This window comes from Bradyrhizobium sp. Unk1, assembly GCF_059512345.1.
This window is the reverse complement of sequence record NZ_JCAMOP010000003.1, coordinates 1-222676: the sequence shown is the minus strand read 5'-3', so window position 1 is coordinate 222676 and position 222676 is coordinate 1. Positions and strand designations below refer to the sequence as shown.

Below are 222676 nucleotides of genomic sequence, written 5' to 3'. Positions count from 1 at the left end.
AATCGCCCTCGCGCTATGCCAAGGCCAAGGCGGCCGGCGAAGCGGCCGTGCTGGCCACGGTGCCCTCGGCCACCATCTTCCGTCCCTCCGTGATGTTCGGCCCCGAGGACCAGTTCACCAACCGCTTCGCGGCGCTCGCCCGGATGTCGCCCGTGCTGCCGCTGATCGGCGCCGACACCAGGATGCAGCCGGTCTATGTCGGCGACGTCGCCACCGCGATCGCGGATGTCGTCGACGGCAAGGCCAAGGCGGGCGCGACCTACGAGCTCGGCGGGCCGGAAGTGCTGACCATGCGCGAGATCATCGAGGCCATCATCGCGATCGCCGACCGCAAGCCGATGCTGGTGCCGCTGTCATTCGGGCTCGCCCGTTTCCAGGCCAATTTCCTGCAATTCGCCCCGGGCGCGCTGAAGCTGACCCCGGACCAGGTCACGCTGCTCGCACGCGACAATGTGGTGTCGGATGCGGCGAAGGCGGCAGGGCTGACGCTGGAAGGGCTCGGCATATCAGCCGATTCGCTGGAAGCGATCGCCCCGCAATATCTCTGGCGTTTCCGCGCTGCGGGTCAGTTCCAGCGCAAGAGCGCGTAGGGCATCTCTCTCCGTCGTTATGGCCGGGCATAGCCGTCCGAAGGACGGCGTCGCTTCGCTCGCCTATGACCCGGCCATCCACGTTTTTCTCACCGCGGCCACCAAGAACGTGGATGCCCGGCACAAGGCCGGGCATGACGAGACTGTAGTGCGGGTCGCAACTGCCTCAAAACTTCAGCTTCTTGAACACCGCTTCCGGCAGCGTCTTGATGATGAGCATCACGAGACGCCATTTGCCGCTGACATAGACGACGTCGGTCTTCTTCTCGACGGCGTTGAGGATCGCATCGCCGACGACCGGCGCCTCGACGGTGAGCGGGCCGATCAGCTTCATGCCTTCCGTCATTTTCGTACGGACGAAGCCCGGCTTCACCGTGACGACGTGAACGCCGCCGCGACTGGCCCGGGCGCGCAGGCCCGACAGGAAGGCGGAGAAGCCCGCCTTCGCCGATCCGTAGACATAGTTGGAAGCACGGCCGCGATCGCCGGCGACGGATGAGACGCCGACGAGCGTACCACTGCCGCGTGCCAAAAATTTCTCCGCGAACAGGCCGAGGATCAGCGACGGGCCCTCGTAGTTGGAGCGCATGATCGTCGTGGCATGCGCGAGATCGCTCTCGGCATTCTGCTGCACGCCCAGTAGGCCGACGATCGAGATGACGACATCAGGCAACGCAGGAAGGCCGCTCACAAAGCCATCGAACGAAGCGGTATCGAGCACATCGAATTTGTGGAGGCGAACCTCGACATTGTAGCGCGCGCGCAGATCGGCCGCATCAGGCTCGAGTGCGGCGACGTCACGGCCCGCGAGGGCGACATCGTATCCGGCCTTGGCAAAGGCGCGCGCGGCGGCGCGGCCGATATCGGAGGAGCCACCGAGCACAATTGCGGACTTGCGTGACGTCACGGCTTAAACCTCATCGAACAGGCGTTGCGAAAGTTTTGAGCGGATGGTCCCGGCGGGATCGAGCGATTTGCGGATTGCGTTGAAGCGCCGCAAGGCCGGATAGCCGGCTTCGAACGTGGCGCGCGACTGGCGGGCGTCCTTGGCGAGATAAAGCCGGCCGCCGGCGGCGACGACCAGGCGGTCGATCTCGTCGAGGAAATTCAGGATGTCGCCCTTCACCGGGAAATCCAGCGCCAGCGTGTAGCCGGGCAGCGGGAACGATAGGATGCCGTCGCCCTGGCCGAGTTTCTTGAGCACCGCGAGGAAGGAGGCATCGCCGCGCCGGGCGACGCGATCGAGGATCTCGCCGAGCACGGCGCGGGCGCCCAGCTCCGGAATCACGCATTGATGCTGAAGAAAGCCGCGCCGGCCGTAGATGCGGTTCCAGTCGGCGATGCTGTCGAGCGGAAAGAAATACGGATAGAGCGAGACCACATGGTCGCCGCCGGCGCGCCGCGCGCCCATGCGGTAGTAGAGCTCGTTGAAGGCGCGGATGCTGTAGCGGTTCAGCGTCATCGACGGCAGGTCGACGGGCACCGCGAGGCCGGGATTTTTGCCGGCGGGAAATGCACCGGCGCCGTCGGCAAGCTCGTCTGTCCTTGCGTGCTCGCCGAGATAGATCAGCGAGCGGCCGAGATCACTGCCGCGTGCGGCACAATCGATCCAGGCCACCGAATAGGTGGCGGAATCGCCCGCATCGAGCGCGCGCATCGCGGCGTCGAGATCGGATGCGGAGATCACCCGCTCGCGGATCCACCCCGTTTCGACCGGCCGTAGCCGCATCGTCGCCTCCAGGATCACCCCGGTGAGGCCCATGCCGCCGACGGTCGCAAAGAAGGCGTCGGAATTCTGTTCGCGCGAGGCTTCGATGGTCTCGCCCTGCCCGGTGCGCAGCAAAATGCTGTCGACATAGCGGCCGAAACCGCCCTCGCAATGATGGTTCTTGCCGTGGACATCGGCGGCAATGGCGCCGCCAACCGAGACGAAGCGCGTACCCGGCACGACGAAGGGCAGGAAACCGCGCGGACCAAAGGTGTCGATCAGGTCCGACAGCAGCACGCCGGCTTCGAGGCGGATGCGTCCGGTCACGGGATCGAACGACCGGACCCGGTCGAACCCCGTCATTGCGATGGTCCTTGCGGCGCCGATCGCGGCATCGCCATAGGCGCGGCCGTTGCCCCGAGCCACCGAGCCTGTCACCACGGCTTCGCCCACGGCCTCGAACGACCGCGGCCGCAGCAGCTCGCTATCGACGACCGGGAAACGCCCCCAGCCGCTGACGAGGGTCATGGCTCAGCTCCTGTGCCGGGCGCGCGCCGCCCTGCTCTGGAAACTGCCTACCGATCAAAAGCTTATTTTACGTTGAAGGCGCGGTAGAAGCGTCGCCCGGATGGAGCCACTGGGTCGGCGCAAAGCGCCGCCCGATGACAGGCTCCGCGCAATCCGGGATGGTGCCACAAGCGCTGCCGGCCCCGGATTACGCTGCGCTCCATCCGGGCTACGGGCTCAAAGCGTTTCTAAGGTTAACGGCCGAGCGCCAGCGCGATCAGGCCGAGCGTGCCGACGATCACGCGCCACCAGGCGAACACCGCAAACCCGTGGCGGGTGACGTATCCCAAGAACGTCTTCACCACGATGATCGCGGTGATGAACGACACCACGAAGCCGATCGCGACGATCCCCATGTGGTCCATCGTCATCTCGGAGCGGTTCTTGTAGAAATCGTAGGCGAACGCGCCGATCATGGTGGGGATGGCGAGGAAGAACGAGAACTCCGCCGCCGCGCGCTTGTCGGCACCCAGAAACATCGCGGCGACGATGCTGGCGCCGGAGCGCGACACGCCCGGGATCATCGCGATGCACTGCGCGATGCCGATATAGAGATACATCAGCAGCGGAAAGCGGGTGGCGTCATGCTCGCGCGCCTTGAGATCGAGCCGATCGACCCACAGCAGGATGGCGCCGCCGACGATCAGCGAGAAGCACACCACCCACGGATTGAACAGCAGGGTCTTGATGTATTTGCCGGCAACGAGACCGACGATGACCGCGGGCAGGAACGCCACCAGCACACCGATCACGAAACGGCGCGCATAGGCGTCGCCGGTGAACATGCCGATCGCGACGTCCCACAATTTCTTGAAGTACAGCACGACGATCGCAAGGATCGCGCCGAGCTGGATCAGAACGGTAAACGAATCCCAGAACGCGCCTTCGCCGAGATGGAAGAAGCGCTCCGCGAGCAGAAGGTGGCCGGTCGAGGACACGGGAAGGAACTCGGTCACACCCTCGATGATGCCGAGGATCACCGCCCGTATTGCGTCTGACATATTTACGGTCCATTTCCGCTGGAAAAGCGGGGCTCTTCTCGCCTATTCGTCCTTCTCTCGCAATCGCAAAATGCGGCATCGCGCCCTTGCCTCGCGGTTTTGAAGGACTAGTGTGGCGCCGCACAAACATTGATGGATTCTTAATCACCATCAAATAGTCAAAGGCTTCATGTTTACGCTGTTTCATCACCCGTTCTGCCCGCATTCGCGTTTCATCCGCCTGATCGCGGGAGAATACGGGCTCGAATTGCGGCTGGTCGAAGAGCGCAGCTGGGAGCGGCGCGAGGCATTTCTGCTGCTCAATGCGGCCGGTACCACGCCCGTCCTGGTGGACAAGGAACAATCGCCCATACCCGGCGCGGCGATCATCGCCGAATATGTCGACGAGGCCTATGGCGCCGACATGGGACCGAAGCGCCTGATGCCGGAAACGGTCGCCGAGCGCGTCGAGGTGCGCCGGCTGATGGCCTGGTTCAACGAGAAATTCTTCGAGGAGGTCTCGCATCCCCTGGTCACCGAGCGCATCTACAAGCGCTTCATGAGCGAGGAGAACGGCGGCGGCGCACCCTCGGCCGACGTGATGCGAGCCGCCAAGGCCAACGTGCGCTATCATCTGGCCTATATCGGCTGGCTGGCGCAGACGCGGAACTTCCTCGCCGGCGACCGGCTCACCTACGCGGATCTCGCCGCCGCGGCGCATCTCTCGGCGATCGACTATCTGGGCGACGTGCCATGGAGCGAGGACGACGCAGCAAAGGCGTGGTACGCGCGGGTGAAATCCCGCCCGTCGTTCCGCCCGCTGCTGAGCGAATGGCTGGCGGGCGTGCCGGCGTCGCGGACCTACGTGGACCTGGATTTCTGAACTCGGATCCGACCGAACTGAAGGCGGCGCTTGCAAACGAGGCACGCGCGCTCGGCTTTGACTGCATCGGCATCACCGCATCCGGCACGATCGAAAGCGCCGGAAAGCGTTTTCTTGAATTCATCGCTTCGGGCGGCCATGGCGACATGGATTGGCTTGCAGCACAGCCGGAGCGCCGCGTCGATCCGCGCGGGCTGTGGCAGGACGTGCGCAGCGTCATCATGCTCGGCGTCAATTACGGGCCCGACCAGGATCCGCTCGCGATCCTGCAGCAGCGCACGCGCGCGGCGATCTCGGTCTATGCCCAGGGCGACGACTATCACGACCTCATCAAGAAGCGCCTGAAGGCATTGGCGCGCTGGCTGGTCGCGACGGCGCCATCGGACGTCAAGGTGTTCGTCGACACCGCGGCGGTGATGGAAAAGCCCTTGGCGCAAGCCGCGCATCTCGGCTGGCAGGGCAAGCACACCAATCTCGTCTCACGCGAGTTCGGCTCCTGGCTATTCCTCGGCGCGATCTACACGACGCTCGAGCTGCCGCGCGACGACGCCGAGATCGATCATTGCGGCTCATGCCAGGCGTGCCTCGACATCTGCCCGACGTCGGCGTTTCCGGCGCCCTACAAGCTCGATGCGCGGCGCTGCATCTCGTATCTGACCATCGAGAACAAGGGACCGATCCCGCACGAGTTTCGCAACGCCATCGGCAACCGCATCTATGGCTGCGACGATTGCCTTGCGGCCTGCCCCTGGAACAAGTTCGCGCAGGAGGGGCGCGAGGCAAAGCTCGCCGCGCGCGACGAATTGCGCGCGCCGTCGCTTGCCGAACTCGCACGGCTCGACGATGCATCGTTTCGCGCGCTGTTCACGAAGTCGCCGGTCAAGCGCATCGGCCGTGACCGCTTTTTGCGGAATGTGCTGATCGCGATTGGCAACTCCGGGGATGCGGAGTTGGTGGGGGAGGTGCGACGATTGCTCGGCGATGAGAGCGCGTTGGTGCGTGGCGCTGCGGTGTGGGCGCTGGGGCAGTTGGTGCCCGATGAAGAGTTCGCGGCGATCAAGACGAACGCGATTGCCGGCGAGCAGGACGACAGCGTGCGTGAGGAGTGGCAAACCGTTTCCTAATTCTCGGTGTCATGCCCCGCGAAAGCGGGGCATCCAGTACGCCGCGGCTCATCGATTGAACCACAACCGTCTCGGAGTACTGGATCGCCCGGTCAAGCCGGGCGATGACAGCGGTTGTTGTGGCTGCCGCGCCCGCTGCCACCACACTTGATTTCCCCGCAGCTTTCCTCAAAGTCGCGCGTCATGACAAACATGCCTTTCTTCACCCGCGACGGCGATACATTCCATCCGACGGAAGTGGCCAACGGTCCCTGGGATCCGAAATCGCTGCACGGACGCGTCATCGTCGGCCTGCTCGGCTTCGCCATCGAGGAGCGCCATTCCGGCCCAGAATTCGTGCCGGCGCGGCTCACGGTCGACATGTTTCGGCTGCCGACCATCGACAAGCCGATCGAGGTAACGACGCGGCTGGTGCGCGACGGACTACGCATTCGCGTGGTCGAGGCCGAATTTGTCTCCGGCGGCGTCAGCATGGCGCGTGCCTCGTGCCAGCTGCTGCGCAAAACGCAGAATCCGGACGGCAACGTCTGGTCGCCGCCGAACTGGGACGCGCCGAAGCCGGACGACATTCCCAAACCCACCGATCCCAGGCTCGGCATGAACGGCAAATGGACGACGCGGCCGATCGTCGGCCATATGGGCTCGCTCGGTCCGCGCCGGCTCTGGATGAGCGAGGTGCGCGAGCTGGTGGCCGGTGCGCCGATGACGCCGTTCGTTCATGTCGCTGTTGGTGCCGACTACGCGAGCCCCTTTGCGAACGCCGGCGACAAGGGGCTCGGCTACATCAACAGCGACGTGACGATCTATCTGCACCGCCTGCCGGTGACGAACTGGATCGGCTTCGACGTGGTCAATCACCAGGCGACCGATGGTGTCGCGATCGGCGAATGCTGGCTCTACGACGAGCAGGGCCCGATCGGTACCGCGACGGTCGCAGCACTGGCGCAGCGCAAGCCGATGGCGAAGCAACCGTCACCGTAACTGGGCATCACAGACATCAGCGGCTTGCGCAGCTGCGCTCCCTGCCCCTCCCCCGCAAGGGGGGAGGGAATGAGAGAGTGGTGCATTACGCCAGATGCCGCTTCATCTCCGGCCGCGCTTTCAGCTCGGCGCCCTGCTTGCCGACGATCTTCGCAATCCGTTCCGGCGCAAACTTCAGATCGACGAACGCCGGCGCGGTGTTGGCGACCTCGTGATAGCTCACGATCTTGCCGTCGCGCAGCGTCATGATCGCGACGCCCTCGAACATCGCCCGCGCGCCGTTCGCTTCGGCCAAGGTCGAGCGATAGCTGAAGGTGTAGCGCGCATAGAGCGTGGTGCCGTCGGTTACGGGATCATGCATGTCCCAGCGGAAATCGGTCGCCGTGCGATAGAACCAGTCGTCGACCATCGCTGCGATTTTGGAGCGGCCTTCGAAGGCGCCGTAGAAGACGTCGTGATAGACGCCGTCCTCGGTGAACAGTTCGGCGAACGCTTTGCCGTTGCGCTGCTCGACGGCGTCGCAGAAGGCGCGCAGCATGGTGGTGGTGGTCATTGGCGTTGCTTCCCTTATTCGTCATGCCGCGCGAAGGCGGGGCATCCAGTACGCCGCGGCCCATCGGCTCAATCACGACCGCTGGTGGAATACTGGATCGTCCGCCCCAGTGCGCAATTGCGCACAAGGCGGACGATGACACCGACTGATCAGAGACACTTCACCCGATCTCAGCCACCGCGGCAAGAATGCGGGCGATGTCCTGCGGACGGGAGAGGCGGTGATCGCCGTCCTGGATCATGGTCAGCACCACGTCATCGGCCGGCAGGCGATGCGTCAGCGCGAAGGCGTGCTGCCAGGGCACATCCGGATCCTGCGCGCCCTGGAGGATGCGGACGGGACAGCCGAGATCGATGGCGCTGCCGAGCACCAGATGATTGCGGCCCTCCTCGATCAAATTCCGCGTGATCGGATAGGGCGAGCCGTCACCATAGTCCGACGGCCGCAGCCAGAAGCCCTTGGTCTCGATTTCTTTCTTCACCGCGGCGGAAAAATTCTTCCACATCAGCTCCTCGGTGAAATCGGGCGCGGGCGCGATCAGCACCAGGCCCGCCAGCGAGGCCTTACTGGCCCGCTTCCTGATCTCGCGCGCGAGCAGCAGCGCCATCCAGCCGCCCATGGAGGAACCGATCAGAACCTGCGGGCCGTCGCAGAACCGCTCGAACACCGCCACGCTGTCCTCGAGCCAGCTTCCGATGGTTCCATCGGCGAACGCGCCGCCGGATTCGCCATGGCCGGAATAGTCGAACCGGACTGCGGCGCGGCCATGGTCCGCAGCCCAGGCATCCAGCGCCACGGCCTTGCCGCCCTGCATGTCCGACTTGAACCCGCCGAGCCAGACCAGTCCAGGTCCTCGACCGGCGCGGCTGCGCACCGCGATCCTGCGTGCGGACGGGCCCTCGCCCACATCGATGAAGCCGAGCACGGCTTCGGGAATTGCATTGGTCATGGAACGTTTACTCTGGTTGTTCGGTTTGAGCTGTCTGGATGTGTTCCGCGGCGCAGCCCAGCATTGGTATTGGCCCTTTGGGACGCTTGCGGAACAGAAGCAAGGTGTCTATGTCCTGCAGCGTGCCCACGGGCGTGACCAAAATGCCTCGCATTTGAGGCTTTTTCGCCTCCCGCACGCGCGACTTGCTTGCCCGCAAACGCATCTTCCTTCAGACTAGCCGCCTCTTTCACAACTTTGGAGAACCACCCATTCGCCGTCCCAATAAAGCCCCGCCCGTTGCCAGCAAAGACGGGCCGCGCATCAATGATGATATTCGCAATGCGCAAATCCAGCTGATCGATCAGACCGGTGACAACAAGGGCACGGTCGAAACCGTCATGGCCATCCGCATGGCCCAGGAAGCTGGCATGGATCTGGTCGAGATTTCGCCGAATGTCAGCCCTCCCGTCTGCAAGATCATGGACTACGGGAAGTACAAGTATTCCGCCCAGAAAAAGGCCGCCGAAGCCCGCAAGCGGCAGAAGATCGTCGAGATCAAGGAGATCAAGCTCCGCCCGATGATCGACGACCACGATTACGACGTGAAGATGCGCGCGATGCAGCGGTTCTTCGAAGAGGGCGACAAGGTCAAGATCACGCTGCGCTATCGCGGCCGCGAAATGGCGCACCAGGAGATCGGCACCAAGCTTCTGGACAAGATCAAGAACGACGTCGCCGAGCTCGCCAAGGTCGAGCAGGACGCCAGGTTCGAGGGCCGTCAGGTCGTCATGGTGCTGGCGCCGCGCTGACGTCCGCTTTTCAGGACTGAGAGTTCAACGGCCCGTCCGGATTTCCGGCGGGCCGTTTCTGTATCAGGACCGCGTCGCCTGCCAGGTGCCGCTGCAGCGGTCGCCGGAAATGATGCCGTTCCAGTAGCCTGCACCGGCCATCCCGCCGAGCCGGCCGCCTCCGCTGGCGTGGGACGCGCCGACCGAGACCTGGACCGCGACGGCGCCGCCGCGATGAACCGTGCCGGAGACCCGGCCGCCGCCGGCAGATGACACCCGGCCGCCGGTGACGGTGAACGGGACGCTGTAACCGGAGCTGCAATTGCCCCGCGTGGTGGCGAAAGTGACGTTCCAGATGCCGTCATAGCTGCCCATGCGGGCGTCCGCGGTCGAGGGCAGCGCGGCCGTGGCAAGCACGGCAAGCAGCGCCAGGCGGCGCGGGCGGGCGAGGTCCGTCAAAGACGAAAGCGATCGGGAAAAATGGGCCATTTTGGTCCTGCTCCAGGCGACACGGCTTGGACATATGGGTGGTAACTCCGAATAGTCGCCGGGCAGGTTTCGGCGGTTCAGCGTTGCCATTTGGCTTGTCCTCTGTCATAAGCCCAGCCTTCATCGCCCGGCTGATTAAGGGCTGCCGTGGCGGTGTCCGTGCGGGTTTCGCGCTTGTTCGTAAAACCTGAGCACAATCAACGCTCTAACGAGCATTTTTGACGGCCAGCCGCCTTCGCGGGCGGATTTCTGTGGCCATTAGGAGAGCCAAATGCCCAAGCTGAAGACCAAATCGGGCGCTAAAAAGCGCTTCAAGGTGACTGCCACCGGCAAAGTGATGCACGCCCAGCGCGGCAAGCGTCACGGCATGATCAAGCGGACGAAGAAGCAGATCCGTCAGCTGCGCGGCACTCGCGTGCTGTTCAAGACCGACGGCGACAACGTCAAGAAGTACTTCTTGCCGAACGCCTGATCGCGTCCAAGATCGTCGAAGATCATTGCCACCTCCGCCGCGCTAGCGCGGCGATCCGAAAACCAAGTCATCTCTGAAGGATTTTGTCATGTCTCGCGTCAAACGCGGTGTGACCGCCCACGCCAAGCACAAGAAAGTCTACAAGGCCGCCAAGGGTTTCTATGGCCGCCGCAAGAACACCATCCGCGCCGCCAAGCCGGCCGTGGAAAAGGCCCAGCAGTACGCGTTCCGTGATCGCAAGCGCAAGAAGCGGACATTCCGCGCGCTCTGGATCCAGCGTCTCAACGCCGCTGTGCGTCCGTTCGGCCTGACCTACAGCCGATTTATCGACGGTCTCGCCAAGTCGGGGATCACCGTGGACCGCAAGGTGCTGTCGGATCTCGCGATCCACGAGCCCGCGTCGTTCCAGGCGATCGCCGAGAAGGCCAAGGCCGCGCTGGCGGCCTAAGAGGCTGCTTCAGAGCAAGCCCAGCACTAACGGCCGGCTCCGCCGGCTTTCAGCGCACGTCGCGAGTAACGCTGGGCGACCTCTGCCCGGCAGAAGGCCGTGGCCGAGATATACATGGTGCCGGACTTGTTCCGGTACTTCCGGTCGCAGACCCGCAACTCGCGCTGATAGCTGAGCTTCTGCGGCGTTCTCAGCCGGCCGACAAAATCGGCCTCGCACTTCTTCTCGACCGCTTCGCCGAATTGCACGTCGCCGCTGGCGCCGTATGCGCAAGCATCGAACAGCGTCATGGCACGGTCGCAGCTCGGCGCCGCGTTCAGGACCGCGATGATGTCATCCATCGACGTCGATTTGGCCGGGCATTCCTCCGCGGCGTGAGCCGCGCTTCCCAAAAGAACCAAGCTCAAGCCGACCACCCAGGATCGTAAACGCATCGTCCTCTCCCTCGACTTCAGGTTGGTGCCAGCCATGCCTATAGGGTTCAAATGCCCTGCATTTACGACGGCTATACGGCTTGACGTTCCGGCCCGGCTGCGGCCACAACCGGCAGCGTTTTGAAAGGATCCGACCGTGTCCGACCTCGCCAGTCTCGTCCAATCCATCCTCGCGCAGATCAGTGCTGCCGGGGACGAAGCCGCCCTCGAAGCCGTTCGCGTTGCCTCCCTCGGCAAAAAGGGCTCGATCTCGGCCTTGCTTGCAACGCTCGGCAAGATGTCGCCGGACGAGCGCAAGACGCAAGGCGCGGCGATCAACCAGGCCAAGGACGAGGTCACCCAGGCCCTCGCCGCGCGGCGCGACGTGCTGAAGTCGGCGGCGCTCGATGCGCGGCTCGCATCCGAGACCATCGACGTCACCCTGCCGCTGCGCGATGCGCCGACTGAAGCCGGCCGCATCCATCCGCTGAGCCAGGTCTGGGACGAGTTGACGACGATCTTCGCCGACATGGGATTCTCGGTCGCGGAAGGCCCCGACATCGAGACCGACGACTACAACTTCACCAAGCTGAATTTTCCGGAAGGCCATCCCGCCCGCGAGATGCACGACACCTTCTTCTTCCATCCGAAGGAGGACGGCTCGCGCATGCTGCTTCGAACCCACACCTCGCCGGTGCAGGTGCGCACCATGCTCACCCAGAAGCCGCCGATCCGCGTGATCTGCCCGGGCCGCACCTACCGCATCGATTCGGACGCGACCCACACACCGCAATTCCACCAGGTCGAAGGCCTCGTCATCGACAAGCACTCGCATCTCGGCCACCTCAAATGGATCCTGCACGAGTTCTGCAAGGCGTTCTTCGAGGTCGACCACATCAACATGCGCTTCCGGCCGTCGTTCTTCCCGTTCACCGAGCCGTCGCTGGAAGTCGACATCCAGTGCCGCCGCGGCAAGGACGAGATCCGCTTCGGCGAGGGCGAGGACTGGCTCGAGATTCTCGGCTGCGGCATGGTGCATCCGAACGTGCTGCGCGCCTGCGGCATCGATCCCGACGAGTACCAGGGCTTTGCCTGGGGCATGGGCATCGACCGCATCGCCATGCTGAAATACGGCATCGCCGATTTGCGCCAGCTGTTCGACAGCGACGTCCGCTGGCTGTCCCATTACGGCTTCAAGCCGCTCGAAGTGCCGACGCTTGCGGGAGGACTGAGCTCGTGAAATTCACCCTCTCCTGGCTGAAGGATCATCTCGACACCGACGAGCCGCTGGAAAAGCTCGCCGACAAGCTCACCATGATCGGGCTCGAGGTCGAGAACATCGAGGACAAGGTGAAGGCGCTGAAGCCGTTCACCATCGCGAAGGTGATCTCGGCCGAGCAGCATCCGAACGCGGATCGCCTGCGCGTCTGCATGGTCGACACCGGCGATGGTGGCGCACCGGTGCAGGTCGTGTGCGGCGCGCCGAATGCGCGCACGGGCCTGGTCAGCGTGTTCTCGCCGCCGGGGACCTACATTCCCGGCAAGGACATCACGCTCGGTGTGGGCACCATCCGCGGCGTCGAGAGCCGCGGCATGCTGTGCTCGGCGGCCGAACTCCAGATCTCCAGCGACCATGACGGCATCATGGAGCTGCCGGCGGATGCGCCGATCGGCGCTGCTTACGCCGCATGGGCGGGTCTTGGCGATCCCGTGGTCGAGATCAATCTGACGCCGAACCGGCAGGACTGCACCGGCGTGCACGGCATCGCACGCGATCTCGCCGCCGCCGACATGGGCAAGTTCAAGGACCCCACCATCAAGCCGATCAAGGGCGAATTCCCCTGTCCCGTGAAGGTCGCGGTCGAGGACGCCACGCTGTGTCCCGGCTTCGCGCTGCGCCTCGTGCGCGGGGTGAAGAACGGGCCGTCGCCGGAATGGCTGCAGAAGCGGCTGACCGCGATAGGCTTGCGTCCGATCAATGCGCTGGTCGACATCACCAACTTCATGACCTACGACCGCGCGCGCCCGCTGCACGTGTTCGACGCCAAGAAGGTGAAGGGCAATCTCGTCGTGCGCCGCGCCCGCGATGGCGAGACGCTGCTCGCGCTCGACGGCCGCACCTACAATCTCGATCCCGCCATCTGCGTGATCGCGGACGAGCACGGCGTCGAATCGCTCGCCGGCATCATGGGCGGCGAAGCCTCGGGCTGCGACGAGAACACCACCGACGTGCTGATCGAATCGGCGCTGTGGAACGAGATCAACATCGCCCAGACCGGCCGCAAGCTCGGCATCAATTCGGACGCGCGCTACCGCTTCGAGCGCGGCGTCGATCCGGCCTTCATGGTGCCGGGGCTCGAGCTCGCGACCAAGCTGGTGATGGAGATGTGCGGCGGCGCGCCGTCGGAGAACATCGTGGTCGGCAAGGCCTTCGGCGACGACCGCGTGATCGATTTTCCGGTCACCGAGGTCAAGCGGCTCTCCGGCATCGAGGTGCCGCAGCCGGAGATGAAGCGCATCCTGACCCATCTCGGCTTCATGATGGCCGGCCCGGGTCCGGTGGTGAAGGTCGCGGTGCCCTCGTGGCGCACCGATGTGCATGGCAAGGCCGACATCGTCGAGGAGATCGTGCGCATCTACGGCGTCGACAAGGTGCCGATGACGCCGTTCGAGCGCGGCGAGGACGCCCGCAAGCCGGTGCTGACGCCGCTCCAGCTCCGCACCCGTCGCGCCAGGCGCGCACTCGCGAGCCGCGGCATCATCGAAGCGGTGACCTGGTCCTTCATCACGAAGTCAGCGGCAACCCTGTTCGGCGGCGGCCAGCGCGAGCTCGAAGTGGCCAACCCGATCGCCTCGGATCTCTCCGACATGCGGCCGACGCTGTTGGCGGGTCTGATCGCAGCGGCGCAGGCCAATGCCGATCGCGGCTTTGGCGATGTCGCGCTGTTCGAGGTCGGCCAGGTGTTCAAAGGCGACCGCCCGCAGGATCAGTTCATGGCGGCCAGCGGCGTGCGCCGCGGCTTTGCCTCGTCCGAAGGTCTGGGACGGCACTGGTCGGGTTCGGCGCAGGCCGAATTGTTCGACGCCAAGGCCGACGCGCTCGCGGTGCTCGCCGCGGCCGGTGCGCCAATGCAGGCGCTGCAGATCGTCGCGGGCGGACCAGCCTGGCTGCATCCGGGTCGCTCGGGCACGATCCAGATCGGCCCGCAGAACGTGCTCGGCTATTTCGGCGAGATGCATCCGCGCGCGCTCGAGGCGCTTGGCGCCGACGGCCCGCTAATGGTGTTCGAGGTAATTCTCGACCGCATCCCCGAGGCGAAGAAGAAGCCGACCCGCGCCAAGCCCGTGATCGAGCTGTCGGCCTTCCAGCCTGTTACGCGCGACTTCGCCTTCATTGTCGACCGCACCGTAAAGGCCGGCGACATCGTTCGCGCCGCGCAAGGCGTCGACAAGAAGCTGATCACCGGCGTGAATGTCTTCGACGTCTACGAGGGCAAGGGCATCGATGACGGCAAGAAGTCGATCGCGATCGCCGTGACGATCCAGCCGCGCGAGAAGACGCTGACCGACCAGGAGATCGAGGCCGTCGCCGCGAAGATCGTGGCGGAGGTCACGAAGAAGACCGGCGGCGTCTTGCGCGGATGACCCTTGCGGATTTTCTTCCGAAGGACGTCAGCCTCACCATTGCGATGGCGCTCTGCGCCGTCGCTTTCCTTTCGGGCACCGCGCGCGGCTTCTCCGGCTTCGGCTCGGCGCTGATCTTCATGCCGCTGGCGAGCAGCATCGCGGCGCCGCGTCTCGTTGCCGCGCTACTCCTGGTGATCGATTTCGTCGCGGCCCTGCCGCTGCTGCCCGACGCGTGGCGGAAGGCGGACCGCAAGGCCACCGCGGTGATCGTGCTCGGCGCGCTGGTCGGCGTGCCGGTTGGCACCTATTTCCTCAGCGTGCTCGAGCCCGTCACCACGCGCTGGATCATCTCCTGCTTCGTCGCTGCGCTGTTGCTGCTGCTGCTGTCGGGCTGGCGCTATCGCGGCAAGGACCACGCCTGGCTCTCGGTCGGCATCGGCGGCCTCTCGGGCTTCTGCAGCGGTCTGGCGCAGACCGGCGGCCCGCCGATCGTCGGCTACTGGCTCGGCCGCCCCATCGCGCCGATCGTCGCGCGCGCCAATATCCTGCTGTTCTTCGGCGCGTCGGATTTCTTCTCGATGGTCAGCTACGCGGCGACCGGCCTGATCTCACGCGAGTCGCTGGTGCTGTCGCTGATCGTCGGCCCGGTCTATGCGATAGGCGTCGCGTTCGGTGCGTCGCTGTTCGGCCGCGCCAGCGAAAAATTGTTTCGCGCGATCTGCTACGGTCTGATCGCGCTGGCGGTGATCGCGGGGCTGCCGGTGCTGGACGGGATTTTGCGCTAGTTGGCCTGCTGCCGCGGGGCGCGGCGCTTCTTCGTCGACTGCGTCGGCACGTCGGCCGGCTCGTCCTTGAGCGCGCCGATCTTGCGCAAGGCCGCATCGGCCGCGCGCTCGCCGCTTTCCCAGGCGCCGTCGACGGTGCCCCACAGCGTCTCGTGCGTGGCTTCGCCGGCGAGGAACATGTTGCCGATCGGCTCGGTCAGGATTTTTCGCGAGAGCTGCCCGCCGGGCGAGGCCGCCGACATCGCGCCCATCACGAAGGGCGAGGCGTTCCAGCGCGTTGCGGTGGTCTTCTGCACGGCGGCCGCAGCCTCGCTGCCGAACAGCTTCGTGATCCATTCCCTGGCGAAGGCGACCATCGCCTTCTCGCCCTGCTCGGAGAGATCGCGGCCGAACGAGCCGCCGACATCGATCGAACACAGTGAGGAGCCGCCGATATTGGCGAGCATCAGCGCCGTGCGCGTCGAATTGCTCTGCTCGATGAGGATGTCGTCGCGCGACAGCCCCAGCGGATTACCCGGCAGTTGCAGCACAATGCGATCGTAGCTGCCGAGCGTGAGCTTTGACGCGGCGTCGAGCGGGCGCTTGGGAATGTCAGGCCCGAACTTGATCGCGCCCGATGTCAGCACATTGGTCGAGACCGTGACGATGGCGGCACGTGCGGCGATCTTCCCGGATGACGTCTCCACGCTGACATCGCGATTGCTCCAGACAATCCTGCTCACCGGCGTCGCCAGCGCCACCGGCGCCTGTTCGCCGAGCCTGGTGAGCAGGGTCCCCAGGCCCTGACGGCACGCGATCGCGGTGTTGCGGTCCTGCGCACGCGCCTTGTCGATCGCTGAGAGCTCCTTGAGGTCTTTGCCCGCAAAGCTCGCACCAAGCACGAATTCGGCCGCACCGGCCCAGTCGCCGAGATCCTTCGGCAGCACGGGCGCGCAAGAGGTATCCAGCTTGCCGCGCGCGGCGTCGTCGATGGCGCGGTTGGCGCGAACCAGCGCCGCCAGGAATTGCTCGGTCTCGCCCGCACGGGCATTGCGGCGGCCGATACGCATCTTCTGGCCGGTCGGTGCCGGCAGGACGTCGAGCCCGGCACTGCGCGCCAGCCGGATCATCGGATTGGTCTCGGGATTGTGCATCCAGCGCGCGCCGCGATCGAACGGCACGTCGAAGGTCGTGCTGTCCGTGACGCAGCGGCCGCCGATCTGGGATGCCGCTTCCACGACGACGACCTTGCGGTTGGCCGCCATGATGCGCCGCGCCGCGGCAATTCCGGCCGCCCCAGCACCGATCACGACGATGTCGGCCTCGCGCGGCAGGGGTGCGGCAGTCGCGCGCAGGACCGGCATCGCGGCAAGGGCCGCCGACGCCGATAGGAAGCTGCGGCGCGTGATTGTCATGTCATGGTTTCCGGGAACTTGCGGCGAATGGGAACAGCCCGCGAACCTTGCTGCATCTGGTGTTGCACGGCAACCATCATGGTGAATCAATCGTGCTTGATCTCACAGAGTGATGAACCGAATTGCAACAGGTTTCGACCATGATAGAGAAGGGAAAAAGACGGCCGGAAAAGGCCGTGGGGGGAGTTTGAAATGGGGACGGTTCTGGACTCAGTCGGCAAGCTGATTGCCGCGTACCTCTCGAAGGAGGTGCCGGGCTACGAGCCGTTCACGCCGAGCGACCCGGAGCACCTGCGCGGCGTCATCGAGCCCGGCGACGTGCTGCTGGTCGAGGGCAACAACCGCATCTCGGGCATCATCAAATATCTGACGCAGTCGACCTGGTCCCATGCCGCGCTCTATGTCGGTCCGGTCGAGGGCGCCGTGGAGCCCAACGGCGAGCCGCATGTGCTGATCGAGGCCAATATCGGCGAGGGCGTCACCTCGGCGCCGTTGTCGAAATACTTCCCGTATCACACCCGCGTCTGCCGCCCGGTCGGGCTGTCCTATGAGGACCGCACCACGGTCTGCCGCTATGCGATCAACCGCATCGGCTTCGGCTACGACACCAAGAACATCATCGACCTGATGCGCTTCCTGTTCCCACTGCCGATCCCGCAACGCTGGCGGCGGCGCATGATCGCGATCGGATCGGGCGATCCGACAAAAATCATCTGCTCGGCGCTGATCGCGCAGGCCTTCGATGCCGTGCGCTATCCGATCCTGCCGAAGATCACCAAGGCCGGCAGCCGCGCGGCCCGCCGCGAGATCCTGCACATCCGCGATTCCTCGCTCTACATGCCCCGCGACTTCGACATCTCGCCCTATTTCGAAGTCGTCAAACCCACCATCGTGCACGGCTTCGACTACACAGCGCTCCACTGGGCCGACAAGCAGAAGCCGCTCGAGGAGGTAGCGGGCACATTCAGTGTGTTTCCAGAAACGCTCCGTGCGCCGCCGCTCGTTCCTGAAGCGATTGACCAAGAGGCGCCGGGTGAAATTCCGGCTGAGCAAATAAGCGCGCAACCCGCGGAGATGGGCGCCACCTGCTCCGAGCATTTTGTGCTGCTGAACGAACTGGCGATGTACCGCGCACGGGGACGCGCGCAGGAGATGGCGGCGTAGCCCCGCTGTCGTCCCCGCGAACGCGGGGAGAGACATTGCACCGCTCTTTCCGCCGTCATTGCGAGCGCAGCGAAGCAATCCAGAGTCCCTCGGCGGAGGCAGTCTGGATTGCTTCGTCGCTGCGCTCCTCGCAATGACGATGGTGAGAGAGCCTACCGTTCCGCCCGCCCGATCACCGCCATCAGCTCCGCGATCTTCTCGCGCTGATCGGCCTTGTCGCCGCTCGCGATCGCGTGCTCGACGCAATGGGCGACGTGATCTTTCAGAACCTCTTCCTCGACCCGGCGCAGCGCGGCACGCACGGCCGAGATCTGCGTCACGATGTCGATGCAGTAGCGGTCCTCCTCGACCATTTTCGAGAGGCCGCGAACCTGACCCTCGATCCGGCCGAGACGTTTTCCGACGGATGCCTTGATGTCCTTGCGCATGCGCTCTATATACCCCCCTAGGGTATATGTTGCAAGGCCGGAGCATGGCAATGAACGACGCCGAACACGGGCACCATCACACGTCGGAAACACCGTCCGGATGCGGCTGTTCCGCCAATGCCACCCCCAAGGCTGCTCCCGAGGCCGCCCCCATGGCGGCTCCGCCAGCCGACAAGCCCGCGGCGTCCTCCTGCTGCGGCGGGCACGGCGACCATGCCCAGCATCACGCCCATGACCACGGCGCCGCCGCGACAAAAGTCCTCGATCCCGTCTGCGGCATGACGGTCGATCCCGCGACCTCGAAGCATCACCACACACATCACGGCGAGACCTTCCATTTCTGCTCGGCCGGCTGCCGCACCAAATTCGCCGCCGATCCCGCAAAGTATCTCGCCAGAGAGAAGGCGCCCGAACCCGAGATGCCCGCGGGCACGATCTACACCTGTCCGATGCATCCGGAGATCCGCCAGGTCGGCCCCGGCAGCTGCCCGATCTGCGGCATGGCGCTGGAGCCGGAGGTCGGGAGCCTGGAGACCGGACCCAATCCGGAACTGGCCGACATGACGCGGCGGTTCTGGATCGGCGGCGCGCTGGCGCTGCCGGCGGTGGTGCTGGAGATGGGCGGCCATCTCGCCGGCCCTCACGACTGGATCGATCCGGCGCTGTCGAACTGGCTCCAGCTCGCATTCGCCACGCCCGTCGTGCTGTGGGCCGGCTGGCCGTTCTTCGTCCGCGGCTGGCAGTCTCTGGTCACCCGCAACCTCAACATGTTCACGCTGATCGCGATGGGCACGGGCGTCGCCTATGTCTACAGCGTCGTCGCGACTGTCGTGCCGCAGATTTTCCCGGCGACCTTCCGCGGTCATGACGGTGCCGTTGCCGTCTATTTCGAGCCCGCCGCTGTGATCACCGTGCTGGTGCTGCTCGGCCAGGTGCTGGAGCTGCGCGCCCGCGACGCGACGTCGGGCGCGATCAAGGCGCTGTTGCAGCTTGCGCCAAAAACCGCGCGCCGCGTCGATGCCGATGGCGGCGAGCATGAGGTCGAAATCGAACAGCTCCACGCCGGCGACCATTTGCGCGTCCGTCCCGGCGAGAAGGTGCCGGTCGACGGAATTATCCTCGAGGGACGCTCCGCGCTCGACGAATCCCTCGTCACCGGTGAATCCATGCCGGTCACCAAGGAGCCGGGTGCGAAAGTCATCGCCGGCACGCTCAACCAGTCGGGCGGCTTCATCATGCGCGCCGACAAGGTCGGTCGCGAGACGCTGCTGTCGCAGATCGTGCAGATGGTCGCGGACGCGCAGCGCTCGCGCGCGCCGATCCAGCGGCTGGCCGACCAGGTGGCTGGCTGGTTCGTGCCGACCGTGATCGCCGTCGCCATCGCCGCCTTCGCCGCCTGGGCCTGGTTCGGACCTGAGCCGCGGCTGGCGTTCGGCCTCGTTGCCGCCGTCAGCGTGCTGATCATCGCCTGCCCCTGCGCGCTCGGCCTGGCGACCCCGATGTCGATCATGGTCGGCGTCGGCCGCGGCGCGCAGGCAGGCGTCCTGATCAAGAGCGCCGAGGCGCTGGAGCGGATGGAGAAGATCGACACGCTGGTGGTCGACAAGACCGGCACGCTGACCGAGGGCAAGCCGAAAGTGGTCGCGATCGTTCCGGCTGCCGGCTTTGCGGAGGATGACATCCTCAGCATTGCCGCCAGCGTCGAGCGCGCCAGCGAGCATCCCCTCGCCGACGCCATCGTGCGCGCCGCGAAAGAGAAGCAACTCACCCTCGCTCAGGTCGAACAGTTCGACTCGCCGACGGGCAAGGGCGCGACCGGAATAATCGACGGCAGGAGCATCGTGCTCGGCAACGCAAGATACCTGGGGTCGATCGGCATCGACACCGGAGCGCTCGATGCCGAGGCCGAACGGATGCGCCAGGACGGCGCCACCGTGATCAACATGGCCGTCGACGGCAAGCTGGCCGGGCTGTTCGCGATCGCCGATCCGGTCAAGGCCTCGACCCCGGAAGCGCTGAAAGCGCTGGCCGGTGAGGGCATCAAGGTCATCATGCTGACCGGCGACAATCGCACGACGGCGGAAGCGGTGGCGCGCCGGCTCGGTATCGCCGAGGTCGAGGCCGAGGTTCTGCCCGACCAGAAGAGCGCGGTGGTGACGAAGCTGCAAAAGGCCGGGCGCAGCGTCGCGATGGCGGGCGACGGCGTCAACGACGCGCCCGCACTGGCGGCCGCCGAGGTCGGCATCGCCATGGGCACCGGCACGGATGTGGCGATGGAGAGCGCCGGCGTCACCCTGCTGGGCGGTGATCTCACCGGCATCGTGCGTGCGCGACGACTGTCGCAGGCGACCATGAGCAACATCCGGCAAAACCTGTTCTTCGCCTTCATCTACAACGCCGCCGGCATTCCGATCGCGGCCGGCATTCTCTATCCGGCGTTCGGGATCCTGCTGTCCCCGATCATCGCCGCGGCGGCGATGGCGCTGTCCTCGGTGAGCGTGGTCGGGAATGCGCTACGGCTGCGCTCGACGAAATTATGAAGGAACTGCGTAGCCCGGATGGAGCGAAGCGAAATCCGGGATCCTGCCCACATATTGGCACCGTCCCGGATTGCGCTTCGCTCCATCCGGGCTACGGTTCACGGGACACAGGCGAGACGCGGAGAGGACCTGATGCAGCGGATTACGATCACGATCGAGGACGATCTTCTGGCGGAGATCGACGCGGCGGCGGAAGCGCGCGGCTACCAGAACCGCTCCGAGATCATCCGCGACCTCGCGCGCGCCGGCCTGCAACAGAGCACGGAGGACACCGCACAGACCGGCCCTTGCGTGGCCGGCCTCGTCTACGTCTACGACCATGCCGCGCGTGATCTCTCGAAGCGCCTGGTGCAGGAATTCCACGGCCACCACGACCTCGCGCTGGCCACCCTGCACGTCCATCTCGACGACAACAATTGCATGGAGATGACGGCGCTGCGCGGCGACGCCGGCGAGGTCAGGCATTTCGCCGACCACATCATCGCCGAACGCGGCGTCCGCTACGGCCGCGTGGTGATGATCCCGACCGGTGAAGGGAAGCAGGCGAGGGCGCGCAAGCACGGACACCGGCACGAGTAGTTCTCCCTTGCCCCGCTTGCGGGGAGAGGGTCGGGGTGAGGGGGGAGCCTCCGCAAGGGCGGTAACAGCTGGACTCGCAGAGACTCCCCGTCACCCGGAGCTCACGCCGAGAGCAAATTCTGCAGCGCTTCGCCGTTGGGGACGCCGAGGCCGGAGCAGGCGTCCCAGCCGGGGCCGGCCTTGTACATGCCGTGCAGATCGCCGGTGATGTCATTGTTGCCGATCGTGATGTCGCGGAACACGCCTTGCGTGTGCGACGCGTAGATCAGCGGGTTGATGAAGCCGACGGTCTTGCCGAATTTCTTCGTCGTCGCCTCGTTGATGCGCGCGATCAACCCCGCCATCAGCGGCGCCACCGCACTTGTGCCGCCGATGGTGGTGCCGACGCCGTTGAGGAAGATCTGGTAGCCGGTCGCGGGATCGGCATCGCCGGCAACATCGGGTACCCCGCGGCCATTGTGATGCGTCGGTGATTTCGGAACATGGGCTTGAGCCTGGTATTGCGGCCGCGGGAACACGACGCTGACACCGCCGCCGCCTGCGCCGCCCCGCGGCCCGCCGTTCCAGACCACCTCGTTGATATCGCCGTTCGGCGCCTTCAGATTGGTGCCGCCGCAGGCGAGTGCAAACGGGCTCGAGGCCGGGAAATCCGCGTGTGGCTTGCCGTCCCAGTCCGCGCCCATGTCGGCCGAACCATTGTCGCCGGAGGCAACGCAGACGGTGACGCCCATCGCGGCGGCGTCGCGGACCGCCTCGTTCAGGCCGTCGACGAATTGCTGCGAGCCTTCCTGGTCTTCCGGCCCGCCCCAGCTGATCGAGATCACCGAAGGTTTTCGCGCGGTGTCATGGACGGCGGCCTTGACCGCATCGATGAAGCCGTTGGTGGTGTTGGGCGCGAAATAAACCACGATCCTGGCGCCGGGCGCGATCGCACCGGCCACCTCGATGTCGAGCACGACCTCGCCGTCGGCGTCGGAATGGCCGGGCTTGTTGGCGCCGCCGTCGACGCTCGCGGGTGCGATCTTCGGCATCGGGATGCCCGCCTTCTTGAAGAAGGTGCGCAAATCTGACGTTTTGTAGCCGGCGCCCGTGGGATGGCCCTTCTGGTCGATGTCGTTGAGCTCGATGATGGCGATGCACTGGCCGGCGCCGGTCTCGCCGCCCGGGAAATTGTAGAGCTGGGCGATCTGATCGACCGAGAAGCTGCCGCCCTGCGCGGCGCGTGCGGCTGCGCCCTTCTGCGGCAGCTTGCGGCGGAAGTGGGGTTGCGCCACCGGCCGGTTGTCGAGGCCGTGCACGCCGACCACGATACCTGCGAGCTCGGCCGGGATCTGCACGCTGCCTTTGCGCATGCGATGGATCGCGCCTTCGTATCTGACCTTGTTGAGCTTGACCCCGAAGGCTGCGCTCATTGCCTTCACCGTCCCGGTCAGCTTCACGGTGCGGGACGCCAGATGCACGCTCTTGACGTTGAGATCGTGGTGATGCGCGAAATCGTCGATCTTGGCGACGTCGGCGGTATCAGCGCCCATCGTTGCGCCGAACTCGGCACGCGAGAGATACTGGCGCTCGCGCGGCGGTTGCGCGCCGAGCGCCATCACCTGCTCATCGTCGGCACGCTTCGCGCGCAGGCGGACGCTGATCTCGATTTCCTGCTTGGGATCGGCCGCCCCGACGAGCTTGGCTCCCTTCGGCAATTTCCGTGCGCTGTTCGCCAGCGTCACGCGCGTGGTCGAGCTTGCCATGACTTCCTCCGTTTGTGATTGGAAGGCAGATTGTCGCACCTCAACTATAGGTGTAATCTCAAGCCAAAATTGGTTCAGGCTTTGAGCGATATTTTTTCAGCAAACCTCTTGTTTGGCAGAGGCAACATCCAACTGGCTCAGATCGACACGGAATCGGTCAATATTCACGACCATTCGGCGACAAGGATTTCGATTTAAAATTGCAACCGTTGGCTTGTCTGGCCGACCAACGGAAGACGTTTGCCAGAATCAGACGTCTGAAAATCAATTTGGCGGAGACAATGCGATGCGTGCTGACCGCAAATGGGTTGAGAGAAATCTCGGTTTCGATCCGATCACGACGCCGCCCCCGCCCGACACCTTCGTGGTGAAACGCGTGGCCAAGGGCGCGGTGAAGAGATCCGCGAAGGTCACGACCGAAGACTTTCGGCGCGAGATCATCGATTTCGATTCCGAATCGAGCGAAGGCCGCGAGTTCATGGCCTTCTCGACCTCGACCGGGCTGTCGCGCTTCACCGACATTGCCTGGCCGAAGGGGTTGGCGCCGCAAACCGGGCCGAAGCCGAAGGGCAACGGCAAGGGACCGCTGCCGCGCGCCGACGTGCTGGTCGTGACCTGGACCGTCGACGAAGGCCACGCCCTCAGCCGCGTGCTGACGCCGGGCAAGGACTCCCGCAACGATTACGTACCCTATACGCATAATTACGCGGCCATCTCCAAGAAGATGCGCAACGGCTGTCCGGCCAAGGAGCTGAAACGGCTCGGCACCTACTGGACCACCGCCATCGGCAAGAAGAAGGTCGTGATCTTCAAATCCGATTCGCACATGTCGCAGGACGGCCCGCAACTGCCGAACATCGACGTCTGGCGCCAGATCATCACCGAGGTGCAGCCGACGCTCGTCATCACCACGGGCACGGCCGGCGGCATCGGCAAGGAATTCGAGGTCGGCGACGTCGTCGTCAGCCCGATCGTTCGCTTCGACTGCCTGTCGAAGTTCAAGAAGCAGCCGTTCGCGCAGGAGCATTTTTCCAGCAGATCCGCCGTGACCAAGAAGTTCGCGCAGGCCAAGACGCTGTTCAAGGCCAATGCCGGGCAATTGCCGAAGGACAACACAAGGGCGCCGAAGATCTTCGTCGTGAAGCCGAGCGGCCTGTCCTCCTCCGTGGTCACCACCGACTTCTTCGGCTTCGACACCTCGGACGACCACTTCCATCTCCAGGGACTCGGTGACGTCTCCGAAATGGGCGATGCCATCCTTGGCCTGGTCGCGCAGGAGATGGGCGACAAGGCACCGCGCTGGCTCGCGATCCGCAACGTCTCCGATCCGCAGATCAAGGCCGAAGGCACCCTGCAACAGCAGGAGCAGATCGCCGCCCAGATCTACAAGGGTTTCGGTCGCTGGAGCACGGTCTGTAGCGCCATCACCTGCTGGGCCAGCATCGCGGCGGAACGTTAGAGCATGATCCGGAAAAGTGTGAGGCGGTTTTCCCTCGCGACACACGCAGAACGCGTTTGCGCGGAGATCATGCTCAAGCGATAAAGCCGCAGGCCAGAGCGGGTCGGGAACCCTTGCCGAAGCGACTTCAGGTGTCTACCTCTCGCGGGTGGTTTTGCTGAGAGGTACTCGCATGCTGGATGCCGCCGTAAAGGCGCTGTCGCAATTGATCTCGCCGCCGATGCGCTCGATCCTGTGGCGATCGATCGGGCTTGCACTTGTGCTGATCATCGTGCTGGCGATCGGCTTGCAGCGGCTGCTGAGCTGGTTTGCGACCTATGGCGAGGTCTGGCTGGAAGGCCTGCTCGGGCCGAGCTGGCATTCCTCGCTCGAGGTCCTCGCCTGGATCGTCTCGATCGCGGCGGGCCTCGGCGTCGTGTTCGGCGGCGTGTTCCTGATGCCTGCGATCACCTCGCTGGTGGCGAGCCTGTTCGTCGACGACGTCGCCGACATCGTCGAGCGGGAGCACTATCCCGCCGAGCGGCCGGGCGCCGCGCTGCCGTTCAGCCAGGCGATCTACGAGGGCGTCAAGACCGCGCTGCTGACGCTCGTGGTCTATCTGGTGGCCTTGCCACTGGTCCTGTTCGCCGGTGCCGGATTCCTGATCTTCTTCGTCGCCGCCGCTTGGCTGCTCGGTCGCGAATATTTCGAGCTCGCCGCGATGCGCTTCCGCTCGCCGGAGGACGCCAAGGCGTTGCGGCGCGACAACGCGGCGACCATCTTCACCGCCGGCCTTTTCATTGCAGCCTTCGTCTCGATCCCGATCGTCAATCTGGCGACGCCGATCTTCGGCATGGCGTTCATGGTCCACATGCACAAGCGCCTGTCGGGACCGCGGCCCGAGCTGATAGAGCCGGCGCGGCAGATGCGGTGAGACCTCTCGGCTCACCTGTCAGCCCACCTCTCAGTTCACTTCTCAGTTTACTTCTCAGTTTACTTGCGCCCCGCATTTGCGCAGCAGCATCTTGGCGAAACCGAACGGCGCCGGCGTGAACGGGCCCGGTGGCGCCCGGGTGATCAGCGCGACGACGCCGAGCGCGACCATCGCGAGCCAGAAGCACAGCCAGAAGCCGTCGATATAGGCGAGCACATTGGCCTCGCGCTGCACCAGGCCCGCGAGCGTGCCGACCGCGCGCGCCTGCGCCATGCCGGTGCCATGGGCCGCGAAGTAATCGGCGAGCTGCTTGAGCCTACCCACCACATCGGCATCGCCGACCAAAAGGTTCTGGCCGAGATAGAAGGAATGGACCTGCTCACGCACGCGCAGCCACGTTCCCATCAGCGCGATGCCGATCTCTGCGCCGCCGAGCCGCATGATCTGGATGTAGGCGGCAAAGGAGGTGGCGCGGCTCGGATCGGCGTTCGACAGCAGCGTGACGATGAGCGGCAGCAGGATCAGCGACTGCCCGATCGCCTGGAGCAGCACGATGCCGACAAAATCCTCGCGCGCCCAGACATGGCTGAGCTGCGTGCCCCAGAGATTGGCCGCGGCAAAGCAGGCAAAGCCCAGCACCACGACGAACCGCGTATCGAAATGCCGCAGCAGCCAGATCGAGATCGGCACCAGCACGAACATCGGCAGCGCGCCATAGGTGAGCAGCACCATCCCGCTCTGCTCCGGCCTGAGCAGAACGACATTGCCGAGGAAATTCGGCACCAGCGACGAGTTGGAGAGGCTGGTCAGCGTGTAGAGCAGGATCAAGACCAGCCCCAACCCGACATTGCGCGAGAACAGCACGTTCACATGCGCCCAGGGCTGTCGCACCAGCGACTCGTTGACGAGGAAGCCTGCGAACAGCACCACACCGCTGACGAGCAGCGCCATCACCGTGCCGGAGCCCAGCCAGTCCAGGCGATTGCCCTGGTCGAGGCCGGCATAGATCATCGAGACCGCGGCGCCGAGCAACAGCATGCCGCCCCAATCGGCCTCGCGCAGCAGCGTGCGGTTCACCGGCTCGCTCGGCGTGCCCAGATAAACCATCAGGCCCATCAAGGGCGCGATCACGACGCTCTGCCAGTACAGCCATTGCCAGCCGAGATGGTCGACATAGAAGCCGACCAGCGAGCTCGACGTATCAAGCGCAAAGCCGACCCGGATCGAATAGAGCGAGATCGCCGGCACCCACCATCGGATCGGCAGGTTTCGTAACACGATCATGAGCGTCGCAGGCACGAAGGTGCCGAGCAGCAGGCCGTGCACGACGCTGAGGGCGAGCAGCGTCGGATAATCGTGCACGAAGGGAATGATCAGCGACACCGCGGCGTAGACGAGGCTCGGGATGCCGAGCACGCGGCGCAGGCCGAACACCGTCGCGAGCCACGCCACCGCCGGCGCAATCAGGATTTGCGAGCCGATGCCGGCGGTCGAAAGCCAGGCGCCCTCGTCGAACGAGAGCGAGAACGCACCACGCAGGTCCGGCAGGCCGACCGTGGTCAGCCGGCTGTCGAAATTGGCGAGGAACGAGCCGAGCAGCACCGCCGCCACGGCAAACAAGGGCTGTGGCGCGATGCCGCCGCGCGAGAGAGGTCCGTGGCCGGCATCGTCATTTTCCGCCATTGCCGGCCTTCGTGTCGATGCTGGTGACGACCGACATGCCCGGCACCAGCCGCGACAGCAGCGGCTGGTTGTCGTCGAACTGGATGCGCACAGGAATGCGCTGCACGACCTTGGTGAAATTGCCGGTCGCGTTGTCCGGCGGCAGCAGGGCCACCTGCGCGCCGGTCGCGGGCGCAATGCGCTCCACCTTGCCGCGCAGCTTCTCGCGCGGGAAGCTATCGACGGTGATCTCGACCGGCTGGCCCGGCGCGACATGAGTGAGCTGGGTCTCCTTGTAGTTCGCGATCACATAGACCTTCGGCAGTGGCACCACGTTGATGAGGTTGGTGCCGATGTTGACGTAGTCGCCGGGCTGCACCTGGCGCTCGCCGACGACGCCGTCGAACGGCGCGGTGATCCTGGTATAGCCGAGCTTCAGCTTCGCGCTCGCCAGCGTCGCCTTGGCCGCCGCGACATCGGCGGCGCGCTGCTTCTTGGTGCCCTGCAGAACTTCGAGTTGATGCTGCTGCGCGGCGATGACGGCGCGACTGGCACGCACGTCGGCCTGCGCCTTCGCGTAGCCCGCGACGGCCTGTTCCAGCCGCTGCCGCGTGCCGGCTTCCGTCTGCGTCAGCGATTTCTGGCGATCCTGCTCCTGCCGAGCCTCGACTTCCAACGCTTCCGCGGACAGCTGCGCGGCCTGCGCCTGCGCGATGGTCGCATATTGCAGCTCGACCTGATTGCTCAGATTGTCGAGCACGGCCTGCGCGGCGGCGACAGCGGCCTCGGACTGCGCGACCTGGGCCTGGTAGTCGGCGGGATCGATCTGGATCAGGAGATCGCCGGCCTTGACGCGCTGGAAGTCAGAGACCCCGACGGTCAGCACTTCGCCGGAGACGCGGCTTGCAAGCCGCGTCAGATCGGCGCGCACATAGGCGTCGTTGGTGGTTTGGACCACAGCGTTGCCGACCCATTCGTCGAAGCGCAGCGTCGCCAGTGCCACGAAGGCGAGCGCGACGATCACGGCGAACACCGGGATCGCGAGCCGACTCCAGAGCGAGCTCGCCGGTTGCTGCGTCGGCTTCGGCGGCGGAGCCGGTGCCGCGGCCGGTGGCGGCGACGAGACTTGTTCCTGCTGACTCACGATAGGCCCCCAAAACCGGCTTGCTTCACATTGTCCCCCGGAATGACGGCGAATTCCGCCTCAGACCGTCTTCTCCGGCCATCGGCAGAGATCGTTGATCAGGCAAACCTCGCAGCGCGGCTTGCGCGCGAGGCAAGTATAGCGGCCGTGCAGAATCAGCCAATGATGGGCGTGCAACATGAACTCGGACGGGATCACCTTTTCGAGACCAAGCTCGACTTCGAGCGGCGTCTTGCCGGGAGCGAGCGCGGTGCGGTTGCCGACGCGGAAGACATGCGTGTCGACCGCCATGGTGTGCTCGCCGAAGGCCATGTTGAGCACCACGTTGGCGGTCTTGCGCCCGGCGCCTGGCAGGGATTCGATCCCGGCGCGCGTGCGCGGCACCTCGCCGCCGAATTCGCTGAGCACCTTGGCCGACAGTGCAATCACGTTCTTCGCCTTGGTGCGATAGAGGCCGATGGTCTTGATGTATTCGCGCAAGCGTTCTTCGCCGAGGTCGAGCATCTTCTGCGGCGTGTCGGCGATCTCGAACAATGCGCGCGTCGCCTTGTTGACCCCGGCATCGGTGGCCTGTGCCGACAGCACCACGGCGACCAGCAGCGTGAACGGATTGACGTGCTCGAGCTCGCCTTTCGGCTCCGGATTGGCCTTGCGGAAACGGCTGAAGACCTCGTGGATCTCGGCCGGCGTCCAGGGTCTTATCGGATTGGGTCTTGTGGCCTTGAGCGATTTCCTGGCGGGAGCCTTCGGCTTCGCGACAGTCGCCTTTGCCTTTTTCTTCGGCACGGACGCTTTGCGCGGGGCCGGCTTGCGGGTGATTTTCGCCATGATCGGGATATACTGAGGGACGATGAGCACAGGCAACGAAATTGAGCGCGGGCGATCTGAAAGCGGGACGGAGCCGCAGATCTTCTCCGCGCTGCTGACGCCGCACCGCTCGCTGAACCGCACCGGCTTCCTCGCCGTGATGCTGTTCCTGAGCGTGGTTAGCTTTGCCACCGGCCTCGCCTTCCTGATGATGGGAGCGTGGCCGGTGTTCGGCTTCTTCGGCCTCGACGTGCTGGTGATCTGGTGGGCCTTCAAAGCCAATTTCCGCACCGCGCGGGCGCGCGAGGAAATTTCGGTCACGGCGTCCGAGCTGCGGGTGCGGCGCGTCAGTCATCGCGGCCAGGTCGCCGAATGGACGTTCAATCCGCTCTGGGTCCGCCTCGACATGGAAGTCGACGAGGATTTTGGCATCGAGCATCTCTATCTGATCTCGCGCGGCCACCAGATCCAGATCGCCCGCTTCCTGGGTCCGGACGAAAAGGCAAGTTTTTACAAAGGCTTGGTTGAAGCTCTGAACGCTGCCAAGCGCGGCCCGACCTACAACCCGGTCTCCTGAGTCCGGATCGGAAATCGGGTGGTTTCGGCCCGGCGCCACGCCTACATTTCCACTCATGATGACACTCGCCATAAATGACCAGCGCCTGGCCAAGCCAGGCTCCCAGAACGCCGCGTTGCGCGATTACGACTCCGTGCGCCGGGCGATCGCATTCATCTCGGAGAACTGGCGCACCCAGCCGGCCATCGAAGCGATGGCGGATGCGGCGGGCGTCACGCCGGATGAGCTGCACCATCTGTTCCGTCGCTGGGCCTCGATCACGCCGAAGGCGTTCATGCAGGCGCTGACGCTCGATCACGCCAAGGGTTTGTTGCGGGACTCCGCGAGCATTCTCGATGCAGCGCTCGACTCGGGTCTTTCTGGACCGGGCCGGCTGCACGATCTCTTCGTCACCCATGAAGCGATGTCGCCCGGCGAATGGAAGAACGGCGGCGCGGGCCTGACGCTACGCTATGGCTTCCATCCCTCGCCGTTCGGCACGGCGATCGTGATCGCCACCGACCGCGGCCTGTCAGGACTTGCGTTCGCCGATCCCGGTGAGGAGAAGGTCGCGCTCGCCGACATGACGCGCCGATGGCGCAACGCAACTTACGTCGAGGATCACGAAGGCACCGCACCGCTCGCACAGCGCATCTTCGACCCCAAGCTGTGGCGGCCGGACCAGCCGTTGCGCGTGGTGATGATCGGCACCGATTTCGAGGTGCGGGTGTGGGAGACGCTGCTGAAGATCCCGATGGGTCGCGCGGTGTCCTATTCCGACATCGCCTGCAACATCAACAGCCCTAAGGCCTCACGCGCCGTCGGCGCTGCGGTCGGCAAGAACCCGGTCTCGTTCGTCGTGCCCTGCCACCGCGCGCTCGGCAAGAGCGGCACGCTCACCGGCTATCACTGGGGCATCACCCGCAAGCAGGCGATGCTGGGCTGGGAGGCCGGGCAGCTGGGGATGCAGTAGGCGAGCTGCCGTAGGTGGGCAAAGGCGCAAAGCGCCGTGCCCACCGTCTTTCTCAATCGCTGACACAGCGTGGGCACGCTTCGCTTTGCCCACCCTACGGCACCGTGCGTGGCGACGAAGTCTAACCCGCCAGATCCAGCTTCGAGGCCACCGTCGAATCCGCGTTGAGCCGGTAGATGATCGGCACGCCGGTCGCGAGCTCGCGCTTCAAAATGCCTTCGGGCGAGAGCTTTTCCAGCACCATGATCAGCGCGCGCAGCGAGTTGCCGTGGGCGGCGACCAGCGTGCGCTTGCCGTTGAGCACGCCGGGCAGGATCTCCTGCACGTAATAGGGCAGCGCGCGCGCCAGCGTATCCTTCAGGCTTTCGCCGCCGGGCGGCGGCACGTCGTAGGAGCGGCGCCAGATCAGCACCTGGTCCTCGCCCCATTTCTTGCGGGCGTCGTCCTTGTTGAGGCCGGAGAGATCGCCATAGTCGCGCTCGTTCAGCGCGAGGTCTTTGGAGGTCGGCAGGCCCTTCTGGTCGAGCTCGCCGAGAATGAGATCGAGCGTGTGCTGCGCGCGCGTCAGGACCGAGGTGTAGGCGACGTCGAACACGAGGCCCTGCGCCTTCAGCTTGCGGCCGGCTTCCGTGGCCTCCTTCACGCCGAGCTCGGTGAGATCAGGATCCTTCCAGCCCGTGAACAGGTTCTTCAGATTCCACTCGCTCTGACCGTGGCGCACGAGCACGAGGAGACGTTCGCTCATTGACTGCTTTCCATTCAGGTTATTGTTGAGGAATGATCTTGGCGGAAAGCCGCTTCACATCTTGCGCTAACGCGGCCCTTCGGGTCCGGTTCATGCTTCAGCTCGCTCAGATGTCTGCGAGACCGAGCACGTCGGCCATGGAGTAGTGCCCCGGCTTCTTGCCATGCGCCCACAGCGCCGCCTTGAGCGCGCCGTGTGCGAACAGCATGCGGTCTTCGGCGAGATGCGACAGCGTCAGGCGTTCGAACGGTCCGAGGAAGGTCACGCTGTGCTCGCCGGCGACGGTGCCGCCGCGCAGGGAGGCAAAGCCGATGTCGCCCGGCTTGCGCGCGCCGGTGATGCCGTCGCGGCCGCGATCCGAATGCTCATCGAGCGAGATGCCGCGGCCGGCGGCAGCGGCCTGGCCCAGCATCAGCGCAGTGCCCGAGGGCGCATCGATCTTCATGCGGTGGTGGGTTTCCACGACTTCGATGTCGAAGCTCTCGTCGAGTGCCTTCGCGACGCGCTTGACCACCGCGGCGAGCAGATTGACGCCCAGGCTCATATTGCCCGACTGCACCACGACCGCGCGGTTGGTGACGCTCTTGATCACGGCGTTGTCGGAGGCCGACAGTCCTGTGGTGCCGATGACGTGCACGAGGCCGCGCTCGGCCGCGATCGCGACATTGGCGATGGTCGCCGCCGGCACGGTGAAATCCAGAATGCCGTCGGCGTCCTTCGACATCGCCCAGAGGTCCGCCGAGAGTTTGATGCCGTTGGCCGGCAGGCCCGCGAGCACGCCGGCATCCTTGCCGAGCAGCTCCGAGCCTGGTACCTCCAGGGCTCCCGCCAGCACCGCGCCTTCGGTGTCGGCAATCGCTCGTGCCAGCGCCCGGCCCATCCGGCCGCCTGCCCCAGCAACAATCAAACGCATATCGGACATGGTTCACCCTCTCCACGCCCTATAGCGGGAGCGGGCCGTTCCGGCAACCGATCAGGCCTTCAAAAGGCCCGCGGCGCGGGTCTCCCCGAGCACGGGCGCAACGCTAGAGCATGAGCTCCAGGTCTTTCCTGAGCACGATCTGGCCATCGCGCTCGACAACATAAGTGGCCTTGTAGGAGCCGCGTTCCCAACCCCCGGGCGGCCGCTTCTTGCCCGCAAAGAGCATGAATTGCGCCTTGTTGGCCTGAAGTGGTGCAGACCGATTTTCCGCGATGACGTTCTCGAGGGGATCCTTGATGACCAGCCATTGCGCATCGCCTGCCTTCAGCCCGATTGCCCGCACGAACGCAACGATCGCCATCGAACTGGCGGACGGCATCTGGCTCTCGGCACTGCCGTCCTCGATGAGTTCCATCGTGACCGGCCCCGTCGTAAAGCCTGCATTGAGGATGGCTCGTTCCCGGTACTCAAGTTTCGAGCGGAGGGCAGCAAGCCAGAGCGATTGACCGCCCTCGCAAGACCCGGGACGAACGCCATACGCAAAGGGATCGACGACCGCGCCATCGTGCCTCACGGTGAAATGCAGGTGAGGATATTCCGTGAGGCCAGAGAGTCCGACACGGCCGATCGGCTGTCCGAGGTCGATCTTATCTCCAGGCTTGACCAACACACTGCCGGCGGCGAGGTGGCAGTACTGGGTTTCCCACTGCTCCGGATGTTCGATGACAACGCCATTGCCACATTCGGCCTCGCGCACGGCTTCGCGTCCCGATTTTGTGAAAGCGCCGTCCGGAGCGTCATTGCGTGTACGAAGAATGCGGCCGCCTGCCGCCGCGCGCACGTCCACGCCAGCCCTTTGCACTGCCAATGAGGGCAAACGAAAGTCGGTGCCGTTGTGGCCGTCATAAGTCAGCGTGCCGCACTTGTAATCTCGCGCCGACCGCGACGGATCGAGATCCGTGTAATTCTGGATGTAGCAGGTACGGCCAGGCTCGCAGGCAATCGGCAGCGCCAATTGAATGCTCTGGGCATGGGCAGCGAAGCCGGCTCCGGCCAACGCCAGGGCAACGAACGTCCGGTAGAGGAAACCTGCGCAGCCCATGCGCCTCGACATCGCGGAGAACCCCCGTACTCAGTCAGGCGAATGCTTGCCAGCCGTCCGCAATCTCATCGGACCCTCTTCGTCCAATCGACCGTCGGAGGCCGGCCGGCTCACCCAGTTCTCGCGCCTGCCAGCGCCAAAAGGCGATTGGGTGAGATGATACAGGAGAAAGAATTCCGACTGTCGGTTGATCCCCAATTTGAGCATGATCCTCTTGGTGTAGGTTCGCACCGTTGCCTCGGTCAGCCCAAGCTCGGCTCCAATATCGCGAGGGCACTGGAATTGAAGAATCCGGGCGACGATTCTTTCCTCAGCCCAGTTCAACCCGAAGGCTGACGCAATGCAGTGCGCGCCCTGCGCGTCATCGAATTGCGGCACGACGATGAGGGCCTGTCCCAGCTTGTCATGGGTTGGAACAGCGCCGATCTTGGCGAAGGCGAATTGCTGACGATCCGTCGAGAGCGGAACCGTAGTGTTGAACCATCCGTGAGTCCCGGTCTCGATCAGCACTTTCCCGATTGCCCCCCGCAAGCTTTCGGTCACGGAAGCGCATGAGCCAGCGAGCCTGCCTACATCCATCCTGAGCAGCTCGCGCTTGGCGAGCAGCACACGTCCACCACGATTGACTGCGTAAATGTGCAGGCCCTGGTCCACGACGATGGCGGGAAAGGTCAGCTCTTCGAGCCAGAGTTGCGCATCGACCTGCCCCGGCGCTTGCCGGGCAAGTGAATGAGCAGCTTTCCATAACGGGCGCACGGTATGCGCCAAACCGGGAATCTCCGCTGCCGCAAGCGCGGCCGGTCGCCATCCGGCCACGAATACGACCGTGGTTCGCTCATCGGAAGCAAACCTGCCAATGACCGAATGACTCTTTACCGGGGGTTCCGCGCCGATCAACTTGCGGACGAAGGAGGTCCGGGAATTGATCGGCTCGAGCGAGGCGACGTCCTCGGCAGTGCCCTTGCGCGCAAATCGCTCAACCATCGTCGCGCATGACGGGTCGGTAGGAGCGTCTCCGATTCTGGCTTCTTCCAGCCCGGAGGCGGATAGCACGGCTACGTAGCAGCTCCGGCAGCCGAGCAATTCCGCCATGGCCTTCGCAAAATATTCCATTGCGGCCTGTTGCGGCCGCGGCTCCGGACAAGACCCTGACGGACCGCATCCGTCATTGCCTTGCTTCGAGGCGCGCTCGACGCAATCGGAACGAAAATCATCCTGTGCGGAAGGTAGTGCTTTACTGCACTCATGCACGGTCGCCTCCCTCATAGGCCGGCCCACCCCTTACCAGCGCTTAATTCTCCCTGAACGCACGGTTGATCCGTAACGTCATCGGCTGCAAAAGATATTCCGCGAAGGTTCGTTCCCCCGTCTCGACAAATATCTCGACAGGCATTCCAGGCATCAATGTGGAGATGTAGGGGGCCGTCGGCGCGTTGGGGTCGAGCTCAACCTCGGCCAAATAGGAGCTGTCGCCGGAATGGGTGTCGGTCAGTGCGTCTGCCGCAACGCCGACCACCCTTCCCTCGAGCATCGGCCGGCGGCGAATGTTCAGCGCGTGAACCCGCACACGCGCCATCTGTCCGACATAGACCTCTTCCCGATCGGCAGGCTTCAATGTCGCCTCGATGACAAGCCGATCTTGCATCGGAACGATTTCCAAAAGGGTTTCCCGAGGTCCAAGCACGGCATTGAGGTCCCTGCTGTTGAGGCCGACGATCCTTCCACTTTCCGGGGCACGCAATTCAGACCGGACAAGCTGGGCACGCAACGCGGCAATTCGATGTCTGAGGTCGCCGATCTCCTCGCTCGTCGCATGCCGCTGCTTGGCGATATCCTGATTTTGGTTGAACCCCAATTGCCGGCGTCTGTCCTGCAACTCCGCGATCTTGCCCTGCATCTCCGAGATTGACGCGGCATTGCGATCGACCTGTCCGGTGGCCTCGGCTTCCGCCCGTTGCAAGGCCAGCACACGTGGTTTCCGGGCGAGGCCCTTTGCGAGGAGATAACTCGTGTCGGCGATCTCTTCCCGCAACAGCTTGAGTTGCTGTTCAAGTCCTTGGGTGTTGCTCTGCAGGCCGCGGATGGTGTCCGCGTTTTGCAGCATCTGCTGATCGATCACCTTGCGCTCGTTCTCAATCGCGGCCAGTCGCGCGGCAAATTCGGCCTCCTGGGTTTGAATGGCGATACGTGCGGAGAGACGCGTCGCACTTTCCCGCAATTCGTCCGGAAACCGGATTGACTTCGTGCCGTCTTGCTCCGCCGCCAGCCGGGCCTCCATCGCCAGGTCAGCAAAGAACTTCGTTTCGAGGGACCCAAGGGTCCCTTCGATCTGCGCGGTGTCGAGCCGTGCAATGAGTTGACCGGCTTCGACGTGATCGTTCTCCCGGACATAGATCGATTTGATGATCCCGCCTTCCAGATGTTGCACCGCCTTGCGCTTCGAATGGACCTTGATGAATCCTGGTGCCACGACGGCGCCGCGGAGCGGAACCGTGGTTGCCCACACGCCGAAGCCGCAAAATTGCAGGACGAGCAGTACACAACCCCAAGCGATGATCCGTCGCATGTCGGATCGCGGCTGCTCGGTCGGCCACGTCTTCGAGCCGAGCACGGCAACAGGCGCAGACATCGCGGAGGCATGACCGATCTGCGTCATGGAATGACCCTCCTGCCTGGCAGCCTCTGAGGTTCGACATTGCGCGGGAGCCCTGCCGAACCCGGTACCGGTGCCGGCCGCTGGGCGCGAAGAACATCATATGGCGGTCCGAAGGCGACCTGGTTGCCGTCCCTCAACAGCAGCACGGCATCGGCGATGGTCAACAGCCGCGGCCGGTGGGTGACGATCACCGACGCTGCACCGCGCGCTTTGGCCGACTGAATGGCGGAGCACAACGCTTCTTCGCCGTCCGGGTCGAGATTGGCATTGGGCTCATCCAGCAGGATCAATTTGCGATCGCCGAAGAAGGCGCGTGCAAGACCAATGCGCTGACGCTGGCCACCGGAAAGCCTGCAGCCGTCGCGGCCGATCTCGGTCTGGTAGCCGGCCGGAAGGGACAGGATCATCTCATGCGCCTGCGCGAGCATGGCCGCGGCGACGATGGCCTCGTCCCGTGCGCATTCGTCAAACCCGGCAATGGCTTCGGCCACCGTTCCATCCAGGAGCTGCACGTCCTGGGGGAGATAGCCGACGAATTGCCCAAGCTGGTCGGGATCCCAAGTATGGAGTGCTGCGTGGTCCAACCGGATCGTACCGCTGGCCGGCCGCTCGAGGCCTGCCATCAAGCGCAGCAATGTGGATTTTCCGGCGCCGGTCGGTCCGATCACGACGACAAGTTCGGACGGCCGGCATTGAAATGATATGCCCGCGAGGATGGGCCGCTGCGTCCCGCCAATCCGGAATGTCACCCGTTCGACCTTGAGCATGCCGGCTGGCGGCGGAAGCAACGTCTTCCGCGGACGCGCAAGCACCGGCATCGCGGCGTTGCAGACCTGCGTCCAAGCGTCCTGCGCAGATGCCAACGCGCGCCAGGCCGAGACCAATCCTTCCATGGGCTGCAATGTGCGCGCTATCAGGATCGAGCTCGCGATCAGACTGCCGGACAGCACCTCGTTCTGGAGCACGAGCCAGGCACCGCATCCGATCGCGGCAATCTGCAGAATGGTCCTGACCATTCGCGCGGCGGCGCTGATCGTGTAGATGCGTTCGCTGGCCCGCACCACCGGAGCCAGGGCTTCGTCATTGAGGCTCATGAACGCGCGGATGGCGCCCCGGGTCCAGCCCATCGCCCGCACCACGCTGGAGTGCCGGACGATTCCATCGAGCAACGCCTGCGTCTTCAACGCGGCCTGCGAAGCCTGCGCAATTTCCCCGCGCGCGATCCGGTGGCTTGCAACACCCATCGCCAGCAGGGCCCCCACCCCGATCAGGGCTATGACGCCATACCAGGGGTGCAGGAAGAACAGGATGAGAATGAACGCCGGGAGGAATGGAGCATCTATCAGCGATGTGACCGTTCCGCTCGACAGGAAAGTTCTCAACTCGCGAAGCTTGACCAGATCGTGCTGCCGGCCGTCGCCCGGCGCCGCGCCGGTGATGCTGCCTTCAAGGATGATCGGAGCGAGGCAGTGCTCGAACCCGACCGCGAACCGGCTCAACAGGCGGTTACGAAACGTGTCGAAGGCGGCGCTGAAGGCGAGAGCGCCGACGGCGATGACGGTGAGGCCGACGAGCGTCTCGACGCTTCCGCTGCTGAGCACGCGGTCGAACACTTCGATGGAAAAGAAAGGTACGACCAGCAGCAGCAGGTTTACGGACACGCTGAAACAGACGATCCACACCAATGCGAATCGTCCGGGAATCAAGGCCACCAGCAATCTCTGACCAGATGCTGGGATCGCACCACGGTTACGCGAGTACATAACTTGCCGGCACTATCACTGACTGAAATGAGGGCGGGGCGGCCTGACAGCCGCCCCGCTACTAGTCGGCACTAGACAACGTCAACGGCCGTATAACCGGCGGCAGTGTTGATTTCGGCGATCGACTCGAACGGTGTCGCGCCGCCCGTGATGCCATCGAGCTGGATGGCGCCGAAGCCGAAATCCAGCACGGTGTTGGTGCCGTCGTCGTCCACTACCACTGTAGCCGGGTCAAAGCCTGGCGGAGCGTCGACAACAACGGCATCGCCATCGGCAAAGCTGAGATCGGTGATTTCATCGTTGCCGAAGTTCGTGGCTGTGTTGTCGCCGAAATTGTGCGTATCGGTACCAGCACCGCCCGTCAGCACATCATCGCCGAGTCCACCGTTGAGGACGTCGGCGCCATTGCCGCCGTTCAACTCGTCATCGCCGTTACCGCCGTTCAGGGTGTCATTGCCGGCGCCGCCCGACAGGATGTCAGCACCAGCCCCGCCGTTCAGGACATCGGTGCCGTCGCCGCCATCGAGCGTGTCATCTCCGGCGTCGCCGTCGAGCGTGTCGTTGCCGGTTCCGCCGCTCATTTCGTCATCACCGGCGCCGCCGCTCATGACATCGTTGCCCGCGCCGCCGGCCATCTCGTCGTCTCCGGCATCGCCGAACATCGTATCGTTACCGGCGCCGCCGTCCATGATGTCGTCGCCCGCGTCGCCGTGCATGGTGTCGTTGCCATCGCCACCGTTGAGCGTATCGGCGCCCAAACCGCCGTTCAGGATGTCGTCACCGGTACCACCGTTCAGCAGGTCATTGCCAAGTCCGCCGTTCAGCGTGTCGTTGCCGGCATCGCCATTCAGAGTGTCATCTCCGAATCCACCGTTGAGTACGTCGTTACCGTCGCCGCCATTCAAGACGTCATTACCGGCGTCGCCGCTCAACGTATCGTCGCCGGCGTCGCCCCACAGGGTGTCGGCACCCGCGCCGCCATGAATGTCATCATTGCCGTCGCCGCCGTGGATGCTGTCGTCGCCGGCGTCACCAAAGAGCTGGTCAGCGCCGGTTCCGCCATCGATGGTGTCGTTGCCTTGGTCGCCATGGATGATGTCGGCGCCGGCATTTCCGTTCAGCGTGTCGTCGCCCGCGCCGCCGTTGATCGTGTCGTCGCCGGCGCCACCGGTGATCGTATCGATACCGGCATTGCCATCCAGGGTATCGTTGCCGGCACCGCCATCGATGGAATCATTGCCCGCGCCGCCGCTTACCTCATCATTGCCGTCCAGGCCAGTAATCGTGTCGTTGCCTTGAAGGCCAAAGATCTGATCGTCTCCATTCGTGCCAGGCAACACATCGTCGCCTGCTGTTCCGATGATCAGTGCCATGATCTCCACTCCCTTTGCATGGAAATGCGCGATGCGGGTCGCCTTGCGGCCCGTCACGGACGTCGCAGATTTCGGGTTGGCTTGCTGCCCATCACCGATCGATGTGGGCTCCGATCAAGCAACCTTGGATGAAAGGAGAGCGATCCAGCAATCCCCATTTGGGGACAAAAGAATACGGCAAGCTGGTGGACCCAATGACGGCCACAGTCTTCGTCTCAGGCGCGAACGGCACTCACGCGTTCAAGCGAATGAGTCCGTCAAGGTGATGCAAGGTGATGTCGGCGTGAGTGCGAGCGGAGATGTCTGCGATGCTCTCCCGATCGCGTGCGATGATCGTACGCGCGCGCTGTCCGCGGGAGCCGATAATGCTCGCGTCAATCCAGGATCGGCTCTCGCGACAATCCGTCTTCAGGGCTGCGGGCCGTCATAGCCCTCGATGATGATGAGGTCGGCGATCGAGTGCGGCGCGCGCACCTTGATGTTGGCCTGATACTCCGGCGAGTTGTAGCAGGCGATCGCGGCCTCGTAGTCCGGAAATTCAATTACGACGTTGCGGCTGCGGCTGGCACCTTCGACGGTGGTGAAGCGGCCACCGCGGACGACGTAACGTCCGCCGTGTTTCTTGAAGATCGCGAGATTGGCGACGGCATAGGGCTTGTAACCCTCGTCATTGCTCACATCGACGCGTCCGATCCAGTAGCCCTTTGCTGCCATTTTTCTTCTCCTTTGTTATTAGCCGAGCGCCTGCGCGATCTCAGCCTGGATGGCTTCCGCGATCGCCCTGGGGTCGGTGGCTTCAACCACCGGCCGTCCGACGACGAGATAATCGGCGCCCGCGGCAATTGCGCGGCCCGGCGTCATGATGCGTTTCTGGTCGCCAGTCGCAGAACCCGCCGGGCGGATGCCAGGCGTGACGAGATGCATCTGGTGGCCGACGATCTTGCGCAAGGCGCCGACCTCCTCGGGCGAGGACACCAGCCCGTCGACGCCGAGCACCTGCGCCTGCTGCGCGCGCGCTTCGACCAGCTCGGCGACGCTGAGCCGATAGCCGGCCGCGTGCAGATCGTCGTCGTTGTAGGACGTCAGCACCGTAACTGCGAGAAGCTTCAGGCTTGCGCTGCCGCGGCCTTCGACCGCGCCCTTCATGGTCTGTGGATAGGCGTGCACGGTGAGGAAGGTTGCACCCAGCCTCGCCACGCTCTCCACACCACGCGTGACGGTGTTGCCGATGTCGTGCATCTTGAGGTCGGCAAACACCTTCTTGCCCTTGTCGGCGAGCTTGCCGATCAGCGGCAGGCCGCCGGCATAAGCGAGCTGATAGCCGATCTTGTAGAAGGTGACGCTGTCGCCGAGTCTTGCGATCATCGCCTCCGCGGCGTCGACGCTGGGCAAGTCGAGCGCTACGATCAGGCGGTCTTTCGGGGCGATCTCGGCTGGCGTCATGTCACCTCACATCATGCGTTGGGAAATGTCGATCAACTGCGCTACCAGCTCCTTCAACGCGGCGACGTCGCCCTCGTTCTTGAGCCTGTCCATATCGTCATAGGCCTGGTCGGCAAAGGCGAGCGTGAGCTGGCTGGCAATCACATTGGCGTGGCAGGAGGTCAGGATCAGCCGCAATGCCTGGAGCGCACGGGCCGCACCGAGCCGGCTCTGCGAGGCGCCGGCGAGCGCGAAGGCGCGGTTACGAAACACGTCGCCGCGCGTCTCGTGCAGCTCATGTACGCGGCTGACCCAGTCGATCGCGTTCTTGAGCAGCGGCGGCACCGAGGCGTTGTATTCGGGCGAAACGATCAGCACGCCATGATGCACGCCGATCATGCGCTTGAGATTGATCGCGTGCTTGGGCACGCCGGACTTGGCCTGGAGATCGCCGTCATAGATCGGCAGCGGAAAATCGGCGAGCGAGATGCGGGTGACGTCGACACCGGCCTGGGCGAATTCATAGGCGGCGACCGCCGCCAGCTTCGCATTGTGCGAGCCGGTGCGCAGCGAGCCGGGAATGACCAGGATTTTAGGTGCGGACATCCGCTTCCATGCGTTCGGCGAAACGAGCCCGCCGTGCAAAGGGGAATGCCGGCGGAATTAGTCCTTGCGATACACCCAGACGCGGGCCGGCGGAAGGTTCATCCAGATCCGTTCTGAGGCCTCTGTGGACACGCCGGGCAGCGATTTCGGGATCGGCGGCACCACCGCATAGGTGAACTGCACGAAGGGCGCGCCCGGGGTCAGCGCCGCGAAGGCGTCGCGGACCAGCCGGAGCCGCGTCAGCATCGGTTTTGTCACGAGCGGCAGGCCGGAGACGACCGCGGAAGCCGGCGCGCTGAGCACGTTCCAGAGCGTATCGCGCAGGCGATATGCATCGCCCTGCACCACCTTGGCTTGCGGATAGCGGTCGCGCAGCAAGGCGCAGAAGCCGGGATTGTATTCGACGAGGACGAGGCGCTTCTGGTCGACGCCGCGCTCGACCAGGGCCGAGGTGATGGCGCCGGTGCCGGGCCCGAGCTCGACCACCGGTGCGTCCGAGTTGACGTCGACGTAATGCGCCATGGTCCGGGCGAGCAGCTTGCCCGAAGGCATCACTGCACCCATGTGCAGCGGCTTTTCGATCCACGATCTGAGAAAGCGCACCTCGTCATCGAGACGAGGCTTCTTCAACGCACGCGCGGACGATGGCAATGGCATGTCTGGACCGGACGGGACCGCAGGACCGCGGCGTGTCAGAAAATGGTCATAAACAGGTATAGGCCGAAGGCGATACGGTCAAGACGAGTCAGTTCGCCCGATTGCTGAAGAGATCCTTGACCTTGGCGAAGAAGCCGACCGATTCCGGCTGGGTATTGCCGGAGGAGAGCTTTTCGAATTCCGCCAGCAATTCCTGCTGCTTCTTGGTGAGATTCTGCGGGGTCTCGACGGCGACCTGGACATACATGTCGCCCATCTGGCGCGAGCGCAGCACCGGCATGCCTTTTGATGCAATGCGGAATCGGCGGCCCGACTGGGTTCCGGCCGGCACCTTCACCTTGGTTTTGCCGCTGTCGATGGTCGGCACCTCGAATTCGCCGCCGAGGGCGGCCGTCACCATCGAGATCGGCACCCGGCAGTGCAAATCGGCGCCGTCGCGCTGGAAGAGCTGGTGCTGAGCCAGCGACAGGAAGATGTAGAGGTCGCCGGGCGGGCCGCCGCGAACCCCGGCCTCGCCTTCGCCGGCGAGTCTGATCCGGGTGCCGTCCTCGACCCCCGGGGGAATGTTGACCGACAGCATCCGCTCGCGGGTGACCCGGCCCTGGCCGGAGCAGGACGGGCAGGCATCCTCGATCATCTGGCCGCGGCCCTGGCAGCCCGGGCAGGTGCGCTCCAGCGTGAAGAAGCCCTGCGACTGCCGCACACGGCCGGCGCCGCCGCAGCTCGAACAGGTCTTCGGCTTGGTGCCGGCCTTGGCGCCGATGCCCGAGCAGGCCTCGCAGGTGACCGAGACCGGAATCTCGATCTGCGCGGTCTTGCCACCAAAGGCTTCCTCGAGCGTGATTTCCATGTTGTAGCGCAGGTCGGCGCCACGCTCGCGGCCACCGCGGCCGCGCTGCCCGGCCATGCCGAACAGGTCTTCGAAGATGTCGGAGAAGGAGGAGGCGAAGCCCGCGCCGAAGCCGGCGCCGCCGCCGCCCTGCTCGAAAGCCGCATGGCCGAAGCGGTCATAGGCCGCGCGCTTGTCCTTGTCCTTGAGGACCTCGTAGGCCTCGTTGATTTCCTTGAACTTGACTTCGCTGGTGTCGTCCCCGGGATTGCGGTCCGGGTGGAATTTCATCGCAAGCTTGCGGAAGGACGATTTCAGGACGGAATCGTCGGCAGTGCGCTCGACTTCCAGGGTTTCGTAATAGCAGCGCTTGGTGGACGTGGACATGTTGAACTCGGTCTATCCAATCGCGATTCAAGTCGGAGCGGAGCAACGTCGCCATGAGACGATATAGGCAGCCCTTTGCTTCGCGGCAGAGGGCGGCACGGCGACGCTCATCATAACGGCTGGGAATTGATCGATCGTAACGGGGACACGCCCCGCCGAGCCCGACACGACGGCCTCCCCCGTGAGGGAGGAGGCCGGTAGCGCGTGTGGGGTCCAAGCCGTCCGCATCATCACCCTCTTGGGGATCAGGCGGACTTCTTGTTGTTCTTGTCGTCGTCGACTTCGGTGAATTCCGCGTCGACGACGTCGTCCTTGGCCGCATCCTTCTTGGCGTCGGCCTCGGCCTGCTGCTTGTACATGGCCTCGCCGAGCTTCATCGAAGCCTGGGCCAGCGTCTGGGTCTTGGCCTTGATCGCCTCGGCATCGTCGCCCTTCAGCGCTTCCTTGAGATCGCTGACGGCATCCTCGATGGCGCGGCGCTCGGTCTCGGCAACCTTCGAACCGTGCTCGGCGAGAGCCTTCTCGGTGGAGTGCACCAGGCCATCCGCTTCGTTCTTGGCGGTGACGGCCTCGCGGCGCTTCTTGTCCGCCTCGGCATTGGCCTCGGCGTCCTTGACCATCTTCTCGATGTCGGCTTCCGACAGGCCGCCGGAGGCCTGGATGCGGATCTGCTGCTCCTTGGCCGTGGCCTTGTCCTTGGCCGAGACGTTGACGATGCCGTTGGCGTCGATGTCGAAGGTCACCTCGATCTGCGGCATGCCGCGCGGAGCCGGCGGAATGCCCATCAGGTCGAACTGGCCGAGCATCTTGTTGTCGGCCGCCATTTCACGCTCACCCTGGAAGACGCGGATCGTGACCGCATTCTGGTTGTCCTCGGCGGTCGAGAACACCTGGCTCTTCTTGGTCGGGATCGTGGTGTTGCGGTCGATGATGCGGGTGAACACGCCGCCCAGCGTCTCGATGCCCAGCGACAGCGGGGTCACGTCGAGCAGCAGCACGTCCTTGACGTCGCCCTGGAGCACGCCGGCCTGGATCGCGGCACCGATCGCCACGACTTCGTCCGGGTTGACGCCCTTGTGCGGCTCCTTGCCGAACAGCTGCTTCACGACTTCCTGGACCTTCGGCATGCGCGACATGCCGCCGACCAGAACGACTTCGCCGATCTCACCGGCGGTGACGCCGGCGTCCTTCAGCGCCTTGCGGCAGGGCTCGACCGTCTTCTGGACGAGGTCGTCGACCAGCGCCTCGAACTTGGCGCGGGTGAGCTTCATCGTCAGATGCTTCGGGCCGGTCTGGTCCGCGGTGATGAAGGGCAGGTTGATCTCGGTCTGCGTCGTCGACGACAGCTCGATCTTGGCCTTTTCAGCGGCTTCCTTCAGGCGCTGCAACGCGAGCTTGTCGTTGCGCAGGTTGATGCCCTGCTCCTTCTGGAACTCGTCGGCGAGATAGCCGACCAGCCGCATGTCGAAATCTTCGCCGCCGAGGAAGGTGTCGCCGTTGGTCGACTTCACCTCGAACACACCGTCGCCGATTTCGAGAATGGAAATATCGAACGTGCCGCCGCCGAGATCGTACACGGCGATCGTGCCGGTCTTGGTCTTGTCCAGACCATAGGCGAGCGCGGCCGCGGTCGGCTCGTTGATGATGCGCAGCACTTCAAGGCCCGCGATCTTGCCGGCGTCCTTGGTCGCCTGGCGCTGCGCATCGTTGAAGTAAGCGGGAACGGTGATGACCGCCTGGTCGACCTTCTGGCCGAGATGGGCTTCCGCGGTCTCCTTCATCTTCTGCAGGATGAACGCAGACACCTGCGAGGGCGAGTAGGTCTGGCCGTCGGCCTCGACCCAGGCGTCGCCGTTGGAAGCCTTCACGATCTTGTACGGAACAAGCTTCTTGTCCTTCTCGACCATCGGGTCGTCGTAGCGGCGGCCGATAAGGCGCTTCACTGCGAAGAACGTACGCTCGGGATTGGTAACGGCCTGGCGCTTGGCAGGCTGGCCGACGAGGCGCTCACCGTCGTCCGTTACGGCGACGATCGAAGGCGTCGTGCGCATGCCTTCGGAATTCTCGATGACTTTGGCGTTCTTGCCATCCATCACGGCGACGCACGAATTCGTGGTGCCGAGGTCGATCCCAATGACCTTTCCCATGGTCCTGATATCCTTGTTTTTGCGGCAGGTTGGCTGGGCCCAAGAGGCACCCGATCCAAACCCCCTAAGATCAAACATCCGCGATATTGCGATGGTTGACGCTCATATAGGAGGGGGGGAGGGGCCCGCAAGGACCGAACGCAAGTTTCGGCCATGAAAACATTGGGTTTTGGAAGATCATATCCGGGCTTCACCGCCCTTGCAGGTGATGAATTATTAACAGGTTCAGGCGTCAGCCGGCCCGGCCACCGTGATCTGCCCCGCCCTGTTACCGGTGGGCCAAACCCGTTAAAAGGCGGGCGGCCGGACAGCCGCCATCAAGGCGGCTTCGCGCGACAAAGCGGCCCAATGGCCGACCATCGAACGGCCTCAATGTGAACCAATCAGAGTGCCCATGAAGCTCATCCGCCCCCTCGCCGCGCTCGCCGTCCTCGTCGCCACAGCGCTTCCGGCCCTCGCGGCCGATGCCGTTTTCCCGCCCGGCTTGCGCCTCGGCATGGTGCCGCTGGTCGGCCTGAGCACGGCCAAGACATTTCCGGGCTTCGAGAGCGAGGACGGCAACGTCAAGGTGCTGATCACCGAGCTGCCGCCGGCGGCCTATGGCGAGGTCGTGAGCGCCTTCAATTCCAATCCCGGCGGCACCGCCGGCGTCAAGCAGGACAAGATCGAGACCCCCGCAGGTCTTGCCTATTTCACCACGGAAAGCGGCAAGGCCGGCGAGACGCCGGTGAAGCGCTACTCGATGATCGTGCCGGGCGCCGGTTTCTCCGGCTATGTCGCGGTGCAGATCCCGGAGAACGCGACCAAGATCTACACCGACGAGGCGGTGCGGCAGATGTTTGCGAGCGCCGTCACCCGCAAGCAGGTCTCGGCCGAAGAGCAGATCGGGCTGATGCCGTTCAAGATCACCGATCTCGCCGACTTCAAGGACATCCGCACGCTGGCGCCGGGCTCCAGCATCATCCTGGCCGACGGCAACGAGGCCACAGGCTATGAGTCGAAGCCGTTCATGATCCTCGGCCTGATCGGCGCCACCCCGCAGCAGGCCGACGACCGCGCCCGCTTCGCCCAGGAGGCGGCGCTCCAGATCCCCGGCGTGCGCGAGTCGCGGGTCACCATGTCCGAGCCGATCCGCATCAACGGCCAGCAGGGTTTCGAGACCCGGATCGACGGCGTCAGCGGCAAGGACAAGACGCCCGTGACCGTGGTGCAGTGGATCCGCTTCTCGAGCGGCGGCGCCTCGCTGCGCATCATCGCAAGCGCCCCGCGCGACCAGTGGTCGGCCGCCTTCACCCGCTTCCGCGCCGTGCGCGACGGCATCCAGCCCAAGGGTTAGTCTCAAGGGTTAGCCCAAGCGCTGGACAGAACCGGCTGCATTTTCGGGCTTCTGTTCGTATACGAACGGAACTAGGCTCCTTCCGTTGGATCATCCCGGAGGGAGGCGAACGATGCTTGATCGACGACAAATCCTCGCGGCGCTTGGGACAAGCGCTCTCGTAGCCCTTGCTCCAACCGCGCTCCTTGCGGCCGCATCGATCAAGCCGGACGATGCCTCCGCGCTGCTCGTGATCGACGTGCAAAACTGCTTCCTGCCCGGCGGCAGCCTCGCCGTGAAGGAAGGCGAACAGGTCGTTCCCGTCATTAACAAGATGGCGAAAGCATTTGCGAACGTGGTGATGACCCAGGACTGGCACACGCCAGGCCACATCTCGTTTGCATCGGTGCACTCCGGCAAGAAGCCGTTCGAGACCGTCGATCTTCCCTACGGCAAGCAGGTGCTGTGGCCCGATCATTGCGTGCAGGGCACCGACGGTGCGGCGCTGTCGAAAGATCTCGCGATCCCGCATGCCGAGCTCATCATCCGCAAGGGGTTTCACAAGGACGTCGACAGCTATTCGGCCTTCCTCGAAGCCGACGGCAAGACCTCGACCGGCCTCGCCGGCTACCTGAAGGGCCGCAAGATCAAGCGCGTCTTTGTCGCCGGCCTCGCGACGGACTTCTGCGTCGCCTGGACCGCGCTCGATGCGCGCAAGGCGGGCTTCGAGGTCTATGTGGTGGAGGACGCCTGCCGCGGCATCGACACGCAGGGTTCGCTCGCAAAAGCCTGGGCCGACATGGCCAAAGCCGGGGTGAAGCGGATTCAGTCCGCGGATATCGCGGTGAGCGCGTAAGATAGCAATCGGTCGTTCCGGGGCGATGCAAAGCATCGAACCCGGAATGACGCCAAGGCTTGGTTCGCCGCTCAGTTCACTTCGTTGCTGTTCGCCGCCGGCGCAGCCTTGGTGCCGCCCTTGGCGACACCGACCAGCGCCGGGCGCAGCACGCGCTCGCCGATGGTGTAGCCAGCCTGCATGACCTGCACGACGGTACCCGCAGGCACCGACGCATCCGGCACCTCGTACATCGCCTGCTGGAAGTTCGGGTCGAACTTCTGGCCCTGCGGATCGAACTTCTTCACGCCGTGCTTTTCCAGCGCGTTGAGCAGCGAGCGCTCGGTGAGCTCGACGCCCTCGATCAGCGAGGTCAGGCCCGGATCGGCCGCGGCACGGGCCTCGGCCGGAACGGCATCGAGCGCACGCTGGAGATTGTCGGCGATGTCGAGCACGTCGCGGGCAAAGCCGGTGATGCCGTAGAGCCGGGCGTCGGCGACCTCCTTGGTGGTGCGTTTGCGCAGATTTTCCATCTCGGCCAGCGTCCGCAGCATGCGGTCGCGCGCCTCGGCGGCTTCCTTCTGCAACAGCTCGACCGAGCCGGGCTCCGGATCGTCGGGCATGATGTAGGGTTTTGACACCACGGGCTCGTCGGTCGGCGGGGTCGTGTCGTCGGGCTGCCGGTCTCGATCGGTCATCGGCTCTCTTCTCGAACTCGTCTCAAGGGATTGTTGGCCCGGATATCGTGCCTAAGCTCACGAAAATCAAGCGCCCGTGATCGGAGGAAACGCCGGTCAGCCCCCCAGGAGGCGGCTGACGATGCGCGCGGCGTAGTCCACGGTCGGGATCACACGGGCATAATTCAGCCGCGTCGGCCCGATCACGCCCAAAACGCCGACGATGTGGCCGGCGGCATCCCGATAGGGCGAGATGATGGTGGAGGAGCCCGACAAGGAAAACAGTTTGTTCTCCGAACCGATGAAGATCCGTACGCCCTCGGCGGTCTCGGCGCGTCCCAGAAGGTCGATCACGCCGCGCTTGGTCTCGAGATCGTCGAACAAGAGCCGAACGCGCTCCAGATCCTCCAGTGCGTGCAGATCCTCGAGCAGATTGGCGTGGCCGCGAACGATCAGCTGGCGGTCCTCGTTCTCGCCGCCGGACCAGCTCGCAATGCCGGCCGAAATCACCTTTTGCGTCAGCTGATCGAGCTCGGCGCGGGCTTCCCCGAGCGCGGTTTCGAGCTCGAGCCGCGCCTCGGCCAGCGTGCGGCCGCGGATTCGCGCATTGAGGAAATTACCGGCTTCCGTGAGCGCCGAGGAGGGAACTCCCGGCGGCAGCGACAGCACGCGGTTTTCGACCTGACCGTCCTCGCCGACCAGGATCACCAGCGCCTTCTCGGGTTCCAGACGGACGAATTCGATGTGTTTCAGCCGCGCATTGGATTTCGGGGTCAGCACGACCGCTGCGGCGCGGGTGAGACCGGACAGCCGCGTCAGCGCCTGGTCCAGCGCCGCCTCGACCGACTGCGCCTGACCGACGGAGGTGAGCTGGCTCTGGATCGACTGCCGCTCGGCGTCATTGAGGTCGCCGACCTGCATCAGGGCGTCGACGAAGAAGCGTAAGCCCAGTTCCGTCGGCAAACGGCCGGCGGAGGTGTGGGGCGCATAGATCAGGCCGAGCTGTTCCAGGTCGGCCATGACGTTGCGGACCGAGGCCGGCGACAGCGGCATCGCGATCAGCCGCGAAATATTGCGCGAGCCGACCGGCTCGCCGGTCGCGAGATAGCTTTCGACAATTTGACGAAAGATGTCGCGGGAACGCTCGTTGAGCTGGGCGAGGCCTGCGCGCGGCGCGATCAGATGGATCGGATCGTGATGGGCCACGGACGGTAACTCCTCTCAGACGCTTATAATTTGTCCATCCCCGAGGGTTCTGACAAGCGTGGCGTTTGCGGGGTGGAAAACCCGGGGTGAAAAAGCGCCGATCTTCCCCCTTGCCGCCCACCCTCACCCCACCTACAAGCACCGCGAATAGCCCTTTTCCGAGAGTTTTGGAGGATTTCCCATGCGGCCAAGCCGCCGTGCGCCCGACGAATTGCGCCCCGTGACGCTGGAGCGCGGCGTGGTCAAATATGCGGAAGGCTCCTGCCTGGTGAAATTCGGCGACACCCATGTGCTGGTCACCGCCACGCTGGAAGACCGCCTGCCGCCGTGGCTGAAGGGCCAGGGCCGCGGCTGGGTCACCGCCGAATACGGCATGCTGCCGCGCGCGACCTCCGAACGCACCCGCCGCGAGGCTTCCGCGGGCAAGCAAAGCGGCCGCACCGTCGAGATTCAGCGCCTGATCGGCCGCTCGCTTCGCACCATCGTCGATCTCGAAGCGCTCGGTGAGCGCCAGATCACGGTCGATTGCGACGTGCTCCAGGCCGACGGCGGCACGCGCACGGCCTCGATCACCGGCGCCTGGGTCGCGCTCGCCGATTGCATCAACTGGATGAAGGCGCGCAACATGATCAAGGCCAAGGTGCTGCGCGACAACGTCGCCGCGATCTCCTGCGGCATCTACAACGGCACGCCCGTGCTCGACCTCGACTATGCCGAGGATTCCGAAGCCCAAACCGACGCCAATTTCGTCATGACCGGCGATGGCCGCATCATCGAGGTGCAGGGCACCGCGGAACGCGAACCGTTCACACAGGACGAGTTCCTCGCGCTGATGGCGCTGGCCCAGAAGGGTATCGCACGGCTCGTGGACTTGCAGAAACTGGCTGTCGCGTAGTCAATAGGCCCATGCACCGCCGAATCACCGGAAAGCTCGTCATCGCGACCCACAATCCCGGCAAGCTCGCCGAGATGAAGGAGTTGCTCGCGCCTTACGGCATCGAGGCGGTGTCGGCCGGTGAGCTCGGCCTGCCCGAGCCCGACGAGACCGGCAATGATTTCCGCAGCAATGCCGCGATCAAGGCGATCGCGGCGGCGCAGGCGACGAAGCTTCCCTCCTTTGCCGACGATTCCGGCATCGTGGTCGACGCGCTCGATGGCGCGCCCGGCATCTACAGCGCGCGCTGGGCCGGTCCAGCCAAGGATTTTGCCGTTGCAATGGCGCAGATCGAGCGCCTGTTGCAGGAGCGCGGCGCCACCACGCCCGACAAGCGCACCGCGCATTTCGTATCCGCGCTCTGCGTCGCCTGGCCCGACGATCATCTCGAAGAGGTCGAGGCGCGCGTCGACGGCACCCTGGTCTGGCCGCCGCGCGGCACCGCCGGCTTCGGCTATGATCCGATGTTCCTGCCCAATGGCCACGATCGCACGTTCGGCGAGATGACCAGCATCGAGAAGCACGGCCTGCCGCCGCTTGGCCTCGGCCTGTCGCATCGCGCCCGCGCCTTCGTGAAACTGGCGGAGATCTGCCTTGAGCCGCGCTAAGCAAGCTTTCGGCGTCTATGTGCACTGGCCGTTCTGCCTGTCGAAGTGCCCCTATTGCGACTTCAACAGCCACGTCCGCCACGCTGCGATCGACGAGGCGCGCTTTGCCTCCGCCTTTGCGCGCGAGATCGCAACCACCGCGGAACGCGCACCCGGCCGTGAAGTCACCTCGATTTTCCTCGGCGGCGGCACGCCGTCGCTGATGCAGCCCGCAACCGTCGGCGCGGTGCTCGATGCCATCGGCAAGCACTGGACTGTCGCAAGCGATGTCGAGGTGACGCTGGAAGCAAACCCGACCAGCGTCGAGGCCACGCGCTTTGCCGGCTATCGCGCCGCCGGCGTCAACCGCGTCTCGCTCGGCGTGCAGGCACTCGACGATGCCTCGCTGAAAGCGCTGGGCCGCATGCACAGCGCCCGCGAGGCACTCGATGCCGTCGCCATCGCGCGCCGCTCGTTCGACCGTTATTCGTTCGACCTGATCTACGCCCGTCCCGACCAGACACCGGCGATGTGGGCCGACGAGCTGCGCCTCGCGATCGACGAAGCGGCCGAGCATCTGTCGCTCTATCAATTGACGATCGAGGAAGGCACGCCGTTCTTCGGCCTGCACCAGGCCGGCAAGCTGAAGACGCCTGACGAAGCGGTTGCGCGCGCGCTCTACGACGTCACGCAAGAGACCTGCGACAAGCTCGGCCTGCCCGCCTACGAGATTTCAAATCACGCGCGGCGCGGCGCCGAGTGCCGGCACAATCTGGTGTACTGGCGCGGCGAGGAATATGCCGGCATCGGCCCCGGTGCCCATGGCCGCCTCGACATCAACGGTATCAGGCACGCCACCGCCACTGAGAAGCGCCCCGAAGCCTGGCTTATGCGGGTCGAGACCAACGGCCACGGCAACGTCACCGACGATCTCCTCAACAGCGAAGAGCGCGCCGACGAATTTCTGCTGATGGGGCTCCGCCTCGCCGAGGGCATCGACCCCGAGCGCTACAGCGCGCTGTCCGGCCGCCCGCTCGATCCCAAGCGCATCGCGCTGTTGCGCGAGGAGGGCGCGATTATCGTGGATGCTACGGGGCGCTTGCGCGTGACCAGCAGCGGATTCCCCGTGTTGGATGCGGTGGTCGCGGATTTGGCGGCTTAAGCGAGCTGCCGTAGCCCGGATGGAGCGCAGCGTAATCCGGGACGCTTTCGCCACTCGGATAGAACCCGGATTGCGCTGCGCTCCATCCGGGCTACGAAGCCATCAAGCCCCAAAGCTCTTCGGCGAGCCCGCGACTGCCACGCCGCCACCCGTCGTCACCTTCATCACGGCGAGCCCGCGCTCGTTGGTCCCATCCGCGCGGAAGCGGAACAGGCCGTCGATGCCGGCGAAGCCGGAAGGGTTGGTGAGCACATCCGCAGAGAAGCGCGTCGGGCCCTGCGTGCGCGCGAGCGCGGCGACGAGGGCGACCGCGTCATAGGCGAGCGTCGCGGTGCGGATCGGCTCGGCGCCGTATTTGGTGCGGTAGCGGCCGGAGAAGGCGCGGAAGCCGGCCGGGTCCGGCGCGGCGTAGAGACCGCCTTGCAAGTTCGCATTGGCATAGACGCGCGGATTGTCCCACAGGCCGGTGCCCAGCAGCTGGATGTTGCGCAAATTCGCGCCTGCGGCCGTCATCGCATCGGCCACCGCGACGACGGCATCGCCGTCATCAGCGATGAACAGCGCATCCGCGCTGCCGAGCTGCTGCGCCACGGTGCGTGCCGGCGTGGCGCGATCGGCGCCGTATTTCTCGAAGGCGACAATGCGGCCGCCGCGCCGCGGCACCGCCGCCTTCACCGCGGCCTCGACGACATTGCCATAGGCATTGTCGGGCACGAGCACCGCGACCGAGCGTTTTCCGATGCCGGCGGAATATTCGACGATTCGGTTGACGTCGGACTCCGGCAGGAAGCTCAGCAGAAAGACGCCGCGGCCGGCAATGCTGGAATCGGTCGAGAACGCGATCACGGAGATGCCGCGCGCACGCGCGACCTGCGCCACCGCCGGCACCGACTGCGCGAACAGCGGGCCCAAAATGATCTCGGCGCCCTCGTCGACCGCCTGCTGCGCGCCCGCCTGCGCGCCTTGCGGGCTGCCATTGTCGTCCTTGATCAGGAGCTGGATGTTGGGATTCTGGAACTCGGCCAGCGCCATCTCGGCGGCGTTGCGCATCGACTGCGCGGCAAGGCCGGCATTGCCGGCGGCCGAGAGCGGCAGGATCACGGCAACCTTCACCCCGCCGCTGCCGGCGGTGGTAGCCTGTTGCGGCGGTCCGGCCGGCTGCGCCGGGGCCGGGGAGGAGCTGCTGAACGGGTTGGAGAACTGGCTAAGACTCTGCTGCACGCCGGCGCAGGCCGACAGCAAAGGGGCGCCGAGCAACAGGCCGAGCGCGCTTCGCCGGGTCGCTCCTGATAATCGGGAGCCCTGAACGGGAGATTTTGGATCGCGCGGGCCCAGCATCATAACTTCTCTTCTGACCGGCCGTCGGCCGGCCGGTCACAACATTCTTTCCACGACACAAGCCGCGGATTCAGGCATAATGTCGGCAAATAGTTAACTAAAACAAAAGGATAATGACCACTTAACGCGGCCGCACCTCAAGCCCTGGCTAGCCGTCCACCCTCCGTCACCCGCATCAAGGCGGCGTTTCCGCCGCGAATATGGCGCCGACGCTTCATTCCCTCTGCAATGTGATGCCGGATGGATCACATTCCAGTCCTTCCTCACCCCTGACCTGGCGCGATCTTTTTCCGAGGACCGGTTCCCAGCCCCGGGGATCATGCCTAAGTTCGATTCATTATGCGCGCAAAGCCGAGCCCGATAAACACACCTGAAACGACGGATCCCGCCTCGCGCGGCTTCTCCATCGACGCCCATCGGCTGACGGCGCCGAAGGCGGCGCCGGGCCTCCATCTGGTCGCGACCCCCATCGGCAATCTCGGCGACATCACGTTGCGCGCGCTTCAGACGCTCGCCGGCGTCGACGTCATCGCCTGCGAGGACACCCGCATCACGCGGCGCCTGACCGAGCGCTACGCGATCACCGCGCAGCTCAAGCAATATCACGAGCACAACGCGGAAGCGGCGCGTCCGAGGATCCTGGAGGCGCTGGGGCAGGGCGGCTCGATCGCGCTGGTATCGGATGCCGGCACGCCGCTGATCTCCGACCCCGGTTTCAAGCTGGTGCGCGAGGTCTGCGCGGCCGGCCATGCGGTCTATGCGCTGCCCGGCCCGTCCTCGGTGCTGGCCGCGCTGTCGGTCGCCGCATTGCCGACCGACCGCTTCTTCTTCGAGGGCTTCCTGCCGGCGAAATCCGCCGCGCGAAAGTCGCGCCTTGCGGAACTCGCCCGCATCGATGCGACGCTGGTGATGTTCGACTCCGGCAACCGCGTGCAGGACACGCTCGCCGAGCTTGCCGAGATCATGGGGACGCGCGAAGCCGCGATCTGCCGCGAATTGACGAAACTGCACGAGGAGATTTCGCGCGCGCCGCTGCAGGAGCTGGCACGCGGGGCGGACACGCTGGAGACGCGCGGCGAATTCGTGCTGGTGATCGCGCCGCCTGCGGCGGACGCGGAGCTGCTGACGCCGGATGCGCTCGACGGTCTCCTGCGCGAGCAGCTCGCCGCGCACAGCGTCAAGGATGCCGTCGCGCATGCGGTCGCGCTGTCGGGCCGGCCGCGCCGCGAGGTCTATGCCCGCGCGCTCGAGCTCGCAAAGGACCTGAGGGACGGCGATGGCGAAGACTGAGGGCGCGGAACCGAAAGTCGCCTCGCCCGAGCGCGTCGCCGCGTTCCGCACCGGCATCTCCGCGGAGAGCCGCGCCGCCGCCTATCTCATGGCCAAGGGCTACCGCATCCTCGCCAAGCGCTACCGCACACCCCATGGCGAGATCGACATCGTGGCGCGCCGCCGCAACCTGATCGCCTTCGTCGAGGTCAAGGCCCGCGCGACGCTGGATGACGCCGCCTTCGCCGTGACGGCGCGCCAGCAGCAGCGCATCATCGACGCCGCGCAAGGCTGGCTCGTGGCGCATCCCGAGCATGCCGAATTCGAACTGCGATTCGACGCCATGCTGATTGCGCCGCGCTCACTTCCGCGCCATGTGTTGGCGGCATTCGACGCCTCGACCTGAAAGGCAGACCATGAAACTGAACGTCGCCGTCCAGATGGACCCCATCGCCCGTATCAACATCAAGGGCGATTCCACCTTTGCACTGCTCCTGGAGGCGCAGAAGCGCGGCCATGGCCTGTCCTATTACACGCCTGACAAGCTCTCGATGGTCGGCGAGGAGATCGTCGCGCCCATCCAGCTCCTGACCGTGCGCGACGAGCCCGGCAATCACTTCACGCTGGGCGAGCCCAGGCGCGAAGCGCTCAACGGCTTCGACGTGGTGCTGCTGCGCCAGGATCCGCCGTTCGATCTCGCCTACATCACCTCGACGCATTTCCTGGAGCGCATCCATCCGAAGACGCTGGTGGTCAACGATCCCGCCTCGGTGCGCAACGCGCCGGAAAAACTGTTCGTGATGAACTTTCCGCAGCTGATGCCGCCGACGCTGATCTCGCGCGACCTCGACGAGATCAACGCGTTCCGGGATAAGCATGGCGCCGTCGTGATGAAGCCGCTGCACGGCCATGGCGGCGCGGCAGTGTTCCGCGTGATGCCGCAGGACATGAATTTCGGCTCGCTGTTCGACATGTTCTCGGTCACCTTCAAGGAGCCCTGGGTGATCCAGCAGTTCATCCCCGAGGTGAAGCACGGCGACAAGCGCATCATCCTCGTCAACGGCGAGTTCGCCGGCGCGGTGAACCGCGTGCCGGCCGCCGACGACCTCCGCTCCAACATGGTCCGTGGCGGCGCCGCGCAGGAGACCGAGCTCACGCCACGCGAGCGCGAGATCTGCGCCACCGTCGGCCCGGCGCTGCGCGAGCGCGGCCTGCTGTTCGTCGGCATCGACGTCATCAACGGCAACCTCACCGAGATCAACGTGACATCGCCGACGGGCATCCGCGCCATCGCGCGGCTCGGCGGCCCTGATGTCGCGGCGAAACTCTGGGACGTGATCGAGCAGAAGCGGGCGAAGTAGGGCGCTCACGCGTAGCCCGGATGGAGCGCAGCGAAATCCGGGATCTCACAACGCGCTGCACGACCCCGGATTGCGCTTCGCTCCATCCGGGCTACGGACATCAATTGAAACACGAGGCACCACGCTCCTCACCCTGAGGAGCCGCGCTTGCGCGGCGTCTCGAAGGGGCGAGGCCACCGGCCGGGCCTTCATCCTTCGAGACGCTTGCTGCGCAAACCCCTCAGGATGAGGAGCGACTACCGCGCACGCTGCGCGAAGCGCCCATGACTAACCACCCATTCACCATGACGCCGCGCGCATCGTTCGAACGAACGTCCCGCCCTGCGTGAATCTACGGGGCCATTGACCGACCGGATAACGCGACGTTCACCATCTGCCCAGAACGCGCATCGTCACGGGCCATCACACTCGGCCTCGCAACACCCCTTATACTTTTACTCCCTACTCATCGACGCAGGGGAACCCGCCACGTGCGGTTCGAGTACCCCGCGTAAGAGTAGAAGCGTATGAACACCGCACGCATTGTCGTTCTCGTCATCGCGCTGGGCGCCGGCGGTGTCGCTGCGTATCTGGCGAGCGGCTTTGACAACAAGCCCGCGCCCGCCCTTCCCGTCGCCGAAAAGCTGCCGACGGTCGAGGTGCTGATCGCGAAGAACGACATCCAGCTCGGCCAGGCCGTGAAACCCGAGGATCTGCAATGGCAGTCCTGGCCGGCGGCGACCGCGAGCAGCGCCTTCATCCGCCGCGACAGCAGGCCCGACGCCCAGACCCAGATCGCAGGCTCGATCGCGCGCGTGCCATTGATGCAGGGCGAGCCGATCCGCGAGCAGAAGCTGGTGAGGGCCGAGGGCTCGGGCTTCATGGCCGCGATCCTGCCCTCCGGCATGCGGGCCGTCTCCACCGAGATTTCAGCCGAGACCGGCGCCGGCGGCTTCATCCTGCCGAACGACCGCGTCGACATCGTCCTGACACGGCGCCTGAAGAACCCTGATGGCGCCAACGGCGCGACCGGCGGCAACGACCTGATCCTGTCTGAGGTCATCCTGAGCAACATCCGTGTGCTCGCGATCGACCAGGCGCCGAAAGAAAAAGACGGCCAGAACGCCGTGCTCGGCAAGACCGTCACGCTCGAGCTCAAGCCGGACCAGGTCGCGACGCTGTCGGCCTCGCGCCAGGGCGGCACGCTGACGCTCGCGTTGCGAAGCATCGCCGATGCCAACGCGTCGGAGATTTCGATCGAAGACCTGGCGGCCAAGCGGCCCGGCGGCGTGAACGTGATCCGCTACGGGGTGCAGGCACGGCAACTGACGTCACAGAAGTGATGATGGGGACACCATGAACTACGGGGATGATCGAACGGGCCTGCGCATTCGGGGGAAGCGCGCACGCTCGTTCTGGACGGGGGCGGTGCTGATGCTGGGGCTGATCGCAGCTCCCGACTTCGTCACCGCGGCGGATGCGCCGGTCGGCGACCAGGCGCCGATGCAGGCGCCGGATCTCGGCGTGTCGCCGGTTTCGACCATCGCGCCGGCGCGCACGCGCTCGCTGTCGCTCGGCGTCGGCAAGTCCGTCGTCATCGACCTGCCGCGCGAGGTCAAGGACGTGCTGGTGGCCGATCCCAAGATCGCCAATGCAGTGATCCGCTCGTCGCAGCGCGCCTATATCATTGGCGGCCAGGTCGGCCAGACCAACGTCGTGTTCTTCACCGCCGACGGCCAGCAGGTTGCCTCCTACGACATCGCGGTGAAGCGTGATCTCAACGGCATGCGCACCGCGCTGCGCCAATCGCTGCCGGGCGTGCAGATCGAAGGCGTCGGCGACAGCGTGATGCTGACCGGCTCGGTGTCGAGCCCGATCGAGGCCCAGCAGGCCGGCGACGTCGCCGCAAAACTCGTTGGCGGCGCGGACAAGGTGGTCAACAACATCGTCGTGCGCGGCCGTGACCAGGTGATGCTCAAGGTCGTGGTCGGCGAAGTCCGCCGCGACATCGTCAAGCAGCTCGGCGTCGACCTCAGCGCCAGCCTGAATGCCGGGACTGCGGTCGTGAACTTCAACAATTCCAACCCGTTCTCGGTCTCTGGCGGACCGATCGTCGGCAGCAACGGGCTCGGCGTGGCCGGCCTCGCCAAGGGTGTCGCCACCGTCAGCGCCACGATGCGCGCGATGGAAAGCGCCGGCGTCATGCGCACGCTTGCCGAACCGAGCCTGACCGCGATCTCGGGTGAATCCGCCACCTTCATCGCCGGCGGCGAATTCCCGATCCCTGCAGGCTATTCCTGCGATCCGGTCACCCACGTCTGTACCACCCAGGTCACCTACAAGAAGTTCGGCATCTCGCTGAACTTCACCCCGCTCGTGCTCAGCGAAGGCCGTATCAGCCTGCGCGTGATGACCGAGGTCTCGGAGCTGTCGAACACGAATGCGATCACGCTGACGCAGGCGGTGTCCTCGACCTCGAGCAACTCGATCACCATCCCCTCGGTCCAGACCCGCCGCGCCGAGACCACGCTGGAGATTCCCTCCGGGGGCTCGATGGCGATGGCCGGGCTGATCCAGCAGAAGACCAAGCAGGCCATCAACGGCCTGCCCGGCGTCGACCAGGTGCCCATCATCGGCGCGCTGTTCCGCAGCCAGGACTTCGTCAACAACGAGACCGAGCTGATGGTGATCGTGACGCCCTATGTGGTGCGCGCGGTCGCCCAGAAGGAATTGTCGCGACCAGACGACGGCTTTGCGCCGGCCTCGGACGCGCAGACGGCGCTGCTCGGCCGCATGAACCGGCTCTATGGCATCGCGCGCAGCGTCGATCCGATGGAAGGCAGCCGCGGCGATTTCGGCTTCATCATCGACTGAGACGGACGGTTTGGGGACCGGGGCAAGAAACGGGGCAAGAGGGGACAAAGCGATGACGAAGACGATCGCCGATCGACGTCGCAACCTGCGGATCGCGCTGGCGCTGACGGGGCTTTCCGTCATGCTCGGCGCCTGCAACACCACCGGGGACATCGTCACCCAGACGGTGCCGACCGACTATCGCCAGCGCCACCCGATCGCGGTGCAGGAAGCCAAGAAGTCGATCGTGATCTTCGTCGGCAAGGCGCGCGGGGGCCTCTCCACCGCGCAGCACGCGGACGTCGCGGGCATTGCCAGGGACTGGGTGCGCGAAGGCACCGGTTCAGTGGTCGTCGACGTGCCGAGCGACGCTGCGAATTCACGCGCCGCGGCGGCGACCTATCACGAAATCCGGTCGGTGCTCGCATCCGGCGGCGTGCCGTCGCGCGCCATCGTCCAGCATCCCTATCGCCCCGAGGATCCCGGCCTGCTGCCGACCATCCGCCTGAGCTATTCGAAGATCGCCGCGGTCGCCGGCCCCTGCGGGCTGTGGCCGGAAGACGTCGGTCCGAACATCCTCGACCCCGGCTACAACGAGAACCGGCCGTACTTCAATCTGGGCTGCGCCAGCCAGCGCAACCTCGCGGCCATGATCGACAACCCCGCCGACCTCGAGCAGCCGCGGGCGGAGACGCCCGCCTACACTGCACGGCGCGAGATCGCCTTCGAGCGCTACCGCAAGGGCATGGCGACCACGACCATGTATCCCGAGGCCGAAAAGGCCAAACTCAGCGACACCGGCAAATGACAAGTTTTCACGACGACGAAGAAGCGGACGACCCGCGGCACCCCGAGGACCACATTGCGCCGGTTCCTCGCATCTCGGTGCAGGCCTTTTGCGAGACCGAGCAGACGCTCGCCGCGATCACCGCCGCCGGGCAGGATCGCCGTCTCGCCAAGGCGCATCTCACCGCCAAGGGCGGCGGCCTTGCCGCGGCCATCGAAGTCTATGACACGATGCCGACGCCGAACGTCATCGTGATCGAATCCGACGGCACACGCGATATCCTCGAGGGCCTCGACGATCTCGCCGGCGTCTGCGATCCCGGCACCCGGGTGGTCGTGATCGGCAACCCCAACGACACCGCGCCCTATCGCGAGCTGGTCCGCCGCGGCGTCAACGACTACGTGGTGGGACCGGTCGAAACCCTCGACGTCGTCCGCTCGATCTGCAGCCTGTTCTCGGCCTCGGAAGCCATCATCACCGGCCGCGTCATCGCGGTGGTCGGCGCCAAGGGCGGCGTCGGTGCGTCCACGGTCGCGCACAACGTGGCCTGGACTATCGCGCGCGACCTCGCGCTCGATTCTGTCGTGATCGATCTCGACCTCGCCTTCGGCACCGCCGGCCTCGACTACAACCAGGACCCGGCGCAGGGCATCGCCAACGCGGTGCTCTCGCAGGACCGGCCGGACACGGCGCTGATGGAGCGCCTGCTCGCCAAATGCACCGAGCGCCTCAGTCTCCTCGCTGCGCCCGCGACGCTCGACCGCGTCTACGATTTCGGCGCCGAAGCTTTTGATGCGATCTTCGATACGCTGCGCATGACCACGCCCTGCATCGTGCTCGACGTTCCCCACCAATGGTCGGGCTGGACGCGCCGCGCGCTCGTCAATGCCGACGACATCGTGATCGTGGCCGAGCCCGATCTGGCCAATCTGCGCAACACCAGGAACATGCTGAGCGTGCTCAAGGCGGCACGGCCCAACGACCGTCCGCCGCTGTACTGCATCAACCAAGTCGGCATGCACAAGCGCGCGGAGATCGACGTCAAGGCGTTCGCCAAGACCATGGAGAGCCAGCCGATCGCGGCGATCCCGTTCGACTCGAAACTGTTCTCGACCGCGGCCAACAACGGCCAGATGATCGCGGAGGTCTCCAAGAACCACCGCACCACCCTTCTGTTCCAGAACATGGCGAACCGCCTCGCCGGGCGTGGCGAGGTGAAGAAGCCGAAGCGCTCGCTGCTCGGACCGCTCCTGAAGAAGCTCAAGGGCAGGGCGGGTCGCGGGTCAGCCCCGCATCGCAAGGTGTCGTAAGCGAAACAGCGGTGTTGTCTCCGTTCCCTCCCCCCTTGCGGGGGAGGGAACGCACATCCGACGAGGCGCTAGGCGAGTTTCATCCCATAAGGTCCTAAGAGAGAGCGGGCTATTTGTCCGCCCGCTGCTGCTTCTTCGCCAGCAACTGCCGCAGCGCCGTGACCTTTGCTGCGGCCTGATCCGGCGGCAGGTCGGCCTTCACGATGGTCTCGGCCTCGGCCTGCTTTCCCTGCAGTCCCACGACGAGCGCCAGATTGGCGCGCACGCGGGAATCGGCGCGATTGCGCTCATAGGCGCGGCGCAGCGTTTCCTCGGCCCGCGGCAGATTGTTCTGGAGCATGTAGGACAGGCCGAGATTGGACAGAACCTGCGGCTCTTCGGGCACAATCTTCAGCGCTGCCGCATAATATTGCTGCGCCTCTTCGTTGCGACCGAGCTGATCGAGCGCCGCGCCTTGCGCCGACAGGATGCGCCAATCCGGATCCTCGGGCGTATGTGCGCGGCTGAGCACATCGAAAGCCTGCTGGAAATTGCCGCTGTCGGCGAGCGCGCGGCCGTAGCCGGCGAGCAGCGCCTTGTTGCTGGGATGGGCGAGCACGGCCTGCTCCATCACCGCAACGGCCTGGGCGCGCTGGCCGGTCTCGCGCAGCGCCGTGCCATAGTCGAGCGCGACGTTGGGATCGGAAGGCTTGGCGCGATAGCGCTCGCGAAGCGCGTCCATGTCCGGCTTCGGATCGGCCCTGCCAGCGGTTTCCGACTTGCCGCCGAGCGCGCCGGTGATGTCCTCCAGACTCGTGGTCTGGCAGCCGCCGAGGGCAAGCATCACGAGCGCGGAAAGCAGGAATCTCGCCGGCGGAGAGGCAAGGGACGAACGCTTGGGCATACTCTGATCACTCGGCGACTGATCAGCGATGCTTACCGATTAACGCTAAAGTCCAGTTAAGGAACCCGGCCGGTCCGGCTCAATCGGTGAACTCGGCGCCGAATTCGCAGCCGATGCGCCAGCGCAGGCGGCATTGGCGGGAATAATCGGGCGCGAAGATGATGGTGAATTGCGGCGGCACTTCCAGAAACTCCGCCACCACTTTCACCCCGCCATCCGAGATATCCGTGATCGTGCAGTCTCGCGGCAGCGATCCCGCGCCAAAGTGAATCTTGGCGAGCCGAGTGCATACCCGTCGTTCGCTTCTGCGGCGATTTGCAAGCATTTGAATTGTTCACCCGTTAGATCACGGCCCATCCCGCAGCTCTAGGAGTAGCGAACATTCGTTGGGATGTGCTGATGAGAGCCGCTCGCATTCGAGGCGTAGTGTCGGCGTGATGTTTACGACCGGTTAGGGTTTTCCTGGCCCTCAGGGATGTTCTTGTATTGTTCTTGCAAGAAAGATCGGGCTCTGCTACCCCTAATTGTGCGAGAGGGCAGGCTGGTTCGGGCATGGTTCAGCGGGTTTCTACCGTCGCCTTTGAGGGGATCGAGGCCCGCGCGGTCGACGTGCAGGTGCAGGTCGCGCCCGGCCTGCCGGCCTTTGCCATCGTCGGCCTGCCCGACAAGGCGGTGTCGGAGGCACGTGAGCGCGTCCGCTCGGCGCTGATTGCCTCGGGGCTGGCGCTGCCGGCGCGGCGGATCATCGTCAATCTCGCGCCCGCCGACCTGCCCAAGGAGGGCAGCCATTACGACCTGCCGATCGCGCTCGGGCTGATGGCCGCAATCGGCGCGATCCCGCCGGATGCGCTGACCGGTTTTACCGTTCTCGGCGAGCTCGGTCTCGACGGCTCGATCGCGCCGGTGGCCGGCGTGCTTCCCGCCGCGATCGGCGCCAATGTGCGCGAGGAAGGCTTGATCTGCCCGGCAGCCTGCGGCTCGGAGGCGGCGTGGGCGAGCCCGGACATCCAGATCATCGCGGCCCAATCGCTGATCCAGATCGCTAACCATTTCAAGGGCACGCAGGTGCTGTCGCGGCCCACGCCGCGCGTGCACGAGGTCGCCGCCTCCCCGCTCGACCTGCGCGACATCAAGGGCCAGGAGAGCGCCAAGCGCGCGCTGGAGATCGCGGCCGCCGGCGGACATCACCTGCTCATGATCGGCGCACCCGGTGCCGGCAAGTCGATGCTGGCGGCACGCCTGCCCTCGATCCTGCCGCCGCTGTCGCCGGGCGAATTGCTCGAAGTCTCCATGATCGCCTCCGTTGCCGGCGAGATCCAGGGCGGTGCGCTGACCGCGCGGCGGCCGTTCCGTTCACCGCATCACTCCGCCAGCATGGCCGCGCTCACCGGCGGCGGCATGCGCGCAAAACCCGGCGAGATCTCGCTCGCGCATCAGGGCGTGCTGTTCCTCGACGAGCTGCCCGAATTCGATCCGCGCGTGCTGGATTCGCTGCGCCAGCCGCTGGAGAACGGCGAGGTCTCCGTCTCCCGCGCCAATCATCGCGTGACTTATCCCGCGCGCTTCATGCTGGTCGCGGCGATGAATCCGTGCCGCTGCGGCCATGCGTTCGAGCCCGGCTATGCCTGCAAGCGCGGCCGCATCGATCGCTGCACCGGCGACTACCAGGCGCGCATCTCCGGTCCGCTGATGGACCGCATCGATTTGCGCATCGAGGTTCCCGCGGTGACCGCAGCGGATCTGATCCTGCCTCCGCCGGCCGAGGGCTCGGCGGAAGTCGCCGCGCGCGTGGCAGCCGCGCGCGACATCCAGCTCGCGCGCTACGCGGATGCGGGCCTGCCGCATGTTCGCACCAATGCCGAGGCGCCAGCCTCGGTGTTGGAAGACGTCGCCAAGCCGGATGCGCAAGGCGCCAAATTGCTGCGCGACGCCGCCGAGACCATGCGGCTGTCGGCGCGCGGCTATCACCGCGTGCTGCGGGTGGCCCGCACGCTCGCCGATCTCGACGGCGCCGACAAGATCGGCCGGCTGCATCTCGCCGAGGCGCTGTCCTACCGCGCACTCGCGGAGGATGTGCGGCAGATGGCCTGATCATTCCGCGCATCAACCCGGCGGTAACGAGTTTCCTTTACGCTCTGCAAACCATAAGGCCCAAGCGTTCCCCACACAGGGCCGGGCGAGTAGCGTGTCATGTTGCGTTTCAAGATCCTGGCCTCGGTTGTTCCCCTGCTGGCGGCCGCGGTGTTCGCCCGCGGCGAGATCGGATCGGTCTCGCATCCCTGCATCGCGCTGGGCGATACTTCAGTCGAGCTGACATCCCTGTTCTGGACGGCCGGCGTCCATGTCGCCTTCACCGACGATCTGTCGCGGGCCACGGTGCGGGTTCAGATCACCGACGATCCGGACGCGGCGGACTTCGCGGTCGTGGACGACGGTCTGAGCTTTGAACCGGACTCCTGCCAGACCAATCCGGCGAACCGCCTTGTCACGATTGCCGCGGAGCCGGTCGACGGCGGCCCGGTGATTTATCTCTCCACCGACGGACCGGCCGATTACCGCATCTATGTCCGCTCGAAAACGTTTTCGCAGCGCGAGGCCGCGGCGCTGATCGTCGGTGCCAATGGCGGCCACCGCCCGCTCCCGCTCCACGCTGCCTCGCTCTGAGGCGTTAACACCTCATCAACCCTGTTTGGAGGCCGAACCGAGGCCTCAAGCTGTTCGCAAGGTCGGCGAGACATCGTCGCAATTGGCGGCGCGGGGTTTCGGAGCAAGAGTCGGGGTCGATGGCGATGGATCGGACGTTCCGGATCAAGGTGCGCATGCGCCGCTTCAGGCGACAGCATCCCCGCATCGCTTTCGCGATCCGCTCCTTCATGATCTTCTCGGCAACGTTCGGCGGCGCCTATGGCTTCGTTTCCGGCAGCCGCTCCGAGAACTCCGGCTACGACCCCAATACGTTTGCGGTTGGAGCAAGCTTCCTGTTCGCGCTCGCCTGCCTCGGCCTCGCCACGCTCAGCATGCGGCTGCGCTTCGTCAACAAGCGGATGCGTAAGCTGGCCGCCCACAACGAGACGCTGATCGACCGCAATTGGGAACTGAAGGAGGCGGAAGAGCGCGCGCGCAGCCTGTTCGAACAGCAGGGTGACCTGATCGTGCTGCGCGACCACCAGAGCCGCATCACCTTCGCCAACGACGCCTATTGCGCGCTCGCGGGACAGGCGCGCGGCGCGCTGGTCGGCACGCGTTTCGATTTCGACGTCCTCGAGCAGGGCGACAGCGCCCGCGAAAGCAACGGCACGCGCATTCACGACCAGAGGATCACCACCCCGCACGGCGCGCGCTGGATCGCCTGGCGCGAGGGCTATGTCCGTCTCGATGCCGGTCAGCCCGCCGAACTGCAGAGCGTCGGACGCGACGTCACCGACCGCACCGAGACCGAGCGTGCGCTGTCGGACGCGCGCGACCAGGCCGATGCCGCCAACCGCGCCAAGTCGCGCTTCCTGGCGATGGCCTCGCATGAGATCCGCACGCCGCTCAACGGCATCATCGGCATGGGCGGCCTGTTGCTCGACACCACGCTGACGCCGGAGCAGACGACCTATGCCAGGGCGGTGAAAACCTCGGGCGAAGCCTTGATGGCGCTGATCGAGGAACTGCTCGACTATTCCAAGATCGAGGCCGGCAAGCTCGATCTCGACCAGCGCCCGTTCGCGCTCTCGACCATGATCGAGGAAATCACCGAGCTGCTCGCGCCGCGCGCGCAGGCAAAGATGCTCGAGATCGCCGCCTATGTCGACGAGCGCCTGCCGCTCGAGGTCGTCGGCGATGTCGCCCGGTTGCGCCAGGTGCTGCTCAACCTCGCGGGCAACGCCATCAAGTTCACCGCGAGCGGTGGCGTCGCGCTGATCGTCGAACCCGGCATCTGGCCGAACGAGATCAGTTTTCTGGTGCGCGACACCGGCATCGGCATCGCACCCGAGGCGCGGACGCGCATCTTCCGCGAGTTCGAGCAGGCCGACGAGCGCGTCGCACGCACCTATGGCGGCACCGGGCTCGGCCTTGCCATCAGCGAACGCATCGTCAAGCGCATGGGCGGCCGCATCACCCTGGAGAGCGAGCCGGGCAAAGGCTCGACCTTCGAGGTCGCGATCCCGCTTGCACCATCGCAATCCGGCGCGGGACAGACGGCGTTCCCAAGCCCTGATCTCACCGGCAAGTCGATCCTCCTGATCGCCGACGGCATCGAGGCCTCGCTGATCGCGCGGCGGCTCGAGCGCTGGGGCGGCCAGACCTGCCTGGTCTCGGATGGCGCCGTCGCAGAGGCGCTGCTGCCGGAACGCTCATGGCATGCGGTGCTGGTCGATCGTGCGATCGGCGCCGCCATCGCCGACCGTCTCGGCGAGGCCGCGCGCAAGCATACGGCACAGCGGCTGGTGCTGCTGACGTCGAGCTCGCGCCACGAGAAATTTCCAGCTTCCTTCACCGGCTTTCTGATCAAGCCGGTGCGTGCGGCTTCGCTCGCGGCACGTCTCGCGCTGACGCCGGAGGTCGCCTCGCCCGAACTGGCGCCCGAGCCGCCGGCTGCCTCCCCCGCCGGCGTCGTCACGCCAACGGGCCTGTCGATCCTCGTCGCCGAGGACAACGAGATCAACGCGCTGCTGATGCGCTCGCTGCTGACCAAGCTCGGCCACCGCGTCGTCATCGCCGTTCATGGCGAGGCGGCGCTGGAATCCTGGCTCGCGGCGTCATCCGCCGGCACGCCCTACGATCTCGTGCTGATGGACATCCAGATGCCGCAGCTCGACGGCATCGAGGCGACGAAACGCATCCGCACGCATGAGGCCGCCAAAGGCGGCCACCACACGCCGATCCTCGCGCTCACCGCCAATACGCTGGTGGAGGATCGCTATGCCTGTTTCGAGGCGGGCATGAACGGGTTTCTGATCAAGCCGCTCGACCGCGACAAGCTGGACGAGGCGTTGGCCGGGCTGGCGGCGGCGCGGCATCTGGCGGTGTAGCGACGATCGACGCTGCCGTAGGGTGGGCAAAGCGCAGCGTGCCCACCATCATGTCCGATAGTGCCGATGGATGGTGGGCACGGCGCTTCGCGCCTTTGCCCACCCTACGGCACCGCGGCTTACAGCCGTCGCAGCGCGACGCTCGCCACCGTGTGGTCGGCGCCCTTCTTCAGGATCAGCGTCGCACGGGGGCGGGTCGGCAGGATGTTGTCCTCGAGATTGGCGAGGTTGGTACGTTCCCAGATCGCGATCGCGGTGGCGGTGGCTTCCTCGTCCGACAACAGCGCGTAGCGGTTGAAGTAGGATTTTGGATTGGTGAACGCGGTGTCACGCAGCGCCAGGAAGCGCTTGATGTACCATTGCCGCAGCGCCGCCTCGTCGGCGTCGATATAAACCGAGAAGTCGAAGAAGTCGGAGACGACGGGCACCGCCTTGCCGTCGCGCGGCAGCTTGCCGGTCTGCAGCACGTTGACGCCCTCGACGATCAGGATGTCGGGCTGGTCGATCTCGGCCCATTGGTTCGGCACGATGTCGTAGGTCAGATGCGAATAGACCGGCGCGCGCACGTGGCGGCGGCCGGCCTTGATGTCGGAGAGAAAGCTGAGCAGCAGCGGCAGGTCGTAGCTCTCCGGAAAACCCTTCTTCTGCATGATGCCCTGCCGCTCCAGCACGGCGTTGGGATACAGAAATCCGTCGGTGGTGATCAGTTCGACCTTCGGACGCGGCGACCAGCGCGCCAGCAGTGCCTGAAGCACGCGGGCCGTGGTCGATTTTCCGACCGCGACCGAACCGGCGACGCCGATGATGTAGGGCATCTTGCGGTCGCGGATGTTGAGGAACTGGCGCTCCGCGTAATACAGGCGCTGCATCGCATCGACATAGATCGACAGGAGGCGCGACAGCGGCAGGTAGATGTCCTCGACCTCTTGCAAGTCCAGGCGATCGTGCAGTGAGCGCAGCCGGTCGAACTCGCCGGGCTCCAGCGTCATCGGCGTGTCGTCGCGCAGTCGCGACCACTGCTCGCGCGTATAGACGCGGTACGGATTATATTGCTGCTCGGGTGCGCGGATATCCATGACGCGACCTTTCCGTTGGGATCTACTAACCCTTGCGGGACGCCTTTTCTTCCAATCCGGACATATTCGTCCGCTTGTCCAGCGCGGCCTCGACCTCCTCCAGCTTTACGCCGCGGGCCTTGAGCAGCACAAGGAAGTGATAGAGCAGGTCGGCGCTTTCAGCGATCAGATGCGCGCGATCGTTTTCGACTGCTGCGATTACGGTTTCGACTGCCTCCTCGCCGAACTTCTTGGCGCAATGCTCGGCGCCCTTGTCCAGGAGCTTGCGGGTATAGGACGCCTCGCCGCCGGCCGCCGCGCGGGCGTCGATGGTGTCGGCCAGATCGTGGATCGTGAAACGCGACATCGGAATTACTCGAAAACACACAAGGCCACGGAGGCCATTCCCCGCAGGCCTATGTAGCATTTTTATGAACGGGAGTCGTCAGGCATCGAGGCGCATGGCCAGTCCGCGCCGGGCCATGTGCTCCTTGGCTTCGCGGATGGTGAATTCCCCGAAATGGAAGATCGAGGCGGCCAGCACAGCCGTGGCGTGGCCGTCGCGGATACCGTCGACGAGATGATCGAGATTGCCGACGCCGCCGGAGGCGATCACGGGAACGGGAACGCTGTCGGCGATCGCCCGGGTCAGCGGGATGTCGAAGCCCTGCCGGGTGCCGTCGCGATCCATGGAGGTGAGCAGGATTTCACCAGCGCCGAGCGAGACCACTTCCTGCGCATATTCGATGGCATCGATGCCGGTCGAGTTGCGCCCGCCATGGGTGAAGATCTCCCAGCGGTCGCCGCCCGCACGCTTGACCCGCTTGGCGTCGATCGCGACCACCACGCACTGCTCGCCGAATTTTTCGGCGGCTTCCTTGACGAACTCGCGCCGCGACACCGCGGCGCTGTTGATCGAGACCTTGTCGGCGCCGGCGCGCAGGAGCGTCTTGATGTCGTCAACCTTGCGCACGCCGCCACCGACGGTCACGGGCATGAAGCAGGCCTCCGCCGTACGCCGGACCACGTCCAGCATGATGCCGCGGTTCTCGTGGGTCGCGGTGATGTCGAGGAAGGTGAGCTCGTCGGCACCGGCGGCGTCATAGGCGATCGCGGCTTCAACGGGATCGCCGGCATCGCGCAGGTCGACGAAGTTGACACCCTTGACGACCCGGCCGTCCTTGACGTCGAGGCAGGGGATCACGCGCACCTTGAACATGTGTCAGCTCCTAGGCGGCGCGCGCGTTGCGGATCAAGGTGAGGGCGGCGGTGGGATCGAGCCGGCCGTCGTAAAGCGCGCGGCCGGCGATCGCGCCGGCGAGCTTCTTGGCACGCGGCGTCAGCATCGCCTTGACGTCCTCGATCGAGGCGAGGCCGCCGGAGGCGATCACGGGAATCGAGATCGCATCTGCCAGCGCGATGGTCGCATCGAGGTTGAGACCCTTGAGCAGGCCGTCGCGCGCGATGTCGGTGAAGATGATGGCGGCGACGCCGGCATCCTCGAAACGCTTCGCGATCTCCAGCACCGTTACCTGCGAGGTCTCGGCCCAGCCTTCGACAGCGACCTTGCCGTCACGGGCATCGAGCCCGACCGCGACGCGGCCGGGGAATTTCCTTGCAGCCGCCTTCACCAATTCAGGGTCGCGCACCGCGGCGGTGCCGATGATGACGCGGGTGATGCCCTTGTCGAGCCAGGCTTCGACGGTCGCGAGATCGCGAATGCCGCCGCCGAGCTGCACCGGGATCTTGATCGTCTTGAGCATCGCCTCGACCGCTTGCGCATTCACCGGCTTGCCGGCAAAGGCGCCGTCAAGATCGACGACGTGGAGATACTCAAAACCCTGTTCGACAAAGCTCTGCGCCTGCGCCGCGGGATTGAGGTTGAACACGGTCGCGCGCGCCATGTCGCCTTGCTCGAGGCGCACGCACTGGCCGTTCTTGAGGTCGATCGCGGGAAAGAGAATCACGGTTTCCATCGCAAAAAGTTCGAGATCAGGGCCAAGCCGAAACGCTGGCTTTTCTCGGGGTGGAATTGGGTGCCGATGGCGGTGTCCTTCGCGACGATCGCGGTGACCGGTCCGCCGTAATCGGCGCGCGCGAGCACGTCCGCCTCGTTGGCAGCGTTGAGGTGGTAGGAGTGCACGAAATAGGCGTGCTGCCCCCTGGGGCCGAGCGGCAGCCTGTCCAGCACCGGATGCTCGCGCAGCATGTCGAGCGTGTTCCAGCCCATGTGCGGGATCTTCAGGCTCTCGTCGCGCGGCGTGATCTTCTCGACGTCGCCGCCGATCCAGTTCAGGCCGTCCGTCGTGACATGTTCCTTGCCGCGGCTCGCCATCAGCTGCATGCCGACGCAAATACCAAAGAAGGGCCGCGCCTTGACGCGCACCGCTTCGGTGATCGCCTCGACCATGCCGTTGACGGCATCGAGCCCGCGCCGGCAATCGGCAAAGGCGCCGACACCGGGCAGCACCAGACGGTCGGCGCCGTAGGCCTGATCCGGATCGCTGGTGACGAAGACCTTTTGTGGGATCTCCAGGCTGCGCGCGGCGCGCTCGAACGCCTTGGCGGCGGAATGCAGATTGCCTGAACCGTAATCGATGATGGCGACGCTCATCTTGACCCTCCCGGTTCTGGAAACAATCCAATGATGCCGCCCGACGGCAGCGGTGGCGGATTTGAGAATTGCTGACCCGGCACGTTGCGGGTTGGCGGCGGGCCGCCGCGATCGACGGCCCATTGATCGTTGACGATGCCGCGCTGCTTCAGGCTCCAGCGCTCGAAGAAACGCCGCTCGGCGGTGTCCTCGTCATCCGAGATGACGACGTCGAGCTGGCGCCACTTGCCGCGCGACAGTGTCCAGCGGCGCAGGCTCGAGGCCTCGAAACCCATCAGCACCGCGACGATCATATTGGCCAGGAAGATCGAGCTGCGGCCAACGCCGAGGCTATGCAGCCCTGCATCGAAGGCAGCCAGGAAAATCACCCAGCCGATCAGCGCCAGCCAGAGCCTGTTCCAGAGCAGCCAGAACGGGCCGAAGATCATCGCCCAGAAATGAAAACCATCGCGCACGAACACGAACTTGTCGGTCGCGCGCAGATCGGCTCCGGCAGGGGAGGGAGCATGAACTGTGTAGACAGGCATGGTGATGCCCCGTTCCTAGGAATTCAGTGATACCGCAAGCGGCGCGTGCCGCCGGCCGAAAGACGTCAGCCGCCGAGCGAACCCTTGGTGGACGGGATTTCGCCCACGGCCTTCGGATCGATCGCGACGGCAGTGCGCAGCGCCCGCGCCAGGCCCTTGAAGCAGGACTCGGCGATATGGTGGCTGTTATCGCCATATAGGGTCTCGACGTGGAGAGTCACGCCGGCGTTCATGGCGAAGGCCTGGAACCACTCGCGCACCAGCTCGGTGTCGAATTCACCGATCTTGTCGCGGGGGAAGTCGGCCTTGAACACCAGGAACGGGCGGCCCGAGATGTCGATGACCACGCGCGACAGCGTCTCGTCCATGGGCATGTGCACGCCGGCATAGCGGGTGATACCCGCCATGTTGCCGAGCGCCTGCTTGACCGCCTGGCCGAGCGCGATGCCGGTGTCTTCGGTGGTATGGTGATGATCAATGTGCAAATCACCAACCGCCTTGACCGTGAGGTCGATGCGGGAATGGCGGGCGAGGAGATCGAGCATATGGTCGAAAAAGCCGATGCCGGTCGCGATATTGGCCACGCCGGTGCCATCGAGGTTCACGGTGACCTCGATGTCGGTTTCCTTGGTCTTGCGCTTGATCGTCGCGGTGCGCATTGAAAAGCGGTTTCCACTTGGTTTTGAGCATGATCTTGTCGGAAAATCGGTACCCACTTTTCCGGATCATGCTCTTGGAGCCGAAAACGGCGGTCTTTTAACAGCCAAATGACGCCTTCGCTACTGCGGGAACGGCTGGCCGGGCCTCTACTTCTGCCTATGGTGAGCGAAATGGGCCCGGACCGGCCCGTTGTACGGTCGGTCCCGACCGCCTAAATCAGGTCCGACAACGAGGTATTTGATGCAGGATTCCCAAAACAGCGCGCCGGGCTGGCACGGCACCACGATTTTGACGGTCCGCAAGGGTGGCAAGGTGGTGGTCGGCGGCGACGGCCAGGTCTCGATCGGCCAGACCGTGATCAAGTCCAACGCCAAGAAGGTGCGAAAACTCGGCAAGGGCGACGTCATCGGCGGCTTTGCCGGCGCCACGGCCGACGCCTTCACGCTCTTTGAACGGCTGGAATCCAAGCTCGAGCAGTATCCGGGGCAGCTAACCCGGGCCGCGGTGGAGCTCGCCAAGGACTGGCGGACCGACCGCTATCTGCGCCGCCTGGAGGCCATGATGATCGTGGCCGACAAGGACGTCTCCCTGGTGCTGACAGGCACCGGCGACGTGCTGGAGCCCGAAGCCGGCGTCATGGCGATCGGCTCCGGGGGCAATTACGCCCTGGCCGCCGCGCGGGCCTTGATCGACACCGATAAGGATGCCGAGACCATCGTCCGCCGCTCGCTCGATATCGCCGCCGACATCTGCGTCTATACCAACCGCAATCTGACCATCGAAAGCCTGGCGACCGGCTAGACCAGACCGAACAGGACATGGCGCCCGCCTACACCTTCCGCCCGATGAGCACGGCCGATTTGCCGCTGATCCGGCGGTGGCTGGGCGAGGCGCATGTGCGGGAATGGTGGGGCGACCCGGACGCGCAGTTTGCGCTGGTGAGCGGCGATCTCGATGAGCCCGCGATGGACCAGTTCATCGTGTTGGCTGGCACCCACCCGTTCGGTTATCTTCAATGCTATCGCCTGACAGCCTGGAATACCGGCTTTGGGCCGCAACCGGAGGGCACCCGTGGGATCGACCAGTTCATCGGCGAAAACGACATGATCGCGCGCGGCCACGGCTCCGCGTTCATCCGCCAGTTCGTCGACGGCCAGTTGCGGCAGGGCCTGCCACGCATCGTCACCGATCCCGATCCGCTCAACGCACGCGCCGTGCGCGCCTATGAGAAGGCCGGCTTCGTCCGTGACCGCATGGTCGAGACGCCGGACGGGACGGCGCTGCTGATGGTGCGCGAGCCGTGACACTGACGAGCACGCACGAGAGCAAGGTCGCCGTACCGCCGTTGGCCTGGGTCGGCATCGCACTGCTGGTGCTGGCGCTGCAAGCCTCGATCCTGTTCGCGATGGGGCGGGTGCCGATCTGCACCTGCGGTTACGTGAAGCTCTGGCATGGCGTGGTGAACAGCTCCGAAAATTCGCAGCACATCACGGACTGGTACACCTTCTCTCACATCCTGCATGGCTTCCTGTTCTACGGCTTGACCTGGCTGCTGTTCGCGCGCCTGCCATTGCTGCGGCTGTCTCTTCCAAGTTTATCCTGGCCGGCGCGGCTGATCATCGCGATGCTGATCGAAGGCGCCTGGGAGATCGTCGAGAACTCGCCCTTCATCATCGAGCGCTACCGCGCCGGTACGATCTCGCTGGATTATTACGGCGACAGCATCGTCAATTCGATTTCTGACAATCTGGCCATGATGCTGGGGTTCCTCGCCGCGCGCGTGCTGCCCGTACCCGTGACCGTCCTGCTCGGGCTCGCCTTCGAAATCATGCTGGCGCTCCACATTCGCGACAATCTGACGCTCAATATCCTGATGCTGATCCATCCGATCGACGCTGTGAAGCAATGGCAATCGGGTCCACCCATCATCTGACGTAAAAATGCGGCTTGTCCCGACCCGCATCTGATCCTAGCTAAGGTCCCATGACAGACTTCTCTCCCCGCGAAATCGTCTCCGAACTCGACCGTTTCATCGTCGGCCAGGCCGATGCCAAGCGCGCCGTCTCGATCGCGCTGCGCAACCGCTGGCGGCGGCAGCAGCTCTCCGGCTCCTTGCGCGAAGAGGTACTCCCGAAGAATATCTTGATGATCGGCCCCACCGGCGTCGGCAAGACGGAGATCGCGCGACGGCTCGCCAAGCTCGCGAACGCGCCGTTCCTGAAGGTGGAAGCGACGAAATTCACCGAGGTCGGCTATGTCGGCCGCGACGTCGAGCAGATCGTGCGCGATCTCGTCGAGGTCGCGATCGCCCAGGTGCGCGAGCGCAAGCGCAAGGACGTGCAGGCACGCGCGCAGCTCGCCGCCGAGGAGCGCGTGCTCGACGCGCTGGTCGGCGCCAATTCCAGCCAGGCAACGCGCGAATCGTTCCGCAAGAAGCTGCGCGCCGGCGAGCTCAACGACAAGGAAATCGAGATCGAGACGCAGTCCTCGGGCGGCGGCATGCCGATGTTCGAGATCCCGGGCATGCCTGGCGCGCAGATGGGCGCGGTGTCGCTCGGCGACATCTTCGGCAAGTTGGGTGGCCGCAGCAAGACGCGGCGACTGACGGTGGAGAACTCGCACGAGATCCTCGTCAACGAGGAATCCGACAAGCTGCTGGATACCGACCAATTGACGCTGGAGGCGATCAGCGCGGTCGAGAATAACGGCATCGTGTTCCTGGACGAGATCGACAAGATCTGCGCGCGCGACGGCCGGGTCGGCGGCGACGTCTCGCGCGAGGGCGTGCAGCGTGACCTGTTGCCATTGATCGAAGGCACCACGGTCTCGACCAAGCACGGTGCGGTGAAGACCGATCACATCCTGTTCATTGCGTCCGGCGCCTTCCACGTCGCGAAGCCGTCCGACCTGTTGCCGGAATTGCAGGGCCGCCTGCCGATCCGCGTCGAACTTCAGGCCCTGACCCGCGACGACATGCGCCGTATCCTGACCGAGCCCGAGGCGTCGCTGATCAAGCAATATGTCGCGCTGCTGCAGACCGAGGGCGTGACGCTCGACATCACCGACAGCGCCATCGACGCGCTCGCCGACGTCGCGGTCGCCGTCAATTCCACCGTCGAAAACATCGGCGCGCGGCGGCTCCAGACGGTGATGGAACGGGTGCTGGACGAAATCTCCTTCACCGCCCCCGACCGCAGCGGCGAGACCGTCAAGGTCGATGCGGATTTCGTGCAGAAGCACGTCGGCGACCTCGCCAAGAACGCCGATCTGAGCCGGTTCATTTTGTAATTCGGCGCTGCCGCGCTATTGATGCGGCGTGACCGCGCACATCCTGCAAAACCCCTGGCGTCTCCTGCTCGCGATCAACGCCGCGGTCATCGTCGGCGTGTTCGTCCACAAGATCCAGCTGCCGCCTTACGTCCCCTACATCCACCTCCTCGTCGACTACCATTTCGGCTTCATCAAGCGCGCGCTGATCGGCGCCATCGTCGCGCTGTTCACGGACAAGGTGCCGGTTTGGCTGGTGTTCGCGCTCGGCGGAGCGACGTGGCTGGTGACGCTGGGACTGTACGCCAGATTATTTCAGAAGACGTTCGGCTTCACCGCGAAGACGCTGCCGCTGTTCGTCTTCATCGCGGGCTCGCCGTTCTTTCTCAAGAACTTCATGCACACGCTCGGCCATTTCGACATCTATGGCTGCGCACTCGCGCTGATCCTGCTGCTGATGCCGGCCGGCTCGCTGCTGTTCGTCGCGACGGCCGCGCTGTTCTCGATCGTCCTCGTGCTGATCCACCACATTCATCTCCTGATGTATGTGCCGACGATCATCACCATCGTCGTGATCAGGCACTACCTCGCGCATGGCGTCACCAGAGCGAATGCCGCATTCGGCTTGGTCGCATTGCTTGGCGTGAGCGCGCTGTTCTTCGCGGCGCAGTTTTTGGGAACGATGCCGATCCCCGAAGCGGATTTCGTTGCGTATCTGAAGACCCGGATGGCAGATCCGGCGCGGACCGACCTGCTGCAATTCGCCTACATCTGGTACCAGCCGCTGGCGAAGGAGGTTTCGGATACCTGGGGCCGCCTGCCCCACAACATCCTCGGCGTGCCGGTGTTTGCCCTGCTGATCTGGCTGCACACGCCACTCTGGCGCTATCTTGCGAACCTGATCGGCGCGCTCGCGAACGACATGCACCGGCGCCTCGTCATCGCGGCGCTGATCGGCATCAGCCTCGCCTATCTCGTGATGTTCGCGATGGTGTTCGACTATTCGCGCTGGATCTCGAACTGGGCGGTCTGCCTGTTCCTGATCCTGCATGCGGTGAAGATGCTGCCGGCCAAATACAATGCACCGCTGATCGCGTCGGAGGATCGGAAGACAAATATCTTCGGCCTGATCCTCACACTGATCCCGCGCGTCGGAATCGTCCGGCCGTTCTAATACCTCGCCCGGCGTATCCGCACATAGAGCGCGCCCTCGCCGCCATGGCCGATATGCGCCTCCTCGAAGCCGACGACGAAGGCGCGGAATTCCGGCAGGCTCAGCCATTCCGGCACCTGGCGGCGGAGCACGCCGCTTTCGCCGCCGCTCCGTCCCTTGCCGGTGATGACGAGCACGAAGGTCAGGCCGTCCTGATGGGCGCGGTGCAGGAAGCCGGTCAGGGCCCGATGGGCGCGTATCTGGGTCATGCCGTGCAGATCGAGCCGCGCTTCGATCTCGCTGCGGCCGCGCGACAATTTTGTGCGCTCGCGCTTGCCCAGCGGTGCCAGCGGCGGCATGGCGGGCTTTGCGACGCGCACCGCCGGCGCGGCAGCGATCGGCCGTGGCGATGGCGCAGATCGCGAGGCCGGCGCTGCCGGTGAAGGCTCGATGCGCGGCGGGGCATGCGTCTTTGCCGCGCGATGCTTCCGCAGCGGCTTGATCTGTTTTGCGACCGCATCCCACAGCGCGCGCTCCTCCTCGCTCAGCGCGCGGCGGCGCGGCGAGGGACGAGGCTCCAGCACGGGCGGACGGGACGATCGCTTCATTGCTGCCGATGGGGACGATTCTTGACCGGCCGCCGCGGCTCCTGATCGGGCTCTATCACCGGACGCGGCACCGGCAACGGGACCGGATTGGCAACGGCGACTGTCTCACCTTTGCCTTGTTCCACGGCCGCCGCTGGAGCCGCCGGCTTGGTCTGATCCTTGACCGAATCCTTGGTAGGATCGGTCTGCGGAAACAGCCTTGCGATCTTGTCCGAGGGACGCGGGTCCGGCACCGGCAGCCGGGCGGCGCGCGACGTGGGATCGAGGCCCTTCGGTACCAACATGACAAAGTGCATGGGATGGCGCAGCCGTCCGGAGACGCGGCCGGCATCCGCGCCGGCGCCGAAATAGAGATCGGCGCGCGCGGGGCCGATGATGGCCGAGCCGGTATCCTGCGCGATCATCAGCCGGTGGAACGGCGTCTTGGAGCGTTCGGAATCGATCGGCAGCTCGCCCTCGATGAAGAACGGCGTGCCGTAGACGTGCAGCGCCTTGTCAACCGCGATCGAGCGGCCGGCGGTCAGCGGAATGCCCTGCGCACCCACCGCTTCTTCCTTGTCGGAGAGGTTGACCTCGCGGAAGAAGATGTAGGAACGGTTCTGACGGCGCAGATCCTTGGCGCCATCGGGGTTCTGCGCCATCCACTCCCTGATCTTCTGCATCGACATCTCTTCCTTCGGAATGATGCCGCGCTCGATCAGGACACGACCGACAGCCGTATAGGGAAAGCCGTTATAGGCGTCGTAATTCAGCCGGACCGTGCCGCCGTCGTCGAACTTGATCCGCGCCGAGCCCTGGATCTGGGCGAACAGCAGATCGGTTGGGTCCTTCAGCCAGGCGATCTCCAGCCCGCGGCCGGCGATCTTGCCGTCCTCGATCTCGCCGCGATCGTAATAGGGCACCAGCTTGCGGCGGCCGATCTTGCGATAGACCGGGCCCTTGTTGGGCAGGCTGACCGAGTCCTGCTTGTAGCCGCGCACAAACAGGTTCGAGGGCCGGCGATAGACCGGCACGTTGAAAACATCGGTCTGCGTGCGCGATCCCTCCAGCACCGGCTCGTAATAGCCGGTGACGAAACCGTCGGGCTCGCCGAGGCGCGAGATCCGCAGCGGTGCAAAATTCTCTTCGAAGAACGTCCTGGCTTTGGCGTCGTCGGTGAGCTCGAGCGACTTGGCGGCACGGCAGGGCTCGCTCAGCGAGCCGCCAAGCGCCTTCGGTTCGGCCGCACCGGTCTGCGCGTTGATCGTCCGGCAGCTCGCGCGGAACGTTTTGTAGGCGGCCAGATGGTCGTCGTCGCTCCAGCCTTTCACGTCCGCCCAAGTCAGCGGCAGATATTGCGCGCCGGGGATTTCGAACGGCAAAGGGAGCTGCGGATAGGGCAAGGCCCGCGGCGGGGCGGCGGCAAGTGCAGGGAGATGATGGTGATGGCTGCGATAGTGACGCCGCGCCGCCTCGGCGCCGAGCGAAAACGACGACAGCACGACGGCACCTGCGCAAAGCGCCGCCGCGCTGTTCTTCAGGAAATTCTTAATTCGCGCTTCCGGTGCCAACCAGCTTCCAGTTTGGATCGCGAGAGGTGATATCGCGGGCGAAGGTCCAGATGTCGGTGATGTCGGCGACCGTGTCCGCACTACCGTCGACGATATTGCCGCTCTTGTCGCGGGTGGCCGAGATCATCTGCGAGACGAATCGGATGGTGAGCTGAGCCGTGCGGTCCCGCAGTTCGGCGCCGACGAGCTCGGCCTTGTCGATCGAGACGAAACGCGTCTCGGTCTTCTGCTCGTTCTTCTCGCGTTCCTTGATGGCGGCGTCGAAGCTGTCATAGACCTCCGACGACAGCAGGTCGCGCAGCGCGCGGCGGTCGCCATTGGCAAAGGCCAGCACGATCATCTCATAGGCACCGCGGGCGCCCGAGATGAAATGGCGCGGGTCGAAGGTGGAGTCCTTGTCGACGATGGCGTCGAGGCCCTGGGCGAGCGCGGTGCCCGGTTCGGTCAGGCCCTTCCAGCGGTCGGAGGGCGGAGCCGGCTCGGCGGTCGGCGCCAGCGGGGCCTGGTCGATCACCTTGCCCGGCATGGTCACGACGTTCTTGTCCTGGGCACCCCCCAGCGCATTGCGGGCGGCGGTGCGGTCGAACGGCGGCCGCTCGTTACCCGTCCGCTGTCCCAGCACGCTGCGCAGCCTCAGAAAGATGAAGACCGCCAGCGCCAGGAAGATGATGGTGTAGATGTCCACGTCGTATTCGCTTTCTGGTCTTCGCTAAAAGGGGGCCGTCTCGGTCGTCGCCGGGAAAATCAATCCGGCCAGTAGACCGTTCCATACGGGAACGGCAAGTCTACATCGCCATTTTAGGTCCGCGCGTCTGGTCCTCGGGATGTAGGCACGAAATCTTGCCCGGCCAATGGCGCCTTTTGGCACAGCGCTGAGTGTAGCGCGTTTTATGCTTAAGGGGAAACCCGATCCTGCCCGGAAATCGCGCATCTTCAATCGTTTAACGCGCGATTTCGTCAGGAGGGCCGGGGGAACGTCACAATTGCGGGCGCGGCGCGGATACCCGATCCGGGACCGTTCGTCCTTGTGGAGTGAGGGGGCCCTATGTTAGCCAACCGCCGCGAAATTCAGCCCCAATCGGGTAAGGAGAGACTCTCATGACCAACGGCAACGGCACCCCTCCCGAGGCGGCCCAGGCTGCCCAGCTCAACGTTCTGGCGCAGTATATCAAGGACCTTTCGTTCGAGAATCCGAACGCGCCGACCTCGCTCCAGCAGCAGGGCCAGCCGCCCCAGATCAACATCCAGATCAACGTCAACGCCATCAATCTCAGCGAAACCGAGTTCGAGGTGACGCTGTCGGTCGAGGGCAAGGCCGAGACCGCCGGTAAGATCATGTTCTCGTTCGAGCTCGCCTATGCCGGCGTGTTCCGCATCACCAACGTGCCGAAGGAGAACCTGCATCCGCTGGTCATGATCGAATGCCCGCGTCTGCTGTTCCCGTTCGCCCGCGAGATCATCGCAACCGCCGTGCGCGACGGCGGGTTCCCGCCCCTGATGCTGGATCCGGTCGACTTCGTCGGTCTCTATCGTCAGAACATGGAGCGGCAAATGGCCGCCCAGCAGCCAAGCGGTCAGGCCTAACCGGCCGGAGGGGTGGCTGGAGCGGGCAGGAACTCGTTCCAGATCGCCTTGTCGCCGAGCGTTGCGATGAAGGCCCGATGGGCTTCGCGCTCGGCATCGGAAATCCGTGGCGCGAGCGGCACGGCCCGCTGCCGCCGCGGCGCATCGCCAGCCGCATTGATGCGAATGTCCTCGCCTTTCGAAGCGAGGAGCAACTGCGATTGCCGCGCCCCGACCAGATCGACATAAACTTCGGCCAAGAGTTCGGCATCGAGCAGCGCGCCGTGCTTGGTGCGGTGTGAATTGTCGATCGAATAGCGCGAGCAGAGATCATCGAGCCGGTTCGACACGCCCGGATGCTTGCGGCGCGCCAAGAGCAGCGTATCGACCAGCCGTTCGCGCGGGATCGCGACGCGTTTGACCTTGTCGAGCTCGGCGTTGATGAAGCCGATGTCGAACGAAGCGTTGTGGATCACCAGCGGCGCATCGCCGATGAACTCCAGAAACGGATCGACTACCTCGTGGAACAGCGGCTTGGTCGACAGGAACTCGGCCGACAGCCCGTGCACCGCAAAGGCTTCCGCCGGCATGTCCCGTTCGGGATTGATATAGACGTGATACGTCTGGCCCGTCGGCATGCGGTTGAAAATCTCGACGCAGCCGATTTCGACCAGGCGATCGCCGCGGAGCGGATCGAGGCCGGTGGTTTCGGTGTCGAGAACGATTTCACGCATGATCTAGGAAGCCGTGTGAGGCAGCGAATCAGGCTCGCCGCTGCGGCATCTTAACGACCTCGGCCAGAATGTGCGTGATTTGGGCGCGGACGGGTTCAAGTCCGTGTGACGTATCCACTACGAAATCGGCCCGCTTGCGCTTCTCGGCATCCGGCGTCTGTTTGGCGATGATCGCGTCGAGCTTGGCCTCGTCCATCGTGCCGCGCTCCAGCACACGCTTGCGCTGGAGTTCCGGCGAGGTCGACACCACGACGACGGCGTCGACCCGCTTCTCGCCGCCGGTTTCGAACAGCAGCGGGATATCCAGCACCACGACGGGCGCCTTGCCTGCTTCCGCATCGGCGAAGAATTTTTGCCGGGAGGCGCCGAGCATCGGATGAACGATCTGCTCGAGCTGCTTGATCGCGGCCGGATCATGCACGACGCGCGCGGACAGTTTTGGGCGATCCACCTTGCCGTTCGCGGTGGTGCCGGGGAAGGCGGCCTCGATCGCGGGCGCGGCCTCGCCCTCGTAGAGCTGATGGACGGCAGCATCTGCGTCGTAGACGGGAACGCCGGCCTCCGCGAACAATTTCGCGGTGGTGGATTTTCCCATCCCGATCGAGCCGGTCAGTCCAAGGATCCGCATCTGCACGCAGCCATCTCTGTCATTCACACAGCAACTAGCCGTTCGCGCCGCAGGAACGCAAGCAACGGCAGCAGCGGCAGGCCGAGAATGGTGAAATGGTCACCCTCGATGCGCTCGAACAGATGGCTGCCGAGGCCTTCGAGCTGATAGGCGCCGACGCTGGTCGTCACCGCATCGCCGGCGGCGTCGAGATAGATCGACAGCTCCGTCTCGGTCATCGGCCGCATGGTCATGCGGGCCACCGAAACATCCTCGAAAACGATCTTGGTATCTCGCGCCACGGCCACCGCGGAATTCAGCGCGTGGCTTTTGCCGGCGAGGTCGAGCAGTTGCGCCATCGCCTGCGCGCGGCCTGCGGGCTTGTTGAAGAGACGCTCGCCCAGAGCCAGGGTCTGGTCGGCACCGATCACATAGCTCCCCGGATGACCGGCCGAGACCGCCTTGGCCTTCTCGCGCGCCAGCAGCAGGGCGATGTCATGCGGGCCTGAAAGTTTCGAGGCGGCCTGAATGCCGCGCTCGTCGATATCGGCCGTAATCGCCTTGAACTCCAGTCCGGCACTGGCCAGCAGCATCTTTCGCGCGCTGCTCTGCGAGGCCAGTATCAACGGAGTTTCGCCGCGCCAGAGAGACATCGCCTGAACTATTCCGTGGGCCGATTGCGCTGGCGATCACTGTAAAGCTTCATGATCGCCGCGGCGGTTTCCTCGATCGATCGCCGCGTGACGTCGAGCAGCGGCCAGTCGTGTTTGGCGCTCAGCTTGCGCGCGAACGCGACCTCGTCGGCGACCGCCTGCCTGTCGGTATAGGTGTCGCCGCTGGAATCGGCACCCATCGAGAGCAGGCGGTTCTGGCGCACCTGGATCAGGCGTTCCGGCGTCGCATGCAGGCTCACCACCAGCGGCCGCGTCAGCTTCCCCAACTGCTCCGGCACCGGAATGCCCGGCACCAGCGGCACGTTGGCGGTACGGATACCGCGATTGGCCAGATAGATCGACGTCGGTGTCTTGGAGGTGCGGGACACACCGACGAGCACCACGTCGGCATCGTCGAGGCCTTCGACATGCTGGCCGTCATCGTGGATCATCGTGTAGTTCAGCGCGTCGATGCGCTTGAAATATTCCGCGTTGAGAACGTGCTGAGCGCCGACGCGGCCCGTGGTCGCGGCGCCGAGATAGGCTTCGAACAATTGCATCACCGGCCCGATGATCGACAGGCTCGGAACGTTGATCTGCTTGCACTTGTCCTCGAGCCGGGAGACCAGATCCTTCTCCAGCAGCGTGAACAGCACGATCCCCGGCGCCTCCTCGATCTCGTCGAGCACACGATCGAGCTGCTTCTGGCTGCGCACCAAGGGATAGACATGCTCGACCGGGGTGACGTTGGCGTACTGCGCCGCGACGGCGCGCGCGACGGTGATCAGCGTCTCACCGGTGGAGTCGGAGACCAGGTGGAGATGGAAATAATTGTTCGAGGTCGGCACAAAAGCCCTTTGTATGGAGGCGGTGTGGTTTGTGGATTTCTGTGGACCTTAACCCCTCGGAAAGGGTTGTGCGACACCAGGGACGGGACAAGTGCCAATTTTCTTCACACCACTGCCCATCGGAACAAGTTCGGCGCCCTGCCGAGAGGGGAACGGGATTGCGCGGACAACTCCCTTGATAAGCTGCCGACAGAAGCGCGCAAGCCTTTGAAGCTGGCCGACTTATCGGAAGCCGCCGGAAGCGTCAGGGATATGTTGATGGATGTGAACAAGCGCGCGTGAACGTGCGGACGGAATTGTGTGAGTCCAATTCACGGTCACATAGACTCAAACCTTAAGAATCTAAGATTCTAGTTTTAAGGAAGGCCCTATGGACGGATAAGTGTGCAGGGTGAGACCTTAACGAGTTCTTACTATCCCCAGCGTTCCCTGCGCTGGACAGAAAGCCGGGCGCAGAAAATGTTCGAAGACGTCTATCTCTGGATCAAGGCGCTGCATGTGATCGCCGTCATCTCCTGGATGGCGGGCATGCTCTATCTGCCACGGCTGTTCGTTTATCACTCCGAGGCCGAGATCGGCTCGAAGCAGTCGGAAACGTTCAAGGTGATGGAACGCCGGCTGCTCAAGGCGATCATCAACCCTGCCATGATCGTCACATGGCTTGCCGGGCTCTATCTCGCCTGGTCCGGCCACTGGTTCTCGTTCGGCTGGCTGCACGTAAAACTGGCACTGGTCCTGGCGATGTCTGGGGTCCACGGCTTTTTTTCACGCTGGTGCAAGGATTTCGCCGCCGACCGGCGTCCGCGTAGCCAGAAATTCTATCGAATTATCAACGAGGTGCCGACTGCGCTGATGATTTTGATCGTCATCATGGTGATCGTGAAGCCGTTCTAGGCAAGGCTAGCGATGAATCGCTCAGCGCTTCGGCTTGCGGAGTGGGAAGCGATTTTCTATATTAGCGATATCCCACCCAACGCAGGCGGATGTGGTTTTGTCTGAGCTTTCCAGAGGCCGGACACCGCATCAGGTTTGAAGCCTCATCGGCACTCTCCTTGCCAGACCTGCGGACCTTACCTTCTCACGTCCGCATTTCCGAGCCTCCTCGCACCCCCTCCCAAGGTTACCCCACAGGACCACCCCAATGCGGGAAATTAAACTCCAGGACCTCAAGTCGAAGACGCCGGCCGAGCTCGTCTCGTTCGCGGAAGAGAATGGGGTCGAGAATGCCAGCACCATGCGCAAGCAGGAGCTGTTATTTGCCATCCTCAAGCAACTTGCGCTCGCCGAAACCGACATCGTCGGCGAAGGCGTCGTCGAGGTGCTCTCCGACGGCTTCGGCTTCCTCCGCTCGCCCGATGCGAATTATCTGCCGGGCCCGGACGACATCTACGTTTCGCCCTCGCAGATCCGCCGTTTCGGCCTGCGCACCGGCGACACCATCGAAGGCCACATTCGCAGCCCGAAAGAGGGCGAGCGCTATTTCGCGCTGCTGAAGGTCAACACACTCAATTTCGAGGACCCGGAAAAGGCCAAGCACAAGGTCAATTTCGACAACCTCACGCCGCTGTTTCCGAATCAGCGTTTCCGCATGGAAATCGACGATCCGACCCGGAAAGACCTTTCTGCAAGGGTGATCGACATCGTCGCGCCGATCGGCAAGGGCCAGCGCGCGCTGATCGTAGCGCCGCCGCGCACGGGTAAAACGGTGCTGATGCAGAACATCGCGCACTCGATCACGCACAATCATCCGGAATGCTATCTGATCGTGCTTTTGATCGACGAGCGTCCGGAAGAAGTCACGGACATGCAGCGGTCGGTGAAGGGCGAGGTCGTGTCGTCGACCTTCGACGAGCCGGCGGTGCGCCACGTCCAGGTCGCCGAGATGGTGATCGAGAAAGCAAAACGTCTGGTCGAGCATGGTCGCGACGTCGTGATCCTGCTCGATTCGATCACCCGCCTCGGCCGCGCCTACAACACCGTGGTGCCGTCATCCGGCAAGGTGCTGACCGGCGGTGTCGACGCCAACGCGCTCCAGCGCCCCAAGCGCTTCTTCGGTGCTGCCCGCAACATCGAGGAGGGCGGCTCGCTGACCATCATCGCGACCGCGCTGGTCGATACCGGCAGCCGCATGGACGAAGTCATCTTCGAAGAGTTCAAGGGCACCGGTAACTCGGAACTGATCCTGGACCGCAAGGTCTCGGACAAGCGCACCTTCCCGGCGATAGACATCTCGCGCTCCGGCACCCGCAAGGAGGAGCTCATCACCGATACGCAGGTGCTTAAGAAGATGTACGTGCTGCGCCGGATCCTCAACCCGATGGGCACGATGGACGCGATCGACTTCCTGCTCGACAAGTTGCGCTCGACCAAGAGCAATTCGGAGTTCTTCGACTCGATGAACACCTGAGTGCGATGCAGCATGAGATCAGAGGGCGCCTTCGGGCGCCCTTTTTCTTTTGTGCGGCATTGCTGCGGAAGAAGTGCAGCATAACGATGGAAGCAGGGAAAAGCCGGGATTTCTGGAAGTTGTTGATATATTTACGTAATGCTCGACTTTGGCTAACTATTTGATGCCGGAGCGCGGCTACTTCTGCAGCAAAGGGCTGCGCCGCATATTGCGGCGCAATATGGCGGTTGCTGCGGGCCGGAGCGCGGCAAAAGGGGGCGTCGGCATCGCGAGAACGGGCCGTTTGCCTTTTCCCCGCCAGCTGGACAAATAGGCCATGCATCCGCGAGACCAGACCATCTTTGCGCTGTCGTCCGGCCGTGCGCCGAGCGCGATCGCCGTGGTGCGGGTCTCCGGATCGCAGGCCGGCCTGGTCCTGACGAGGCTCGCGGGCAAGCCGCCGGCGCCGAGACAGGCCAGCCGCCGGTTGCTCCGCGATGGCGCGGGCCAGCCGCTCGACGACGCGGTCGTGCTCTGGTTTCCGGGGCCGGCCAGCGCGACCGGCGAGGACGTCGCCGAATTTCACGTCCATGGCGGCCGCGCGGTACTCGCGACACTCCTCGCTGCGATTTCTTATATTCCGAATACACGCGCAGCCGAGCCCGGCGAGTTCACGCGGCGCGCCTTCGAGAACGGCAAGCTCGATCTCACCGAAGCCGAGGGCCTCGACGATCTCATCCATGCCGATACCGATCGCCAGCGCCGCCAGGCCCTGCGCCAGTTGCAAGGCCTGCTCGGCGATCGCGCGCGCGATTGGCGTGAGCGCATCATTGAGGCGTCGGCGCTGATCGAGGCCGGCATCGATTTTTCCGACGAGGGCGATGTGCCGGCCGAGCTGAGGGCGCCGGCGGTGAAAGCGATCAAAGCGCTGCATGACGAAATCGCAGAAGTCCTTGCGGCACAGGGACATTCTGAGCGCCTGCGTGACGGCCTGGTCGTCGCGATCGCCGGCGAGCCGAATGTCGGCAAGTCGACGCTGATGAATCAACTGGCGCGCCGCGAGGTCGCGATCGTCTCGCCGCACGCCGGCACCACGCGCGACGTGATCGAGGTGCAGCTCGATCTCGATGGCTACCCGGTCACGGGGATCGATACGGCTGGCATCCGCGAGACCGACGATCCCGTGGAACAGGAAGGCGTGCGGCGGGCGCGAGCGCGAGCCGAAGATGCCGACCTCGTGCTGTGGTTGGTGGACGGTGGGCGCGCCGTCGATCCGGGCACGATGCAATCGCTGATGAAGTCCGGCCCCGGGCATGATCAATCGAGCGGCTCGGTCTGGATCGTCCGCAACAAGATCGATCTGGGCGAGGCGGGGGAAGTCGGGCGGCGCGGCGAGTTCGGGATCTCCGCGAGCCGGGGGGACGGCGTTCCCGACCTGATCGATGCTCTGGTGAAATTCGCCGCCGAGTTTTTCGCGACGACCGAGGGCGCATTGGTGACCCGGGCCCGCCAGCGAGATCTGTTGCGCCGGGCGTCAGACAGCTTGCGCCGGAGCCTGGAGCTTGTAGAAGACGGCGAAGAGCTTGCCGCCGAAGAGCTGCGTGCTGCGGCCTATGCCTTGGGTCGCCTGTTGGGTCGGGTCGACGTCGAGGACGTCCTCGGGGCCATCTTCCAAAAATTCTGCATCGGAAAGTAGGAATAGTTCTTCATTGTAGAACTAGCGCTTGCTCCAATTCTTGCGTTTCACGCGAAACAGCAGCGGGATGGGGTTCCGGTCCGTTTCACGTGGAACGCGTGCAGTTTCGTAGCCCAGATGAAGCGAAGCGCAATCCGGGGACGGGCTCCCAGCCGGAACACCTTTCCCGGATTTCGCGGTCCTCCATCCGGGCTACGAGCTACCTGCTGTTTCACTGAAACAGGTGGTGGGCGCTTCCGGCCTGTTTCACGTGAAACGCGAGCGGCCCTCATTACGGCTTCTGGGCCCGCAGATTTGGGCGGGAGTTTCGATTTCGCTGCTCAAGCGGTCTTGGCTGTGAACGACACTCGGCCCCCAATCCCGACATTGCGAGGAGCCCTTGCGACGAAGCAATCCAGACTGCCTCCACAGAGGGATTCTGGATTGCTTCGCTCCGCTCGCAATGACGGAGCATGCCGATCGCTTGTGCCTTCTCTACCCCGTCCAGAGCCGTGCGAGATCTCGCCAGGAGTTCTCTCCTGGTTAGACCCATCTTGTTTCACGTGAAACAGCAGTCCGCTCAATGCTCTTTCTACTGTGCATGGGGTTGTTTTCGCGAAAATGCGCATTGCCGCTGGCCGCCCCGTTTCACGTGAAACAACGGCTTCACCCAGTTTCCACTTCCGGCTTCTCCGCCGCTGCGATAGAAGTCCGCCCATGCGAACAGAGCGAGAGAGTTTCGACGTCATCGTGATTGGCGGCGGCCACGCCGGCTGTGAAGCCGCGGCCGCTTCCGCCCGGATGGGTGCGACGACCGCTCTGGTGACGCACCGTTTCTCCACCGTCGGCGCGATGTCCTGCAATCCCGCCATTGGCGGTCTCGGCAAGGGCCATCTGGTCCGCGAGGTCGATGCGCTCGATGGCCTGATGGGCCGGGTCGGCGATGCCGGCGGCATTCAGTTTCGCGTTCTCAACCGCCGCAAGGGTCCGGCGGTCCGCGGTCCCCGGGCTCAGGCCGACCGGAAGCTCTATGCCGCAGCCATGCAGGCCGCGATCCGGGACACCGAAGGTCTTTCCGTCATCGAGGGCGAGGCGGACGAGCTGATCGTAGCGGATGGGCAGGTTATCGGACTGCGTCTGGCCGACGCTCGGGAGCTTCGGGCAGGGGCTGTCGTCGTCACCACCGGCACCTTCCTCCGGGGTCTGATCCATCTTGGTGAGAAGAATTGGCCCGCCGGCCGGGTCGGCGAAGCCCCGGCGATGGGTCTTTCGAGCTCATTCGAGCGCGCCGGCTTCACCCTTGGACGGCTCAAGACCGGGACTCCGCCGCGTCTGGACGGCACCACGATCGACTGGTCCGCGGTCGAGATGCAGCCCGGAGACGAGCCTCCGGAGCCGTTCTCGGTCATGACGGAGCGGATCACGACCCCGCAGATCCAGTGCGGGATCACCCGGACGACCTCCGCGACCCATGAGGTGATCCGCGCGAACGTCCATCGCTCCCCGATGTACTCCGGCCAGATCAAGAGCTCCGGACCGCGCTACTGTCCCTCGATCGAGGACAAGATCGTCCGCTTTGGCGACCGCGACGGCCATCAGATCTTCCTGGAGCCGGAGGGGCTCGACGATAGCACCGTCTATCCCAACGGCATCTCGACCTCGCTGCCGGAGGAGGTCCAGCTCGCGATCCTCGCCAGCATTCCTGGCCTGGAGCAGGTGAAGATGGTCCGTCCGGGCTATGCCATCGAGTACGACCACGTCGATCCCCGCGAGCTCGATCCGACCCTCCAGACCAAGCGTCTGCGCGGCCTGTTCCTGGCCGGTCAGATCAACGGCACCACCGGCTACGAGGAAGCTGCCGGGCAGGGCATTGTGGCTGGCCTGAACGCGGCTTTGGCCGCGAGCGGCGCCGCGCTGACCGTGTTCGACCGTGCCGATGGCTATCTCGGTGTGATGATCGACGACCTCGTCACCCGCGGGATCAGCGAACCCTATCGGATGTTCACCTCGCGCGCCGAGTACCGGCTGACGCTGAGGGCGGACAACGCCGATCAACGCCTCACCGAGAAGGGGATTGCGCTCGGATGCGTCGGGCGTGCCCGGACGCAGCATCACCGCGCCAAGATGGACGCTCTGAATGCGGCCAGGGCGCTGTCGAAGTCCCTGACCATCACGCCGAACGAGGCGATCAAGCACGGCCTGTCCCTGAACCGGGACGGCCAGCGCCGTTCGGCGTTCGAGTTGATGGCCTATCCGGACATCGGCTGGAGCCAGGTCCGGACCATCTGGCCGGAGCTGTCGGCGATCGACCCGATCATTGCCACCCATCTGGAGATCGACGCGAAGTACGACGTCTATCTCGAGCGCCAGAGCGCCGACGTCGAAGCTTTCAGGCGAGACGAGGGGATGGTGCTGTCGGACGTCGATTACCAGCAGGTCCCCGGTCTTTCCAATGAGGTGCGGGCCAAGCTGGAGAAGGCACGGCCGTTCACCGTCGGCCAGGCTGGCCGGATCGACGGTATGACGCCGGCGGCGCTCGGCATCCTCGCGGCCTATCTCCGGCGCGAGGCACGGAAGACCTCAAAGGCGATCGCATAGGCGTTTCACGTGAAACAGCGCGGGCCGGGCGGCAGATCGTCATCAGGGAAACCATCGGCGGGCGAGGGCGCGAGTCGCCGATCCGAGCCGACGCCGATCAAGCCGAAGATCGATAAGGCCAGCGCCAACGATCGGTCGCTGGACGCGATCATCGCTGCGGACAAGCTCGCGGCGCTCAGGCTCGCCCCCGTTTCACGTGAAACCGAGGAACGGCTCGATCGCTATATCGCGCTGCTCCGCGAATGGCAGGCCAAGACCAATCTGGTCGCGCCCTCGACCCTGCCGCAGCTCTGGACCCGGCACATCGCCGACTCGCTCCAGCTCGTCGATCTCGCCCCTTCGGCCAAACGCTGGGCCGACCTCGGCAGCGGCGGCGGCTTTCCCGGAATCGTCCTTGCCTGTGCCATGGCCGGGACGCCGGGCGCGAGCGTCCACCTCGTCGAGCGAATCGCCAAGAAGGCCGCCTTTTTGCGCGAAGCGGTCCGCGTCACCACATCTCCGGGGGTCGTACATCTCGCTGAGATCGGGGATAATGTGGATAGAATCACCGGCCCCGTCGATTGCGTCACCGCGCGTGCGCTGGCTCCGCTACATCAACTCATCGGCTTTGCGGAGCCGCTGATGCGCGAGGGTGCAAAGGCGTTATTTCCGAAGGGTCAAGATGTAGAGGCTGAATTGACCGAAGCCGCTAAGTATTGGAATATCCGACCGCAGCTTCACCAAAGCCGTACCGGCGACGGTTGGATCGTCGAGCTGACGTCGGTCGAGCGGCGCTAAGGCGTTCAGGGGTCGAGTGGGGAATTTGCGATGAGCGTGATTGACGAACCGCAGCAAGAACAGACCGTCGAAGAACAGGCCACCCAAGAACAGGCTGCTGAGGTCCCGCAGGGCCACCCGCGCATTCTCGCGCTGGCGAATCAGAAGGGCGGCGTGGGAAAAACAACCACAGCGATCAATCTTGGCACGGCACTCGCTGCGATCGGCGAGCGCGTCCTGATCGTCGATCTCGATCCGCAGGGCAACGCCTCGACCGGCCTCGGCATCGACCGCCGCAATCGCTCCTGCTCGACCTATGACGTGCTGATCGGTGAAGCCCCTCTGCGTGAAGCCTTAGTGTCGACCGCGGTGCCGCGGCTGCACATCGCACCCTCGACCATGGACCTCTCCGGCCTCGAGCTCGAGCTCGGCACCACGCCCGGCCGCGCCTTCAAGCTGCGCGACGCCATCGGCGCGCTCAACAACAATGTCTCGCCGGACGCCGATTACACCTATGTGCTGATCGACTGCCCGCCGTCGCTCAACCTGCTCACGGTGAACGCGATGGCGGCCTCCGATGCGATCCTGGTGCCGCTCCAGTGCGAGTTCTTCGCGCTCGAAGGTCTGTCGCAATTGCTCCAGACGGTGGAGCAGGTGCGCTCGACGCTCAATCCGAACCTGTCGATCCACGGCATCGTGCTGACCATGTTCGACTCGCGCAACAACCTCTCGAACCAGGTCGTCGCCGACGTCCGTCAGTTCATGGGCGAGAAGGTCTACAAGACCATGATCCCGCGCAACGTGCGCATCTCGGAAGCGCCGTCTTACGGCAAGCCGGTCCTGGTCTACGATCTCAAATGCGTCGGCAGCGAAGCGTATCTGCGGCTCGCCACCGAAGTGATCCAGCGCGAGCGCGAGCTGCGCACCACGCATTGACACTGCCGTAGGGTGGGCAAAGGCGTCTTCGCCGTGCCACCATCTTCCGCGCAAACTGGTGGGCACGCTTCGCTTTGCCCACCCTACGATTCGAAATTCAGTTCTGGAGTGTTGCACCGTGAATCCAAGGGAGCTGGCGATGGCCGACGAAGCGCGTTCGCGACTGGGTCGGGGTCTTGCGAGTCTGATCGGTGATGTCGGCGGCGAGGCTCAGCATGTCGATCGTCCGCGCGCGCAGCGCAAGGTGCCGATCGAATTCATCAAGCCCAATCCGCGCAACCCGCGCCGCGCCTTTTCGGAAACGGAGCTCAAGGAGCTCTCGGATTCGATCAGGCAGCACGGCGTGATCCAGCCGATCGTCGTGCGTCCGGTGAAGGGCGCGCAGGATCGCTTCGAGATCATCGCCGGCGAACGGCGCTGGCGCGCATCGCAAATGGCCGGCCTGCATGAAGTGCCGATCGTCCCGGTCGACATCAGCGACAGCGATGCGCTGGAGTTCGCGATCGTCGAGAACGTGCAGCGCGAAGACCTCAACCCGATGGAAGAGGCACTGGGCTATCACGCGCTCGCCAACGAGTTCAAACGCAGCCAGGACGACATCGCAAAGGTCGTGGGCAAGAGCCGCAGCCATATCGCCAACATGATGCGGCTGACGAAACTGCCGGCCGAAGTGCAGGCCTTGATCACGAGCGGCGAGCTGACCGCCGGCCACGCCCGCGCGCTGATCGGCGTGCCCGATCCGCTCGCATCAGCCAGGCGCATTGTCGCGGAAGGCCTCAACGTCCGCCAGGCCGAGGCGCTCGCGCATGAAGAGGGTGTGCCGGAGCGCAAGCCGCAGAAGGCGCGCAGCACCGGGGGCAAGGAAAAAGACCCCGACACGATCGATCTCGAAAAGCGCGTCAGCGATGCGCTCGGCCTCAAGGTCACGGTCAATCACCGCGACCCCGGCGGCTCCGTCCAGATCAACTACCGCAACCTCGATCAGCTCGACGAGGTGATGAAGCGGCTTGCGAAGGGCGCGCTGTAGACGTCATTCACAGTCTGTCTCCCTCACCCTGAGGAGCCGCGAAGCGGCGTCTCGAAGGGCGAGGGCCCGGGCCTTCATCCTTCGAGACGCGCGCAAGGCGCGCTCCTCAGGATGAGGAATTATCACCGTCATTGCGGCGCGCAACTCTCTCCACACGTCATTGCAAGCGAAGCAATCCAGGATCTTTCCGCGGAGGGACTCTGGATTGCTTCGTCGCTTGCGCTCCTCGCAATGACGAGGGGAGAGGGACTCGCTCGCAATGACGGGGAGAGAGCGGTGCCTCAGCCGCGCCGCTTCGCATTCGCGGCGATGGCCATCAGCGTGCGCTGGGCGATGGCGGCGGCTAGCGTCGATTGCTTGCGGGTGTCGAGCGCTGCGGTCGCGAGCTGCTCGATGATTGCGGCGAGCCGCGCCACGCTGAAATTGCGCAGCGCCGTTTCCACCGCGGGCTTTCGCGAAAAATGCAGGCGCGGATAGCCGCCCTCGAGCACGGCGGAGGCAGGCTGGCCGTCGGCGATCGCGAGCGCAGATTTGTGCAGCCACGCGGCCTGGCGCTGCGCGGCGGAGATGATCACGCCGGGATAGGTGCCGGCGATCATAGCCTTTGCAAATTCGGTCTCGACGATGTCGGGCCGGCCGGCGAAGGCGCCGTCGACGATGGGATCGAGTTTCAGCTCGGACGCATCGGCAACGACGGACATCACGTCATCCAGCGTGATCTCGCCTTTGCCATGGGCATAGAGCGTCAGCTTGCGCAGCTCATTGCGCGAGGCCTGGCGGTCGCCGCCGAGGAATGACATCAGCGCCGCGCGGGCATCCTGCGCGATGCGCAAATTGGCGATGCGGAGCTCGTCGTCCATCAGCTTGGCAAGGTCGCGCTCGGTGTCGGGATAGCAGCCGATCGCCACGGCCGTCTTGGCGCGCTCGCAGGCTTTGCGCAGCGGCGATTCCGGGCGCAGCTCGCCGGCCTCGATCACGATGCGGCAATCCTTCACGCCCATCTCCGCCAGCGTATCGATACCGCTGGCAAAGCTGCGCGAGCCGGCACGGACACGGATGGCGCGGCGGCCGCCGAACAACGGCACCGTCATGGCTTCATCGACGAGCCGCGACGGCTCGGCGGAGAGTTCGTCGCCGTCGAGCTTGACCAGCGAGAAGGGATCGTTGGGGTCGTCGACGGCTGAGGCAATCAGTGCATCGGCGCGCTCGCGCACGAGGCCGGCATCGGGACCGTAGAGCAGGATGATCGGTCGGCCCCCGTCGGGACGGGCGAGGAAGGCGTCGATCTCTTTTCCGCGCAGCGCGACCATCGGGCCCAATTGTCATTCCGGCGGGCGCGAAGCGCGAACCCGGAAATCTCGATCAATAATCTCTGGATTCCGGATCCGCCCTGCGGGCGCTCCGGAATGACGGGGATGACTTAAGTGCCGGCGATGAAGAACGAGGCGAGGCGAGTGTTGATGTTCTCGGCGATCTCGTTGGCGGCACGATCCTCGGCATCGCGCAGGGCCCGGTTGCGGGCAAAGCGCTGGTAGGAGCCGGGCATGTCATAGGACACGCGCGCGAACGTCGTGCCGGTCATGACCGACTTGCCGCTGACGACCTCGATCAAATTGTACTGGGCGTCGATGCCGTAGTTTTCACTGTTCGGCAGGCCGGTATTGGGATCGACGATCAGCGACGATTTGCTGCTCGCGAAGCGAATTTCCAGGCGATGGGTCGGCGGCATGCCCGTGGCCGTGCCGTAGAGCTTGAAGGCCAGGGCGTTGCGGACCTCGACGCCGACACGGGCCTCGCGGGAGGCATTGGCCTTGTTGATCGGCGGAAGGTCGACCCCCATCAGCTTCTCGCGCAGGCCCGGGGTGCCGTCGGTACGCTCGGCGTACATCGGCTGGAAGCAGCCAGCCGTCAGCGCCGCCAATGCGGCGACCGCCAGCAAGCGGGCTGCGATGCGGATCCTAGCCGACAACATTCACGATCCTCTTGGGGACGATGATCACCTTGCGGACGGGCTTGCCGTCCAGGGCCAGCTTTACCGCATCGAGGGCCAAAACGGCAGCCTCGATTTCCGGATTCTGGGCCGCTGTTGCAACTGTGACCTCACCCCGCTTCTTGCCATTGACCTGGACCACCAGGGTCACGCTGTCTTCAACCAGTAAATCGCGTTCGATTTGGGGCCAATCGGCTTCGGAAACCAGCCCGCTATGGCCCAGAACCTGCCAACACTCCTCGGCCAGATGCGGCATCATCGGGGAGAACAGCTGAACCAGGATCTGGCTGGCCTCCCGGACCGCCCAGGCGAGGTCAGGTGTGGGCTGGCCGGGGCGCTGGAGCACCTCCGAAAACGCATTGGCGAATTCGCGGATATGGGCGAGGCAGACATTGAAGTGCAGCCGCTCGATGCCGGTGGTGACCTTGTCCAGCGCGCCGTGGGCGGCCTTGCGCAAGGCGGTCGCATCCGGGCCGAACGAGCCCGGACGATCTGCCGGCGCGGCCTGGCCGAGCTCCACTGCATCGTTCACCAGCCGCCACAGCCGCTGCACGAAGCGCGAGGCACCCTGGACGCGCTCGTCGCTCCAGATCACGTCGCGGTCGGGCGGGGAGTCCGACAGCATGAACCAGCGGGCGACGTCGGCGCCGTAGGTCTCGATGATGTCGTCGGGGTCGACCGTGTTCTTCTTCGACTTCGACATCTTCTCGATCGGACCGATCTGGATGTCTTCGCCTGACGTCAGCAGCGTCGCGCGCCGGCCATTGCCGCCGACCTCGATCTTCACCTCGGCCGGCTGCACATAGGTGCCGTCGGCCTTCTGATAGGTCTCGTGCACCACCATGCCCTGCGTGAACATGCCGGCGAACGGCTCGTCCAGCGCGATGTGACCGGTCGCCTTCATCGCGCGGGTGAAGAAGCGGCTGTAGAGCAGATGCAGGATCGCGTGCTCGACGCCTCCGATATACTGGTCGACCGGCAGCATCCGGTTGGCGACAGCTGGCGTCGTCGGCGCGTTCTCGTTCCAGGGATCGGTGAACCGCGCAAAATACCAGGACGAATCCACGAAGGTGTCCATGGTGTCGGTTTCGCGGCTAGCCTTGCCACCGCATTTGGGGCAGGTGACGTGCTTCCAGGTCGGGTGATGGTCGAGCGCGTTGCCCGGTCTGTCGAAGGTCGCGTCATCAGGCAGCGTTACCGGCAGGTCGGCGTCCGGCACCGGCACCACATCGCACTTAGGACAATGGATGACCGGAATCGGGCAGCCCCAATAGCGCTGCCGTGAAATACCCCAGTCGCGCAGGCGGAAATTGACCTGACGCTCGCCAACCGGCGCATTGCCGCGCAGCTCGCCTTCCAGCCGCTTTGCGACCTCGTCCTTGGCTTGCTCGATGGTCATGCCGTCGAGGAAGCGCGAATTGATCATGCGGCCGTCACCGTCATAGGCGGTATCGGTGATGACGAATGTCTTCGGGTCCTGGCCCTCGGGGCACACCACCGGCGTGTTGCCGAGATTGTACTTGTTGACGAAGTCGAGGTCGCGCTGGTCGTGCGCGGGGCAGCCGAAGATCGCGCCCGTGCCGTATTCCATCAGCACGAAGTTCGCGACATAGACCGGCAGCTTCCAGCTCGGATCGAACGGGTGCACCGCGCGGATGCCGGTGTCAAAACCCTGCTTTTCCGCGGTGTCGATGATCTCCTGCGCGGTGCCGATCTTCTTGATGTCGGCGATGAACTGGGCAAGCCTCGGGTTCTTCGCGGCGGCTGCCTGAGCCAGCGGATGATCTGACGAGATCGCCATGAATTTGGCGCCAAACAGGGTGTCCGGGCGCGTCGTAAAGATCTTCAGCTCGCTCTCGCCGGCGCGCGTCGTCGCCTGATCCAGCGCGAAGCGGACCAGCAGGCCCTCGGAGCGGCCGATCCAGTTGCGCTGCATCAGCCGTACCTTGTCGGGCCAACGGTCGAGCCCATCCAGCGCCGACAGCAGCTCCTGCGAGTACTTCGTGATCTTGAAGACCCACTGGCTCATTTCCCGTTGTTCGACAACGGCACCCGAGCGCCAGCCGCGGCCGTCGATCACCTGCTCGTTGGCGAGCACGGTCATGTCGACCGGATCCCAGTTGAGCTTGCGCTTCTCACGCTCGGCGAGGCCGGCGGCGAGCATGTCCAAAAACATCTTCTGCTGATGCTTGTAGTAGCTGGGGTCGCAGGTCGCGAATTCGCGTGACCAGTCCAGCGACAGCCCGATCGAGCGGAGCTGCTTCTTCATCGCGGCGATGTTGTCGTAGGTCCATGCCTTCGGCGCGACCTTGCGCTCGATGGCGGCGTTCTCGGCCGGCAGGCCGAACGCGTCCCAGCCCATCGGGTGCAGGACGTTGAACCCCTTGGCGCGCATGAAGCGGGCCAGCACGTCGCCGAGCGTGTAGTTGCGGACATGGCCGATATGGATGCGCCCGGACGGGTAGGGGAACATCTCCAGCACGTAGTATTTCGGCCGCGAGTCGTCGTTCTTGGAGACGAAGATCGCCTGCTGGTCCCAGGCGGCTTGCCAGCGCGGTTCGGCATCGCGGGCGTTGTAGCGTTCGGAGGTCATGGAATCGTTGGGTTTTCGTGGATTCGGCCGTTTAAAGACGGCGGACTAGGCCATAGAAGTCCTTAGGGGGTCAATGGGTTGCCGCTGGCGGCGGCCCCGCAAGCCTGCTCCGCTAAAGTACGGACCACCCCATTGGGATCGGATTAAGGGGTCGGTGCGAGGTTGGCCGCCGACAGCACCCCGCCAGGCGATGGAATCAGGCTTCGACGATCTCGATTACGACTATGCCGCGTCCGTCGCCGGACGGGCGGTGCGGAGCATGGCCGAACAGGGGATTCCGCCGACGCCGACCAATTTTGCCGTCTGGTTCCACTATTTCGCAGGCAGCCACGACGACCTGCGCAATGCGATCGATCTCCTGATCGACCACAACCGTCCCTTCGACGCCAGGACCAACCAGGATCTGTTCGAGACCTATGTCGCGCCCCGGGCGGGCGCCGTCGCCTCCGAGACGTCCGATCGGCTGCATGCCCTCATGGGGGCGGCGAAAGAGTTTCTGGCGACGGCCATGGCCGACAATCGTTACCAGATGCAGGCGATCAGCGAGGTCGCTGATCGGGGCAGGGCCGGCGTCGATCCGAAGGCGCTGGTCGCCCAGCTCATGAATGAGCTGGCGCGGGCCGCTACGAGGGCGACGCGGCTCGAGGCCGGCTTTGCCGAAAAGACCCGCGAGCTCGACGTGATCCGCGACTCGCTCTCCAAGTCCGAAGAGCGCGCCCGGACCGATACGCTGACGGGGCTGGCAAACCGGCGGGCGCTCGATGAATTCCTGCGCAAGGCGCAGACGACCGCGGATTGGGGCGAGCCGCTCGGCGTGCTGATGCTCGACATCGACCACTTCAAGACCTTCAACGACAATTTCGGCCATGGCGTCGGCGACCAGGTGCTGCGCCTGATGGCAAAGGTGCTGCGCGAAAAGGTTCGCGAGCAGGATCTGTCGGCCCGCTATGGCGGCGAGGAGCTGATCGCGGTGCTGCCGGATGCCGATCTCGCCACTTGCGCCGACATCGCCGAGCGCATCAGGCGCGCGATCGCCGAATGCACGATCACGCGCCGCTCGACCGGCGAGACCCTGCCCAACATCAGCGTGTCGATCGGCGTGGCGCAGTACCGCACCGGCGAGGCGATCACCGATCTCATCGAGCGCTGCGACCGCGCGCTCTATCTCGCCAAGGGCGGCGGCCGTAATCGTGTGGTGACGGAGGTCGAACTCGATCGCGCTACGGCTGCGGGCTAGGCGCTCGCCGCCAGCATCATGTCGGCCGCGCCGTTCTCGATCACCTGGATGCCGTGTTCCATGACATTGTTGCGGCCGCGGTGCTTTGCGGCGTAGAGCGCGGCGTCGGCGGCTTCGATGAGATCGCCGGGGCGCAGCGTCTCGTTCGGCTTCGTTGCGGCAACGCCGATCGAGACGGTGACGATCATGTGGGCGGAGGTGATGTGCGGCAGGCACAGCTTCAGCACGGCCGCGCGCACCTGCTCGCCGATCTCGACGGCGCGATTCACATCGGTGTTCGGCAGCAGCAGGCAGAACTCCTCGCCACCATAGCGGGCCGCAAAGCCCATCGTGTCGGCGGCGATGCCGGACAAGGATTCGCCGAGCCGGGTCAGGCAGGAATCGCCTTCGAGATGGCCATAGGTGTCGTTGAACAGCTTGAAGTGATCGACGTCGATCATCAGCAGAGCAAGCTCGCTGCCATATTGCTGCGCGCGCATCCATTCGAAGTCGAGCCGGCTCTGGAAGCCGCGGCGATTGGCCAGCCCCGACAGCATGTCGATCGAGGCCATCACGGTCAGGCGGTCGTTGCTCGCGATCAGCTCGCGCTCGCGCTGGCTGAGCTGCGCGGCCATCGCGTTGAAGGCGCGGGCCAGCGGCACGAACTCGGCCGGCAGCCGGTTGCGCGCGGCGCGGGCCGAGAGGTCGCCCTCGCCGAGGCGCTTGGCCATGTCGGCCAGCATCTCGATCGGCTTGATCACGAGCTTCTCGGCGGCGATCAGCGCGCCTAGCAGGACGAACAGGACGACGAACGCGAGCTGGAGATAGGCGGTGCGGATGTCGCGGCTGACCGCCGCGGACACCTTGTCCTCGTCGATGCTGGCAATCAGGCGGGCATTGGTGCCGGCGATGCGGATATAGCTCACCGCGCGGCGGGAGCCGTCGGCGGCGAGGAAAGACAGTGAGCCCTCGTCCTGGTCCGACCGCAACGCCTTGTCGGCGATCGCCGACATCAGCGGCATGTTGTCGAGCGGACGGCCGATCGCGCTGTGCTGGTCGGCCGGCGCGGCGAGCACGGTGCCGGCGCTGTCGACCAGCACGGCGGTGATGCCGGCACGGCCGCCGAGATTGCTCATGACCTTCGACATCCAGTCGAGGTTCACGGTGGCGAGCACGACGGCATCCGCCACACCGCTGAAGGCCGACACCGGATAAACCGCCATCACAGTCGGCGACAGCACGGGCCGCGACAGGATGAAGTCGCTCAGCACGAAGCGGCCGGTTTCCTGCGCCTGCTGGAAGTAAGGCCGGTCGCTGAGGTCGAGGCCGACATACATGTTGTTGGTGGCGCACTGGATGCGTCCGTCCTGGCCGGCGATCAACAGCGTGCGGATCCAGGGAAGGTTCGACGGCAGGCTCGCGCGCAGCACGTCGCAGCTCTTGCTGATGCCGCCGGCGGAGGCGCGGATGAAGGCTTCAGATTTCAGGATGGTTTCGACCGACGAGATCACTTCACGCTGCGCATCGGCACTGTGTCTTGCAATGGTGGTGAATTCGGTCGCGGCCTGCGCGATCTGCCGCGCGCGCGTGTCCTCGAGCGAACGGATGCGCTCGAACATCAAAGGCGTCACCAGAATCACCGCGAGCAACGCAAGCCGTGCCCGGATTCCGAGAACCTGCTTGAGTTTCACTCGTTTGCGGTTGAAACTGACGTTTGCCATCTTCGCTGCCCACCCCATCGGCCAAGGTAAAGCGAAGGGTTCAAAAACTCTTTCTTGAACTCGGTAAAATTAGAACTAGCTCCGCAACAATCCAGTCCGAACCGACGTCATGACCGAAACCAACGCCGCGCCGGTAACCGGCCATTCACCAAACGCGCTCGCCGCGGTCGAAGCCGAAATTGTCCGCGCCTGCAAGGAAGCGCGGCGCGATCGCGCCTCGGTGACGCTGATCGCGGTGTCCAAGACGTTCGCCGCGGATGCAATTATCCCGGTCATCGACGCCGGACAGCGCGTATTCGGCGAAAATCGGGTGCAGGAGGCCAAAGGCAAGTGGCCCGCGTTAACGTCCGCTTATTCCGGCATCGCGCTGCATCTGATCGGGCCGCTTCAGTCCAACAAGGCGAAGGAGGCGGTAGCGCTGTTCGATGCCATCCATTCGGTCGACCGCCCGAGCATTTGCCAGGCGTTAGCCAAGGAAATCGAATCCCAGAACAGGCACCCGGAACTGTTCGTCCAGATCAACATCGGCGAGGAGCCGCAGAAGGCCGGCATCGCTCCCGGCGAGGCCGATGCCTTCATCGCGAGCTGCCGCGACAGCTACGGGCTGACGATCTCCGGGTTGATGTGCATCCCGCCGGTCGACGAGCCGCCGGCGGCGCATTTCGCGCTGACCGCCAAGATCGCGGAGCGCAATGGATTGAAGAAGCTCTCGATGGGCATGAGCGCGGATTTCGCCACCGCGATCATGCTCGGCGCCACCCATGTGCGCGTCGGGAGCGCGATCTTCGGGCATCGGTAAGAGTCGTCATCGACGGCCGCGCCCAGCAACGGCGTTCGAATTCGTCATTGCGAGCGCAGCGAAGCAATCCAGAGTCTTTCCGCGGTGACAGTCTGGATTGCTTCGCTGCGCTCGCAATGACGGCGGTGTGTGAGGCCGCCTCTACGCAAACCCCACCGACACCTTCCCCAGCACACCAAAGTCCACCGCGAAATGATCGCCGGCCTGGATCGGCAGCGGCGGATGGCACGTGCCTGTCGTCACCACCTCCCCTGCCCGCAAGGTGATGCCGAGCCCACGCAGCTCGTTGGCAAGCTAGGCCAGGGCAACACGGGGATCGCCGAGCACGTTCTTGCCGTGGCCGAGATAGCGCTGGCCGCGCAGGGTGATCTGCGGCCGCTCCTCGACGAGATCCATGGCGCGCCAGTTCGCAGTCGTCGTGGCGCCCAGCACGAACAGATGCGCGCAGGCATTGTCGGCGATGAGCTGCGCCTCGCCGGCGCTGGCGAAATCGCCAAAGCGCGAGTCGGGAATCTCGATCGCGGGATGCAAGGTGTCGACGGCGGCGAGCACGTCGTCGACACTGTACGGCGTCGCGCGCGGCGGCAGATCGCGGCCCATGCGAAAGGCGAACTCAGGCTCGCCGACGCGCATCTCGTTGCCCTTCATCGACGCCGTGCCGCCGTCGGCGATCACGGTGTCGCTCATGATGCGGCCGGCCAGCGGTCCCGCGACGTTGATGTGCTTCTGTCCGGCCTCGCTTGTGGCCGCGATCTTCCAACCGAACAGTTTTCCAAGCGATTGGCTTTCGAGGACGGCCTGGATGGCATAGCCATCGGCGCGGCTCTGCGGCCGCAACCGCGGCTCCAGCGCGTCAAACTTGGTGCAGTCGCGCCAATGTTTGACCAGGGCCTGCGATGCGGCGGCGATCTGATCCTTGTCGAGCATGTGCCCTCACCCGATGATGATTCTTGTTCTTGGTCCCAGTCGCCGCAGCAATTGCAGCATCGCCGCTTTGGTCATCGAGACGCAGCCCGCGGTCGGCCCGAAATTGTCGCGCGCCAGATGCAAAAACACCGCGCTGCCGCGGCCGGCGATGCGCGGTCTGGTGTTGTGGTCGATTTCGATGATGAAGTCATAGAGATGGTCGGTCCGCTTGAGACGGTCACCGCCCTGCTCCGGTCCGAGCCGGATCGCCTGATTGTAGTGGCGATCTCCGGCGTCCTCGCACCAGGCGTCCGTGTCACCGATGGTCCGGGCCGGAAGAAAGGTCCGCGGACGGCTGTGGCGGTCGCCCCGCCACCATAATTGCCTGGGACGGAAGCTGCCCCTGGGGGTGCCGCCATCGCCCTCGCGCTTGTTTGCCAGGATTCCGCCCCGCCCCAGCGCCACCGGGATCGTCAGCCCGCCGGCCGTCAGCCAGCCCCGGCGCGGATTCCCGGCGGCAGGTTTAACGCGGATCGCCTGAACCGGTCCGGAGCTTCGATTCCTTGGGTAACTAACTGAAGCTGCTTTGTTTTTCATGTGAACGTGCGATGTCGAATTCATTACAGGACATTCATCAAAACGGCCTGAGATTTTGAGTTAGAGTGGTTCTGGCTTGTGAATCGGTAACAGCCCACTACTTCAACACGAACAACAATAATAACGGCGACCCCCCTAACTTTCCCTCGCGGCTGGGTGCAGCATGCATGCGCGCCGAGCCGGACTCCAAAAGGATGACCCCCTATGGCCAATGCCCGCAAGATCCTCATCGTGGATGACGATACCGATCTGCGCGATACGTTGGTGGAGCAATTATCGCTGCACGAAGAATTTGAGGCCTCCGCCGTCGATACCGGCGCCAAGGGCGCGAGCGCCGCGAAGGCTAATGCCCCCGATCTCGTCCTGATGGATGTCGGCCTGCCCGACACCGATGGCCGCGAGGTGGTTCGTTCCTTGCGCAAGGGCGGCTTCAAGGCCCCGATCATCATGCTCACCGGGCATGACACCGATTCCGACACGATTTTGGGGCTGGAATCCGGCGCCAACGACTACGTCGCAAAACCCTTCCGTTTCGCCGTGCTGCTGGCCCGCATCCGCGCCCAGCTCCGCCAGCACGAGGCGAGCGAGGACGCGGTGTTCTCGGTCGGCCCCTACTCCTTCCGCCCGGGCTCGAAGATGCTGACCGCGGCCAATGCCCGCAAGGTCCGGCTCACCGAGAAGGAAACCGCCATCCTCCGCTTCCTCTACCGGGCCGGCCAGATGCCGGTCTCGCGCGAGACCCTGCTCCAGGAGGTCTGGGGCTATAATTCCGGCGTCACCACCCACACGCTGGAAACCCACATCTACCGCCTCCGCCAGAAGATCGAGAAGGACGCCGCCAACCCGGAAATCCTGGTCACGGAAGCCGGTGGCTACAAGCTGGTGCCGTGATACGCTTTGGGGGCGTGCGAATCGTTTTAGATCGCATGCCCTTTGAGCCCCGGACCTGAATGTCAATCGACGACGACGTAGCGCTTCTCGAGCGTGTCCCGACACTGCGCTTGTTGGGAGACGCGTCGTTGCGCATGCTGGCGATTGGCTCCGAGCAGCGTAATTTCGTCCGCGGCGACGTCCTGTTCAATCTCGGCGACGAAGCCGATGCCGGCTACGTGGTTCAACGCGGCGCCTTTCGGGTCGATGACGGCGCCGGCGCGGAGATGATCGCGGGTCCCGGCGCGCTGATCGGCGAGCTCGCGCTGGTGGTGCCGATGAAGCGGCCGTCGAGCGCGGTCGCGCTGGAGCACGCCTCCGTCATCCGCGTCGCGCGCAGCCTGTTTCAACGCGTGCTCGAGAGTGATCCCGCGGCTGCGGTGCGTCTGCGTGACGAATTCGCGGTGCGCTCCAGCCAGATCGCGAGCGATATCCTGATGGCGGGCGCGAAGCTGACGTCCTGAGTGATCCTCTTCGTAGCCCGGATGGAGCGAAGCGTAATCCGGGGAAGTCTTTCCGTATTCGCGAATCCCGGATTGCGCTGCGCTCCATCCGGGCTACGGGCTACGGGCTTCCGAGATTACACGTCCAGCGTCACCGTCACCGGCACGTGGTCCGACGGGCGCTCCCAGCTCCGCGCGTCGCGCAGGATCTTGAAATCGCTGACCGCGTCCTTCAATGCGCGCGAGACCCAGATGTGGTCGAGCCTGCGGCCGCGATCACCGACGGTCCAGTCGGCGGAACGATAGCTCCACCACGTATAGACCTTCTCCGACATCGGAAAGCGCTCGCGCGCGACGTCGACCCACTCACCGGCTGCCAGTGCGGCTTGCAGCTTCTCGGTCTCCACGGGCGTATGCGAGACCACTTTCAGAAGCTGCTTGTGCGACCACACGTCGTTCTCGTGCGGCGCGACGTTGAGATCGCCGACCAGGATGTGGCGATCCTCCCCGCGCGGATGCAGCGGCTCGCAGGCCTTCATCTCGTCGAGGAAGCACAGCTTGTGATCGAATTTTTCGTTCAGCGCGGGATCGGGAATGTCGCCGCCGGCGGGCACGTAGAAATTATGCAGCACCAGCGGCTTTGCGATGCTGGCCTTCTCGCCGAACGAGACCGAGATGTGGCGCGAATCCACCTTGTCGCAGAAGGTGCGGATGTCTTTCGATTCGAACGGAATCTTCGAGACGATGGCGACGCCGTGATAGCCCTTCTGCCCGTTCAGCGCGACATGCTCGTAGCCCAGCCGCTTGAAACGCTTCAGCGGAAAGGCATCGTCGATGCACTTGGTCTCCTGGAGGCACAGCACGTCCGGCCGCGTGCTCTTGAGAAACTTCGCGACCAGGTCGATGCGCAGCCGCACCGAGTTGATGTTCCAGGTTGTCAGGGAAAGACGCATGAGGGATGCGTCTTAGCAAGCTCTCGTAGCGTGGGCAAAGGCGCAAAGCGCCGTGCCCACGTCTTTTCGGTTTGGAGCGCGATTGGTGGGCACGCTTCGCTTTGCTCACCCTACGGCACCTATCCCGGCGATGGGCCGTAATTGGTGAAATCGATCTTGAACATGGCAGGATCGAGCTTCTTGCCCGCATCGAGATTGTAGACCGCGATCGTGGTGTCGTAGCCCTGCGGGTCGGTGACGGTCCACTGCTTCAACTGGCCGTCCTTGGCGCCGAACATCAGCAGGAGGCGGCTGGTGCCGACCAGCGCCTGCTTCTCCTCGATGGTGACGCTGACGAAGACGTCGTCGGCCGAGACGTTGACGACGTTGGTATCCTTCATCAGGTCGATGCGATCGGACAGCAGGAAGCGCAGCGGCGTCTGCGACAGCGGATAGACGTCTTGCGTGGCGAGCTTGCGGTCGCGCACCACCAGCGACGATCCGTCGGCGACGATGTCGATCGGGCTCGGCGCGTCATATTCGAAGCGCACCTTGCCGGGCTTCTGGATGTAGAAGTCGCCCTGCGTCTTGCTGCCGTCGGGGCCGACCTGGACGAAATTCCCGACCAGCGTCGAGAGCGAGGACAGATAGGCGCTGACCTTGGCCGCCTGCGCCTTCTGGTTGGCGTCGAAGGTCTGGAAGATGCTGGTCGGCACGTTGCGGCGCGGATCCGGGATGACCGGGTTCGGCGGCGTCTGGGTCGCGCCGGTGACAGCGGGGCCTCCGCCATCGCGGCCCTTCGGCGCGGGCTTCGGCACGGGCACGGTCTGCGCGAACGACGCCGCGGTCACCATCGCGGCGGTGACGAGAAGCACGCCGGCCATGCGCGCACTTCGCGCGGCGATGGTGGCAGCGAATCGAATGTCCGGATGTCTGATCAACGCGTCGTCCTGTGTGGCTGGGCGCCTTTTTAGCGTGATTTCGCCAATGCAGATATCGATTTTGCGTGAAATTATGTTCAGAGGCGGTTCGCCTCACATATGGCTGTCTTCTTCCTCGACCAGAATCTCGCGCTTTCCGGCGTGGTTGGCGGGTCCGACGATGCCTTCCAGTTCCATGCGCTCCATCAAGGACGCGGCGCGGTTATAGCCGATCTGGAGCCGGCGCTGGATGTAGCTGGTCGAGGCCTTGCGGTCGCGTTTGACGATGGCCACGGCCTGTTGGAAGAGATCGCCGCCGCCATCCGCGCCCATGCCGCTGGCGTCGAACACGGCGCCACCGTCCTCGTCCTCGGTCGGCTCTTCGGCCGTGACGGCCTCGAGGTATTCGGGCTGGCCCTGCGTCTTGAGGTGACGCACCACCTTCTCGACTTCCTCGTCCGACGCGAAAGGTCCGTGAACGCGGCTGATGCGGCCGCCGCCCGCCATGTAGAGCATGTCGCCCTGCCCGAGCAGCTGCTCGGCGCCCATCTCGCCCAGGATGGTGCGGCTGTCGATCTTGGACGTCACCTGGAAGGCGATGCGGGTCGGGAAGTTCGCCTTGATGGTGCCGGTGATGACGTCGACCGACGGGCGTTGCGTCGCGAGGATCACATGCAGGCCGGCGGCGCGCGCCATCTGCGCGAGGCGCTGCACCGCGCCTTCGATGTCCTTGCCGGCGACCATCATCAGGTCGGCCATTTCGTCGACGATGATGACGATGTAGGGCAGCGGGTCGAGCGAGAGCTTCTCTTCCTCGTAGATCGCCTTGCCGGTTTCCTTGTCGAAGCCGGTGTGCACCGTGCGCGTCGGTTCCTCGCCCTTGGCTTTCAACTCGAGCAGGCGCGTATTGTAACCGTCGATGTTGCGCACACCGAGCTTGGCCATGTTCTTGTAGCGCTCTTCCATCTCGCGCACGGCCCATTTCAGCGCGACCACCGCCTTCTTCGGGTCGGTCACGACGGGCGTGAGCAGATGGGGAATGCCGTCATAGACGGAGAGTTCGAGCATCTTCGGATCGACCATGATCAGGCGGCACTGGTCCGGGCGCAGCCGGTAGACCAGGCTGAGGATCATGGTGTTGATGGCGACCGACTTGCCGGAGCCGGTGGTGCCGGCGATCAGCATGTGCGGCGTGCGCGCGAGGTCGATGATCACGGGGTCGCCGCCGATGGTCTTGCCGAGGCAGAGCGGCAGCTTTGCAACCGTTTCGGTCGCTTCCTTTGCGATCAGCAGTTCGCGCAAATAGACCTTCTCGCGATGCGCGTTCGGCAGTTCGATACCGATGGCGTTACGGCCCGGCACGACCGCGACGCGCGCCGACAGCGCGCTCATCGAGCGGGCGATATCGTCGGCGAGCCCGATCACGCGCGACGACTTGATGCCGGGCGCCGGCTCCAGCTCGTACAGCGTGACCACGGGACCCGGATTGGCCTTCACGATCTCGCCGCGCACGCCGAAATCCTGCAGCACGCCTTCGAGCGCGCGCGAATTGGCTTCCAGCTCGGCCTTGCTGAGCGGCTGGCGATCGCCCGCCTTGGGCGCGGCCAGCACGGACACGGACGGAAGCTCGAACTTGTCGGAGGATTTCTTGGAAGCGGCCTTCGGTGCAGCCTTCTTGCGCGGGGCACGCGCGGCCGGCTCCTCCTCTTCCTCCTCCTCGTCTTCCTCTTCTTCGTGCTCGTCCTCGTCAATCTCGTCTTCGGACTGCGGCGAGATCGACGGCGCGGCGCGGCCGCCGCCGAGATTCGGCTCCTGGCGGCTGAACGCAACGACTTTGGTCTTCGGTCCGCTCGAGACCAGCGAGCGGTAAGCGGTGCCGAGCAGCCAGATCAGCCGGGCCTTCGTGCTCATCACTGCGTGGAACAGCCAGCCCAGCGAGACCGAGCCGCGATCGCTCTCCTCGTCTTCGTCGAGCGGCTTGTCGTCGTCCTCGATCTCCGTGAGCTCGTCGTCATGTTCGCGCGCGCCAAGGCCACAGGCGATCAGGAAGGTCGCGCCCATCGCGGCGAACAGGATCGTGCCCAGCACCATGCGATAGATCATGCCCGCCGGTCCGAAAATCACCGCGGGCGCGCGTACCAGCGCATCGCCGACCACGCCGCCGAGGCCGGTCGGCAGCGGCCAGGCGCCGCCATGCGGCCAGCAGCTGACGAAGCCCGCAGCGATCACGGTGCAGAGAATCCAGGAACCGAGCCGCAGCGCCTCGCGGTCGAACGGGCGATGGGTCATCATGCGCCAGCCCCACACCGCGACCGTCAGGACCAGCATGATCGCGCCGAGCCCGAGGATCTGCATCGCAAGATCGGCGCCGATCGCGCCGGCATAGCCGAGAATGTTGCGGATCGGCCGCGAGGTCGCGTGGCTGAGGCTTGGATCCTGCACCGACCAGGTCATCAGCGCGGCCGAGGCGACGCCGGACAGCACGATCAGGCCGAGACCGGTGAGCTCGCGCATACGCCGCGCCAACCCCTCGCGGATCGACGGTGGCAGATGGCCGACCAGTGGAATGACACGTTCGATTGCCGACATGCTCATGGGCCCCGCCTAACCCAGAGTCTCGACCAGGCGGTGCAGCGCCTGCGCCGTGGTCTCGCCATCCTGCACCAGCGCAAGGCGAATGAAACCTGCGCCCGGATTGAAGCCGTCGGGCTGGAGCCGCGCCAGATAACTGCCGGGCACCACGCGTACGCCTGCTTCCTTGAAGAGCCTGAGCGTGATCGACACGTCGTCGCCGAGCGCGGACGTGTTGAGCCAGACGCAGAAGCCGGCGTCAGGCCGGCGATAGCCGTAACGATCGCCGATGATCTGGTCGGCGAGATCGAACTTGATCCGGTAGAGCCTGCGGTTCTCCTCGACATGCGCCTCGTCGCCGTAGGCAACGGTCGCGACATGCTGGAGCGGCACCGGCACCTGCGGCGCCGCGATGTTGCGCAGCTCGAGGAACATGCCGATGAATCGTTTGTCGCCGGCGGCGAAACCGACGCGCAAACCCGGCAGGTTGGAGCGCTTCGACAGCGACTGGAACGCAACCACGCGGGTGAAGTCAGGGCCGGCGCATTCGAGCGCGCTGCCCGGGGCCTCGCGGGTGTAGATCTCGGAATAGCACTCGTCGCTGAGGATCACGAAGCCGTAGCGGTCGGCGAGCTGCTTCAACCGCCTGAAATAGTCGGGCTTGGCGACCGAGCCCTGCGGATTGGCCGGCGAGGCCAGATAGAACGCCACCGTGCGCGCCAGCGTCGCTTCGTCGATGGCATCGAGATCGGGCAGAAAGCCGTTTTCGACGGTGGTCGGCAGATAGACCGGCTCGCAGGCCGCGGCGCGGGCGCCGGCGCCATAGACCGGATAGAACGGGTTCGGCATCAGGATCGCGGGTTTGCCGGGGCGCGGGCCGACATAGCGCGCGGCCGCGATCGCGGCGAGGAACAGCCCCTCGCGGCTGCCATTGAGGACGAGAATCTCGTTCTCGGGGTCGAGCGGCCGCGGCAGCTTGAAGCGCGACGACAGCCAGGCGCCGGCTGCCTTGCGGAACGGGTCGGTGCCCTTGTTCGCGGGGTAACGGCCGAAATCGGCGATGTGCTTGGCCAGCACCGGGCCGACGAAATCAGGCACGGGATGCTGGGGCTCGCCGACTGCAAGCGTAATCAAGGGCTTACCCGGCTGATGGGGTGCCAGCAGCTCGTTCAGCCGGACGAAGGGCGAGCGTTCGCTATCGGAGCTTCCACTGTCCTGCGGCGCACGGGATGAAGCGGTTATAGCCATTCTGGACGCCAGCACTCTTGGAACAGCCGGTCGCACCAAGGCGCCGGCGGGAAGCGGTTCAGTTCACCATAGATAGGGCGAGGTTAAGACGCGATTAACCATCGGCTTTCCGCGCCATCAAGAGTCATTTCCGTGACCCAGATTTGAGGTCCGGCCCGTCCGGAGGAGGAAAATGAGGTCGGATACGACGGATACGGGGCGGGCCCGGGTCCCGTCATGGCCGGGCTTGTCCCGGCCATCCACGGCCTTCCTGGCACGCCCAAGAACGTGGATGCCCGGGCCTTCGCCTCGCCGAAGCGGGCTTCGGCCGCGCAGGCGGGACGAGCCCGGGCATGACGAGTCTCTCGGGATGGGCGCGCTCAATGCCCCGGCAGCTTCTCGAACCTCGCCATGCCCGCGGGGATCGCATGAAACTCCTGCTTGTCGCAGGTGTAGATCGCCATCTGCGGATGGAACTGCTTTGGCTCGTCCAGGGTGCCGACCTTCAGGATCGCCGCGGGCAGTCCCGGAACCTTGGTCACCAGATGGGTGCCGCATTCGGCGCAGAATTCGCGCGTGACGGCGCGTTCGAGGTCCTTGCGCGTGAACTGCTTGGGCTGCCCGGTGATGTAGCTGAAGCCGGCCACCGGCATCGCGATGAAGGTGTTGGGCGCGCCGCCCGAGATGTACTGGCACTCGCGGCAATGACACTGGGCCTGCATCATCGGATCGCCCTCGGCCACGTAGCGCACTTCGCCGCAATAACATCCGCCTTCCAAACGCATGACGACCTCCCGATTTGTTTTTCGTTGTGGTCGATATTTCTGCGCCGGCAATCTGGAATGGCAATCTTTTTCTTTGTCGCGCAGAACAAAAGACGGCCAAAAGAAAGGGGCTCCAACTTGCGCTGGAGCCCCTCAACAGTCTGGGCATTGCCGGGTATGTGCCCAAACCGTAGTTGTGGACGCGATCCCCGAGGAGATCGCGTCCGGGAGGAGAGTTACATGTTGTAGGCGCGCTCGGTGTGCTCGGTGATGTCGAGGCCTTCACGCTCGGTCTCGACATTGGCGCGGAGGCCAACGATCACATCGACGACCTTGTAGAGGATCGCCGAACCGATGCCCGACCACACCAGCGTGGTGCAGACGCCCCAGAGCTGGGAGGTCATCTGCGCCGCGAAGTCGTAATCGGCAACCTTCGGCGGGATCGCGGTGTAGTCGATGATGCCCGCACCACCCAGCGCCGGATTGACGAGGATGCCGGTGCCGAGGGCGCCGACGATGCCGCCGATGCAGTGCACGCCGAACACATCGAGGCTGTCATCGTAGCCGAGCGCGTTCTTCACCACGGTGCAGAAGAACAGGCAGACCACGCCGACCACGAGGCCGAGGACGATCGCACCCATCACGCCGGCGAAGCCGGCGGCAGGCGTGACGGCCACGAGGCCCGCGACAGCGCCGGAGATGACGCCGAGCACCGACGGGTGACCCTTCACGATCCACTCCGCGAACATCCACGACAGCGCGGCGGCCGCGGTGGCGACGAAGGAGTTGGTCATGGCGAGGGCAGCGCCGCCGTTGGCTTCGAGGTTGGAGCCGGCGTTGAAGCCGAACCAGCCGACCCAGAGCAGCGAGGCGCCGATCATCGACATGGTCAGCGAGTGCGGGGCCATCAGCTCCTTGCCGTAGCCGACGCGCTTGCCGATCAGCAGAGCGCCGACGAGACCTGCGATGCCGGCGTTGATGTGCACCACGGTGCCGCCGGCGAAGTCGATCGCGCCCTTCTTGAAGATCCAGCCGGCGTCGGCGTTGATCTCGTCGAGCTTGGCCTGCGCCGCGGTCTTCGCAGCCGCATCAGTAGCAGCAGCAAGTGCCTTGGCAGCGTCCTGGATCATGTCCGGGCCGGGCCAGTACCAGACCATGTGCGCGATCGGGAAGTAGATCAGCGTGACCCAGAGCGGGATGAACAGAGCGATCGCCGCGAACTTCATGCGCTCGGCGAAGGCGCCGACGATGAGGGCGGGCGTGATCGCCGCGAAGGTCATCTGGAAGCACATATAGATGAGCTCCGAGATGTTGGCGTCGACCGAGAAGGTCGCGGCCTTCGAGTCGGTGGTGACGCCCATCATGAAGGCCTTGGAGAAGCCGCCGATGAAGTCGGAGCCGCCGGTGAAGGCGAGGCTGTAGCCGTATACGGCCCAGATCACGGTGACGACGCAGACGGTGTAGAACACCTGCATCAGCACCGAGAGCATGTTTTTAGAACGGACGAGACCGCCGTAGAACAGCGCGAGGCCGGGGATCGTCATCAACAGCACGAGCACTGTCGATGTCAGCATCCAGGCGTTGTCTCCCTTGTTGACCGTTGGCTCGGCATAGGCCGCGGTCGCAGCGAACATGCCGACTGCGAGAGCCGCCAATCCCGCGCCATAGGGACGCTTAAACGTCATTTTATTCACTCCTGATTGGTAAAGGTTGAGCGCGAAATCAAAGGGCCGCGGCATCGGCCTCGCCGGTGCGGATGCGAACCGCATGGTCGAGGTTGATGACGAAGATCTTGCCGTCGCCGATCTGTCCGGTTTTCGCGGCGGACGTGATGGCGTCGATTGTCTTGTCGACCTGGTCGGAGGCGACAGCGACTTCGATCTTGATCTTGGGCAGGAAGCTCACGGCATATTCAGCACCGCGATAGATTTCCGTATGGCCTTTCTGGCGGCCATATCCCTTGACTTCCGTCACCGTGAGACCGTGAACGCCGATGGCGGTCAGGGCGTCACGGACTTCTTCCAGCTTGAATGGCTTGATAATCGCCATAACAATTTTCATGGGTCCTATCCCCGCTTGGGCCCGGTCCGGACATGGCCGGGCGTTTCTCGACTGGTTCGCCACGAGGGAGAAGTTCACTACGCGGGCACAGCCAGCACCCTTAGAATCAAATGCCGTGCCAGATCGGGCGCGTTGCCTAACGGACTATGAAAACGGGTGTTTTCGCGTTTGCCGCGTGTTGCGGTGCAGTGCGCTATTACGTCGCGCTCAAAACGTGGTCACGCCTGATCAAAAAGCAGGCACGACAGGCTGTCGACACAATTGCTGCTCACGTGTCGGGCAGCAAGAAGGTATTTAATTACAGAAGAAGCCTGACAAAGGCCCCGCCGCCCTACGAAATATCGAACCGGCCCTCGGCGTGCTCACGGGATGCGCGCAACCGGCCTGGACCGTCAGGCGGCCTCGCGCTCCGCAAAGACCCGGTCGATCAACCCCCATTCGACCCCGTGCTGCGCGGTCATGAAGTGGTCGCGGTCCAGGGTCCGTTCCACCTCCGCCTCGGTGCGCCCGCAATGCTGCGCGTAGAGCCGGGTGATGCGCCGCTTGGTCTCCTGCATTTCGTTGGCATGGATCAGGATGTCGGACGCCTGGCCCTGGAAGCCGCCGAGCGGCTGATGCACGTGAAGGCTCGCATTGGGCAGCGCGGCGCGGTGACCTGGCTCGCCGGCCATCAGCAGGAACGAGCCCATCGAGCGCGCGGTGCCCATGCACAGCGTATGAACCGGCGCCTTGATGAACTGCATGGTGTCGTACATGGCGAGACCAGAGGTGACCACGCCGCCATAGGAGTTGATGTAGAGATTGATCGGCCTGTTCGGATTCTCCGCCTCCAGGAACAACAATTGCGCGCAGACCAGTCCGGACATCGCATCATTGACCTCGCCGTTGAGGAAGATGATGCGCTCGCGCAGGAGCCGCGAATAGATGTCGAAGGATCGCTCGCCGCGGGCGGATTGTTCGACAACCATAGGGACGAGCTGAAGCATGTCGCGCATTGGCGACCTCCATGTCTGCAGATGATGAAGTGTTGTTGGTGTTAGGCGGCCGCGCGCATCAAGCAGCAATTGCTGTTGGCCGGCTGCGGCAGCTTTATGCCGATATCGCAGGCTTGCTGGATGATGCGGAAGCGGGTGCCGCCGTCCTCGTTCGGCTCGATCCGGAAGATGACGTGGCTCTCGCGAAACGGCGGCTCTGAATCGCGAAGCCGGTAGCGCACCTCTTCGCCCGGGATCGATGATTCCGGCTCGGCGCCCGCAAGGTCGCAATCCGGCAGCCAGCGCTCGCGCAAGGCCGGAATGGTCACGGCGCGCCAGACCTTTGCCGGCGGCGCATCGAAATCATATTCAAGTACCAGGGCTTCGTCGGGACGATCAGGCTTCGCGGCGTCGCTCATTGATCCCAGTCCTTATTGATCCATGTCCTTGAGGAGATCGGCGAGTGCTTCCATGCGCTTCGGCCAGTAGGCACGGTAGCGCGCAAGCCAGGCCCCGATGGCCACGATTCCTTCGGGATCGACTTCGTAATTCACGAAGCGGCCCTGCCGCTGTTCGCGCACGAGGCCTGCCGCACGCAGCACCGAAAGATGCTGCGACATCGCCGGCTGGCTGATCTCCAAACCGTCGCGCAAAGCGCTGGCATTCAGGCTTCCGCCAGCGAGCTTCTCAAAGACCTTTCGGCGCGTCGGGTCAGCCAGCGCCTTGAAGATGTCGGCTTCGATCATGCCAACACATAAGCATGTACTTATGTGTCGCGCAAGCCCCGATTACTGAAGCGCTTCCCCGTGCTGCGAAATGTCCAGTCCCTCCAGCTCGTGCTCACGGGATACGCGCAAGGGCACGAACAGGGCGACCAGCTTCAGCAGAACGAAGCTCACGCCGGCGGCCCAGACGAAGGTGACGGCGACCCCGTAGAGCTGGATCAGCAATTGCTGCGGATGGCCCTCGACCAGGCCGGCGGTGCCGCCGATCGCGCTGGTCGCGAACACGCCGGCCAGCAGCGTGCCGGTCAGGCCGCCGATGCCGTGGACGCCGAATACGTCGAGAGAGTCGTCATAGTTGAAGCGGTGCTTGAGCCAGGTGCAGGCCCAGTAGCAGACCGCGCCGGCGACGATGCCGATGACGATGCCATGCCAGGGCGCGACGAAGCCCGAGGCCGGTGTGATCGTGCCGAGCCCGGCGACAGCGCCGGAGATCATGCCGAGCACCGAAGGCTTGCGCCGGGTCGACCATTCGATCGCGCCCCAGGTCAGCGCGCCGGAGCAGGCCGCAAGATGCGTCGCGATGATCGCCAGCACCGCGCGCGAATTGGCCGCGCCCGCCGAGCCGCCGTTGAAGCCGAACCAGCCGACCCACAATAGGCCGGTGCCCATCACCGCGAGCGACAGATCAAACGGCGACAGATTTTCGGTGCCGTAGCCGTGGCGGCGGCCCATCACCTTGGCGGCGACGAGGCCGGCGGTGCCGGCCGACAGATGCACGACGAGGCCGCCGGCGAAATCCAGCACGCCCATGCTGGCGAGGAAGCCGCCGCCCCACACCCAATGCGCCAACGGAATGTAGACGAAGATGAACCAGGCGACCGAGAACACCAGATAGGCGGAGAATCGCATCCGGTCGGCGACCGAGCCCGCGACCAGCGCCACCGTGATGATGGCAAAGGTCATCTGGTACAGCATGAACAGCGCTTCCGGGATCGTCTTCGCCGCCGGATTGACGCTGTCCATCGTCATCCCCGCGAGGAACCAGCGGTCGAGCGTGCCGATCCACGGCCCGTCGCCGACGAAGCAGAGCGAATAGCCGAACGCCACCCAGAGGATCGAGATCATCGTCACCGCGGCGAGGCTCTGCGCCATGGTGGCGAGCACGTTCTTCTTGCGCACCATGCCGGAATAGAACAGCGCCAGGCCGGGGATCGTCATCATCAGCACCAGCGCGGTGGCGACGATCATCCAGGCGGTGTCGGCGGTGTTGATCTCGGAGCCCGCGGCCTGCGCAGGCGCGGCAATGATCGACATAAATCCGGCCGGCGCAGCCACAACGGCCGCGCGGCGCAACAATCCCGCCATGTCATTTCCCCCAAGCATAGTGATTGCGTCGCACGCTGTGGCGTCGTTGCCCGGTGCGATCGAAGAAGTTTTCTTAAAGCGCGTCGCTGTCGGTTTCGCCGGTGCGGATGCGCAGCGCGTGGTCGATCGGCGTGACGAAGATCTTGCCGTCGCCGATCTGGCCGGTGCGCGCCGTCGCGGTGATCACGGCGACCGCCTTGTCGGCGACGTCGGAGGCGACCGCGATCTCGATCCGCAGCTTTGGCAGGAAGTTCACGACATACTCCGCGCCGCGATAGATCTCGGTATGACCCTTCTGGCGGCCGTAGCCTTTCACCTCGGTCACGGTCATGCCGTGGACACCGATCGCGGTCAGCGCCTGGCGGACTTCATCGAGCTTGAAGGGTTTGATGATCGCGACGACGAGTTTCATGGTCAGGCCTATTCCCCGGGGATGCGCCGCGCCGTATGTCCCCGGCGCCGCGTCAATCTGGCATCTTTCCGGGCAAATGGCATAAAAAACTTGCAGACTGAAGCGGAAAAACGTTTGGCCATGTGAACCGCCGCCTCTGTACAGGGCATCCGTTCATCCTTCACAATGCGTTTTTGGCATGGATGCGGTGAACCGAAGCGTCCCGGCCGGTACAAAGTATGTTTGAGGGGGACGCTTTATGGCGAGTTGGTTCTACGCATCCGAGGGCAAGCAGCAGGGGCCCTATCCGGAAGGGCAATTCCGCGACCTGGTCGCGCAGGGAATTGTGCGCCCGGATACGCTGGTGTGGTCCGAGGGCATGGCCGGCTGGCAGAAGGCCGCCGAAATCCCCGGCCTGATCGGCGGCGGCGGTGCGCCCCCGATGATGCCGGCCGGCGGACCGCCGATGATGGGTGGCGGTGGTTACGCTGGCGCCGGCTACGCTGGTGGCGGCGGCGCCAGCGGAGGAGCGCTGGCGGTCGATTTCGGCATCCTCGAGTTCACCTGGCGCAGCATCGTGATGCTGATCGGCATGTGCTTCATCATCCCGATCCCGTGGGTGTTCGTCTGGTACACGAAATGGATCGTGTCCTGCGTGAAGGTGCCCGGGCGGCCCAATCTCAGCTTCACCGGCAATGCGATGACGCTGGTGCCCTGGTTCTTCGGATTCATCGTTCTGGCGATCGTGATCGGCTTCATCGGCAGTGCGCTGCTGAGCAATCTGCTGTTCATCGCGCAGATCGTGCTCTACTGGCTGCTGATCAAATGGATGGTCGCAAACCTCGCCTCCAACGAGCAGCCGCTCGGTCTCAGCTTCACCGGCTCGGTCTGGGCCTATATCGGCTGGAACCTGCTGTTCGCGATCTCCGTCATCACCATCATCGGCTGGGCCTGGGTCGCCGCGGCTCAGATGCGCTGGTTCTGCCGCAGCATCGAAGGTACGCGCCGTGAGATCGTCTTCAAGGGCAGCGGTCTCGGGATTCTCTGGCGCGGCATCGTCGCCGCGATCCTGTCCAGCTTGATCATCCCGATTCCGTGGGTGTATCGCTGGATCATGAACTGGTTCGCGTCGCAGACCGAGCTCGCTCCGCGCGGGTCGCTCGGAGCTTGATCGCAAATCCCGGGCGCGATGAACTCGCGCCTGGGTTCTAGGCCTTCCGCTCGCGCACCGAGCCTTCCTGCGCGACGGAGGCCACCAGCGTGCCGTCGGGCTTGAAGATCGAGCCGCGGGTCAAGCCGCGGCCGCCTCGTGCGTTCGGCGAATCCTGCGCGTAGAGCAGCCATTCGTCGGCGCGGAACGGGCGATGAAACCACATCGCGTGGTCGAGGCTTGCCGGCATCATGCGCTTGTCGAACAGCGTGCGGCCGTAGCGCGCCATGATCGCGTCGAGCAGCGAAAAATCCGAGGCGTAGGCGAGCGCGCACATGTGCAGCGCCGGATCGTCGGGCAACTTCGCCGCGGTCCTGATCCAGACGTGAATACGGCCGTCGTCGATCTTCTCGCCGAAATAACGGCTGAGCTCGACCGGGCGCAGTTCGATCGGACGATCGGACTCGTAGTAGCGGCGGATGAATTCCGGCATCTCCTTGAACATCGGCTGCTTCGCCACCTCCTCCGCCGTGAGCTTCTCCGGCGGCGGCACGTCGGGCATCTTGTCCTGATGATCGAACGCGCTCTCCTCGTCGTTGTGGAACGACACCATGATCGAGAAGATCGCGTTGCCGTGCTGGATCGCGGTGACGCGGCGGGTCGAATAGCTCTTGCCGTCGCGCAGGCGCTCGACCTGGTAGATGATCGGGATCTGCGGATCGCCCGGCAGGATGAAATAGCAATGCAGCGAATGCGGCAGCCGGCCCTCGACCGTGCGGCAGGCCGCAACCATCGCCTGCCCGATCACCTGACCGCCGAACACCCGCTGCCAGCCCGTCTTCGGGCTGTTGCCGCGGAACAGGTTCACCTCGAGCTGCTCGAGGTCGAGGATCGAGATCAGGTCGATCAAGCTTTTGGACATGGATTGAACTTTCTTGCCGTCGTTCCGGACCTTGCTCCCGCGAGGCGCCCCGGAATGACACATTGGGGCCGTTCCGCCCTTGTTTCACCGCACTGTTTCGCCCAGCTCAAGTCTGCTAGCAAGACCAAGAGTTAGCCGGGATTTTGGTATGTCAGTACAGGGTAGCATTGTCATTGGTGGCGGCGCGTTTGCCGGCCTCGCGCTGGCCCTGGCGTTGCGCCAGGGGCTCGGGCCCGAGATTCCCGTCATCGTCGCCGACCCCGCGCTCGCGACCCGTCCGAGCCGCGACCCGCGCGCGACCGCGATCGTGGCCGCCTGCCGCCGCCTGTTCGAGGCAATCGGCGCCTGGGATGACGTCAGGGGCGAGGCGCAGCCGATCCTCGACATGGTCGTCACCGATTCAAAGCTGGAAGACGCCACCCGTCCGGTTTTTCTGAACTTTGCCGGCGATGTCGCGCCGGGCGAGCCCTTTGCGCATATGGTCGAGAACCGCCGCCTGATCGACGCGCTGGTGGTGCGGGCCGAGGCCGAGGGCATCGATCTGCGCGCCACGACGGTCGCGTCCTATGACGCGCGCCCGGAAGGCGTCGACGTGACGCTCGGCGACGGCAGCGTGATTGCGGCAAGCCTGCTGATCGCCGCCGATGGCGCGCGGTCGAAACTGCGCGAGCGCGCCGGCATCGTCACCCATGGCTGGGAGTACGATCAGTCCGGCATCGTCGTCACCGTCGGCCATGAGCGCGATCACGACGGCCGCGCCGAGGAACACTTCCTGCCCGCGGGTCCCTTCGCGATCCTGCCGCTGTCGGGAAAACGATCCTCGCTGGTGTGGACCGAGCGCCGCAGCGAGGCCGCGCGCATCATCGCCTTGAGCGACGAGGAGTTCCACGGCGAGCTCGAGCGCCGGTTCGGCCTGCATCTCGGCGAGGTCAAGGCGCTCGACAAGCCGCGCGCGTTCCCGCTGTCCTATTTCGTGGCGCGTTCCTTCATCGCCGAGCGTCTCGCGCTGGTCGGTGATTCCGCGCATGTCATCCACCCGATCGCGGGCCAGGGCCTCAACATGGGGCTGAAGGATGTCGCAGCACTGGCCGAGGTCGTGGTCGATGCCGCGCGGCTCGGCATGGATCTCGGCGGGGTCGACGTGCTCGAACGTTACCAGCGCTGGCGCCGCTTCGACACCATGGCGATGGGCGTTGCCACGAACTCGCTGAACTTCCTGTTTTCCAACCAGTCGACGCTGCTGCGCACGGTGCGCGACATCGGCCTCGGCCTCGTCGACCGCGCTCCGCCGCTGAAGAACCTCTTCATCCGCCAGGCCGCCGGCTTGACCGGTGAGATCCCGCGGTTGCTGAAGGGTGAGGCGCTGTAAGCGAGGATTTGCGCCGCAATGTCGTAGCCGGGATGGAGCGAAGCGTAATCCGGGACTGCTGCGTCGGCTTGGAGACTCCCGGATTGCGCTGCGCTCCATCCGGGCTACAAGATCCTCAATCGATCTTCCGCGCCTCTTCCGGCAGCATGATCGGGATGCCGTCGCGGATCGGGTAGGCGAGCTTGGCGCTGCGCGAGATCAGCTCCTGCTTTGCGGAATCGAACTCCAGCGGACCCTTGGTCAGCGGGCAGACCAGGATCTCCAGCAATTTGGGATCGACGCTGGTTTCGGGGCGTTCGGTGGGCGCGTTCATTGGGGTCTCCGAAGATCGCTTGCCTCTAGCACAGAAAATCGCGGTCGCCCATTGCGACACCAGAGCGTTTTCGAGCGAAGTGGGTACCGGTTCGCATAAAGAAAACGCGTCAAAATAAGAACTTAGGCAGAGACGATCCGCATGATCTCGTCGAGCAGGCCCTGGAGCCGCGCCGCCGGCACCGGCGTGCCCGACAAGGCAAAGCCCAGGAATGTCCAGTACAGGATCTGCGCGCGCGCCTGTGCCTTCGCCGGCTCGAGCCCCCGCATCGCAAGCAGCGTCTCGATATAGTCGATCCTGCGGCGGTCGATCGCGCGGACCGCGCCTTGCGCGGCCGCATCGAACGCCGCCCAGCTGCGCACGGCGCGCTCCAGGTCGAGCCGGGCGCCAAAGGATCTCCGCAGCAGCGCCTTCAGCGGCTCGTCGCCGGCAGCCTCGACGTCGGCGATGATCTGTTCGGCCGCGATCTCGCGCCAGCGCTTCAGGACTTCGGCGTGGAACGCGCCGAGATCGGCAAAATGCCAATAGAAGCTGCCGCGCGAGACGCCCATGGCTTTCGCCAGCGGATCGGCCTTCAGGGCCGTGAAGCCGTTTTTGGCGAGCGCCTTCAGGCCTTCCTTGATCCAGTCGTCGGCGGAGAGCTGCTCGGCCATGTCAGTTCCCGAAAGTTCGACCATACACTAGTGTATTGACAGGCGGAGGGCCAGCGCCTATCTCACCATACACACATGTATGGAGGCCTCGATGCGTGATCTCTTGCTCCAGTGCTCCGGCGTCCTGACCATTGTCGTGGCCCTCATTCACGGCCTCCTCGGCGAGACCAAGGTCTTTCCGCGCGCGACCATCGAGCCGGAACGGCTGCGCACCCTGATCCGCCTGGTCTGGCAGGCCTCGACAGTCGCCTGGATCGGCGGCGGCGTGCTTCTGATCGCGGCACCGTGGATGGGCTCGGAGACGGCGCGTCACTGGATCGTCGCGACCCTGGCCTGTGTGTTCGGCCTCTCCGCTTGCGCCAACGCCTGGGCCACGCGCGGACGCCATTTCGGCTGGATGATGCTGAGCGCGGTCGTCGTGCTGGCGGTCGCCGGCTATTAGAGCGTTTTCGAGCGAAGTGGATACCGGTTCGCGTCGAGAAAACGCGTCAAAACGAAAACCTAGAGCCCCGTTCCGATTTCATCGGAACGGGAACGGCTCTAGGTGCGGCGCATCGGAATTGCTCGCCATCGAACCTGTGAGGCGTAAGGCCGCAGCGACCGTCCAAATGCACGCTGCACGCGGAGAGCACTGATGTTTTTCGGACCGTTAGAATAACTCTAAAGCTGTCAGGCCCCGAACCGGATTGACTTCATCATCGCCTTTGCTTCCCTCGCTCCCGCTTCGCGCCACGCGCGCACACGACAGAGGAGGAGACGTTCGTGAAGGTCATTCGTGTTGTTGCAATTGCACTGACGGTCGGCATGGGTATGAGCTCGGCGGCCATGGCCGACGGGTTCAAGGATTGCACCAAGCTCGACAAGGCGTCGTGGAAGCCGGCCGCCGAAGCCGAAGCCAAGGCCAAGGCGCTGGGTTACGAAGTGCGGCGCTCCAAGATCGAAGGCTCGTGCTATGAGGTCTACGGCGTCAAGGAAGGCAAGCTCTACGAGCTGTTCTACAGCCCGGAAGACCTTAGCCTGAAGAAGACGGTTGCCAAGTAAGGATTCAAGCAAGGGCTTGAACAAGGCTTGAGGATAGTCACGGCTTGATCGACGAAGCGGTGCCAGAAACGCGCGGGGTGTCTGACGGGACCCCCGCGGATCGAACGGCTTCGCGGACGGTCGCAGTCTGGGACCTCCCGCTACGCCTCTGGCACTGGGCCCTCGCGGTCAGCATCTTGGCCGCGTGGTTCACGCCCACCGTCTACGATACCCTTCACCGCATCGTCGGCTATACGGTGCTCGGGCTTCTCGCCTTCCGCCTGGTCTGGGGTTTTCGGGGAAGCCGCTATTCGCGCTTCCGCATGGTCGGCGTCCGGCTTCGGGCCGCGCCACACTATCTCTGGAATCTACGCCGCGGCATGACCGGCCGCTATATCGGCCTCAATCCAGCCGGCACCTTGATGCTGGTGGCGCTGCTGCTGGCGATCGCCGTCTCGGCCATCACGGGGGCCATGTCGGTGACCGTCACCTTCTTCGGCCTGTGGTGGGTCGAGGACACCCACGCGATAGCATCCGACGCCGTCATCGTGCTGGCCGTGGTACACGTGCTGGGCGTCGTGCTGATGGGGCTTCTCCAGCGCGAGAACCTGATCCGCGCGATGTTCACCGGACGCAAGCGCATCCGGCATCACAACTGAGATCACTGCAACGGCGGATCGCCGCTGGTGCGCTTCTTGGCGAGATCCATCTCGGTCACCGCGATCAGGATTTCGGCGCGCGTCTTCAAATCCGGCGCCTCCAGCATGGCCTGCTTTTCGGCGGGGCCATAGGGCGACATCATCGCCAGCGCGTTGACGAGCGCCTCGTTGGGCGCGCTCTCGACGCCTTCCCAGTCGACCTTGAGATTGTTGGCCTTCAAGAAGTCCGCCAGCACGGTCAGAAGCGCCTCGCGATCGACCTCGTCCTCGCCCATGCGCGCGGTGAAGTCGTCGACGAAGGTGAAGAAGTCCACCTTGCACTGGCGGTAGGCGGTCAGCACTTCGAGCTCCTTGACCACCTTGAAGCGCGAGACGCCGGTGAGCTCGAGGATGTAGCGGCCGTCGCCGGATTCGGCGAGCTGGGTGATGCGGCCGACGCAGCCGACGCGGAACAGCGCCGGCCTGTCGGAATTCTTCGGCGAGTGTGCGACGTCGGGCTGGATCATGCCGATCAGGCGATGGCCGTCGCGCAAGGAATCGTCGACCATCGAAAGGTAGCGCGGCTCGAAGATGTTGAGCGGCATCTGGCCGCGCGGCAGCAAAAGCGCACCCGGCAGCGGAAATACCGGAATGATCTCCGGCAGGTCGGCGGGGCCGCGATATTCGATGTTGATCGGCATCTGGTCCCCCCTGATCTCGTTAGAGCATGATCCGGAGGACCGCGTCAGCGCAAAGTGTGAAGCGGTTTTCCGACAAGATCATGCTCCAACAATAACCCTTACGAAAACAGGATCGTCGACAAGCGCTTTCGTCCCTCGACGGTAGCATCATCCGTGCCACCCCAGGCCTCGAAGAATTGCACGAGCTGCTTGCGGGCGCCGTCGTCGTTCCACTTGCGGTCGCGCTTGATGATCGCCAGCAACTGCTCGGTCGCCGCCGCCCGGTTGCCCTGCGCATTCAGCGCGGTCGCAAGGTCGAAGCGAGCCTGATGATCGAGCGGGTTTGCGGCGACTTTCTGTTCCAGCTCGGCCACCGGCCCCAGCTGCTCCGCCTGCTCGGCGAGATCGATCGCGGTCTGCACGGCCTTCACGGCGGGGTCGTTGCGCTTGGATTCCGGCACCATGGCCAGCGTCTGCTTGGCCTTCTCCATCGCGCCGGAGACGGCGTAGCATTTCGCGAGTCCGGCAAGGGCCGCGATGTTGGTCGAATCGTGCTGCAGCACTTCGGCATAGATCTGCGCCGCGGCGGCGGCGTCTCCCTCGGCGAGCACCGCTTCGGCCTCTTGCAGGATCTCGGCGATATTGGGCTCGCCCGGCGCCGTCACGCCCTTGGTCACCTTTTCGATGAAGGCGTTGACCTGGCTCTCCGGCACGGCGCCCATGAAGCCGTCGGCCGGCTGGCCGTTGACGAAGGCGATCACGGCCGGGATCGACTGGATGCCCATCTGGCCCGGGATCGCCGGATGCTGGTCGATGTTCATCTTGACCAGCTTGACCTTGCCCTTGGCTGCCTTGACCGCCTTTTCCAGCACGGGCGTGAGCTGCTTGCAGGGGCCGCACCACTCCGCCCAGAAGTCGATCAGCACCGGCTGGCGCTTCGATTCCTCGATGACGTCCTTCACGAAGGTCTGGGTGGTGGTGTCCTTGATCAGATCGGCCGCAGCCGGGCCCGCCGCTCCGTTACCTTGGTCGATGATCGTCACGGGATCCCCTCGTCTGATGTCTGGAATGGCGGGTCTTTAGCACGTCGCCAATTCATATGCTTCGCTGTCGGCCCTAAAATTGGGCCGGGGCGGCCGAATTTCAATCCATGACGGCCGATTCGGCAGTTCGAAGGCGATTTTGGCCGATTTGGTCGGGTTCGGGGTCCATATGGGGCCTTCGAAACCGAATCTATGCTGCCGGTAGCTGTTGCATTCGCCGCCCGCTTTTGGCATACGACAGCCGTTGCCGGCGCGTCGTGCGGCCGACACAGGATGCGGGTGTAGCTCAGTGGTAGAGCACGACCTTGCCAAGGTCGGGGTCGAGGGTTCGAGCCCCTTCGCCCGCTCCAATTTTTCCCAAAGCATCCAGCCAAACCGGGTCAGGCCGTGGTTTTCCACGCCGCTGGCGGCTGTATTGGGTCCCAAATGACAATTCTGGTCACAGGCAGCGCGGGCCATCTCGGGGAGGCCGTTCTCCGTATGCTCCGGGGGCGCGGTTCTCCCGTACGCGGGCTTGATCTGAAGCCATCGCCCCTCACCGATGCCGTCGGCTCGATCGTCGACCCGGACTTCGCGCGGCGGCAGATGGAGGACGTCACCGCCGTCATCCACACCGCGACGCTGCACAAGCCGCATGTGGCAACCCACGGCAAGCAAGATTTCGTCGACACCAACGTCACCGGCACGCTCAATCTGCTCGAGGCAGCCGTAGCCGCTGGCGTGCGCAGCTTCGTCTTCACCAGCACCACCAGCGCATTCGGCTCCCAGCTTCGACCCGAGGCCGGACAGGCCGCGGTGTGGGTCACCGAGGATCTGGCGCCGGTGCCGAAGAACATCTACGGCACGACCAAGCTGATGGCTGAGACTCTGTGCGAGCTGTTCTTTCGTGAGCGCGGGTTACCGGTCGTCGTCTTGCGGACCTCGCGCTTCTTTCCGGAGGACGATGACGATCCCGCGATGCGCTCGGCTTACCCGCTGGACAACGCACAGGCCAACGAGCTGCTCTATAGACGGCTGGATATAGCGGACGCGGTGAGCGCCCATCTGCTCGCCGTCGAGCGTGCGCCGAAGATCGGCTTTGCCCGTTACATCATCTCCGCCACCAGCCCGTTCGAGCCCCGTCATCTCGCGGCGCTCGCGCGCGACGCGGCCGGTGTCGTGCGCGAGCTCTACACGGACTGCGCGCAGCTCTATGCGGCGCGCGGATGGCGGCTATTCCCCGAGATCGACCGCGTCTATGTCAACGACCGCGCGCGGCGCGAGCTAGGCTGGCGGCCCGAATTCGACTTCGCGCATGTCCTGAACAGCCTGCGCGCGGGCACGGATTTTCGCAGCATGCTGGCCCGCGAGATCGGGTCGAAAGGCTATCACGACACGGTATTCGACGACGGACCCTATCCCGTCGCCTCGTAATCGCCGTCTTTGCCGTTTTGCTCGACGCAACAAGTGTCTGCCCGGCGTCGCCGGGAGCAGACCGGGGTGAGCCGTTCTACTGTTCATGGGGTTGTTTTCGCAATTTTGTACGCCCCTCCTGCTGCCTGCAAATCAGCCACGCGCCATTTTGATTCCGCGTTGCAGCGAGACCGTTATCGTCGCCGTGCAAATCTTCGTGGCATTCAGTCTCAATTTCCATTGAGTCTGACTGCAGTGCTCCCGACGCGCTTCTCACCGTCCGCAGATGTGCTAACCTTTTTGCATCTGTCGTCCTGACAGAGTCCGAACTTCGCCTCTCGACTAGCAAAACAAAATAACGTGCAGCCCTGACGGCTGCCTTAGGGGAGTGACGCGATGAAATTCCATCAAACCGTCTTTCAATCCGTCCTGGCGCTTGCAGCGGTTGCCCTTCTCGCGGGGACAAGTGCAGTCAGCGCGCAACAGCAGGACAAGAACCGCCAGCTGAAGAAATACGAATCCGGCACCAAGGAGTTCTGGACCCATCCGCCGGATGACTGGTTCCTCGGCGACGAGACCGAGGCGCAGAAGGGCCTCGCGCCGCCGTCGGGCCCGCCGACCGGCGCGTCGGAGGCTGAGCTCGCCGCGATGATGAAGAAGATCAAGCTGCCGGCCGGCTTCAAGATCGAAGTCTACGCGCCCGGCGTTCTCGCGGCACGGCAGATGGCCTGGGGTGACAAGGGCACGCTGTTCGTCGGCTCGTTCGGCCTCGGCAACGTCTATGCCATCAAGGACAACAACGGAAAGAAAGAGGTCAAGACCATCCTGAAGGGGCTGAACATGCCCACCGGTCTCGCCTTCAAGGATGGCGCGCTCTACGTCATCGCGGTCGACAAGCTGATCCGTTACGACAACGCCGAAGCCAATCTCGACAAGCTCGGCGACGGCAAGGTCGTCTATGACGACATGCCCTCCTATGCCGCGCATGGCTGGAAGTATATCGCGGTCGACAAGGAAGGCTGGTTCTACCTGCCGTTCGGACCGCCCTTCAACGTCGGCGTGCCCCCGACCAGCGTCTCGCAGATCCGGCGCGTCGATCCCAAGACCGGCAACGCCGAAATCTATGCGCTCGGCGTTCGCAACTCGGTCGGCGGCGACGTCGATCCGCGTACCGGCAAGTACTGGTTCACCGAGAACGCGCGCGACTGGATCAGCGACGATCTGCCCTCAGACAAGCTGAACATGATCTCGAAGATCGGCGAGCATTTCGGCTATCCCTACTGCCACCAGGGTGACCTGCTGGATACGAAGTTCGCGATGGGTCACAAGTGCTCCGAGTTCACGCCGCCCGTGCTGAATCTCGGTGCCCACGTCGCTCCGCTCGGCATGAAGTTCTATACCGGCGATCAATTCCCCGCCGAGTACAAGAACAACATCCTGATCGCCGAGCACGGCTCCTGGAATCGCCACAAGTACCAGGGTGGCAATATCACGCGCGTGATCGTCGGCCCCGACGGCAAGAACGCCAAGAAGGAGGTGTTCGCCTCCGGCTGGATCGAGGGCGACCAGGGCTATCTCGGCCGTCCCAACGACATCATCCTCGCCAAGGACGGCTCGATCCTCGTCGCCGACGACTGGGCCGGCGCGATCTATCGCATCAGCTACAGCAAGAAGTAGCGTAAGAGGACACGAGGCTGCGACCGGATGACGGCCGCAGCCTCTTTTGTTTGTGACAGGCTCGCAGCGGAACGCGTTCGTCGTGCCCGGACTTGATCCGGGCATCCATCAAAACGAGAAACCTCTTTGCAAACGGGATGGATTGCCGGGCCTACGCCAAGCAGGCGGGTCAAGCCCGGCAATGACAGTCGGAGAAATCAGCCATGCGAGCCGTTCGGTTTGGAATTCTGTCTGTGACGCTATCGCTCGCAGCACTTGCAATCGTCCGAGCTCAAGCCTCCGATAATGCCGCGATCCAGGAGAAGGCCGCCGTCTGCTCCGGCTGTCACGGCGAGAACGGCATCTCGCAGACGGAGAACATCCCCTCGCTGGCCGGCCAGCCCGATCAATTCATCCAGTGGCAGCTCGTGTTTTTCCGCGCCGGCTCGCGCAAGAACGACCAGATGCAGCCGATCGTCGAGGAGATCACCAACGAGGACATCCGCAATTTCGGCGCCTATTTCGCGCAGATGACGCCGCCGAAGGCAGCGGAAGACGGGGATCCGGACCTGTCGAAGAAGGGCGCGCAAGTTGCCGTCGGCCGCCGCTGCGCCTCGTGTCACACGGATAGCTTCGCCGGCACCAAGGCGGTTGCGCGGCTCGCAGGCCAGCGCGAGGAATATCTGGTCAAGGCGCTGCACGATTACAAGGCGGGCCAGCGCGTCGGCGGCGGCGTCGCCGCGATGGCGGATGTCGCCTATCACATGAGCGATGAGGAAATCACCGCCGTCTCGCACTATCTCGCGTATTTCAAATAGCGCTGAGCTACCCCGCCCGCTGCTTCTCGTACGCCTTCAGATGCGTATACGCGACGCGCAGCTTCGGCACCGGCACCTTGGCTGCATCGGCGCGCGCGATGAGGTCGCCGATGACGTGATCGGCCTCGACCGGCAGGCCCGCCTTGATGTCGCGGAACATGGATGCCGTCATCGGCGATCCCTCGGTGGTGAGGTTGCCCTTCACGCGCTCGAAGAACGGGCCGCCCGGCGTGTAGCCCGACGCGGTGGCGATCGCGCTGGTCTCGTCCAGCATGCCGAGCAAAAAGTCCCTGCCGCCGGGGGCCGCGAGGATGTTGCCGACGGAGGTTCGCATCAGGCTGGTGCTTGCGGCGAGCGAAGACAGGAACACCCATTTCTCCCACATGTCCTGCATGATGTTCTGGCTGGCGGCGGCGCCATTGATGCCGCTCTTGAAGGCCTCGTCGATCGCCTTGACCCGGTCCGAGAGCTTGCCGTCGCGCTCGCCGTAACTGAGCGACTGCATCGGCTGGAGCTGCACCACTTCGCGCTTCTCGTTCAAGGTTGCCGCGATGGCACAGAGGCCGCCGAGCACGCGCTCCTTGCCGAATTTTTCGTCGAGCGTGTCGAGATGCTTCATGCCGTTGAGCATGGGAATGATCGCGGTATCAGGCCCGACAGCGGCCGCGAACGACTTGATGGCGTCGTCGAGGTCGAACGCCTTGCAGCTCAACAGCACGACGTCGAATTTATCCTTGAGCGCGTCGGCCTGAACGGTCGGCGGATTCTTCAAGGTCACGTCGCCGTTCGGGCTCTTGATGACGAGGCCGGCGCTCGCGAGCTCGCCGGCGCGCCGCGGCCGGACCAGGAAGGTCACGTCGCGGCCGGCCTGCAACAGCCTGCCACCAAAATAGCCGCCGATGGCGCCGGCACCGACCACGAGGATACGCATGGGATTGTCCTTATTGTTGCTATTGGCGGTCTATCTATAGTCGTCATTGCGAGCGAAGCGAAGCAATCCAGAATGCTACCGCGATCACATTCTGTCGCCGGAGAACGAACGGACTACGTCTCCAGCACCATCTCCTCGACCTCGCGCAGCTGCTCCTTGCCGAAGAACATCTCGTTACCGACGAAGAAGGTCGGCGAGCCGAACGCACCGCGGGCAACAGCGTCCTCGGTGTTCTTGATCAGCTTGCCCTTGACCTCGGGCTCCCCGGCGCGCGCGAACAGTTTTTGGGCATCGAGGCCGGAGGATGCTAGCGCCTTCGCTGCGACTTCCGGGTCGTCCATCTTCTTCGGCTCGCGCCACATGTGGTGGAAGGCGGCCTCGACATATCTTTCGAACACGCCCTCGGCCTGTGCCGCGATCGCGGTCCGCATCAGGTTCAGCGTGTTGACCGGGAAGAAGGGATTCATGACGTAGGGCTGGACCTTGAAGCGCTTGACGAAGCGCTCGGTCTCGATCGCCTGGAATTCGCGCTTGTTCTTGATGCCGGCGAGCGTCTCGGCCGGCGACTTGTTGTTGGTCGACTTGAAGATGCCGCCGAGCAGGATCGGCACGTACTCGAATTTGACGCCGATGCGCTGCTCGATTGCCGGGATCGCGAGATGGCTGAGATAGGCGTTCGGGCTGCCGAAATCGAACAGGAATTGCGGGGCTGTGCGGGTCAAAATCGTTCTCCCTGACCTGGCCTTTGATCTGGCTTTTCATCCATTGTGGCGCAGCGCGCGCCACCGGTCCACCGTTTAATGATGGTCATAATATCTTGATGTTCCGGTCAGATCAGACGCCGGATCGCGCGCCTGCGCCACACCGTGAGGTAATAGCCCATCTGCAAAACGAACATGGCGCAGAACACGATCGGATAGGCGGCCCACGCGCCCTCCAGGCCGATCGTACGGCTCAGGATCACAGCGGCCGGCAGCTCGATCGCGAGGATGGCGAAGATCGACAGCAGCATTGGCGTCAAGGCGACGCCGGCCGCGCGCATGGCTCCGGAAAACACGGTGGCCAAGCCGAACGGCACCGAACTCCACAGCGCGATGTGAAGCAGTCCCCCGGCGAGGTCGAGCACGGCACTGTCGGTGATGAAGAGGCCGAGCACGGCCCGCGGCGCCAGATAGATCAGCCCCACCAGCCCGCCGGTCAGGACGATGTTGAACATGAGGCCGGCGCGCACGATGCCATCGAGCAGCGTCCTGTCGCCGCCGCCGATGGCCTGTGCGCCGAGGATCGAGACCGCGATCGAAATCGACATTGCCGTGAACTGCGTGTAGCCCATCACCTGGTTGACCGCGCCATAGGCGGCGGTGGCGTCCGATCCAAAGCCGTTGACGAGTCCGAGCAGCACCAGCTCGGCGATCGCCATCACCACCATGCCGACCGCGCTCGGCAACCCGATGCCGAGGATCTTTCCGAGCACGGCACGATTGAGCCGCAGATGACGCAGCAGCGCGGCATCCGGTGCCAGTGCATGCGTCGTCCGCAGCAGATAGACGGCCAGCGCGATGAGTGTCAGTGCGTTGGCAATCGCGGCCGCCCAGGCCGGACTGGTGATGCCGGCGGCAGGTATCCCGAACGCGCCGCGGATCAGCATCGGCGTCAGGATCAGCCCGATGGTGGTCGACAAGGCCAGCGCCAGCAGCGGCGTCACGGCGTCACCGACGCCGCGGATCATCGCCGTCATCAGCAGGAAGACGAAGCCGAGCGGCATGGTGAGCAGCATGATGCGCGCATAGGCACTGGCCTGGTCGAGGATGTCCGCTGGCGTCGCGAGCATCGTCATCAGTTGCCGGCTGAAGAGGCCGCCGACCAAGGCAACCGAAAGCGAGAGCAGCAGGCCGATGGCGAGCGTCGTGCCGACGACGATCCTGATCCTGCCGTGCTCACCGGCGCCGAAGGCCTGGCCGATCAGCACAGTGGCGCCGGTGCTCAGGCCCATGACGAAGGCGAACAAGAAGAACACTACCGGGAAGAACGCCGACACCGCGGCGAGCGCGTCGACGCCGATCATCTGGCCGAGATAGACGTTGCTGACGGTCCCGAACAGCGATTGCAGCGCGTTGCTCAGCACCAGCGGCGCGAGGAAGCGGAGGAATGTCGTCCAGAGCGGTTTTGGCGCGGACATGGATAGGCCTTTCATCAGGGCGTGCGAAGCCGTTGCCGCGCGATGCACGCGCGGCTTGGCCGTCGATGGGGTGAGAGAAAGTGCTGCGCCTAAGCGCGGTCGCTGTAGGCGAGCTTGACGATGTGGTCGCGGACGTCGACCGGCCAGTCGGCGATCAGTCCGGTGAAGCGCCGCCGGTCATCCGCGAACAGAGCGCGCGAAGCTTCCTCGAACTGCGGCAGATTACCCGCCATGGTCGACATGAAGTGATAGGCCGCGTCACGCGCCTGCCGCTCGCGGTCCTTGTCGCCGCTGACGCGTCTTGCCTCGTCGACGAGCTTCCGTAGCGCAACCGAGGCGCCGCCCGGTTGCGCATTGAGCCATTCCCAGTGTCGCGGGAGCAGCGTCACCTCGCGCGCGACCACGCCGAGCCTGGGCCGGCCGCGCCCGCGCGGCTCGCTCGGTGGTGCGGTCTCCTCGACCGGGGGCGGCACAAGCTTCGCCACCCGCGCCAGCACCTCGCGATCCCCGCCGCGCAGATCGAAGTCGATCGGTCGGCCCGTGCCGTCCTCGAAGATGATGATGGGCTCGTCCGGCGGTGGCGCTATCCGCTTGACGACCAGCGCGACCTCTCCTGCTGGCCCGGACGCCAGGCGGCGATGGCCCTGGAAGGCTGTGAAAGTTCGCTGCATTGAAATCATTGCCATATTGATGACGCTGGCCATTTAATACCCGGGTAATTTGCTGACGTCAATATACCCGGGTGAAATTATCCGTCTGGATGGCTCGACATTGCGTTCCCGGGCTGGCACGAACGCGCGGTCGATCGACCACGCCTAGCCTGGGGACCCCACCGATGCTGACCGTTCACCACCTCAACAATTCCCGCTCGCAGCGGGTGCTGTGGCTGCTCGAGGAGTTGGGCGTGCCCTACGAGATCGTGCGCTATCAGCGCCAGCCGGACATGCGCGCCCCGAAGGAGCTGCGCGCCATCCATCCGCTCGGCAAGTCGCCCGTCATCACCGACAACGGCAACACCATCGCCGAGTCAGGCGCGATCATCGAATATCTCATCGCCACCTACGGCAACGGCCGGCTGATACCGCCGCCGAACACGCCCGAGCGGCTGCGCTTCACCTATTGGCTGCACTATGCAGAGGGCTCGGCGATGCAGCCGCTGCTGCTCAAGCTGCTGTTCACGCTGATGCCGAAGCGCGCACCCGCGCTGCTTCGCCCGCTGGTGCGCAAGGTCTCGAACCAGGCGCTCACCGCGCTGGTCAATCCGCAGCTCAAGCAGCACATGGATTATTGGGAGGGCGAGCTCGGCAAGACCGAGTGGTTCGCCGGCACCGAGTTCACCGCCGCCGATATCCAGATGAGCTTCCCGCTCGAAGCCGCGCAGGCGCGTGGCGGGCTCGAGCTCGGCCATCCCAAGGCGATGGCGTTCCTGGAGCGCATCCACGCGCGGCCGGCGTACGCCAGAGCGCTGGAAAAGGGCGGGCCGTACCAGGTGGGGCGGTAAGTTTCCTCACCGCCCCGGCGTGACAGCGCCGGATCAATCCGCGTGAAGCACGCGCCCGCGCGTCTCCGGCAGGGCGAAGGCGGCAATGAAGAACAGCGCGTAAGCCACCACCGCGAACATCGCGATCGCATTCGCGAGCGACGTCGTCGCCGAGAGCGCGCCGACCAGGAACGGAAACAGCGCGCCGATGCCGCGGCCGAAATTGTAGCAGAAGCCCTGGCCGGAGCCGCGCAGCCGCGTCGGATAGAGCTCGGTCAGGAACGCGCCGATCCCCGAGAAATAGCCCGAGGCGAAGAAGCCCAGCGGGAAGCCGAGCACCCACAGGATCTCGTTGGTGAGCGGCAGCTGCGTGTAGAGCAGCACCACGGCCATGGCGCCGATCGAGAAGATCAGGAACAGATTGCGCCTGCCGATGCGATCCGCGAGCCAGGCCCCGACGAGATAGCCGATGAACGAGCCGATGATCAGCGTCGAGAGATAGCCGGTCGAACCGACGATCGACAGGTGCCGCTCCTTGGTCAGGAACTGCGGCACCCAGAAGGTGACGGCGTAGTAGCCGCCCTGGCAACCGGTCGCCATCAGCGAGGCCAGGATCGTGGTCTTCAGGATCGGGCCGGAGAAGATTTCCCAGAGCGCCGGACGATCGCCGCTCGCGGCCTGTTTTGCGCGGGCCTCGGCCGCGATCTCCGGCTCGGTGACGGAGCGGCGGATGTAGAACACCAGCAGCGCCGGCAGCGCGCCGATCACGAACATCCAGCGCCACGCCGTCTCCGGCGGCAAAGCCGAGAACAGGATCGCCTGCGACAGCACGGCGAGACCCCAGCCGACCGCCCAGCCCGACTGCACCGAGCCGACCGCGCGTCCGCGATATTGCGGCCGGATCGCCTCGCCCATCAGCACGGCGCCCGCCGCCCACTCGCCGCCGAAGCCGAGGCCGAGCACGGCGCGTGCGATCAGGAGCTGGTCGAAATTCTGCACGACCGCGCAGACCAGCGAGAAGAACGAGAACCAGATGATGGTGATCTGGAGCGTCCTGACACGTCCGATATGATCGGAGAGATAGCCGCCGAGCCAGCCGCCGATCGCGGAGGCCAGCAGGGTCACGGTACCGGCGAGTCCCGCCGAGGCCGCATCGACCTTCCACAGCGCGATGATGGTGCCGATCACCAGCGGATAGATCATGAAGTCCATGCCGTCCAGCGCCCAGCCTGCGGCGCAAGCCCAGAACGTCCGCCGCTCCGGCGCGTTCATGTCGCGGTAGAAGGCGAGAAGGCTGGTGTCTTCGATCTCTGCGCGCTCAATGCGCTGGGTCGGATCGGCTGTGCTCATGTGCGTTTCCCCGGCGGTCCCTTAAAGCTGCGCGGTGGTAGCACGCAGGGCAGCCCGCGCAAGCAGGCGCGCGCTGCCGTGCCATGAACGGCGCGACTACTGTCCCGCGGCTTCCGCGCCGCGGGTACGCGGATCGGGCGCGCCGAGTGGCCCGTTCGGCGTCACCATAATCGAATTGGCCGAGGTCTGTCCCATCGACTCGACGATGAGGTGATCCATCGCCTTCAGCTTCAAGAGCACATCGCCGGGAAAGCCGCCTTCGATGCGCACCTCGTCCGGCAGCCATTGGTGATGCAGCCGCGGTGCTGCCACGGCGGCGGCCACATCCATCTTGTAGTCGACCACGTTGACGATGACCTGGAGCACGGTCGAGATGATGCGGCTGCCGCCGGGCGAGCCCGTCACCAGCACCGGCTTGCCGTCCTTGAGCACGATGGTCGGGGACATCGAGGACAACGGCCGCTTGCCGGGCCCGGGCAGATTCGGCTCGAAACCGACGAGGCCGTAGGCGTTGGAAGCCCCGACCGCCGCGGTGAAATCGTCGAGCTCGTTGTTGAGCAGCACGCCGGTTCCGTCGGCAACGAGGCCGACGCCGTAGCTGAAATTCAGCGTATACGTGTTGCTGACGGCATTGCCGCCGGCATCGACGACGGAAAAGTGCGTGGTGTTGGTCCCCTCGCGCGGCGCGGGAGGGGCGGAGACGAGCTGTTTCGACGGCGTAGCGCGCTCCGTGGAGATGCCGGCGCGCAGCTTGGCGGCGTAGCCCTTTGCAGTGAGCGTCTCGATCGGTGCATTGACGAAAGCGGGATCGCCGAGATAGCGCGCACGATCCGCATAGGCGCGCTTCATGGCTTCGATCAGCAGATGCAGCGAAGCCGGCGACCCCTGTTTCAGATCGGCGAGCTGAAAGCCCTCGAGGATGTTGAGCGTCTCCACCAGCACCACGCCGCCGGAGGAAGGCAGCGGCATCGAGACGATGTCGTAACCGCGATAGGTGCCGAGCACCGGGGCACGGACCACCGCAGAATAGGATTTCAGATCGGCCGGCGTCATGATGCCGCCGGCGTCAGTCACGGCCTTGGCGAGCTTTTCCGCGACCGGCCCCTCATAGAAGCCGCGCGGCCCCTGTGCGGCGACGGCCGACAGCGTTTCGGCGAGATCGCTCTGCACCAGCCTGTCGCCTTCGCCGAGCGACGTGCCGTCGGGGCGCGAGAAGATCTTGGCCGACGAGGGCCAGCGCGCCAGCCGCCGGTGCCAACCCGGCAGCGTGTCGGCAAGGTCGTCGGTGACGACAAAACCGTCGCGGGCGAGCGCAATCGCGGGCTCGAGCAATTGTGCAAGCGTGAACCGGCCCGAGCCATATTTTTCCAAGGCCAGCGCAAGACCTGCGACGGTGCCGGGCACGCCGATGCCGAGCGCGGAATCGCGCGACTTCGCAGCATCGGGCTTGCCGTCAGCGCCGAGGAAGATCTGCGGGGTGGTCGCAGCCGGCGCGGTCTCGCGATAATCGATCGTGATGTCCTCGTTGCGCTCGGCCGAATGGATCACCATGAATCCGCCGCCGCCGATATTGCCGGCGCGCGGATACGTCACGGCCATCGCAAAGCCGGTGGCGACCGCGGCATCGACCGCGTTGCCGCCGCGGCGCAGGATGTCGGTGCCGACTTGCGCCGATATCTTTTCCTGCGCCACCACCATGCCGTGCTCGGACGGAACGGCGTGCACCGTGTCGAGCGCGGGTGGGACATAGGCCCGCCGCGCATCCTGGGCGGTCGCAGGCGCAAGACCAAACGCCAGAATGGTAACGAAGGCGAAAAATGTCCGCCGTGTCGAATATGACGACATCATCAAGCTTCCGCCGTGGCCTTGGGGCAGTTCACACGCGTCGCTTCAATGCTATACGGTTTGCCCTCACAGAGGCAAAACTGTTCGTGATGGGGACTGGAATATGACGACGATCGCCCCGGATGCGCGCTTGGTCGGCGCGCAGCGGACCTATCCGCCGCGCGCCGCCGTCATCAGCTGGATTTTCTTCGACTGGGCCGCGCAGCCTTATTTCACACTGATCACGACCTTTATTTTCGCGCCATATTTCGCCACCAGCATTGCGCCAGATCCCGCCACCGGCCAGTCGTTGTGGGGCTTCGCGATGGCGGCCGCGGGCCTCGCGATCGCGCTGATGTCGCCGGTGCTCGGCGCCATTGCCGATGCCTCGGGCCGCAGGAAGCCGTGGATCGCGGGATTCGGCGCGCTGCTGGTGCTGGCGGCCTGCACGCTGTGGATCGGCAAGCCCGGCGATCTCGCCATCATTCCGCCGCTGCTCACGGCGGTCGCGCTCGCCAGCGTCGGTGCGGAATTCGCCACCGTCTTCAACAACGCGATGATGCCGACCCTGGTGCCGCCTGAGCGGATCGGCCGGCTCTCCGGCACCGGCTGGGCCACGGGTTACATCGGCGGCATCGTCAGCCTCGTCATCGTGCTCGGCTTCCTCGCCGCCAATCCCGAGACCGGCCGCACGTTGCTCGGCTTCAAGCCGCTGTTCGGGCTCGATCCGGTCAGCCATCAGGGCGATCGCATCGTGGGGCCGCTGACCGGGCTGTGGTTCATCATCTTCGTGACGCCATTGTTCCTGTTCACGCCGGATTATCCGGCGAAGCACCCGGTGCGCGAGGCGCTGCGCGAGGGATTGTCGGATCTCAAGCAATCGATCAAGGGTCTGCCGCAGCGGAAATCGCTCGCGGCATTTCTGCTCGCCAACATGATCTACACCGACGGTCTGGTGTCGCTGTTCGCGTTCGGCGGCATCTATGCCGCCGGCACCTTCGGCTGGCACACGATCCAGATCGGCACCTTCGGCATCATGCTCGCGATTGCCGGCGCCCTTGGCGCATGGCTTGGCGGCAAGCTCGACGATCGTCTCGGGCCGAAGCACGTCATCGCCGGCAGCCTGCTTGTTCTGTTGCTGGCGGTGGCGGCCATTCTTCTGGTCGACAAGGACAGTGTCCTGTTCGTCAAGGTCGCACCACCTCTTCCGGGCGCGCCCCTGTTCTCCAGCGCGGCCGAGCGCGCTTATCTCGTTTTGGGTTGTCTCATCGGCGCTGCCGGCGGCCCGCTTCAGGCCGCCTCGCGCACGCTGCTGATCCGTCTCGCGCCCAAGGATCGCATCGCGCAGTATTTCGGGCTGTTCGCGCTGACGGGGAAGGTAACGTCCTTCATCGGCCCGCTGCTGATCGGCATGATCACCGCGGTAACGGCGAGCCAGAAGGCCGGCATGGCCGTGCTGGTGGTGTTCTTCGTCGCGGGGCTGGGGTTGTTGATGCGGGTACGGGAGTAGTGGCGTAGCCCGGATGGAGCGAAGCGCAATCCGGGGCCGCTGTTGCTGGGACGTGAAACCCGGATTTCGCTGCGCTCCATCCGGGCTACGCTCGCGGTGAGTTAGTGCCTGAAGTGCCGCGTGCCCGTGAACACCATGGCGATGCCGTGCTCATCGGCGGCCTTGATCACCTCGTCGTCGCGCATGGAGCCGCCGGGCTGCACCACGGCGGTGGCGCCGGCCTCGATGCAGGCGAGCATGCCGTCGGCGAACGGGAAGAACGCGTCCGACGCCACCACCGAGCCCTTGGTGAGCGGCTCGGCGAGCTTGAGCTCATTCGCCGCATCCAGCGCCTTGCGCGCCGCGATCCGCGCTGAATCCACCCGGCTCATCTGGCCCGCGCCGATGCCGACGGTGGCCAGATCCTTGGCGTAGATGATGGTGTTGGACTTGACGTGCTTTGCCACGCGGAACGCGAATTTCAGATCGCGCATCTCGGCATCATCAGGCGCACGCTTGGTGACGACCTTGAAGGTCATGTCGTCGACCACGGCGTTGTCGCGGCTTTGCACGAGGAGGCCGCCGGCGACCGTCTTGGCGGTGAGGCCAGGCGCGCGCGGATCGGGCAGGCTGCCGGCGAGCAGCAGGCGCAGATTCTTGCGCGCGCCGATGATGGCGATGGCCTCCTCGCTGGCATCGGGCGCGATGATCACCTCGGTGAAGATCTTCGTGATCTCGCGCGCGGTGTCGGCGTCGAGTGCGCGGTTCATCGCGATGATGCCGCCGAACGCCGAGGTGGAATCGCAGGCCAGCGCCTTGCGATAGGCGCTGACGAGATCGGACCCTTCGGCCACGCCGCACGGATTGGCGTGCTTGACGATGACGCAGGCCGCGGTGCGCTTGGCGTCGAACTCGCCGATGCACTCATAGGCCGCATCGGTGTCGTTGATGTTGTTGTAGGAAAGCTCCTTGCCCTGGAGCTGCCGCGCGGTGGAGACGCCCGGCCGCTTGTCGGGCGTCGCATAGAACGCCGCGGTCTGGTGCGGGTTCTCGCCATAGCGCAGCGACTGGATCAGTCTGCCGCCGAAGGCGCGGAAGTCGGGCGCGTTGATTTCGAGCTGGCGGTTGAACCAGTTCGAGATCGCGGCGTCGTAAGCTCCAGTGCGCGCATAGGCCTTTGCGGCAAGCCGCCGGCGCAGCTTCAACGTCGTCGATCCGTTGTTGGCCGCGAGCTCGTCGAGCAGGGCCTTGTAGTCCTCGGCCTCGACCACGACGGCGACGTCGTCATGGTTCTTTGCCGCGGCGCGGATCATCGCGGGGCCGCCGATGTCGATGTTCTCGATGCAATCCTGGAAGCCCGCGCCTTTGTCGACGGTGGCCTCGAACGGATACAGGTTGACGACCAGGAGGTCGATCGGCGCGATGCCGTGCGCCTTCATGGCGTCCGCATGTTCCTTGTTGTCGCGGATCGCGAGCAGGCCGCCATGCACCTTCGGATGCAGCGTCTTGACGCGGCCGTCCATCATCTCGGGGAAGCCGGTGAGGTCGGAAACGTCTTTCACCTTGAGGCCGGCCGCGGCGATCGCCTTGGCGGTGCCGCCGGTCGAGACCAGCTCGACATCGTGCGCGGCAAGCGCCTTTGCGAACTCGATCAGGCCGGTCTTGTCGGAGACGGAGAGAAGAGCACGGGTAACGCGGCGGGGATGGTCAGTCATGAGCAAGATCCTCTGTCTTAAGGAGTGTCTATGCCCAGGCGCGCGGCGTCTTTGTCCCGCGCTTCCCGATGGTGCTCCATCCAAGGTCGCCAGTCGCGCGAGCGAGGGCTCGATAGCAGCTTTCGGCCGTTTTCACAACGATGAGATGGGGCCGAATCGTGCGCGTTTACAGCGGAAGTTCCGGCTCGCGCCGGGCGTTGCGGCGGGCATTGGTGACTGCCGGCGAAGCGGTGGAGCGGACGAAGCTCCAGCGGATCGAGGGCCCCTGCCGCGCATCCTGCCGGATCACGATCTGCGCGGTGCGGCGCGGGCCGTCATTGCCGGCCAGGAACACGCTGTCCTCGAGATCGACCTTGTCGTCGAGCGCCTCGAAGGTCCAGACGTCGCGGTTCGGCAGCACCAGCATGACGCCACGGGCATCCGACAGCCGGCTCGCCTTCACCGCCGGATGCAGATGGAAGCGCAACGCGAAGTCGGCGTCGGCGCCCTTGAAGCGTCCGCCCTGCGGCGGCGACAGCGTGTCCTCGCCGTCGATGCGCGCGCCGTCATTGGCGACCATCAGCACGCGGCGATGGATCGCGCCGAATTTCGCGAGATAGCCGTCGTGCGAGGTCGTGAGCAGCGTGCCGTTCTGAACGATCTCGCGATAGCTCTCGACCTCGACGGGGCCGCTGGTAACGGGCGAGCCGTGCAGGAGGCGCTTCATCGCCGACATCTCGACGAACTGGCATGAGGACGTCTCGTGATAGGTCAGCGTCGAATGCGCCGCGGTGCCGCGTGCGAACGGCCGCCAATTGTCGCGGCCCGTGGTCGGCATGCCGCAATTGGTGACGATGCGGCTGATGCCGGAAGACAATTCGAACGACAGGCAGCCGGCATGGGCGTCGTGGCTGACGCCGGCCGGCGGCGGCGGGCCGGTGTCGATGATCAGCGTGGTCTGGCCGGCGTCGAGGCGCTGGAAGCCAGTATGCGGCATGTTCGCCATCGGCGCGCCGTGGGTGTCGTCATAGGCGAGCAGCGTGGCGAGCAGGTCCGAGGGCGTCGCGCTCATGCCGTTGAAGAGCGCGAAATTGCCGTCGCCGTGCCGGAAGAAGCGCAGCATCGGCATCATGCGGTCGATCGCGTTGAGCAGCGCCGGCGGCGGCGCGATGTTGCGCGCGGCAAAGGTCTGCCGCAGCGGCAGCAGGTCGATCAAGATCTCGATCAGCGCGCCCGGATTGCGCGAGATGTGGCCGCCGTCGGGCAGGATCTGCCGCTGCAACTCGTCCGAGAGCTTTTTCGACGCACTGCGGATCTGCCCTGCCTGGTTGGCAAGGCACAGCGCCGCGTAGCATAGCGCGATCAGCACCTGGAGCTTCGGCACCCCGTCGGGAATGTTGACCATGGTGTAGCGCAGGAGGCGGACCTCCCGCGCCAGCGCCCGCAGATAGCGGCGGTAGAATTTGTTGTCGGTGTCGTTGAGCACCAGCGGCGCCTGCGACAGCAGCGAGATCACACGCCGCGCCAGCACGTCGGCGCGCCGTGCGACGGCGCGGCGCTTGTTGGCGGGGTTGGCGATCCAGTCCTCGACCAGCGCGCGCGCATTGGCGCGCGTCAGCGCGGTGTCGGCGGCGCGCAGATGGCGCAGCCAGCCGAAGCCGAGCAGCGCGACCTCCCAGTCTTCCGACGGCGGTTCGAGATCGAAGATCGAGCGGCCGTGGCAATTGACGATCTTGCCGGCGAAGACGAAGCGGCCGGCATAGATCTCTGCGGCGCGGGTCGCATCCGCCGTGCGCAGGTCATGCGGCGCGATGATCAGCCGGTCGGTACGGCCGGGCCAGACCCGCGACAGCGCAACGGAACCGCCGCTCGCGCGCGCGAGCATGTTCCGCGCGAAGCGGTTCATCACCAGCGTCGAGATACGTCTGCGTTGAGCGACCGACACGCCTTGCCTTGGAGGGGGAGAGGATTAACGACGAATCCTTCTTAATCCCAAAATCGGACGTCTGACACCATCTTGAAGTGTCGCGAATCAGCGCCGGCGCAAAAACCGGTGCAAAATCAGGATTTAACGAGCCGGGCTGCGTAGAAACCGTCGAGCCCGCCGAGCTTGGGATCGGCGTTAGGCAGGTGGCTGGGCAGCGTGCGCAGGTCGCCCTCTGTGGTGATGATCTCGCTGAGCCCCGAGACCTCGGAAGCGTCGACCGGCACGCGGCGCAGGCCACTCTCCACGGCCAGCAGCGCGGCAATCGCCTGCTCGCCCTCTTCGGGTTCCAGGGAACAGGTGCAGTAGACCAGCGTCCCGCCCGGCTTGAGCAGCGAGACGGATTTCTTCAGCAGCCGCCGCTGGAGCGCGGTCAGGGCGGCGACGTCGGATTCCTGCCGGAGCCACGCGACATCGGGATGGCGCCGGATCGTGCCGGTCGATGTGCAGGGCGCATCGATCAGGATGCCGTCAAAACCCTCGGCAGGGCCGGCCCATTCCACGGCGTCGGCGACGACAGTCTCGGCCTGGAGCGACAGCCGCGTCAGATTCTCGCGCAGACGTGCCACCCGGGCGGGTGAGCGGTCGATCGCCGTGACATGCGCGCCGGCGTGGGCCAGTTGCGCGGTCTTGCCGCCCGGTGCGGCGCAGAGATCGGCAACGGCCTTGCCCTTGATGTCGCCGAACAATCGCGCCGGCAGCGCGGCGGCGGCATCCTGCACCCACCATTGTCCTTCGGCAAAGCCCGGCAGCACCGTCACCGAGCCGTGCAGCAGCATCCGCACCGTGCCAGTCGGCAGCGTCTCGCCATGCAGGCGGCTCGCCCATTGCGCGGCATCCGATTTCACGGTGAGGTCGAGCGAGGGCTCGTGGCCGAGCGCCAGCGCCATATCCCTTGCGGTCGCCTCGCCGTAATGCGCGCTCCAGCGCGCGAGCAGCCAGGGCGGCAGGTCCAGCGATTGCGCGGCAACTTCATCCACCAGCGCCTTGCCCTCGCGCGCGCAGCGGCGCAGCACGGCATTGACGAGGCCGGCATAACGCGCGGCGCGCCGGTCGGATTGGACGAGGCGGACGGAGAGATCGACCGCGGCGTGATCGGGCACGTCCATCCAGAGGATCTGGGCGGCGCCGATCAGGAGTGCGCTCTGTGCGCGCGGCGCTTCGGAGGGAATGCCCTTGTCGAGCAGGCGGGACAGCACATGGCCGAGCGTGCCGAGCCGGCGCAGCACGGTCGCGACCAGGCGGCGCATCAGCGCGCGATCGCGGTCGGCGAGCGTCTTCAATCCGGGATGGGCACCGCTGCCGTCGAGTTGATCGTCAAGCGTGCGGTGCTTGTGCAGCACGCCGTCGACGATGTCGGCGGCAATCCGCCGTGCCGCGAGACCAGGCACTTCGGACGGAGGGGCGAAACGTTGAGATGGCATGCGGCTTAAGGTTCTTAGCGAGCGGCAGTTCCGCCGCAATGGGCGCATGCCTCGAGAGACCGATCTCTGGCACGCGAATATGCCAAATGTAAGAATGGCCTCTCGTGTTTACAGCCCGTCATGACTATTTCAGCAATGCGATATTGGACCTCGCACGCCCAGTGATCCTGCGCTAGGAACCATCGAGATGAGTGACCAGCCCTCCGTTCCCGATCGCAAGCTCACCCCGGCCGCCCAGCGCGCGCTGGCCGAAGCCGAAGCGCGGCGGCAGGCTGCTGCTGCCCACGCCGCGGCGGCGCCGAAGGAATTGCAGGGACCGAAGGGACCTGAGCCCACCCGCTACGGCGATTGGGAGCGCAAAGGTATCGCCTCGGACTTTTGAGGCTGTCGTTTGAGGCTGGCTTTTGAGGCTATGTTGCCGGATCGCCCGACTCAGCCCTAGCGTGCGCGGATGCCGCGTTTCGATCCCAGCCACCGGCCTTCATACAGTGGTTCGCCGTTCGGTCGCCACTTCTCGGGGCTGTTGCCGTGGATGTTCGTGGTCGGAATCGCGGTGGCCGTCGTGCTTACGTTCCGGCACGGGATGAACTGGCCCTTCCCGCATGCGATCGACGGTCAATCGCGGGATGCCAAGATCATTTTGCAGCAGGCCGATCCGGACATCCGTCAGCCGGTCGACGTCATTCGCACGATCGACGGCGATACCTTTCTCGCTCGCGTGCACCAGCGCGACGGACGTGTTCTCATTGCGCGCGTTCGCCTGCGCGGCATCGATGCGCCCGAGATGAAAGCATCCTGCCAGGATGAATTGGACAAGGCTCAAGCGGCGACCGGCGCGCTGCGCGATCTGCTCGGCCAGGGCGGCGTGACGATCACCAATCTTGGCCCCGACAAATACGGCCGCGTTCTCGCTAATGTTGCGACAAGGCGAACCGCGGACGTATCTGCCGCACTGCTCGCCGGCGGTTACGCGCGCAGCTACAATGGCGGCCATCGCGACGGCTGGTGCGCGCGCGGCTGGCGCTTCTGGTAACAAAAAAGCCGCGTCGAAAGACGCGGCTCTTGCTTGCCTGATCCCGGCGATCAGCGCGTCACGACCACCGTCGTGCCGACCGAGACGCGGCTGTAGAGATCGGTGATGTCGTCGTTGAGCATGCGGATGCAGCCATAGGAGACGAAGCCGCCGACCGAGCCCGGCACATTGGTGCCGTGGATGGCATATTCGCCGCCGGCCAGCGTCATCGCCGCAACGCCCATCGGGTTGCGCGGCGAGCCGCCCGGAATGACGTCCGGGATGCTGGGCTTGTCGCGCTTCACTTCCGCAGGCGGCGACCAGGCCGGGTTGATATATTTGCCGTCGATGCGGGTGGTGCCGGCCCATTGCTTGCCGGACTTGCCGACACCGACCGGATAGCGCACGGCGTGGCCGTTATCGAGGATGAGATAGAGCCGCCGCTCGTTGGTTTTGACCACGATGGTGCCCGGCGAATAGTCGGCCAGGTGCGCCCCCACCATTTCCGGCCGCGCCTGCGCCGCCGTCGACATCAAGACCCCAACCCCGATGGTGGCGGTGAGCGCCACAGCAATCCTTACCGACATCAATTTTTCCTCTGCCCCGAACGGATCGTCAAAAACTACGCAGCACCGGCAATTGCCCGCTTGCCCGGATATTCTTAACCGCGCCTGTTAACCGGATGGTTTCCACGCGCGGCCGCCAAGGGCCCGCCAGCACGCGGAACAAAGAAAATGTTCGAAATAAAGTAAATGACAAGAAAACAACACTTGGCTGGAAAGATGCGGGCGCGGAGCCGCGCGCCCTGACAAGTGCGTGAGGGTGTGAATGGCCGTTATTTGGGGGGCTCTCTGTGTCTCGGACGCGCTGCAGCGCCTTGGCCCTGCTGCGCAGAGCCGGGACCCAGGAGGCCACACGCTCTGCCGTTGGATCGGCCCCGGCTCTGCTGCGCACCGCTGAAGAAGCGCTGCGCTGCGTCCGGGGCACGAGAGCGGAGCCTTACGCCGATTTCTTGTTCTGCCGGTTCTTGACGAGGTCGTCGACCACGGCGGGATCGGCGAGCGTTGAGGTGTCGCCGAGGCTGCCCGGCTCGTCCTCGGCGATCTTGCGCAGGATGCGGCGCATGATCTTGCCGGAACGGGTCTTGGGCAGGCCGGGCGAGAACTGGATCTGGTCGGGCGCGGCGATCGGGCCGATCTCCTTGCGCACCCAGGTGACGAGTTCTTTCCGCAGATCCTCGCTCGGCTCGACGCCGGCCATCAGGGTGACATAGGCGTAGATGCCCTGGCCCTTGATGTCGTGCGGGTAACCGACCACGGCGGCCTCCGACACCTTCTCATGTGCGACCAGCGCGCTCTCGACTTCCGCGGTGCCCATGCGGTGGCCGGAGACGTTGATGACGTCGTCGACGCGGCCGGTGATCCAATAATAGCCGTCGGCATCGCGCCGGCAGCCGTCGCCGGTGAAATACTTGCCCTTGTAGGTCGAGAAATAGGTCTGCTCGAAACGGGCGTGATCGCCATAGACCGTGCGCATCTGGCCCGGCCACGATCGCGTCAGGCAGAGATTGCCTGATGTCTCGCCGTCCAGCACCTTGCCGTCGGCATCGACGATTTCAGGCACGACGCCGAAGAACGGCTGCGTCGCCGAGCCCGGCTTCAGTTTGGTCGCGCCCGGCAGCGGCGTGATCAGGATGCCGCCGGTCTCGGTCTGCCACCAGGTGTCGACGATCGGGCAGCGGTCGTCGCCGACGACGCGGTGATACCACTCCCAGGCTTCGGGATTGATCGGCTCGCCGACCGAGCCGAGCAGCCGGAGGCTTGCACGCGAGGTCTTCTTCACGGGCTCGTCGCCGCTCTGCATCAGTGCGCGGATCGCGGTCGGCGCGGTGTAGAAGATATTGACCTTGTGCTTGTCGATGACGTTCCAGAAACGGGAATTGTCCGGATAATTCGGCACGCCTTCGAACATCAACGTGGTCGCGCCGTTCGCCAGCGGCCCATAGAGGATGTAGCTGTGTCCGGTGACCCAGCCGACGTCGGCGGTGCACCAGTAGATGTCGCCGTCGTGATAGTCGAAGACGTATTGATGCGTCATCGCGGCGAACACGAGATAGCCGCCCGAGGTGTGCAGCACGCCCTTGGGCTGGCCGGTCGAGCCCGACGTATAGAGGATGAACAGCGGATCTTCGGCGTGCATGTGCTCGGCCGGGCATTCCGTCGTCACCATCTTGGCGGCGTCGTGATACCAGAGATCGCGTGACGGATTCATCTCGACCGTGCCGCCGGTGCGCTTGACCACCACGACCCAGTCGACGCCGTCGGCCTTTGCGAGCGCTGCATCGACATTGGCCTTCAGCGGCACCTTCTTGCCGCCGCGCAGACCTTCGTCCGCGGTGATGATCACCTTGGACTGGCAGTCGTTGATGCGCTGGGCGAGGCTGTCCGGCGAAAAGCCCGCGAACACCACGGAGTGGATCGCGCCGATCCGCGCGCAGGCCAGCATCGCGTAGGCCGCTTCGGGAATCATCGGCAGGTAGATGGTGACGCGGTCGCCCTTCTTGACGTTGCGGGTGCGCAGGATGTTGGCCATCCGGCAGACCTCGTCGTGCAGCTCCTTGTAGGTGATGTGCCTGGATTGTGAGGGATCGTCGCCCTCCCAGATGATCGCGGTCTGGTTGGCGCGCTTGTGCAGATGCCGGTCGATGCAATTATGGGCGACGTTGAGGACGCCGTCCTCGAACCATTTGATGGAGATGTTGCCGGGCGCGAACGAGACGTTCTCGATTCTAGTCGGCGCGTGCATCCAGTCGATGCGCTTGGCCTGCTCGGCCCAGAAGGCGTTCGGGTCCGCGATCGAGCGGGCGTACATGTCCTTGTATTTGGCTTGGTCGATCCAGGCGCGCTTGGCCCATTCCGCGGGGACGTCGTAGGTCTTCTCGGACATGCTTCCCTCCAGATACGGCAAGCCGAGCCCAGGTGACTGGCGAGCCGACGTCATCGTTGAACCGATTATGCGTCCGCCTAACCGGACCCGACAAGGAGCACAAGCTGGACCTTCGGCGAGCGGCCGGCCATGCGAAGGATCAACGCCGCCTGGCGCGACTGTCGCAGATCTGAAACAGGCCGGCGCGGCTTTCCAGGTCTTTACCAAATCGCCGGAATAGGCCCGTGCAGGGCGTCCATGCGCCGCAGGAGGTATTTAGAAACCGCTTGTCACTGATTCGGGACTCGCAATGCGGTTCGGAACACCCTAAGTGGCTAACCCGGGTCCCAAGAGACCGCCCAAGGACCCCTTGGAACAAAAATCAGAACAGCGGCATTGACCGATAACAGACAGGGCTAAGGCTTAAGACTATGATGGATCAGCAGAATCTCGGGACGATGCGGCTCGCTTCGGCCGATCCTGCTGCTGTCGCGCTGGCCAAAGCCCTCGGACAATGGCCGAAACCGGCCGGTTCCACCCGTTCCAGCCCGAAAAAGGTGTTCGACACGGCGCCCGCGGCGACGGTCGAGGCGCTCGCCAAGGAACTGGGGCTGCGGCTCGGCGACCAGAACGAGCTGACCATCCGGCGCATCAAGCGCGGCAAGGGCTATTCCTTCGTCCGTCCCAACGGCGCGCATATCCGCGACGCCCGCACCATCCGCCGGCTGCACGCCATGGCGGTGCCGCCGGCCTATCGCCAGGTGCGTTACTCGGCCGATCCGAGCACGCATCTCCAGGCAGTGGGACGCGATGCCGCGGGCCGGCTGCAATATCGCTATCACGCCGATTGGGAAAAGGTTCGCGAGCACCGCAAGGCGCACCGGCTGGAAAAGCTCGTCGGCGCATTGCCAAAGATCCGGCGCAAGGTCTCGGCATTCCTGTCGGGCGACGAGCCGACGCGTGAATTCGCACTCTCCGCCGTGATCGAGCTGATCGCGCGCACCGCGATCCGTCCCGGCAACGAATCCTATGCCCGCCTCAACGGCACCCGCGGCGCCACCACGCTGCTGAAATCCAACGTCTCGCTGGAAGACGACTGTTTCGTGCTGACCTTCAAGGCGAAGGGTGGCAAGGCGGTGCGCAAGGAGTGCGACGCGGCCAAGCTGGTGCGCGCCATCGGCATCCTGAGCGGCGTTCCCGGCAAGCGCATGTTCCAATATCGCGATGCCTACGGCATCGTGCGCGCGGTCAGCACCACGCAGGTGAACGCGTTTCTGCGCGAGATCGCCGGCATCAAGATTTCGCTGAAGGATTTTCGCACGCTGATGGCGTCCGCAGTCGTGGTGGAATCGCTGTCGCGGATCACGCCGGCGACCAGCCAGCGCGGCCGCAAGAAGCAGGTGCTGGACGCGATCCGCGCCGCGGCCGACAAGCTCTCCAACACGCCGGCGATCTGCCGCAAGAGCTACGTCCACGACACCATCGTCACCGCCTTCGAGGACGGTATCCTCGAACGGTTCGCCGCGACCATGAAGGGCCAGCGTTCGCAGGCCAGGCGCGAGCAACTTTTGCAGCAGGTGGTGGCGACCGCGGCAGTTTAAGCGGCGGTGCCGTAGGGTGGGCAAAGGCGCGAAGCGCCGTGCCCACCATTCTTCACGACATTGTTGATAGGCCGCGTGGGCACGCTTCGCTTTGCCCACCCTACGAGAGCTACATCTTGTCTGAGATACCCTTATCCGGACCGGGATCGCTGCCCGCGGCTGCGCTCGTGAGGCGGCCCAGATAATGCGCCCAACCTTTCGCGTGTGCGGCGGCCTGTTCCTCGGTCGGGAGCCCGCTATGGGTCATGCGCAGCAGCGTGCCGCCGTCGCGCTCGATCAGGTCGATCTCGATCAGGCTCGAGCCGGGCGGCACTTCCTGACCGCCCTCCCAGCCGAACGTATAGGCCAGACGATGCACCGGCACGACCTCGCGGAAGGTGCCGCGGCCGACGCCGCCACGCGGGCCGATGCCCTTGAGGAGATAAAGCCCGCCGGGGTGCGGCTCCGTGGTCGCGTCGGAGCCCATCCAGCTCAGGATTTTCTCGGGGTCGGTCAAATAGGCGAAGACGGTGGCGCGAGGGGCCGCGATCTGGGTTTCGCGTCGCACTACGAACGGCTCGGTCATCGGCGATCATCCCTGGGCTGATATTGGCACATGGCGGCGGTGGAGCGGTGCGTCAAGGATTGCCCGTGACAAAGACGGTCCACCTTCGTCATCATCGGGCCATGCAACTCTCCCGGACCCTCGCCTGGCTCGTCGATGCTGCCTCGGATTGCTCCGGGGCCGACCGTCTGCTCGCGGAACTCGGCGCTCATCTGGTCGCCGATGGTGTGCCGCTTGCGGCAGGCAGCCTGACGTTGGAGGTGCCGCATCCGCTGATCGCGAAGCGGACCTGGCTGTGGCGCGCGGAGACCGGCCGGGTCATCGAGGCGCTCGGCTTCGCACCAAGTGGGCTGGCACCCGACCCGCCCAATGATGCCGGTCGCCGCTGGCTGCGCGACATCGCGAGCGGCGAGGTGCACGAAGAGGTGGTCGGACGACAAGATGGGCCGCAGCTCGGCTGGATCGGGCCGCGTCCGTTCACCGCGGACGAGATCGAGCAATTGCGCCAGGCTGCGCGTTTCGCCGCGACGCCGCTGGCCGTGCTCGCCGCGCGCGCCACGTTGCGCGCGACGCTCGATGCCTATCTCGGCAAGCGCAGCGCGGAGCGGGTGCTGGCGGCGCCGCTGCGGCGTGATCTCGGCGAGACCATTCAAGCCGCCCTGCTCTACGCGGATCTGCGCAACTTCACGACCTTGTCGGAGACCACACCGCCGGCCGACGTCATCGCAGCGCTCGACGCCTGGTTCGATCGCATCGCCGGTGCCGTTCATGCCTTCGGCGGCGAGGTGCTGAAATTCATCGGTGACGGCGTGCTCGCGATCTTCCCGGTGGTCGAGGCCTCACCGCGCCGCGCGTGCGATGCCGCCCTGCGTGCCGCAGGCGCAGCCGAAGCCGGCATGGCGTATCTCAACGGGGAGCGCGGCGCTCAAGGACTGCCGCCGCTTGCATTCGGCGCGGCCCTTCATCTCGGCGAAATACTCTGGGGCAATATCGGCGCCGCCAACAGGCTCGATTTCACGGCGATCGGTCCCGCCGTCAATCTCGCCAGCCGGCTCGAGGGATTGTGCAAGCCCCTGGAACGGACCGTGCTGGTATCGGGGGCGCTGGCCGCGGAGACGGACACGCCTCTCGTCGCGCTCGGATCGCATCCGCTGCGCGGCATCGCGTCGCCCTGCGAGGTGTTTACGCTGCCGGCGACGCAAGTGCGGACATCGTAGCCTGGATGGAGCGCCGCGTAATCCGGGGTCGTGCGGCATGAAGACTCTCCCGGATTGCGCTGCGCTCCATCCGGGCTACGGCAATAACTTACATCCCGCCCATCTTGCAGACGAGCTTCCACTCTTCCGCCGTCACCGGCTGCACCGACAGGCGCGAATATTTCACCAGCGCCATATCAGCGAGCTTCTTGTCCGCCTTGATCGCGGCCATCGTCACCGGCGTCTTCAAGGGCTTGTCGGCCTTGATGTCGACGCAGACGAATTTTTCGGTCTTGTCGGTCGGATCGGGATAGGCTTCCTTGACGATCTCCGCGATGCCGACGATCTCCTTGCCCTCGTTGGAATGATAGAAGAACGCCTTGTCGCCCTTCTTCATGTTCACGAGGTTCTGGCGCGCGGTGTAATTGCGCACGCCGGTCCAGGCCTCGCCCTTGGCGCCCTTCGCCACCTGCTGGTCCCAGGACCACACCGACGGTTCGGATTTCACCAGCCAGTACGCCATGTTCATTCCTCTGCCTTGAAGGGGCGCGTCAACAGCCCCGAGATCGCAGCGTCGATCGTGCTCCGGCCGCTCAGGATCGAAGCGACCGCTTCTGATACCGGCATCTCGACGTTGTGCGAAGCTGCGAGTTCGATCAACACCGGTGCGGTGAACTCGCCTTCCGCAAGCTTGCCCGCGGGCGGCTGCTCGCCGCGGCCCAGCGCAAGGCCGTGCGCGAGATTGCGGGATTGCGGGCTCGAGCAGGTCAGGATCAGATCGCCGAGGCCGGACAGGCCCGTGAGCGTCTCGCCGCGCGCGCCGAGGGCACGGCCGAGACGCGTGAGCTCGGCAAAGCCGCGGGTCGTCAGCGCAGCCTGGGCGGAGGCGCCGAGCTTTCGCCCGACCGCGATGCCAACCGCGATCGCCAACACGTTCTTGGCCGCGCCGCCGATCTCGACGCCGCGGACATCTGTGGTGTGATAGGGCCGGAAGGTCGCCGAGCCCAGCGCCTGCACCAGCGCGCTCGCCAGCGCTTCGTCCTTCGCCGCCAGTGTCACCGCGGTCGGCAAGCCGCGCGCGACGTCGTCGGCAAAGCTCGGGCCCGACAGGATCGCCGGCTGCGCGTGAGGTGCGGCTTCCGCGATGATTTCGGTCATGAATTTATGGGTGCCGTGCTCGATGCCTTTGGCGCAGGCGACGATCGGCACCGGCCTTGCCAGATGTGAGGACAGCATGTTGACCGCGCCGCGCAAATGCTGCGCAGGCGTCGCGATCAGCACCATGTCCGCGCGCGCGGCCTCAGCAAGCTCGTGCGTCACGACGATCTCCGGCGCAAGCCGCACGCCGGGCAGCCGCGGATTGTCGCGGGTCGAGGCGATTCGCGCGACATGTTCGCTGTTGCGCGCCCAGAGCGTCACGTGCCGCCCGGCGCGCGCCGCGACCGTCGCCAGTGCCGTGCCCCATGCGCCCGCACCAATCACCGCGACGGACCGGAACGCCGTCATAGCTAGAATCCCGCCCGGGTGTTGCCGTAACCGGCCGGCGCCGTGGCGTTGGCATCGAGCAGCCAGCGTGCGCGGGGTTGGGCTTCCATCGTGTCGGTCATGCCAAGCGCCAGGCGCTCGGCGCCGGCCCAGGCGATCATCGCGCCGTTGTCGGTGCAGAGCGCGGGCGGCGGCATGATCAGTTGCGTCCCGGCCTGCCGCGCGACGTGATGCAGGGCGCCGCGGATCGCCTGATTGGCTGCGACGCCGCCGGCGGCGACGAGTGCATGCGGAGCGCCGAACTGCTCGCGGAAAAGCCTCAGGCCGACGCTCAACCGGTCGGCCGTCGAGTCGAGCACGGCGGCTTGAAAACTCGCGCAGAGATCACTGATATCCTGCGGCGCGATCTCGGCTAACCGGCTCGCCTCGTTGCGCACCGCCGTCTTCAATCCCGACAGCGAGAAATTGGCATCGGGCCGTCCCTGCATCGGGCGGGGGAAGGCGAAGCGCGTGGCATCGCCGCTTGCCGCGGCGCGTTCGACCTGCGGCCCGCCCGGATAGGGCAGACCCAGCATCTTCGCGACCTTGTCGAAGGCTTCGCCCATCGCGTCGTCGACGGTGGTGCCGAGCCGCACATATTGGCCGACACCGGTGACGGCGACGATCTGGGTATGCCCGCCCGAGGCGAGGAACAGGCAGTAGGGAAATTCAATTCCGTCGGTGAGGCGCGGCGTCAGTGCATGCGCTTCGAGATGGTTGACCGCGACCAGCGGCGTGTCGTGCACCATCGCGATCGCCTTGGCGGTGGTGAGGCCGACGATGACGCCGCCGATCAGCCCCGGCCCCGCCGCGGCCGCGACACCGTTGAGCTGCGCATAGTCGATGCCAGCCTCGTGCATGGCACGGTCGATGATGCCGTCGAGGACGTCGACATGCGCGCGTGCGGCGATCTCCGGCACCACGCCGCCGAAGCGGGCATGCTCCTCGATCTGGGACCGCACGATGTTGGACAGGATCTTGCCGCTGCCGTCGGGCGCGCGCTCGATCACGGCCGCGGCGGTCTCGTCGCAGGTGGTTTCGATGCCCAGTACCAGCATTGGCGAATTGTTATCCAATTTGCGCCCTTGCGCTCATCCGTAAAGCAGAGTTCTGGTACGTCCGGTAGCATTCCGGGGTCCACTTGCGCAATCGTCACGCGCAGCCGCCTTCGTGAATGCGTCACCGCCACGTGGTTCGGGAACACAAGCGATGTCCATTCTTGTCACACGGCCGCATCCCGACAATGAGGCGACGGCGGAAAATTTGCGGGCGCGGGGTCATGTGGTGCTGCTCGCCCCGATGCTCAAGTTCGAGCCGGTCGCCTTCCATGACGAGAGTGAGGCCGACTACGGCGCCATCATCGTCACGTCGGCCAATGCGATCCGCGCCGTCGCGCCGCAATTACACGAGCTTGGCCTCCTGGAGCTGCCGCTGTTTGCGGTCGGCGAGCACACGGCTGCCGCGGCGCGCGACGCCGGCTTCGCCGAGGTGACCGTCGCCGGTGGCGATGCCGCGGCCTTGCGCGACAAGGTGATGCAGGGCGCGCGCGACAAGGTGCTGAAGAAGAAAAGCACGCTGCTCTATCTCGCGGGCGCGGATCTGTCGCGCGATCTCGGCGGCGAGCTCGGCGCGGAGGGCTTCAGCGTGGTGACGCAGACCACCTATCGCATGACTCCGGTCAAGATCCTGCCGCGCGATGTCTGCGATGGCTTTGCCGCGCATGGGATCGAGGCGGTGCTGCACTACTCCCGTCGCAGCGCGCGGGCCTTCCTGGATGCGGCACGGGACGAAGGCGTCGAAATCTCGGCGCTGGCGATCCCGCAATGCTGCCTGTCCGAGACGGTCGCCAGCGTGTTGCGCGATGCCGGCGCGTCGCAGGTTCTTGGGGCCGCGACGCCGGACGAAAATGCCCTATTTGATACCTTGGAGCGTGCTTTGCGGACCCGTTTGGCGTAAGAGGTCGGGCCGAATCCGACGCGATCGGGTCCGTTTAGGGCATGTAAGTGTGAGGAACCGTCACGATGGCCGACGACAAGCCTGAAGACGCAGGATTGGCTCCCGAGTCCGGCCGTGCCAAGCGCACCCCGCCCACCATCGACCTCGAGGCAACCGAAGTCTCGACCCAGCCGCAGCCGACGGCGGCCGCCGAACCGGAGGTTCAGCCGACGCCGGAGCAGGCCACGGTCGAAGAGTCCAAATCCGAAGAGGCCAAGCCCGACCCGGAGCCCGCGCACGCGGAGGCCGCGGCTGCGTCCGCTCCAGCGGCGCCGGTTTCGCCCTGGGTCATTGCGCCGTTCTCCGGCGCGGTCGCAGCCGCGATCGTGATTGCCGTCGGCTGGATGCTGGGCTGGCCCGCCGTGCAGGCGCCGCCGGCCGCGCCGCAGGTCACGAGCGCGACGGTCGACGCGCTCAGCGGACGTGTCGCCGCGGTCGAAGCCAAGGCGGGCAAGCCCGCCGCCGATCCGGCCGTGGTGGCGCGGATCGATGCGCTGGAGAAATCCGCAAATGCCTTGCGCAGTGACATCGCCAATCTGCGCGCACAGTCCGACAAGATCGCCAACGACGTGAAATCGGCACCGCGCGCTGCCGCGCCTGATCTTGCCGCTCTCAGCGACCGCATTGCGCAGCTGGAGCGTGCCAGCAAGACGGAGCGCGCCGAGCTCGCACAGCAGGGCGAGAAGATTGCCGACAACAAGGCGACGAATGACAAGCCACTGCGCCATGTCGTGGCGGCGGCTCTGCTCGACGTCGCGGTTCGGCATGGCGATGCTTACGAATCGCAATTGGCCGCGGCGCGGTCGCTCGCGGCCAAGCCCGATATGCTGAAGCCGCTCGACACCTTTGCATCGTCAGGCATTCCGACGCCGGTCGCGCTGAGCCGCGAGCTGCTCAACATCGTGCCAAAGCTCTCTCCGCCGGCGGAAGCCCCAGCCGCCGGTGCCGGCATCGTCGAGCGTCTCCAGGCGGGGGCATCGAAACTCGTTCGTATCGAGCGCACCGACGGCGTCGGCAATGATCGCGGCGCCATCGTCGCACGGGTGACGGCGGCGGCGCTCCGCAACGATTTCGCGGAAGCGCGGCGCGAGCTGAAGACGCTGTCCGAGGCCGATCGTGCACCGGCACAGGCCTGGCTCGACAAGGCCGATGCTCGCGACGCCGCGCTCGGCGCCTCCCGCAAATTCGCCGACGATGCCATGGCGGATCTCGCCAAGCCCGACCTGGTCAAGCCTGCTCAGTAAAGGTTCGCGCAATAATCTGCGCGTAATAGGGATCGCCATGCTTCGCATCGTCCTCTTCCTCGTCCTGATTGCGCTGGCGGCGGCCGGCGCGGCCTGGGTTGCCGATCAGCCCGGCGATCTCGTCCTGACCGCGGGCGGTTTCCGCGCGTCAACGACGCTTCCGAGGTTCGTGTTTCTGCTCGGCATCTTTGCAGCGGCGGTCGTGCTGGTCTGGAGCATCGTGACGATGATCTGGCGCGCGCCGGGACGCCTGCGCCGCCGCCGTCATGAGAAACGCCATGCGCGCGGCCGCCATGCCATCACCCACGGCCTGCTCGCGATCGGTCATGGCGATACCGCCCTCGCCCGCCGTCACGCCGATACCGCCCGGCGGCTGGCCGCGAACGATCCGCTCGCACTGCTGCTGCACGCGCAGTCGGCCCAGCTCGAAGGCAATCGCGACGAGGCCCAGCGCGTCTTCCGCGTCATGGCCGAGCGTGAGGATACCCGGCTGCTCGGCCTGCGAGGCCTGTTCATCGAGGCGCAGCGCGCCGACGATGCGGTCGGCGCCGTGATGATCGCGGAGGAGGCGATCAAGCTGTCGCCGTCCTCGACCTGGGCCTCGCACGCGGTGCTCGGCTTCCGCTGCGCGCGCGGCGACTGGAGCGGCGCACTCGCGATCCTCGATTCGAATCTGTCCGCGGGCCTGATCGACAAGGCGGCCTATCGCCGCCAGCGCGGCGTGCTGCTCACGGCCCGCGCGCTGGAATTGGAAACCATGGACCGCGACGTGGCGCGCGAGAGCGTGATGGAGGCCATCAAGCTCGCGCCGACGCTGGTGCCGGCCGCGGTGCTCGCGGCCAGGTTCGAGAGCGAGGCGCATCAGGTGCGGCGCTCCATGAAGCTGGTCGAGGCCGCGTGGCTCGCCAATCCGCATCCGGATCTTGCCGACGCCTACGCGCATGTGAAGCTCGGCGACTCCGCGCGACAGCGCTTGCAGCGGGTCGAGACGCTGGCGGCCAAGACGCCGGCCGACAAGGCGGGCCATGTCGAGGGCCAGCTCGCGATCGCGCGCGCCGCGATCGACGCCTCCGAGTTCGCCCGCGCGCGCGCGGTGCTGGCACCCTACGTCAATGATCCAACCCAGCGCGTCGCGCTGCTGATGGCCGAGCTCGAGCGTACCGAGCATGGCGACGGCGGCCGTGCCCGCGCCTGGACCCTGCGCGCGGTGCGCGCCCGCCACGATCCGGCCTGGACCGCGGACGGCTATGTCAGCGACCGCTGGCGTCCGGTCTCGCCGGTCACCGGCCGTCTCGATGCCTTCCAGTGGCAAACGCCGGTCGCGAGCCTCCCCTCCGACAAGGGCGCCACGATCGAATCCTCGGCCTTCGAGGAAGCCATGCTGGCCGCGCCGCCGCCGAAGCGGGTGACGGCGGCCCCGAGCGAAGCCCCGGTGGAACCGCCGGCGGCTGCACCGGATCCGCTGCCCGCCGCACAGGACAATTCGCCTCCCGAGGCCAAGGAGACGACCGGCGAGGCCGCCAAGGAAGAGCCCGCGGTCACGCCGGCCGCCGAGCCGGTCAATCCCGCCCCTGAGACGGCCGAATCATCGCCGGAGGCGGCAACGCCGGTGTTCCGGACCCGTGCCGACCTCGGCAAGCCTGCGCCGGCCCCGATCCAGGCCGTCATCCCGATCGTCCGCGCTCCCGATGATCCCGGGATCGATGACGAGGGTCCGAGCGATGAATTTGCGGAACAAATCGGCACGCCCAGAACCCATGCAAAGGCCCAGGCCGGCGGCTGGCGCGGATTCTGGTCCCGCTGGGGCGCGTAAGGCACATTTCGAAGCCCGCTCCACCTTGCCAATTCGGGCCACGCCCGATATCAGGAGCGCGCGTATCGGGACCGGCATTGCCGGGTCCCGGCAGGGTTCGCCGCAATAGCTCAGTTGGTAGAGCACGTCATTCGTAATGACGGGGTCGGGGGTTCGAATCCCTCTTGCGGCACCACCTTCTCACCCAAATTGGTCCGACATCGTCCGAAACATCGATTGAATCAAGAGCTTATGAGCCTTGGGGTCGTCCGTGATTGTCCGGAGCGGTGCGTTGGTATCTGAGCGATTCTGTTGGTACATTTGTTGGTAACGATCCGATGCACCGGGGGATATACCAACATGGCACTCACCGATCGCGAAATACGGAAAGTTCAACCCGGTAAGACGCTGGCGAAGCTGTCAGACGGCGGCGGCCTCCAACTCTGGGTGATGCCGGACGGGGCCAAGCGTTGGCGGCTCGCCTATCGCCACAACGGCAAGCAAAAAGCTCTCGCTATAGGCGTCTACCCGGCGATCAGTCTTCGAGAAGCACGCGACGCGCGCGATGACGCCAGGCGCCTGCTCGGTTCGGGACGAGACCCTTCGCTGGTTCGAAAGCTGGACAAGGCCGCGAAAGCCAAGGCGTCGGTGAACACCTTTAACTCGCTGGCTGATGAGCTTCTCGAAAAGAAGCGCGTGGAAGGGAAGGCTGAGCGCACCTTCGACAAGGTCCAATGGCTCCTGAACCTTGCCCGCCCCGATCTTGGGGAGCGTCCTGTTGCGGAGATCACTGCCCCGGAAGTGCTACGGGTCCTGAAAACGGTTGAGGCTCGGGGTCGGCTCGAAACCGCCAAACGGCTGCGGGCAACCGTCGGGCAGGTCTTTCGCTTTGCGGTTGCGACCGGACGGGCAGATATGGACCCGACGGCCTCCCTCCGCGGCGCTATCGCCTCGCCAGTGGTCCAGCACCGAGCCGCCATCGTTGAACCCAAAGCCTTCGGTGGCTTGCTCAGGGCCATCGCTAACTATGAAGGGGCTCCAGAAACGAAAGCCGCTCTGGAGCTGCTGGCGCTGACCTTCGCGCGCCCCGGTGAGGTTCGCGCGGCAGAATGGAGCGAGTTCGATCTCGATCGTGCAATCTGGTCCATCCCGGCCGCGAAGATGAAGATGCGACGTCCGCATCGCATTCCACTGGCGCCCCGTGCCGTTACCTTGCTGCGTGAGCTTCTCGGCATGACCGGAAATGGACGCTTCGTTTTTCCGTCCAATCGATCGCGCGAGCGGTGCATGAGCGAAAACACCATCAATGCCGCCCTGCGCAGACTCGGTTTCACGAAGGACGAAATGACCGCGCATGGCTTTCGTTCGGCTGCCTCATCGATGCTAAATGAATGCGGCATATGGAACGCTGACGCCATCGAGCGTCAGTTGGCTCACGTCGATAACGACAGTGTGCGGCGCGCCTATGCTCGTGCCGACTATTGGGACGAGCGGGTCCGCATCATGGAATGGTGGGCTGATAGATGCAGAGAGATGCAAGCGGGCGGCAACGTCATTCCTCTGCGAGCCGTGTGACGGTCATTGGATCAATCGTTCTCGCGAATTGGCCCTGGCTGCAAGTCACTATCTCTTTTTGATCGACTTCGGTTGTGCCGGCACCAGCTCAATTAAGATTTCTCGGCCCGAGAGGCGGCAGTAAGCTCTGCAAAAGAGGCTTTGGCAGTATGGTTGGGCTCCGAACGAGAGATAAGGTGGCTCGGGGTGAAATCCACCGAGCTTCCCTGACGACGGAGCTACGCGCCATTGCTGTGCGGAGGCCCTCGCGACATTTCGCGGGCCCGACCTTTAGATCGCTTTCAGGGGCGCGCTCAACGATCCTTCGCCGTCTCGGCTACGGCCCGAGCCAACTGAGCCAACAGATCGTCTGCGGCGGGGAGGCTCAGTTGCACGTAAACCTGCTCTAAGTCCGCATGCCCCGGCAACGCCACGTACATAGTCAGGTCTACGTTTTTACCGTGCGCTATTGCTGAAATATGATCCACGTGCGGGAGCGAATATGGCGCGTCCCCTTCGATCCTGACTATAGTGGTCATCACAGCCTCCGATTGATTTATGTGGTGCCAACGCGGCATCGGCCGAAGCGATTGAAGGCCAGTCCAGGCGGATTAGGTACATATGGCTAGCAGCAACGGTGGACCGAAAGTAAAGGCGGTCGCGACGAGCGCTGCGACAAGTGTCCCGGTAACAGTCCAATGCAGAAACACACCGGTCGGACCGAACCCGGTATCAGGGCCAGCGCGGGCGACGTCGTGCCACATCCAGCCCAGCACGCTCAGATGCGCAAGGAGAGCTGCGGCAAGCCAGAAACGCAGCGAAGCGGTCGACCAGCCAAACGCACAGCCGATACTGTGGATCGCGTAGAGAGCCACCAGCGCACTACACCAGACAGTGAAACCCGCGGCGAGCCACCAGAGGTGCCTTGGTGGTACCGGACGCTCACTCATGGTCGAGCCCCCAGCACCGTAACAAGCGCGGGCAGTGCGAGAACGAGACCCATTGCAATGACTCCGGTGATCAACGTGTAGTCCAGCCATAATCGCGTGAGCCGCAGATCTAGCAACCGCCGGGGCGCAATGAAGCCAGCGCCGAGACGCAGGAAATTGCTGACGAGGAACAGAAGGCCGATACCGGCATGCAGGGCCACATAGCCGAGCAGTGTCGCCGCGGTCGCGCCGAGCGCATGCTCGCGCGGATTCGGCACTACGTCGCTGATTAATCCAACGGCTACGGCGATGGCGGCCAGAAGCGCCAGCACGGCGAGACCAATCCAGCCGCTCGCCCTGCCACCGGCGGCGACCGCTCGCATCGATCCACGCCCCGCCGCAGCGGCTACAGCGAGAGACGCGATCCCGACGAGGGCGAGCAAGCGGCTCGGCTCGGGTGCGATCGCCGCAGGCCAATTCGGCGCAGCAATCCAAAGATAGAAAGTCCCGAACAACAGCGATGTGAACAGGGTGCCGTCGGCGACCAGCGTGCAGATCAACGCTAGCCACGCTGGCGCTTCGGCTACCTCGGTGTGAGGCGGCACGCTGACGCCATTGCCGACCGGCATGGGACCATAGTCGCGCGCGAGACCGGCGTGCTGCGCGGCGAACAGGAACAGGCCGGCGGTCACCAGCGCGCCGACCAGGGACAGCAGGTAGAACTTGAAAAGAAGCGCCAGCACCGCCGCCGCGGTTGCCAGCCCGGTGAAGAGCGGCAGGTAGGTCGGTTGCGGCAACACGATCAGTTGCTCAACCTCGCCGGTCGTCATGTGTACGCCGAGCGTCTCCTGCCAGCCATTGCGCGCAAGGCCGAGATACCCTTCACCCCGCGCCAGCGACAATGCGAGATCGCCGGAGGTAGCCTGACCGGAGCCAGCTCCCAGAGACGGGATCGAAGCAAAGGCATACGGTGGCGGCGGGATCGGCATCGCCCATTCCAGCGTCGCTGCCCCCCAGGGGTTACGACGCACGCGACGCCCGTAACGGAGTTGCACGATCAAGTCGATCACCACCAGCGCGAATCCGATCGTCATGACGAACCCGCCGACCGAGGATAGCAGGTTGAGCCAGTTCCAGCCTTCATCGCCCTGATAGGTGTAGATGCGACGGGGCATTCCGAGCAGACCGGTCAGGTGCATCATGAAGAATGTCATGTTGAAACCGACGAACACCAGCCAGAAGGCCGGCACCGCCAGCCGATGCACGGCGGCGCGCCCTGTCAGCAACGGCAGCCAGTAGTAGAACCCCGCGAGCATCGGGAAAGCGAGGGCACCAGCCACCACATAATGCATGTGGGCGACGACGAAATAGGTGTCGTGGGCCTGCCAGTCGAACGGCACCATTGCGACCATGACGCCCGTCAGGCCGCCCATCACGAAGATGAAGAAGAATCCGAAGACGTAGAGCATCGGCACGTCCCAGCGCGGCCTGCCGTGTGCGAGCGTGGCAAGCCAGGCGAAGATCTGTACCGCCGTCGGCACTGCGACGATCGCCGAGCCCAGCGAGAAGAAGGCGAGCGCGAGATGCGGGATCCCGACGGTGAACATGTGGTGCACCCAGATCCCGAAACTCAGGAAGGCGAGCGCAACGATCGCGACGACGATCGCCCGGTAGCCGACCAGCGGGCGGTTGGCGAAGACCGGGATGATCGTCGACAGCACGCCGGCCATGGGTAGGAAGATGATGTAGACGTCCGGGTGGCCGAACAGCCAGAACAAATGCTGCCAGAGCAGCGGATCGCCGCCGCGCGTCGGGTCAAAGAAGGGCAGGCCGAAGGCGCGTTCTACTTCGAGCAGAATCGAACCGAGGATCAGGGGCGGAAAGGCCACGATCATCATTATGGCCGTAACAAGGATGTACCAACCGAAGATCGGCATCCGATCGAGCGACATGCCCGGCGCGCGCATCTTCAGAATCGAGACGACGATTTCCATGGCCAGCGACAGCGCCGAGATCTCGACAAAAGTCACGCCGAGCAGCCAGACGTCCGCGTTGACCCCCGGCGTATACAAATTGGAGCTCAGCGGCGTGTACATGAACCAGCCACTATTGGGTGCGACCCCGGCGATCAACGCCACCGTCAGGATCGTGCCGCCGAACAGGTAGCACCAGTATCCATAGGCGGTAAGCCGTGGAAACGCGAAGTCGCGCGTGCCAAGAATTTTCGGGGTGACGTAGACCGCGAAGCTCTCCACCATCGGGATGGCGAACAGGAACAGCATCATAGATCCGTGCATGGTGAAGACCTGATTGTAGGTCTCGGGATCCATGAAGTCGCCCTTCGGCGTCGCAAGCTGCACGCGGGTCAGCATGCCGAGCACGCCGGCGACGGCGAAGAACACGAACGACGTGATCATCATGCGCAGGCCGATGATGGAGTGATTGACAGCAGCAAGACGCTGCAGTCCGGGCCCGGTGCCCCAAATCGCAACGAGCTCGCGGTGCAGCCGAAGCGCCGTAGCTCCCTGCGATGACCGGTCGACGGATTCGCTCATTTTCTCTCCGGCTCCCCTGATACGGCTGCCCGCGCGAGGGCGGCGGAGAAGTCCTCCGGGCGATGGACGATGACATCGAACCGCATGCCTGCGTGACCGACGCCGCAAAATTCGTTGCATTGGCCCGCATAGCGTCCGGGCTGATCAGCCTGAATGCGTAGGTGATTCAAATGCCCGGGCACAGCGTCTATCTTGCCGGCGAAGCGGGGTATCCAGAAGGCATGGATGACGTCCTGGCTTGTGACGAAAACGTCGACCGGCTCGCCCGCGGGCATGTGCAGGACGTTCCGGGTCTGCACCCCGCCATGGTCGGGATAGCGGAAGGTCCAGACCCATTGCCGACCCACGGCCTCGATTCGAGGCGACGCCTGTCCGGGTAGCGACAAGAGCCTCTCTCCGGCAATCAACGCATAGGCGACAAGCGGCAGCAGGACGAGGGCTGGCAGAACCAGTCCCCCGAGCACGATCCAGCGCCGGGGCGACACGCTTGAGCCCCAGCCCGGCCGCCGGATCACCAGCGCGAATAGCGTCATCACCAGCGCGAAGAGAACTGCCGCACCGACCAGCATCACCCACCAGAGCGTGGCGATGGAAGCCCCGGCCGGCCCCGAGGGATCGAGTGCCGACAGCGGTCCTTTGCAGCCGGGAAATATTGCGAGCGTTCCGACTTGGACCGCCATGCACAAGAGACTACGATACCGGCCAGAAGGATGTCGAGTTCGCAGCGATGGAGTGGGATGGTGGCAAAGCAGGACGATCGCGAGACCCAGCCCCGCAGTGAGGTGATGTTGGAACTGCTTCGCCTCGATGTCGGTTCGGCGGTTGCCCTGGTCGGGCACCCGGTCCATGTCATGATGGTGCATTTCCCGATCGCATTCGTGATCGCGACACTCGGCGTCGACATATTCTACTGGTGGTCGGGAGACGCCTTCTGGGTGCGTGTCGGGATCTGGTCGACCGGCATGGCCTTCTGGAGCGGCGTGGCGGCAAGCATCGTCGGCACCGGCGAACTGTTGCTTGTGCGTGGTATCCGGCTTCTCGAAGCAAGCTGGTCCCACGCTGTCGCGGCAATGACGCTGGTCGCGATCGCCGGTGCCAATTGGGGCCTGCGCCTGGTCGACACCGCATCGATCCTGCCGCACGGCCTTGCCCTCTCGGCCCTCGCCTCGGTGATGGTGGGCTTCGCCGGCTGGCACGGGGGCAAGCTCGTGTTTGATCATGGCGTTGGCATTCTGATCTCGCCGAAGGTCTGATGGAACCAACGGCCGAGCCCGCCCGGCTCGAACAAATGCACTGCAATCAGGTTCGAATCGACGTGCGGCTTGGCCAGCACGATCCAGACAATTGCGGTGATCAACACGATATATGCGCTCGTCAGCGCCAGATAGGAAAGCCAGCCGAACCGGCCTTCGGGAAGGAATAACTGCAAGAGGACCAGGCCAGCCACGACGTGCAGCATCGCCATCATCCCGACCAACAACATCTTCAGTGAGAACCATTCCGCGAAGGTGGCTTGCACGAAGATCAGCGCCGTCCCGCTGGCGATGGCGACGAATGCGGCGGGCGAGGTCAGCTCCACGTAGACCAGCCGGGCGACGCGGTGCAGCCGGTCGAGATCCGACCCGGCCTTGAGGCCGCGCCGCTGCCAGAACAGAAAGGGCAGCGCGATCAATCCGCTCGACCAGAGTGCGATCGCGGCAAGATGCACGAATTTCAGGAAAGTCGTCACAGCGCGGGTTCGCTCGATCGCAGGCTGGACCACGCGATCCATACCCCCGCACCGAGATAAGGTAGCATGGCCGGTGCCCACATCAGCAGGCCGGCAAGTTGCTGGTCAGTAAGTGGCGCGAGCCCCCAAGCTGTCGTGCTCGCAAAATGCACGGGATAGAGTGGCCGCGGCGCGAATACGAGCAGCGCGCCGAGAAGGCCCATCTGCCCAATCGTTGCTAGGAGCGCTACCAACGTCGGGCCGGACTGCGCCGGCGCAAAAATTGCCCGCCACAACAGCCACGCGCTTCCAAGCAGCGAAGTCTGCATCAGCCAATAGGCAGGCACGCTGGTAAGGCCCCAGGCGTAGGGCCCCGGTGTGTGCCATAGCCAGAGGATGACTGCATGCGCTGCGGCCAACATGAAGAGTGGCGGCGAGCCCATGCGCCGTTGCGGAAAGGCCAATGCAAGAAGGGGTGCCACGGCGGCGACCAGCAATACGTGGTGCAATACCCGCACCGAAAACAGCGCTGAGGACACCGCACAGACGGGCGAGACGAAGATAACGAGCAACAGCACGATCGCCGCCCAACCTGCCTGGATGTCGGCGGACCGACCGCGAACAAGCACAAGCGCCAGGACAGCAAGAATCGCGATCAGCAGCGGGTCCGGATTCCAGCGAGTCCAAAGGTCGTTCGGGAGAGCGGCGGGACCGCAGTAGGCTATCATGGCATCTGACATGATACGGTGCTCCCAGAATGGGCCCGCTATTGCACGGAGCTCGCTTTCAATGATGAACGCATAATCGACCGGAAAGAAAAAGAGGGAAAATACTGAGAGGCGATCAGGACTCTACCGCATTGCGAAATACCGTCAGAAGACTACCGGCCGTTCCAACTCCTATAAAGTATCCAATTTGCCCGCGGCCCCGCAACCGACTTGCCGCGTGGAGTTTAGCCTGGGGCGACTTCTGGCCTATAATGCTGCTGGACTTCGTCGTGCGTTAGTGCGCGCATGGTGAAGACGGCAGTCTGATCGTGATCTCGGTAGAAGGATCAGCTTATGCAGCTTCTCTACGGTTTGCGCGGGGCCGTTTGGATCTTCGTATATTTGTTGTTCATTTTCGCTCCCCTGTTCGCGCTGCTGGCAGGCACGCATCCGCCGGCGCGCGGTTTCTGGACAGAGTTATCGGTCCCCCTCGGCTATTCCGGTCTCGCGATGATGGGCCTGCAGTTCGGTCTCACGGCGCGCTTCAAGTATGTCACCGAGCCATGGGGCGAAGATGTCATCTATCATTTTCACCGTCAGATTTCGCTGATAGCGGTCGGCCTGGTCGTAGCGCATCCGGTCATTCTGGTCGTCGTTCAGCCGCAACTGTTGGCGCCGTCTAATATGCTTGAGGCGCCGCTGAGCGCCTATTTCGCGTTTCTGTCGATCTTCTCCCTGATCGCGCTTGTGGTGACCTCCCTTTGGCGTCTGGCGCTAAAGATCAAATACGAGACATGGCATCTCATCCATGTCGTGCTAGCAGTTGTCGCCATCACCGCGGGAGTCGTCCACATGGTAGGATCCGGCTTCTACCTGGTCGATCCCTGGAAACGCGCCTTGTGGATCGGCTTGCCGATCTTCTGGATCGGATTGCTGCTCTACGTGCGAATCGTCAAGCCGCTGTTGATGCTCCGCCGGCCATATGTTGTTTCGGAGGTACGCAACGAGCGCGGGGATACCGTCACATTGATGATGCGGCCCGATGGTCACCCCGGCTTCCGTTTCAGCCCCGGCCAGTTTGGTTGGCTGACGGTGTGGCGCAGTCCTTTCAGGCTTACCGCGCACCCATTTTCATTCTCATCCAGCGCGGCCGCCGCGGATGGACGTGTCGAGATGACGATCCGGAGCCTCGGCGACTTTACCAGCAAGATCGACAAGGTCGCGATCGGAACACGAGTCTATCTTGATGGGCCCTACGGCGCGTTCACGATCGGCAGCCCGGCGGATATGCATGTGTTGATCGCTGGTGGCATCGGCGTGACGCCAATGATGAGCATGATCCGTACGCTTGCCGACCGAGGCGACAAGCGGCCCGTCGTCCTGCTTTACGGCGTTCAAGACTGGGATTCGATCACTTTCCGTGAAGAGCTCGAAGCGCTGAAGGCGCGGCTCGATCTGACGGTCGTATACGTGGTCGCAAAGCCGCCCGCTGATTGGACGGGTGAGCGAGGCTTCATCAATGCCGACATGTTCAAGCGTCACCTGCCTCCACCACACGCCGACCATGAGTATTTCATCTGCGGACCAAACGTGATGATGGATGCGATCGAAAAGGCGCTCGGCGAGATGAACGTGCCGATGTCGAAGTACCATTCTGAGCGCTACAGCTTTGTATAGGGAGGCTCCCGGTGCGCCGTTTGTTCGCCGACCGACTGGTCTTCACCACCAGCGTTATAGTGATCTTGATGTCATTGCTGTTCGCGGTCTCGCGCATAACCGGATAGCGCTTTCCAGTGGTTGGGCGACGGCGCGAAGAGTCGCGAACTGTAGTGCGAAGTTGCCGGGTGGTGCTCAATTTGGACGTGTCACGACGGTCTGTCCGCGTGGGTTTCCCCTACCCTCGAACAGCCCCAAGGGCGTGGACTACGCGGGGAAGGACTTCGACCGGCAAATCGCACTTGAGCGCATGGCCGTGGGCCGGTCAGTCGACCTCTCGTATCCAGCCGCGATGCTGTAGGTCTCTTATCCTCCGGGGTCCTCGGCCGCGAAACTTGTACCAGCCTGAGGAATCGCCCTCGCACTCTTCAAGAAGGCTTCCAATGCGCCGATATCCAGCCCCGCGATGTTTGCCTGTGTCGGATTGGCCAAGGCGCGAATGATTTCAGCCTGGCGGTGCCCCGGGACCTCGCCATATCCGACAAAGGTCGTCATTTCGCTCTCGTGTCCGAGGTTCTGGCTCCACGCCTTCCACTCCTCGGGAGTCCGGCAAATGGCTTCGCCGAGCCGAACCAGGGTTTTCCGGAAAGCGTGGGGGTTGACGTAGGGCAGCCCGGCCGCAGTGAAGGCATCCCGGAAAACCTGACGGATCGGCCCGGTGGTGCGCCAATTGGTCCGCGCCAAACCGACAGCGGCAAAGTTTCGGTCTTCTGTTTGGGCCATTTGCGTTGCGGGGAAAAACGGATCGTCAGGACCGAAGCCAAGTTCATGCGTCAGCAGGGCGACGTAGTCCGCGACGAAGTCGAACGGCTCCGGACCGACCGGGAAAAAGTTCGTCGTGAAGGTCTTTCTGCGCTTCGTATTGACCTCGCGGGCGTCCTGAAACACGGTGCGAGCAGAAAGGTTGACGTGCTTCAACTTCAAGGACGCCAGGGCACCATCCCGGGCGCCGGTGAGGACGGTAAATGCGATCACAGCCCGGTTCCGCTTCTCGATCGCCGTCGCACCGGGCATGGCCCGCAGGACCTGCAAAACCTCCTCAAGGCTCGGCACCGGCCCCTCGCGGCGGGCTCCGGCGATCCGGCGGTCCTGCTCGCTGGGCGTGAAATAGTTGGCATCGTTCGCGTTGAGCTTCGAGCGAAATCCAGGCTCTCGCGACAGCCACAGGAAGAAGTTGCGCAGGTGCTTGAGCGTGGTGGTGATGGTTGCCGCGCTCAGCGGATGGCCATTGCGGCCCGTTTGATCCACCAGGCCGGCGCGGAACGATCGGGCCTGTTCGACGTGGAATTTGCTGAAGGGCTTCTGGCCCGTCGCGATCTCGAAGCGCTCGATCGCCCGCAGGGCGGCGTCGATGGTCGCATCCTGCTTGCCGCTGGCGGCTTGGAGGAAGAAGGCATAATCGCGCTTCATGCGTTCGTTTTCAGGGCAGTATTTCGGCATCGGCGGTTAGACCCTTCAGAGTGTGGAATACAGTGGGAATGCGACGGCTTACCTAGGCGGGGGTCTCCCTGTGGAAATGAAATCCGCATATCGCCAGCCGCGGCGGTCATGCGAGCCACCGAGGTGCGCCGATGCATCATGCCGGTGCAACTCGGGCAGAGCCCTCGCAGGCTGCCAAGGTGGGGTCCGTCGGGCCAGAACTCCACCTCGTCGAAGGCGGGGCGGCGGGGCTCCTTGCAGCGCAGGCAGTACAGCCGGCCCGGCCCACACGGACGCTTCCGCCCGATGCTGCGCTGATTGAGGAAGTCGATCAAATCCACGCCACGGATGATCGTGGGATAGCAGTCGCGAACAGCCTGGAGACCTGCCTTGAGCCAATGGCGGACCGTGCCCGCGGTCGCACCAGTCACCTTGGCGGCTTCCCGGACGTTGTAGGTGCGCAGCCGCTTGACCCGCTGGGCTGAATGTCGCCGGTTCGCCACGTTTAGCGGCCCAGACGCTCGATGAGCGCGCGGATATCCTCAACCCGCCAAGCGGTGGTCTTGACGCCGAGCTTGACCGGCTGGGGGAAGCGGCCGTCCTTGACGCCCTGCCACCACGTCGATTTGCTGACTGGGATGGGCCCGGAAGGGGCGATGATCGAGTTGAGGCGCACGAAGCCGGTGTCCGGCAGGGTCTTGTAGTTCGACATGGTGTAGCTCCATCCAGTTGAAGATGGAGCCAAACAATCAGGTCCGATCTGGTAGTTGGCCGCATGCGGTTTGCGGCCTGCCGCGTGCGGTTTGCAGAGGTGCCCGTGCGGTTATCCCGCTTGCTGTTGCCACTCGTTCAATAGGTCTCGCGCCTCTTTGAGGTATCGCCGGATCGTATCGTCCGACAGTGGAATGCCCTCCAACTCCAAATCGGTGACGATCTCGGCAACGGTTTTCGACCGTTTGTCTGCCGGGTTGTAGGAATATCCTCGAACTGCCATGCCGAAGATCGCTTTCAGCATGTTTTGTCGCTCGATCAGCGATTGCGCCTTTGCAGGTTCGGCTGGCGGCGCGCCGTTGACCGCGGCCAGTTCGCCCTCAAGCTCAGCGATTCGCAGAGTGGCAGCTTCGATCAGGCCCAACTTCTTTTCGACCACGTCCTTCCAGTCCGCAACGTGCTTACCGTACATTTCTCGGTAACTGTCGAAGCTAGTGTTTAGTTTATCGTAAGCGGCCTGCAGCTCCTCGAACCGCTTTTTCCAATCAACGAGTTTGCCCTTTAGTCTCTCGACATTTTCAGAAAGATCAGGAGGGATAGCAATTTCATTGTCCTTTGCCCATTTCAGGAAGATCGGCGGCAGCACGGGATCGAAGAGTTTCTTCCAGAGCTTTGCCCTTTCGGCGAGATCACGAAGGCGGGCATACCGCTGCACGAATGGCGACACGCTACTGTAGGTCTTGATTTTGTCCCAGCTAACAATCTCGGGTGCCTTCCCCATTGCAAGGGCGATTGCTTCATCAAGGGTCCAGTGCTCTGCTTTGGCCCAATGGCCGTAGTCGGCAGCCGCATGAGGCTGGTTGAAGAAAAGAAGTTCTTCTTGGCGCTGCAGATCGGCTAGCGCCTTTGAACTCTCTTCCTCGTAAAGTGATTGGAGCTGTTCGAGGGGGAGGATTTGAAGCTCGGCACGATACTGATCCATCTGCTGATGCCGAAGCATACGTCCCAATGTGGTAGAACCATTGGGCCGCGGCCCGTTCGGCAAGGTGAGTACCGTTGGGGGAAATTTCCGCTGGATCAGAAATTCGATAATTTCCTTGCGGCCAAGCGGGGTCGACATTTCTCACGCTCCATGGACGGCTTGGCGAATCGCCACCGCCACCTCACTGAGGTGAACACGCCCGGATAGGAGCAATTCAAGACCGCGGCAGTGAATTTGACCAACTGTCCCGGTTACCAACAGGGTCGGTAGTTGCCAGCGTCGGTTGGTACATCCGTTGGTATATGCGAAAACTTACCAATAAAAATAGAACGATTACAGTCTGTTAGTAACAAAATGTGATGCCCTCTTGCGCACCATTTATCGCTCTGATTTTTCGTCGTTTTCCCCGCCGTTGTTTCGTCCTCGCTCCGATGCAGCCTCGCCGCGAGACGGCATACCATTGCCTCGGACTTTGCGCAGGCTTTCGACTTCCCACAGCGCCAGTTGCCGCCGGTCGAACGGTGGGACGTAGTCGTCCAGCACCTTGATCGGCGGCGGGAAGTTGTAGGGCGGAGCGTTCAGATCGATGGAGAAGAAGTCACCCGTGCGGATCGCACGATTTCGGCCAGCCGGGTAAGTGGTGGTCAGGAGATACTTGATGTTGGATCGAAGAATGTTGTCGATTGCTTGAAAAATCATCTCTTCGGAAAGATGAATGAAGCAATCGCGGCAGAGCAGCAGGTCAGCTTCCGGGAGCGGATCGTTGCAGAGATCGATCCGGAGGAACGTGCGATCTGGGCGACTGTATTGGTCACCCGTTCGCGCAATCAGTTCCGGAACGATGTCTCCCCCAATGTAGCGAGAAATTGGAAGTTCGATCTTCGACAACCAATGAAAATCACCGCAAGGCAAATCGAGCAGGGTACGGATCCCGAGGTCGCCAACCAGACCAGGAAGGCTTTCCCGCACCCTTTGGGTATTGTGCAGCGTGGATCCGCCGCCGGAAGCGGTTTCCTTGTAACCCCAGACGTTGCGACGATAGATCTCGCCGAACACCTCGCCAGGCGTTCCACGGAGATTGCGCACCATCTGCGTGCGCAACCAGATCAGCGCGGGCTCTGGTAACGTCTGGCGCGCGATGTCGATAGCCGTCGAGAAAAAGGCCGTCTGACGTAACCAGTCTGCAAACTTGTCGAACACATCGCCCCCGTATTGTCGCAAGCTAGACCCGCGCGAACCTGAATTGTTGCGTGCCGCGCTCGGTGGGATCCGGGCTCCGCTCAGTGATGCGAAATCCCTCATGGGCCTGGATGAATGCTTGCTCGGAGATCCAGTTGCGCTCGTATCTGACGAGCTTCTCCCTGGAGGCGAGCGACGACCCTGGGCCGTTGTCGCTGAGGTACGATGTCTGAACCTCTCGCCGGGTCTCTTCGCTGATCGGAACGCGGTACCATGCCAACGTTGCCGGCCGAACCGTGCACAGCGTTCTGACGGTTTCCAATGCATCCGGGACGTATTGTATGGCCCCATTCGAGTGGATGAGATCGACACTGCCGAGCCAGTCGGCGGCCTGGTCGATGCGCTCGAAAAACATCAGCCTATCGGTGCCAAGCTCCTTGGCGCGCCGCACCATTGCAGGCGTCTCAACCACCGCCCATCGAATGTCCGGGCATTGCCGGCGCGCCACCTTGTAATGCAGGCCAGCGCCGCCGCCGAAATCCAGAACCGTGTTCATGCCCGCGACCAGCGGCCAGTCGCTGTCCGGGTTGTAGTTGATTGTCTTCAGGAAAATCGTTTCGACCAGTTCAGGATTCTCGTACCCCTGAACAACCTCTCGCGGCGGCAGCAGCTTACGCTTCACTCGCTGGATGAAGGTCATACGGGCGGACTCGGCACGCCTTTTGATACGTGTCGAGCGTCTACCACGATCAGAAACATTTGGAAACAATCGTGAAACGCGCCATCCTGCGCGGCGCGTCCTAGGCTTTCACCGGGATGTCTGCGCGATTCCGAGACCTTTCCGGACGTGACGTCGCGGGTTTACCGCCGCGGATGCCTGATCGCGGATTCAAGACCGAGCGCGCAGTCTATGTGATGCCAGTCACGTAACCCCCGTCGTGAGTCCCCTAGTCTCGCGGTCTCGCAAACACGGGGAGATTTCACATGCGCAAGATCATTCTGGTGGCCGCCATGGTCCTGGCTTCTGCATCTGCCCATGCCGGCGACCCCAGCCTGTCACTGGCCACGGCAACGGCCGCTCCGCAAGCCACCACGACCACCGCGCCGACGATACAAATCAGCGAAGTCGCGCCAGCCACGGAAGCTCCGAAATACGTCGATCGTCCGCCGGCAGTCTCGGCCCCTGCTCCCGCCGTGGCGACGACTCCTGCCGTGACCGCGACAACGACGACCTCAGCGCCGGTGACGACAAGCAAGCCCGCCACGAAGACGGCGAAGGCGGGCAAGCCGAAGCACAACCGCAGCTGGACCGAAGGCCGCATCATCAGCGAGCTGCATCGCCACGGCATCTACTGGTAAGCCGCTGCTCGCTACAAAAGCAAATGGCCGGGCAAGAGCCCGGCCATGCGCGCATTGAGGAAGCGTTTCGGGCTTACTGCGACACCGTCTGCACCACGCTCGTTATCGGACGCGTGTTCGTGCTTGCGGTCGGCACCTTCATATCTTTCATCAGCGCCTCGTCATATTCCGGCAGCGTCTGAAGCGTCGTCTTCGCTTTCATCTGCACGACCTTGTATCCGCCGGCCTTGAGCCGCGCGAGCAGCGCCGGCATCGCTTCGCCGGTGTGCTTCTGGAAGTCGTGCATCAGGATGATGCCCTTGCCGAGCTTGTCGAGCCGCGTCATCACCGTCTCGACGATCTTCTCCGGTGTGGCACCCTTCCTGAAGTCGAAGGAGTCGATGTCGGTCGAGAACATCGCGACGTTGCGGGTGCCGAAATAGCTCACGATCGCCGGATTGTGCTGAAGCTGCGGGAAGCGGAAGAACGGCGCGGGGTTGGCACCGAGCGCGAATCTCACCGCACTGATACCCTTTTCGACCTCGTCCTTGGCCTGCTGCTCCGTCATCTTCTTGCCGTTCAGGTTGACATGCGACCAGGTGTGCGTGCCGACCGTGTGGCCCTGGGCCAGCACCTGGCGCAGGATTTCCGGATGATAGGTCGCGTGCTTGCCGACCGAGAAGAACAGACCCTTGGTGCATTCATCCGCGAGCGCCTTCAGCACTGCGGGCGTGTTGACCGGCCAGGGACCGTCGTCGAAGGTCAGCACGACCTCCTTGTCGGTGAGGAAGTCGAACTGCTTGAAATGCTCGAAGCCGAAGCCGGGTCCGCCGGTGGTGTCGATCTCGACCACGCGGGCAACGCCCAGCGCGTTCGGATTGGCACAGGTCGACCGCTGCTGCACCGGCATGGCCGGAGCGGGCGCAGGCGCCGCTGCCTGAGCAACTGCCGTCGGCCTGGCCGCGATCGCCGCGGTGGTCTCGACGTCATCCTTGGCCGCGAGCTTCGCCTGTGCCGGCAATTGATCGGCGGCACGGGCGGCCGTTGTTTTGGGGGCGCCCTGATCGGCGCGCGCGGAATAATAAAACCAACCGCCGGCGGCGATCACGACCGCCGCAACTACACTGGCCAGCATCAGGCCCAACGCATTACGCATCGCTATTCTTTCCAATTACGCAACCAACCCGGCGGAATCTCCCGCGCGACGAGCCATTAATGCGAAGGAACAGTTAACGTGACACCAACACGACGGCGTTTGAGCCGGATTTTCAGCGAGGTGCACCATGTGACGGAGGTCACAGAGGGCGGGCGACCCGTGACCGTCATCACAGTGGAAACTGTTTTGCCGGAGCATCGTAGTTCCCATCAACAACGGGGCCCGCTTCCGGCGACGCCCATGGGAGCTTCAAATGGCTAAGTCTTTTTCTGCCGAAACGCTGACCAGTAGGATCCGCGACGCCAGCTTGGCTCTGGGCCTTGCCGCCATCGTCTCGATCGTCGCGACGACCTCGAGCTTCGCCTTCTCGGCCGAGGCGCAGCAGCAGTGCACCGGCGATGCCTTCCGCCTGTGCTCCTCGGAAATCCCCAACGTCCCGAAGATCACGGCGTGCATGATGAAGCATCGTTCCGACCTGAGCGCCGGCTGCCGCGCGGTGATGGACAAGGACCTCGCAAAGGGCGCCTCACGCAAGGTCGCTGACGCCCAGGACAAGCAGTAGGACAACGCGCAACCGCGATCGTTGTTGGCTCCCATCGCGATGTGCTCTCGGCGTCAAGCCGGGGCCACGCGCGCCAGTCCCGCTCGGCAATAAAGCCGTTGCGGCTCCGGGATCGTCGCACTAGCTTCCCCCGCACATCCTTGGGGTAAGAGGCATTACGCGATGACCAGATTTCTTTTCATTGTTTCTTTGATTCTGTGCGCATCGAGCGTCTCGGCGCAACAGCAGCCCGGCCACGATGCCTGCGCGCGCGATGTGACGCGCTTCTGCCGTGCCGTGATGAACAATGGCGATGGCGCCGTGCTCGCTTGCCTCAAGCAGAACCGCACCCGCCTCAGCAAAGCCTGCGACAAGGTGCTGACGGATCACGGGCAGTAGGGGTTCTCGTAGCTACGCAGCAAAACCTACGTGCTGCTTCCCGCCGCGCTCGCGACCACAGGCAGCACCTCGGCGCCGGCACGATCCGGCGTCTCTTCCTTCCAGCGCACCGAGCCGAACGGACGCTCCAGCATGCGGCGGATCCGCACCGGATCGGGGCCGATATGGAAATCGATCGCCTGCTGATGCAACGCGCGTTCGGACTGCGTCGAGCGGTTGCGCTGGCGCAGATAATCGAGCCAGGTCGGACAGTGGTAGCGCTCGGTCCACAATTCGGGGTCCGCGATGTCGCGCGCAATCGACCAGCCATAGGCGCCGTTGCGCTGCCGGGAGAGCTGCACGTCCTGCATCACATTGTGGAAGGCGCGCGCGTTCTCTTGGCTCACCCTATATTCGATCTCGACCACCAGCGGCCCGCTGCGCGCCGTCAGCGACAGTTTGACTTCCGGATCGGCCAGCACGTCCGCGTCCTCGTTGCGGGCGCCGACGCGCGGCATCGCCAGCCAAATGCCGAGCACCGGCGAGATCAGCATCAGGCTGGCGGCCGTGAGCAGCGCGACCTCGACGCCGGCATAATCGGTGAGATGGCCCCAGCCCCAGGCGCCGATCGCGATGCCGCCGGATATCGAGGCCTGGAACGCCGCGAGCGAACGGCCCGCGACCCAGCGCGGCGCCGAGAGCTGCACGCCGATGTTGAACAGCGCGACGGCGGCCATCCAGACCGCACCGGCGAGCACAAGCGCCGCCGCCGTCAGCACCGGCTCCGTGCTCACGGCAAGCGCGGCCATCGCGAATGCCATCGAGATGGTGCAGGCGCGGATCGCGGCCTCGCCGCTCATGCGCTTGCGCAATTCATGGATGTTGAGCGCACCGACGACGGCGCCCATGCCGAAGGCACCCAGCATGATGCCGTAGGTCTGCGCGCCGCCATGCAGCAGGTCGCGCGCGATCAGCGGCATCAGGGCCATGATGGCGCCGCCGATCAGGCCCATCACCAGCGTGCGCAACAGCACGATCTTGATCGGCGGCGAATTGGTGATGTAGCGGAAGCCCGAGACCATCGCGCGGTTGAGCTTCTCCCGCGGCAGGCGCGAGGGCTCGGTGCTGCGCCGCCAGAGCAGCAGCACCACCAGCAGCGGCAGATAGAGGATCGCGTTGCAGGCAAACGCCGCCACCGCGCCGAGCGAGGCGACGATGACGCCGCCGACCGCGGGACCGAAGCTGCGTGCAATATTGTAGCTGATGCCGTTCAGTGCGACGGCTGACGGCAGTGATTCGGGCGGGACCTGCTCGCTGACCGAGGATTGCCACGCCGGCCCGAACAGCGCATTGCCGCTGCCCACTACAAAGCAGAAGACGAGCAGCGTTTCCGGAGTGATCAGCTTGAGCCAGGCCAGCACCGTCAGCGCAGTCGCGCCGATCAGCGCGATCGCGAGCGAAATCAAGGTCACGATCCGCCGGTCATACATGTCGGCGATGGCGCCGGCCGGCATCGAGATCAACATGATCGGCAGCATCAGCGCGGTCTGCACCAGCGCCACCTTGTCGGCCGAGGCCGCCATCTGCGTCATCGCCCAGGCCGCGCCCACGCCCTGGATCAGGAGGCCAAGATTGGAGAGCAGGCTGGCGAGCCAGATGCGCCGGAACACGGTGTACCGCAGGGGTGCGGCGATGCCGTCGCCGGCGAATTTCTGACGGTTCGGCTGCTCGGTCATATCCCCTTCCATATGGGCTGGCAGAAGTGGTCTCAGGTGATTCCGGCAGGCTCAGTGATGCCCGCGAAAGTCCTTCGCTGTCCAGTGGTTAGGCCGGTATAAGCGGTACAAAGAGATGGTTTTGCCGGAGAAACATATGAAGCTGTCGCGACGGTCGATCCTGCTGGGGGCAGGCAGCTTGCCTTTCGCGGTTGCGAGCTTGAGGACAGGCGCGCTGGCCCAGACCACGCCCGCGGTGCAGAGCGCCGAGGTGCCCCCGATTCTGTTTGTCCACGGCAATGGCGATTACGACGCGCTCTGGATGACGACGCTTTGGCGGATGGAATCCAACGGCATCGCGCGGGATCGCATGGCGGCGATAAATTTCACCGATCCCAATGCTCGGAGCGACGACAAGGTCGAGCAGGCGGGGCGCTCCTCGGCCGAGGACCAGCGCCGCGAGCTCGCGGCGGCCATCGCGGACTTGAAGCGCCGCACCGGCGCGGTCCGCGTGGCGCTGGTCGGCAGCTCGCGCGGCGGCTACGCCATTCGCAACGTCATCAGGAACGGCGGGGCTGACGATGTCAGCCATGCGGTCCTGTGCGGCACGCCCAATCACGGCATCTTCGCAACCGAGGACCAGCCGAACAACGAATTCAACGGCCGCGGCGCATTTCTGCGCGGCCTGAACGAGGGCGAGAGCGAGGTGACGCCGGGCACGGCCTTCCTCACCCTGCGCAGCGATGGCATGGACAAGTACGCGCAAGCGGACGGCCGCTTCATCGGCAAGCCGGGCACGCCGACCGGCGTCACCGTCGAAGGGCCGGAGTTGACGGGCGCCACCAATCTCGTGCTCGGCGCGCTCGACCATCGCGAAGTGGCGTTTCACCCGCGCGCCTTCCGCGAGATCTACAAATTCATTGCCGGCCGCGAGCCCGCGCGGATCGCGATTGTGCCGGAGCAAAGCGTCAGGTTGAGCGGCCTTGTGACCGGCACGCCGGGCGGCGTGTCGACCAATCGCCCGGTGGCAGGTGCAACCGTCGATGTCTTCCGCGTCGACCCTGATACCGGGGAGCGCAAAGGCGGCGCGGTGCACAGCGCGAAGACCGGCGCCGACGGCCGCTGGGGTCCAGCGCAGGTCGAGCCTTCCTGGTTCCTCGAATTCGTCCTGACATCGCCAGACGCGCCGACGACGCATATCTACCGCTCGCCGTTCGCGCGCTCGTCCGATGTCGTGCATCTGCGTGCCGCGCGCCCGCTCGGGCCGGCGGACAAGGATGCCGGCGCCGTCGTGATCATGTCGCGCCCGCGCGGCTATTTCGGCCTGCCGCGGGACGTGGTGTTGCTCGACGGCAAGGAGCCGGCCGACGTCAAGCCGGGTGTGCCCACGGATTCGGCAGCAACCTTGCGGCTCCCGGCCGCGGAGGCCGGGCGTAACATCGTGGCCCAGTTCGGCGAAGAACGAATTGTGGCGCGCGCCTGGCCCGCCTCCGAGAACAGGATTGCGATTGCCGAGCTGACTTACTAGCTATTGGGCTGGGTCACATCTGCGGGAGAGAGCCATGAACATCGCCAGTGTGCGTCGGCCCATCATCCCTCCGACCCCGCCGCGTGCGCCCGACGATATGTCGTTTTTCGGGCGGGTCGCGGTCCTCAAGCAGAACATGATCGCAACCTGGGGGCAGCGTGCCTACGAAGAAGAGGTCATCAAGGGCCGCTTTTTCCTCCATAACAGCTTCATCCTGAATCAGCCGGACGCAATCCGGCATGTCCTGCTCAACAACTATGAAAACTACACGCGCACGCCGGCGGGGATCCGCATGCTGCGTCCGGTGCTCGGCGAAGGACTTCTGATCGCGGAAGGCCATGCCTGGACGCATCAGCGCCGTACGCTCGCGCCGGCCTTCACGCCGCGTGCGACTGCAAATCTCGTCCCGCATATGACCGCGGTGCTCGACGAGACCATCGCGAAGTTGGATGAGCGTACAAGCGAGCCGGTCGATCTGCGCGAGGCGATGCAGCGCATGACGCTGGAGATCGCCGGGCGCACGATGTTCTCGTTCGGCATGGACCGTCACGGCCCGACCTTGCGCAACTTCGTCATGGAATACGGCGCGCGGCTGGGACGGCCCTATTTCCTCGACATGCTGCTGCCGGTGTCCTGGCCGACCCCGATGGATTTTGCCCGCGCGCGCTTCCGCAAACGCTGGACCGAATTCGTCGCGATGCTGATCGCCGAACGGCGCACGATGGGCAAGAAGGACGGCGCGCCGCCGCGCGACCTGTTCGATCTCATGGACGCGGCGCGCGATCCCGAGACCGGCAAGGGCTTTTCCGACGCGCAGCTCGTCGACGAGGTCGCGACCATGATCCTGGCGGGTCACGAGACCACGGCAACCGCGCTGTTCTGGGCGCTCTATCTGCTCGCGCTCGATCCGGAGACGCAAGAGGAAGTTGCCTCCGAGACGCATGGCGAGCATCTCGACAGCATGGCCGACATCGATCGCCAGAAGTTCACACGCGCGGTGATCGAGGAGACCATGCGGCTCTATCCGCCGGCCTTCCTGGTCGCGCGTGCCGCGCGCGAGAAGGACAATGCGGCCGGCGTCGAGATCGGCAAGGGCGACATCATCATGATCGCGCCCTGGCTGCTGCACCGCCATGAGAAGCTGTGGGATCAGCCGAATGCCTTCATTCCAAAGCGCTTCATGTCGAAGGAGGCGCCCGACCGTTTCGCTTACCTGCCGTTCGGCGCGGGTCCACGCGTCTGCATCGGCGCGCCGTTCGCGCAAGCCGAATCCGTGCTGGCGCTGGCCCGGTTGATCGGCGCGTTCCGTATCGAGCTTGCCGACAGGGTTCCGGTGATCCCGCTCGGCGTCGTGACGACCCAGCCGGACCATTCACCTTTGTTCCGCATCACGCGTCGGTGACAGACATTCGTCTGCCCGATGGCGCGATCCACCCCAGATAGAGCCTCCGCCATGAGCGACATCCAGGCCCAGTTTTCCGTTCTGAAGCAGACCGCCGATGCCAAGGTGGTCGATGCGATTGCGCGTCTCATCGAGAACGGCGAGGATCACGAGCTCAACCGCGTCAATGTCCTCGATTTCTCCAGACAGCACGGCCTCGACGAAGAGCACACGATCTCCACCTTCCTGCATTCGGCGCGGCTCGGACTGTTCGATCTCGGCTGGAACGTGCTCTGTCCGGGCTGCGGCGGCGTGCTGGGCGCCCATTCGACGCTGAAGGCGCTCAAGCCGGACGATTATCACTGCGCGCTCTGCGCCTGCGGCTACAAGGCGTCGGTCGACGATCAGGTCGAGGTCTCCTTCACCGTGAATCCGCGCGTGCGGCGCATCGCCGCGCACGATCCCGATACGCTTCCGGTGTGGGAATATTTCAAGCAGGTGTTCTGGAGCTCCGGCGTCGACTTCAATAAGGAATCGTTTGCGACGCTCGCCAACGAGGTGACGCTGGATACCATGGAGCTGCCGGCCGGCGAGAAGGCGACCATGTCGCTGCAACTGCCGGGCGACTTCATCATCATCTTCGAGCCGGTGACGCACGCCGCCCATTTCATCGACGTCCAGGGCGAGCCGACCAAGGAGCGCCAGCAGTTCGCGATCATGTACAACAAGGTGCAGGCTCCGACGGGGACGACGACCATGCGGCCGGGGCCGCTGCGGCTGTCGCTGGAGAACCAGGCCGGCGTGCGCGTGTTGCCGTCGGTGTTCATCGCGGCCGAGGCGCTCCATCATCTCATCGGCAAGCGCAAGCCGTTCCTCACCGCCAAGCGCATGCTGTCGAACCAGACGTTTCGCGATGTCTTCAAGGCGGACAATCTCAGCCTCGACCAGCGGCTCCAGATCACGTCGCTGACCTTCCTGTTTACCGATTTGAAGGGCTCGACCGCGCTCTACGAGCGCGTCGGCGATCTCGCCGCCTTCGATCTCGTGCGCGCGCATTTCCATGCGCTGCTCGAGATCATCTCCTCCGAGAAGGGCGCGGTGGTGAAGACGATCGGCGACGCCGTGATGGCGACCTTCGTCCGCCCGGAGCACGCCATCGTCGCGGGCCTGCGGATGCGGTCCGCGATGGACGAGCTCAACAGGCAGCGCGGCACCGACGATCTCATCGTCAAGATCGGCATTCATGAAGGCCCGTGTCTTGCGGTGATGCTCAACGAACGCCAGGATTATTTCGGCCAGACCGTCAACATCGCCGCTCGCGTCCAGAGCCTGTCGACGGCGCAGGAGATCCACATCACGGGCCCCGTGCTCGATGCGCCCGCGGTCGCCGAAGTGCTCGAGCAGCGCGCGATCAAGCCGATCCAGAAGCAGGCGGCCCTGCGCGGCATCGCCGACAAGATGGTGGTGTACGAGATACCGTGACAGATTGCCGAAAGGTAATGCCCGCGCGGAGCTGAGGCACGTTGCGGCGGTTGAGTTTCCCGCTCATATAATGCTGGTGGCGGCCGCACTCCCGCGGCTCCATCGATTTCGGTAGGATCCTATGCTCGACGGCCTGCGCCAATTCATCACCGACATTGTCGCCCCTCATGCCGGGGATCGCGCATTCGGCGATAGCGATTACCGCCTTGCGGCGACTGCGCTGCTGGTTCACGTGGTCTCGCTGGACGGTCAGCCGACGGCGACCGAGCAGCGCAAGCTGCACAGCCTGATCGAAAGCCATTTCGGGCTGGATCACGGTACCGCCGATCGCCTGATCGCGGACGCCACCCAGGTCGAGGGCGAGGCCGTCGACCTCTATCACTTCACCAGTGTCATCATGCGCTCGCTCGACGAAGAGGGCCGCAAGCGCATCGTCCAGATGATGTGGGAGCTGGTCTATGCCGATGGCCAGGTCTCCGAGTTCGAGGACAACGTCGTCTGGCGCGCCTCCGACCTGCTCGGGATCGCCCAGCGGGACCGGATCGACCTCAAGCATGCGGTCGCAAATCGCGCCGTTGGTCAGGTCAAGGACGGTGCCGTCGGGGGTTGAGCCGTCTCGACGCGGTATTATCGGCGGTTGTGCTGACCACATGACGAAACTTTAATATACCCTCGTCGGCCACCCCGGCCCCGGATTTCCCCGTAAAATCCGTGGTTTTCCTGCTTCCCTGTTGCCCGCTCAAGCAGCCATGCTGTCGGTGACGCTTGCCTGTCGCGCTCGGCCTATGCTCTCGTTCCGCTATTGCGGGGCCAAAAAACTTCAATTCAAGAGACTTCGATCGTGACTGAGCGGGTAACGTTGATCACCGGTGCCTCGGCGGGCATCGGCACGGAGCTGGCGCGTGTGTTCGCCGCCAACGGGCATCGCCTCGCGCTGACGGCGCGACGCGTGGACCGGCTGGAGGCGCTTGCGAACGAGCTCGCCGCCAAGGGCGGCAAGAAGCCGATCGTGATCGCCTGCGACCTGCAGGAGGCGGATGCGGGCGAGAAGATCGCGGCCGTGCTCGCCGCCGAAGGCGTCGAGCTCGACCATCTCGTCAACAATGCCGGGTTCGGCGTGTTCGGCGATGCGATCGAGCGCGACCGCGTCGAGCAGGTCGGCATCGTCGATGTCAACGTCCGGGCTCTGACGGATCTGTCGCTGCGCTTTGCCGATCAGCTGATCAGGAACAAGGGCGGTCTTCTCAATGTCGGATCGGTCGCGGGCTTTCTGCCCGGCCCCGGCATGGCCGTGTACTACGCGTCCAAGGCCTATGTGATTTCCCTCACCGAGGCCTTGCGGGCGGAGCTCGCGCCGCGCGGCGTTCGCGTCACCGTACTTTGCCCGGGTCCGGTGCCCACCGAATTCCAGGCGCGCGCCGGCGTCGGGTCCGGGCATGATACGGCTCTTCTCAACGTGTCTGCCGCCGATGTCGCGCAACAGGCCTATCGAGGCCTGATGGCCAACAAACGGGCAGTGCTGCCTGGTCTCGGCATCAAGATCGTGCCGTTCGCGCTGCGTTTCTTCCCGCGCGGCTTCATCCTGTCCGCCACCAGCCGGTTCCAGAGGCAGAGGCACTAGATTTCTTGTTCTGACGCGTTTTCTTGACGCGAACCGGTATCCACTTCGCTCGAAAACGCTTTGAAGAAAGCTCAAAGCTCCGTAATGGCCCGGAGCTTGCTTCAATATCGGGACGCGTGTGCGCGAACTCACACGATGTTAACTACCGCTTAGCTATGCTGGCGGTCTGAACCGATAGCACTCGCAGAGGCCATGTCGTTCCGGACGGACAGGTTTGGTGGCGCAGAATTGGTGCCCTTCCCCAGAAGGACGCCGAGCGCCGCCGCCTCCGAAGCCCGGTTGCCGGTTCTGATCATCCTGCATCAGGAATCCTCGACACCGGGCCGCGTCGGCAATGCGCTGCGCGCGCTCGGCCATCGCCTCGACATTCGCCGACCGCGCTTCGGCGATCCCCTGCCCGACACGCTCGATCAGCATGCCGGCGCGGTTTTCTTCGGCGGTCCGATGAGCGCCAACGACCCCGACGACTACATCCGCCGCGAGATCGACTGGATCGAAATTCCGCTCCGCGAACAGCGACCGTTCCTTGGCATCTGCCTCGGCGCGCAGATGCTGGCGATGCAGTTGGGGGCCCGCGTCGCACCGCATGCGCAGGCACTGGCCCAGATCGGCTACTATCCGATCCGTCCGACCGCCGCGGGCCACGCGCTCTGCCCGAATTGGCCGGCGCAGGTCTATCACTGGCATCGCGAGGGATTTGAGCTGCCCGTCGGCACCGAGCTGCTTGCGGAAGGCGACGATTTTCCGATCCAGGCGTTCCGCTCCGAGAACGCTTTCGGGGTGCAATTTCATCCTGACGTGACCTGCGCGATGATGCATTGCTGGACCACGCGCGGCTATGACGGCCTCGGCGCGCCCGGCGCGCGCGAGCGGCATCATCATTTCGCGGACCGTGCCGTCTACGACGTTGCGGAACGGGCTTGGCTCGATCATTTCATCGACGGCTGGCTGGCGCGCCGGCCGGCGCTGGCGCAAGCCGCCGAGTGATCGCGCCATCGCGCAGGTGCTTCGCCTAAGTCCTTGGCCTAAGTTCTTGGCCTAAGTCCTCGGCGCAAGCCCTTGCCTGATCCCTGGATATGCTAGGCTCGTTCCTAACGAGCGCGCGCGAACGCGTGCCGGCAGACACAGGGAGAGCGCCGTGGCCTACGAACACATTCTCTATGAGGTGAGCGACAAGGTCGCGACCATCACGCTCAATCGCCCTGATCGCATGAATGCGTGGACGCCGACGATGGAGCGCGACGTGCGTCACGCGATGGAAGCATCGAGCGCCGATGACGATGTCCGCGTCATCGTGCTCACCGGCGCGGGCCGCGCCTTCTGCGCCGGCGCCGACATGGATGCGCTGAAGGGGCTCGACCCCAACGACGTCAGGCGTGCCTCGAACCTGCCGCCCTTCGACATGAACCGCCGGCCGGACTGGCAGACGCGCTACGGCTTCTATCCGTCGATCGGAAAGCCCGTCATCGCCATGCTCAACGGCGCCACCGCCGGCATCGGCCTCGTCCACGCGCTTTATTGCGACCTGCGCTTTGCTGCCGATAATACCGTCTTCACCACGGCCTTCGCGCGGCGTGGCCTGATCGCGGAGCACGGCATCAGCTGGATGCTGCCGCGCATCGTCGGCCACGCCAATGCGATGGATTTGCTGCTCTCGGCGCGGCGCGTGTCGAGCGAAGAGGCGTTGCGGATCGGCTTGGTCAACCGGCTCTGCGCGCCTGAAAAACTCCGCGAGGAAACCTACGCCTATGCACGCGACCTCGCCGATTTCGTCTCGCCGAGCGCGATGGCCGTGATCAAGCGGCAACTCTACGAGGTGCCGTTCCAGACGCTGGCGGAGGCGACGATCGAGGCCAACCGCGAGATGATGGTCGCGCTGAACGGCAGCGATTTCCGGGAGGGGGTGGCGAGCTTCATGGAGAAGCGGCCGCCGAGGTTTAAGGGGAAGTAGGGGGATTTTGCGGAGGTAGCCCGGCTTCGCCCTGCGGGCTTCGCCGCGGCAGCCTTCGCTCGTTTCGCTACGAGAGGCTGTCCGGGCCTGCCGAGCCGTAGCTCGCGAAGCGAGCGAAGGCTGGTGGAGCCAGGCGGGATCGAACCGCCGACCTCGTCATTGCGAACGACGCGCTCTCCCAGCTGAGCTATGGCCCCGTTTGGCGGCCACTCTGGTGAATGCGGCCGACAACCGGGCGCCATTTAAGTCCCCGGCAAGGTCAAGTCAAGGACAGGTGTGACCCGGTTTTAACCATCCCGGCACCGACTTCCCTTGTTTGGGCCGGGGGGAACCGATATCTAGCAAAAAGCGTCAATCCCGACCGAAAGCCAGAGTCTTCAAAAGCCATGCGTGCCGTTCTGGACATCGTCATCATCGTGCTCGACCTCTACGTCTGGCTGCTGATCGCCTCCGCGATCCTGTCCTGGCTGATCGCTTTCAACGTCGTGAACACCCGCAACCAGTTCGTTTCGGCGGTGGCGGAGTTCCTGTACCGGATCACCGAGCCGGTGCTGGCGCCGATTCGCAATTTCCTGCCCAGCCTCGGCGGCCTCGATATCTCGCCGATCATCCTGATCCTGCTCATCATGTTCATCGAGCGGGTGATCCTGTATTACATCTACCCGAACGTGATCTAAGCAGGCGGGAGCGCCTTGGTTGCGAAACAGGCCTTCAAGGAACCCTGGCGCTATTCGGCCGCAGGAATCAGCATCGCGCTGCGGGTGACGCCGCGCGGCGGCCGCGACGACATCGACGGGATCGAGCAATTGGCCGATGGCCGCAGCGTGCTCAAGGTGCGGGTGCGCGCGATCGCCGATGGCGGCGAGGCCAACAAGGCCGTTCTGGTGCTATTGGCGAAATCGCTCGGCGTTCCCAAGGCCAGTGTAAAGCTGCTATCCGGTGCCACCTCGCGGCTGAAGCAGATCGCGGTCGACGGCGATCCGGCGCGGCTCGGCGAAGCCCTGCGCAAGCTCGCCCAAGCCAGATCGGCAGACGCCAAACCGACAGACCTAGGGAACTGACATGACGGCCAAGATCATCGATGGAAAAGTCATCGCCGCGGAACTCCGCGCGCGCGTCGCTGACGAGGTTGCCCGCGTCAAGCGCGAGCACAATCTGGTGCCGGGCCTCGCGGTGGTTCTGGTCGGCAACGACCCCGCCAGCGAGGTTTATGTGCGCTCGAAGCACACTCAGACCCAGGCGGCCGGCATGGCCTCGTTCGAGCACAAGCTGCCGGCCGACGTGTCGCAGGCCGATCTGCTGGCCGTCGTGGCCAAGCTCAACCGCGATCCGGCCGTGCACGGCATTCTGGTGCAGCTGCCGCTGCCGAAGGGCCTGAACACCGAGGCCGTCATCAACGCCATCGATCCCGCCAAGGATGTCGACGGCCTGCATCCGAACAATGCCGGCCGGCTCGCCGGCGGTTTCGAGGCGCTGTCGCCTTGCACGCCGCTCGGCTCGATCATCCTGACCAAGAGCGTCCACGCCTCGCTCGAAGGCATGAATGCCATCGTGATCGGCCGCTCCAATCTGGTCGGTCGTCCGCTGGTGCAATTGCTGCTCAACGAGAACGCCACGGTGACCATCGCGCATTCGCGCTCGCGCGATCTGCCCGGGCTCGTGAAGCGCGCCGACCTGGTCTATGCCGCGGTCGGCAGACCCGAGATGGTGCGTGGTGACTGGCTCAAGCCGGGCGCGACCGTGATCGACATCGGCATCAACCGCATCCCCAAGGACGACGGCAAGACGCGCCTCGTCGGCGATGTCGCCTATCAGGAAGCACTCGCCGTTGCCGGCGCGATCACGCCGGTCCCGGGCGGCGTCGGCCAGATGACGGTCGCCTGCCTGCTGGTGAATACGCTGCGCGCGGCGTGCGCGATCGCAGGGCTGCCGAAGCCGGCGGTGTAGGTTCTCTTCACCTCGCCCCGCTTGCGGGGAGAGGGAGAAGAGCTCACGCCTTCTTTTTCTTCTCGCGCTCGATGCCTTCGAGGATCAGCTTCTGCGCGTCTTCCGGGCCACCCCAGCGCAAAATCTTCACCCATTTGCCCTTCTCGAGATCCTTGTAGTGCTCGAAGAAGTGCTGGATCTGCTGCAGCGTGATGTCGGGCAGGTCGGAGTACGACTTCACCTTGTCGTAGCGCTGCGTCAGCTTCGACGACGGCACAGCGAGAATCTTCTCGTCGCCGCCGGCTTCGTCTTCCATGAACAGCACGCCGACCGGACGCACACTCATGACGGCGCCGGGGATGATGGCGCGGGTGTTGATGATCAGCACGTCGCAGGGATCGCCGTCATCGGACAGCGTGTGCGGGATGAAGCCGTAGTTACCGGGGTAACGCATCGGCGTGTAGAGGAAGCGATCGACAACGAGCGTGCCGGCTTCCTTGTCCATCTCGTATTTGATCGGTTCGCCGCCCACGGGGACTTCGATGATGACGTTGACGTCGTGGGGTACGTTTTTTCCGATCGAGACCGCATCGATACGCATTCAAGGCTCCGTTGTTGCCGAGGTTAAATCGCGCCCGGCAGCGATTTTGGCGCTGTCATACGCGGGCTTGGCCCGCCAATCCATCGTGTTTTTGTGAAATAATGAATCCAGCGACTACCGGCTCAAAAGGCAACGGTATCGACGGATGGGAAACGCTGCCGGCTAGACTTTCAGCAGCTCAATTGGTCCAAGCGAAGGCAACCTTGTCGAGCGACTTCGGCCCGAAACGCTCGGAGGAGCGCGCCACCATGCGGCCGCCCAAGGCGCGGTAGAACTCGGTCGCCGGATCGTTGTCCGAGAGCGCCCACACCACCATGCTCTTCAGGCCGCTCTGCATCAGGTCGCGGCGGGCTGCGGTGAACAGACGGCGGCCGAAGCCGAGACCCTGGAATTCCGGACGCAGATAGAGCTCGTAGATCTCGCCGTCGAAGTGCAGGCTGCGGGCGCGGTTGCGGCCATAATTGGCATAGCCGGCGATCTTGTCGCCGAACACGAGCACGCTGACGCGGCTGCCTTTGCGAATCGCACTGTCCCACCACTGCGGTCCGCGGCGGTTGATCAGCTTTTCCAGTTCGCCACCGGGAATGATGCCCTGATAGGCGGAGCGCCAGGCTTCGTCATGGGTGGACGCCACCGCAGTTGCATCTGCAGCTTTGGCCGGCCGGACCTCGATCAGGGTTGTGCTCATGGACGCAATCAAACCAAGTCGTCGCGCCGGCGGCAAGACCTATCGTTAATTATCGGTTAACGTGTGGATTTTGTGCATCAGTATTTTAACCATGTTGTACCGAAAAAAGACAGGACGCCATTTCGAACGGCAGCGGCCTGCCATTGCCGGTGCAAAACTGCCCTGCGGCAATCAATGAACCGCGATGGCAACGCAAAAAGTCCGCCGACAATGATTCGTTCCTGCAGATCGGTCGCCGTCCGTGTTCGCCTGCGGCAATTCATGCGGCTCTTCAACATCTTCGCCCTTCTGCCCGTGCTGGCGTTGCTGCTGGCGCCGCCTCTGTGCGCACAGGTCACGTTTGGGTCATCGGGTGAGGAGGGCGAGCCGTTTCGCCGGCAGCAATGGCGCGTGCCATCGCCGGATACCGACATTGCCGCGCATGCGCTGCTGTTTCGCCCCGTCGGCGCCGGTCCGTTCCGGCTTGCGGTGATCGCACATGCCTCGACGCAGAATGTGCTGCGTCGGGCGCAAATGCCGCAGCCTGAATACCGCGCGCTGGTCGCGTTTCTCGTCGCACGCGGCTTCGCCGTGCTGGTGCCGGAGCGGCTCGGCCATGGTGCGACCGGCGGCCGCTATGTCGAGGACCAGGGCGGCTGCGACGAGGCGGATTACGCGCGTTCGGGTCGCGCGACGGCCGCCGAAATTTCGCTCGCGCTGGATTTTTTGCGAAAGCAGGATTTCGTTCGTCAAGACAGGGTCGTCGTGCTCGGCCATTCCGCCGGCGGTTGGGGGGCGTTGGCGCTCGCGAGTGCCGATCCGAACGCGATCTCCGCGATCGCAGTGTTTGCGCCGGGGCGCGGTGGCCACGCCAATGACGAACCGAACCGGATCTGCGCGCCGCAGACGCTTCTCGCCGCGGCGGCCGAGTTCGGCAAGGCGGCGCGCATTCCCGTGACATGGCTCGTAGCGACCAATGACAGCTATTTCGCGCCGGCGTTCTCGCGGCAATTGGCCGATGCGTTTCATGGCGCAGGCGGCAAGGTGGACTTCCGCACATTGCCGGCCGTCGGCAGCGAGGGGCATTGGATGATCGAGGGCGAAGCCGGCGTCAAAGCCGCCAGCCGCGAGCTCGGGCTTGCGCTGAACCAGTCCAAACCTGCGGCGGCCAAGAAGCCATGACGCTGTATCTCCTGGTCAAATACCTCCATGTGCTCGGCGCCATTGTCATTCTCGGCACCGGCACCGGCATCGCCTTCTTCATGCTGATGGCGCATCGCACGAATGACGCCGAATTCATTGCGCGCACCGCTTCGGTGGTGGTGATCGCGGATGCGGTCTTCACGCTGTCGGCCGTGATCCTCCAGCCGGTGACGGGCGGCCTGCTGATGATGCTTTCGGCCATGCCGATCACGGAACGCTGGCTGCTGGCCTCGCTTGGGCTCTACGTCTTTGCGGGCCTGTTCTGGGTCCCCGTCGTCTTCATGCAAATCGAGATGCGAGATCTCGCGCGCAAGGCAGCCGAGCAGCGCGGCGCTCTGCCGGAACGCTACTTCGTGCTCTACCGCCGCTGGTTCGCGTTCGGCTTCCCCGGCTTCGGCGCAACGATGTTGATCCTGTGGTTGATGATCGCGAAGCCGTTTTGAGAGATGCGATGACCCAGCGAACCGTTTTGGTGCTCGGCGCCTCCGGCCTGATCGGGCGCTTCGTCACCGACGATCTGCGCGCGCGGGGATTTCGTGCGGTCGGCGTCGCGCGCAGCCTGTCGCCCGCGCAGAAGATGAGCGCGCTTGACATCGAGCAGCCGATCCTGCCACTCGATGCAGCCGCGCTGACGCGCCTCTTCAGCGAGCACGCCGTCGACGTCGTCGTGAACTGTCTCGGCGTGCTGCAGGATGGTCCCGGCAGCGACACCGGCGCGGTGCATCGCGATTTCGTCGCGCGTCTGCTTCAGGCGATCGCCGATAGCGGCCGCGCGATCCGGCTGGTGCACATCTCGATCCCCGGGACCGCGGAGGCGGATCGCACCGCCTTCGCGACGACCAAGCGCGAGGCCGAGTGCCTGATTGCGGCCTCCGGCATTCCCCACGCGATTCTGCGGCCCGGCTTCGTCGTCGCACCATCAGCCTATGGCGGCAGCGCCATGCTGCGTGCGCTCGCCGCCGTACCGCTCGACCTGCCGCAGAAGGCGATGTCGACGCCATTCCAGTCCGTCGCCGTCGAGGACATTTCGGCGACCATCGCCTGGCTCGCCGCGCGCGATATCGACGACGCCTCAGTCAAAGCCGTGACGTGGGACCTGATGCAGGCCGAGCCAGTCACCATGGCGGGCGTCATCAAACAGTTCCGCCACGCCTTCGGCACGGCCGGCTGGCCGCGCCTCGCGATGCCGTCCTTCATGCTCGATCTCGGCGCGAAGATTGGCGATCTCGCCAATTATCTCGGCTGGATGCCGCCGATGCGCTCCACCGCCATCGCCGAGCTGCGCCGCGGCGTGACCGGCGATCCCTCGCCGTGGATTGCCGCCACGGGCGTCGCGCCGAAGACGTTGGCTGATACGATCGGGCGCCATCCCGCCACCATCCAGGACAAATGGTTCGCGCGGCTGTTCCTGATCAAGGCGCTGATTTTCGCCAGCCTGGTCGCGTTCTGGTTCGTCTCCGGCTTCATCGCGCTGTTCGTCTCCTACCGCGCCGCCGCCGGAATTTTGAGTGTGCACAACTTCCCGCCCGCGCTGGTCGATCCCATCACCATCGGCACCAGCTTGATGGACATGAGCATCGGCATGCTGATCGCCTTCCGCCGTACTGCGGCGATCGGCCTGGTCGCAGGCATCGTCGCCTCACTCGGCTACATGGTGGGCGCGGCGATCCTCACGCCCGACCTCTGGATCGAGCCGCTCGGTGCGCTGGTGAAGACAGGCCCCGCGATCGTGCTGATGCTGGTCGCGCTGCTGATGCTGGATAATCGATAGCGTTTTCGAGCGAAGTGGATCCCGGTTCGCGTGAAGAAAACGCGTAAGATAGAGAGACTGATGAGCAAATGGCCCGACGATGACGTAATCCTGTTCGACGGCGTCTGCATCTTCTGCTCGCGCTGGGTCCGCTTCGTCGCCAAGCGGGACACGGCGAAGCGGTTTCGCTTCACGCCGATCCAGTCGGATTATGGGGCGCGGCTTGCGCGTACGTTCGGCATCGATCCTGATGATCCCGATACCAACGCCGTGGTCCATGACGGCGAGGCCTTTATGAAATCCGACGCCGCGCTGACCGTGCTGTCGCATCTGCCGGGATGGAGTTGGGTGCGCGCGTTGTTTGCCGTGCCAAAACTGCTGCGAGACCCCGTGTACAGCGTCATCGCCCGCAACCGCTACCGCATCTTCGGGAAGTATGACGCCTGCTTTGTGCCCGATGCCGATCTGCGGGCGCGGGTGATTGAGTAGCTTCCCTCGTCATTGCGAGGAGCCACCCGGTCCCGCCTCCGGCGGGCCGGATGACAGGCTCCGCGACGAAGCAATCCAAACTGTCTCCAAGGAAAGATTCTGGATTGCTTCGCTGCGCTCGCAATGACCGAGTTTGCGGTTTACGGCTTGCTCAGAGTCGTCAGCACTTCCTTCGCCGCGCGCTCCCCGCTGTCCCTGGCCCCGTGCGCCGTCGTGAAAAAGCTTGGCGACGTCGCTTCGCCCGCGAAGAACAGCCGTCCATCCACCGGCGCAGCCAGCACGGCCCGGTCACCAGCGTGCCCCGGCAGCGCGTGCGAATAGGAGCCTCTTGCGAAGGGGTCGTGGGCCCAGCGCGACTCGTACAGCGGCTTGAGCTTGCGCCTGATGTCGTTGCCGAGAAAGCCTGCGATCTCGTCGATGCTGTGCGCGGCAATGGCGCCGTCGCCGGCGTCTTCCAGCTCGCGGGCGAAGCTGCCGCCGAAAAAGCCCTCGATGCAGGGCTGGCCGAACGGGCGGATGTGGTAGGTGCCCATCTCGGTGCGCATCGTGGCGCCGCGCAGATTGCCCTCTTTCGGAAAGGCTTCTGCATCCTCGAGCGCCAGCGTCACCTTGTCGTCGGCGCCGAGCGGCAGGCCGGCCGCCGCATCGACCTTGGCCGGGAGCGGCGGTGAGAAGCGGATCGCCTCATCGGCGATGAGATTGGTCGGAACGGTGACGATCGCCTTGTCGGCGGTCAGCGTACCCTGCGACGTCTCGATGCGGAGGCGCTGGCCGGAATGATCGATCAGCGTGACATTGCAGCCCAGGGCCACCGGGCAGGGCGCGCCATAGGCCGCGACCAGCGCGCCATAGCCACGGCGGATGCGCCAGTTGAGGTCGCTGTCCTCATAGGCGTCCCAGTCCAGTGTCGACATGTCCTTCAGTTCGCAGCCATTGATGTAGGTCGAGACCGCATCGATCATGGGATTCCAGCGATTGCCCGGATCGAGGCTCAGGCTCGCGGGTTCGTCCTTGCCCTTTTGCGCGGCCTGCCACAGGCGCTCGTAGAACGCGTCCATCGCACGCATGAAATCGTCGCGCTCGGCCTGCGGAAACGCGTTGCCGAAGGCGCGCTCGCGCCAGGGCGGCAGGTCCTTGTTGACCTCGAAGCCGAGCTGCTTTGCGATTCCGACGAAGGAATTCTTGTCGGCGGAGTGCAGCCAGCCGCAGCCGACGTCGAAGGTGACCTCAGGCGAGGCCTGCACGGTCCAGGCGCGGCCGCCGAGCCGGCCGCGCGCCTCCAGTACGATCACGGAAAGGCCGGAGCCAGCCAGCGCATGCGCCGCACCGAGGCCGGCTGCACCGGCGCCGATGATCGCGACATTGATGGAGGAGGGCAGGGACATGGGCGGGCTCTAGCACGTTCGCTGGGTGTGCTGAAGTCGCCACGCGCACAGCTGTCATCACCCGCGGAAGCGGGTGATCCAGTATTCCAGAGACATTTGTGGTTGAATCGATAAGCTGCGGCGTACTGGATGCCCCGGTCAAGCCGGGGCATGACAGCGTTGAGAGCGGTAGCTTACGCCACCGCTTCCTTGGACTTTTCCGCGCGCTTGCGCTCGTTCGGGTCGAGGTGCTTCTTGCGCAGGCGGATCGACTTCGGGGTGACCTCGACGAGCTCGTCGTCCTCGATATAGGCGAGCGCCTTTTCCAGCGTCATGCGGATCGGCGGGGTCAGGCGCACCGCTTCGTCCTTGGACGTGGTGCGGATGTTGGTGAGCTGCTTGCCCTTGAGCACGTTGATCTCGAGATCGTTGTCGCGGGTGTGCTCGCCGACGATCATGCCCTTGTAGACCTTCCAGCCCGGCTCGATCATCATCGGACCGCGGTCTTCCAGCTTGAACATCGCGTAGGCCACCGCGTCGCCCTGGTCGTTGGAGATCAAGACGCCGTTGCGGCGGCCCTGGATCTCGCCCTTGTACGGGGCATAGCCGTGGAACAGGCGGTTCATGATCGCGGTGCCGCGGGTGTCGGTGAGCAGCTCGCCCTGGTAGCCGATCAGGCCACGGGTCGGCGCGTAGAACACCAGGCGCTGGCGGTTGCCGCCCGAGGGCTTCATCTCGATCAGCTCGGACTTGCGCTCGCTCATCTTCTGCACGACGACGCCGGAATGCTCCTCGTCGACGTCGATCACGACTTCCTCGATCGGCTCCATGGTGGCGCCGGTCGCTTCATCCTTCTGGAACACGACGCGCGGGCGCGACACCGAGAGCTCAAAGCCCTCGCGGCGCATGGTCTCGATCAGGATCGCGAGCTGCAATTCGCCGCGGCCGGACACTTCCATCGCATCCTTGTCGGCGGCCTCGACGACGCGCAACGCGACGTTGCCTTCGGCCTCGCGCAGCAGACGGTCGCGGATCATGCGGCTCGTCACCTTGTCGCCTTCAGTGCCGGCGAGCGGGGAGTTGTTGACGATGAACGACATCGACACGGTCGGCGGATCGATCGGCTGCGCCGGCAGCGGCACCTCGACGGTCGGATCGCAGAAGGTGTCGGCGACGGTGCCCTTGGTCAGGCCGGCAATGGCGACGATGTCGCCGGCTTCGGCTTCATCGAGCGGCGTGCGCTCGAGACCACGGAATGCCAGGATCTTGGTGATGCGCCCGGACTCGACCAGCTTGCCATCGGCATGCAGCACCTTGACCTGCTGGTTCGGCTTGAGCACGCCCGACGAGATGCGGCCGGTGATGATACGGCCGAGATAGGGATTGGCCTCCAGGATGGTACCGATCATCCTGAACGGCCCTTCCTCGACCGTCGGCGGCGCAACGTGGCGCAGGATCAGGTCGAACAGCGGCTCCATGCCCTTGTCCTGCGGACCTTCGGGGCTTTCGGCCATCCAGCCCTGCTTGGCCGACCCGTACAGGATCGGGAAATCGAGCTGCTCCTCGCTGGCGTCGAGCGCCGCGAACAGGTCGAACACCTCGTTGATGACTTCGGTCGGACGCGCGTCGGGGCGGTCGACCTTGTTGATGACGACGATCGGCTTGAGACCGACCTTGAGCGCCTTGGAGACCACGAATTTGGTCTGCGGCAGCGGGCCTTCGGCGGCGTCGACCAGCACCAGGGCGCCGTCCACCATGTTCAGGATGCGCTCGACCTCACCACCGAAATCGGCGTGGCCGGGAGTATCGACGATGTTGACGCGGGTGTCCTTCCACTGCACCGAGGCCGCCTTGGCCAGGATGGTGATGCCACGCTCACGCTCCAGATCGTTGGAGTCCATGGCGCGATCCGTCACCTTCTGGTTCTCGCGGAACGTACCGGATTGCTGGAGGAGTTTGTCGACCAGGGTCGTCTTGCCGTGGTCGACGTGGGCGATGATGGCGACGTTACGAAGGTTCATGAGTGAGCTTCTTTGCGGTCGGACAATGGGTTAAGCGCGATCTCGCCGGTCAGACCGGGACCTCTTCTCGAAATAACGCTGGAAGACTGGAAACGGGCGCTTTCCGCCCAAAAAGGGCCGCCCGGCCATCTCGACCAGGCACCCTACGCGTTGCGGCGCAATATATGCAAAAACCGCCAAAAAACAATGTGTTCTTTGGGCCTTGGTTGATTGAATTTTGCCCGGGAATCCCCGGGGCTTAGTGACAATCCGGTGTCAAACCGGCCCTTGTTCGGCCGGCGGCCGCCTTGATCAGCCCTGCGCGGAGCTCAGGTCCGCCTCCTCGGTCGGATAGACCCCGCGCAGCACCTCCTCGAAGTGCATCTTCACCGCGTCGTTGCACAGGCAGGCGCGCAGGCGCAAGCCGTCGAGATTGCGGACCAGGATCGCGCCGCGCCGGGTATCGAGCACGCCCTCGGCCTTGAACGACTGGAGCACGCGGCTCGCATAGCTGCGGCCGACCCCGAGCAGCGTCGCAAGCTGCTCATGCGTCAGCGGCACGCTGCTCTCGTCGCCGGTCCGCTCCATCGCCGCAATGATCCACTTTGCCGTACGCTGTTCGATGGAGTGGATGGCGTTGCAGGCGGTGGACTGGAAGATCTGCGCCAGCATGCAGTCGGCATAGCGGGCGAAGATGTTGCGCAGCGAGGCCGAGCGCATCTTGGCAGCTTCCAGCTTGGCGACGTGAATGCGCGCGAATGGTCCGCCGAATTTCACGCAGATGCGGGTATAGGCCGGCAAAAATCCCTCGCTGACGATGCCGCCCACTGCGCCTTCGCGGCCGACCAGGATGGTCTCGACGTCGCGGCCGTCCTCATTGGGAACGAGAAATGTCGCGAGCGACGGCCCGCAGGGAAAGTGCACGACCTGGACATCGTCGCCGGGACTGTAGAGCAGCTCGTTGGCCCCGGCGGTGTCCAGGGTGACGTGCGGTGCCAGCAGCGCGTAATCAGCCGGACTCAAGCGCCGCAGCAGATTGTTGGCCGGCCGGCTGCCGATCTCGGTTGTCTTGCTGATACGGGCGTCCATCGTAAATCCCCTGCTCTCCTTTCAACACTAGCGAGGTCCGATCATGGGCTATGTGCACAAGTGGACAGACGTGAAAACTGTTCTGTGGTGAGTTTCGTTCCTGGAACCCTCCGATGCGCTGGGCGCAGGCATCGGGATGAGACTGTCCTCGATCGGTAAGAACATGCAGCCCTCGATATCCACCATCATGATACCTGCTTCCCCGGACGGATCGACCGGCATGCCCGCCGATGTTCTGATCGTTGAGGACGATCCGATCATTGCGATCGATTTCGAGGATCGCCTGCTCGGATTTGGCGTGAAGAGCGTGCGAACCGCGGGGTCGGTGGCGCAGGCGCTGGCGGCGATCGCAGCGCGCGCGCCGGATTTCGCGTTGCTCGACGTCGAGCTCGGCCGCGAGAATAGCTTTGCCGTCGCCGACCGGCTGGCGGCAGCGCAGATTCCCTTCGTCTTCGTGACGGGCTACGGTGCCGAAGCTCGGATCGCTTCCGAATTCAAGGCACGGCCGCGGCTGCAAAAGCCCTGCTCGAGCGACGCGCTGGAGGCCGCGCTGCGCTCGCGCGGCGCCTGATCGCCCGTCGGCGTTCTCCGGGCTTCAGGCAAATTTCGGATCGAGCGTGGTCGACCACAGCGGGACGTCGGCGCGGTCGCGCAAGGTCACCATCATCTGGCCGGATGCGCCGTCGATCTTGACGTGACCGAAGAATTGCATGCCCGCGGACGGCGGCAGATTCTGGTTGTCCTTGCCCGGCGCTTTGACGAAGCGCACCTCCGGTCCAAAGGTGTTGTCGAGCGCATTTGGACCAAAGGTGCCCGCATGCAGCGGGCCCGACACGAATTCCCAGAACGGCTCGAACTCCTGGAATTGCGCCTTGTTCGGATCGTAATAATGCGCGGCGGCGTAGTGCACGTCCGCGGTCAGCCACACCGTGTTGTTGATCGGCGCCATCTTGATGAAGCGCAGAATGTCGGCGATCTCGAACTCGCGGCCGCGCACCGGGCCGTCGCCCTGCGCAATGGCTTCCGATCCGCCCTTCGGCGTGTCCGAGACGACGAGGCTGAGCGGCATGTCGGAGGCGATCACTTTCCATGTGGCGCGCGAGTTGAGGAGGCCGCGCTTGAGCCAGGCGATCTGGTCCGGGCCGAGGAAGTAGCTGGCGGGCCCGTAAGCGGCTTCGAGATTGGCGCCGTTCGGGCCGCGATAGCTGCGCTCGTCGAGCACGAACACGTCGAGATGCGGGCCATAGGAGATCTGGCGATAGACCCGGCCCGGCTCAACGATGCTCTCCCGCATCGGATACATCTCGTGGAAGGCGCGGCCGGCGCGGGCCGCCAGCAGCGAGATGTCGCGCACCTTGTAGGACGCCGGCAACTCCTTCGACAGCGACCAGTTGTTGGTCACCTCATGGTCGTCCCACTGCACGAAGATCGGCACTTCGGCATTGAAGGCGCGGACGTTGTCGTCGGTGAGATTGTATTTGTGCGCGGCGCGGTACTCGTCCAGCGTCTCCGCGACCTTGGCCTTTTCGGGGATGGTGACGTTCTTCCAGATCTTGCCGTCGGTGAGCTTCACTTCGGATTCGATCGGACCGTCGGCATAGATCGTGTCGCCGGAATGCAGGAAGAAATCCGGGCGATGCTTGCGCATCGCGGAGAAGGTGAACATGCCGCCATCATCGGGATTGATGCCCCAGCCTTGCCCTGCGACGTCGCCGCCCCAGACGAAGCTGACGTCGCGACGGTCGGCGGGCGCAGTGCGGAAGCGGCCGATGACAGCTTCGCCCTCGATCGCGCTGTGTGAGAGGTCGCGAAAGCGGACGCGATAGAAGATGTCCTGTCCGCCCGGCAGGTTCTCGATCAGCATCTTCGCGGTGAAGTCGCTCTCCGGCAGCGCCGCGATCGGCGGCAGCGCGCGGGCGTCCTTGAAGGACTCGGTCGTGGCCACCTCGACCAGCATCTGCGATGGCCGGTCAGTGCGCGCCCAGACCACGCCACCGTCGACCGTGACGTCGCCGGACTGCACGCCATGCGTAACCGCCGGCCGGTCGGCCGCGCGCGAAAGATGGGGCATCGCGATCGCGCCGAGCGCACCGGCGCCGGTGGTGAGGAAGCGGCGGCGGGAGAATTTGATGTTCATGGCGGCTTCGCCTTTTGTCTCGTGCGCATCTCGCGTCGTCATTCCGGGACGGTCCGAAGGACCGGACCCGGAATCTCGAGATTCCGGATTCGCGCTGCGCGCGCTCCGGAATGACAGCGAAAGCTATACTGAGACAGTATGACGCAGCAATAACGCGGCAAGCGTTTAGGCGTTGCCGGCGGCCCTGAATTGCGCGCCTGCGCGCTGCAGGCTTTGCGGCATGGCAAACAGCACGGCCTTGCGATCGGCGACGGCGGCGTGGAACTGATCGAGCACGATGTTGATGGCGGTGAGCCCGCCCTCTTCGATGGCGCCGTGATCGAAGCAGCGTAGCGTGTCGCGCAAGATTTCGTCAGCCTCGGTTTGCATCTGGTCGAGCTCTTCGGTCGTCTCGCTCTTGCGCGCCGCCGCGATCATGTCGAACAGGCGGTCGCGCAAATGGCTGTTGTTGTCGCGCTCGTCCTTCTTGAGGTAGCCCGCGAACCAGGCGCCGAGCGAGCCCATCGCCGAGAGCGCCATCAGGGTCCACCAGATGTAATCGCTGTATTTGTCGAGGAAGGTCTTTTCCTCGCCGTCGACAAAGGCGGCGGCGCCCGGATGCACGGGGATCACCGCATCCTTGTCGGTGTCGGGCGTCTCGATCTTCGCCGCCATCGGGAATTCCGCCACCAGTTGCTGGCGCACGGCGAAGAGCTGGCGCGTGAACGCCGCGATGGTGGTGTCGGACACACCTTTGCGCGCCACGATGTGGTGCGAGAAGCTGATGGTCTTGACCTCGTCATCGGGGCGATCGGGGGAGCCGCCATAGGTGCCGGCGGGAATCTCCGCTGCTTCGTAGACGGGATGGTTTTGCGCGATCGCGTCCGCGGAATCGATCGCGAGGAAGGTCGGCGTGCCGCTGTCCTTGGCGGAAGCCGCGATCGCATCCGACGTGATCTTGCTGTTGACGGGGCCGGCTGCGAGATAGGCATCGGCCTTCTGGGCCTTGATCGCCTCGGCGGCTTCATTGGCCGGGAACTGTATGACCTCGACCTTGGCGGGATCGACGCCGTATTGCTGGAGGATCACCTTGAGCAAATTGACGTTGGCCTGGGTTCGGCCGATCACCCCGACGCGATGGCCGGCGAGCTGCGCGATCTTGGTGATCTTCGCGCCCTTCTTCTTGCCTTTGCCGGGCACGGACCACAGCACCACGACGTTCTTGCGCAGGGTCGCGACGGCTTGCGCGTTCTTCGGCACGTCGACGTCGCCGCGCACGATGGCGAGATCGGCCTTGTTTTCCGCGAGCGCATCGGCGCTGGCGGTGGCGCCGTCGGTCTGGATCGGGCGTAGCCGCACATAGCTCTTGTGCTGCGCGAATGCCTGCGTCAGCGCCTGCACGACCTTGAGGTCGTCGCTATTGGCCGGACCGACCGCGATCTTCAGCGTCACCGGCCGCATCGCAAAATAGTAGCCGCCGACGAGCGCGCCGATGATCGCAAGCACCAGCGCCAGAGATACGAGCGCCGTCCTCCGCGCCGCTGATCGCGGCGAAGGCGGGGTGGGCGCTTCGGCCAGGTCCAATCCCCCGGTCATCGATCTCCCAAACAGGCGCTTGAGGCTCAGTTTCATTTTGGCCGGCGATTTACACCCGCAATCATAGCAAATTTCTTGTCCCGAGGGGTTACATCTCCGTCATGGTTAGCGGATGGACGAAATCCGGTCTGAACCAGGGCCATATGCACGGTGTTAGGGTAAAGTTCCCCTGAAAATGGAGGCGATCATGGCAGAGCGGCTGACGGCGGAAGCACGCAAGCAGGCACTGGGCGCCATACCGGGCTGGACCGAGGTTCAGGGCCGCGACGCCATCGGGAAGACCTTTGTCTTCAAGGATTTCAACGAGGCGTTCGGGTTCATGACCCGCGCGGCGCTGGTTGCCGAGAAAATGGATCACCACCCCGAATGGCGCAACGTCTACAAGACGGTGGAGGTGGTGCTGGCGACCCATGACGCCGGCGGCGTCACCAAGCTCGACATCGAGCTCGCCAGGACGATGAACACGATCGCCAAGCTGACAGCTACCTGACATCTTGCGAGGATCGGCTGCATCCCCATGTTGTGATCAGCAGGAGATGCGGCCATCTGCCGGCCCTGGCTGAACGGGGAGTTTGTCGAACATGGCTGCCGAACACAGCATCGGCTTCGAGCCGGCCGATCGGCTCGCGGAGGATCATGAGAGCGTGCGCCGCCGTTTCTGGCGCAAGCTGAAGCGTGTCGCCGCGCAATTGCCGTTCGCGGAAGACCTGCTCGCGGCCTATTATTGTGCGTTCGACCGGCAGACGCCGCGCCATGTCCAGGCGTCGCTGCTCGGGGCGATCGCCTATTTCATCCTGCCGTTCGATTTCGTTCCCGACGTGATGCCGATCCTCGGCTTCACTGATGACGCCGCCGTGCTCGCCACCGCCATCCGTATGGTCGCCGGCCACATCACGACGGAGCACCGCGAAGCCGCCCGCGCCGTGCTGAAGCGCGGGGTGGATGAGGTATAGGAGCGTAGGCCGAGCGTACCGCTGTCATTCCCCGCGACCCGGCTACGCCAAGGCTTCGCCGGGGTTGCGGTCCAGGGCCGCCGAAGCTTTAGCGTAGGCGGCAGGCGGGGAATCCAGTACGCCGCGGCCTCTCGATTCAATCACTGACGTCACGGAGTACTGGATCGCCCGCTCAAGCCGGGCGATGACAGCGAGTGTGTGGGTGCCGCTTGCGACACCATCGGCCGCAATGCCGCTCGTTACTTCTTCTCCGCCCGCGCGTTCCCCGCGTCCCACGCCTGGAATTGCTTGAACAGCGCTTCCCTGTCTGCGTCCGACACCTTCTGGGCCGCGGGGTTCTGCTTGAGGAACGCCTCGAAGCGCTGCCGGGTCACCGGTTCGACGCCGTGCTTGTCGAGCCATTGCTGCGCCACCGGCAATCTGTTCCAGCCCGTCAGAGGTGCCGGGAGCGAGACTTCCTTCCACTTGGGATGGAAAGGCGGGTTCTGCAGGGTCGGGAATTTCGTGAAGAACGCATCCACGAACAGCGCAAGCTTACGGTAACGGTCGGTGTTGGGCGCCCAGTTGTAGGCCGCGAGCACCGCCGGCACCGCGATGGTGTCCACGTTATCGCCTTCCTTGATCAGGTTCGGATAGTCCTTGGCGGTCAGCGTCGCCGGCAGATAGTCGCTCTGGAGCGGCTTTGCATAGTCGACCCCCGCGAGGTGGAAGCGGCCGTCATTGCTGAAGGTCGACACTGACTTGTACGGCTTGCCGCCGACCACGATGACGGCGTCGATCTCGCCGGCTTTCAGCTTCTCCATCGCGATGCGCTGCTCGACATAGACGAAGTTCGCCTTGATCCCGAGCCGTTCGAACACGGTGAGCGCGGTGACGAAGGTACCGCCGTTCGGCAGGTCGACGCTGACGGTCTTGCCTTCGAGGTCCTTGAGCGTCGCGACCGATTTCGGTGCGATCACCTGCATCTCTTCATTGTAGAGCTTGGTCACATAGGTGAACTGCTTCTTGATGTCCTTGGCAAAGCCCTTGCGCTCGAGATAGTCGAGCGTATCCGCCCGTACGATGCCGAGATCGACGCCTTGCAGGAACAGAATGTCGGCGACGCTCTGCACCGAGCCGCGGCCGACGATTGGCAGCACGCGGATCTTGTTGCCGTCGTCGAGCACGGAGGCGAGGTCGGCGCCGAACTGCACGTAGGTGCCGCCGATCGTGCCGGTGATCAGCGTGACCGTATTGGCGTTCAGCGACTGCTTGGTCGAGGTCGAGCCGAACTGGAAGATGGCCTTCAGGCTGTCCGAGACCTTGGCCGGATCGTATTCGGTCTGCTCGGCGCGTGCCGCGAAGGCACAGATCGTCATGATGGCGGCAACCGCCATTCCCAAAGCGTTACGCATGATACCCTCTAAAAAGTTCTAGTTCTGAAGCTGAGCGAGGCGCTGCCGCGCCTCCGCCGACCCGAGTGCCGCGGCCTTCTGGTACCAGTCGCGCGCGACGGTCGCGTCGCCGGCGATGCTCCGCGCGTCGCTGGTGCCCAGCACGGCCGGGTCATAGGTCTGCGCCAGCAGAAACGCGGCCTCTGCATCCTGTGCATTGGCCGAGCGCTCGAGCAGCAGGCGGGCTGCAACAATATCCCCGATCCTCAACAGGCTCTTCGCGCGTGTCATCAGCCCGGCCAGCGTGTCGGCATCGAGCGTCTTGGCGAGCGTCTTGGCGGGCGGAGGGGGCGCCGGCGGCGCCGCGACGGGTGCGGGCGCGGGTGCCTGGGCTTGCAGCGCCGTCTGATAGGCGGTCGCGATCGCTTCGCGGCTCGGCGTTGACGGTGCAGGGAGACCCTGCGTGTCGGCGCTCGCCAGCCTCGTGTTGATCACGCGGTCCGGATCCCTTTGCGGGGTCTGCGGTACGGCCGGCACGCTGGCGGACGCCATTGCCTGCTCCGATGCGATGCTCATCCAGCTACCGGCATTGGCGGCCAAGAGGCCGCGAAAGTCGGACTGAAACAGTGTGACCAGAACTGCCACGGTGGATGCCGTCAGAACCGCCGCGAGAACACGCGGCACAATTCTGGAGCGCACCTCAATGGGCGCATATTCGCGCGGGTCCGGCGCACCGAGCGGATCGGACAGGAAGAGTGGAATCGGATCGTCCTGCGAAAGATCGGCCCGCGCGGCGCGCGCACGGATGAAGGATGCGGTCGGCGGATGTGATGTGGCTCGATCAGAGTCGAACGCCTTCGACTCCTTCGACGGGCGATGCGCCGTCGTCTCCATGGTCATGCTCCCCATTACTAACGCAACGCAGGGGCAATTCGGCTTAAGTCTTCTTGCTTTTGTCCAAAGTGTCCCGCAAATGGAACCCGTAAAACGCAGTGGGAATCAGCCCAAAAAACGACAACGGTTTGCGCGAATCAGGAAATATTTGGGTTTGATTGAGGCGGAGCCGGGGAATGCACCACGATTTTGGCGGTGATGGTTGAGGAAGGTTTTCCCAGACTCCGCTGGCTTTAACCCCGGGGCATCCAGTGGGCCGCAGCGTCTCGGCTCAAATCTCTGGCGTCTCTGACATCTGGGCCGCCCGCCTCAGTACGCAATTGCGCAGAAGGCGGGCGACGACTGTCGCATATGTGGCGGGTGCGTGTGGCAGGCAAGCGCTGCCGCTCACATGATCATGGATGCAGGATCACCTTGCCCATGGCCTGGCGTCCCGCCAGAACCTTCAGCGCGTCGGCGGTTTGTGCCAGCGGGAAGGTGCGGTCGACATGCGAGGAAATCTTTCCTTCCGCGGTCCACTTCACGAGCTTCTCGAGATTGGCGCGGTTCTTGGCCGGGTTGAGCCGGGTCCATGCGCCCCAGAACACGCCACGGATGTCGCAGCCCTTCAGCAGCGCGAGGTTCAGCGGCATCTTCGGAATGTCGCCGGCGGCAAAACCGATGACCAGGAAGCGGCCTTCCCAGGCGATCGAGCGCAGTGCCTGCTCGGCATAGGCGCCACCCACGGGATCGAAGATGATGTCCACGCCCTTGCCGCCGGTGAGTTTTCGCAAGCCTTCCTTCAGATCTTCCTTGCCGTAGTTGAGTGTCAGCTCGGCGCCGTGCGCTTTCGCGAATTCGAGCTTCTCATCCGACGAGGCGCAGGCGATCACCTTCAGGCCCATCAGCTTGCCGAGCTCGCAGGCAGCCAAGCCGGTGCCGCCGGCTGCGCCCAGCACCGCGAGCGTCTCGCCCGGCTTTGGGCTCGCGCGGTCTTCCAGCGCATGCAGCGCGGTGCCGTAGATGATGATGATGCCGGCCGCGCGGTCATAGTCGAGATTGTCGGGAATCTTGACGATCGATGCCGCCGGCAGCGCGATCTTTTCGCGCGCGCCATTGTGGCCGCAAGAGGCGACGACGCGATCGCCGACCTTCAGATCAGTCACGCCGGGACCGATGCTCTCGATCACGCCGGCGACTTCAGCGGCGGGCGAGAACGGGAACGGCGGCTTGATCTGGTACTTGCCCTGAATCATCAGGATGTCGAAGAAGTTCAGCGCCGCCGCCTTGATCGCGATCACCGCTTCGCCGGGACCTGCCACCGGATCCGGCACGTCGGCAAGCACGAGATCGTCGGGTTGGCAATATTGCGAGCAGAGGATGGCTTTCATGGCGGCACCTTCTTGAGAAGTAAGCACTGGGCGTTTCGAGCGGAATTATAGTTGATCGGGTTTTGCCGGATTTAGGCACGGGCGACAATCCGGATTCTTTGTCTGACGCTACGCGCCGGCTTATCCTCGTCATTGCGAGCGAAGCGAAGCAATCCAGAGCCCGTCCCGCGGAAATAGTCTGGATTGCTTCGTCGCTTCGCTCCGCGCAATGACGGCTTACGTGGAAAGAGGATTCAAACGATGTTTGAAACAGGGCTGCTCAGGGACAAGCGCATCCTCGTCACCGGCGGCGGCTCCGGCCTCGGCGCCGCGATGGGACGCCGCTTCCTCGCGCTCGGCGCCGAGCTCGTGATCTGCGGCCGCAAGCTCGACCGGCTGGAAGCGACGGCGAGCGAGATGCGCGCGCAGACCGGCGGCAAGGTCACGACGATGGCTTGCGATATTCGCGACGGCGCGGCCGTCGAGAGCATGATGGACGCGATCTGGCGCGAGGCGCCGCTCGATATTCTCGTCAACAACGCTGCCGCAACCTTCATCGCGCAGAGCGAGCATCTGTCGTTTCGCGCTGCCGACGCGATCCTCGCGCCGACGCTGCATGGCGCGATGTATTGCACGCTCGCCGCCGGCAAGCGCTGGATCGACGGCAAGCATGGCGGTGTCGTGCTGTCGATCCTCTCGACCTCGACCATCACCGGCCGCGCCTTCACGGTTCCGTCGGCGATGGCGAAGTCGGCGGTGCTGGCGATGACCAGGAGTCTCGCGGTCGAGTGGGGTCCGAAGGGCGTCCGCACCGTCGCGATCGCCCCGGGCCCGTTCCCGACCGCGGGCGCCTCGGGGCAGCTCCGTCCCGAAGGCCGCGACGAAGGCTGGACCGCCCGCAACCCGATGGGGCGCACCGGCGAGCACGGTGAGCTCGCCGACCTCGCCAGCTTCCTGGTCTCGGACCGTGCCGGTTACATCAATGGCGAGATGGTCGTGATCGACGGTGGCGCGCATTTGCGCAGCTCCGGCGCCGAGGATTTGTTGCGCTGGACCGACGCACAATGGGCCGAGCAGCGCGCTGCGCGATCCAAAGGCTGAGCCGCTAACTGCCTTCCCAAATTGGACTTTCCCGGTTATCCCTGCCGGGGGACAAAGCGCGGCCGGGCCATCTTCCAGTCACAATATTGAGGGAACCACTCCAGCATGTGGCGGGTGCTGATTTTAGCCTTGATGACGGGCGTTATGGCCGTGGGAATCACCGATTCCGCGCGGGCGCAGACCGCGCAACCGGCGCCCAAAGCCGCGCCGAAGGCGGCTGCACCGGCGGCCAATCCGGCTGCAAAGACAGTAGCAAAGCCCGAGAGCAAGCCGGTGACTCCAGCCGCCGCGGTTGCGGGCGGCGCGGAGCCGACCCTGATTGGCCAGTTCGGCACCTGGGGCGCCTATTCGGCCACACCGAACGGCAAGAAGGTTTGCTTCGCGCTGGCCAAACCGTCGTCGTCGAAGACCAACCCGCCGAACCGCCCGCGCGATCCCGCCTATGCCTTCGTTTCGACCCGGCCGGCCGAAAAGGTGAACAACGAAGTCTCGGTCATGATCGGCTATGCGCTGAAGCCGGGCTCGGAATCCTCGGTCGAGGTCGGCGGCGCCGCCTTCGCGATGTACACGCAGGGCGACGGCCTCTGGATCAAGAACGCGGCCGAAGAAGAGCGGATGGTCGAGGCCATGCGCAAATCCGCCGATCTCGTGGTCAAGGGTGTCTCGGCCAAGGGAACAGAGACGACCGATACGTTTTCGCTGAAGGGCCTCGCCCAGGCGCTCGACCGGATCGCCCAGGATTGCAGGCGTTAAGGCTGCGGGCGAGAAGGTCGCAATCGGCCGTTCCGGTTGCTATATAGGGCCGGTTCCAGATTTTCTTTCGTCATTCCGGGGCGCGCGAAGCGCGAACCCGGAATCTTGAGGTTCCAGGTTCAGGTCTTCGAGCTGCCCCGGAACGACCCAGCAATTAGGCCTATCGATGCAACCGACGACCGAGCCGCACAACGCGATACTGGTGGAGAAGACACCGCTCGAAACCTATGTGCCGCCGGCCAGGCCCTCGCTGATCGGCCTGTCGCGCAGCGAGCTTGCCGACCGCCTCGGCGAGATCGGCGTTGCGCCCGCGCAGCGCAAGATGCGCGTCCAGCAGCTGTGGCACTGGCTCTATTTCCGTGGCGCCCAAAGCTTCGACGATATGACGTCGATCTCGAAGGGCATTCGCGCCGAGCTCGCGCAGCATTTTACGGTCGACCGTCCCGAAGTCGTGGCCGAGCAGATCTCCAACGACGGCACCCGCAAATGGCTGCTGCGGCTGCCGAGCGGCGACAATGTCGAGCGTGCGCATGAAGTCGAGTGCGTCTACATCCCCGAGACCGATCGCGGCACGCTTTGCGTCTCTTCCCAGGTCGGCTGCACGCTGAACTGCTCCTTCTGTCACACCGGCACGCAGCGGCTGGTGCGCAACCTCACCGCCGGCGAGATCGTCGGACAGGTGATGGTGGCGCGCGACCGCCTCAATGACTGGGCCGATCGCGAGGACGGCACGCGCCGCGTCACCAACATCGTGATGATGGGCATGGGCGAGCCGCTCTACAATTTCGACGCGGTGCGCGACGCGCTGCTGATCGTCGGCGACAATGAAGGCATCGGCATCTCCCGTCGCCGCATCACGCTGTCGACCTCGGGCGTGGTGCCGAACATCGTGCGCGCGGGCGACGAGATCGGCGTCATGCTCGCGATCTCGCTGCATGCGGTGCGCGACGAGCTGCGCAACGAGCTGGTGCCGCTCAACCGCAAATATCCGATCAAGGAACTGCTGCAGGCCTGCCGCGACTATCCCGGCGCCTCGAATGCACGCCGCATCACCTTCGAATATGTGATGCTCAAGGGCGTCAACGATTCGCTCGATGATGCAAAGCTGCTGGTGAAGCTGCTCAAGGGCATTCACGCCAAGATCAACCTGATCCCGTTCAATCCCTGGCCCGGCACGGCCTATGAATGTTCGGACTGGGACCAGATCGAAAAATTCTCCGAATACATCTTCAACGCCGGCTACTCCTCGCCGGTGCGCACCCCGCGCGGCCGCGACATCCTCGCCGCCTGCGGCCAGCTCAAATCGGAGACCGAGAAGCTCTCGGCCCGCGAACGTCAGGCGCTGCGCGCCATGGCGATGACGGATTGATGGATCATGCTCGCGCTCTCGCATCCTCGTCATTGCGAGCGCAGCGAAGCAATCCAGAATCTTTCCGTTGAGACAGTCTGGATGGCTTCGTCGCGGAGCCTGTCATCCGGCCCGCCGGAGGCGGGACCGGGTGGCTCCTCGCAATGACGGCTGAGTTGGCATTTTTGGCATGTCCCTGATCGGCCGCCTCATCGTCATCTTCATCGGCTTTCTCGCCGCCTGCTTCGTCGGCGGGATGATCGTCGTCGTCGCGCTGCTGTTTCCGGAATTCGCCGATCTCGGCGCCGGTCCCGTCGATCAGGGCGCGATCGACATCCTGCTCGGCTTCGGCTTCATCTTCGTCTCGGGCTTTGCGCTGGTTCCGGCCGCGGTGATCGTCGCGATCACCGAAGCGCTCTACATCCGCAGCGCACTGGCCTATGCCGTTGGCGGTGGCCTTGTCGGTCTCGCCTGCTATCTCGGCCTCATTCCCTTTCACTCCGATACGCTCCAGTTCGAAGGCATCGTGCGGCGGCATCTGGAGATCATGACCGGCGCGGGCATCGTCTCCGGCGTGGTCTACTGGCTGATCGCCGGCCGCAACGCCGGCGCCTGGCGCAATCCGCCGCCCCCGCACAAGCCGCCTCCGCCGCTGCCGTCGAATTCGCGGCCGGATGCGCGGTGATTTTACCCTCCCCTGGAGGGTCCCTGGAGGGGGAGGGTCGATCGCGCGTCGCGCGAGCGGGGCGGGGTGACAGACTATCCCGGATGGTGGTGTCCCATTTTTGTCGACCTACGCGCGGGACGTTGGTGGATGTACCGTTTGCTCGGCTTCACCCCACCTCGGTTCGCATTTCGCTTCGCTGCATGCGACCCGATCCTCCCCTCCAGGGGAGGATGGGGCATCTCGCACGGGGTTTCCATCCCCGCCCCACTCCGCTAAACCGCGCGCCATGAACCGGACTGGACTCTTTATCGGCCTGGCGCTGTGGCTCGTGATCGGCGTCGTTTTCGGCCTCTATCCCGAACTCGATCTCAAGCTCGCCGCGCTGTTCTTTGACCCCGAGACGAAGACATTTCCGCTCAAGCTGGTCGGCTGGGCCGGCGTTGCGCGTGACGCCGCAATGTGGATCGCCTGGGCATTCGCGCTGCCGTCGCTCGTGGCGCTCGTGGCCAAGATGGTCCGGCCCGACCGTCCCTTGATGGTGTCGGGGCGCGCGATCATCTTCCTGCTGGTGACATTGACGCTGTCGGCGGGCATCCTCACCAATCTCACCTTCAAGACCTACTGGGGCCGGCCGCGTCCGGTGGTGGTGACTGAGTTTGCCGGCGACCAGCAATTCGTGCCGTGGTGGGATCCGCGCGGCGATTGCGCCCGCAACTGCTCGTTCTTCTCGGGCGAGGGCGCGACCGCGTTCTGGACGCTGGCGCCGGCTGCGCTGGCGCCGCCGGCATGGCGACCGCTCGCCTATGCCGGTGCGGTTGTGTTCGGCATGGTCACCAGCGGGCTGCGGATGGCCTTCGGCGGCCACTTCTTCACCGATGTCTCGATCGCCGGCCTCGTCACCTTCGTCGTGATCTGGTTCGCCTACGCGCTGATTTACCGCTGGCCGCGGACCCGGTTCTCGGACGAGGCGGTCGATGCCGCCCTGACCCGGCTGAACATGCCCGCCTACCGGCTCCGCCAGCGCCTGTTCGGCCGCAAGACGGGCCCCGAGCCGTCGATTTGAGGCATTAAATGCGTGCCGAGGCGTGCGAAATTTGATATTCGCGCGGTCAACCCACAAACGCCATCAGCCCCTTGAGACCCGATTGGAAGCCCCATGACCACGATCCTGAAAAGCCTGCCCAAGGGTGAGAAAGTCGGCATCGCGTTTTCGGGCGGTCTGGATACCAGCGCGGCGCTGCTCTGGATGAAGCAGAAGGGCGCGCGCTGCTACGCCTACACGGCCAATCTCGGCCAGCCCGATGAAGCCGACTACAACGAGATCCCGCGCAAGGCCGAGGCGTTCGGTGCCGAGAAGGCGGTGCTCGTCGACTGCCGCACGCAGCTCGTCCACGAAGGCATCGCCGCGATCCAGTCGGGCGCCTTCCACATCTCGACCGGCGGCATCACCTATTTCAACACCACGCCGCTCGGGCGCGCCGTCACCGGCACGATGCTGGTCGCGGCGATGAAGGAAGACGGCGTCAACATCTGGGGCGACGGCTCGACCTTCAAGGGCAACGACATCGAGCGCTTCTACCGCTACGGCCTGCTCACCAATCCGAGCCTGCGCATCTACAAGCCCTGGCTCGACCAGCAATTCATCGACGAGCTCGGCGGTCGCGCCGAGATGTCGGCGTTCATGACGGCGCAGGGCTTCGCCTACAAGATGAGCGCGGAGAAGGCGTACTCGACCGACAGCAACCTGCTCGGCGCCACGCACGAAGCGAAGGATCTCGAAAGCCTCGACAGCGGCATCAAGATCGTCAACCCGATCATGGGTGTGCCGTTCTGGCGTGACGACTGCAACGTCAAGGCCGGGAAGGTCGTGGTGCGTTTCGAGGAAGGCCAGCCGACTGCGCTGAACGGCCAGACCTTCAGCGATCCCGTCGCATTGTTCCTCGAAGCCAATGCGATCGGCGGCCGCCACGGACTCGGCATGAGCGACCAGATCGAGAACCGCATCATCGAGGCAAAGAGCCGCGGTATCTACGAGGCGCCCGGGATGGCGCTGCTGCACATCGCCTATGAGCGCCTCGTCACCGGCATCCATAACGAGGATACTATCGAGCAATACCGCATCAGCGGCATGCGCCTCGGTCGCCTGCTCTATCAGGGCCGCTGGTTCGATTCGCAGGCCCTGATGCTGCGCGAGACCGCGCAGCGCTGGGTCGCGCGCGCCGTCACCGGCGAGGTGACGCTGGAGCTGCGCCGCGGCAACGACTATTCGATCCTCAACACCGAGAGTCCGAACCTGACCTATGCGCCGGAACGGCTCAGCATGGAGAAGGTGGAGGACGCGGCATTCACGCCGGCCGATCGCATCGGTCAGCTCACCATGCGCAATCTCGACATCGCCGACACGCGCACCAAGCTGAAGCTCTACACGGACACGGGCCTGCTGTCGGGCAGCGAAGGCTCGCAGATCTTCCGGCTCGAGAGCGACAAGGGTTGATCTTGTAGCGCGGATGGAGCGAAGCGAAATCCGGGGCCTCTCGTCCAGCCGCTAGATTCCCGGATTGCGCTTCGCTCCATCCGGGCTACGCGCATAATGACGATGTCATGCGCGGCCGCTAGGGTTCCGCTCCTGTCGGAAACGGGATTACGGAGCATCGCGCATGGTCAAGGGATCGGCACTCGCCTCACTCATCGTCCTCTGTTGGACAACGTCGCTGTCGGCGCAGGCGATCTATCCGATCGATCGTGCCGAGATCCTGGCCGGCGCCCGGTTCGACTTCAAGGTCGAGTTTCCCGGGCCGGTCGATCCGGCCAGGCTGAAGGTGACCGTGAACGGCGCGGACTATGCTGCCGCGTTCGGACGTAGCGGGACCTTCATCGATCGCGAGGACGGCAAGGACCAGTCGGCGCTGATTTTGCGCGACGTCACGCTGACCAAGCCCGGCACCGTCACGGTGGATGTCAGCGACGGCACGCAGCAGCGCAGCGTCGCATGGACGGTTTACGACACGGGTCCGCGCAAGGCGAAGAACGTCATCCTGTTCATCGGCGACGGCATGTCGCCGGCGCATCGGGTCGCGGCGCGAATCCTGTCCAAGGGGATTGCGGAGGGCAAGAGCCGCGGCAAGCTCGCGATCGATGACATGCCTCACATGGCGCTGGTGGCGACCGCGGGCTCGGACTCGATCATCACGGACTCCGCGAACTCGGCCAGCGCCTATGCGACCGGTCACAAGAGCGCCGTCAACGCCCTGGGCGTCTATGCGGACCGCACCGCAAGCCCGTTCGACGATCCCCGCGTCGAAACCATCACGAGTCTTGCCAGGCGGCGGCACGGCATGGCGATCGGCATCGTCACCAACACCGAGATCGAAGACGCGACGCCGGCCGCGATGGTTGCGCACACCCGCCGGCGCGCCGCCTATGACGAGATCGTCGAGCAGTTTTTCGCGGCGAAGCCGGATGTGCTGATGGGTGGCGGCAGCGCGAATTTTCTGCCGAAGTCCGCGGCCGGCTCCAAACGCAAGGACGAAGCCGACTACATCGCGAAGTTCCGCGAGGCCGGCTATCAGGTTGCGACGACCGCGAGCGAGCTCGGGGCCTTGGCCGCAAAGCCGGAGACAAGCAAGCTGCTCGGCCTGTTCGCGACCGGCAACATGGATGGCGTGCTCGACCGCAAATTCCTCAAAGGCGGCGGCGTGAAGAAATTTCCCGAGCAGCCTGATTTGACCGAGCAGGTGCAGGCGGCGTTGAACATCCTCTCGAAGAACGAGACCGGCTTCTTCCTGATGGTCGAGTCCGGACTGATCGACAAATATGCGCACCTGCTCGACATGGAGCGGGCGGTCTACGACACGATCATGCTCGACAATGCCGTCCGCCAGACGCGCGAATGGGCACGGGCGCGCGGCGACGATACCCTCATCCTGGTCTTGGCGGACCACAATCATCCCAACAGCCTTGTCGGCACGGTGAACGACGACATGGGCACCACGCCCAACGTGCCGCTGCACGAGCGCGTCGGCGTCTACGAGCAGGCCGGATTTCCCAATTATCCGGCGCCGGATGCGGAGGGCTATCCGTCACGCGTCGATGTGAGCCGCCGGCTCGCCATCTTCTCGGCCAGCCTGCCCGATCACTATGAGACATTCCGGCCGAAGCTCGACAATCCCAACGAGCCGACCGTCAAGGCCGGTGACGACGGGACCTTCAAGGCCAACGACAAATACAAGGACGTCCCCGGTGCGGTGCTGCGCCCGGGCAATCTGTCGGCGATGATCGGCGCCAGCGTGCATTCGGGCGAAGATGTCATCCTGACGGCGACCGGGCCGGCCAGCGAGCGCGTGCACGGCTCGATGGACAACACCGAAGTGTTTCGCGTGATGGTCGATGCGCTTGGACTCGCTGCGGCGCAGTAGTGGCGACACGCGTTCCAAACAAAAATGGCCGGGATTGCTCCCGGCCATTTTGCATTTGTGCTTCGCCTCAGCGCGGCGGTGCGGTGCCGGGCGGGGGCGGCGGCAGCGAGGCCTGGCCGCCGTTGAGCAGCGGCGTGATGTTGCGGACGGTGACGCGCCGGTTGATCAGGCTCGGTCCTTGCGTCTGCTCCTTCAGATACTGCTCGCCATAGCCCTGCGAGGTCAGGTTCTCCGCCGGCACGGCGAACTGCTGGGTCAGCAATTCGGCCGCGGACTGCGCACGGCGATCCGACAATGACAGATTGTCGACCTCGTTGCCGACCGCGTCGGTGTGTCCCTCGATCAGGAACACCGCGCGCGGGTTGCGCTGGATCGCACGGTTGAGACCGTCGGCGATCCCCTGCAGCCGGGCCGCCTGGTCCGGCGGGATGGTCCACGAGCCCGTCTCGAAGGTGATCGTGTTGACGTCGATGCTCGGCATCTGCATGCGAACATTGGGGCTGTAGCGGATCTCGTCGAGCGTGTAACGCCGATCGATCCGCTGTACCGGCGGTGCCTCCATGGTCTGGTAGATCACGTCCGGCGATGCCTCCTGAGCGTCGACGATGTAGCGATCGTAGGGCATGTTGACCACCGGCGGCGGCACGTCGACATAGAAGCCGCCGACCGACCGCGGATCGCGGTAGCTGTTGTCGATGATGATGATCTCGCGCCCGCCGGGGTCCCTGCGGATTCGCCGCAGCAACGAACCGTCGGGACCGACCACGGTGATGACCTCGCTGCCATCAGGACGGATCACGACCGTGCGGGTTTCGCCGCCGATGGTGTCGGTGCGGATGTCGCGGGCGCCATAGCGGAAGCGATAGAGGTCGTTGCCGCGGACGTAGGCCTGCCCGCCCGGATCGCGGATGATGATGCGATCAGGTTCGGTGTAGACGGTGCGGCCGCCTTCGATGGCCTCGCGTCGCTGGTTGTGGAGGTCGGCAATGGTCGCGCCGATCACGACGCCGGCCACCACGCCCGCACCGATCGCGAGCGGTGTCAGGTCACGCTGCGGCGGCCGCGGCGGAGGCGGCAGCGGTGCGACGACTGTCGGCCTGGCCTGGAACGCAGGCGTGACCGTCGGCGGAGCGAATTGCGCGCGGTTGGGCGGCGGCGTTGCGGCCGCCGAGCCCGGGACTGTGCTCGGCGCTGCGGCACCGGCGGGCGCCGCGGGCCGCGGCGGGAGGCCGCCGGCCTGGGGCGGCGCAGCCGGAGTTCCGGCTGCGGGCGCGCCCGCGGGAGGTGTCCCACCCTGTTGACCAGGGGTCGGCGTCGCCGCCGGTGCTGTGCCTGGGGCGGGCGTCGGTCCCGCGCCGGGACGGCCGGGCGGTGGCGTCGGAGCACCTGGGGCCGGTGTGGCCGTCGGAGTGGGCGCGGCACCGGGAGCCGGCGACGGAGATCCTGCAGCCGGAGGCGTGCCGGGACGTCCGCCGGGCGGCGGTGCACCGGGGCGACCGGCCGGCGGTGCGCCAGGCGTGCTGCCCGGTGCCGGCGTTGCCGTCGGCGCAGGTGTCGCTGTCGGCGCAGGTGTCGCTGTCGGAGCAGGCGTGGCGGTCGGGGCAGCCGCGCCAGGTCGGGCCGCAGGCGCGGCCGGCGAAGGCGACGGCGTAGCCGCAGGTGCCGGCGCCGGACGTGCGGGTGCTGCTGCGGGCGGCGTTGCCGCTGCCGGCGGAGTCGGAGCGGGACGCGCGGCAGGCGGAGCTGCTGCGGGAGGCGGCGTCGGCGTGTGCTGCTGCGCGGCCGGGGGCGGCGGAGTTGGCGCAGGCGCATGCTGCTGGGGTGCCGCAGCCGGAGGCGGCGACGGCTGCTTGGGAGCTGCCGGCGGCGGGGGTGGCGGCGGAGGCGGAGGTGCCGGACGTGCCGCAGGCGGAGGAGGCGGTGGTGGTGTCGGGCGCGACGGCGCGGCAGCCGGCGGCGGCGGAGCGGGAGGATGCGGAGGTGCTGCTGCGGGCGGCGGCGCCGTGGGGTGCGCAGGAGCTGCGGGCGGTGCTGCGGCAGGAGGAGGTGGTGCGGCAGGGCGTGCGCCAGGCGGCGGTCCCTTCGGTGCTTCCTTCGGAGGAGGCTGCTTCGATTTGTCGTTCTCTGGTGGTTGTGTCTGCGCCTGCGCGACCACGAGCGGCGGCGCGCTTTGCGCATGCGATGCGGAGCTTGCGAATTGCATCGCGGTTAGAGCCGTCGTTGCAAGCAGCACGAAACGAAGGTTGGTCATGATGGTGAACTTCCCCGGAAGGTTCTTTGACGAAGTGTCGGGATGAACGGCTACGCGTTAGGCCGGAATGTGGCGGGCGAAGAGGTCGCGGCCCGATTTATTTCTGCACGCAAATCACCTCACTATGGTGACGTTCATTGCGCATTCAGACGCAGGTTGCAATTGCCTCACATGTGATGCTTCGCCTCATGTGTGATCGCGCAACGAACCTGCATCCGTCGCGGGATTCGGCGTGAGCGGTCCGTTCGGTCCGCGCGATGGAATCTCTTCCGGCATGTGGCCCGGCAATTCGTCGGGCTGTGGTGATTCGCCGGGTTCGCGCACCGGCGGCGTGATTTCAGGCTGCGGATTGCCCGGCGGAATTCCAGGCGGCGGCTCCGTGGGCGTGCCGGGCGTCGACGGCGGAATCTCGGGCGGTTCGATCGGCATCAGCATCATCAAGGTCAGTTGTCGGGAGAACGACAACGATGATGCCGCGCCGATGTTCCTTGTCGCGTCGTCTTGGAGCGCGCCCTATTCCGGCGCGTGGCAAACGGCCTCGATGTTGTGGCCATCGGGATCGAGCACGAACGCGCCATAGTAGTTCGCATGATAATGCGGGCGGATGCCGGGCGCGCCGTTGTCGCGGCCACCGGCCGCCATGGCTGCCTTGTAGAAGGCGTCGACCGTGGCGCGGTCCTTCGCGACGATCGCGACATGCACCGGCTTGTTCATGGCGCCTTCGGCCCCGAACCAGAAGTCCGGCTTGCCGTCGGCGCCGAAGCCTGCGGCCGGAGCGTGGCCGGTCTGCTCCGCCGTCACTTCCATGATCAGGCCGTAGCCGAGCGGCGCAAGCGCTTTGGCATAGAACGCTTTCGCGCGCTCATAGTCGGAGACGGAGAAACCCAAATGGTCGATCATCGCAACCTCCGTTGTTGGTCCCTGTCAGCGCGACAGGAACGTATTGCTCCGTGTCTTGCGCGCGATCGCAAAGCCGCGCGCGACCATGTCAGCGATACAATCCTGCTGCCATTCGTTTTGTGACAGATGCTCGATCACCACCGCGCGCGGCCACAGCGATTGCGGCGCGTCGCGGAAGAAGCCGATCAGCACGCGGTCCTCAAACCCTTCGACGTCGATCTTGAGCGAATCGACTTGGCCGACGCCGGCCTCATCCAGAATGCGCGTCAGCCGCAGTGATGGGACCTTGATCGCCTCCGCGCTGGCCGCGCCGGTGACGACGTGCGTGGCGCCGAGATTGCCGCCGCCGCTCTCGATCATCAGCTCGCCGTCGCTGTCACCGGCGGCAGCCTGCACCAAACGAACCTGCGCCGTCTTCGACGCGGCGTGGTTGAACGAGAGCCGTCCAAACGTCATCGGATGCGGTTCGATCGCGACCACCTTGCCATGGGTGCCGACCTGCTGCGCCATCACCAAGGCAAAGGTGCCGACATTGGCGCCGACGTCGACGAACACGCCGCCTGCCGGCGTGTGCTGGCGCAGGAAATCGAGCTCGTCGAGATTGTAGTCGGGATTGAACAGCGCGCCGCGCTCGGTCGCGCTGCCCTGGTGGTAGAAGCGGAACGAGGCGCCCTGGTACTGCACATCGATCGGCCCGCCGCGCATCAGGTTGACCAGCCGCGACATCCACGGGCGGAACGCACCGCGCTTCAGCCCCGACTGTTGCGCAAGGCGGATGATCGCAGCCTGCGCCGCGTTCGGCGCAAACGCGCCGAACGGCGCGGTCGAAGGGGCGTTGTCGGGCGTCAAGCAGGTGGTCCTCGTTGCAAGCGGCGCATGCATAGCCGGTTTTGATGAGGACTCCAATGTTGCGGGAAAAGAATGTAGCCCGGATGGAGCGCAGCGAAATCCGGGGTTCTCGCCGCTCTAATAGACCGTCCCGGATTGCGCTTCGCTCCATCCGGGCTACGGACCTTACGCCGCCTTTTTTGGAGCGGCCTTGCGCTGCCTCAGGAATCGCCCGAGCAGCTTGCGTTTGCCCTTGCGCGGGATCAGGTCGATATCGCTGACGAGCTTGGCGCCGCCCTTGCGGCGTTCCAGCACGATCTTGCGGCTGTGGAAGGCTTCCAGCTCGACGCGATGGGCGACGCTGACGATGGTCGCTTTCGGCAGCTCGTCGGTGACCATCTGCATCATCTTGTCCTGGCTCTTCTCGTCGAGCGCGGAGGTCGCTTCATCGAGCACGACGATGTCGGGGTTGTGCAGGAGCAGCCGCGCGAAGGCGAGGCGCTGCTTCTCGCCGCCTGACAACGTCTGGTCCCACGGTCCCTCTTCTTCGATCTTCTCCTTGAGGTGGTCGAGGCCGACCTTGCGCAGGGCCTCGCCGATCTCATCGATGGTCCAGTCGTCCTCCGCGCCGGGATAGGCGACGGCGCGGCGCAAGCTGCCGGACGGCACGTAAGGCCGCTGCGGCAGCATGAACAGCCGCCGGTCGGGATGGAAATTGACGCTGCCGCCGCCCCAGGGCCAGAGCCCCGCAATGGCGCGCACCAGCGTGCTCTTGCCGGTGCCGGATTCACCGGCGACTAGCAGCCGCTCGCCCGGCTCGATCACCACCTCGGTTTCGCCGACCACGGCGGTGCCGTCGTCGAGTGTGACGGAGAGATCCTTCATCTCCAGCATGGCCTCGTTGCTGGTCTCGCCGCGCTTGATGCGGCCGAGGCCGTCGCCCTGCTCGGCGCGCTCCAGGCCATCGAGCGACATCATCAGCGAGCCGATGCGACGCGCGCAGGCATTCCAGTCGGCAAGCCGCGGATAATTGTCGACCAGCCAGCCGAACGCGCTCTGCACGATGGTGAAGGCGGAGGCCGCCTGCATCACCTGCCCGAGTGTCATGCTGCCGTCGAGGAATTTTGGCGCGCAGAGCAGAAGAGGGACCACGGGCGCAACAAGGCTCGAGCCTTGCGAGACCAGCGTCGTGCGCATGTGCTGGCCGGCCAAACGCGCCCACTGCCGCAGCACGTTGGTGAAATTGCGGTCGATGCCGCCGCGCTCCTCCTCCTCGCCGCCGAGCAGCGCGATGCTCTCGCCGTTCTCGCGCACGCGCGTCAGCGTGTAGCGGAAATCGGCCTCGGCCTGGTTCTTGTCCTCGGAGACCTGCACGAAGCGCCGGCCGATCACCAGGATCGAACCGGAGGCGATCGCTGCATAAAGGATCGCGGCGATGACGAGGAAGCCGGGGATGGTCATGGTCGATCCCGCAAGCGTGACCGTGAGCGCGCCGCCGATGGTCCAGAGCACGATGATGAACGTGACCGCCGACAGCAGCGCCGATGTCACGCCGGCGAGGAAATCGACCGGGGAATCGGTCGCCACGCGCAGATCCTCGGCGATGCGATATTCCGGGTTCTTATGGTCGCCGCCGACCAGGTTGAGCTGATAATAGCGCCCGTTGGCCAGCCAGCGCGTCAGCACGCTTGCCGTGAGCCAGGCGCGCCAGCGGCGCTGAATTCCCATCCGCGCGAACACCTGCGCGACGCCGAGCACGATGCTGCCGATCGCGAGCGGGAAGAACACCGCCGTGAGATGGAAGACGGTGGCCGCCTCGCGCTTCTCGATGGCGTCGAAGATCGCGCGATTCCAGACATTGATGCCGTATTGAAAGCCGACGGTGAGGACGATCAACACGACGAGGCCGATCGAGTAGAGCCACGCCAGCCGGTCGCCGTTGCGGCCCCAGAAGCCGCGTGCGCTGATCCAGAACCGCGTCAGCAGATAGTCCTTGCGAGCTTGCTCAGCCTCCTCGGGCGAGAGTTCGGGATCGGGCTCAATAACCTCCGGCGGCGGCGGCGCGACCGCATCGCCATTCTCGCCCTCGATCTCGACAATGGGCGGCTTCCTGCCCTGTTCGCGCTTTGCGGCCGGCTTGTGCATGCGCGGATAACGCGAACCAAATCAATCGGTTCCCGTTGGTTCCGTGCCAGCCTTACTCGGCGGCGCCATCGCGGACCGGCCGGAGCCTCGCGGCCCGATGCAGAACCCGCGACAATTCCTCAATCGAATAGGGCTTCTGCACGAGATCGAAGCCGGCGGCGCCATCTTGTGACAGGGCCTGACTGTAGCCCGTGGTCAGCACGATCGGCACGCGGATGCCGCGGTCGCGGATCGCCTGCGCCAGATCGAGCCCGGTCATCCCGGGCATCACCACGTCGGAGAATACGACGTCGAAGCGATCTGCGTCGACGGTGAGCTCGGCAAGCGCGTCGGTGGCGTTGTCGACCAAAGTGATGCTGTAACCGAGCTCGGTGAGGCCGTCGGCAGCGAAATTGGCGAGCTCGATATTGTCCTCGACCAACAGCACCGACATGCCGCTGCCGGCCACTGCCGGCGCGGTGTTGGGCGCCTGCCGTTGCGGCAGCAGGTCCGCGGGCACGCGCGGCAGATAGAGTGAGAAGGTGCTGCCCTGGCCGACCTCGCTCGCGACGGTGACCTCGCCGCCGGATTGCCGGGCGAAGCCGAACACCTGCGACAGGCCGAGACCGGTGCCCTGGCCGACCTGCTTGGTGGTGAAGAACGGCTCGAAGATGCGGCCTAATCGTGCGGCGGGAATGCCGATGCCGGTGTCGCTGACGGCGACGCTGACGAAGCCATCGCTGCCTGAAAGATCATGGCCGCCCGAGACGTGCACCAATGTATCGGGTACGGACGCCGCCGCCTGCACGGCGAAGGTGATCCTGCCTTTGCCCTGCATGGCGTCGCGCGCATTGGTCGCCATGTTGATCAGAGCCGTCTCGAACTGGCCGGCATCGGCCTTGACGAGGCAGGGCTCGGTCGGCAGCCGGATTCCGATCTCGATCGCCGGCCCGAGCAGCGTGGCGAGCATGTCGTGCAGCGACTGCATCCGCTCCCCGACGTCGAACACTTCCGGTTTCAGGGTCTGGCGCCGCGCGAACGCCAGCAGCTGCGAGGTCAGCTTGGCGGCGCGCGCGACCGCGTCCGCAATGGCATTGATGTAGCGCTGCCGCCGCTCCTCGCTCAGCTGCGGCCGGTTCAACAGGTCGACCGAGGCGCGGATCACGGTGAGGAGATTGTTGAAGTCGTGCGCGACACCGCCGGTGAGCTGGCCGAGCGCTTCCAGCCGCTGGCTGTGCTTGAGCGCCTCCTCGGCCTCGCGTCGCTTTGCAGCCTCGGTCTGGAGGTGCTGGGTGCGCCGGAACGCCAGCGCCAGCAGCACGAACAGGAGTGCGGTGGCGGGCACGCCGAACACCAGATGCTGGCCCATGGTGGCGAGCCAGCGCGCGCGGATCGCCGAGGTCTCGAGCCCGGCGCTGACATAGATCGGATATTCGGCGACGCGCCTGTAGCCGACGCGCCGCTCGATTCCGTCCGAGGGCCAGGCGATGGTGATGAGGCCGTGCTCGGGGTGAGCGGCGATCTGCTGCCCGACCGGTCCGGTCGGATCGAGCCGGAAGTCGCGGTCGAGCCGGGGAAAATGGGTGAGCACCACGCCGTCCGTGCGTCCCATGGCGAAGAAGCTGCCGGGATCGGAGCCGATCCTGGCATAAAAGCTCTCGAAATATTCCGGCAGGACGGAGGCCTGGATGACGCCGATGAAGCTGCCATCGTCGGCTTCGCGGCGCCGGCTCATGCCGAAGAAGCGTGCCCCCTGATAGGGCGGACGCGGCGTCAGGGCTGCGCCGACGAACGTGCCAATGTTCTGGTCGACATGGGCGTAGAAGTAGTCACGGTCCGCAAAACTCAGATCCTGCGGTGGCGAGACGAGGCTGTTGACCAGCGATTTCCCGTTCGCGTCGAAGATCCAGGCCGATTTGAGCTGCGGCAGCGCATCGGTCAGCCGTTTCAGGCGGCGATGCAGCGCCGGTTCGCGCGAACGGATGACGTCGTCGGGAAGGCCGCGCACGACCTCGTTGAGCTCGGCAAGGCTGCGGTCGATGGTCTCGAACACCTTGAGCGCGTGCTCATGGGCGACATCGAGCGTGCGCTCGATCTCGCGGTCGGCGATGTCCTTTGTCGATGTGTAGGAGATCGTGGAGGTGAAGACGAACAGTGCAATCGGCAGCGCCAGGGATGCCGCCATCATCCACTGCAACAGTCTCAGCGAGTTGCGTTGCGCACCCTGCACAGTCGCTCCGGTCCCTGACCGGAGAGCTTACTTGAAACTCCCGCTGGGAAGGAAGCGGCTTGTCGATGGAACCGGAGGTTGCAATCCGGACGTTCGCCCGCGGTGCGGGCTATGGCAAATTCTACTCAAACTGAGGTTGATCGTAGAATGCCCCGGCCGTCGCGGCCGGGGGCCGTAGCATGAACGAGGCCTAGATCTGGCGCTCGACCATCTTGAGCTTGAGCTCGGCGATGGCTTCCGCCGGGTTGAGACCCTTCGGGCAGGCCTTGGCGCAGTTCATGATGGTATGGCAGCGGTAGAGGCGGAACGGGTCCTCGAGATTGTCGAGGCGCTCGCCGGTCGCCTCGTCGCGGGAGTCGGAGACCCAGCGGTTGGCCTGGAGCAGGGCGGCCGGGCCGAGATAGCGATCGCTGTTCCACCAATAGCTCGGGCACGAGGTCGAGCAGCAGGCGCACAGGATGCACTCGTAGAGGCCGTCGAGCTTCTCGCGGTCCTCATGGCTCTGGCGCCATTCCTTCTGCGGCGTCGGCGAGGTCGTCTTCAGCCACGGCTCGACCGAGGCGTACTGCGCGTAGAAATTGGTCAGGTCGGGAACGAGGTCCTTCACGACAGGCTGGTGCGGCAGCGGATTGATCTTGACCGCGCCGTCCTTGACGTCGTGCATCGAGCGGGTGCAGGCGAGCGTGTTCTGGCCGTCGATGTTCATCGCGCAGGAGCCGCAGACGCCTTCACGGCAGGAGCGGCGGAAGGTCAGCGACGGATCGATGTTGTTCTTGATCCAGATCAGGCCGTCCAACACCATCGGACCGCAATCATGGGTGTCGACGTAATAGGTGTCGACGCTCGGATTCTTGCCGTCGTCCGGATTCCAGCGATAGACGCGGAATTCGCGAACGTCGGTCGCGCCCGCGGGCTTCGGCCAGGTCTTGCCGCCGGTGATCCTGGAGTTCTTCGGAAGTGCGAATTCAACCATTTCGATTAAGGCCTTCGCTGTTCGCTCAGTACACCCGCGCCTTCGGCGGGATGTACTGCACGTCGTTGGTCATGGTGTAGTCGTGAACGGGACGGTACTCGATCTTGACCTTGCCGGACTCGTCCAGCCAGGCCAGCGTGTGCTTCATCCAGTTCTTGTCGTCGCGCGCGGAGAAGTCCTCGCGGGCATGCGCGCCGCGGCTCTCGGTGCGGTTGGCGGCGGAGTCCATCGTCACCACCGCCTGCGAGATCAGATTGTCGAACTCCAGCGTCTCGATGAGATCGGAATTCCACACCAGTGAGCGATCCGACACGGCGATGTCGGTGATGCCGCTGTGGACCTTCTCGATCAGGTTCTGGCCTTCGCTCAGGATGTCGCCGGTGCGGAACACCGCGCAATTGTTCTGCATCACGTGCTGCATGCCTTCGCGCAGCTTCGCGGTCGGCGTGCCGCCGGAGGCGTAGCGGTAGTGATCGAGGCGGCCGAGCGCGAGCTCGGATGAGTTCGCCGGCAGCTCCGGCTGACTGGCGTTCGGCGTAAGCTTTTCGGCCAGGCGGAGCGCGGCGGCGCGGCCGAACACCACGAGGTCGATCAGCGAGTTGGAGCCGAGGCGGTTGGCGCCGTGCACGGAGACGCAGGCGGCTTCGCCGATCGCCATCAGGCCGGGAATGATGGCGTTGTCGTCGCCGTCCTTCTTGGTCAGGACTTCGCCGTGATAGTTCGTGGGGATGCCGCCCATGTTGTAGTGCACGGTCGGCACGATCGGGATCGGCTCGCGCGTCACGTCGACATTTGCGAAGATTTTTGCGGATTCGGAGATGCCCGGCAGGCGCTCGGCGAGCACCGCGGGATCGAGATGGTCGAGATGCAGGAAGATGTGGTCCTTCTTCTTGCCGACGCCGCGGCCTTCGCGGATCTCGATGGTCATCGCGCGCGAGACGACGTCGCGCGATGCGAGGTCCTTCGCCGACGGCGCATAGCGCTCCATGAAGCGCTCGCCCTCGGAATTGACGAGATAGCCGCCTTCGCCGCGCGCACCTTCGGTGACGAGACAGCCCGAGCCGTAAATGCCGGTCGGGTGGAACTGCACGAACTCCATGTCCTGCATCGGCAGGCCGGCGCGCAGCACCATGCCGCCGCCGTCGCCGGTGCAGGTGTGCGCCGAGGTGCAGGAGGCGTAGGCGCGGCCGTAGCCGCCGGTTGCCAGGATCACGGTCTGGGCGCGGAAGCGGTGCAGCGTGCCGTCGTCGAGCTTGAGCGCGATGACGCCGCGGCAGGTGCCCTGGTCGTCCATGATCAGGTCGATGGCGAAGAACTCGATGAAGAACTCGGCCGCGTGGCGCAGTGACTGGCCGTACATCGTGTGCAGCATGGCGTGGCCGGTGCGGTCGGCGGCGGCGCAGGTGCGCTGCGCCTGGCCCTTGCCGTAGTCCATGGTCATGCCGCCGAACGGGCGCTGGTAGATCTTGCCGTCCTCGGTGCGCGAGAACGGCACGCCCCAATGCTCGAGCTCGTAGACGGCCTCGGGTGCGTTGCGCACCATGTATTCGATCGCGTCCTGGTCGCCCAGCCAGTCCGACCCCTTCACGGTGTCGTACATGTGCCAGCGCCAATCGTCCTTGTGCATGTTGCCGAGCGAGGCCGAGATGCCGCCCTGGGCTGCGACCGTATGCGAGCGGGTCGGAAACACCTTGGTGATGCAGGCGGTGCGAAGACCGACTTCGCTGCAGCCGACCACGGCGCGCAGGCCCGCGCCGCCGGCGCCGACCACGACGACGTCATAGGTGTGGTCTTCGATCGGATAGGCTTTGCCGTTGGTGGCGGGAGCGCCGTTGCCCTTGCCATTCGTCGCATTGGCCATGGGTTACACTCCGGATGACAGTTGGAGAATCGCGTAGATCGACGCGAGCGCGACCGCGATCGAGAAGAAATTGTTGAGCATGATCGACGCGAGCTTCAGCTTTTCGTTGTGGACATAGTCCTCGATCACGACCTGCATGCCGATCTTCATGTGCCAGGCGCTGGCGATGATGAAGAGCACCATGATGATAGCGATCGGCAGCGAGCCGAGGATCTGCTTGGCATAGGCCTGGTTGCGGCCGAGCAGCATCATGATGACGACGATCACGGGGATCATCAGCAGGACCATCGCCACTGCAGTCAAGCGCTGGCGCCAGAAATCGGACGTGCCGGAATGCGCCGCGCCAAGGTTGCGGACGCGGCCGAGCGGGGTGCGCATGCTGCGCTTCGGCGTATCGGCCGTGCTCATCGTCCGCCTCCGATCGCATAGGCGATGATCCAGATCAGCACCGTCAGCACGATGCCGCCGATCAGTGCGCCCCAGGTCAGCGCTTCGCGCTCATTGGCCTTGAAGCCGTAGCCGAGGTCCCACACGAAGTGCCGGATACCGCTCAGCATATGGTGCATCAGCGCCCAGGTGTAGCCGAACATGATCAGCCGGCCGATGATGCTGCCGGTGAAGGCCTGGACGTGGGAATAGGCGGCGGGGCCGGAAGCCGCCGCGATCAGCCACCAGGCCAGCAGCAGGGTTCCGACGTAGAGCGCGATACCGGTGGCGCGATGGACGATGGAGAGAGCCATCGTCAGCGTCCAGCGGTAGACTTGCATGTGGGGGGAAAGCGGTCGTTCGATCCGTGCGGTCATGGGCTTTTGATGTTTATTGCGGCCCAGCAGGGGGCACGCGGGGATCGCGGAAGGTCGGCTCTATTTACGGAGTCGATTTCGCCTGCGCAATCACCAAATCGCCATAAATCGAACCGTGGTTCAGCTCTAGAGCGTTGATGATGCAAGGCCAATCAGTGGCTTGGTATACCAGCACTTCGGTCCGCCAACGAAGGAAGGAATATCAGTTCATTTATTTCGAAGGGACCGATGCGCGTTGAAATTGCTATTGGAACGCCTCTAAACGGACCATGCCGTCCAAACCTGCCCGGGGCCGGTCTTTTGAGCGGTTAACGCCATTCGGACGGCATTAACTCGCTCCCGCTACGGCCCGGTTTGCCCCTTGTCCGGATATGCGCACCTTGCATTCCACCCCAGCCGCAAGACGTGGCGTGTCGACCGCGCGAATCAGATCGCCTAATGCTCCGCACGCAGCTTTCCGAACGCATGTTTCGGAGAAGCTGCGACCAGTCGCCGGGGCAGGTCAGGGGTGATTGCAGGTCTTGATATCAAGGAGATCGTCGAGCTCGCGCTGTTGCTGATCGCAACCGGCGCGCTCTCGGGATTCCTGGCCGGCGTGTTCGGGATCGGCGGCGGCGCGATTCTCGTGCCGGTGTTTTACGAATGCTTCCGCATCGCCGGCGTACCGCTCGAAGTGCGCATGCCGCTCTGCATCGGCACCTCGCTCGCGGTGATCATCCCGACCTCGATCCGCTCGTTCCAGGCACATTACAAGCGCGGCGCCGTCGACATGTCGATCCTGCGCGTGTGGTGGCTGCCGATCGTGTTCGGTGTCATCGCCGGCAGCGTCATCGCGCGTTATGCGCCCGAGAAGCTGTTCAAGATCGTGTTCGTCTGCGTCGCTTATTCCGCGTCGGCACGTCTCATCTTCGCGCGCGAGAGTTGGAAGTTCGGCGATGATCTGCCGAAAGGCCCGCTGATGCGCGTCTACGGCTTCTGCGTCGGTATCCTCTCGACGCTGATGGGCATCGGCGGCGGCCTGTTCTCGAACCTGCTGATGACGTTCTACGGCCGGCCCATCCACCAGGCGGTGGCGACCTCGTCGGCGCTCGCGGTGCTGATCTCGATCCCCGGCGCGCTCGGCTACATCTATGCCGGCTGGCCGGCGGCTGCGACCTATCCCGCCGTCGCAGCGCTGCAAATCCCGTTCGCGCTCGGTTACGTCTCGCTGATCGGCGCCGTGCTTGTGATGCCGATGAGCCTCGTGACAGCGCCGCTCGGCGTGAGGGCCGCGCATGCGATGTCGAAGCGCACGCTGGAGGTCGCGTTCGGCTGCTATCTATTTATCGTCGGCAGCCGGTTTGTGATGAGCTTGGTGGGCGGGCAGTAGACGCCTGAGCCTGCGCCACATACTCCGCTGTCATCGCCCGCGAAGTGTTTAGTCGGGAGACATGGCTGACACCTGTTCGGACACATCACTGACAGGTTGGCGATTGGTCAAGTCGATCGATG

At 64.7% G+C, this 222676-nt stretch carries 211 protein-coding genes, 3 tRNA genes, 1 pseudogene and 1 riboswitch (1 of these 216 cut by a window edge); of the genes and pseudogenes, 99 read left to right on the top strand and 116 right to left on the bottom strand.

Annotated elements, in window-relative coordinates; translation table 11 throughout:
• Positions 1-590, top strand: partial view of a complex I NDUFA9 subunit family protein gene (locus tag AC5ZFO_RS05245; RefSeq protein ID WP_496121597.1) — the 3' portion only. It extends 376 nt beyond the left edge of the window; 590 of the gene's 966 nt are visible here — the last part of the coding sequence; its start codon lies beyond the left edge, outside the window; the stop codon is at positions 588-590.
• 166 nt (positions 591-756) lie between these two features.
• Here the strand turns inward: AC5ZFO_RS05245 and AC5ZFO_RS05240 are convergent, their stop codons facing one another.
• The 3 genes from AC5ZFO_RS05240 to AC5ZFO_RS05230 form a co-directional block, all read right to left on the bottom strand.
• Positions 757-1497 carry an SDR family oxidoreductase gene (locus tag AC5ZFO_RS05240; RefSeq protein WP_496121595.1) on the bottom strand — a complete coding sequence of 247 codons (741 nt, stop codon included), beginning with the start codon at positions 1495-1497 and terminating at the stop codon, positions 757-759.
• A gap of 3 nt (positions 1498-1500) precedes the next feature.
• Positions 1501-2826 (bottom strand): FAD-binding oxidoreductase, encoded by a 1326-nt coding sequence (locus AC5ZFO_RS05235; RefSeq protein WP_282521690.1) that lies wholly within the window; start codon positions 2824-2826, stop codon positions 1501-1503.
• Between the two features lie 233 nt (positions 2827-3059).
• Positions 3060-3866 (bottom strand): undecaprenyl-diphosphate phosphatase, encoded by an 807-nt coding sequence (locus tag AC5ZFO_RS05230; RefSeq protein ID WP_282521691.1) that lies wholly within the window; start codon positions 3864-3866, stop codon positions 3060-3062.
• Between the two features lie 169 nt (positions 3867-4035).
• Between AC5ZFO_RS05230 and AC5ZFO_RS05225 the strand changes: the two genes are divergently transcribed.
• From AC5ZFO_RS05225 to AC5ZFO_RS05215, 3 genes are all read left to right on the top strand, one after another.
• Positions 4036-4728 carry a glutathione S-transferase family protein gene (locus AC5ZFO_RS05225; protein ID WP_063980220.1) on the top strand — a complete coding sequence of 231 codons (693 nt, stop codon included), beginning with the start codon at positions 4036-4038 and terminating at the stop codon, positions 4726-4728.
• Positions 4677-5852: a tRNA epoxyqueuosine(34) reductase QueG gene (gene queG / locus AC5ZFO_RS05220; RefSeq protein WP_282521692.1), complete on the top strand. Its 1176-nt coding sequence runs from the start codon at positions 4677-4679 to the stop codon at positions 5850-5852. Before AC5ZFO_RS05225 ends, queG begins: the two co-directional genes overlap by 52 nt.
• 183 nt (positions 5853-6035) lie before the next feature.
• The gene (locus tag AC5ZFO_RS05215; protein WP_282521693.1) at positions 6036-6833 is read left to right on the top strand and encodes an acyl-CoA thioesterase domain-containing protein; all 798 of its coding nucleotides are present in this window, start codon (positions 6036-6038) and stop codon (positions 6831-6833) included.
• Between the two features lie 85 nt (positions 6834-6918).
• On the opposite strand, the gene AC5ZFO_RS05210 is transcribed toward AC5ZFO_RS05215, so the two are convergent.
• On the bottom strand, positions 6919-7386 hold the full coding sequence (locus tag AC5ZFO_RS05210; RefSeq protein WP_282521694.1) for a nuclear transport factor 2 family protein: 468 nt from the start codon (positions 7384-7386) through the stop codon (positions 6919-6921).
• 160 nt (positions 7387-7546) lie between these two features.
• Complete coding sequence (locus tag AC5ZFO_RS05205; protein ID WP_282521695.1) at positions 7547-8335, bottom strand: alpha/beta hydrolase; 789 nt, start codon at positions 8333-8335, stop codon at positions 7547-7549.
• Between the two features lie 251 nt (positions 8336-8586).
• On the opposite strand from AC5ZFO_RS05205, the gene infC reads away from it, so the two are divergent.
• The gene (gene infC, locus AC5ZFO_RS05200; protein ID WP_071917037.1) at positions 8587-9126 is read left to right on the top strand and encodes a translation initiation factor IF-3; all 540 of its coding nucleotides are present in this window, start codon (positions 8587-8589) and stop codon (positions 9124-9126) included.
• A gap of 63 nt (positions 9127-9189) precedes the next feature.
• Here the strand turns inward: infC and AC5ZFO_RS05195 are convergent, their stop codons facing one another.
• The gene (locus AC5ZFO_RS05195) at positions 9190-9594 is read right to left on the bottom strand and encodes a hypothetical protein (RefSeq protein ID WP_282521696.1); all 405 of its coding nucleotides are present in this window, start codon (positions 9592-9594) and stop codon (positions 9190-9192) included.
• Positions 9595-9865: 271 nt separating this feature from the next.
• Between AC5ZFO_RS05195 and rpmI the strand changes: the two genes are divergently transcribed.
• Both rpmI and rplT read left to right on the top strand, forming a co-directional pair.
• Positions 9866-10066, top strand: coding sequence for a 50S ribosomal protein L35 (gene rpmI, locus AC5ZFO_RS05190; RefSeq protein ID WP_008539890.1), 201 nt, complete (start codon positions 9866-9868; stop codon positions 10064-10066).
• An 88-nt stretch (positions 10067-10154) separates the two neighbouring features.
• Positions 10155-10514 carry a 50S ribosomal protein L20 gene (gene rplT / locus AC5ZFO_RS05185; RefSeq protein ID WP_014490867.1) on the top strand — a complete coding sequence of 120 codons (360 nt, stop codon included), beginning with the start codon at positions 10155-10157 and terminating at the stop codon, positions 10512-10514.
• A gap of 26 nt (positions 10515-10540) precedes the next feature.
• On the opposite strand, the gene AC5ZFO_RS05180 is transcribed toward rplT, so the two are convergent.
• Positions 10541-10948: a hypothetical protein gene (locus AC5ZFO_RS05180; RefSeq protein WP_028148823.1), complete on the bottom strand. Its 408-nt coding sequence runs from the start codon at positions 10946-10948 to the stop codon at positions 10541-10543.
• 136 nt (positions 10949-11084) lie between these two features.
• On the opposite strand from AC5ZFO_RS05180, the gene pheS reads away from it, so the two are divergent.
• The 3 genes from pheS to AC5ZFO_RS05165 are packed head-to-tail and all read left to right on the top strand — an operon-like array spanning position 11085 to position 15339.
• Positions 11085-12167 (top strand): phenylalanine--tRNA ligase subunit alpha, encoded by a 1083-nt coding sequence (pheS, locus tag AC5ZFO_RS05175; protein ID WP_282521697.1) that lies wholly within the window; start codon positions 11085-11087, stop codon positions 12165-12167.
• The gene (gene pheT, locus AC5ZFO_RS05170; RefSeq protein WP_496121586.1) at positions 12164-14572 is read left to right on the top strand and encodes a phenylalanine--tRNA ligase subunit beta; all 2409 of its coding nucleotides are present in this window, start codon (positions 12164-12166) and stop codon (positions 14570-14572) included. The genes pheS and pheT overlap by 4 nt, the downstream gene beginning before the upstream one ends.
• Positions 14569-15339 (top strand): sulfite exporter TauE/SafE family protein, encoded by a 771-nt coding sequence (locus tag AC5ZFO_RS05165; RefSeq protein ID WP_282521699.1) that lies wholly within the window; start codon positions 14569-14571, stop codon positions 15337-15339. Before pheT ends, AC5ZFO_RS05165 begins: the two co-directional genes overlap by 4 nt.
• Here the strand turns inward: AC5ZFO_RS05165 and AC5ZFO_RS05160 are convergent.
• Positions 15336-16733 carry a flavin monoamine oxidase family protein gene (locus AC5ZFO_RS05160; protein WP_496121583.1) on the bottom strand — a complete coding sequence of 466 codons (1398 nt, stop codon included), beginning with the start codon at positions 16731-16733 and terminating at the stop codon, positions 15336-15338. The two genes, AC5ZFO_RS05165 and AC5ZFO_RS05160, sit on opposite strands and share 4 nt — an antisense overlap.
• A 192-nt stretch (positions 16734-16925) precedes the next feature.
• On the opposite strand from AC5ZFO_RS05160, the gene AC5ZFO_RS05155 reads away from it, so the two are divergent.
• Positions 16926-17897 carry a YiiX/YebB-like N1pC/P60 family cysteine hydrolase gene (locus AC5ZFO_RS05155; protein WP_282521701.1) on the top strand — a complete coding sequence of 324 codons (972 nt, stop codon included), beginning with the start codon at positions 16926-16928 and terminating at the stop codon, positions 17895-17897.
• Between the two features lie 152 nt (positions 17898-18049).
• On the opposite strand, the gene AC5ZFO_RS05150 is transcribed toward AC5ZFO_RS05155, so the two are convergent.
• Positions 18050-18325: a metal-sensitive transcriptional regulator gene (locus AC5ZFO_RS05150; protein ID WP_007598521.1), complete on the bottom strand. Its 276-nt coding sequence runs from the start codon at positions 18323-18325 to the stop codon at positions 18050-18052.
• Positions 18326-18375: 50 nt separating this feature from the next.
• On the opposite strand from AC5ZFO_RS05150, the gene AC5ZFO_RS05145 reads away from it, so the two are divergent.
• Both AC5ZFO_RS05145 and nikR read left to right on the top strand, forming a co-directional pair.
• Positions 18376-20865 (top strand): heavy metal translocating P-type ATPase, encoded by a 2490-nt coding sequence (locus tag AC5ZFO_RS05145; RefSeq protein ID WP_496121580.1) that lies wholly within the window; start codon positions 18376-18378, stop codon positions 20863-20865.
• Positions 20866-20997: 132 nt separating this feature from the next.
• Complete coding sequence (gene nikR / locus AC5ZFO_RS05140; protein ID WP_282521703.1) at positions 20998-21444, top strand: nickel-responsive transcriptional regulator NikR; 447 nt, start codon at positions 20998-21000, stop codon at positions 21442-21444.
• Positions 21445-21545: 101 nt separating this feature from the next.
• On the opposite strand, the gene AC5ZFO_RS05135 is transcribed toward nikR, so the two are convergent.
• On the bottom strand, positions 21546-23189 hold the full coding sequence (locus AC5ZFO_RS05135; protein WP_282521704.1) for a S53 family peptidase: 1644 nt from the start codon (positions 23187-23189) through the stop codon (positions 21546-21548).
• 286 nt (positions 23190-23475) lie between these two features.
• On the opposite strand from AC5ZFO_RS05135, the gene AC5ZFO_RS05130 reads away from it, so the two are divergent.
• Positions 23476-24648, top strand: a complete 1173-nt coding sequence (locus AC5ZFO_RS05130; protein ID WP_496121577.1) for a phosphorylase family protein — start codon at positions 23476-23478, stop codon at positions 24646-24648.
• A gap of 172 nt (positions 24649-24820) precedes the next feature.
• Positions 24821-25561 (top strand): sulfate transporter family protein, encoded by a 741-nt coding sequence (locus tag AC5ZFO_RS05125; protein WP_282521706.1) that lies wholly within the window; start codon positions 24821-24823, stop codon positions 25559-25561.
• Between the two features lie 54 nt (positions 25562-25615).
• On the opposite strand, the gene AC5ZFO_RS05120 is transcribed toward AC5ZFO_RS05125, so the two are convergent.
• Genes AC5ZFO_RS05120 through nth form a run of 3 tightly spaced genes read right to left on the bottom strand, consistent with a single transcriptional unit; the run spans position 25616 to position 29195 of the window.
• Positions 25616-27244: an MFS transporter gene (locus tag AC5ZFO_RS05120; protein WP_282521707.1), complete on the bottom strand. Its 1629-nt coding sequence runs from the start codon at positions 27242-27244 to the stop codon at positions 25616-25618.
• Entirely contained in the window at positions 27231-28367 is a 1137-nt protein-coding gene (locus AC5ZFO_RS05115; RefSeq protein WP_282521708.1) for an HlyD family secretion protein, read from the bottom strand. Before AC5ZFO_RS05115 ends, AC5ZFO_RS05120 begins: the two co-directional genes overlap by 14 nt.
• 60 nt (positions 28368-28427) lie before the next feature.
• Positions 28428-29195 carry an endonuclease III gene (gene nth / locus AC5ZFO_RS05110; RefSeq protein WP_282521709.1) on the bottom strand — a complete coding sequence of 256 codons (768 nt, stop codon included), beginning with the start codon at positions 29193-29195 and terminating at the stop codon, positions 28428-28430.
• 22 nt (positions 29196-29217) lie between these two features.
• Here nth and AC5ZFO_RS05105 point away from each other — a divergent pair, with 22 nt between their 5' ends.
• Positions 29218-29751, top strand: a complete 534-nt coding sequence (locus AC5ZFO_RS05105; RefSeq protein WP_282521710.1) for a DUF2244 domain-containing protein — start codon at positions 29218-29220, stop codon at positions 29749-29751.
• Positions 29752-29806: 55 nt separating this feature from the next.
• Positions 29807-30703, top strand: coding sequence for a methylated-DNA--[protein]-cysteine S-methyltransferase (locus tag AC5ZFO_RS05100; protein WP_282521711.1), 897 nt, complete (start codon positions 29807-29809; stop codon positions 30701-30703).
• A 121-nt stretch (positions 30704-30824) separates the two neighbouring features.
• On the opposite strand, the gene AC5ZFO_RS05095 is transcribed toward AC5ZFO_RS05100, so the two are convergent.
• The 13 genes from AC5ZFO_RS05095 to dnaK all read right to left on the bottom strand — a co-directional run bounded on the left by AC5ZFO_RS05095 (position 30825) and on the right by dnaK (position 45312).
• The gene (locus AC5ZFO_RS05095; protein WP_014490847.1) at positions 30825-31448 is read right to left on the bottom strand and encodes a 2,3-bisphosphoglycerate-dependent phosphoglycerate mutase; all 624 of its coding nucleotides are present in this window, start codon (positions 31446-31448) and stop codon (positions 30825-30827) included.
• 106 nt (positions 31449-31554) lie between these two features.
• On the bottom strand, positions 31555-32370 hold the full coding sequence (dapB, locus tag AC5ZFO_RS05090; protein WP_282521712.1) for a 4-hydroxy-tetrahydrodipicolinate reductase: 816 nt from the start codon (positions 32368-32370) through the stop codon (positions 31555-31557).
• Positions 32371-32473: 103 nt separating this feature from the next.
• The gene (locus AC5ZFO_RS05085) at positions 32474-33484 is read right to left on the bottom strand and encodes a M23 family metallopeptidase (protein ID WP_496121571.1); all 1011 of its coding nucleotides are present in this window, start codon (positions 33482-33484) and stop codon (positions 32474-32476) included.
• A gap of 18 nt (positions 33485-33502) precedes the next feature.
• Positions 33503-34585, bottom strand: coding sequence for a helix-turn-helix transcriptional regulator (locus AC5ZFO_RS05080; protein ID WP_282521714.1), 1083 nt, complete (start codon positions 34583-34585; stop codon positions 33503-33505).
• A 178-nt stretch (positions 34586-34763) separates the two neighbouring features.
• Positions 34764-36128 (bottom strand): HlyD family type I secretion periplasmic adaptor subunit, encoded by a 1365-nt coding sequence (locus AC5ZFO_RS05075; protein WP_282521715.1) that lies wholly within the window; start codon positions 36126-36128, stop codon positions 34764-34766.
• Positions 36125-37810 (bottom strand): type I secretion system permease/ATPase, encoded by a 1686-nt coding sequence (locus tag AC5ZFO_RS05070; protein ID WP_282521836.1) that lies wholly within the window; start codon positions 37808-37810, stop codon positions 36125-36127. Before AC5ZFO_RS05070 ends, AC5ZFO_RS05075 begins: the two co-directional genes overlap by 4 nt.
• A 152-nt stretch (positions 37811-37962) precedes the next feature.
• Positions 37963-39264, bottom strand: a complete 1302-nt coding sequence (locus tag AC5ZFO_RS05065) for a calcium-binding protein (protein WP_282521716.1) — start codon at positions 39262-39264, stop codon at positions 37963-37965.
• A gap of 408 nt (positions 39265-39672) precedes the next feature.
• Positions 39673-39978, bottom strand: coding sequence for a DUF1330 domain-containing protein (locus AC5ZFO_RS05060; RefSeq protein ID WP_282521717.1), 306 nt, complete (start codon positions 39976-39978; stop codon positions 39673-39675).
• A gap of 18 nt (positions 39979-39996) precedes the next feature.
• Positions 39997-40707 (bottom strand): orotidine-5'-phosphate decarboxylase, encoded by a 711-nt coding sequence (gene pyrF / locus AC5ZFO_RS05055; RefSeq protein ID WP_282521718.1) that lies wholly within the window; start codon positions 40705-40707, stop codon positions 39997-39999.
• Between the two features lie 6 nt (positions 40708-40713).
• Complete coding sequence (locus AC5ZFO_RS05050; protein WP_282521719.1) at positions 40714-41292, bottom strand: NADPH-dependent FMN reductase; 579 nt, start codon at positions 41290-41292, stop codon at positions 40714-40716.
• Positions 41293-41349: 57 nt separating this feature from the next.
• Complete coding sequence (locus AC5ZFO_RS05045) at positions 41350-41949, bottom strand: class I SAM-dependent methyltransferase (protein WP_028148799.1); 600 nt, start codon at positions 41947-41949, stop codon at positions 41350-41352.
• Between the two features lie 88 nt (positions 41950-42037).
• Positions 42038-43165, bottom strand: coding sequence for a molecular chaperone DnaJ (dnaJ, locus tag AC5ZFO_RS05040; RefSeq protein WP_282521720.1), 1128 nt, complete (start codon positions 43163-43165; stop codon positions 42038-42040).
• A 245-nt stretch (positions 43166-43410) separates the two neighbouring features.
• Positions 43411-45312, bottom strand: coding sequence for a molecular chaperone DnaK (dnaK, locus tag AC5ZFO_RS05035; protein ID WP_014490835.1), 1902 nt, complete (start codon positions 45310-45312; stop codon positions 43411-43413).
• A 394-nt stretch (positions 45313-45706) separates the two neighbouring features.
• Here dnaK and AC5ZFO_RS05030 point away from each other — a divergent pair, with 394 nt between their 5' ends.
• Positions 45707-46648: a hypothetical protein gene (locus AC5ZFO_RS05030; protein WP_282521721.1), complete on the top strand. Its 942-nt coding sequence runs from the start codon at positions 45707-45709 to the stop codon at positions 46646-46648.
• Between the two features lie 112 nt (positions 46649-46760).
• Positions 46761-47483: a bifunctional nicotinamidase/pyrazinamidase gene (pncA, locus tag AC5ZFO_RS05025; protein WP_028155509.1), complete on the top strand. Its 723-nt coding sequence runs from the start codon at positions 46761-46763 to the stop codon at positions 47481-47483.
• A gap of 71 nt (positions 47484-47554) precedes the next feature.
• Here the strand turns inward: pncA and grpE are convergent, their stop codons facing one another.
• The gene (grpE, locus tag AC5ZFO_RS05020) at positions 47555-48160 is read right to left on the bottom strand and encodes a nucleotide exchange factor GrpE (RefSeq protein ID WP_063980247.1); all 606 of its coding nucleotides are present in this window, start codon (positions 48158-48160) and stop codon (positions 47555-47557) included.
• 96 nt (positions 48161-48256) lie between these two features.
• A complete protein-coding gene (gene hrcA, locus AC5ZFO_RS05015) occupies positions 48257-49345 on the bottom strand; it encodes a heat-inducible transcriptional repressor HrcA (protein ID WP_014490831.1) in 1089 nt (362 codons plus the stop codon).
• A 181-nt stretch (positions 49346-49526) separates the two neighbouring features.
• On the opposite strand from hrcA, the gene rph reads away from it, so the two are divergent.
• From rph to hemW, 3 genes are read left to right on the top strand one after another with little or no spacing between them, the layout of a single operon-like run.
• Positions 49527-50240 (top strand): ribonuclease PH, encoded by a 714-nt coding sequence (rph, locus tag AC5ZFO_RS05010; protein WP_028148792.1) that lies wholly within the window; start codon positions 49527-49529, stop codon positions 50238-50240.
• A gap of 11 nt (positions 50241-50251) precedes the next feature.
• Positions 50252-50887: an RdgB/HAM1 family non-canonical purine NTP pyrophosphatase gene (rdgB, locus tag AC5ZFO_RS05005; RefSeq protein WP_282521722.1), complete on the top strand. Its 636-nt coding sequence runs from the start codon at positions 50252-50254 to the stop codon at positions 50885-50887.
• Positions 50874-52028, top strand: a complete 1155-nt coding sequence (hemW, locus tag AC5ZFO_RS05000; protein ID WP_282521723.1) for a radical SAM family heme chaperone HemW — start codon at positions 50874-50876, stop codon at positions 52026-52028. The genes rdgB and hemW overlap by 14 nt, the downstream gene beginning before the upstream one ends.
• A gap of 102 nt (positions 52029-52130) precedes the next feature.
• Here hemW and AC5ZFO_RS04995 read toward each other — a convergent pair whose 3' ends face one another.
• Positions 52131-53366 carry a penicillin-binding protein activator gene (locus AC5ZFO_RS04995; RefSeq protein ID WP_282521837.1) on the bottom strand — a complete coding sequence of 412 codons (1236 nt, stop codon included), beginning with the start codon at positions 53364-53366 and terminating at the stop codon, positions 52131-52133.
• Between the two features lie 339 nt (positions 53367-53705).
• Here AC5ZFO_RS04995 and rsmI point away from each other — a divergent pair, with 339 nt between their 5' ends.
• The 7 genes from rsmI to AC5ZFO_RS04960 all read left to right on the top strand — a co-directional run bounded on the left by rsmI (position 53706) and on the right by AC5ZFO_RS04960 (position 60925).
• Positions 53706-54656 (top strand): 16S rRNA (cytidine(1402)-2'-O)-methyltransferase, encoded by a 951-nt coding sequence (gene rsmI / locus AC5ZFO_RS04990; RefSeq protein WP_282521724.1) that lies wholly within the window; start codon positions 53706-53708, stop codon positions 54654-54656.
• A complete protein-coding gene (locus tag AC5ZFO_RS04985; protein WP_496121562.1) occupies positions 54643-55041 on the top strand; it encodes a YraN family protein in 399 nt (132 codons plus the stop codon). The genes rsmI and AC5ZFO_RS04985 overlap by 14 nt, the downstream gene beginning before the upstream one ends.
• A 10-nt stretch (positions 55042-55051) precedes the next feature.
• Complete coding sequence (gene gshB / locus AC5ZFO_RS04980; RefSeq protein ID WP_282521725.1) at positions 55052-55996, top strand: glutathione synthase; 945 nt, start codon at positions 55052-55054, stop codon at positions 55994-55996.
• 506 nt (positions 55997-56502) lie between these two features.
• Positions 56503-57318 (top strand): Flp pilus assembly protein CpaB, encoded by an 816-nt coding sequence (gene cpaB / locus AC5ZFO_RS04975; protein WP_014490823.1) that lies wholly within the window; start codon positions 56503-56505, stop codon positions 57316-57318.
• A gap of 13 nt (positions 57319-57331) precedes the next feature.
• On the top strand, positions 57332-58849 hold the full coding sequence (locus AC5ZFO_RS04970) for a type II and III secretion system protein family protein (protein WP_282521727.1): 1518 nt from the start codon (positions 57332-57334) through the stop codon (positions 58847-58849).
• Between the two features lie 52 nt (positions 58850-58901).
• Positions 58902-59636 carry a CpaD family pilus assembly protein gene (locus tag AC5ZFO_RS04965; RefSeq protein ID WP_063980257.1) on the top strand — a complete coding sequence of 245 codons (735 nt, stop codon included), beginning with the start codon at positions 58902-58904 and terminating at the stop codon, positions 59634-59636.
• Positions 59633-60925: a CpaE/TadZ family protein gene (locus AC5ZFO_RS04960; protein WP_282521728.1), complete on the top strand. Its 1293-nt coding sequence runs from the start codon at positions 59633-59635 to the stop codon at positions 60923-60925. Before AC5ZFO_RS04965 ends, AC5ZFO_RS04960 begins: the two co-directional genes overlap by 4 nt.
• A gap of 109 nt (positions 60926-61034) precedes the next feature.
• On the opposite strand, the gene AC5ZFO_RS04955 is transcribed toward AC5ZFO_RS04960, so the two are convergent.
• Both AC5ZFO_RS04955 and AC5ZFO_RS04950 read right to left on the bottom strand, forming a co-directional pair.
• Complete coding sequence (locus AC5ZFO_RS04955) at positions 61035-61808, bottom strand: tetratricopeptide repeat protein (protein WP_282521729.1); 774 nt, start codon at positions 61806-61808, stop codon at positions 61035-61037.
• 79 nt (positions 61809-61887) lie between these two features.
• Positions 61888-62133 (bottom strand): PilZ domain-containing protein, encoded by a 246-nt coding sequence (locus AC5ZFO_RS04950; protein ID WP_027534981.1) that lies wholly within the window; start codon positions 62131-62133, stop codon positions 61888-61890.
• A 227-nt stretch (positions 62134-62360) separates the two neighbouring features.
• Between AC5ZFO_RS04950 and AC5ZFO_RS04945 the strand changes: the two genes are divergently transcribed.
• The 3 genes from AC5ZFO_RS04945 (at position 62361) to AC5ZFO_RS04935 (ending at position 66826) form a co-directional block, all read left to right on the top strand.
• Positions 62361-63899 (top strand): YifB family Mg chelatase-like AAA ATPase, encoded by a 1539-nt coding sequence (locus AC5ZFO_RS04945; protein ID WP_282521730.1) that lies wholly within the window; start codon positions 62361-62363, stop codon positions 63897-63899.
• A 99-nt stretch (positions 63900-63998) separates the two neighbouring features.
• Positions 63999-64472 carry a hypothetical protein gene (locus AC5ZFO_RS04940; RefSeq protein WP_282521731.1) on the top strand — a complete coding sequence of 158 codons (474 nt, stop codon included), beginning with the start codon at positions 63999-64001 and terminating at the stop codon, positions 64470-64472.
• Positions 64473-64591: 119 nt separating this feature from the next.
• The gene (locus AC5ZFO_RS04935; RefSeq protein ID WP_282521732.1) at positions 64592-66826 is read left to right on the top strand and encodes an ATP-binding protein; all 2235 of its coding nucleotides are present in this window, start codon (positions 64592-64594) and stop codon (positions 66824-66826) included.
• A gap of 119 nt (positions 66827-66945) precedes the next feature.
• Here AC5ZFO_RS04935 and coaA read toward each other — a convergent pair whose 3' ends face one another.
• From coaA to hisB, 7 genes are all read right to left on the bottom strand, one after another.
• Positions 66946-67902 (bottom strand): type I pantothenate kinase, encoded by a 957-nt coding sequence (gene coaA, locus AC5ZFO_RS04930; RefSeq protein WP_028150152.1) that lies wholly within the window; start codon positions 67900-67902, stop codon positions 66946-66948.
• Positions 67903-67927: 25 nt separating this feature from the next.
• On the bottom strand, positions 67928-68248 hold the full coding sequence (locus AC5ZFO_RS04925) for a phosphoribosyl-ATP diphosphatase (protein ID WP_028150153.1): 321 nt from the start codon (positions 68246-68248) through the stop codon (positions 67928-67930).
• A gap of 78 nt (positions 68249-68326) precedes the next feature.
• Positions 68327-69100 (bottom strand): imidazole glycerol phosphate synthase subunit HisF, encoded by a 774-nt coding sequence (gene hisF, locus AC5ZFO_RS04920; protein ID WP_282521733.1) that lies wholly within the window; start codon positions 69098-69100, stop codon positions 68327-68329.
• Between the two features lie 10 nt (positions 69101-69110).
• Positions 69111-69848, bottom strand: a complete 738-nt coding sequence (gene hisA / locus AC5ZFO_RS04915) for a 1-(5-phosphoribosyl)-5-[(5-phosphoribosylamino)methylideneamino]imidazole-4-carboxamide isomerase (RefSeq protein WP_282521838.1) — start codon at positions 69846-69848, stop codon at positions 69111-69113.
• Positions 69845-70495, bottom strand: a complete 651-nt coding sequence (hisH, locus tag AC5ZFO_RS04910; RefSeq protein ID WP_282521734.1) for an imidazole glycerol phosphate synthase subunit HisH — start codon at positions 70493-70495, stop codon at positions 69845-69847. The genes hisA and hisH overlap by 4 nt, the downstream gene beginning before the upstream one ends.
• On the bottom strand, positions 70492-71022 hold the full coding sequence (locus AC5ZFO_RS04905) for a DUF2628 domain-containing protein (protein ID WP_496121555.1): 531 nt from the start codon (positions 71020-71022) through the stop codon (positions 70492-70494). The genes hisH and AC5ZFO_RS04905 overlap by 4 nt, the downstream gene beginning before the upstream one ends.
• A gap of 65 nt (positions 71023-71087) precedes the next feature.
• Positions 71088-71681: an imidazoleglycerol-phosphate dehydratase HisB gene (gene hisB, locus AC5ZFO_RS04900; RefSeq protein WP_014490808.1), complete on the bottom strand. Its 594-nt coding sequence runs from the start codon at positions 71679-71681 to the stop codon at positions 71088-71090.
• 241 nt (positions 71682-71922) lie between these two features.
• Between hisB and hslV the strand changes: the two genes are divergently transcribed.
• Genes hslV through AC5ZFO_RS04875 form a run of 5 tightly spaced genes read left to right on the top strand, consistent with a single transcriptional unit; the run spans position 71923 to position 76123 of the window.
• Positions 71923-72483 (top strand): ATP-dependent protease subunit HslV, encoded by a 561-nt coding sequence (gene hslV, locus AC5ZFO_RS04895; protein ID WP_282521736.1) that lies wholly within the window; start codon positions 71923-71925, stop codon positions 72481-72483.
• A gap of 17 nt (positions 72484-72500) precedes the next feature.
• Positions 72501-72986, top strand: a complete 486-nt coding sequence (locus AC5ZFO_RS04890; RefSeq protein WP_282521737.1) for a GNAT family N-acetyltransferase — start codon at positions 72501-72503, stop codon at positions 72984-72986.
• Complete coding sequence (locus AC5ZFO_RS04885) at positions 72983-73615, top strand: DUF2585 domain-containing protein (protein WP_282521738.1); 633 nt, start codon at positions 72983-72985, stop codon at positions 73613-73615. Before AC5ZFO_RS04890 ends, AC5ZFO_RS04885 begins: the two co-directional genes overlap by 4 nt.
• 50 nt (positions 73616-73665) lie before the next feature.
• Positions 73666-74970: an ATP-dependent protease ATPase subunit HslU gene (gene hslU / locus AC5ZFO_RS04880; RefSeq protein WP_282521739.1), complete on the top strand. Its 1305-nt coding sequence runs from the start codon at positions 73666-73668 to the stop codon at positions 74968-74970.
• Positions 74971-74998: 28 nt separating this feature from the next.
• Complete coding sequence (locus AC5ZFO_RS04875; RefSeq protein ID WP_282521740.1) at positions 74999-76123, top strand: hypothetical protein; 1125 nt, start codon at positions 74999-75001, stop codon at positions 76121-76123.
• Here the strand turns inward: AC5ZFO_RS04875 and AC5ZFO_RS04870 are convergent.
• From AC5ZFO_RS04870 to AC5ZFO_RS04860, 3 genes are read right to left on the bottom strand one after another with little or no spacing between them, the layout of a single operon-like run.
• Entirely contained in the window at positions 76120-76710 is a 591-nt protein-coding gene (locus AC5ZFO_RS04870; RefSeq protein WP_282521741.1) for a Smr/MutS family protein, read from the bottom strand. The genes AC5ZFO_RS04875 and AC5ZFO_RS04870 overlap by 4 nt on opposite strands.
• A complete protein-coding gene (gene mltA / locus AC5ZFO_RS04865) occupies positions 76707-78260 on the bottom strand; it encodes a murein transglycosylase A (RefSeq protein WP_282521742.1) in 1554 nt (517 codons plus the stop codon). Before mltA ends, AC5ZFO_RS04870 begins: the two co-directional genes overlap by 4 nt.
• Complete coding sequence (locus tag AC5ZFO_RS04860) at positions 78238-78945, bottom strand: Tim44/TimA family putative adaptor protein (RefSeq protein WP_014490800.1); 708 nt, start codon at positions 78943-78945, stop codon at positions 78238-78240. Before AC5ZFO_RS04860 ends, mltA begins: the two co-directional genes overlap by 23 nt.
• A 413-nt stretch (positions 78946-79358) precedes the next feature.
• Here AC5ZFO_RS04860 and secB point away from each other — a divergent pair, with 413 nt between their 5' ends.
• On the top strand, positions 79359-79844 hold the full coding sequence (gene secB, locus AC5ZFO_RS04855; protein ID WP_282521743.1) for a protein-export chaperone SecB: 486 nt from the start codon (positions 79359-79361) through the stop codon (positions 79842-79844).
• Here the strand turns inward: secB and dnaQ are convergent.
• From dnaQ to AC5ZFO_RS04835, 4 genes are read right to left on the bottom strand one after another with little or no spacing between them, the layout of a single operon-like run.
• Positions 79841-80557, bottom strand: coding sequence for a DNA polymerase III subunit epsilon (gene dnaQ / locus AC5ZFO_RS04850; RefSeq protein ID WP_282521744.1), 717 nt, complete (start codon positions 80555-80557; stop codon positions 79841-79843). The genes secB and dnaQ overlap by 4 nt on opposite strands.
• Before the next feature lie 28 nt (positions 80558-80585).
• Positions 80586-81185, bottom strand: coding sequence for a dephospho-CoA kinase (gene coaE, locus AC5ZFO_RS04845; protein WP_282521839.1), 600 nt, complete (start codon positions 81183-81185; stop codon positions 80586-80588).
• 23 nt (positions 81186-81208) lie between these two features.
• Positions 81209-81817, bottom strand: a complete 609-nt coding sequence (locus AC5ZFO_RS04840; protein WP_282521745.1) for a Maf family protein — start codon at positions 81815-81817, stop codon at positions 81209-81211.
• Positions 81818-81825: 8 nt separating this feature from the next.
• On the bottom strand, positions 81826-82665 hold the full coding sequence (locus AC5ZFO_RS04835; RefSeq protein WP_282521746.1) for a pyruvate, water dikinase regulatory protein: 840 nt from the start codon (positions 82663-82665) through the stop codon (positions 81826-81828).
• A gap of 459 nt (positions 82666-83124) precedes the next feature.
• Here AC5ZFO_RS04835 and hemJ point away from each other — a divergent pair, with 459 nt between their 5' ends.
• The 7 genes from hemJ to AC5ZFO_RS04800 all read left to right on the top strand — a co-directional run bounded on the left by hemJ (position 83125) and on the right by AC5ZFO_RS04800 (position 92043).
• Positions 83125-83559 (top strand): protoporphyrinogen oxidase HemJ, encoded by a 435-nt coding sequence (hemJ, locus tag AC5ZFO_RS04830; protein WP_028150172.1) that lies wholly within the window; start codon positions 83125-83127, stop codon positions 83557-83559.
• A gap of 247 nt (positions 83560-83806) precedes the next feature.
• Positions 83807-85072 (top strand): transcription termination factor Rho, encoded by a 1266-nt coding sequence (gene rho / locus AC5ZFO_RS04825; protein ID WP_014490793.1) that lies wholly within the window; start codon positions 83807-83809, stop codon positions 85070-85072.
• Positions 85073-85388: 316 nt separating this feature from the next.
• Positions 85389-86747: a tRNA uridine-5-carboxymethylaminomethyl(34) synthesis GTPase MnmE gene (mnmE, locus tag AC5ZFO_RS04820; protein WP_496121550.1), complete on the top strand. Its 1359-nt coding sequence runs from the start codon at positions 85389-85391 to the stop codon at positions 86745-86747.
• Positions 86748-87443: 696 nt separating this feature from the next.
• Complete coding sequence (gene mnmG, locus AC5ZFO_RS04815; protein WP_496121549.1) at positions 87444-89324, top strand: tRNA uridine-5-carboxymethylaminomethyl(34) synthesis enzyme MnmG; 1881 nt, start codon at positions 87444-87446, stop codon at positions 89322-89324.
• 96 nt (positions 89325-89420) lie between these two features.
• On the top strand, positions 89421-90101 hold the full coding sequence (rsmG, locus tag AC5ZFO_RS04810) for a 16S rRNA (guanine(527)-N(7))-methyltransferase RsmG (protein WP_404979812.1): 681 nt from the start codon (positions 89421-89423) through the stop codon (positions 90099-90101).
• 30 nt (positions 90102-90131) lie between these two features.
• Entirely contained in the window at positions 90132-91016 is an 885-nt protein-coding gene (locus AC5ZFO_RS04805) for a ParA family protein (protein WP_282521751.1), read from the top strand.
• Between the two features lie 139 nt (positions 91017-91155).
• Entirely contained in the window at positions 91156-92043 is an 888-nt protein-coding gene (locus AC5ZFO_RS04800) for a ParB/RepB/Spo0J family partition protein (RefSeq protein ID WP_028150177.1), read from the top strand.
• A gap of 281 nt (positions 92044-92324) precedes the next feature.
• Here the strand turns inward: AC5ZFO_RS04800 and holA are convergent, their stop codons facing one another.
• The 3 genes from holA to leuS form a co-directional block, all read right to left on the bottom strand.
• Entirely contained in the window at positions 92325-93353 is a 1029-nt protein-coding gene (gene holA, locus AC5ZFO_RS04795; RefSeq protein WP_071908756.1) for a DNA polymerase III subunit delta, read from the bottom strand.
• A gap of 110 nt (positions 93354-93463) precedes the next feature.
• Positions 93464-94015 carry an LPS assembly lipoprotein LptE gene (lptE, locus tag AC5ZFO_RS04790; RefSeq protein WP_282521752.1) on the bottom strand — a complete coding sequence of 184 codons (552 nt, stop codon included), beginning with the start codon at positions 94013-94015 and terminating at the stop codon, positions 93464-93466.
• Positions 94002-96626, bottom strand: coding sequence for a leucine--tRNA ligase (leuS, locus tag AC5ZFO_RS04785; protein ID WP_496121546.1), 2625 nt, complete (start codon positions 96624-96626; stop codon positions 94002-94004). Before leuS ends, lptE begins: the two co-directional genes overlap by 14 nt.
• Before the next feature lie 190 nt (positions 96627-96816).
• Between leuS and AC5ZFO_RS04780 the strand changes: the two genes are divergently transcribed.
• The gene (locus tag AC5ZFO_RS04780; protein ID WP_282521754.1) at positions 96817-97863 is read left to right on the top strand and encodes a GGDEF domain-containing protein; all 1047 of its coding nucleotides are present in this window, start codon (positions 96817-96819) and stop codon (positions 97861-97863) included.
• Here AC5ZFO_RS04780 and AC5ZFO_RS04775 read toward each other — a convergent pair.
• Positions 97860-99563 (bottom strand): diguanylate cyclase domain-containing protein, encoded by a 1704-nt coding sequence (locus AC5ZFO_RS04775; RefSeq protein ID WP_282521755.1) that lies wholly within the window; start codon positions 99561-99563, stop codon positions 97860-97862. The genes AC5ZFO_RS04780 and AC5ZFO_RS04775 overlap by 4 nt on opposite strands.
• Before the next feature lie 109 nt (positions 99564-99672).
• On the opposite strand from AC5ZFO_RS04775, the gene AC5ZFO_RS04770 reads away from it, so the two are divergent.
• Complete coding sequence (locus tag AC5ZFO_RS04770; RefSeq protein WP_282521756.1) at positions 99673-100362, top strand: YggS family pyridoxal phosphate-dependent enzyme; 690 nt, start codon at positions 99673-99675, stop codon at positions 100360-100362.
• 141 nt (positions 100363-100503) lie between these two features.
• Here AC5ZFO_RS04770 and AC5ZFO_RS04765 read toward each other — a convergent pair.
• Both AC5ZFO_RS04765 and AC5ZFO_RS04760 read right to left on the bottom strand, forming a co-directional pair.
• Positions 100504-101289 (bottom strand): annotated as a pseudogene (locus tag AC5ZFO_RS04765) (2-keto-4-pentenoate hydratase).
• A gap of 6 nt (positions 101290-101295) precedes the next feature.
• Positions 101296-101865 (bottom strand): L,D-transpeptidase family protein, encoded by a 570-nt coding sequence (locus AC5ZFO_RS04760; RefSeq protein ID WP_282521758.1) that lies wholly within the window; start codon positions 101863-101865, stop codon positions 101296-101298.
• 204 nt (positions 101866-102069) lie between these two features.
• On the opposite strand from AC5ZFO_RS04760, the gene AC5ZFO_RS04755 reads away from it, so the two are divergent.
• Positions 102070-102756, top strand: a complete 687-nt coding sequence (locus AC5ZFO_RS04755; protein WP_007598630.1) for a response regulator transcription factor — start codon at positions 102070-102072, stop codon at positions 102754-102756.
• Between the two features lie 59 nt (positions 102757-102815).
• On the top strand, positions 102816-103259 hold the full coding sequence (locus tag AC5ZFO_RS04750) for a cyclic nucleotide-binding domain-containing protein (RefSeq protein WP_028158686.1): 444 nt from the start codon (positions 102816-102818) through the stop codon (positions 103257-103259).
• Positions 103260-103375: 116 nt separating this feature from the next.
• On the opposite strand, the gene xth is transcribed toward AC5ZFO_RS04750, so the two are convergent.
• From xth to AC5ZFO_RS04690, 12 genes are all read right to left on the bottom strand, one after another.
• Positions 103376-104191 (bottom strand): exodeoxyribonuclease III, encoded by an 816-nt coding sequence (xth, locus tag AC5ZFO_RS04745; RefSeq protein ID WP_282521759.1) that lies wholly within the window; start codon positions 104189-104191, stop codon positions 103376-103378.
• Positions 104192-104310: 119 nt separating this feature from the next.
• On the bottom strand, positions 104311-105054 hold the full coding sequence (locus AC5ZFO_RS04740) for an outer membrane lipoprotein carrier protein LolA (protein ID WP_028150187.1): 744 nt from the start codon (positions 105052-105054) through the stop codon (positions 104311-104313).
• Positions 105055-105204: 150 nt separating this feature from the next.
• Positions 105205-107685 carry a DNA translocase FtsK gene (locus AC5ZFO_RS04735; RefSeq protein ID WP_496121542.1) on the bottom strand — a complete coding sequence of 827 codons (2481 nt, stop codon included), beginning with the start codon at positions 107683-107685 and terminating at the stop codon, positions 105205-105207.
• A gap of 9 nt (positions 107686-107694) precedes the next feature.
• Positions 107695-108909 carry an aminotransferase class I/II-fold pyridoxal phosphate-dependent enzyme gene (locus tag AC5ZFO_RS04730; protein WP_282521761.1) on the bottom strand — a complete coding sequence of 405 codons (1215 nt, stop codon included), beginning with the start codon at positions 108907-108909 and terminating at the stop codon, positions 107695-107697.
• A 359-nt stretch (positions 108910-109268) separates the two neighbouring features.
• A complete protein-coding gene (locus AC5ZFO_RS04725; RefSeq protein ID WP_282521762.1) occupies positions 109269-109673 on the bottom strand; it encodes a GFA family protein in 405 nt (134 codons plus the stop codon).
• A gap of 215 nt (positions 109674-109888) precedes the next feature.
• Positions 109889-111337 (bottom strand): ammonium transporter, encoded by a 1449-nt coding sequence (locus tag AC5ZFO_RS04720; RefSeq protein WP_028158681.1) that lies wholly within the window; start codon positions 111335-111337, stop codon positions 109889-109891.
• A gap of 37 nt (positions 111338-111374) precedes the next feature.
• Positions 111375-111713, bottom strand: coding sequence for a P-II family nitrogen regulator (locus AC5ZFO_RS04715; protein WP_008142813.1), 339 nt, complete (start codon positions 111711-111713; stop codon positions 111375-111377).
• Between the two features lie 392 nt (positions 111714-112105).
• Positions 112106-112708 (bottom strand): ATP-dependent Clp protease proteolytic subunit, encoded by a 603-nt coding sequence (locus tag AC5ZFO_RS04710; RefSeq protein WP_282521763.1) that lies wholly within the window; start codon positions 112706-112708, stop codon positions 112106-112108.
• A 41-nt stretch (positions 112709-112749) separates the two neighbouring features.
• On the bottom strand, positions 112750-113106 hold the full coding sequence (locus tag AC5ZFO_RS04705) for an SRPBCC family protein (protein WP_282521764.1): 357 nt from the start codon (positions 113104-113106) through the stop codon (positions 112750-112752).
• 12 nt (positions 113107-113118) lie between these two features.
• Positions 113119-113433 (bottom strand): ArsR/SmtB family transcription factor, encoded by a 315-nt coding sequence (locus tag AC5ZFO_RS04700; RefSeq protein ID WP_282521765.1) that lies wholly within the window; start codon positions 113431-113433, stop codon positions 113119-113121.
• A 42-nt stretch (positions 113434-113475) separates the two neighbouring features.
• The gene (locus AC5ZFO_RS04695) at positions 113476-114777 is read right to left on the bottom strand and encodes an ammonium transporter (RefSeq protein ID WP_282521766.1); all 1302 of its coding nucleotides are present in this window, start codon (positions 114775-114777) and stop codon (positions 113476-113478) included.
• A 73-nt stretch (positions 114778-114850) separates the two neighbouring features.
• Positions 114851-115189, bottom strand: a complete 339-nt coding sequence (locus AC5ZFO_RS04690) for a P-II family nitrogen regulator (protein ID WP_008142802.1) — start codon at positions 115187-115189, stop codon at positions 114851-114853.
• 238 nt (positions 115190-115427) lie between these two features.
• Here AC5ZFO_RS04690 and AC5ZFO_RS04685 point away from each other — a divergent pair, with 238 nt between their 5' ends.
• The gene (locus AC5ZFO_RS04685; protein WP_282521767.1) at positions 115428-116339 is read left to right on the top strand and encodes a DUF4339 domain-containing protein; all 912 of its coding nucleotides are present in this window, start codon (positions 115428-115430) and stop codon (positions 116337-116339) included.
• Between the two features lie 37 nt (positions 116340-116376).
• On the opposite strand, the gene tesB is transcribed toward AC5ZFO_RS04685, so the two are convergent.
• Positions 116377-117240 carry an acyl-CoA thioesterase II gene (tesB, locus tag AC5ZFO_RS04680; protein ID WP_282521768.1) on the bottom strand — a complete coding sequence of 288 codons (864 nt, stop codon included), beginning with the start codon at positions 117238-117240 and terminating at the stop codon, positions 116377-116379.
• 148 nt (positions 117241-117388) lie between these two features.
• On the opposite strand from tesB, the gene AC5ZFO_RS04675 reads away from it, so the two are divergent.
• Entirely contained in the window at positions 117389-118609 is a 1221-nt protein-coding gene (locus AC5ZFO_RS04675) for a ubiquinone biosynthesis hydroxylase (protein ID WP_282521769.1), read from the top strand.
• 115 nt (positions 118610-118724) lie between these two features.
• On the opposite strand, the gene AC5ZFO_RS04670 is transcribed toward AC5ZFO_RS04675, so the two are convergent.
• Both AC5ZFO_RS04670 and AC5ZFO_RS04665 read right to left on the bottom strand, forming a co-directional pair.
• Positions 118725-118922, bottom strand: a complete 198-nt coding sequence (locus AC5ZFO_RS04670; protein ID WP_011083431.1) for a Trm112 family protein — start codon at positions 118920-118922, stop codon at positions 118725-118727.
• A gap of 122 nt (positions 118923-119044) precedes the next feature.
• A complete protein-coding gene (locus tag AC5ZFO_RS04665; RefSeq protein ID WP_282521770.1) occupies positions 119045-119575 on the bottom strand; it encodes a TetR/AcrR family transcriptional regulator in 531 nt (176 codons plus the stop codon).
• A gap of 91 nt (positions 119576-119666) precedes the next feature.
• Between AC5ZFO_RS04665 and AC5ZFO_RS04660 the strand changes: the two genes are divergently transcribed.
• The 3 genes from AC5ZFO_RS04660 (at position 119667) to AC5ZFO_RS04650 (ending at position 121254) form a co-directional block, all read left to right on the top strand.
• Entirely contained in the window at positions 119667-120017 is a 351-nt protein-coding gene (locus AC5ZFO_RS04660) for a hypothetical protein (protein WP_028150198.1), read from the top strand.
• A 320-nt stretch (positions 120018-120337) separates the two neighbouring features.
• On the top strand, positions 120338-120616 hold the full coding sequence (locus tag AC5ZFO_RS04655; RefSeq protein WP_028150199.1) for a PepSY domain-containing protein: 279 nt from the start codon (positions 120338-120340) through the stop codon (positions 120614-120616).
• Positions 120617-120660: 44 nt separating this feature from the next.
• Entirely contained in the window at positions 120661-121254 is a 594-nt protein-coding gene (locus tag AC5ZFO_RS04650; protein ID WP_282521771.1) for a cytochrome b/b6 domain-containing protein, read from the top strand.
• A 2-nt stretch (positions 121255-121256) separates the two neighbouring features.
• Here AC5ZFO_RS04650 and AC5ZFO_RS04645 read toward each other — a convergent pair whose 3' ends face one another.
• Both AC5ZFO_RS04645 and trxA read right to left on the bottom strand, forming a co-directional pair.
• Positions 121257-121934, bottom strand: coding sequence for an LON peptidase substrate-binding domain-containing protein (locus AC5ZFO_RS04645; RefSeq protein ID WP_282521772.1), 678 nt, complete (start codon positions 121932-121934; stop codon positions 121257-121259).
• A gap of 98 nt (positions 121935-122032) precedes the next feature.
• Entirely contained in the window at positions 122033-122956 is a 924-nt protein-coding gene (trxA, locus tag AC5ZFO_RS04640) for a thioredoxin (protein ID WP_496121533.1), read from the bottom strand.
• Positions 122957-123231: 275 nt separating this feature from the next.
• Between trxA and AC5ZFO_RS04635 the strand changes: the two genes are divergently transcribed.
• From AC5ZFO_RS04635 to AC5ZFO_RS04620, 4 genes are all read left to right on the top strand, one after another.
• Positions 123232-123306, top strand: a tRNA-Gly gene (locus tag AC5ZFO_RS04635).
• A 76-nt stretch (positions 123307-123382) separates the two neighbouring features.
• Complete coding sequence (locus tag AC5ZFO_RS04630; protein WP_496121531.1) at positions 123383-124369, top strand: NAD-dependent epimerase/dehydratase family protein; 987 nt, start codon at positions 123383-123385, stop codon at positions 124367-124369.
• A gap of 375 nt (positions 124370-124744) precedes the next feature.
• Positions 124745-126025, top strand: a complete 1281-nt coding sequence (locus tag AC5ZFO_RS04625) for a PQQ-dependent sugar dehydrogenase (RefSeq protein WP_282521774.1) — start codon at positions 124745-124747, stop codon at positions 126023-126025.
• 203 nt (positions 126026-126228) lie between these two features.
• Positions 126229-126822 carry a c-type cytochrome gene (locus tag AC5ZFO_RS04620; protein WP_282521775.1) on the top strand — a complete coding sequence of 198 codons (594 nt, stop codon included), beginning with the start codon at positions 126229-126231 and terminating at the stop codon, positions 126820-126822.
• A gap of 7 nt (positions 126823-126829) precedes the next feature.
• Here AC5ZFO_RS04620 and panE read toward each other — a convergent pair whose 3' ends face one another.
• The 4 genes from panE to AC5ZFO_RS04600 all read right to left on the bottom strand — a co-directional run bounded on the left by panE (position 126830) and on the right by AC5ZFO_RS04600 (position 130603).
• Positions 126830-127753: a 2-dehydropantoate 2-reductase gene (panE, locus tag AC5ZFO_RS04615; protein ID WP_282521776.1), complete on the bottom strand. Its 924-nt coding sequence runs from the start codon at positions 127751-127753 to the stop codon at positions 126830-126832.
• Positions 127754-127866: 113 nt separating this feature from the next.
• A complete protein-coding gene (locus AC5ZFO_RS04610) occupies positions 127867-128475 on the bottom strand; it encodes a 2-hydroxychromene-2-carboxylate isomerase (protein ID WP_282521777.1) in 609 nt (202 codons plus the stop codon).
• A gap of 107 nt (positions 128476-128582) precedes the next feature.
• Positions 128583-129932: an MATE family efflux transporter gene (locus AC5ZFO_RS04605; RefSeq protein WP_496121527.1), complete on the bottom strand. Its 1350-nt coding sequence runs from the start codon at positions 129930-129932 to the stop codon at positions 128583-128585.
• Between the two features lie 89 nt (positions 129933-130021).
• Entirely contained in the window at positions 130022-130603 is a 582-nt protein-coding gene (locus AC5ZFO_RS04600; protein WP_404979809.1) for a DUF2239 family protein, read from the bottom strand.
• 164 nt (positions 130604-130767) lie between these two features.
• Here AC5ZFO_RS04600 and AC5ZFO_RS04595 point away from each other — a divergent pair, with 164 nt between their 5' ends.
• Positions 130768-131433, top strand: coding sequence for a glutathione S-transferase family protein (locus AC5ZFO_RS04595; protein WP_282521780.1), 666 nt, complete (start codon positions 130768-130770; stop codon positions 131431-131433).
• Positions 131434-131466: 33 nt separating this feature from the next.
• Here the strand turns inward: AC5ZFO_RS04595 and AC5ZFO_RS04590 are convergent, their stop codons facing one another.
• Together AC5ZFO_RS04590 and ggt are read right to left on the bottom strand one after the other, a co-directional pair.
• Positions 131467-132762: an MFS transporter gene (locus AC5ZFO_RS04590; protein ID WP_282521781.1), complete on the bottom strand. Its 1296-nt coding sequence runs from the start codon at positions 132760-132762 to the stop codon at positions 131467-131469.
• 96 nt (positions 132763-132858) lie between these two features.
• Entirely contained in the window at positions 132859-134610 is a 1752-nt protein-coding gene (ggt, locus tag AC5ZFO_RS04585; RefSeq protein WP_496121524.1) for a gamma-glutamyltransferase, read from the bottom strand.
• 100 nt (positions 134611-134710) lie between these two features.
• Here ggt and AC5ZFO_RS04580 point away from each other — a divergent pair, with 100 nt between their 5' ends.
• Complete coding sequence (locus tag AC5ZFO_RS04580) at positions 134711-136096, top strand: MFS transporter (protein WP_282521783.1); 1386 nt, start codon at positions 134711-134713, stop codon at positions 136094-136096.
• Between the two features lie 101 nt (positions 136097-136197).
• Here AC5ZFO_RS04580 and purH read toward each other — a convergent pair whose 3' ends face one another.
• The 3 genes from purH to AC5ZFO_RS04565 form a co-directional block, all read right to left on the bottom strand.
• Entirely contained in the window at positions 136198-137790 is a 1593-nt protein-coding gene (gene purH / locus AC5ZFO_RS04575) for a bifunctional phosphoribosylaminoimidazolecarboxamide formyltransferase/IMP cyclohydrolase (protein ID WP_282521784.1), read from the bottom strand.
• Between the two features lie 25 nt (positions 137791-137815).
• Positions 137816-137897, bottom strand: a riboswitch (ZMP/ZTP riboswitch).
• A gap of 59 nt (positions 137898-137956) precedes the next feature.
• Positions 137957-139675, bottom strand: coding sequence for a heparinase II/III family protein (locus tag AC5ZFO_RS04570; RefSeq protein WP_282521840.1), 1719 nt, complete (start codon positions 139673-139675; stop codon positions 137957-137959).
• Positions 139676-139830: 155 nt separating this feature from the next.
• The gene (locus AC5ZFO_RS04565; protein ID WP_282521785.1) at positions 139831-141177 is read right to left on the bottom strand and encodes an RsmB/NOP family class I SAM-dependent RNA methyltransferase; all 1347 of its coding nucleotides are present in this window, start codon (positions 141175-141177) and stop codon (positions 139831-139833) included.
• Between the two features lie 187 nt (positions 141178-141364).
• Between AC5ZFO_RS04565 and AC5ZFO_RS04560 the strand changes: the two genes are divergently transcribed.
• Both AC5ZFO_RS04560 and AC5ZFO_RS04555 read left to right on the top strand, forming a co-directional pair.
• On the top strand, positions 141365-141559 hold the full coding sequence (locus tag AC5ZFO_RS04560) for a DUF1674 domain-containing protein (RefSeq protein ID WP_282521786.1): 195 nt from the start codon (positions 141365-141367) through the stop codon (positions 141557-141559).
• 69 nt (positions 141560-141628) lie between these two features.
• Positions 141629-142210 (top strand): thermonuclease family protein, encoded by a 582-nt coding sequence (locus AC5ZFO_RS04555; protein WP_282521787.1) that lies wholly within the window; start codon positions 141629-141631, stop codon positions 142208-142210.
• Positions 142211-142260: 50 nt separating this feature from the next.
• Here AC5ZFO_RS04555 and AC5ZFO_RS04550 read toward each other — a convergent pair whose 3' ends face one another.
• Positions 142261-142776, bottom strand: a complete 516-nt coding sequence (locus tag AC5ZFO_RS04550) for a L,D-transpeptidase (protein WP_282521788.1) — start codon at positions 142774-142776, stop codon at positions 142261-142263.
• 412 nt (positions 142777-143188) lie between these two features.
• Entirely contained in the window at positions 143189-145135 is a 1947-nt protein-coding gene (gene acs, locus AC5ZFO_RS04545) for an acetate--CoA ligase (protein WP_282521789.1), read from the bottom strand.
• A gap of 410 nt (positions 145136-145545) precedes the next feature.
• Here acs and AC5ZFO_RS04540 point away from each other — a divergent pair, with 410 nt between their 5' ends.
• Positions 145546-146715, top strand: coding sequence for a DNA topoisomerase IB (locus tag AC5ZFO_RS04540; RefSeq protein ID WP_282521790.1), 1170 nt, complete (start codon positions 145546-145548; stop codon positions 146713-146715).
• 109 nt (positions 146716-146824) lie between these two features.
• Here the strand turns inward: AC5ZFO_RS04540 and AC5ZFO_RS04535 are convergent, their stop codons facing one another.
• Positions 146825-147280 (bottom strand): SRPBCC family protein, encoded by a 456-nt coding sequence (locus AC5ZFO_RS04535; protein ID WP_085403026.1) that lies wholly within the window; start codon positions 147278-147280, stop codon positions 146825-146827.
• Between the two features lie 101 nt (positions 147281-147381).
• Here AC5ZFO_RS04535 and AC5ZFO_RS04530 point away from each other — a divergent pair, with 101 nt between their 5' ends.
• Positions 147382-148476: an adenylate/guanylate cyclase domain-containing protein gene (locus AC5ZFO_RS04530; protein WP_282521841.1), complete on the top strand. Its 1095-nt coding sequence runs from the start codon at positions 147382-147384 to the stop codon at positions 148474-148476.
• A gap of 88 nt (positions 148477-148564) precedes the next feature.
• On the opposite strand, the gene AC5ZFO_RS04525 is transcribed toward AC5ZFO_RS04530, so the two are convergent.
• Genes AC5ZFO_RS04525 through tsaD form a run of 3 tightly spaced genes read right to left on the bottom strand, consistent with a single transcriptional unit; the run spans position 148565 to position 151037 of the window.
• The gene (locus AC5ZFO_RS04525) at positions 148565-148978 is read right to left on the bottom strand and encodes an EVE domain-containing protein (RefSeq protein WP_282521791.1); all 414 of its coding nucleotides are present in this window, start codon (positions 148976-148978) and stop codon (positions 148565-148567) included.
• A gap of 2 nt (positions 148979-148980) precedes the next feature.
• Entirely contained in the window at positions 148981-149961 is a 981-nt protein-coding gene (locus AC5ZFO_RS04520; protein ID WP_282521792.1) for an NAD(P)H-dependent glycerol-3-phosphate dehydrogenase, read from the bottom strand.
• A gap of 2 nt (positions 149962-149963) precedes the next feature.
• Positions 149964-151037: a tRNA (adenosine(37)-N6)-threonylcarbamoyltransferase complex transferase subunit TsaD gene (gene tsaD / locus AC5ZFO_RS04515; RefSeq protein WP_282521793.1), complete on the bottom strand. Its 1074-nt coding sequence runs from the start codon at positions 151035-151037 to the stop codon at positions 149964-149966.
• Positions 151038-151188: 151 nt separating this feature from the next.
• Here tsaD and AC5ZFO_RS04510 point away from each other — a divergent pair, with 151 nt between their 5' ends.
• The 5 genes from AC5ZFO_RS04510 to AC5ZFO_RS04490 all read left to right on the top strand — a co-directional run bounded on the left by AC5ZFO_RS04510 (position 151189) and on the right by AC5ZFO_RS04490 (position 156585).
• Positions 151189-151935 carry a uroporphyrinogen-III synthase gene (locus AC5ZFO_RS04510; RefSeq protein WP_496121518.1) on the top strand — a complete coding sequence of 249 codons (747 nt, stop codon included), beginning with the start codon at positions 151189-151191 and terminating at the stop codon, positions 151933-151935.
• Between the two features lie 65 nt (positions 151936-152000).
• Positions 152001-153218, top strand: a complete 1218-nt coding sequence (locus AC5ZFO_RS04505; protein ID WP_282521795.1) for a COG4223 family protein — start codon at positions 152001-152003, stop codon at positions 153216-153218.
• A 37-nt stretch (positions 153219-153255) separates the two neighbouring features.
• Positions 153256-155031: a heme biosynthesis protein HemY gene (locus tag AC5ZFO_RS04500; RefSeq protein ID WP_282521796.1), complete on the top strand. Its 1776-nt coding sequence runs from the start codon at positions 153256-153258 to the stop codon at positions 155029-155031.
• A gap of 99 nt (positions 155032-155130) precedes the next feature.
• Positions 155131-155206 (top strand) — tRNA-Thr (locus tag AC5ZFO_RS04495).
• A 164-nt stretch (positions 155207-155370) separates the two neighbouring features.
• Positions 155371-156585: a tyrosine-type recombinase/integrase gene (locus tag AC5ZFO_RS04490; RefSeq protein ID WP_496121516.1), complete on the top strand. Its 1215-nt coding sequence runs from the start codon at positions 155371-155373 to the stop codon at positions 156583-156585.
• Positions 156586-157175: 590 nt separating this feature from the next.
• Here the strand turns inward: AC5ZFO_RS04490 and AC5ZFO_RS04485 are convergent.
• The 3 genes from AC5ZFO_RS04485 to coxB are packed head-to-tail and all read right to left on the bottom strand — an operon-like array spanning position 157176 to position 160728.
• A complete protein-coding gene (locus AC5ZFO_RS04485; RefSeq protein ID WP_496121514.1) occupies positions 157176-157514 on the bottom strand; it encodes a hypothetical protein in 339 nt (112 codons plus the stop codon).
• Positions 157511-160048 (bottom strand): cytochrome c oxidase subunit I, encoded by a 2538-nt coding sequence (gene ctaD, locus AC5ZFO_RS04480; protein WP_496121512.1) that lies wholly within the window; start codon positions 160046-160048, stop codon positions 157511-157513. Before ctaD ends, AC5ZFO_RS04485 begins: the two co-directional genes overlap by 4 nt.
• Positions 160045-160728 carry a cytochrome c oxidase subunit II gene (gene coxB, locus AC5ZFO_RS04475; RefSeq protein WP_496121659.1) on the bottom strand — a complete coding sequence of 228 codons (684 nt, stop codon included), beginning with the start codon at positions 160726-160728 and terminating at the stop codon, positions 160045-160047. Before coxB ends, ctaD begins: the two co-directional genes overlap by 4 nt.
• Positions 160729-160833: 105 nt before the next feature.
• Here coxB and AC5ZFO_RS04470 point away from each other — a divergent pair, with 105 nt between their 5' ends.
• Entirely contained in the window at positions 160834-161301 is a 468-nt protein-coding gene (locus AC5ZFO_RS04470) for a DUF2231 domain-containing protein (RefSeq protein ID WP_496121657.1), read from the top strand.
• On the opposite strand, the gene AC5ZFO_RS04465 is transcribed toward AC5ZFO_RS04470, so the two are convergent.
• Both AC5ZFO_RS04465 and AC5ZFO_RS04460 read right to left on the bottom strand, forming a co-directional pair.
• A complete protein-coding gene (locus tag AC5ZFO_RS04465; protein ID WP_496121510.1) occupies positions 161265-161720 on the bottom strand; it encodes a CopD family protein in 456 nt (151 codons plus the stop codon). The genes AC5ZFO_RS04470 and AC5ZFO_RS04465 overlap by 37 nt on opposite strands.
• 53 nt (positions 161721-161773) lie before the next feature.
• Positions 161774-162496, bottom strand: a complete 723-nt coding sequence (locus tag AC5ZFO_RS04460; protein ID WP_496121508.1) for a cytochrome c oxidase assembly protein — start codon at positions 162494-162496, stop codon at positions 161774-161776.
• 321 nt (positions 162497-162817) lie between these two features.
• Here AC5ZFO_RS04460 and AC5ZFO_RS04455 point away from each other — a divergent pair, with 321 nt between their 5' ends.
• Positions 162818-164140: a ferredoxin reductase family protein gene (locus tag AC5ZFO_RS04455; protein WP_496121506.1), complete on the top strand. Its 1323-nt coding sequence runs from the start codon at positions 162818-162820 to the stop codon at positions 164138-164140.
• 345 nt (positions 164141-164485) lie between these two features.
• Here the strand turns inward: AC5ZFO_RS04455 and AC5ZFO_RS04450 are convergent, their stop codons facing one another.
• The 5 genes from AC5ZFO_RS04450 to AC5ZFO_RS04430 form a co-directional block, all read right to left on the bottom strand.
• Positions 164486-165589 (bottom strand): tyrosine-type recombinase/integrase, encoded by a 1104-nt coding sequence (locus AC5ZFO_RS04450; protein WP_496121504.1) that lies wholly within the window; start codon positions 165587-165589, stop codon positions 164486-164488.
• Between the two features lie 514 nt (positions 165590-166103).
• Positions 166104-166310: a helix-turn-helix transcriptional regulator gene (locus AC5ZFO_RS04445; protein ID WP_496121502.1), complete on the bottom strand. Its 207-nt coding sequence runs from the start codon at positions 166308-166310 to the stop codon at positions 166104-166106.
• A 111-nt stretch (positions 166311-166421) separates the two neighbouring features.
• A complete protein-coding gene (locus tag AC5ZFO_RS04440; protein WP_496121500.1) occupies positions 166422-167429 on the bottom strand; it encodes a hypothetical protein in 1008 nt (335 codons plus the stop codon).
• A gap of 240 nt (positions 167430-167669) precedes the next feature.
• Positions 167670-168491: a class I SAM-dependent methyltransferase gene (locus AC5ZFO_RS04435; protein ID WP_282521797.1), complete on the bottom strand. Its 822-nt coding sequence runs from the start codon at positions 168489-168491 to the stop codon at positions 167670-167672.
• 22 nt (positions 168492-168513) lie between these two features.
• Positions 168514-169170 carry a class I SAM-dependent methyltransferase gene (locus tag AC5ZFO_RS04430; protein ID WP_496121498.1) on the bottom strand — a complete coding sequence of 219 codons (657 nt, stop codon included), beginning with the start codon at positions 169168-169170 and terminating at the stop codon, positions 168514-168516.
• Positions 169171-169454: 284 nt separating this feature from the next.
• Between AC5ZFO_RS04430 and AC5ZFO_RS04425 the strand changes: the two genes are divergently transcribed.
• The gene (locus AC5ZFO_RS04425) at positions 169455-169829 is read left to right on the top strand and encodes a hypothetical protein (protein WP_496121496.1); all 375 of its coding nucleotides are present in this window, start codon (positions 169455-169457) and stop codon (positions 169827-169829) included.
• A gap of 73 nt (positions 169830-169902) precedes the next feature.
• On the opposite strand, the gene AC5ZFO_RS04420 is transcribed toward AC5ZFO_RS04425, so the two are convergent.
• On the bottom strand, positions 169903-170964 hold the full coding sequence (locus AC5ZFO_RS04420) for a polysaccharide deacetylase family protein (protein ID WP_282521800.1): 1062 nt from the start codon (positions 170962-170964) through the stop codon (positions 169903-169905).
• A gap of 253 nt (positions 170965-171217) precedes the next feature.
• Here AC5ZFO_RS04420 and AC5ZFO_RS04415 point away from each other — a divergent pair, with 253 nt between their 5' ends.
• Both AC5ZFO_RS04415 and AC5ZFO_RS04410 read left to right on the top strand, forming a co-directional pair.
• Positions 171218-171526 carry a hypothetical protein gene (locus tag AC5ZFO_RS04415; RefSeq protein ID WP_282521801.1) on the top strand — a complete coding sequence of 103 codons (309 nt, stop codon included), beginning with the start codon at positions 171218-171220 and terminating at the stop codon, positions 171524-171526.
• Between the two features lie 162 nt (positions 171527-171688).
• Complete coding sequence (locus tag AC5ZFO_RS04410) at positions 171689-171904, top strand: hypothetical protein (RefSeq protein WP_282521802.1); 216 nt, start codon at positions 171689-171691, stop codon at positions 171902-171904.
• A 26-nt stretch (positions 171905-171930) separates the two neighbouring features.
• On the opposite strand, the gene AC5ZFO_RS04405 is transcribed toward AC5ZFO_RS04410, so the two are convergent.
• Entirely contained in the window at positions 171931-173619 is a 1689-nt protein-coding gene (locus tag AC5ZFO_RS04405; protein WP_282521803.1) for an MFS transporter, read from the bottom strand.
• A 136-nt stretch (positions 173620-173755) separates the two neighbouring features.
• Here AC5ZFO_RS04405 and AC5ZFO_RS04400 point away from each other — a divergent pair, with 136 nt between their 5' ends.
• The 7 genes from AC5ZFO_RS04400 to AC5ZFO_RS04370 all read left to right on the top strand — a co-directional run bounded on the left by AC5ZFO_RS04400 (position 173756) and on the right by AC5ZFO_RS04370 (position 181561).
• Positions 173756-175126, top strand: a complete 1371-nt coding sequence (locus tag AC5ZFO_RS04400) for a hydrolase (protein WP_282521804.1) — start codon at positions 173756-173758, stop codon at positions 175124-175126.
• 34 nt (positions 175127-175160) lie between these two features.
• Positions 175161-176528 carry a cytochrome P450 gene (locus AC5ZFO_RS04395; protein WP_282521805.1) on the top strand — a complete coding sequence of 456 codons (1368 nt, stop codon included), beginning with the start codon at positions 175161-175163 and terminating at the stop codon, positions 176526-176528.
• Positions 176529-176579: 51 nt separating this feature from the next.
• Positions 176580-177989 (top strand): adenylate/guanylate cyclase domain-containing protein, encoded by a 1410-nt coding sequence (locus tag AC5ZFO_RS04390; protein WP_282521806.1) that lies wholly within the window; start codon positions 176580-176582, stop codon positions 177987-177989.
• Between the two features lie 121 nt (positions 177990-178110).
• Positions 178111-178599, top strand: coding sequence for a tellurite resistance TerB family protein (locus tag AC5ZFO_RS04385; protein WP_282521807.1), 489 nt, complete (start codon positions 178111-178113; stop codon positions 178597-178599).
• A 231-nt stretch (positions 178600-178830) separates the two neighbouring features.
• Positions 178831-179610: an SDR family NAD(P)-dependent oxidoreductase gene (locus AC5ZFO_RS04380; RefSeq protein ID WP_282521808.1), complete on the top strand. Its 780-nt coding sequence runs from the start codon at positions 178831-178833 to the stop codon at positions 179608-179610.
• Between the two features lie 192 nt (positions 179611-179802).
• On the top strand, positions 179803-180597 hold the full coding sequence (locus AC5ZFO_RS04375) for a glutamine amidotransferase (RefSeq protein ID WP_282521809.1): 795 nt from the start codon (positions 179803-179805) through the stop codon (positions 180595-180597).
• A gap of 151 nt (positions 180598-180748) precedes the next feature.
• On the top strand, positions 180749-181561 hold the full coding sequence (locus AC5ZFO_RS04370; RefSeq protein ID WP_282521810.1) for an enoyl-CoA hydratase: 813 nt from the start codon (positions 180749-180751) through the stop codon (positions 181559-181561).
• Between the two features lie 121 nt (positions 181562-181682).
• Here the strand turns inward: AC5ZFO_RS04370 and AC5ZFO_RS04365 are convergent.
• Positions 181683-181758: transfer RNA gene (locus tag AC5ZFO_RS04365), tRNA-Ala, on the bottom strand.
• A 189-nt stretch (positions 181759-181947) separates the two neighbouring features.
• On the opposite strand from AC5ZFO_RS04365, the gene AC5ZFO_RS04360 reads away from it, so the two are divergent.
• From AC5ZFO_RS04360 to folD, 3 genes are read left to right on the top strand one after another with little or no spacing between them, the layout of a single operon-like run.
• Positions 181948-182238 (top strand): YggT family protein, encoded by a 291-nt coding sequence (locus tag AC5ZFO_RS04360; protein ID WP_007598721.1) that lies wholly within the window; start codon positions 181948-181950, stop codon positions 182236-182238.
• Positions 182239-182253: 15 nt separating this feature from the next.
• Positions 182254-182622 carry a DUF167 domain-containing protein gene (locus AC5ZFO_RS04355; protein ID WP_282521811.1) on the top strand — a complete coding sequence of 123 codons (369 nt, stop codon included), beginning with the start codon at positions 182254-182256 and terminating at the stop codon, positions 182620-182622.
• A gap of 1 nt (position 182623) precedes the next feature.
• Entirely contained in the window at positions 182624-183508 is an 885-nt protein-coding gene (gene folD, locus AC5ZFO_RS04350; protein WP_282521812.1) for a bifunctional methylenetetrahydrofolate dehydrogenase/methenyltetrahydrofolate cyclohydrolase FolD, read from the top strand.
• 43 nt (positions 183509-183551) lie between these two features.
• Here folD and ppa read toward each other — a convergent pair whose 3' ends face one another.
• Positions 183552-184088: an inorganic diphosphatase gene (ppa, locus tag AC5ZFO_RS04345; RefSeq protein WP_014490715.1), complete on the bottom strand. Its 537-nt coding sequence runs from the start codon at positions 184086-184088 to the stop codon at positions 183552-183554.
• A 178-nt stretch (positions 184089-184266) separates the two neighbouring features.
• Entirely contained in the window at positions 184267-184776 is a 510-nt protein-coding gene (locus AC5ZFO_RS04340; protein ID WP_014490714.1) for a GNAT family N-acetyltransferase, read from the bottom strand.
• A gap of 261 nt (positions 184777-185037) precedes the next feature.
• Here AC5ZFO_RS04340 and AC5ZFO_RS04335 point away from each other — a divergent pair, with 261 nt between their 5' ends.
• The 4 genes from AC5ZFO_RS04335 to AC5ZFO_RS04320 are packed head-to-tail and all read left to right on the top strand — an operon-like array spanning position 185038 to position 188197.
• Positions 185038-185937 (top strand): dienelactone hydrolase family protein, encoded by a 900-nt coding sequence (locus tag AC5ZFO_RS04335; protein ID WP_282521813.1) that lies wholly within the window; start codon positions 185038-185040, stop codon positions 185935-185937.
• Positions 185934-186401, top strand: coding sequence for a DUF2269 family protein (locus AC5ZFO_RS04330; protein WP_282521814.1), 468 nt, complete (start codon positions 185934-185936; stop codon positions 186399-186401). The genes AC5ZFO_RS04335 and AC5ZFO_RS04330 overlap by 4 nt, the downstream gene beginning before the upstream one ends.
• Before the next feature lie 8 nt (positions 186402-186409).
• On the top strand, positions 186410-187729 hold the full coding sequence (locus AC5ZFO_RS04325; RefSeq protein WP_282521815.1) for an SDR family oxidoreductase: 1320 nt from the start codon (positions 186410-186412) through the stop codon (positions 187727-187729).
• Between the two features lie 60 nt (positions 187730-187789).
• Complete coding sequence (locus AC5ZFO_RS04320) at positions 187790-188197, top strand: thiol-disulfide oxidoreductase DCC family protein (RefSeq protein WP_282521816.1); 408 nt, start codon at positions 187790-187792, stop codon at positions 188195-188197.
• Between the two features lie 140 nt (positions 188198-188337).
• On the opposite strand, the gene AC5ZFO_RS04315 is transcribed toward AC5ZFO_RS04320, so the two are convergent.
• The 3 genes from AC5ZFO_RS04315 to AC5ZFO_RS04305 form a co-directional block, all read right to left on the bottom strand.
• On the bottom strand, positions 188338-189582 hold the full coding sequence (locus tag AC5ZFO_RS04315; protein ID WP_282521817.1) for a flavin monoamine oxidase family protein: 1245 nt from the start codon (positions 189580-189582) through the stop codon (positions 188338-188340).
• Positions 189583-189755: 173 nt separating this feature from the next.
• Entirely contained in the window at positions 189756-191582 is a 1827-nt protein-coding gene (typA, locus tag AC5ZFO_RS04310; RefSeq protein WP_282521818.1) for a translational GTPase TypA, read from the bottom strand.
• A 291-nt stretch (positions 191583-191873) separates the two neighbouring features.
• The gene (locus tag AC5ZFO_RS04305; protein ID WP_282521819.1) at positions 191874-192650 is read right to left on the bottom strand and encodes a Crp/Fnr family transcriptional regulator; all 777 of its coding nucleotides are present in this window, start codon (positions 192648-192650) and stop codon (positions 191874-191876) included.
• Positions 192651-192837: 187 nt separating this feature from the next.
• Between AC5ZFO_RS04305 and AC5ZFO_RS04300 the strand changes: the two genes are divergently transcribed.
• On the top strand, positions 192838-193221 hold the full coding sequence (locus AC5ZFO_RS04300) for a response regulator (RefSeq protein ID WP_282521842.1): 384 nt from the start codon (positions 192838-192840) through the stop codon (positions 193219-193221).
• A 24-nt stretch (positions 193222-193245) separates the two neighbouring features.
• Here the strand turns inward: AC5ZFO_RS04300 and AC5ZFO_RS04295 are convergent, their stop codons facing one another.
• Both AC5ZFO_RS04295 and AC5ZFO_RS04290 read right to left on the bottom strand, forming a co-directional pair.
• Complete coding sequence (locus tag AC5ZFO_RS04295) at positions 193246-194787, bottom strand: alkaline phosphatase D family protein (RefSeq protein WP_282521820.1); 1542 nt, start codon at positions 194785-194787, stop codon at positions 193246-193248.
• Positions 194788-194952: 165 nt separating this feature from the next.
• The gene (locus tag AC5ZFO_RS04290) at positions 194953-196398 is read right to left on the bottom strand and encodes a TAXI family TRAP transporter solute-binding subunit (protein ID WP_282521821.1); all 1446 of its coding nucleotides are present in this window, start codon (positions 196396-196398) and stop codon (positions 194953-194955) included.
• A gap of 151 nt (positions 196399-196549) precedes the next feature.
• Between AC5ZFO_RS04290 and AC5ZFO_RS04285 the strand changes: the two genes are divergently transcribed.
• Together AC5ZFO_RS04285 and AC5ZFO_RS04280 are read left to right on the top strand one after the other, a co-directional pair.
• Positions 196550-196852 (top strand): 4a-hydroxytetrahydrobiopterin dehydratase, encoded by a 303-nt coding sequence (locus AC5ZFO_RS04285; protein WP_282521822.1) that lies wholly within the window; start codon positions 196550-196552, stop codon positions 196850-196852.
• 91 nt (positions 196853-196943) lie between these two features.
• On the top strand, positions 196944-197315 hold the full coding sequence (locus AC5ZFO_RS04280) for a YkvA family protein (RefSeq protein WP_282521823.1): 372 nt from the start codon (positions 196944-196946) through the stop codon (positions 197313-197315).
• Between the two features lie 239 nt (positions 197316-197554).
• Here AC5ZFO_RS04280 and AC5ZFO_RS04275 read toward each other — a convergent pair whose 3' ends face one another.
• From AC5ZFO_RS04275 to AC5ZFO_RS04265, 3 genes are all read right to left on the bottom strand, one after another.
• Positions 197555-198709, bottom strand: a complete 1155-nt coding sequence (locus tag AC5ZFO_RS04275) for a TAXI family TRAP transporter solute-binding subunit (protein WP_282521824.1) — start codon at positions 198707-198709, stop codon at positions 197555-197557.
• 18 nt (positions 198710-198727) lie between these two features.
• A complete protein-coding gene (locus AC5ZFO_RS04270) occupies positions 198728-199582 on the bottom strand; it encodes a hypothetical protein (RefSeq protein WP_496121483.1) in 855 nt (284 codons plus the stop codon).
• Between the two features lie 395 nt (positions 199583-199977).
• Entirely contained in the window at positions 199978-200952 is a 975-nt protein-coding gene (locus AC5ZFO_RS04265; protein ID WP_014490699.1) for an NADPH:quinone oxidoreductase family protein, read from the bottom strand.
• Positions 200953-201192: 240 nt separating this feature from the next.
• On the opposite strand from AC5ZFO_RS04265, the gene AC5ZFO_RS04260 reads away from it, so the two are divergent.
• The 7 genes from AC5ZFO_RS04260 (at position 201193) to AC5ZFO_RS04230 (ending at position 209215) form a co-directional block, all read left to right on the top strand.
• Complete coding sequence (locus AC5ZFO_RS04260) at positions 201193-202032, top strand: SDR family oxidoreductase (protein ID WP_282521826.1); 840 nt, start codon at positions 201193-201195, stop codon at positions 202030-202032.
• 105 nt (positions 202033-202137) lie between these two features.
• The gene (locus AC5ZFO_RS04255) at positions 202138-202785 is read left to right on the top strand and encodes an invasion associated locus B family protein (protein WP_496121480.1); all 648 of its coding nucleotides are present in this window, start codon (positions 202138-202140) and stop codon (positions 202783-202785) included.
• A 166-nt stretch (positions 202786-202951) separates the two neighbouring features.
• Positions 202952-204154, top strand: a complete 1203-nt coding sequence (gene rlmN / locus AC5ZFO_RS04250; RefSeq protein ID WP_071908693.1) for a dual-specificity RNA methyltransferase RlmN — start codon at positions 202952-202954, stop codon at positions 204152-204154.
• Positions 204155-204323: 169 nt separating this feature from the next.
• Complete coding sequence (locus AC5ZFO_RS04245) at positions 204324-204818, top strand: hypothetical protein (RefSeq protein WP_282521828.1); 495 nt, start codon at positions 204324-204326, stop codon at positions 204816-204818.
• Positions 204819-205086: 268 nt separating this feature from the next.
• Positions 205087-205863: a phosphatase PAP2 family protein gene (locus AC5ZFO_RS04240; protein WP_282521829.1), complete on the top strand. Its 777-nt coding sequence runs from the start codon at positions 205087-205089 to the stop codon at positions 205861-205863.
• A gap of 93 nt (positions 205864-205956) precedes the next feature.
• Positions 205957-207294, top strand: a complete 1338-nt coding sequence (gene argG, locus AC5ZFO_RS04235; RefSeq protein WP_496121478.1) for an argininosuccinate synthase — start codon at positions 205957-205959, stop codon at positions 207292-207294.
• Between the two features lie 163 nt (positions 207295-207457).
• Positions 207458-209215, top strand: coding sequence for an alkaline phosphatase (locus tag AC5ZFO_RS04230; protein ID WP_496121476.1), 1758 nt, complete (start codon positions 207458-207460; stop codon positions 209213-209215).
• Positions 209216-209282: 67 nt separating this feature from the next.
• Here the strand turns inward: AC5ZFO_RS04230 and AC5ZFO_RS04225 are convergent, their stop codons facing one another.
• The 10 genes from AC5ZFO_RS04225 to sdhC all read right to left on the bottom strand — a co-directional run bounded on the left by AC5ZFO_RS04225 (position 209283) and on the right by sdhC (position 221185).
• The gene (locus AC5ZFO_RS04225; RefSeq protein ID WP_496121475.1) at positions 209283-211466 is read right to left on the bottom strand and encodes an OmpA family protein; all 2184 of its coding nucleotides are present in this window, start codon (positions 211464-211466) and stop codon (positions 209283-209285) included.
• A 186-nt stretch (positions 211467-211652) separates the two neighbouring features.
• Positions 211653-211895, bottom strand: coding sequence for a hypothetical protein (locus tag AC5ZFO_RS04220; RefSeq protein ID WP_282524121.1), 243 nt, complete (start codon positions 211893-211895; stop codon positions 211653-211655).
• Between the two features lie 84 nt (positions 211896-211979).
• Entirely contained in the window at positions 211980-212366 is a 387-nt protein-coding gene (locus tag AC5ZFO_RS04215; RefSeq protein WP_496121473.1) for a VOC family protein, read from the bottom strand.
• Positions 212367-212390: 24 nt separating this feature from the next.
• Positions 212391-213215, bottom strand: coding sequence for an FkbM family methyltransferase (locus AC5ZFO_RS04210; RefSeq protein ID WP_282524123.1), 825 nt, complete (start codon positions 213213-213215; stop codon positions 212391-212393).
• Between the two features lie 165 nt (positions 213216-213380).
• On the bottom strand, positions 213381-215339 hold the full coding sequence (locus AC5ZFO_RS04205; RefSeq protein ID WP_282524124.1) for an ABC transporter ATP-binding protein/permease: 1959 nt from the start codon (positions 215337-215339) through the stop codon (positions 213381-213383).
• A gap of 52 nt (positions 215340-215391) precedes the next feature.
• The gene (locus AC5ZFO_RS04200; RefSeq protein WP_282524125.1) at positions 215392-217548 is read right to left on the bottom strand and encodes a hybrid sensor histidine kinase/response regulator family protein; all 2157 of its coding nucleotides are present in this window, start codon (positions 217546-217548) and stop codon (positions 215392-215394) included.
• A 190-nt stretch (positions 217549-217738) separates the two neighbouring features.
• Positions 217739-218521, bottom strand: a complete 783-nt coding sequence (locus AC5ZFO_RS04195) for a succinate dehydrogenase iron-sulfur subunit (RefSeq protein WP_282524126.1) — start codon at positions 218519-218521, stop codon at positions 217739-217741.
• A 25-nt stretch (positions 218522-218546) separates the two neighbouring features.
• Positions 218547-220382 carry a succinate dehydrogenase flavoprotein subunit gene (gene sdhA, locus AC5ZFO_RS04190; RefSeq protein ID WP_496121471.1) on the bottom strand — a complete coding sequence of 612 codons (1836 nt, stop codon included), beginning with the start codon at positions 220380-220382 and terminating at the stop codon, positions 218547-218549.
• A gap of 3 nt (positions 220383-220385) precedes the next feature.
• Positions 220386-220790 (bottom strand): succinate dehydrogenase, hydrophobic membrane anchor protein, encoded by a 405-nt coding sequence (sdhD, locus tag AC5ZFO_RS04185; RefSeq protein ID WP_282524128.1) that lies wholly within the window; start codon positions 220788-220790, stop codon positions 220386-220388.
• The gene (gene sdhC, locus AC5ZFO_RS04180; protein WP_282524129.1) at positions 220787-221185 is read right to left on the bottom strand and encodes a succinate dehydrogenase, cytochrome b556 subunit; all 399 of its coding nucleotides are present in this window, start codon (positions 221183-221185) and stop codon (positions 220787-220789) included. The genes sdhD and sdhC overlap by 4 nt, the downstream gene beginning before the upstream one ends.
• A gap of 508 nt (positions 221186-221693) precedes the next feature.
• On the opposite strand from sdhC, the gene AC5ZFO_RS04175 reads away from it, so the two are divergent.
• The gene (locus AC5ZFO_RS04175) at positions 221694-222554 is read left to right on the top strand and encodes a sulfite exporter TauE/SafE family protein (RefSeq protein WP_496121468.1); all 861 of its coding nucleotides are present in this window, start codon (positions 221694-221696) and stop codon (positions 222552-222554) included.
• Positions 222555-222676 lie beyond the last annotated feature (122 nt).

What these genes read in the sequence shown, in the direction of transcription:
- AC5ZFO_RS04970 (WP_282521727.1), top strand. Translation starts at nt 57,332, where the DNA reads ATGAACTACGGGGATGATCGAACGGGCCTGCGCATTCGGGGGAAGCGC.
- AC5ZFO_RS04750 (WP_028158686.1), top strand. Translation starts at nt 102,816, where the DNA reads ATGTCAATCGACGACGACGTAGCGCTTCTCGAGCGTGTCCCGACACTG.
- AC5ZFO_RS04430 (WP_496121498.1), bottom strand. Translation starts at nt 169,170, where the DNA reads ATGACCTTCATCCAGCGAGTGAAGCGTAAGCTGCTGCCGCCGCGAGAG.
- AC5ZFO_RS04240 (WP_282521829.1), top strand. Translation starts at nt 205,087, where the DNA reads ATGAACCGGACTGGACTCTTTATCGGCCTGGCGCTGTGGCTCGTGATC.
- AC5ZFO_RS04840 (WP_282521745.1), bottom strand. Translation starts at nt 81,817, where the DNA reads ATGTCTCTCTGGCGCGGCGAAACTCCGTTGATACTGGCCTCGCAGAGC.
- coaA (WP_028150152.1), bottom strand. Translation starts at nt 67,902, where the DNA reads ATGGATATCCGCGCACCCGAGCAGCAATATAATCCGTACCGCGTCTAT.
- AC5ZFO_RS04905 (WP_496121555.1), bottom strand. Translation starts at nt 71,022, where the DNA reads ATGCCTGTCTACACAGTTCATGCTCCCTCCCCTGCCGGAGCCGATCTG.
- folD (WP_282521812.1), top strand. Translation starts at nt 182,624, where the DNA reads ATGACGGCCAAGATCATCGATGGAAAAGTCATCGCCGCGGAACTCCGC.
- AC5ZFO_RS04720 (WP_028158681.1), bottom strand. Translation starts at nt 111,337, where the DNA reads ATGACGTTTAAGCGTCCCTATGGCGCGGGATTGGCGGCTCTCGCAGTC.
- AC5ZFO_RS04285 (WP_282521822.1), top strand. Translation starts at nt 196,550, where the DNA reads ATGGCAGAGCGGCTGACGGCGGAAGCACGCAAGCAGGCACTGGGCGCC.
- AC5ZFO_RS05045 (WP_028148799.1), bottom strand. Translation starts at nt 41,949, where the DNA reads ATGCCATTGCCATCGTCCGCGCGTGCGTTGAAGAAGCCTCGTCTCGAT.
- AC5ZFO_RS05235 (WP_282521690.1), bottom strand. Translation starts at nt 2,826, where the DNA reads ATGACCCTCGTCAGCGGCTGGGGGCGTTTCCCGGTCGTCGATAGCGAG.
- AC5ZFO_RS04775 (WP_282521755.1), bottom strand. Translation starts at nt 99,563, where the DNA reads ATGGCAAACGTCAGTTTCAACCGCAAACGAGTGAAACTCAAGCAGGTT.
- AC5ZFO_RS04470 (WP_496121657.1), top strand. Translation starts at nt 160,834, where the DNA reads ATGTTGGAACTGCTTCGCCTCGATGTCGGTTCGGCGGTTGCCCTGGTC.
- rsmI (WP_282521724.1), top strand. Translation starts at nt 53,706, where the DNA reads ATGCGCGCAAAGCCGAGCCCGATAAACACACCTGAAACGACGGATCCC.
- AC5ZFO_RS04390 (WP_282521806.1), top strand. Translation starts at nt 176,580, where the DNA reads ATGAGCGACATCCAGGCCCAGTTTTCCGTTCTGAAGCAGACCGCCGAT.
- AC5ZFO_RS04690 (WP_008142802.1), bottom strand. Translation starts at nt 115,189, where the DNA reads ATGAAACTCGTCGTCGCGATCATCAAACCCTTCAAGCTCGATGAAGTC.
- AC5ZFO_RS04890 (WP_282521737.1), top strand. Translation starts at nt 72,501, where the DNA reads ATGGCGCCCGCCTACACCTTCCGCCCGATGAGCACGGCCGATTTGCCG.
- AC5ZFO_RS05050 (WP_282521719.1), bottom strand. Translation starts at nt 41,292, where the DNA reads ATGTCCGCACCTAAAATCCTGGTCATTCCCGGCTCGCTGCGCACCGGC.
- AC5ZFO_RS04295 (WP_282521820.1), bottom strand. Translation starts at nt 194,787, where the DNA reads ATGAACATCAAATTCTCCCGCCGCCGCTTCCTCACCACCGGCGCCGGT.
- AC5ZFO_RS05195 (WP_282521696.1), bottom strand. Translation starts at nt 9,594, where the DNA reads ATGGCCCATTTTTCCCGATCGCTTTCGTCTTTGACGGACCTCGCCCGC.
- AC5ZFO_RS04375 (WP_282521809.1), top strand. Translation starts at nt 179,803, where the DNA reads ATGTCGTTCCGGACGGACAGGTTTGGTGGCGCAGAATTGGTGCCCTTC.
- AC5ZFO_RS04725 (WP_282521762.1), bottom strand. Translation starts at nt 109,673, where the DNA reads ATGCGTTTGGAAGGCGGATGTTATTGCGGCGAAGTGCGCTACGTGGCC.
- AC5ZFO_RS04700 (WP_282521765.1), bottom strand. Translation starts at nt 113,433, where the DNA reads ATGATCGAAGCCGACATCTTCAAGGCGCTGGCTGACCCGACGCGCCGA.
- AC5ZFO_RS05120 (WP_282521707.1), bottom strand. Translation starts at nt 27,244, where the DNA reads ATGGCGGAAAATGACGATGCCGGCCACGGACCTCTCTCGCGCGGCGGC.
- AC5ZFO_RS04530 (WP_282521841.1), top strand. Translation starts at nt 147,382, where the DNA reads ATGCAACTCTCCCGGACCCTCGCCTGGCTCGTCGATGCTGCCTCGGAT.
- cpaB (WP_014490823.1), top strand. Translation starts at nt 56,503, where the DNA reads ATGAACACCGCACGCATTGTCGTTCTCGTCATCGCGCTGGGCGCCGGC.
- AC5ZFO_RS04675 (WP_282521769.1), top strand. Translation starts at nt 117,389, where the DNA reads ATGTCAGTACAGGGTAGCATTGTCATTGGTGGCGGCGCGTTTGCCGGC.
- AC5ZFO_RS05065 (WP_282521716.1), bottom strand. Translation starts at nt 39,264, where the DNA reads ATGGCACTGATCATCGGAACAGCAGGCGACGATGTGTTGCCTGGCACG.
- AC5ZFO_RS04625 (WP_282521774.1), top strand. Translation starts at nt 124,745, where the DNA reads ATGAAATTCCATCAAACCGTCTTTCAATCCGTCCTGGCGCTTGCAGCG.
- AC5ZFO_RS04705 (WP_282521764.1), bottom strand. Translation starts at nt 113,106, where the DNA reads ATGAGCGACGCCGCGAAGCCTGATCGTCCCGACGAAGCCCTGGTACTT.
- rho (WP_014490793.1), top strand. Translation starts at nt 83,807, where the DNA reads ATGCGGGAAATTAAACTCCAGGACCTCAAGTCGAAGACGCCGGCCGAG.
- AC5ZFO_RS04605 (WP_496121527.1), bottom strand. Translation starts at nt 129,932, where the DNA reads ATGTCCGCGCCAAAACCGCTCTGGACGACATTCCTCCGCTTCCTCGCG.
- AC5ZFO_RS04780 (WP_282521754.1), top strand. Translation starts at nt 96,817, where the DNA reads ATGGAATCAGGCTTCGACGATCTCGATTACGACTATGCCGCGTCCGTC.
- AC5ZFO_RS04420 (WP_282521800.1), bottom strand. Translation starts at nt 170,964, where the DNA reads ATGCGTAATGCGTTGGGCCTGATGCTGGCCAGTGTAGTTGCGGCGGTC.
- AC5ZFO_RS05205 (WP_282521695.1), bottom strand. Translation starts at nt 8,335, where the DNA reads ATGACCAATGCAATTCCCGAAGCCGTGCTCGGCTTCATCGATGTGGGC.
- AC5ZFO_RS04490 (WP_496121516.1), top strand. Translation starts at nt 155,371, where the DNA reads ATGGCACTCACCGATCGCGAAATACGGAAAGTTCAACCCGGTAAGACG.
- AC5ZFO_RS04505 (WP_282521795.1), top strand. Translation starts at nt 152,001, where the DNA reads ATGGCCGACGACAAGCCTGAAGACGCAGGATTGGCTCCCGAGTCCGGC.
- AC5ZFO_RS04555 (WP_282521787.1), top strand. Translation starts at nt 141,629, where the DNA reads ATGCCGCGTTTCGATCCCAGCCACCGGCCTTCATACAGTGGTTCGCCG.
- rph (WP_028148792.1), top strand. Translation starts at nt 49,527, where the DNA reads ATGCGGCCAAGCCGCCGTGCGCCCGACGAATTGCGCCCCGTGACGCTG.
- AC5ZFO_RS04945 (WP_282521730.1), top strand. Translation starts at nt 62,361, where the DNA reads ATGGTTCAGCGGGTTTCTACCGTCGCCTTTGAGGGGATCGAGGCCCGC.
- AC5ZFO_RS04665 (WP_282521770.1), bottom strand. Translation starts at nt 119,575, where the DNA reads ATGGCCGAGCAGCTCTCCGCCGACGACTGGATCAAGGAAGGCCTGAAG.
- AC5ZFO_RS04205 (WP_282524124.1), bottom strand. Translation starts at nt 215,339, where the DNA reads ATGCACAAGCCGGCCGCAAAGCGCGAACAGGGCAGGAAGCCGCCCATT.
- AC5ZFO_RS04320 (WP_282521816.1), top strand. Translation starts at nt 187,790, where the DNA reads ATGAGCAAATGGCCCGACGATGACGTAATCCTGTTCGACGGCGTCTGC.
- AC5ZFO_RS05155 (WP_282521701.1), top strand. Translation starts at nt 16,926, where the DNA reads ATGGGGACGGTTCTGGACTCAGTCGGCAAGCTGATTGCCGCGTACCTC.
- AC5ZFO_RS05105 (WP_282521710.1), top strand. Translation starts at nt 29,218, where the DNA reads ATGAGCACAGGCAACGAAATTGAGCGCGGGCGATCTGAAAGCGGGACG.
- AC5ZFO_RS04800 (WP_028150177.1), top strand. Translation starts at nt 91,156, where the DNA reads ATGGCCGACGAAGCGCGTTCGCGACTGGGTCGGGGTCTTGCGAGTCTG.
- AC5ZFO_RS05215 (WP_282521693.1), top strand. Translation starts at nt 6,036, where the DNA reads ATGACAAACATGCCTTTCTTCACCCGCGACGGCGATACATTCCATCCG.
- secB (WP_282521743.1), top strand. Translation starts at nt 79,359, where the DNA reads ATGACCAACGGCAACGGCACCCCTCCCGAGGCGGCCCAGGCTGCCCAG.
- AC5ZFO_RS04535 (WP_085403026.1), bottom strand. Translation starts at nt 147,280, where the DNA reads ATGACCGAGCCGTTCGTAGTGCGACGCGAAACCCAGATCGCGGCCCCT.
- pncA (WP_028155509.1), top strand. Translation starts at nt 46,761, where the DNA reads ATGCTTGATCGACGACAAATCCTCGCGGCGCTTGGGACAAGCGCTCTC.
- AC5ZFO_RS04580 (WP_282521783.1), top strand. Translation starts at nt 134,711, where the DNA reads ATGACGACGATCGCCCCGGATGCGCGCTTGGTCGGCGCGCAGCGGACC.
- AC5ZFO_RS04385 (WP_282521807.1), top strand. Translation starts at nt 178,111, where the DNA reads ATGCTCGACGGCCTGCGCCAATTCATCACCGACATTGTCGCCCCTCAT.
- AC5ZFO_RS04245 (WP_282521828.1), top strand. Translation starts at nt 204,324, where the DNA reads ATGTCCCTGATCGGCCGCCTCATCGTCATCTTCATCGGCTTTCTCGCC.
- AC5ZFO_RS04220 (WP_282524121.1), bottom strand. Translation starts at nt 211,895, where the DNA reads ATGCCGATCGAACCGCCCGAGATTCCGCCGTCGACGCCCGGCACGCCC.
- dnaQ (WP_282521744.1), bottom strand. Translation starts at nt 80,557, where the DNA reads ATGCGTGAAATCGTTCTCGACACCGAAACCACCGGCCTCGATCCGCTC.
- AC5ZFO_RS04565 (WP_282521785.1), bottom strand. Translation starts at nt 141,177, where the DNA reads ATGCCATCTCAACGTTTCGCCCCTCCGTCCGAAGTGCCTGGTCTCGCG.
- hslV (WP_282521736.1), top strand. Translation starts at nt 71,923, where the DNA reads ATGCAGGATTCCCAAAACAGCGCGCCGGGCTGGCACGGCACCACGATT.
- AC5ZFO_RS04950 (WP_027534981.1), bottom strand. Translation starts at nt 62,133, where the DNA reads ATGCTTGCAAATCGCCGCAGAAGCGAACGACGGGTATGCACTCGGCTC.
- hemJ (WP_028150172.1), top strand. Translation starts at nt 83,125, where the DNA reads ATGTTCGAAGACGTCTATCTCTGGATCAAGGCGCTGCATGTGATCGCC.
- AC5ZFO_RS04275 (WP_282521824.1), bottom strand. Translation starts at nt 198,709, where the DNA reads ATGCGTAACGCTTTGGGAATGGCGGTTGCCGCCATCATGACGATCTGT.
- AC5ZFO_RS04710 (WP_282521763.1), bottom strand. Translation starts at nt 112,708, where the DNA reads ATGCGCGACATGCTTCAGCTCGTCCCTATGGTTGTCGAACAATCCGCC.
- argG (WP_496121478.1), top strand. Translation starts at nt 205,957, where the DNA reads ATGACCACGATCCTGAAAAGCCTGCCCAAGGGTGAGAAAGTCGGCATC.
- AC5ZFO_RS04485 (WP_496121514.1), bottom strand. Translation starts at nt 157,514, where the DNA reads ATGAGTGAGCGTCCGGTACCACCAAGGCACCTCTGGTGGCTCGCCGCG.
- AC5ZFO_RS04460 (WP_496121508.1), bottom strand. Translation starts at nt 162,496, where the DNA reads ATGTCAGATGCCATGATAGCCTACTGCGGTCCCGCCGCTCTCCCGAAC.
- coaE (WP_282521839.1), bottom strand. Translation starts at nt 81,185, where the DNA reads ATGCGGATCCTTGGACTGACCGGCTCGATCGGGATGGGAAAATCCACC.
- grpE (WP_063980247.1), bottom strand. Translation starts at nt 48,160, where the DNA reads ATGACCGATCGAGACCGGCAGCCCGACGACACGACCCCGCCGACCGAC.
- AC5ZFO_RS04325 (WP_282521815.1), top strand. Translation starts at nt 186,410, where the DNA reads ATGACCCAGCGAACCGTTTTGGTGCTCGGCGCCTCCGGCCTGATCGGG.
- mnmG (WP_496121549.1), top strand. Translation starts at nt 87,444, where the DNA reads ATGCGAACAGAGCGAGAGAGTTTCGACGTCATCGTGATTGGCGGCGGC.
- AC5ZFO_RS04660 (WP_028150198.1), top strand. Translation starts at nt 119,667, where the DNA reads ATGCGTGATCTCTTGCTCCAGTGCTCCGGCGTCCTGACCATTGTCGTG.
- AC5ZFO_RS04305 (WP_282521819.1), bottom strand. Translation starts at nt 192,650, where the DNA reads ATGGACGCCCGTATCAGCAAGACAACCGAGATCGGCAGCCGGCCGGCC.
- AC5ZFO_RS05080 (WP_282521714.1), bottom strand. Translation starts at nt 34,585, where the DNA reads ATGGAATATTTTGCGAAGGCCATGGCGGAATTGCTCGGCTGCCGGAGC.
- dapB (WP_282521712.1), bottom strand. Translation starts at nt 32,370, where the DNA reads ATGTCCGATATGCGTTTGATTGTTGCTGGGGCAGGCGGCCGGATGGGC.
- AC5ZFO_RS04670 (WP_011083431.1), bottom strand. Translation starts at nt 118,922, where the DNA reads ATGAACGCGCCCACCGAACGCCCCGAAACCAGCGTCGATCCCAAATTG.
- AC5ZFO_RS04735 (WP_496121542.1), bottom strand. Translation starts at nt 107,685, where the DNA reads ATGAGCATGTCGGCAATCGAACGTGTCATTCCACTGGTCGGCCATCTG.
- AC5ZFO_RS04645 (WP_282521772.1), bottom strand. Translation starts at nt 121,934, where the DNA reads ATGCCGATCAACATCGAATATCGCGGCCCCGCCGACCTGCCGGAGATC.
- AC5ZFO_RS04715 (WP_008142813.1), bottom strand. Translation starts at nt 111,713, where the DNA reads ATGAAAATTGTTATGGCGATTATCAAGCCATTCAAGCTGGAAGAAGTC.
- acs (WP_282521789.1), bottom strand. Translation starts at nt 145,135, where the DNA reads ATGTCCGAGAAGACCTACGACGTCCCCGCGGAATGGGCCAAGCGCGCC.
- AC5ZFO_RS04195 (WP_282524126.1), bottom strand. Translation starts at nt 218,521, where the DNA reads ATGGTTGAATTCGCACTTCCGAAGAACTCCAGGATCACCGGCGGCAAG.
- AC5ZFO_RS04985 (WP_496121562.1), top strand. Translation starts at nt 54,643, where the DNA reads ATGGCGAAGACTGAGGGCGCGGAACCGAAAGTCGCCTCGCCCGAGCGC.
- queG (WP_282521692.1), top strand. Translation starts at nt 4,677, where the DNA reads ATGGCTGGCGGGCGTGCCGGCGTCGCGGACCTACGTGGACCTGGATTT.
- leuS (WP_496121546.1), bottom strand. Translation starts at nt 96,626, where the DNA reads ATGACCTCCGAACGCTACAACGCCCGCGATGCCGAACCGCGCTGGCAA.
- typA (WP_282521818.1), bottom strand. Translation starts at nt 191,582, where the DNA reads ATGAACCTTCGTAACGTCGCCATCATCGCCCACGTCGACCACGGCAAG.
- AC5ZFO_RS05180 (WP_028148823.1), bottom strand. Translation starts at nt 10,948, where the DNA reads ATGCGTTTACGATCCTGGGTGGTCGGCTTGAGCTTGGTTCTTTTGGGA.
- AC5ZFO_RS04410 (WP_282521802.1), top strand. Translation starts at nt 171,689, where the DNA reads ATGACCAGATTTCTTTTCATTGTTTCTTTGATTCTGTGCGCATCGAGC.
- AC5ZFO_RS04330 (WP_282521814.1), top strand. Translation starts at nt 185,934, where the DNA reads ATGACGCTGTATCTCCTGGTCAAATACCTCCATGTGCTCGGCGCCATT.
- mnmE (WP_496121550.1), top strand. Translation starts at nt 85,389, where the DNA reads ATGCATCCGCGAGACCAGACCATCTTTGCGCTGTCGTCCGGCCGTGCG.
- AC5ZFO_RS04935 (WP_282521732.1), top strand. Translation starts at nt 64,592, where the DNA reads ATGGCGATGGATCGGACGTTCCGGATCAAGGTGCGCATGCGCCGCTTC.
- AC5ZFO_RS04540 (WP_282521790.1), top strand. Translation starts at nt 145,546, where the DNA reads ATGATGGATCAGCAGAATCTCGGGACGATGCGGCTCGCTTCGGCCGAT.
- AC5ZFO_RS05085 (WP_496121571.1), bottom strand. Translation starts at nt 33,484, where the DNA reads ATGTCGAGGCGCATGGGCTGCGCAGGTTTCCTCTACCGGACGTTCGTT.
- AC5ZFO_RS04770 (WP_282521756.1), top strand. Translation starts at nt 99,673, where the DNA reads ATGACCGAAACCAACGCCGCGCCGGTAACCGGCCATTCACCAAACGCG.
- AC5ZFO_RS04730 (WP_282521761.1), bottom strand. Translation starts at nt 108,909, where the DNA reads ATGGCTATAACCGCTTCATCCCGTGCGCCGCAGGACAGTGGAAGCTCC.
- lptE (WP_282521752.1), bottom strand. Translation starts at nt 94,015, where the DNA reads ATGTTGTCGGCTAGGATCCGCATCGCAGCCCGCTTGCTGGCGGTCGCC.
- AC5ZFO_RS04965 (WP_063980257.1), top strand. Translation starts at nt 58,902, where the DNA reads ATGACGAAGACGATCGCCGATCGACGTCGCAACCTGCGGATCGCGCTG.
- AC5ZFO_RS04520 (WP_282521792.1), bottom strand. Translation starts at nt 149,961, where the DNA reads ATGACGGCGTTCCGGTCCGTCGCGGTGATTGGTGCGGGCGCATGGGGC.
- AC5ZFO_RS04550 (WP_282521788.1), bottom strand. Translation starts at nt 142,776, where the DNA reads ATGTCGGTAAGGATTGCTGTGGCGCTCACCGCCACCATCGGGGTTGGG.
- purH (WP_282521784.1), bottom strand. Translation starts at nt 137,790, where the DNA reads ATGACTGACCATCCCCGCCGCGTTACCCGTGCTCTTCTCTCCGTCTCC.
- AC5ZFO_RS04405 (WP_282521803.1), bottom strand. Translation starts at nt 173,619, where the DNA reads ATGACCGAGCAGCCGAACCGTCAGAAATTCGCCGGCGACGGCATCGCC.
- tsaD (WP_282521793.1), bottom strand. Translation starts at nt 151,037, where the DNA reads ATGCTGGTACTGGGCATCGAAACCACCTGCGACGAGACCGCCGCGGCC.
- panE (WP_282521776.1), bottom strand. Translation starts at nt 127,753, where the DNA reads ATGCGTATCCTCGTGGTCGGTGCCGGCGCCATCGGCGGCTATTTTGGT.
- gshB (WP_282521725.1), top strand. Translation starts at nt 55,052, where the DNA reads ATGAAACTGAACGTCGCCGTCCAGATGGACCCCATCGCCCGTATCAAC.
- ctaD (WP_496121512.1), bottom strand. Translation starts at nt 160,048, where the DNA reads ATGAGCGAATCCGTCGACCGGTCATCGCAGGGAGCTACGGCGCTTCGG.
- dnaK (WP_014490835.1), bottom strand. Translation starts at nt 45,312, where the DNA reads ATGGGAAAGGTCATTGGGATCGACCTCGGCACCACGAATTCGTGCGTC.
- AC5ZFO_RS04290 (WP_282521821.1), bottom strand. Translation starts at nt 196,398, where the DNA reads ATGAAACTGAGCCTCAAGCGCCTGTTTGGGAGATCGATGACCGGGGGA.
- AC5ZFO_RS04225 (WP_496121475.1), bottom strand. Translation starts at nt 211,466, where the DNA reads ATGACCAACCTTCGTTTCGTGCTGCTTGCAACGACGGCTCTAACCGCG.
- AC5ZFO_RS05150 (WP_007598521.1), bottom strand. Translation starts at nt 18,325, where the DNA reads ATGCGCAAGGACATCAAGGCATCCGTCGGAAAACGTCTCGGCCGGATC.
- tesB (WP_282521768.1), bottom strand. Translation starts at nt 117,240, where the DNA reads ATGTCCAAAAGCTTGATCGACCTGATCTCGATCCTCGACCTCGAGCAG.
- AC5ZFO_RS04955 (WP_282521729.1), bottom strand. Translation starts at nt 61,808, where the DNA reads ATGCCCAAGCGTTCGTCCCTTGCCTCTCCGCCGGCGAGATTCCTGCTT.
- AC5ZFO_RS04215 (WP_496121473.1), bottom strand. Translation starts at nt 212,366, where the DNA reads ATGATCGACCATTTGGGTTTCTCCGTCTCCGACTATGAGCGCGCGAAA.
- coxB (WP_496121659.1), bottom strand. Translation starts at nt 160,728, where the DNA reads ATGGCGGTCCAAGTCGGAACGCTCGCAATATTTCCCGGCTGCAAAGGA.
- AC5ZFO_RS05225 (WP_063980220.1), top strand. Translation starts at nt 4,036, where the DNA reads ATGTTTACGCTGTTTCATCACCCGTTCTGCCCGCATTCGCGTTTCATC.
- AC5ZFO_RS04500 (WP_282521796.1), top strand. Translation starts at nt 153,256, where the DNA reads ATGCTTCGCATCGTCCTCTTCCTCGTCCTGATTGCGCTGGCGGCGGCC.
- sdhD (WP_282524128.1), bottom strand. Translation starts at nt 220,790, where the DNA reads ATGAGCACGGCCGATACGCCGAAGCGCAGCATGCGCACCCCGCTCGGC.
- sdhA (WP_496121471.1), bottom strand. Translation starts at nt 220,382, where the DNA reads ATGGCCAATGCGACGAATGGCAAGGGCAACGGCGCTCCCGCCACCAAC.
- AC5ZFO_RS04995 (WP_282521837.1), bottom strand. Translation starts at nt 53,366, where the DNA reads ATGCTGGGCCCGCGCGATCCAAAATCTCCCGTTCAGGGCTCCCGATTA.
- AC5ZFO_RS05210 (WP_282521694.1), bottom strand. Translation starts at nt 7,386, where the DNA reads ATGACCACCACCACCATGCTGCGCGCCTTCTGCGACGCCGTCGAGCAG.
- AC5ZFO_RS05095 (WP_014490847.1), bottom strand. Translation starts at nt 31,448, where the DNA reads ATGAGCGAACGTCTCCTCGTGCTCGTGCGCCACGGTCAGAGCGAGTGG.
- hisB (WP_014490808.1), bottom strand. Translation starts at nt 71,681, where the DNA reads ATGCGCACCGCGACGATCAAGCGCAAGACCAAGGAAACCGACATCGAG.
- AC5ZFO_RS04590 (WP_282521781.1), bottom strand. Translation starts at nt 132,762, where the DNA reads ATGAGCACAGCCGATCCGACCCAGCGCATTGAGCGCGCAGAGATCGAA.
- AC5ZFO_RS05165 (WP_282521699.1), top strand. Translation starts at nt 14,569, where the DNA reads ATGACCCTTGCGGATTTTCTTCCGAAGGACGTCAGCCTCACCATTGCG.
- AC5ZFO_RS04315 (WP_282521817.1), bottom strand. Translation starts at nt 189,582, where the DNA reads ATGTCCCTGCCCTCCTCCATCAATGTCGCGATCATCGGCGCCGGTGCA.
- nikR (WP_282521703.1), top strand. Translation starts at nt 20,998, where the DNA reads ATGCAGCGGATTACGATCACGATCGAGGACGATCTTCTGGCGGAGATC.
- AC5ZFO_RS04525 (WP_282521791.1), bottom strand. Translation starts at nt 148,978, where the DNA reads ATGGCGTACTGGCTGGTGAAATCCGAACCGTCGGTGTGGTCCTGGGAC.
- rlmN (WP_071908693.1), top strand. Translation starts at nt 202,952, where the DNA reads ATGCAACCGACGACCGAGCCGCACAACGCGATACTGGTGGAGAAGACA.
- AC5ZFO_RS04870 (WP_282521741.1), bottom strand. Translation starts at nt 76,710, where the DNA reads ATGAAGCGATCGTCCCGTCCGCCCGTGCTGGAGCCTCGTCCCTCGCCG.
- AC5ZFO_RS05145 (WP_496121580.1), top strand. Translation starts at nt 18,376, where the DNA reads ATGAACGACGCCGAACACGGGCACCATCACACGTCGGAAACACCGTCC.
- AC5ZFO_RS04600 (WP_404979809.1), bottom strand. Translation starts at nt 130,603, where the DNA reads ATGCAGCGAACTTTCACAGCCTTCCAGGGCCATCGCCGCCTGGCGTCC.
- ggt (WP_496121524.1), bottom strand. Translation starts at nt 134,610, where the DNA reads ATGATGTCGTCATATTCGACACGGCGGACATTTTTCGCCTTCGTTACC.
- AC5ZFO_RS04440 (WP_496121500.1), bottom strand. Translation starts at nt 167,429, where the DNA reads ATGTCGACCCCGCTTGGCCGCAAGGAAATTATCGAATTTCTGATCCAG.
- AC5ZFO_RS04265 (WP_014490699.1), bottom strand. Translation starts at nt 200,952, where the DNA reads ATGAAAGCCATCCTCTGCTCGCAATATTGCCAACCCGACGATCTCGTG.
- AC5ZFO_RS04940 (WP_282521731.1), top strand. Translation starts at nt 63,999, where the DNA reads ATGTTGCGTTTCAAGATCCTGGCCTCGGTTGTTCCCCTGCTGGCGGCC.
- ppa (WP_014490715.1), bottom strand. Translation starts at nt 184,088, where the DNA reads ATGCGTATCGATGCGGTCTCGATCGGAAAAAACGTACCCCACGACGTC.
- AC5ZFO_RS05125 (WP_282521706.1), top strand. Translation starts at nt 24,821, where the DNA reads ATGCTGGATGCCGCCGTAAAGGCGCTGTCGCAATTGATCTCGCCGCCG.
- AC5ZFO_RS05075 (WP_282521715.1), bottom strand. Translation starts at nt 36,128, where the DNA reads ATGACGCAGATCGGTCATGCCTCCGCGATGTCTGCGCCTGTTGCCGTG.
- AC5ZFO_RS04805 (WP_282521751.1), top strand. Translation starts at nt 90,132, where the DNA reads ATGAGCGTGATTGACGAACCGCAGCAAGAACAGACCGTCGAAGAACAG.
- AC5ZFO_RS04400 (WP_282521804.1), top strand. Translation starts at nt 173,756, where the DNA reads ATGAAGCTGTCGCGACGGTCGATCCTGCTGGGGGCAGGCAGCTTGCCT.
- AC5ZFO_RS04685 (WP_282521767.1), top strand. Translation starts at nt 115,428, where the DNA reads ATGGCGAGTTGGTTCTACGCATCCGAGGGCAAGCAGCAGGGGCCCTAT.
- AC5ZFO_RS04630 (WP_496121531.1), top strand. Translation starts at nt 123,383, where the DNA reads ATGACAATTCTGGTCACAGGCAGCGCGGGCCATCTCGGGGAGGCCGTT.
- AC5ZFO_RS04415 (WP_282521801.1), top strand. Translation starts at nt 171,218, where the DNA reads ATGGCTAAGTCTTTTTCTGCCGAAACGCTGACCAGTAGGATCCGCGAC.
- rdgB (WP_282521722.1), top strand. Translation starts at nt 50,252, where the DNA reads ATGCACCGCCGAATCACCGGAAAGCTCGTCATCGCGACCCACAATCCC.
- AC5ZFO_RS04360 (WP_007598721.1), top strand. Translation starts at nt 181,948, where the DNA reads ATGCGTGCCGTTCTGGACATCGTCATCATCGTGCTCGACCTCTACGTC.
- AC5ZFO_RS04960 (WP_282521728.1), top strand. Translation starts at nt 59,633, where the DNA reads ATGACAAGTTTTCACGACGACGAAGAAGCGGACGACCCGCGGCACCCC.
- AC5ZFO_RS04560 (WP_282521786.1), top strand. Translation starts at nt 141,365, where the DNA reads ATGAGTGACCAGCCCTCCGTTCCCGATCGCAAGCTCACCCCGGCCGCC.
- sdhC (WP_282524129.1), bottom strand. Translation starts at nt 221,185, where the DNA reads ATGACCGCACGGATCGAACGACCGCTTTCCCCCCACATGCAAGTCTAC.
- AC5ZFO_RS04425 (WP_496121496.1), top strand. Translation starts at nt 169,455, where the DNA reads ATGCGCAAGATCATTCTGGTGGCCGCCATGGTCCTGGCTTCTGCATCT.
- AC5ZFO_RS04455 (WP_496121506.1), top strand. Translation starts at nt 162,818, where the DNA reads ATGCAGCTTCTCTACGGTTTGCGCGGGGCCGTTTGGATCTTCGTATAT.
- hslU (WP_282521739.1), top strand. Translation starts at nt 73,666, where the DNA reads ATGACAGACTTCTCTCCCCGCGAAATCGTCTCCGAACTCGACCGTTTC.
- AC5ZFO_RS04570 (WP_282521840.1), bottom strand. Translation starts at nt 139,675, where the DNA reads ATGAACCGCTTCGCGCGGAACATGCTCGCGCGCGCGAGCGGCGGTTCC.
- AC5ZFO_RS04340 (WP_014490714.1), bottom strand. Translation starts at nt 184,776, where the DNA reads ATGAGCACAACCCTGATCGAGGTCCGGCCGGCCAAAGCTGCAGATGCA.
- AC5ZFO_RS04450 (WP_496121504.1), bottom strand. Translation starts at nt 165,589, where the DNA reads ATGAAGCGCGATTATGCCTTCTTCCTCCAAGCCGCCAGCGGCAAGCAG.
- hisF (WP_282521733.1), bottom strand. Translation starts at nt 69,100, where the DNA reads ATGTTCAAGGTGCGCGTGATCCCCTGCCTCGACGTCAAGGACGGCCGG.
- pyrF (WP_282521718.1), bottom strand. Translation starts at nt 40,707, where the DNA reads ATGACGCCAGCCGAGATCGCCCCGAAAGACCGCCTGATCGTAGCGCTC.
- AC5ZFO_RS05060 (WP_282521717.1), bottom strand. Translation starts at nt 39,978, where the DNA reads ATGGCAGCAAAGGGCTACTGGATCGGACGCGTCGATGTGAGCAATGAC.
- AC5ZFO_RS05030 (WP_282521721.1), top strand. Translation starts at nt 45,707, where the DNA reads ATGAAGCTCATCCGCCCCCTCGCCGCGCTCGCCGTCCTCGTCGCCACA.
- AC5ZFO_RS04335 (WP_282521813.1), top strand. Translation starts at nt 185,038, where the DNA reads ATGCGGCTCTTCAACATCTTCGCCCTTCTGCCCGTGCTGGCGTTGCTG.
- dnaJ (WP_282521720.1), bottom strand. Translation starts at nt 43,165, where the DNA reads ATGTCCACGTCCACCAAGCGCTGCTATTACGAAACCCTGGAAGTCGAG.
- AC5ZFO_RS04925 (WP_028150153.1), bottom strand. Translation starts at nt 68,248, where the DNA reads ATGTCGCGTTTCACGATCCACGATCTGGCCGACACCATCGACGCCCGC.
- rplT (WP_014490867.1), top strand. Translation starts at nt 10,155, where the DNA reads ATGTCTCGCGTCAAACGCGGTGTGACCGCCCACGCCAAGCACAAGAAA.
- AC5ZFO_RS04260 (WP_282521826.1), top strand. Translation starts at nt 201,193, where the DNA reads ATGTTTGAAACAGGGCTGCTCAGGGACAAGCGCATCCTCGTCACCGGC.
- xth (WP_282521759.1), bottom strand. Translation starts at nt 104,191, where the DNA reads ATGCGTCTTTCCCTGACAACCTGGAACATCAACTCGGTGCGGCTGCGC.
- AC5ZFO_RS04695 (WP_282521766.1), bottom strand. Translation starts at nt 114,777, where the DNA reads ATGGCGGGATTGTTGCGCCGCGCGGCCGTTGTGGCTGCGCCGGCCGGA.
- AC5ZFO_RS04755 (WP_007598630.1), top strand. Translation starts at nt 102,070, where the DNA reads ATGGCCAATGCCCGCAAGATCCTCATCGTGGATGACGATACCGATCTG.
- AC5ZFO_RS04760 (WP_282521758.1), bottom strand. Translation starts at nt 101,865, where the DNA reads ATGAAAAACAAAGCAGCTTCAGTTAGTTACCCAAGGAATCGAAGCTCC.
- rpmI (WP_008539890.1), top strand. Translation starts at nt 9,866, where the DNA reads ATGCCCAAGCTGAAGACCAAATCGGGCGCTAAAAAGCGCTTCAAGGTG.
- AC5ZFO_RS05100 (WP_282521711.1), top strand. Translation starts at nt 29,807, where the DNA reads ATGATGACACTCGCCATAAATGACCAGCGCCTGGCCAAGCCAGGCTCC.
- AC5ZFO_RS04230 (WP_496121476.1), top strand. Translation starts at nt 207,458, where the DNA reads ATGGTCAAGGGATCGGCACTCGCCTCACTCATCGTCCTCTGTTGGACA.
- AC5ZFO_RS04300 (WP_282521842.1), top strand. Translation starts at nt 192,838, where the DNA reads ATGATACCTGCTTCCCCGGACGGATCGACCGGCATGCCCGCCGATGTT.
- AC5ZFO_RS05130 (WP_496121577.1), top strand. Translation starts at nt 23,476, where the DNA reads ATGCGTGCTGACCGCAAATGGGTTGAGAGAAATCTCGGTTTCGATCCG.
- AC5ZFO_RS04280 (WP_282521823.1), top strand. Translation starts at nt 196,944, where the DNA reads ATGGCTGCCGAACACAGCATCGGCTTCGAGCCGGCCGATCGGCTCGCG.
- AC5ZFO_RS04445 (WP_496121502.1), bottom strand. Translation starts at nt 166,310, where the DNA reads ATGTCGAACTACAAGACCCTGCCGGACACCGGCTTCGTGCGCCTCAAC.
- AC5ZFO_RS05160 (WP_496121583.1), bottom strand. Translation starts at nt 16,733, where the DNA reads ATGACAATCACGCGCCGCAGCTTCCTATCGGCGTCGGCGGCCCTTGCC.
- AC5ZFO_RS04595 (WP_282521780.1), top strand. Translation starts at nt 130,768, where the DNA reads ATGCTGACCGTTCACCACCTCAACAATTCCCGCTCGCAGCGGGTGCTG.
- AC5ZFO_RS04510 (WP_496121518.1), top strand. Translation starts at nt 151,189, where the DNA reads ATGTCCATTCTTGTCACACGGCCGCATCCCGACAATGAGGCGACGGCG.
- nth (WP_282521709.1), bottom strand. Translation starts at nt 29,195, where the DNA reads ATGGCGAAAATCACCCGCAAGCCGGCCCCGCGCAAAGCGTCCGTGCCG.
- hisH (WP_282521734.1), bottom strand. Translation starts at nt 70,495, where the DNA reads ATGAGCGTCGCCATCATCGATTACGGTTCAGGCAATCTGCATTCCGCC.
- holA (WP_071908756.1), bottom strand. Translation starts at nt 93,353, where the DNA reads ATGGTCGCGCTGCGCGGAAAAGAGATCGACGCCTTCCTCGCCCGTCCC.
- AC5ZFO_RS04255 (WP_496121480.1), top strand. Translation starts at nt 202,138, where the DNA reads ATGTGGCGGGTGCTGATTTTAGCCTTGATGACGGGCGTTATGGCCGTG.
- AC5ZFO_RS05135 (WP_282521704.1), bottom strand. Translation starts at nt 23,189, where the DNA reads ATGGCAAGCTCGACCACGCGCGTGACGCTGGCGAACAGCGCACGGAAA.
- AC5ZFO_RS04270 (WP_496121483.1), bottom strand. Translation starts at nt 199,582, where the DNA reads ATGGAGACGACGGCGCATCGCCCGTCGAAGGAGTCGAAGGCGTTCGAC.
- AC5ZFO_RS04620 (WP_282521775.1), top strand. Translation starts at nt 126,229, where the DNA reads ATGCGAGCCGTTCGGTTTGGAATTCTGTCTGTGACGCTATCGCTCGCA.
- AC5ZFO_RS05230 (WP_282521691.1), bottom strand. Translation starts at nt 3,866, where the DNA reads ATGTCAGACGCAATACGGGCGGTGATCCTCGGCATCATCGAGGGTGTG.
- AC5ZFO_RS04740 (WP_028150187.1), bottom strand. Translation starts at nt 105,054, where the DNA reads ATGGCCGGCGTGCTTCTCGTCACCGCCGCGATGGTGACCGCGGCGTCG.
- AC5ZFO_RS04395 (WP_282521805.1), top strand. Translation starts at nt 175,161, where the DNA reads ATGAACATCGCCAGTGTGCGTCGGCCCATCATCCCTCCGACCCCGCCG.